General features: G+C 41.8%; 178 protein-coding genes and 7 tRNA genes (2 of these 185 running past the window's edge). 71 read left to right on the forward strand and 114 right to left on the reverse strand.

The window, feature by feature from the left end:
- Both H6679_01405 and H6679_01410 read left to right on the forward strand, forming a co-directional pair.
- A protein-coding gene (locus H6679_01405) for a hypothetical protein (protein ID MCB9492912.1) crosses the window boundary here: on the forward strand, positions 1–273 show its final stretch. The gene continues 969 nt to the left of window position 1, outside the view; only the last 273 of its 1,242 coding nucleotides appear in the window; the start codon falls outside the window, past its left edge; it ends in the stop codon at positions 271–273.
- A gap of 13 nt (positions 274–286) precedes the next feature.
- Positions 287–991, forward strand: a complete 705-nt coding sequence (locus H6679_01410; protein ID MCB9492913.1) for a hypothetical protein — start codon at positions 287–289, stop codon at positions 989–991.
- Between the two features lie 58 nt (positions 992–1,049).
- Here the strand turns inward: H6679_01410 and H6679_01415 are convergent, their stop codons facing one another.
- The 18 genes from H6679_01415 to H6679_01500 form a co-directional block, all read right to left on the reverse strand.
- Entirely contained in the window at positions 1,050–1,277 is a 228-nt protein-coding gene (locus tag H6679_01415; protein ID MCB9492914.1) for a bacteriocin, read from the reverse strand.
- A 105-nt stretch (positions 1,278–1,382) separates the two neighbouring features.
- Entirely contained in the window at positions 1,383–1,889 is a 507-nt protein-coding gene (locus tag H6679_01420) for a ferritin (GenBank protein ID MCB9492915.1), read from the reverse strand.
- A 367-nt stretch (positions 1,890–2,256) separates the two neighbouring features.
- Positions 2,257–2,739, reverse strand: a complete 483-nt coding sequence (locus H6679_01425) for a glycine zipper 2TM domain-containing protein (protein ID MCB9492916.1) — start codon at positions 2,737–2,739, stop codon at positions 2,257–2,259.
- Between the two features lie 150 nt (positions 2,740–2,889).
- Entirely contained in the window at positions 2,890–3,681 is a 792-nt protein-coding gene (locus tag H6679_01430) for a tetratricopeptide repeat protein (GenBank protein MCB9492917.1), read from the reverse strand.
- Positions 3,682–3,712: 31 nt separating this feature from the next.
- The gene (locus H6679_01435; GenBank protein MCB9492918.1) at positions 3,713–5,548 is read right to left on the reverse strand and encodes a protein BatD; all 1,836 of its coding nucleotides are present in this window, start codon (positions 5,546–5,548) and stop codon (positions 3,713–3,715) included.
- Positions 5,542–6,972, reverse strand: a complete 1,431-nt coding sequence (locus H6679_01440) for a hypothetical protein (GenBank protein ID MCB9492919.1) — start codon at positions 6,970–6,972, stop codon at positions 5,542–5,544. The genes H6679_01435 and H6679_01440 overlap by 7 nt, the downstream gene beginning before the upstream one ends.
- Positions 6,973–6,981: 9 nt before the next feature.
- Positions 6,982–7,986 carry a VWA domain-containing protein gene (locus H6679_01445; protein ID MCB9492920.1) on the reverse strand — a complete coding sequence of 335 codons (1,005 nt, stop codon included), beginning with the start codon at positions 7,984–7,986 and terminating at the stop codon, positions 6,982–6,984.
- Between the two features lie 3 nt (positions 7,987–7,989).
- Positions 7,990–8,979 (reverse strand): VWA domain-containing protein, encoded by a 990-nt coding sequence (locus H6679_01450; GenBank protein MCB9492921.1) that lies wholly within the window; start codon positions 8,977–8,979, stop codon positions 7,990–7,992.
- Positions 8,980–9,035: 56 nt separating this feature from the next.
- Positions 9,036–9,794 carry a 1-acyl-sn-glycerol-3-phosphate acyltransferase gene (locus H6679_01455; protein MCB9492922.1) on the reverse strand — a complete coding sequence of 253 codons (759 nt, stop codon included), beginning with the start codon at positions 9,792–9,794 and terminating at the stop codon, positions 9,036–9,038.
- Between the two features lie 201 nt (positions 9,795–9,995).
- Entirely contained in the window at positions 9,996–10,862 is an 867-nt protein-coding gene (locus tag H6679_01460; GenBank protein ID MCB9492923.1) for a hypothetical protein, read from the reverse strand.
- The gene (locus H6679_01465; protein MCB9492924.1) at positions 10,859–11,653 is read right to left on the reverse strand and encodes a hypothetical protein; all 795 of its coding nucleotides are present in this window, start codon (positions 11,651–11,653) and stop codon (positions 10,859–10,861) included. The genes H6679_01460 and H6679_01465 overlap by 4 nt, the downstream gene beginning before the upstream one ends.
- A 376-nt stretch (positions 11,654–12,029) precedes the next feature.
- Positions 12,030–13,514, reverse strand: coding sequence for a WD40 repeat domain-containing protein (locus H6679_01470; GenBank protein ID MCB9492925.1), 1,485 nt, complete (start codon positions 13,512–13,514; stop codon positions 12,030–12,032).
- 24 nt (positions 13,515–13,538) lie between these two features.
- Positions 13,539–15,005, reverse strand: coding sequence for a hypothetical protein (locus tag H6679_01475; protein ID MCB9492926.1), 1,467 nt, complete (start codon positions 15,003–15,005; stop codon positions 13,539–13,541).
- Positions 15,006–15,037: 32 nt separating this feature from the next.
- Entirely contained in the window at positions 15,038–16,213 is a 1,176-nt protein-coding gene (locus H6679_01480) for a hypothetical protein (protein MCB9492927.1), read from the reverse strand.
- Positions 16,214–16,726: 513 nt separating this feature from the next.
- Complete coding sequence (locus tag H6679_01485; GenBank protein ID MCB9492928.1) at positions 16,727–18,349, reverse strand: hypothetical protein; 1,623 nt, start codon at positions 18,347–18,349, stop codon at positions 16,727–16,729.
- Positions 18,350–18,427: 78 nt separating this feature from the next.
- On the reverse strand, positions 18,428–19,648 hold the full coding sequence (locus tag H6679_01490) for a WD40 repeat domain-containing protein (GenBank protein MCB9492929.1): 1,221 nt from the start codon (positions 19,646–19,648) through the stop codon (positions 18,428–18,430).
- 78 nt (positions 19,649–19,726) lie between these two features.
- A complete protein-coding gene (locus H6679_01495; GenBank protein ID MCB9492930.1) occupies positions 19,727–21,460 on the reverse strand; it encodes a WD40 repeat domain-containing protein in 1,734 nt (577 codons plus the stop codon).
- A gap of 134 nt (positions 21,461–21,594) precedes the next feature.
- A complete protein-coding gene (locus H6679_01500) occupies positions 21,595–22,203 on the reverse strand; it encodes a hypothetical protein (GenBank protein ID MCB9492931.1) in 609 nt (202 codons plus the stop codon).
- A gap of 227 nt (positions 22,204–22,430) precedes the next feature.
- Between H6679_01500 and H6679_01505 the strand changes: the two genes are divergently transcribed.
- Positions 22,431–23,522 (forward strand): hypothetical protein, encoded by a 1,092-nt coding sequence (locus H6679_01505; GenBank protein ID MCB9492932.1) that lies wholly within the window; start codon positions 22,431–22,433, stop codon positions 23,520–23,522.
- Positions 23,523–23,573: 51 nt separating this feature from the next.
- Here H6679_01505 and H6679_01510 read toward each other — a convergent pair whose 3' ends face one another.
- The 7 genes from H6679_01510 to H6679_01540 all read right to left on the reverse strand — a co-directional run bounded on the left by H6679_01510 (position 23,574) and on the right by H6679_01540 (position 33,948).
- Positions 23,574–25,637: a hypothetical protein gene (locus tag H6679_01510; GenBank protein ID MCB9492933.1), complete on the reverse strand. Its 2,064-nt coding sequence runs from the start codon at positions 25,635–25,637 to the stop codon at positions 23,574–23,576.
- A gap of 178 nt (positions 25,638–25,815) precedes the next feature.
- On the reverse strand, positions 25,816–26,823 hold the full coding sequence (locus H6679_01515; GenBank protein ID MCB9492934.1) for a ribonucleotide-diphosphate reductase subunit beta: 1,008 nt from the start codon (positions 26,821–26,823) through the stop codon (positions 25,816–25,818).
- Between the two features lie 54 nt (positions 26,824–26,877).
- Positions 26,878–29,385, reverse strand: a complete 2,508-nt coding sequence (locus H6679_01520) for a ribonucleoside-diphosphate reductase subunit alpha (GenBank protein MCB9492935.1) — start codon at positions 29,383–29,385, stop codon at positions 26,878–26,880.
- 492 nt (positions 29,386–29,877) lie between these two features.
- The gene (locus H6679_01525) at positions 29,878–30,843 is read right to left on the reverse strand and encodes an ankyrin repeat domain-containing protein (GenBank protein ID MCB9492936.1); all 966 of its coding nucleotides are present in this window, start codon (positions 30,841–30,843) and stop codon (positions 29,878–29,880) included.
- Positions 30,843–31,817, reverse strand: coding sequence for an ankyrin repeat domain-containing protein (locus tag H6679_01530; protein MCB9492937.1), 975 nt, complete (start codon positions 31,815–31,817; stop codon positions 30,843–30,845). The genes H6679_01525 and H6679_01530 overlap by 1 nt, the downstream gene beginning before the upstream one ends.
- A gap of 139 nt (positions 31,818–31,956) precedes the next feature.
- Entirely contained in the window at positions 31,957–33,612 is a 1,656-nt protein-coding gene (gene groL, locus H6679_01535) for a chaperonin GroEL (protein MCB9492938.1), read from the reverse strand.
- Positions 33,613–33,651: 39 nt separating this feature from the next.
- Entirely contained in the window at positions 33,652–33,948 is a 297-nt protein-coding gene (locus H6679_01540; GenBank protein ID MCB9492939.1) for a co-chaperone GroES, read from the reverse strand.
- Between the two features lie 335 nt (positions 33,949–34,283).
- Here H6679_01540 and H6679_01545 point away from each other — a divergent pair, with 335 nt between their 5' ends.
- Together H6679_01545 and H6679_01550 are read left to right on the forward strand one after the other, a co-directional pair.
- Positions 34,284–37,316 (forward strand): ankyrin repeat domain-containing protein, encoded by a 3,033-nt coding sequence (locus H6679_01545; GenBank protein ID MCB9492940.1) that lies wholly within the window; start codon positions 34,284–34,286, stop codon positions 37,314–37,316.
- Between the two features lie 59 nt (positions 37,317–37,375).
- On the forward strand, positions 37,376–40,342 hold the full coding sequence (locus H6679_01550) for an ankyrin repeat domain-containing protein (protein ID MCB9492941.1): 2,967 nt from the start codon (positions 37,376–37,378) through the stop codon (positions 40,340–40,342).
- A gap of 9 nt (positions 40,343–40,351) precedes the next feature.
- Here H6679_01550 and H6679_01555 read toward each other — a convergent pair whose 3' ends face one another.
- The 23 genes from H6679_01555 to H6679_01665 form a co-directional block, all read right to left on the reverse strand.
- Positions 40,352–40,615, reverse strand: coding sequence for a hypothetical protein (locus tag H6679_01555; protein ID MCB9492942.1), 264 nt, complete (start codon positions 40,613–40,615; stop codon positions 40,352–40,354).
- A 131-nt stretch (positions 40,616–40,746) separates the two neighbouring features.
- Positions 40,747–41,712, reverse strand: coding sequence for a hypothetical protein (locus tag H6679_01560; GenBank protein MCB9492943.1), 966 nt, complete (start codon positions 41,710–41,712; stop codon positions 40,747–40,749).
- Positions 41,702–42,322, reverse strand: a complete 621-nt coding sequence (locus H6679_01565) for a hypothetical protein (GenBank protein MCB9492944.1) — start codon at positions 42,320–42,322, stop codon at positions 41,702–41,704. The genes H6679_01560 and H6679_01565 overlap by 11 nt, the downstream gene beginning before the upstream one ends.
- On the reverse strand, positions 42,270–43,091 hold the full coding sequence (rph, locus tag H6679_01570; protein MCB9492945.1) for a ribonuclease PH: 822 nt from the start codon (positions 43,089–43,091) through the stop codon (positions 42,270–42,272). Before rph ends, H6679_01565 begins: the two co-directional genes overlap by 53 nt.
- Positions 43,092–43,117: 26 nt before the next feature.
- Positions 43,118–45,223 carry a polyribonucleotide nucleotidyltransferase gene (gene pnp / locus H6679_01575; protein MCB9492946.1) on the reverse strand — a complete coding sequence of 702 codons (2,106 nt, stop codon included), beginning with the start codon at positions 45,221–45,223 and terminating at the stop codon, positions 43,118–43,120.
- Positions 45,224–45,279: 56 nt separating this feature from the next.
- Complete coding sequence (rpsO, locus tag H6679_01580; protein ID MCB9492947.1) at positions 45,280–45,552, reverse strand: 30S ribosomal protein S15; 273 nt, start codon at positions 45,550–45,552, stop codon at positions 45,280–45,282.
- A gap of 62 nt (positions 45,553–45,614) precedes the next feature.
- Positions 45,615–45,689: transfer RNA gene (locus H6679_01585), tRNA-Val, on the reverse strand.
- Between the two features lie 10 nt (positions 45,690–45,699).
- Positions 45,700–49,839 carry a DNA-directed RNA polymerase subunit beta' gene (gene rpoC, locus H6679_01590; protein MCB9492948.1) on the reverse strand — a complete coding sequence of 1,380 codons (4,140 nt, stop codon included), beginning with the start codon at positions 49,837–49,839 and terminating at the stop codon, positions 45,700–45,702.
- A gap of 4 nt (positions 49,840–49,843) precedes the next feature.
- Positions 49,844–54,181 carry a DNA-directed RNA polymerase subunit beta gene (rpoB, locus tag H6679_01595; protein MCB9492949.1) on the reverse strand — a complete coding sequence of 1,446 codons (4,338 nt, stop codon included), beginning with the start codon at positions 54,179–54,181 and terminating at the stop codon, positions 49,844–49,846.
- 165 nt (positions 54,182–54,346) lie between these two features.
- A complete protein-coding gene (rplL, locus tag H6679_01600) occupies positions 54,347–54,733 on the reverse strand; it encodes a 50S ribosomal protein L7/L12 (GenBank protein ID MCB9492950.1) in 387 nt (128 codons plus the stop codon).
- A 65-nt stretch (positions 54,734–54,798) separates the two neighbouring features.
- Entirely contained in the window at positions 54,799–55,317 is a 519-nt protein-coding gene (locus H6679_01605) for a 50S ribosomal protein L10 (protein ID MCB9492951.1), read from the reverse strand.
- A 25-nt stretch (positions 55,318–55,342) separates the two neighbouring features.
- The gene (locus H6679_01610) at positions 55,343–56,035 is read right to left on the reverse strand and encodes a 50S ribosomal protein L1 (protein MCB9492952.1); all 693 of its coding nucleotides are present in this window, start codon (positions 56,033–56,035) and stop codon (positions 55,343–55,345) included.
- 29 nt (positions 56,036–56,064) lie between these two features.
- The gene (gene rplK, locus H6679_01615; GenBank protein MCB9492953.1) at positions 56,065–56,490 is read right to left on the reverse strand and encodes a 50S ribosomal protein L11; all 426 of its coding nucleotides are present in this window, start codon (positions 56,488–56,490) and stop codon (positions 56,065–56,067) included.
- A gap of 17 nt (positions 56,491–56,507) precedes the next feature.
- Positions 56,508–57,026 (reverse strand): transcription termination/antitermination factor NusG, encoded by a 519-nt coding sequence (gene nusG / locus H6679_01620; GenBank protein MCB9492954.1) that lies wholly within the window; start codon positions 57,024–57,026, stop codon positions 56,508–56,510.
- A 32-nt stretch (positions 57,027–57,058) separates the two neighbouring features.
- Positions 57,059–57,265, reverse strand: coding sequence for a preprotein translocase subunit SecE (secE, locus tag H6679_01625; protein MCB9492955.1), 207 nt, complete (start codon positions 57,263–57,265; stop codon positions 57,059–57,061).
- 50 nt (positions 57,266–57,315) lie between these two features.
- Positions 57,316–57,392, reverse strand: a tRNA-Trp gene (locus tag H6679_01630).
- Between the two features lie 8 nt (positions 57,393–57,400).
- Positions 57,401–57,559, reverse strand: a complete 159-nt coding sequence (gene rpmG, locus H6679_01635) for a 50S ribosomal protein L33 (GenBank protein MCB9492956.1) — start codon at positions 57,557–57,559, stop codon at positions 57,401–57,403.
- A 36-nt stretch (positions 57,560–57,595) separates the two neighbouring features.
- A tRNA-Thr gene (locus H6679_01640) sits at positions 57,596–57,671 on the reverse strand.
- A gap of 116 nt (positions 57,672–57,787) precedes the next feature.
- Positions 57,788–57,863 (reverse strand) — tRNA-Thr (locus H6679_01645).
- Positions 57,864–57,881: 18 nt separating this feature from the next.
- Positions 57,882–57,958, reverse strand: a tRNA-Gly gene (locus H6679_01650).
- Between the two features lie 39 nt (positions 57,959–57,997).
- A tRNA-Tyr gene (locus tag H6679_01655) sits at positions 57,998–58,082 on the reverse strand.
- Positions 58,083–58,194: 112 nt separating this feature from the next.
- The gene (tsaE, locus tag H6679_01660) at positions 58,195–58,641 is read right to left on the reverse strand and encodes a tRNA (adenosine(37)-N6)-threonylcarbamoyltransferase complex ATPase subunit type 1 TsaE (protein ID MCB9492957.1); all 447 of its coding nucleotides are present in this window, start codon (positions 58,639–58,641) and stop codon (positions 58,195–58,197) included.
- A 3-nt stretch (positions 58,642–58,644) separates the two neighbouring features.
- Positions 58,645–59,295 (reverse strand): NYN domain-containing protein, encoded by a 651-nt coding sequence (locus H6679_01665; GenBank protein MCB9492958.1) that lies wholly within the window; start codon positions 59,293–59,295, stop codon positions 58,645–58,647.
- Between the two features lie 111 nt (positions 59,296–59,406).
- Between H6679_01665 and H6679_01670 the strand changes: the two genes are divergently transcribed.
- The gene (locus tag H6679_01670) at positions 59,407–60,297 is read left to right on the forward strand and encodes a F0F1 ATP synthase subunit gamma (GenBank protein ID MCB9492959.1); all 891 of its coding nucleotides are present in this window, start codon (positions 59,407–59,409) and stop codon (positions 60,295–60,297) included.
- On the opposite strand, the gene murA is transcribed toward H6679_01670, so the two are convergent.
- Positions 60,244–61,620, reverse strand: a complete 1,377-nt coding sequence (murA, locus tag H6679_01675; GenBank protein MCB9492960.1) for a UDP-N-acetylglucosamine 1-carboxyvinyltransferase — start codon at positions 61,618–61,620, stop codon at positions 60,244–60,246. The genes H6679_01670 and murA overlap by 54 nt on opposite strands.
- A gap of 229 nt (positions 61,621–61,849) precedes the next feature.
- Between murA and H6679_01680 the strand changes: the two genes are divergently transcribed.
- From H6679_01680 to H6679_01690, 3 genes are all read left to right on the forward strand, one after another.
- Positions 61,850–63,391 carry a hypothetical protein gene (locus H6679_01680; protein MCB9492961.1) on the forward strand — a complete coding sequence of 514 codons (1,542 nt, stop codon included), beginning with the start codon at positions 61,850–61,852 and terminating at the stop codon, positions 63,389–63,391.
- Between the two features lie 3 nt (positions 63,392–63,394).
- A complete protein-coding gene (radA, locus tag H6679_01685; protein ID MCB9492962.1) occupies positions 63,395–64,765 on the forward strand; it encodes a DNA repair protein RadA in 1,371 nt (456 codons plus the stop codon).
- A 162-nt stretch (positions 64,766–64,927) separates the two neighbouring features.
- Positions 64,928–66,046 (forward strand): hypothetical protein, encoded by a 1,119-nt coding sequence (locus H6679_01690; protein ID MCB9492963.1) that lies wholly within the window; start codon positions 64,928–64,930, stop codon positions 66,044–66,046.
- 35 nt (positions 66,047–66,081) lie between these two features.
- Here H6679_01690 and H6679_01695 read toward each other — a convergent pair whose 3' ends face one another.
- The 3 genes from H6679_01695 to H6679_01705 form a co-directional block, all read right to left on the reverse strand.
- Positions 66,082–68,070 carry a sodium-translocating pyrophosphatase gene (locus H6679_01695; GenBank protein ID MCB9492964.1) on the reverse strand — a complete coding sequence of 663 codons (1,989 nt, stop codon included), beginning with the start codon at positions 68,068–68,070 and terminating at the stop codon, positions 66,082–66,084.
- Positions 68,071–68,118: 48 nt separating this feature from the next.
- Complete coding sequence (gene bamA / locus H6679_01700; protein MCB9492965.1) at positions 68,119–70,551, reverse strand: outer membrane protein assembly factor BamA; 2,433 nt, start codon at positions 70,549–70,551, stop codon at positions 68,119–68,121.
- Between the two features lie 171 nt (positions 70,552–70,722).
- The gene (locus H6679_01705; protein ID MCB9492966.1) at positions 70,723–72,249 is read right to left on the reverse strand and encodes a hypothetical protein; all 1,527 of its coding nucleotides are present in this window, start codon (positions 72,247–72,249) and stop codon (positions 70,723–70,725) included.
- Between the two features lie 143 nt (positions 72,250–72,392).
- Between H6679_01705 and H6679_01710 the strand changes: the two genes are divergently transcribed.
- A complete protein-coding gene (locus H6679_01710; protein ID MCB9492967.1) occupies positions 72,393–73,331 on the forward strand; it encodes a hypothetical protein in 939 nt (312 codons plus the stop codon).
- Between the two features lie 31 nt (positions 73,332–73,362).
- Here H6679_01710 and H6679_01715 read toward each other — a convergent pair whose 3' ends face one another.
- From H6679_01715 to H6679_01725, 3 genes are all read right to left on the reverse strand, one after another.
- Positions 73,363–73,908, reverse strand: coding sequence for a hypothetical protein (locus H6679_01715; protein ID MCB9492968.1), 546 nt, complete (start codon positions 73,906–73,908; stop codon positions 73,363–73,365).
- 186 nt (positions 73,909–74,094) lie between these two features.
- Positions 74,095–74,637: a hypothetical protein gene (locus H6679_01720; GenBank protein MCB9492969.1), complete on the reverse strand. Its 543-nt coding sequence runs from the start codon at positions 74,635–74,637 to the stop codon at positions 74,095–74,097.
- Positions 74,638–74,714: 77 nt separating this feature from the next.
- Positions 74,715–75,317, reverse strand: a complete 603-nt coding sequence (locus H6679_01725; GenBank protein ID MCB9492970.1) for a hypothetical protein — start codon at positions 75,315–75,317, stop codon at positions 74,715–74,717.
- Between the two features lie 400 nt (positions 75,318–75,717).
- Between H6679_01725 and H6679_01730 the strand changes: the two genes are divergently transcribed.
- The 3 genes from H6679_01730 (at position 75,718) to tsaB (ending at position 78,760) form a co-directional block, all read left to right on the forward strand.
- Complete coding sequence (locus H6679_01730) at positions 75,718–77,676, forward strand: hypothetical protein (GenBank protein MCB9492971.1); 1,959 nt, start codon at positions 75,718–75,720, stop codon at positions 77,674–77,676.
- A gap of 210 nt (positions 77,677–77,886) precedes the next feature.
- Complete coding sequence (locus tag H6679_01735; protein ID MCB9492972.1) at positions 77,887–78,069, forward strand: hypothetical protein; 183 nt, start codon at positions 77,887–77,889, stop codon at positions 78,067–78,069.
- Positions 78,062–78,760, forward strand: a complete 699-nt coding sequence (gene tsaB / locus H6679_01740) for a tRNA (adenosine(37)-N6)-threonylcarbamoyltransferase complex dimerization subunit type 1 TsaB (GenBank protein ID MCB9492973.1) — start codon at positions 78,062–78,064, stop codon at positions 78,758–78,760. The genes H6679_01735 and tsaB overlap by 8 nt, the downstream gene beginning before the upstream one ends.
- 263 nt (positions 78,761–79,023) lie before the next feature.
- On the opposite strand, the gene H6679_01745 is transcribed toward tsaB, so the two are convergent.
- Together H6679_01745 and H6679_01750 are read right to left on the reverse strand one after the other, a co-directional pair.
- Positions 79,024–79,773, reverse strand: a complete 750-nt coding sequence (locus H6679_01745) for a 16S rRNA (uracil(1498)-N(3))-methyltransferase (GenBank protein ID MCB9492974.1) — start codon at positions 79,771–79,773, stop codon at positions 79,024–79,026.
- Between the two features lie 3 nt (positions 79,774–79,776).
- A complete protein-coding gene (locus H6679_01750; protein ID MCB9492975.1) occupies positions 79,777–80,184 on the reverse strand; it encodes a hypothetical protein in 408 nt (135 codons plus the stop codon).
- Between the two features lie 135 nt (positions 80,185–80,319).
- Between H6679_01750 and H6679_01755 the strand changes: the two genes are divergently transcribed.
- A complete protein-coding gene (locus H6679_01755; protein ID MCB9492976.1) occupies positions 80,320–81,882 on the forward strand; it encodes a 2,3-bisphosphoglycerate-independent phosphoglycerate mutase in 1,563 nt (520 codons plus the stop codon).
- Between the two features lie 13 nt (positions 81,883–81,895).
- Positions 81,896–82,732 carry a hypothetical protein gene (locus tag H6679_01760; GenBank protein MCB9492977.1) on the forward strand — a complete coding sequence of 279 codons (837 nt, stop codon included), beginning with the start codon at positions 81,896–81,898 and terminating at the stop codon, positions 82,730–82,732.
- 7 nt (positions 82,733–82,739) lie between these two features.
- Here the strand turns inward: H6679_01760 and H6679_01765 are convergent, their stop codons facing one another.
- Both H6679_01765 and H6679_01770 read right to left on the reverse strand, forming a co-directional pair.
- Positions 82,740–84,014, reverse strand: a complete 1,275-nt coding sequence (locus H6679_01765; GenBank protein ID MCB9492978.1) for an amino acid permease — start codon at positions 84,012–84,014, stop codon at positions 82,740–82,742.
- Positions 84,015–84,017: 3 nt separating this feature from the next.
- Positions 84,018–84,575: a biotin transporter BioY gene (locus H6679_01770; protein MCB9492979.1), complete on the reverse strand. Its 558-nt coding sequence runs from the start codon at positions 84,573–84,575 to the stop codon at positions 84,018–84,020.
- A 232-nt stretch (positions 84,576–84,807) separates the two neighbouring features.
- On the opposite strand from H6679_01770, the gene H6679_01775 reads away from it, so the two are divergent.
- Genes H6679_01775 through mutL form a run of 3 tightly spaced genes read left to right on the forward strand, consistent with a single transcriptional unit; the run spans position 84,808 to position 87,818 of the window.
- Positions 84,808–85,332 (forward strand): hypothetical protein, encoded by a 525-nt coding sequence (locus H6679_01775; GenBank protein MCB9492980.1) that lies wholly within the window; start codon positions 84,808–84,810, stop codon positions 85,330–85,332.
- Positions 85,329–85,910: a hypothetical protein gene (locus tag H6679_01780; protein MCB9492981.1), complete on the forward strand. Its 582-nt coding sequence runs from the start codon at positions 85,329–85,331 to the stop codon at positions 85,908–85,910. Before H6679_01775 ends, H6679_01780 begins: the two co-directional genes overlap by 4 nt.
- Positions 85,911–85,925: 15 nt before the next feature.
- On the forward strand, positions 85,926–87,818 hold the full coding sequence (gene mutL, locus H6679_01785; GenBank protein ID MCB9492982.1) for a DNA mismatch repair endonuclease MutL: 1,893 nt from the start codon (positions 85,926–85,928) through the stop codon (positions 87,816–87,818).
- Between the two features lie 16 nt (positions 87,819–87,834).
- Here the strand turns inward: mutL and H6679_01790 are convergent, their stop codons facing one another.
- From H6679_01790 to H6679_01825, 8 genes are all read right to left on the reverse strand, one after another.
- Positions 87,835–90,012 (reverse strand): bi-domain-containing oxidoreductase, encoded by a 2,178-nt coding sequence (locus H6679_01790; GenBank protein MCB9492983.1) that lies wholly within the window; start codon positions 90,010–90,012, stop codon positions 87,835–87,837.
- Positions 90,013–90,023: 11 nt separating this feature from the next.
- Complete coding sequence (locus H6679_01795) at positions 90,024–91,331, reverse strand: nucleotide sugar dehydrogenase (GenBank protein ID MCB9492984.1); 1,308 nt, start codon at positions 91,329–91,331, stop codon at positions 90,024–90,026.
- A 27-nt stretch (positions 91,332–91,358) separates the two neighbouring features.
- Positions 91,359–92,567 (reverse strand): UDP-N-acetylglucosamine 2-epimerase (non-hydrolyzing), encoded by a 1,209-nt coding sequence (gene wecB, locus H6679_01800; GenBank protein ID MCB9492985.1) that lies wholly within the window; start codon positions 92,565–92,567, stop codon positions 91,359–91,361.
- Between the two features lie 287 nt (positions 92,568–92,854).
- Complete coding sequence (locus H6679_01805; GenBank protein MCB9492986.1) at positions 92,855–93,505, reverse strand: hypothetical protein; 651 nt, start codon at positions 93,503–93,505, stop codon at positions 92,855–92,857.
- Between the two features lie 327 nt (positions 93,506–93,832).
- Entirely contained in the window at positions 93,833–95,107 is a 1,275-nt protein-coding gene (locus H6679_01810; protein MCB9492987.1) for a hypothetical protein, read from the reverse strand.
- A gap of 108 nt (positions 95,108–95,215) precedes the next feature.
- On the reverse strand, positions 95,216–95,713 hold the full coding sequence (locus H6679_01815; GenBank protein MCB9492988.1) for an ankyrin repeat domain-containing protein: 498 nt from the start codon (positions 95,711–95,713) through the stop codon (positions 95,216–95,218).
- Between the two features lie 95 nt (positions 95,714–95,808).
- On the reverse strand, positions 95,809–96,735 hold the full coding sequence (locus H6679_01820; GenBank protein MCB9492989.1) for a hypothetical protein: 927 nt from the start codon (positions 96,733–96,735) through the stop codon (positions 95,809–95,811).
- Positions 96,736–96,830: 95 nt separating this feature from the next.
- Complete coding sequence (locus H6679_01825; GenBank protein ID MCB9492990.1) at positions 96,831–97,892, reverse strand: peptidyl-prolyl cis-trans isomerase; 1,062 nt, start codon at positions 97,890–97,892, stop codon at positions 96,831–96,833.
- A gap of 282 nt (positions 97,893–98,174) precedes the next feature.
- On the opposite strand from H6679_01825, the gene H6679_01830 reads away from it, so the two are divergent.
- The 3 genes from H6679_01830 to thrS are packed head-to-tail and all read left to right on the forward strand — an operon-like array spanning position 98,175 to position 102,474.
- Entirely contained in the window at positions 98,175–99,458 is a 1,284-nt protein-coding gene (locus H6679_01830; GenBank protein MCB9492991.1) for an APC family permease, read from the forward strand.
- Positions 99,459–99,470: 12 nt separating this feature from the next.
- Positions 99,471–100,763 carry an APC family permease gene (locus H6679_01835; protein MCB9492992.1) on the forward strand — a complete coding sequence of 431 codons (1,293 nt, stop codon included), beginning with the start codon at positions 99,471–99,473 and terminating at the stop codon, positions 100,761–100,763.
- 1 nt (position 100,764) lies between these two features.
- On the forward strand, positions 100,765–102,474 hold the full coding sequence (thrS, locus tag H6679_01840; protein ID MCB9492993.1) for a threonine--tRNA ligase: 1,710 nt from the start codon (positions 100,765–100,767) through the stop codon (positions 102,472–102,474).
- Between the two features lie 54 nt (positions 102,475–102,528).
- Here the strand turns inward: thrS and H6679_01845 are convergent, their stop codons facing one another.
- The 8 genes from H6679_01845 to H6679_01880 all read right to left on the reverse strand — a co-directional run bounded on the left by H6679_01845 (position 102,529) and on the right by H6679_01880 (position 111,487).
- Positions 102,529–103,869 carry a hypothetical protein gene (locus tag H6679_01845; GenBank protein ID MCB9492994.1) on the reverse strand — a complete coding sequence of 447 codons (1,341 nt, stop codon included), beginning with the start codon at positions 103,867–103,869 and terminating at the stop codon, positions 102,529–102,531.
- Between the two features lie 16 nt (positions 103,870–103,885).
- The gene (locus H6679_01850) at positions 103,886–105,226 is read right to left on the reverse strand and encodes a hypothetical protein (protein ID MCB9492995.1); all 1,341 of its coding nucleotides are present in this window, start codon (positions 105,224–105,226) and stop codon (positions 103,886–103,888) included.
- A 52-nt stretch (positions 105,227–105,278) separates the two neighbouring features.
- A complete protein-coding gene (locus H6679_01855) occupies positions 105,279–106,562 on the reverse strand; it encodes an HlyC/CorC family transporter (GenBank protein ID MCB9492996.1) in 1,284 nt (427 codons plus the stop codon).
- 22 nt (positions 106,563–106,584) lie between these two features.
- The gene (locus H6679_01860) at positions 106,585–108,201 is read right to left on the reverse strand and encodes an AMP-binding protein (GenBank protein MCB9492997.1); all 1,617 of its coding nucleotides are present in this window, start codon (positions 108,199–108,201) and stop codon (positions 106,585–106,587) included.
- A gap of 11 nt (positions 108,202–108,212) precedes the next feature.
- Positions 108,213–108,419, reverse strand: a complete 207-nt coding sequence (locus H6679_01865; GenBank protein MCB9492998.1) for a ferredoxin — start codon at positions 108,417–108,419, stop codon at positions 108,213–108,215.
- 9 nt (positions 108,420–108,428) lie between these two features.
- Entirely contained in the window at positions 108,429–109,181 is a 753-nt protein-coding gene (locus H6679_01870) for a hypothetical protein (protein MCB9492999.1), read from the reverse strand.
- A gap of 88 nt (positions 109,182–109,269) precedes the next feature.
- A complete protein-coding gene (gene tmk / locus H6679_01875; protein MCB9493000.1) occupies positions 109,270–110,025 on the reverse strand; it encodes a dTMP kinase in 756 nt (251 codons plus the stop codon).
- A gap of 238 nt (positions 110,026–110,263) precedes the next feature.
- Positions 110,264–111,487 carry a DegT/DnrJ/EryC1/StrS family aminotransferase gene (locus tag H6679_01880; GenBank protein ID MCB9493001.1) on the reverse strand — a complete coding sequence of 408 codons (1,224 nt, stop codon included), beginning with the start codon at positions 111,485–111,487 and terminating at the stop codon, positions 110,264–110,266.
- 577 nt (positions 111,488–112,064) lie between these two features.
- Here H6679_01880 and H6679_01885 point away from each other — a divergent pair.
- The 6 genes from H6679_01885 (at position 112,065) to H6679_01910 (ending at position 125,211) form a co-directional block, all read left to right on the forward strand.
- Positions 112,065–117,896, forward strand: a complete 5,832-nt coding sequence (locus H6679_01885; protein ID MCB9493002.1) for a hypothetical protein — start codon at positions 112,065–112,067, stop codon at positions 117,894–117,896.
- A gap of 84 nt (positions 117,897–117,980) precedes the next feature.
- Positions 117,981–120,173, forward strand: coding sequence for a hypothetical protein (locus H6679_01890; GenBank protein ID MCB9493003.1), 2,193 nt, complete (start codon positions 117,981–117,983; stop codon positions 120,171–120,173).
- Positions 120,174–121,089: 916 nt separating this feature from the next.
- A complete protein-coding gene (locus H6679_01895; protein MCB9493004.1) occupies positions 121,090–122,643 on the forward strand; it encodes a DEAD/DEAH box helicase family protein in 1,554 nt (517 codons plus the stop codon).
- 113 nt (positions 122,644–122,756) lie between these two features.
- A complete protein-coding gene (locus H6679_01900) occupies positions 122,757–123,530 on the forward strand; it encodes a hypothetical protein (GenBank protein MCB9493005.1) in 774 nt (257 codons plus the stop codon).
- Positions 123,531–123,648: 118 nt separating this feature from the next.
- On the forward strand, positions 123,649–123,942 hold the full coding sequence (locus H6679_01905; protein MCB9493006.1) for a GIY-YIG nuclease family protein: 294 nt from the start codon (positions 123,649–123,651) through the stop codon (positions 123,940–123,942).
- 405 nt (positions 123,943–124,347) lie between these two features.
- Positions 124,348–125,211: a hypothetical protein gene (locus H6679_01910; protein ID MCB9493007.1), complete on the forward strand. Its 864-nt coding sequence runs from the start codon at positions 124,348–124,350 to the stop codon at positions 125,209–125,211.
- On the opposite strand, the gene H6679_01915 is transcribed toward H6679_01910, so the two are convergent.
- Together H6679_01915 and uppS are read right to left on the reverse strand one after the other, a co-directional pair.
- Positions 125,126–126,184 (reverse strand): NAD(P)-dependent glycerol-3-phosphate dehydrogenase, encoded by a 1,059-nt coding sequence (locus H6679_01915; GenBank protein ID MCB9493008.1) that lies wholly within the window; start codon positions 126,182–126,184, stop codon positions 125,126–125,128. The two genes, H6679_01910 and H6679_01915, sit on opposite strands and share 86 nt — an antisense overlap.
- Before the next feature lie 27 nt (positions 126,185–126,211).
- On the reverse strand, positions 126,212–126,898 hold the full coding sequence (gene uppS / locus H6679_01920) for a di-trans,poly-cis-decaprenylcistransferase (protein MCB9493009.1): 687 nt from the start codon (positions 126,896–126,898) through the stop codon (positions 126,212–126,214).
- Positions 126,899–127,569: 671 nt separating this feature from the next.
- Between uppS and H6679_01925 the strand changes: the two genes are divergently transcribed.
- Positions 127,570–128,700: a hypothetical protein gene (locus tag H6679_01925; protein ID MCB9493010.1), complete on the forward strand. Its 1,131-nt coding sequence runs from the start codon at positions 127,570–127,572 to the stop codon at positions 128,698–128,700.
- A gap of 5 nt (positions 128,701–128,705) precedes the next feature.
- Here the strand turns inward: H6679_01925 and H6679_01930 are convergent, their stop codons facing one another.
- Positions 128,706–130,541, reverse strand: coding sequence for a hypothetical protein (locus H6679_01930; GenBank protein ID MCB9493011.1), 1,836 nt, complete (start codon positions 130,539–130,541; stop codon positions 128,706–128,708).
- Between the two features lie 100 nt (positions 130,542–130,641).
- A complete protein-coding gene (locus tag H6679_01935) occupies positions 130,642–132,060 on the reverse strand; it encodes a hypothetical protein (protein ID MCB9493012.1) in 1,419 nt (472 codons plus the stop codon).
- Positions 132,061–132,279: 219 nt separating this feature from the next.
- Between H6679_01935 and H6679_01940 the strand changes: the two genes are divergently transcribed.
- The 5 genes from H6679_01940 to H6679_01960 all read left to right on the forward strand — a co-directional run bounded on the left by H6679_01940 (position 132,280) and on the right by H6679_01960 (position 141,325).
- Positions 132,280–133,089 carry a hypothetical protein gene (locus H6679_01940; protein MCB9493013.1) on the forward strand — a complete coding sequence of 270 codons (810 nt, stop codon included), beginning with the start codon at positions 132,280–132,282 and terminating at the stop codon, positions 133,087–133,089.
- A gap of 8 nt (positions 133,090–133,097) precedes the next feature.
- On the forward strand, positions 133,098–135,014 hold the full coding sequence (locus H6679_01945) for a hypothetical protein (GenBank protein MCB9493014.1): 1,917 nt from the start codon (positions 133,098–133,100) through the stop codon (positions 135,012–135,014).
- Positions 135,015–135,032: 18 nt separating this feature from the next.
- The gene (locus H6679_01950) at positions 135,033–137,363 is read left to right on the forward strand and encodes a hypothetical protein (GenBank protein MCB9493015.1); all 2,331 of its coding nucleotides are present in this window, start codon (positions 135,033–135,035) and stop codon (positions 137,361–137,363) included.
- Between the two features lie 121 nt (positions 137,364–137,484).
- The gene (locus tag H6679_01955; GenBank protein ID MCB9493016.1) at positions 137,485–139,458 is read left to right on the forward strand and encodes an ankyrin repeat domain-containing protein; all 1,974 of its coding nucleotides are present in this window, start codon (positions 137,485–137,487) and stop codon (positions 139,456–139,458) included.
- Between the two features lie 181 nt (positions 139,459–139,639).
- Entirely contained in the window at positions 139,640–141,325 is a 1,686-nt protein-coding gene (locus tag H6679_01960) for a hypothetical protein (protein MCB9493017.1), read from the forward strand.
- A 2-nt stretch (positions 141,326–141,327) separates the two neighbouring features.
- Here the strand turns inward: H6679_01960 and glmS are convergent, their stop codons facing one another.
- From glmS to H6679_01985, 5 genes are all read right to left on the reverse strand, one after another.
- Positions 141,328–143,241, reverse strand: a complete 1,914-nt coding sequence (gene glmS, locus H6679_01965) for a glutamine--fructose-6-phosphate transaminase (isomerizing) (GenBank protein ID MCB9493018.1) — start codon at positions 143,239–143,241, stop codon at positions 141,328–141,330.
- Between the two features lie 117 nt (positions 143,242–143,358).
- Positions 143,359–143,760 (reverse strand): 30S ribosomal protein S9, encoded by a 402-nt coding sequence (gene rpsI / locus H6679_01970; GenBank protein ID MCB9493019.1) that lies wholly within the window; start codon positions 143,758–143,760, stop codon positions 143,359–143,361.
- A 142-nt stretch (positions 143,761–143,902) separates the two neighbouring features.
- Positions 143,903–143,977, reverse strand: a tRNA-Thr gene (locus tag H6679_01975).
- A gap of 59 nt (positions 143,978–144,036) precedes the next feature.
- A complete protein-coding gene (locus H6679_01980; GenBank protein MCB9493020.1) occupies positions 144,037–144,381 on the reverse strand; it encodes a TraR/DksA family transcriptional regulator in 345 nt (114 codons plus the stop codon).
- Complete coding sequence (locus tag H6679_01985; GenBank protein ID MCB9493021.1) at positions 144,378–144,857, reverse strand: nucleoside deaminase; 480 nt, start codon at positions 144,855–144,857, stop codon at positions 144,378–144,380. The genes H6679_01980 and H6679_01985 overlap by 4 nt, the downstream gene beginning before the upstream one ends.
- A 197-nt stretch (positions 144,858–145,054) precedes the next feature.
- Between H6679_01985 and gyrB the strand changes: the two genes are divergently transcribed.
- The 4 genes from gyrB to H6679_02005 all read left to right on the forward strand — a co-directional run bounded on the left by gyrB (position 145,055) and on the right by H6679_02005 (position 149,691).
- A complete protein-coding gene (gene gyrB, locus H6679_01990) occupies positions 145,055–147,508 on the forward strand; it encodes a DNA topoisomerase (ATP-hydrolyzing) subunit B (GenBank protein ID MCB9493022.1) in 2,454 nt (817 codons plus the stop codon).
- A gap of 134 nt (positions 147,509–147,642) precedes the next feature.
- Positions 147,643–148,509, forward strand: a complete 867-nt coding sequence (locus tag H6679_01995; GenBank protein ID MCB9493023.1) for an ankyrin repeat domain-containing protein — start codon at positions 147,643–147,645, stop codon at positions 148,507–148,509.
- Between the two features lie 10 nt (positions 148,510–148,519).
- The gene (locus tag H6679_02000; protein ID MCB9493024.1) at positions 148,520–149,239 is read left to right on the forward strand and encodes a hypothetical protein; all 720 of its coding nucleotides are present in this window, start codon (positions 148,520–148,522) and stop codon (positions 149,237–149,239) included.
- Positions 149,236–149,691 carry a hypothetical protein gene (locus tag H6679_02005; protein ID MCB9493025.1) on the forward strand — a complete coding sequence of 152 codons (456 nt, stop codon included), beginning with the start codon at positions 149,236–149,238 and terminating at the stop codon, positions 149,689–149,691. The genes H6679_02000 and H6679_02005 overlap by 4 nt, the downstream gene beginning before the upstream one ends.
- Before the next feature lie 46 nt (positions 149,692–149,737).
- Here the strand turns inward: H6679_02005 and H6679_02010 are convergent, their stop codons facing one another.
- Positions 149,738–150,703, reverse strand: a complete 966-nt coding sequence (locus H6679_02010) for an AAA family ATPase (GenBank protein MCB9493026.1) — start codon at positions 150,701–150,703, stop codon at positions 149,738–149,740.
- Positions 150,704–151,016: 313 nt separating this feature from the next.
- Between H6679_02010 and H6679_02015 the strand changes: the two genes are divergently transcribed.
- The 13 genes from H6679_02015 to H6679_02075 all read left to right on the forward strand — a co-directional run bounded on the left by H6679_02015 (position 151,017) and on the right by H6679_02075 (position 176,034).
- Complete coding sequence (locus H6679_02015) at positions 151,017–152,183, forward strand: hypothetical protein (protein ID MCB9493027.1); 1,167 nt, start codon at positions 151,017–151,019, stop codon at positions 152,181–152,183.
- 12 nt (positions 152,184–152,195) lie between these two features.
- Positions 152,196–155,552, forward strand: a complete 3,357-nt coding sequence (locus tag H6679_02020) for a hypothetical protein (GenBank protein MCB9493028.1) — start codon at positions 152,196–152,198, stop codon at positions 155,550–155,552.
- Positions 155,549–157,231 carry a pilus assembly protein PilM gene (gene pilM / locus H6679_02025; protein MCB9493029.1) on the forward strand — a complete coding sequence of 561 codons (1,683 nt, stop codon included), beginning with the start codon at positions 155,549–155,551 and terminating at the stop codon, positions 157,229–157,231. The genes H6679_02020 and pilM overlap by 4 nt, the downstream gene beginning before the upstream one ends.
- Positions 157,232–157,235: 4 nt before the next feature.
- On the forward strand, positions 157,236–157,787 hold the full coding sequence (locus tag H6679_02030; protein MCB9493030.1) for a hypothetical protein: 552 nt from the start codon (positions 157,236–157,238) through the stop codon (positions 157,785–157,787).
- Positions 157,788–158,182: 395 nt separating this feature from the next.
- Positions 158,183–161,140, forward strand: coding sequence for a hypothetical protein (locus H6679_02035; protein MCB9493031.1), 2,958 nt, complete (start codon positions 158,183–158,185; stop codon positions 161,138–161,140).
- A complete protein-coding gene (locus H6679_02040) occupies positions 161,137–161,466 on the forward strand; it encodes a nucleotidyltransferase domain-containing protein (GenBank protein MCB9493032.1) in 330 nt (109 codons plus the stop codon). Before H6679_02035 ends, H6679_02040 begins: the two co-directional genes overlap by 4 nt.
- 297 nt (positions 161,467–161,763) lie before the next feature.
- Positions 161,764–164,061: an ankyrin repeat domain-containing protein gene (locus H6679_02045; protein MCB9493033.1), complete on the forward strand. Its 2,298-nt coding sequence runs from the start codon at positions 161,764–161,766 to the stop codon at positions 164,059–164,061.
- A 57-nt stretch (positions 164,062–164,118) separates the two neighbouring features.
- Positions 164,119–164,880 (forward strand): ankyrin repeat domain-containing protein, encoded by a 762-nt coding sequence (locus tag H6679_02050; protein MCB9493034.1) that lies wholly within the window; start codon positions 164,119–164,121, stop codon positions 164,878–164,880.
- Between the two features lies 1 nt (position 164,881).
- Positions 164,882–167,536, forward strand: coding sequence for an ankyrin repeat domain-containing protein (locus H6679_02055; protein ID MCB9493035.1), 2,655 nt, complete (start codon positions 164,882–164,884; stop codon positions 167,534–167,536).
- A gap of 185 nt (positions 167,537–167,721) precedes the next feature.
- The gene (locus tag H6679_02060) at positions 167,722–169,107 is read left to right on the forward strand and encodes a hypothetical protein (GenBank protein ID MCB9493036.1); all 1,386 of its coding nucleotides are present in this window, start codon (positions 167,722–167,724) and stop codon (positions 169,105–169,107) included.
- Between the two features lie 77 nt (positions 169,108–169,184).
- Positions 169,185–172,124, forward strand: coding sequence for a hypothetical protein (locus H6679_02065; GenBank protein ID MCB9493037.1), 2,940 nt, complete (start codon positions 169,185–169,187; stop codon positions 172,122–172,124).
- A 326-nt stretch (positions 172,125–172,450) separates the two neighbouring features.
- On the forward strand, positions 172,451–174,658 hold the full coding sequence (locus H6679_02070; GenBank protein ID MCB9493038.1) for an ankyrin repeat domain-containing protein: 2,208 nt from the start codon (positions 172,451–172,453) through the stop codon (positions 174,656–174,658).
- 302 nt (positions 174,659–174,960) lie between these two features.
- Positions 174,961–176,034, forward strand: a complete 1,074-nt coding sequence (locus H6679_02075) for an ankyrin repeat domain-containing protein (protein MCB9493039.1) — start codon at positions 174,961–174,963, stop codon at positions 176,032–176,034.
- Positions 176,035–176,121: 87 nt separating this feature from the next.
- Here H6679_02075 and H6679_02080 read toward each other — a convergent pair whose 3' ends face one another.
- Positions 176,122–177,186, reverse strand: coding sequence for a hypothetical protein (locus tag H6679_02080; protein ID MCB9493040.1), 1,065 nt, complete (start codon positions 177,184–177,186; stop codon positions 176,122–176,124).
- A gap of 200 nt (positions 177,187–177,386) precedes the next feature.
- Between H6679_02080 and H6679_02085 the strand changes: the two genes are divergently transcribed.
- From H6679_02085 to H6679_02095, 3 genes are all read left to right on the forward strand, one after another.
- Positions 177,387–178,160, forward strand: coding sequence for an ankyrin repeat domain-containing protein (locus tag H6679_02085; protein ID MCB9493041.1), 774 nt, complete (start codon positions 177,387–177,389; stop codon positions 178,158–178,160).
- 25 nt (positions 178,161–178,185) lie between these two features.
- Entirely contained in the window at positions 178,186–178,506 is a 321-nt protein-coding gene (locus H6679_02090; GenBank protein ID MCB9493042.1) for a hypothetical protein, read from the forward strand.
- Between the two features lie 96 nt (positions 178,507–178,602).
- The gene (locus tag H6679_02095; GenBank protein MCB9493043.1) at positions 178,603–179,397 is read left to right on the forward strand and encodes an ankyrin repeat domain-containing protein; all 795 of its coding nucleotides are present in this window, start codon (positions 178,603–178,605) and stop codon (positions 179,395–179,397) included.
- Between the two features lie 2 nt (positions 179,398–179,399).
- Here the strand turns inward: H6679_02095 and H6679_02100 are convergent, their stop codons facing one another.
- From H6679_02100 to H6679_02110, 3 genes are all read right to left on the reverse strand, one after another.
- Positions 179,400–180,146 (reverse strand): TIGR00730 family Rossman fold protein, encoded by a 747-nt coding sequence (locus tag H6679_02100; protein ID MCB9493044.1) that lies wholly within the window; start codon positions 180,144–180,146, stop codon positions 179,400–179,402.
- Between the two features lie 195 nt (positions 180,147–180,341).
- Positions 180,342–181,271, reverse strand: a complete 930-nt coding sequence (locus H6679_02105; GenBank protein ID MCB9493045.1) for an aldolase — start codon at positions 181,269–181,271, stop codon at positions 180,342–180,344.
- A gap of 400 nt (positions 181,272–181,671) precedes the next feature.
- Complete coding sequence (locus tag H6679_02110; protein MCB9493046.1) at positions 181,672–182,337, reverse strand: GNAT family N-acetyltransferase; 666 nt, start codon at positions 182,335–182,337, stop codon at positions 181,672–181,674.
- 171 nt (positions 182,338–182,508) lie between these two features.
- Between H6679_02110 and H6679_02115 the strand changes: the two genes are divergently transcribed.
- Both H6679_02115 and H6679_02120 read left to right on the forward strand, forming a co-directional pair.
- Positions 182,509–183,219: an ankyrin repeat domain-containing protein gene (locus H6679_02115; GenBank protein MCB9493047.1), complete on the forward strand. Its 711-nt coding sequence runs from the start codon at positions 182,509–182,511 to the stop codon at positions 183,217–183,219.
- Positions 183,203–183,412 (forward strand): hypothetical protein, encoded by a 210-nt coding sequence (locus H6679_02120; GenBank protein ID MCB9493048.1) that lies wholly within the window; start codon positions 183,203–183,205, stop codon positions 183,410–183,412. The genes H6679_02115 and H6679_02120 overlap by 17 nt, the downstream gene beginning before the upstream one ends.
- 15 nt (positions 183,413–183,427) lie before the next feature.
- Here H6679_02120 and H6679_02125 read toward each other — a convergent pair whose 3' ends face one another.
- The 3 genes from H6679_02125 to sufB all read right to left on the reverse strand — a co-directional run bounded on the left by H6679_02125 (position 183,428) and on the right by sufB (position 186,637).
- Complete coding sequence (locus H6679_02125) at positions 183,428–184,324, reverse strand: GNAT family N-acetyltransferase (GenBank protein MCB9493049.1); 897 nt, start codon at positions 184,322–184,324, stop codon at positions 183,428–183,430.
- A gap of 118 nt (positions 184,325–184,442) precedes the next feature.
- Positions 184,443–185,234: a SufD family Fe-S cluster assembly protein gene (locus H6679_02130; protein ID MCB9493050.1), complete on the reverse strand. Its 792-nt coding sequence runs from the start codon at positions 185,232–185,234 to the stop codon at positions 184,443–184,445.
- Positions 185,234–186,637, reverse strand: a complete 1,404-nt coding sequence (sufB, locus tag H6679_02135) for a Fe-S cluster assembly protein SufB (GenBank protein ID MCB9493051.1) — start codon at positions 186,635–186,637, stop codon at positions 185,234–185,236. The genes H6679_02130 and sufB overlap by 1 nt, the downstream gene beginning before the upstream one ends.
- 217 nt (positions 186,638–186,854) lie before the next feature.
- Here sufB and H6679_02140 point away from each other — a divergent pair, with 217 nt between their 5' ends.
- From H6679_02140 to H6679_02155, 4 genes are all read left to right on the forward strand, one after another.
- On the forward strand, positions 186,855–187,061 hold the full coding sequence (locus H6679_02140) for a hypothetical protein (protein ID MCB9493052.1): 207 nt from the start codon (positions 186,855–186,857) through the stop codon (positions 187,059–187,061).
- 131 nt (positions 187,062–187,192) lie between these two features.
- On the forward strand, positions 187,193–188,029 hold the full coding sequence (locus H6679_02145; GenBank protein MCB9493053.1) for an ankyrin repeat domain-containing protein: 837 nt from the start codon (positions 187,193–187,195) through the stop codon (positions 188,027–188,029).
- Positions 188,030–188,064: 35 nt separating this feature from the next.
- On the forward strand, positions 188,065–189,000 hold the full coding sequence (locus tag H6679_02150; protein ID MCB9493054.1) for a hypothetical protein: 936 nt from the start codon (positions 188,065–188,067) through the stop codon (positions 188,998–189,000).
- A 32-nt stretch (positions 189,001–189,032) separates the two neighbouring features.
- Positions 189,033–189,359, forward strand: coding sequence for a hypothetical protein (locus H6679_02155; protein MCB9493055.1), 327 nt, complete (start codon positions 189,033–189,035; stop codon positions 189,357–189,359).
- Positions 189,360–189,405: 46 nt separating this feature from the next.
- Here the strand turns inward: H6679_02155 and mnmG are convergent, their stop codons facing one another.
- The 3 genes from mnmG to H6679_02170 all read right to left on the reverse strand — a co-directional run bounded on the left by mnmG (position 189,406) and on the right by H6679_02170 (position 192,109).
- A complete protein-coding gene (mnmG, locus tag H6679_02160; protein MCB9493056.1) occupies positions 189,406–191,262 on the reverse strand; it encodes a tRNA uridine-5-carboxymethylaminomethyl(34) synthesis enzyme MnmG in 1,857 nt (618 codons plus the stop codon).
- 132 nt (positions 191,263–191,394) lie between these two features.
- On the reverse strand, positions 191,395–191,802 hold the full coding sequence (locus H6679_02165) for a HEPN domain-containing protein (protein ID MCB9493057.1): 408 nt from the start codon (positions 191,800–191,802) through the stop codon (positions 191,395–191,397).
- On the reverse strand, positions 191,789–192,109 hold the full coding sequence (locus H6679_02170; GenBank protein ID MCB9493058.1) for a nucleotidyltransferase domain-containing protein: 321 nt from the start codon (positions 192,107–192,109) through the stop codon (positions 191,789–191,791). Before H6679_02170 ends, H6679_02165 begins: the two co-directional genes overlap by 14 nt.
- Before the next feature lie 156 nt (positions 192,110–192,265).
- Here H6679_02170 and H6679_02175 point away from each other — a divergent pair, with 156 nt between their 5' ends.
- A complete protein-coding gene (locus tag H6679_02175; GenBank protein ID MCB9493059.1) occupies positions 192,266–192,820 on the forward strand; it encodes a hypothetical protein in 555 nt (184 codons plus the stop codon).
- 93 nt (positions 192,821–192,913) lie between these two features.
- Positions 192,914–193,498, forward strand: coding sequence for a hypothetical protein (locus tag H6679_02180; protein MCB9493060.1), 585 nt, complete (start codon positions 192,914–192,916; stop codon positions 193,496–193,498).
- A 35-nt stretch (positions 193,499–193,533) separates the two neighbouring features.
- On the opposite strand, the gene H6679_02185 is transcribed toward H6679_02180, so the two are convergent.
- Positions 193,534–194,832, reverse strand: a complete 1,299-nt coding sequence (locus H6679_02185) for a hypothetical protein (protein MCB9493061.1) — start codon at positions 194,830–194,832, stop codon at positions 193,534–193,536.
- A 39-nt stretch (positions 194,833–194,871) separates the two neighbouring features.
- Positions 194,872–196,257 carry a deoxyribodipyrimidine photo-lyase gene (locus tag H6679_02190; protein MCB9493062.1) on the reverse strand — a complete coding sequence of 462 codons (1,386 nt, stop codon included), beginning with the start codon at positions 196,255–196,257 and terminating at the stop codon, positions 194,872–194,874.
- A gap of 102 nt (positions 196,258–196,359) precedes the next feature.
- Here H6679_02190 and H6679_02195 point away from each other — a divergent pair, with 102 nt between their 5' ends.
- The gene (locus tag H6679_02195) at positions 196,360–198,009 is read left to right on the forward strand and encodes a hypothetical protein (GenBank protein MCB9493063.1); all 1,650 of its coding nucleotides are present in this window, start codon (positions 196,360–196,362) and stop codon (positions 198,007–198,009) included.
- Here H6679_02195 and H6679_02200 read toward each other — a convergent pair.
- Positions 198,006–200,921, reverse strand: a complete 2,916-nt coding sequence (locus H6679_02200) for a BamA/TamA family outer membrane protein (GenBank protein MCB9493064.1) — start codon at positions 200,919–200,921, stop codon at positions 198,006–198,008. The genes H6679_02195 and H6679_02200 overlap by 4 nt on opposite strands.
- A gap of 230 nt (positions 200,922–201,151) precedes the next feature.
- On the opposite strand from H6679_02200, the gene H6679_02205 reads away from it, so the two are divergent.
- The 3 genes from H6679_02205 to H6679_02215 are packed head-to-tail and all read left to right on the forward strand — an operon-like array spanning position 201,152 to position 205,467.
- The gene (locus H6679_02205) at positions 201,152–202,411 is read left to right on the forward strand and encodes an ankyrin repeat domain-containing protein (protein ID MCB9493065.1); all 1,260 of its coding nucleotides are present in this window, start codon (positions 201,152–201,154) and stop codon (positions 202,409–202,411) included.
- A gap of 14 nt (positions 202,412–202,425) precedes the next feature.
- Positions 202,426–203,976: a hypothetical protein gene (locus H6679_02210; protein MCB9493066.1), complete on the forward strand. Its 1,551-nt coding sequence runs from the start codon at positions 202,426–202,428 to the stop codon at positions 203,974–203,976.
- Positions 203,977–204,021: 45 nt separating this feature from the next.
- Entirely contained in the window at positions 204,022–205,467 is a 1,446-nt protein-coding gene (locus H6679_02215) for an ankyrin repeat domain-containing protein (GenBank protein MCB9493067.1), read from the forward strand.
- A gap of 2 nt (positions 205,468–205,469) precedes the next feature.
- Here the strand turns inward: H6679_02215 and H6679_02220 are convergent, their stop codons facing one another.
- The 6 genes from H6679_02220 to H6679_02245 all read right to left on the reverse strand — a co-directional run bounded on the left by H6679_02220 (position 205,470) and on the right by H6679_02245 (position 210,263).
- Positions 205,470–205,757, reverse strand: a complete 288-nt coding sequence (locus H6679_02220; GenBank protein ID MCB9493068.1) for an acylphosphatase — start codon at positions 205,755–205,757, stop codon at positions 205,470–205,472.
- Between the two features lie 108 nt (positions 205,758–205,865).
- Complete coding sequence (locus H6679_02225; protein MCB9493069.1) at positions 205,866–207,044, reverse strand: glycosyltransferase; 1,179 nt, start codon at positions 207,042–207,044, stop codon at positions 205,866–205,868.
- Between the two features lie 41 nt (positions 207,045–207,085).
- A complete protein-coding gene (locus tag H6679_02230; GenBank protein MCB9493070.1) occupies positions 207,086–208,036 on the reverse strand; it encodes a hypothetical protein in 951 nt (316 codons plus the stop codon).
- The gene (locus tag H6679_02235) at positions 208,033–208,884 is read right to left on the reverse strand and encodes a F0F1 ATP synthase subunit A (protein ID MCB9493071.1); all 852 of its coding nucleotides are present in this window, start codon (positions 208,882–208,884) and stop codon (positions 208,033–208,035) included. The genes H6679_02230 and H6679_02235 overlap by 4 nt, the downstream gene beginning before the upstream one ends.
- Complete coding sequence (locus H6679_02240; protein ID MCB9493072.1) at positions 208,881–209,180, reverse strand: hypothetical protein; 300 nt, start codon at positions 209,178–209,180, stop codon at positions 208,881–208,883. Before H6679_02240 ends, H6679_02235 begins: the two co-directional genes overlap by 4 nt.
- 150 nt (positions 209,181–209,330) lie before the next feature.
- Positions 209,331–210,263 (reverse strand): ankyrin repeat domain-containing protein, encoded by a 933-nt coding sequence (locus H6679_02245; GenBank protein ID MCB9493073.1) that lies wholly within the window; start codon positions 210,261–210,263, stop codon positions 209,331–209,333.
- 250 nt (positions 210,264–210,513) lie between these two features.
- On the opposite strand from H6679_02245, the gene H6679_02250 reads away from it, so the two are divergent.
- The gene (locus H6679_02250; GenBank protein MCB9493074.1) at positions 210,514–211,509 is read left to right on the forward strand and encodes a hypothetical protein; all 996 of its coding nucleotides are present in this window, start codon (positions 210,514–210,516) and stop codon (positions 211,507–211,509) included.
- Positions 211,510–211,595: 86 nt separating this feature from the next.
- On the opposite strand, the gene ppsA is transcribed toward H6679_02250, so the two are convergent.
- The gene (gene ppsA, locus H6679_02255; GenBank protein MCB9493075.1) at positions 211,596–213,992 is read right to left on the reverse strand and encodes a phosphoenolpyruvate synthase; all 2,397 of its coding nucleotides are present in this window, start codon (positions 213,990–213,992) and stop codon (positions 211,596–211,598) included.
- A gap of 104 nt (positions 213,993–214,096) precedes the next feature.
- Positions 214,097–215,806, reverse strand: a complete 1,710-nt coding sequence (locus H6679_02260) for an ankyrin repeat domain-containing protein (GenBank protein MCB9493076.1) — start codon at positions 215,804–215,806, stop codon at positions 214,097–214,099.
- Between the two features lie 261 nt (positions 215,807–216,067).
- On the opposite strand from H6679_02260, the gene H6679_02265 reads away from it, so the two are divergent.
- Positions 216,068–216,520 carry a peroxiredoxin gene (locus H6679_02265; GenBank protein ID MCB9493077.1) on the forward strand — a complete coding sequence of 151 codons (453 nt, stop codon included), beginning with the start codon at positions 216,068–216,070 and terminating at the stop codon, positions 216,518–216,520.
- Positions 216,521–216,551: 31 nt separating this feature from the next.
- Here H6679_02265 and H6679_02270 read toward each other — a convergent pair whose 3' ends face one another.
- Both H6679_02270 and H6679_02275 read right to left on the reverse strand, forming a co-directional pair.
- Positions 216,552–218,516, reverse strand: coding sequence for a hypothetical protein (locus H6679_02270; protein ID MCB9493078.1), 1,965 nt, complete (start codon positions 218,514–218,516; stop codon positions 216,552–216,554).
- A gap of 57 nt (positions 218,517–218,573) precedes the next feature.
- Positions 218,574–219,884 carry a hypothetical protein gene (locus H6679_02275; protein ID MCB9493079.1) on the reverse strand — a complete coding sequence of 437 codons (1,311 nt, stop codon included), beginning with the start codon at positions 219,882–219,884 and terminating at the stop codon, positions 218,574–218,576.
- 167 nt (positions 219,885–220,051) lie between these two features.
- Between H6679_02275 and H6679_02280 the strand changes: the two genes are divergently transcribed.
- Together H6679_02280 and topA are read left to right on the forward strand one after the other, a co-directional pair.
- Positions 220,052–221,143 (forward strand): hypothetical protein, encoded by a 1,092-nt coding sequence (locus H6679_02280; protein ID MCB9493080.1) that lies wholly within the window; start codon positions 220,052–220,054, stop codon positions 221,141–221,143.
- 199 nt (positions 221,144–221,342) lie between these two features.
- Positions 221,343–223,766: a type I DNA topoisomerase gene (gene topA / locus H6679_02285; GenBank protein MCB9493081.1), complete on the forward strand. Its 2,424-nt coding sequence runs from the start codon at positions 221,343–221,345 to the stop codon at positions 223,764–223,766.
- Here topA and H6679_02290 read toward each other — a convergent pair.
- The 3 genes from H6679_02290 to H6679_02300 form a co-directional block, all read right to left on the reverse strand.
- Positions 223,763–224,449, reverse strand: a complete 687-nt coding sequence (locus tag H6679_02290) for a cyclase family protein (GenBank protein ID MCB9493082.1) — start codon at positions 224,447–224,449, stop codon at positions 223,763–223,765. The two genes, topA and H6679_02290, sit on opposite strands and share 4 nt — an antisense overlap.
- Before the next feature lie 287 nt (positions 224,450–224,736).
- Positions 224,737–226,446 (reverse strand): ABC transporter ATP-binding protein, encoded by a 1,710-nt coding sequence (locus H6679_02295; protein ID MCB9493083.1) that lies wholly within the window; start codon positions 226,444–226,446, stop codon positions 224,737–224,739.
- A 7-nt stretch (positions 226,447–226,453) separates the two neighbouring features.
- Positions 226,454–226,639: a hypothetical protein gene (locus H6679_02300; protein MCB9493084.1), complete on the reverse strand. Its 186-nt coding sequence runs from the start codon at positions 226,637–226,639 to the stop codon at positions 226,454–226,456.
- A 50-nt stretch (positions 226,640–226,689) separates the two neighbouring features.
- Here H6679_02300 and H6679_02305 point away from each other — a divergent pair, with 50 nt between their 5' ends.
- Together H6679_02305 and H6679_02310 are read left to right on the forward strand one after the other, a co-directional pair.
- Positions 226,690–226,884, forward strand: coding sequence for a hypothetical protein (locus H6679_02305; GenBank protein ID MCB9493085.1), 195 nt, complete (start codon positions 226,690–226,692; stop codon positions 226,882–226,884).
- Positions 226,885–226,937: 53 nt separating this feature from the next.
- Positions 226,938–228,674 carry a hypothetical protein gene (locus H6679_02310; protein MCB9493086.1) on the forward strand — a complete coding sequence of 579 codons (1,737 nt, stop codon included), beginning with the start codon at positions 226,938–226,940 and terminating at the stop codon, positions 228,672–228,674.
- A 70-nt stretch (positions 228,675–228,744) separates the two neighbouring features.
- Here H6679_02310 and H6679_02315 read toward each other — a convergent pair whose 3' ends face one another.
- The 3 genes in view from H6679_02315 to H6679_02325 are tightly spaced (at most 17 nt apart) and all read right to left on the reverse strand, a layout consistent with a single transcriptional unit that may run on beyond the window.
- On the reverse strand, positions 228,745–229,944 hold the full coding sequence (locus tag H6679_02315; protein MCB9493087.1) for a tyrosine--tRNA ligase: 1,200 nt from the start codon (positions 229,942–229,944) through the stop codon (positions 228,745–228,747).
- A gap of 17 nt (positions 229,945–229,961) precedes the next feature.
- Positions 229,962–230,600, reverse strand: a complete 639-nt coding sequence (locus H6679_02320) for a site-2 protease family protein (protein MCB9493088.1) — start codon at positions 230,598–230,600, stop codon at positions 229,962–229,964.
- Between the two features lie 13 nt (positions 230,601–230,613).
- Positions 230,614–230,686: the 3' end of a site-2 protease family protein gene (locus H6679_02325; protein ID MCB9493089.1), read on the reverse strand. Its footprint extends 653 nt past the window's final position; the window shows 73 of its 726 coding nt (coding positions 654–726); the start codon falls outside the window, past its right edge; its stop codon occupies positions 230,614–230,616.

Consider the following 230,686-nt stretch of genomic DNA (forward strand, 5'->3'; position numbering starts at 1 on the left):
CAGTTTGCCAAAGCTGATGTTAGTTGTTGTGGTGTTTGTGCGCAAGAGTCGGATGACTGGAAAGACAAACGTTTTGTTTTAAGAAGTAATAATCAAGTGGCAATGTGCCACAACTGTATTAAAAAAAGATCAGTTGATTTTGATGCTGATCAACATAGCAATTCTGCTGGAAAATTTTCATCAGAAAAAGATTGTTTCTTGTGTCCATACAACAACCAGCAAGTGTCCCTTAGTGATCTTGCGTGGTACAGTCTTGCTGGGCAAAATGGGTAAATGGAGGTTATTTATGAAGAATGTCATTTCAAAAACGTTGCTGCTTTCATTTGCTTGCATGCTTATGCCGGTCAGCCCGGTCATGGGTACAGCTGCAAGACAACGGCAATCGTTTCAAGAAATCTTTGGGCAATTTGAAGGAAATCCTCAAAACCAACAACCAGCTCAAAATCAACAACTAGCTCAAGATCAGCAACTAGCTGATTTACGTCCATGGGGTTCGTATCCTCGTTTGTTGGCGACTGCAGGTGTGGCGTTGGGGGTGCTTAGTATGTTTGGTCTCGATCAATTACTGATGTTTTCTACGAGCCTTAGCAAAGAATATCTAATGTACTTAAAAAAATGCATGGACAAAGAGGTTTACGTTCGTTTTTGCTTAGGGGATTTGTTCCAGCGTCAACGTGCGTGTTTTGTAATTTGTCTTATATACAAGAGTGTATTTGATTACTTTACTTCATCAAGATTTTTTATGAGTCACAGACTAAGATCAAATAGCACAAAAAAAGAGTTATTTTATTATAGTGTTTCGGTTGGTCATGGTGCTTATATGGCGTTTTTGTCAGCTAAGTGCTTTAATACTGCCAGGTTGATTGGCAGGTTGATTGGAGGGGCAGGTTCTCCTTATACTCATTTAGCAGGCGGTAGTCTGTGGTATTTTATTGTGCAAGGAGTATATGATTCTTGTAGATTTGCTCATTTCGTTCATAGTAGGGCTTAGGTTTTTAGTATTCAGATTAAAAAAGAAGAGCCCCCGAAAAATCGGGGGCTCTTCTTTTTTACTTGTCTTTTGCGGTACTTCTGCCAATCAGGCCACCAGTTACACCGCCGGCAACACCGCCGATGGCTGCACCAGTTCCGCCTCCTGCAGCGCCACCAATACCGGCGCCTGCAGCAGCACCAATAACGGTGCCCACAGCGGTGCGTTTGTCTTTTTTGCTACAGCCAGGCAGTAGTGAAACTGCACTGATTAATGCAATAGATGCAAGGATTGCGATTCTTTTCATAAGTAAGTCCCCCTTTGAGAGTTGTGGTTAGTATGGTTTTTGCCATTTTTACAGCACACTCTCTATACTACACTGTATCAAAAAGGGGGTAGGAATTGGAATATTCTAGCTATTTTGCCCTGCTTCCATAGCGTCAAGTTCTTCCAACAACCGTCTCAAATCTTCCTCGTGTTCAACTTCATCCTTGAGGATATCAAGCAATATATCGGTTGTTACGTGGTCTTTGCCTTCAACCATGTTGAGCAATTCGTTGTAGGTTTTAATGGCGCACTGCTCGCCTTTGATGTTCTCGATTAGTACTGATCGGACGTACGAATCTTTGGTTGCATCGTAGCTGCAGCCTGCATACTTTGACCACTGCTCGTGCGAGATCAGCGGTATGCCGTCAAGTTGTACGATGCGGTCTGCAAGCATTTCAGCATGTTTGTACTCTTCTTTTGCGTGCTCTTCAAGTTCTTCAACAACTTCGGTACGTAGTGGGCCTCTGACCAATTTTGCACTCATCCAGTACTGGTAGTAGGCTATCCATTCGTCGGCAAAGGCCTGATTAAGTTTGGCAATAAGTTCTTGCACATCAAGATCGACAATTTCTTTGCGCTCTTGCGTGTGCAGGGCGCGGCGTGTTAGCGCGTCATGGTCAACGTTAGTGTGTTTTTTGTTGCCATGGTGCTGATGCGTGTGTTTGCGATGATGGCCATGTTTGCCTGTATGCTCCTGCTCGTAATCAAGTGGTTCTACATCATGATTATGTTGGTGATCATGGTGTTTGCCACGATGGTGTTGGTGGTGACGCTTGCCATGGTGGGTGTGCTTGTGGTCTCCATGTTTCTTTTTACCACCAGTGCAAGCTGGTAAAAGTGTAAGCAGGGCCAAGCAAAGCATAATATTTTTCATAAAACCGTCTCCTTGTAGTTTGAGGATACTATTTTTTTTACGGCTTTATGCTACTAAAACTTTGTGCCTGAGATGAAGGGTTTGATTATCGCATGCAGAGCTTGGTGCTTTTTGGGCAGTACGGGCAAAAGCGATACGTGGACTTTGGCCCAAAGCTTGTGCTACACAGGTGGCAGTATTTTTCTCGAATGAGCTCCCCTCCGCAGAGTGGGCAGCTTTGTGCCCCAATCAGGCGGACTTCTTGGCCACAATTACAGCACCACTTGATGTGGCTTTTGCGCAGTTCTTGGTTCTCATGTCTGAGGGTTGCCATTTCTTGTTGTTGTAGGCGTCGTTGTATGCGTTGGCTTCGTTCGTCAGCATCGCGGCCGGCCTGACCACCAACAATGCTACCGATCAGTCCACCGAGCAGCGTGCCTGTTGCTTTGTCATGTTTGCCGGCAACACTTGAGCCGATGGCTGCGCCTGATGCAGCGCCAACCAGGCGACCCTCTTGTTCGTGTTTGCCACAGTTTGGCAGGACGGTGAGTGCAGCCAGAAATACTGTCATGTGCATATGCTTGTTCATGAGTTAGTCCCTTTTTATTCGTCACTCCGGATCAAGTCCGGAGTCTATGTTTTTTGTGTTGCTTTAGATCCCAGCTCGGAGGCAGGGATGACGAATATTATATTTATAGTCTGTTAAAAGTCGAAAATTGCCGCAGCCAAGCTAAACAACCTAAATAAGAATAACGTTCTTTTGGGCGATCCACCCAGTTTGGTTGTTTATTTTGACTTTATAGAATTCATCGGAGATGCCATCAATGACAACTTCCTGTGCTTCACACAGTGAGCCAATGACGTGAAAGTTATCACCCGGCCCAGAGAGTAAGTTGCCTTTCTTGATAACAACAATGCCTTGCTGCTTGTAGTCGATGCCATATTTCAAACCGACGAGTGCACCGCTTGCGGCCAAGAATAAACAGCATGTACTGAGCACAAATTTGCGACGTCGTTGAAGAAAGTGTAGGGCGGCAAGAAACAGGAGCCAGAAAAATAAAAATGCAACCTGAAGCGAAAATAGAGGCATTGAGCGTAAGAGCGAGCGAGCTGAGCTTGTCATGGAACCAAGGAAAGAATCATGGCCGTGTAGTGCCTGTCCGTCGCAGGTTTCATGCTCAAGGTCGCTTTTGTTGTGTGCTATAACTTTTTTAAGAAAATCAATGTTGTGCAGTAGTTCCTCGCGTCCGAAGACACCCCACTCTTTTTCGGCCCTGCGCCAAAAAGCAAGTGCTGCACCATAGTTACCACGTTTGTATTCGCAATTACCCATGTTGTAGTTAACTTTGGCGTTTTTGGGGCTGATTTTTGCGTACAGTTGATAGGCGCTGTCATAGTCGCCTTTTTTGTAGAGTCCATTTGCTTGAGAAAAAAGTTTTTCGTTAGCATTTGGCTTAGCATGTAGCGGTTGTAGGGGCTGAATGGCAGTGGCAAATAAAATGAGTAAAAGTATCTGATATAATTTTTTCATAAGGCAAAAATGGTTACGGTTTTAAGATTAACTATTTGCTCAGAAACAAAAGCCAGTACTTTCCTTTTTTGAAAAGCTCGGCCAAGTTGTCGTTTTCATATGATTGGCGTGTAAAATAAACACGAGCGCAATCATTTAGGTAGTTTAAAAACTCCTCGACTTTTTCTTGCTCTACACCTTCTTTGAGGAGTGCTTGTTTGCATAAATCCTGCTCAAACTCATTTGAGGGGATAGAAAATTTGTGTGATAAGAATTGTAAAAAGAATTGGTAAAGAGCGCAAGTATCTTGGGTTTTTTCTAATTTTTCAAAGGTTTTACCAAATTGCGTGTATTGCTTTTTCTCATAATGCTTTTTTAAGAAGGGCAGGCGTGCAAGCGGTCTGAAAGCGCGAAGTGCATCTCTGCGGTACCATGCAAGCGGCAACAACAGTAATGCCAAAAAGAAGGTGAACGAAAACGATGGTGTTGATGTTTGTCTTTGGTAGTCTTGTGCGATGTAGGCAATATCGTCAATTGTTTGTTGTGTTTGCTCGTTTTGAGTTGGTTCAGGGCTTGTGTCTTCCAACTCTTCTTCCCGATCGTTGGTGGCAACAAGTGTCTGTCCGCTGTTGCTTTGCACGTGCAGTACGCATGGATTTGTGGTCAGTGTTTTGTATGAATTTGTTTGTGTGTCAAAGTAAGTAAACGTTTGTTCTTTGATTGTCCAGGTGCCTGGTTTACTTGCTTGTAGTACGTATTCAAAACGTTTTTTACCTTCAGGGATTTCAGGGTTTGAGCGCGGTAAGAAGTCAGATTTTGACGGGTATGACTTGATGTGAGCAGGCAAAGAAAGATCTGGGTGGTTGATATGTTCCACGTTGCCATAGCCATCAACTTCAAGCGTCAGCAGCACTGGCTCATGAGCTGTTGTGGTCTGTTTTTCAAGATGTGCAGTGAAGTTGTCAAACTGGCCAATGCCGTTTGCTGCAGGAGTATGTGCTGGTAATGGTTTGACTTCGATGGTCAGCGGATCTGATAACGTTTGTTTTTGTTCTACACGGTTGCTGAAGAAGTTATCAAGAAATGCTTCGTCAAAAAGACTACGTGAGCGACGTTGTTGGCGTGCCGGCATTTGAACATTATAAATAATCTTTATTGGTTCAATGGTGCGGGTGCCTTGCTGTGTTGGGAGTAAAATAAATTTCTTTTCGGTAACTTGGTAGGCAATATTGTTGATATATTCTTGACGTTGTGTTGGTTGTGTAATCTCTTTACGAATAAACCCATTGCAGGTTGGGCTGTCCATGCCTACCCCTAAAATAGGTCCGCAAGCATAAATCATGATGGTTAGCGTGAGCGGTTCCCCCATGACGATGGACGTTTTAGGTACATGTAACTTACAAAACACCTCGTGTTGGGTTTGAGCAGGCTTTGCGCCTTGCTGCTGCCTGCCGGGCATGTTGCCGCCTGCTGCAGGGTGGTTTTGTACATTGAGCTGGAGCGCATTTGACTGTGCCCGCGTTCCAATGGTTGTTACAGTTGCGGGCCCCAGTGTAAAGCTGCCTGCATGTGGTGCGGTCAGATGATAAAAATGCGTTGTGTCCGAAGTGAGTTGATTGTTGACCATGGTAATGTTGGTTGACCTGCTGGTGCCATGTATTTGAAACTGGTCAAGGCCGGCAACGTCAATATCGCTTGTATTTCGGTCTCCACCTTGCACATTTACTTTAAGCGTAAAAGTTTGGCCAGCCCCGACAACAAAGCTATTGCCTTGCTGGGTGGCATCTTCAAGGCCCAGAGTGACATTGAGTGCTATAGCCTGCCCAATACAGAGCAAGTAAAGCATAAAACCTGTTATTTTTACCGTGTTCATGCTCGATCTTACCATGGTTTTTGTCCCATTCGTAGGTTATTTTGTCTACCTTGTGTGTGATATTGCATGACCTGTTTTTGCAATTTTGACTCGTCGGCTTGCAGGTAATCAAGCACCCCATGAGCCTCTTTGCTTTTCTCACCTTCAGCGTCATGCTGGGCTTGAGCAGCGAAAAGGCCTTGATCAGAGCCACTTTCTCCTTGTTTTTCCTGTTCTTTTTCTTTACTATGAGAATTAGGAGCAGTAGTTTGATCTTCGTCTAATGATTGAGGTTTGTCGTGTTTTTGATCGCAAAATTCGTCTTGACCGCCATTATTACGTTCTTGTTGGTCCGTGGGGTTGTTATCCCCGCGGCTCTGTTTATCTTTGGACTGATCAGATTCTTGTTCTCCCTGATCGTCTTGTTTGTCATGGCCGGAGTCTTTGCTTTCTTGCTCGTCTGCTTCAGGTTCATTGCCTGATTGCTGATCTTGCCTGTCCTGTTCGTCGCGATTTGAGTTGTCTTGTTCGTCTTGCCCGCTACCTTGTTGATCATCTTGATTTCGGTCGTTGTTGCGATCCTGCTTGTTCTTTTTTGACTTTTTATCTTGTTTATTTTTCTTGTTTTGTTTTTGATCATTTTGCTCGTTGTCTGACTCGTTGTCTTGGCTGTCTTGCTGATTGTCTTGATCCTGGTTTTGTTGGTCATTGTCGTCTTGGTCTTGATCATTCTGATCGTTATCTTGGTTTTTTTGATCTTTGTTATTTTGTTTTTGGTCATTTTTTTGTTGCTGTTGTTGCTTCTTTTCTTCAAGCTTTTTGAGTAGTGTTTCGGCAGCTTTTTTATTGGTGTGTGTCATCTCGTCGTCTTCAAGGTCCAAATCAAGCAGTTCGTCATAGCGAGCGATACTGCTTTTAGCCGATTCAATTGCCTGGTCAAGGATCTTCAGATCAACATTTGTTTTGGCATCTTCCCACTTTTTGGGCAGTGCTGACAATGCATTTTTGTAGTGGCTGTTACCCAAGTTGAAAAGACTTTGTATTTTAAGTGCCTCATTGTTGCTGTGCTGCAGTGAGCGACCAAAGTTTGCGATAGCGTCAGCATATTTTCCTGCTTTGTAGGAGGCAACACCTAGGTTGTAGTTTATGTTTGGATCAAGTGGTTTGTTGACTTGTTCTTTTTGCAGCTGCGAGATTGCATCTTGCGCAGACTGTTTTTCGTACCGTTTGCCGAAAGGGTTAAGCCATGACCAATCAAAGCAGTGGACGTTTTGTGTTGTGGCCAAAACGAGCAGCAGTGCTATGCATGCACGACGTGCTAGCCATTTAGCCTTAAACACATTGTGGCCAGATTCCCGATCAGCGTCGGGAATGACGATTCTCTGTTTGCCGGGCTGGTCTTTTACGCTTTTGTCATCCCGGCCCCCGAGCCGGGATCTAGTCCTTAAAAAAATCATCATAAACACCTCCTACAAAATCCAATCCAACACCAATAATACCCATGCCGCAGCTAAAAAGAGTGGATATTGGTCTTCGTACAAGGAAAGCTTTTTATCCATAAATTTTTCTTTTTCAAAACTCTGTATTTTTTTAGTTAGCTGACTTAGATCACTGTCATCATAGCTGCAGGTCAAGTAAGTGCCATGCAAGCTTGAGCAGATATCTTTAAGAAGTGGCTCATTGAGTTTGGTCAGCGCGACTTTGCCGAACTCATCAAGTTCATGGCCGCGCTGGTTGCCTGCATGGTCAATAATTGGAATTGGTGCACCATCTGGTGTGCCAACACCAAGGGCAAGTAGCGTTATGTTTTCTTTAATTGCATGTGACTTGCTGCTGTCAAGATTTACTGAATAGTCTTCTCCGTCAGTCACCAGGAGTGCAAGCTTGTGTTTTTTGCCTTCAGTATTTTCAAAAATTTCTACCGTTTTTGAAAGTGCTTTGTCAATCGATGTTGTGCCAGATGAAATGGTTTCAACGTCAACGTGATCAAGAAACATTAAAAACGCTGCATGATCAGCTGTGAGCGGGCATTGAATAAAAGCAGAACCAGAAAAAAGAACTAAGGCAACACGTTCGAAGGTGAGTCGTTCAAGCAGTGATCGTATTTTGTGCTTGGCAAAATCAAGCCTGCTTGGCTTAATGTCTTTTGCCAGCATGCTGCGGGAGATGTCTAAAATAATGACTAGATCACGACCTTCCTGTTGAATGACTTGGTCTTTTTTGCCCCACTGTGGTTGCAGGAGTGCAAAAAAGATCAAAACAAGACTTGCGCTGAACAAAAATGTTTTGAGAGCGAGCTTTGCTCTTGAAAAATTTTTGAGCAACATTTTCTCATGCGTTGGATACACCAAGATGCTGACAATCTTTTTGATACGAACAAGATTGCGTACGACTAAAAAAATGCCAATCAAAAAAAGTGGCGCCCAGATGATTCGCTCAGCCCCAGCAAAATGGATGTTTAAAAAATTTATCATGATCTATAACCCCTGCCACATGAAAAATCGTAGAAATAACTCCACTCCCAACAAGCATAACAACATCCAAAAAAACAGTGCAAAAGCCTCATAGTAGCGGCTAAAAACATTTGTTTCTTGTTCAGTTTTTTCAAGCTTGTCAATTTTGTCGTAAATTGCACGCATGTCAGCTGGGTTGCGCGCCCTAAAAAACTGACCACCAGTTTTTTGTGCAATGTCTTGCAGAAGTGGCACGTTCAGGCTGTTTTGAATTGGTTGTACGCCGCCAAATGGATGGTAAATATAACCACCTTTTTCGCTGCCAATGCCGATGGTATAAATTTTAATGCCCAGGTCTTGAGCGAGTTGTGTGGCCGTTTCGGGGTCAATTTTTTCTGGTGGTGTTGGTTCGCCGTCGGTAAGCAGAATAAGTATTTTGCTTTTTGATTTGACGTTGCGCAGGCGGTTGATGGCTGTTGCCATGCCGGTGCCCAGCCATGTGCCGTTAGACTCAATCATGCCAATTTTTATGTTTCCAACAAGTTCTTTGAGCATGCTTTTGTCTAGTGTGAGTGGGCAGCGCGAGAGTGCTTCTCGTCCAAAAATAACAATGCCAATTGGGTCGTTGTCCCGTTTTTCAATAAACCGAATAGCTTCTTTTTTTGCAACTTCAATACGTGAGCGACGGTCTTTTAAATCGTCAAAAACTTGCATGCTTTCAGAAATGTCGATTGCCAGCGCAATGCTAATCCCTTCAACATTAATCTTTGATCGTTGATCAACATATTGTGGTCGAGCGATAAGCAATGCAAGCAGAAGCAGCAATAAAAAACGAGTAGCCGCAAGCAATTTTTGTCGATACGTGCGTTGGCCGTAGCCGGCTCGTGCAATTGTGTCTGCAAGTGGATATTGGTAGACTGGCGCTTTGTAAAACTTCATGTGATATAAAAAAGCGGCAAACAGGACAGGTATGGTTATGGCAAATGTGTATGCGTAGGCAAAATGTAACAGCATGGTCTCCTCACGTTGTTTAAACAAGGGACTATTTTATTACCCCTCCGTGTGACTGGTCAGCGTATGCTTGCAAGTAAGTCGTTGCAAGTTGTATGAACGCGCTGACAAAAATCTTTAATAGATTCTGACTGCTGGATGCAGAGTGGACTGCCAACTACAATTTTAACCTCACGAACAGAGGAATCAAGTAGAAATCGTTTTTTAGGGAAAATCTTGTGCAGGCCATCAACCATGACTGGAATAACAGGACGCTTGAGTTTTGCTGCCAGAATAGCAAATCCGGGGTTGAATGGGTGCAGTTGGCCATCTTGATGACGCGTGCCTTCTGGAAAAATAAGTAGATGGCGTGGTTTGTCTTTGAGCAGGCGTATTGTTGTGAATAGACTTTTTTTTGTATCTTCTGGGTTGTCTCGCTGTACACTCACGTGCATGCGTCCAATCAAAAAACCAAGAAGTGGAATTTTTTTGTATGATGCTTTGCTGATCCATACATGCGGATATGTGCCAATGATTGTTTCAAAAAGAGGAATATCAAGTGATGAGGTGTGGTTCATTAAAAAGAGTGCTGGGCTGTCTGGATATGATGGAAGTGGGCTTTGATAGCTTACTGAAATAGTTGCACCGGAGCCCCAGACAATAAGTTTTGAAAATATCCAGGTAACAAAAAAATAAAGACGGTTATCATAGCGTATCGATGCTGGCAGGCATGCAAGGGGACAGCAGCAGGTGACGATGAGTATACTGCCAATAATCCAGCAAGCATAACTGATCAGTGTTTGGAATATGTCTTTTGTTTTTTTGAATATTTGTTTCATACGTTTAAAAAGGGCGTCATCCCCGGTGAACCTCGGGGATCTCTTTTTTATGATATTTTACTGATTTTTTTGTACTTAATTTCTTTTACTTTCAATTTACCTGAGTGTTAACGTAGCTCCCGGCTCGTATCCCCTTGTCAAGCAAGAGGGCAGAGCCCGGGATGACAAGTTTCACAACGCTGACGTCATCCTGAATTTATTTCAGGATCTCACCTCATTACTCTCAAACAACGAACTAAACTCAAGGCTCTTTTCATACTTGCGGTACATTGTAAAAACCAGCGCAATCTCAAAGCCATACACTAAAAGCATGAGGTAGCGTGCGGCAATGATGATTACCGCAGACGGTGGCCATGTGTTTGCCGCACTTGCCGCTTGTGTGCTGCCAACGATGTGTAAAATTGTCTCAGTGCTGTAACCCGCAAGGAGTGTGTGGTGAATAACCCACTGACAAAGCCATGACAAGCCATAGGCAAACAAAAAGAGCGGCGCATTGTACACAACAAAGTTAACAGCTTTTTCAAGCGCAGCAAAAAAACTGCTGAACGAACGTGTTCCATCAAGCCAATAAAAGAGTGTGACCAGCTTAAGGTAGGCAATGGCTGCCAGTAGACCTGAAGGCGGCGTTGGGTATTGCGTTATGCCCCAGCTTGAGAGCAGGAGCAACACAAAGATTGAAAAAAGCATGAGCGAGAAAAGTAGTTGTATGTATTGGATGAAGGTTACCTTGAGGTACAACATTGATGGGATAATATCGTCAGACTCTCGCCGTACTAGCAATAAAAAACTTGTTTGCAAAACAAAGCTGACCGCACCAATGCAGCTGAGCATAAGTAGCAGCAGTGTTGAAGCGGTGCCATTGAGTGTTTCGGGTGCTTTGCTGAGCAAAATATCGCCAACAAGCAAGAAAAGAACCACTTCGCCAATGGCAAGTGCGCTAAAATGTGAAAATGTTACTTTAAGCGTTGAGTATAATCGTGTAATTGTTTGTTTGAACAATGAAAAAAGCTGTGCTGGAAAGACGATGGTTAATGCGCGTTGCCATGAACGAAAAAGTGGGTAGATCATACGGTTTGTTTATCCTGAAAAAAGAGTGTGTGGTAACTATGTTTAATTTTTGTGTACATGACCATGTAAAATGACATAGCCGCAGCATAAAATAAAAAGAGAAACATGGCTACAATTGAAAAACTAATGGTACCGGTACCAAACAGGTACATTTCCAGCCAAAACAGGAGCATGAACACTAATCCAAGCAGTGCCATAACCACCAAGATGCCAACAATGTTGAGAAGTGCAAAAAATGGAGCAAAGTAAATTAACATTTGTAGGCCATTGAGCAAGGCTGTACCAAAGTCTTTGAGGGTATTTTTCCCGTCAAGAAAAAATATAGTGCCTAAAAAACCAGCGAGTGATGCCATTTGTGCTGCAAAGCGCAGGAGTGGAATGTGGCCCATAATGCCCATGACAACCCAGAGTAGTGCTACAAGGCCCATGTAGGGGGTGTAGGTTATAAAGTAGCTGGCGTTTTTAAGTTCGTTTGATGGTCGTGCGCACAGCACGTAAAAGAATGTGAGCAAAAATGTTGAAAGTGTAAGGAGTAGCGCACCACAGACCATGAGTATTGTTGGCTCTGTGTAAAGATCTATGGATTGCAACGCTTGCCAGTCGCCGCCAAGTTTTACAATGCAAAATGGTATGATCACAATCGCTGCCAGCAGCCACCAAAAGTAGCGGAGCATAAGCTTGATGCTTGTGTTTAGGTTGCGCCCCGTAGCCCAAAGCAAGACTTTAAATTCACTTGGCTTGAAAAAGCTGAGTGATGCCTTCCAGCATGCAGAGAGAGTATTTGTCGCCATTGGTAATCCTTTCTATTATTTTTAAGCATCTAGTGTGCTTGCAACCTTGCAGCTTGAACAGTGCAAACTTGTTGTTTTGCTCCCGTCACTCCTAAAGTAACGCCCTCTAGTTTGACACGGAGGTTGACCTGGAGTCTGCGATCTACAGATCCTGAGAAAACCCTGTCGCTTTCGATGCCAACTCTCGTCATTCTCGATGTAACTCTCGTCATCCCCGACTCCGATCGGGGATCCAGAACTTAAGCACCCTTGTTAATCCAAAAGCATGAACAGATGCGCTAAACCATGTCAATAGGTTACTAGATTTGGCGCCAAAATGCAAAAAGGGAGCCCTGTTTAGGAGCTCCCCTGCAAAGTTGCGTGATAAAAAAGACTGCTAGTCGCGTGATTGTGTCTTGTTGTTTGGTATCACCAAGTTGCGTAAGCTTGAAACAAGCTCAGCAATGGTTTCTTTTATCTCATCAGTTATTGTTGGTTTAATAGGTGTTGTTTTAAAGTATGTGAGGGTCGGTATTCTTCTAACCTTACAGTCATCGTCAAGAGCAAAGATAAACTTACCACATGGGCTGAATGCAAGGTGTTTAACTTGCTTATCTAGTGGAATGCGAGCAAGCAGCTTACATGTATTTGACCATATATTAATGTTATAGATTATTGTGCATTCGTTGTCTTCTTCATCGCCTTCTTCATCGTCGTTGTCCGAGCCCCAGTCAGCTGTGGCAAAGTATTGCCCACACGGACTAAATGCAACAGAAAGAATATCTTTGTTTGTATGTTTTGCTTGCAGCATACTTGTAATTTGTGGGTCGGTAGAAGAGATGTCTTGGTTTGCTTGGTCAGTGGTATCAAAGAGTTCTGCCAGACATCTGTATGATGTTGTTGCAAGTAGTTTACCGTTGCGAGCAAAGTCGATAGAAAAGGGAACCCCGTTATTATAAAATACCTTGCATGGCTGGATGTTATCGTCTGTAGTGCTGAAAAGTTTAATTATGTAGTTGCTGGAGCAGACTGCTATAAACTCTCCACAGGGGCTAAACTTGACAGGTTTGAAAGATCCTTCATTGTTTCCAAGACCTATTATTTTTGTGATTTGATCTAGAGAGTTTGTATCTTGTGGATCAAAAGGGCGCAATTCACCACGATAGCCACTACAGTTTGGAGATGAGCTAAAGTAAATAAAAATTGATGCGCCTGCAGGACTAAACAATGCTTTATACCCCCAGCGTCCACCCGCATATTCTGGCGTGATGTGAGTGCTTGGTGTAATGTCCTTTACAAGGTTATTGTCCATGTCGCGTACTTCAATCTTATCTCGATTTGCTATGAGCATGTACTGGCCGCATGGGCTGAAGTCTAGAGATGTTAACACTGCGTTATTGTCATAGTCGAATGTTTTGAGCAATGTACCATCGTAGTCAAAAAATTGTACTTTCTTGCGATTGCCTGAGATGGTAGCAAAAAAGTCACTGGTTTTGCTCTGAGCAAAAAACCTTTCTCCCCATGCTAGTTTAATGGGTTTGAAAGCGTTGTCCTCTGCAAGGTACTTTTTGACCAAGGCAGGGTAATCTTGCCAGGTCATGGCTTGCGCAGCAAGATCTTGTAGTAGATCTGCTGGTAGGCCGTTCGTGTTGCAAAATTCTTGTAACTTTGGGTAGGAAGATCCTGCAAGGCTATATTTTTTAACAAGCGTTTCTAGGCAAATGTCTTTAAGAGAAGGGACGTTCTGCCGGCTGTTTTGTTCAACGCTTTGTTGCTCTTGGTTTTCTTTTTGCGCTAGACGATCCGGGTCCATGGCCTGTCCTGCTTGAAAGGACAGTATTGCAGCAAGTGCAAGGGTAAGAAATTGGTTACGATTTTTCATCACAAGCTCCATTTTTTAAAAGAATTATTGTTCGTTGCCTGGCTCGTTATTTGTAGTCAACACATTGCGTAGACTGTCTATCAAGTTGTTGATAGTTTCTTGTATTTTATCAGGCAGGGTTTTTGTTAGGTCTGTCAATTCTTGCATGCTGAGATTTTCAAAGTATTGTGGAGTTGGATAGATTTGAACAACTTTGTCTTGAGATGAGGTGTTTATAAGATATTGTCCATCTGGGCTAAAACAAAGAGCGTTGATTGGGTTAGTACAAGTGAGGGTAGTTGTGTGCGCCCAGGTGCTGCCCTGATACTGCCAAAGTTGTACAGTGTTGTCTGTTAATGGAACTGCAAGGGTTTGGTTATCATCGCTAAAAAAGGGCATGTCAATTATGTCTTTGTTGCCGATGGTGGTATCAAGTTTGAATGTTTTGTCCTGATACTTCCAAATTTGTGTTACATTGTTAAGTGTTTTAGATACGAGAAATTGTACATTTGGGCTTAGGGAAATAGCGGAAAAATTACCTGGAAGATTGATCCTCTCCATAGAGTAACTTTCATTGTTCCAGATTTCTTTATTAGGGTACCTTAAGAACATGATATTGTTAGCATTTTTGAATGTTAGTATTACTAGTTGGTTTTTATTTTCGCTATCAATAATGCAACGAACATCCCCCATCTGGCTACCATTGCAATATTCTATAGAGTGAGCAAAACCGCCACAAAATACATTGGTTGCGAGATTGAGTCTATTATAGACAGCCATGAAGCCATCTTTAAATATTGCTACCCAGATGCCGTTAGGTCCGTAACAGGTTGTGGAGGGATTGACATTTCCGGTAGTTGAGCTTGTACGATTGTGGAAATTATTAGTAGGCTCTAAAGCACCATCTTTGTAGCTGTAAAATCGTATTTCAGCGTTATTTTTTGTGAGTAGGCAATTATGTGAGGCGAATTGTACGGGGTTAATGAAATCCCCACCGTTAGTAGTAGTATCTAGTTTCCAGGTATTATTTTCGTATTTCCAGATATGTAGAATTCCTTCATCAGATCCGACTGCAAGATATTGATTGTCTGGGCTAAGGCAGCAACAATTAACGGTAGAGTCGTGCTTTAGTGTCATTTTGCCAAATTTATTTTCATGTGCTTTGAGTAGTTCAGGATAAAATCTTGAAACAAGTTCTTTTTTGAGCACCATGTGATTGTCACTTGGGTATTCTGTAAGGTTTTTAAGTTCTTTATGGTTTAATTTTTCCGTGCTGTTGATTATAGTTTGACAGCATATATCTTTTAGGCTGCGTGGCTCAAAGTACTTTGAAGCAACAACGTTAGAACATATTTCTTTTAAACTTTTTGGCTGAAAGTGCGCAATAGGATTTTGTTGGGCCATTTCTCGTTGCTCTTTTTCAGCCAGGCGCTCTTCGTCCATTGCCTGTCCGACTTGAACGCACAGTGTTGCAGTAAGTGCAAGGGTAAGAAATTGGTTACGATTTTTCATCATAAACTCCATTTTAAAAAAAAGGGTTAGTGTTAGCCGCGTGGCTTGTTATCTGTAATGGACATATTAGCTAGGCTATTGTCCACGTTGCTGATCGCTTCTTCTATTTTTTCAGAAAGCGGTCTTTCGGCTTTGAGTAAGTCGAGCAGCTCTTGTAGGCTAAGTTTTTCAAAATTTGGTGATATTGGTACTATTTGCACGGAGTTATCGGTGAATATTAGAACGGTTCCTTTGTTATGATTGAAGAAAAGGGCATCTTTAATGGTGGATTCGTTTTTTATTGTAGCAGCATTGTGCCATGATCCATCTTTCAAAGACCAGAGTTGTGCAAAGTTGTTGTTTGATGTAGTTACAAGATGTTTACAATCTTGGCTCAGATCTGCTGTATGTATTGTGTCTTGCGTGTTGATAGTGGCAACCGCATTACGCCGGCCATTAAAGATATGGGTTTGATTGTGCTCGGCATCGTTGGCAATAGTAAGTCTGACAGGAAGATGGAAGACCTCTTTATCCTGCCAATTTGGGTTTTCACAACACCAACTAGAACCGTTTTTTAAGCGTTTGAAAGCTATTCTCTCGCCACCCTGGGTTGCAAGGGTAATAAATAATTTTCCATGAGGTTGGGTGAATTGAGCATTGAGAAATTTGGCTCCATATGGTAGTTCAGGCAGGAGTGTGATGTCATGCTTCCAGGTATCATTTTCATATCTCCAGATTTGTACAGCAATATTGTCATGTTCTGTTGGGTATCCATACCCATCGTTGCCTGTACTGCTTTTCCATGGTTGTGCGCAATTTCTGCTGACTACTGCTAAAGATTTGCCATCATTGCTCAGCCGACAGCAGATGATTGAATGCCCAGCCTGGCATGTGATTGTAGCGTCTGTTGTTTCTAGATTAGCTCTAAATGCCTTAGTGAGCTCTGGATAAAATTTGGAAACAATTGCTTTTTTTAAGAAATCGGGGTTGTTTTTTTGTGCATCTTCAAACATTTTCAGATCTTGATAGTCCCATTCTCCAGCATTCTCAATAATGACTTTCCAGCATATGTCTTTCAAGCTTTCTGGCTGAAAGCGCGGAGTAGGATTTTGTTGGGTCATTTCACGTTGCTCTTTTTCAGCCAAGAGCTTTTCGTCCATAGCCTGTCCGGCGTTAAAGCTGAGTACTGCGGTCAGTGTTAGGGTAAGGAATTGGTTACGATTTTTCATCATAAACTCCATTTTAAAAAAAGGTTATTATTGGGTTGCCTGGCAACTGTTTGTTGTCTATCAGTCCAAAAGTTTTAACTTGCTACTCTGTATATATTATCAGATAGAAATTAAATTGCAAGTGGGTTAGGGCGGTAGGGATTTATGAAAATTGTATAGATGGCTGTTTGGGGCGACTGGAAGGTGGTATTGTCTATTGAAATGGTTTGATTTTGGCCATTTTTATTAATTCTCATGGGATACTCCATCAATTTATATAAATATTGGCAGTGGTAGTCCATATTTTCATGTATTTAGAAGGTTAGGGAAATGTTTAAGCGATATTATCAGGATTTAGAACAGCATATAAAAACCCAATCATATAAGACTTTTCATGTCATAACGCCTGATAATTGTCTTGATTTTGTTTTATAACAAAAAAAAGAGAGCCCGATAGCGAACGGGCTCTCTAACAAAAAAAGTTTTCTAAAAAAATCGTTATCAACAGTCACGAGACGGCTTTGCCGCTGGTGCTCAATGTATTATTTTTTTAATAAAATCGGTTAGTTTTTTCTCAAGCTCGTCAAGTATTGTTGGTTCAGGGAAAAAGGATGATAACTCTTCCAGGCTGAGACTTTCAAAGTATCGTGATGTTGGCAAGACATGTGTAGTATCGTTCAAAGTCATTATCTGAGTGACGCTAAAAAGAACAAAATTGTCATCAGGGCTGAATGAGCATGACATTGATTCTAAGGATGGATTTGCGGTAATAGTTTGCTCAGGCAGCCACTGGTTGTTTTTGTATCTCAAGACAGTGCTATGAAAGCCAAAATTTATGGCAAGATAGTGACCTGCAGGGCTGAAAGTCATCTTACTGACTCTGTTGTTGTGGATATTAGGTACTGCGGTTGCTTGCCATGTCTTGTTTTCATACGTCCAACATTGTGGTGAAGAGCCCTTAAATGTTACAGCAAGATGTTGGCCATTGTTACTGAATTGTATGCTATCTATTGAGTTTTCATGGGCAATAGTGTGGGTATGTTGCCATGTGCCGTCGGCCTGTGTCCAAATTTTTGCAACATCGTCTGATAGTGTTACAAAATGTAAGTTGTTAGGACTAAATTTTACTTTGCGAATGTTATCCTGATCATTAGTCAGAGAAGTATAATTAGTTTCCAAGGATACGCTCTTTGTAGATATGTACTCTGTGGTACTACTAATTTTCATAACATTGTCTATTTTGCCTACATGAATTTCGCGGTTATCTGAGTGACCTATTATTGATTCCCAGAACTCTGGTAGGACCTGAAGTTTAGGGAATGGTGAAAAGTATTGTAAGCCCTTGTTGCTGCATGTCCAAATATTTAGATTATTGTTATCATCAAGGCAAGCTACTAAATCATCTACAAACATTAGCGGATAGCAGTTATCTGGTGTTTGAATGAGCTCCCATGAATTGTTGTGATAGTTCCAGAGTTGTGCAGAACAACTCTGACTATTTTTAGTTGTTATAAGATAGTCAGAGTTGGAGCTAAACAGATGGCCCACTCTTTGATGCAACGTTGATTCGATGTTGCCTGTATTGACCCATTTGCCTTCTTGATATGTCCAAATTTGGTGTAAGTTGCCATTGATTATAATAAGATGTTTACTATCAGGGCTAAAATCCGCACATGCACAATATCGAAGGCGTAAGTCTATGGTTTTGGTAAGAACCCATTTATTGTCCTGATGCCTCCAAATTTGTGCAGGAAGCAAGAGATCACTGGTTATCATGTGTTTACCATCGGGACTGAATTTTGGATGGTCTCCACTTCTATGCTTAATAGTGAAGTCTCCAAATTTTTTTTTGTAGGCGCCGAGTAGTTGAGGGTAAAACTGAGAGACAAGTTCTTGAGCAAGTGTTTCTTGAAGCTCTAAAATATCCTTGAGAGCCTCATGTTTTTGAGCAAACCCTTGAATCGATTTGTAGTCGAATTTGGTTGGCAATAATTTTTGCGCACACGTGTCCTTTAAACTCAACGGCTGAAAGCGCTGCAGGTTTTCTGGGACAATCGCTTCTTTATTTTTTTCTGCCAGGCGTTCTTCGTCCATGGCCTGTCCAGCGTGAAAGCTGAGTGCTGCGGTTAGAGTTAGGGTAAGGAGTTGTTTGTTCATATAAAAACCTTTTTGTAGGAGGGGCAAAAGGGCTCACTATTCTTAGGCCCTTTGTAAAAGTTGTTCTCTAAAAGCCATTTAACCACGTGATGAGTTGTCGGTCACATGGAGTTTTTGTAGTCTCTGGGCAAGGTTGCTTTCTGCTAACTCTTCGTCTTGTGGTTTTAAGAGTTCCTCAAGTTCTTGCAGATTAAGACCCTGAAAATATTGTAGCGTTGGTACTACTTGTGCAGTGTTATCTTCCTGCATTATGACTTCGTACAAACCATCAGGACTCACATAGCCTGGGTCGTTTGTAGCTTTTTGAGCTGAAGGTTGACTGTTAGCTGTCGAGGTGCTTTCCCATTGGTTGTTTTCATATTTCCAAGTTTGTAACACTGTACCATCCATTGATTGGACAAGAAGGTTATTGTCAGCGTCAAATGAGATTGATTCAGTAAAGCCCGCTGGGTTGTCAAGGACAGCCATCTGTTCAAAAGAGTTATCTTTGTGGGTCCATATTTGTGTTGTTTTATCAAATAATTGGATTGCAAGGTGTTGGCTATTTGGGCTGAAGCGTATAGCTGCAATACCATCAGGTGTATTGACAAGAGGTTGTAACTCGTTGCTTTGATTTGACCATACTTTTGTTGTGTATGTACGTGTCATATGGCCTCTAACATCTACAGCAAGGTGTTGGCCGTCAGGGCTGAGATAAGTTTTTTCGATATGTCCGCGGGGCGCGATGGTTTTTGTACGCTTACAAACGTGATCGTTATAGGTGTACACGTCTATTGCATCGCTATTGATAACAAAGAGCTGGTTGTTTGCGGTAAAGCCAATCACGCCTGTTGCATGATTAATAAAGTCTCTCATGATTTGAGCTTTGTTTTTGTATTTGCAAAGGTATATTCCTTCCAGCATGCAAATGGCAAGATATTGGCCGTCTGGACTAAATGAGCAAACAAGATATCCCTCCTTTGACTTTATTTTTATGCCGCCAAACCGTTTTTTGTATGCATCAAGGAGCTCAGGATAAAATTTTTCGATATTGTTTTGAAGAAATGCTTCCTGCAGTTCTATGGGAAGTGTTGTATCCTTAAGTTTTTTTGTTAACTCTTGCATCGATTTGCAATTAAACGTTGTTGACAACAAATCCTGGATACATATGTCTTTCAGACTTTCTGGCTGAAAGCGTTGCAGGTTGCCTGGCACAACCGCCTCTTTATTTTTTTCTGCCAGGCGTTCTTCGTCCATGGCAAAGCCAGCATGAAAGCTGAGTGCTGCAGTGAGTGAAAGGGTAAGGAGTTGTTTGTTCATATAAAAACCTTTGTGGCAAAGGGTGGAAAAGGGCTTGAGAATAACGAGCCCTTTGTAAAAGTTGTTTGATAAGCGATTTTAATTTCTTTGTTTGTTTTCTGATAAAGCCATAGCGCGAAGTCTGCTAAGCAATCCACTAATTTTTTCTGATAGTTCCTCTGACAATTTTTTTTCTTCGGTGCTATCAGTTTGCTCAGTGTTTTTAGCTTGCTCAGGTATTGAATCAGTTTGTTCAGGGGTTGGGAGTGATTGATCAATAAGTTCTTGTTGTTCAGGTGTAAGTAAATCGGTTAGTTTTTCTATGTTGAGACCTTTGAAGTATTTGGATGTGGGTAGCATTAGCTTTTTGCCGTATGGGGCTTCTAATATGAGATGCTGGCCATCAGGGCTGAAAGGTCGACTAGATAAGCTGTATTGCTCAGTATTTTCTTTACTTGTTAGAATAGCGGTGTCGTGCCAAGCGTTATCATAGTAGTACCACATATACATGCTACCATCAGTGTATTCAACTATAAGTTCTTTGTTGTTATTGTGGTTTAATCCTATAGTTTTTATATTATCCCTATCGCTGATAGCGCTGATGGGTTGCCATTGGTTGTTTTGGTAGGTCAAGATTTGCCTGATAATACCCTTGTGTACGGTTAAACAGCATTGGCTGTCGTAGCTGAGTGAAACGTCATCAAAGATACCAAAGAAACCATCGATAGAACCAGTCTGTTGCCACGTACCATTTGAGTTTGACCAAAAAACTATAGCTGTTTCAGATCTTATAATAAGATGCTGATCGTTGAGAGTGAGACTTGCTGACAAGACTGTGCCCTGGGTATGTGGAATGCTACCGATGCATGTATAACTGCCGGTTTCTGGTTCAAGCTTAAAAATATTTATGGTATCGTCGAGTTTTTTTATAACTCTCATAAGGCTTTGATCTCCCCCGACTCTCTCTCCGGGCAAATCATAAGAAAGTTCTCGCGGATTAATGTTGCTTTTATGTTGCCAAGTATTATTGATGCGTGTCCATACTTGTATAGTTGAGGATTCTTCGGTAGACGTGTATAAGTAGTCTAAGTTTGGTTCATAGCTGTGCGAGAGAATGTTAAGAGGTGACCCGCCTGGGGCTTTAATAGGTTGCCATGTGTTGTTGTAATAATGCCAAAGTTGACTTTCTCCAGGATTGTACAGAACAAAGGAATTGCTGTCAGCGCTAAAAAGGATATCATGTGCGGGAGCGAGAGTTGCAATTTTGTTCCATCTATTATCTTGGTAGGCGAAAAGTTGAGTGTCGCTGTTGCTTCCACCTGCAATACAGCAGAGTTGCGAGTTGGGACTAAAGATGACGGAGGGGGAGCTTTGATGGCAGTATAAAGGGCTCTGGCTTGTGACCCATTTATTGTTTTCGTGGGTCAAAAATAAAACCCCATGGCCAATGCTAATAACAAGATGCTTATCATTGGGACTAAGATGGACATCACCGTAAGACATATGACTGTAGCCAAATTTATTTTTATATGCCTTAAATAACTCAGGGTAAAATCTCTCGATATTGTTTTGAAGAAATGCCTCTTGCGGCTCTACAGGGAGTGTTGAAACTTTAAGTTTTTTGATTAACTCTTGAATTGATCTGCAACTAAATGTTGTTGATAACAGATCCTGAATAGATGTGCTTCTTAAGTTTAATGGCTGCATGTGTTGCAGGTTGTCTCGGGCAATTTTTTCTTCATTTTTTTCTGCCAGGCGTTCTTCGTCCATGGCAAAGCCAGCATGAAAGCTGAGTGCTGCAGTGAGTGAAAAGGTAAGGAGTTGTTTGTTCATATAAAAACCTTTTTGTAACACGTTTGTAAGAGGGGGGAGAGTCTACATGCATGTAGGCTACTTTTTTTCGCTCGAAAAGATTAGCAGCAAGAGTATAAAACGCAAATGCTTGGTACAATTATCGGTGTTTGATTTTATTTTGATGATAAAAAGATGCCAGAAAGAAATGTGGTAACATCGTCAAAAGTTTTTTGAGCGCGTTCTTCAAGCGGTGGCTTGTACAGGTCTGCAAGCTGTTGCAAGCTCAGGCATGCAAAGTAGCGTGGCATTGGGTATGAGATAATTTCTGTGCTCGTGCGTACCCTTAAAAAACTGTCATGGGATGAGAACTCTAGAGAGATCGGTCGACTGCCTGGCGAGAGTGAGGCGATAGTGACTTGGTTGCAAAATACGCTTACCTTTTCATCTTTTGCAAGTACTGCGGAGTATTGTTGGCACCTGGTTCGCGCAATGCATTCGTTGCGTTTATATTTTTGTGTCACTTGTTGTTTGGTTTGTTTGTTTTGACTGAGGTATTGCCCAAGTAAGTCAAGATAACAAGTGTGTGCAAAATGTTTGACGATCTTTTTTTGTTCTGGTTCAGGATAGTTTGTCAGGCTAGAAAGATTGTCATAGGTGAGGTAAGTTGTTCCCCACTTGTCGTAGTCTGTTGTGCAATGCTGGCTGTTGTCCATGCTCCAAAGTGTTTGTATGCAGAGCAGTACTATTACAATTAAACAGGATCGGTTTTTTGCATAGTTCATATAAAACTCAATAGTTAGCGTGGTTTGAGGAGATGTGTTGGTATACGTACGTCTGAGTATTGCTTAAAAATATGATGTCTTACAAGAGTTGTTGGATACAGTAAAATAAAGCCCGTGAGGATGAGTAAATACATGAAAGTGTACCGTTTTAGGTGTGTTTGACGAATTTTTTATATTAATTTATAATAGAAATAATATTGAATTATAACGTTTAAATGGAGGTTTTTATGAAATTGGTGCGAGCACTTTTTGTTCTCATTTTTTTGTCCTTTGTTCTTGGTAGTTCAGCTAATGCAGCTGATACGTACAGTCGACCATTTGTTCACAGTGGCCACGCTCAGCGTGAGCATGTGTTGAGCGAGTGGAAATTGCTTGCTGCTTACGTCAACTTTTATTTGCAAAACAGTTGGATTTGCGATCAAACAAGAGTTGCAAAATTTGAACGTTTTGAGCAGCTCATGTGTCATGATGTCATCAAGAATGATATTACAGCACTGAAAATGCTTTCAGCTTTTGCCTGGACTGAGAAGTTTTACTTTACAAGAATTCTTTCTTCTTGCAGTTATTCACAAGAAGACTTGTCAAGCTACGCTGAATGGCTGATAACAGAAAGAGGAATAATAGATATCGAAAAGCTGACTTTTCTTGTTCAGTGTGGTGCTGATGTACATTATCCTGATGCTGATGGTAATACCATGCTTCATTGTGCTTGTATGAGCAGAAGTGAGATTGGTATTGACAGAGTAAAGGCAATGATTCATACGCTTGTTGAGCTTGGTGCCGATCCAGACATAAAAAATAGTGCAGGGCAGACTGCGTGGGATTGCATACAAGATGATGACGACGAACAGATTTTGAATTTTTTGGATGATAAGATTGTGCGAAGACAGAAAAAGCGTGAGCTTCTCGATATTCCGGCATGCGTTGAGATTTTGCATGGTCCGTTGTATGAAGAGCAGGCGGTATCAAAATTTGTTGCGCTATACTTTCCTACGCGATGTTTAAATGAAGCTTTTAAGATGAATTGTCTGAACTATGCATGTGTTTTGCGACAGCTTATTTTACATTTGGCTGAAAACATTGATCACTATGGCATGAGTAATTGTTTACAGCTGGTATGTCCGCTTATTGCACAGACGCAGTTTCCCTCAGGCTGTAAAAATGATCATGTACTGGCTTTACAACTTTTACTTGCCAAAGACAGACAGAATTTTGTCGATGGTCAAGCTGTAACATTTATAGAGAATATTATTAATTTGCTTGGAGACAAAAGATTTCCAGAATTTAAGCTTGTTCCTGCAGGTAGCTTTAGTAATTAAAAAATCCCCCGAATGTTCGGGGGATTTTTTAGGAGGAATTTTATTTGAAAATTATGGGAATAAACTAAGAAATTTTTGCAATCCTTGCTCAAGATCATCGAGAAGACTCGTTTGGTTTGTTTGTTCTTCTTGAGTGTGTTGTCCAAATTCACTTTCTACTTGTATTGGTTCCGGTTCTTCTTTTTTAAATAAGTTTGCTACGCCCTCCAAACCAAGTTCTTCAAAATATTTTGGGGTTGGGTAGTTGACAACACAATTAAAATCATCTCGGTCGTTCCATCTTTGAATGGAGAAAAACCCCCCGCATGGACTAAACTCGAGTGAGCATGCGTCTTCTGGTATGACTGCAAAAGGCTTGTCGTTATCCGGATGATAAAGTTCTAATATGCTGGAGGGGTCTTGACTATGGCCTTTTGGTGAAGCAATAATTAGGTTTCCACAAGGACTTATGCTTGGACGGCCATATTTTTCTGTGTTGAATTCTAATTTTTTTTGATAACTTTCGCTGGATGAAAAGCGTGTAAGCTTTTTTATGTTGTATCTATTATTATCTTTCGTTAATAATGTTTTTCCACATGTGCTGGCCTTAGGTTTTATTGCGCTGCAATCCAAGAAAATTCTATCAATCTTGTCATAGCGAGATTTATTCCAAATATACACCACAGATAGCCCTTCTTTATCCTCGTATGTGTCTGATGCAACAACGAAATCATCGTAAAGATCTAGTGTGGTTTTGCCTAAATCTTCAAGAGAAAGTTGCTTGAAGTCTAAATAGTTCTTTTTTTTGTGGAAAAAATGTTCGAGATTGTGATAATTAATTTTATTTTTTGCACACAACCACTTAAAAATTTTCCATTTGTTTCTTATCTGTAGTGTTTTGTTTATTTCCGTATGCTGTATTTCATCTGACTCACATTTGATGACTTCTTCTGCCTTCATTGTTTCTAAATTAAAAATTATTATTTTGGGGCCTGCGTAAACTATTTCTCTGTCTCCATTATGTTTTGTGGTAACAGTTCTTCCATTGATTTCAACCATGACGTATCTTGAGCACGGACTGAATTCGGTTTGTACTTTATCGAAAGTGTCGCTAACACAAATGTTATAGGAATTTAATGATTGAGTATCAAAAACATCTACTACGTAGTAATCCGGCCAAGATCCTAAGCCGCATGGTGTAAATAAGATATACTTACCATCAGGGCTGAGTGATATTTCTGAGTCCTTGTATTTGTGATCTGAAATATTTTTTTCTGCAATTGTTTGGGTGGTGTCAATGTTAATTGTTTTTAATGTTGCTTCGCCATATCGATTGTTAAGTGTTTTTGTCACCAAAAATCTTCCACAATTACTGAGTGCATATTTAAAAAATGGGACCTCTTGTACCAAACGTTTTTTTTCAAGATCCCATAATTTTATAATGCAGTTTCCATGTGTGTCTCTTTCGTGGCATTCTATGACGAGAAATTTACCGCAAGGGCTAATTTTTGCCTCGCTATATTTTTCGTTAAATTCTACAAGAAGTTTTCCTGTTGCATCATGCAAAGACGTCCGTCCTCCAAAACTACTGTTAATAATGAACTTTGAGCATGGACTCCAGTATACATAGTAGCAGTTTTCTTTGAGTGTAAACTCTCCCATTTTTTTACCATGAAGATCATAAATTTGAGCAATTTTTTCATCGGCTTTGATGAAGAATTGATTTTTAGGGTCATATTTGTAGCTGTGAATATCTTTTGCAACCATTGTGTGTTTATTTTGTTGCATATATACGCTGAGTAATTGTTCGTAATGGGTGAGAGATAGTCTACGAGCAAGTGATGAACAGACATACCTTGGGTATGTCTGTGTAAGCCGTTTAAGGTTATCGTGGGTTAAGCAATTAGCAGTAAAATTTTCTGAGCGAAGTTTTTCTATAAGATCTATTGGTCTGTCGTATGGAAGTTGCAGAATAATATCATTTCCGAGCTGGATGTCTATTTGCGTATCTTCTTTTTGTTTTTCTTCCCTTTCTGATATTTGTTTAAGTGTTATGCGTTCCATTGTGGTAGCAGTGTTAAAGCTAAGCAAAAGTATAAGTGAGATTACAAGCAAAGATTTGTTTTTTATTTGCATTTTATTCCTCATAATATATTTTGAATATTTTTTTTCTATTTAGGGTGAAAGTATGACTAAGTTTTTTAAGAAAGCAAAAATGGTCAAATAAGGGGTATGAAATTATATATTTTTTGTAAACAATAAAAAAATCCCCCGAACATTCGGGGGATTTTTGAGGAGGGCCGAGTAAAAAAAATTAAAAATCGTCCATATTGAGTGAACCAACTTGATATTCTGTAACTCGTGTTTCAAAAAAGTTCTTTTCTTTTGCTAAGTCAGTTGCTTGTGACATCCATGGGAATGGATTTTCTTTGCCGTATGCTTTACTCAGGCCAATGCGCTCAAGACGTCTGTCTGCAATGTGTTCGACATAGTCACAAAAGAGTTGCGCATTGATGCCAAGTAGTCCTTGAGGACAAGCGTCGTAGGCATATTGGCTTTCAAGTCTGACTGCCTTTTTGATTAGTTCTGTGATTTTTGCTTGAAAATCTGCGGTCCAAATTTCAGGATTTTCTGCTTTGATGGTGTTGATCAGGTCTGCACCATAGGCAAGGTGCAAGCTTTCGTCACGCATGATGTATTCAAATTGTTCACCAATGCCAACCATTTTTTTCTGACGCTTGAGTGCCAGCATCATAGCAAAGCCTGCGTAAAAGAAAATGCCTTCCATAATAACGTAGTAGCCGATTAGATCGAGAACAAAGCGTTGTAAATTCTCCGTTCCAATTGGTTCAAAAGTTGGGTCGAAGATTGTTTTGGTTAGCTCAATGACAAAGTCATCTTTTTCTTTAATTGATGGAATGGTGTTGTACATGTTGTAGATTTCGTCTGGGTCAAGGCCAAGTGAGTCACAGCAATAGATAAAAGTGTCGGTGTGAATCGCTTCTTCAAATGCTTGTCTGAGCATGTATTGGCGACACTCAGGGTTGGTAACGTGGCGGTAGACAGCCAGTACAATATTGTTAGCAGTGAGTGACTCGGCTGTAGAGAAAAAACCCAAGTTCCATATGATTAGTTTTCGTTCAAGCGGTGTAAGCGCATCGGGTGATTTCCATTGTTCAACGTCTTTTTGCATCGAAATTTCTTCGGGCGTCCAGTTATTGGCAACACCACTTTTGTAATATTCTCGTGCCCACATGTATCGCATAGGCAATATTTTGTTTGGGTCAGTCGTCGTGTTGTTTATAATTCCGTCTTTTTTCATAGTAGTTCCTTTGTTGTTATTCCCAGCGCGTTTGGGAAGTTGAATCTTTATAGTCTATTGGCAAGCTTCGCAGTCTTCAGCGTTCAGACCGCAGTACGTTGCGCCATTGATGTTGTTTGTAGTGGTGGCGTTTTTCGAGTTATTATTGAACTCTCGTTTTTGTGTATACCCAAACTTTTTGGCATCAAGTGTCGATTTTTCAATTTGGCTAGCTCCCAGCGAACGGAGGTAGTAAAACGTTTTGATACCAAGTTTCCATCCCGCTAGGTAAATATCATTGAGCTTTTTGCCTGAGGTGCCAAGCATGAAAACGTTATGCGACTGACTTTGATCAATCCAGCGACCACGTGTTGCGGTAATCTTGACGAGCCACTCAGGATCAAGCTCAAACGCTTCTTTGTATTTACGTTTGAGCTGATCAGGAATTGCATCAATATTTTGAATGCTACCGTCATAATATTTGATTTGATCAAGCATGTCTTGACTCCAAAGGCCAAGTTTTTTCAGGTCTTGAACAAGGTAGGCATTAATAACGGTAAACTCACCACTCATGTTTGCTTTAACATAAATATTTTTGTAGATCGGCTCAATGCATGGGTAGCAGCCAGAGATGTTTGCAATGGTTGCGGTTGGTGCGATTGCCATCAAGTTTGAGTTACGCATGCCATGTTGTTTAATGTGTTCGCGGACAATGCTCCAGTCCATGGTAGTTGTGCGTGGTAGGTCAATTTTCATGCCGCGTTCTTGCTCAAGTAGATCAATAGTGTCCATTGGCAAAATACCACGATCCCATTTTGAACCAGCGTAGGTTGAGTAGGCCCCTTTTTCTTGTGATAACTTTGATGATGTCATGATTGCGTTGTAGGAAATGAATTCCATAATGGTGTCTGAAAACTCAAGCGCTCTGGTGTCATCAAACGGGATGTCAAGCATGAAAAGCGCGTCTTGTAGACCCATCATGCCCATGCCAATCGGGCGGTGGCGCAAGTTTGAATTACGTGCTTCTTTGGTTGGGTAAAAGTTTATGTCGATAACATTGTCAAGCATGCGAATTGCCGTTTTGACGGTGTCGGCCAGCAGTTCTCGGTCAATCTTACCATTAAAGATGTGGCGTGCGAGATTGATTGAGCCCAGGTTACATACAGCAGTTTCATCTGGTGAGGTGTTAAGCGTAATTTCTGTACACAAATTTGAAGAGTGTACTACGCCAACGTGGTCTTGTGGTGAGCGTACATTGCACGGGTCTTTAAAGGTGATCCATGGGTGGCCTGTTTCAAAGAGACGGGTAAGCATTTTTTTCCACAGCTCTTTTGCCGAAACTGTTTTATATAGTCTGATTTTACCGGCACGTGCCTGTGCTTCGTAGTTGAGGTAAGCTGCTTCAAATTCTTTGCCATAAATTTCGTGTAGGTCTGGTGTTTCATCTGGAGAAAAAAGTGTCCACTGTTCGTCGTTGATTAGACGCTTCATAAACAAGTCTGGAATCCAGCTTGCTGTGTTCATATCGTGCGTGCGGCGACGGTCATCACCGGTGTTGCGGCGTAGGTCGATAAAATCTTCAAAATCATAATGCCATGCCTCAAGGTAGGCACATGCTGCCGCGCGTCTGCTGCCAGCGCGGCTGATAGCAGCGACAACGTCGTTGGCCAGTTTTAAAAAGGGTACGGTGCCTTGGCTAGTAACATTGATTGAACTAATCATTGAACCAGTACCACGAATTGCGGTCCACGAGGTGCCAAGTCCGCCAGACCATTTTGAAAGATTAGCGTTGTCTTGCAGTGTCTTGAAAATATGGTTGAGGTCATCGCTGATATAGTTGAGGTAACATGAGCTGAGTTGTGGATGATGCATGCCTGAGCGGAAAAGTGTTGGGGTTGATGAGACAAAGCGCAGCGTAGAGAGCACTTCGTAAAACTCAAGTGCACGAGCGGTTTTATTATTTTCTTCACTGAGTGCAAGGCCCATTGCCACACGCATCCAAAAAATTTGTGGCATCTCAATGAGCTTTTCCCCGTGCTTGATGAGGTAACGACCATACAGCGTCTCAATGCCAATGTAGCCAAACAGATTGTCTCGTTCTACGCGAATGCCCTGAGAAAGTGTTTCAAGGTCATACTCTTTGAGGCGCGGATCAAGCAGGCCAACCTCAAGCCCTTTGGTAATGCTCTTAATAAACTGATTCTGATAGCGTTCTTCAATAGTTTCGTCGTTGTATGACTCTTCAAGCACTTGTTTATAAATGTATTGCATGAACAGGCGCGCTGCAACATAGTTGTATGCGATGTCTTTTTCGATAAAAGTTGTTGCCGTCAACGCTAACGCTTTAGCCAGCTCTGTTGTGCTGATGCCATCATAAATAATTTTGAGTGTTTCGCGAATAAGCTCATCAACAGATATGGCAAGATCAAGACCTTTGCTTGCATGGGCAATGGTCAGGCGTATCTTGTTGATATCAAGAGCGACGGATTCCTCGTTGCGCTTGGTGACTGAAAGGGATGTAAAGTTTACGTTTTTGGGTGAGGTTAGCATGTCATTCTCTTTTTGTCTGGCTTGTGTTTCCATAGTTCAAAATCCCTTCAATGTTTTATATAGAAAATTAAAAATCTTTTATGCTCGCTCTTTCTCCATGCGTGTGCACAAATAGTAATATTTTCTTTTAGAAAATTCATTTCCCAACGTGACCTATAATTTATCAGCTAGTTCAGACTCGATCAAACAAATTTTTTATTTTTCTCGAAACGCTCTTATAACGAGGGGTTTCGGGGAAAATAGCCATTATTTTCTTGATATTTTTTATCTGAGATTTTAGGTACTCATTAGTGATGCTATAAATTCAAAAGTGTGATTTTTTCTTTCCTAAATAATTCAAATAGCATAACAAGTCTGATCAGGTACGAACAAACTGCAAAAATATTAAAAAATGGGAGGAACCACTTTTTACGAGCACATAATGATAAACAAAATTTTTGGGGATTAGAAGATTGACAATTTCATTATTCATTCAACGTGTTGATTATAGAGTGTTTATTGGATGCAAAAAAAATGTTGGCCTTACTATATTATATTCCAACCATCAGAGAGTGGGTCTGACTCACTGGAGTGTAGGGGTGTGCTTGTCGATGTGTTGACATCGGCAAGTATTCTACTCCTGTTATTCAGCATTGCTAAAGCTTGAGTAAACTTAGTGGCTTGTGCTACTTCGTGTGCTGTGTGTCTTTCCTGGTTAGTAGTGGAGTAGTCATATGGCAAGCCACAACTGATCAGTAGCCTAAGAATTTCTACCTCTTGCTGGGTTGTAACGTCATAATCTTTTTGTGCCGCCCAATGCATGGCGGTGCTTCCCCCTAGATTTTTACAATTCAGGTCTGGTGGGCTTTCCTGTGTTAATAGTTTTTGCACAAGCCCTAGGTCAGTGTGGCCAATGGCGTGAAACAAAAGCCATTCAGGGCTGAGGTAGTCTTCGGGTTGTTTGCTAAATTTTTCTAGGTAATAAAAAATACGTTCATCAAGATCCCAGCTAAATGGGATAGTATTTGTTTGTGGATCTGGGCGGCAGGAATGTTTAACCAGGTAAAGAAATATCTCTTCTGATTTTTCAGCTCCAGCATCAAGTAAAACGTGTGTATGAGTTGTGTTGCCTTTTTTGGTAAGCGATGCACCATGCTCAACAAGAAACTGTACCAGCTCAAGGCTTTGAACATCATCGATTGCCAGTCTCAGGGGTGTTTTGGGGTTGCAGTATCTCATGCCTTCAAGGCGATCGATGTTGGCACCACGTTGTAAAAGCCACTGTGCAACGTTAAATTTTTTCTTGCTCCATGCTGCCAGCCAAAACATAGAGTACTCTGGCCAGTCAACGTTGACGTTAACATTGCCATTATTTTGTGCGATGAATTGTTCAAGTGTCGTGTAGTCTTCTTGCTCTATGGCTATTTCTACTTGTAGAGAGTGGATTTTTCTTTCGCTGCCTTGTAGTGATGTGGCGTTCATTGTTAGAAAGAGAAGTAGAATGTAAAACATTACATGAGCTCCCAGTCTTGCGTAATACTGGTTTCATAGTCCATCTCTTCATAATACTTTCGGTATTGCTCAGTAAAAAGTTCCTCACAATCGTGTGAATTTTCCGCCCCGTGAGCTCTAAGCAGATTGACAGCTCCGGGATTTTTTAGCAACATAGCACAGTCAAGGGGGGTAAAGCCGTTACGATTTGAGAGATCTGTTCTGGCACCGTGTTTCATGAGTAATTTGATAACTTGAAGTTGTTGATTGGTGCTTATATCTCTGCTTAGAACAGCAAGTTGTAACGGCGTATTGCCGTAGTAATCTTGAACATTAACGTTAACCGATGGATATTGCTCAAAAATATAGTTAATAGCTTCGACGTCATGACTTTCTGCAGCAACGAGCAGTTGTGACTCTGGGCTTGCGTAATCGTCTATTTTCTTGTTGTTATCCTGTAAGATTTTACAAATTACTTTCCAGGGAGCTATACAAAAATTTTTGCAGCGACCAAATTTTGAATCATATTTGCAGGTTTGCTCGACTAAGTAGAGCAATATGTCGGGAAATGGACACGTTGTCTCACATAGAAGGTGTGTGCTTTCACCTTTGAGATTGTAGATTAATGATGCACCATGTTCGCATAGAAATTTTACATGTTTGAGTGAAGGGAGTAAGTTTGCGTAGTTGAAAAGGAGTGGTCTTTTTTGTGTGCCTTGCAAAAAATTTATATCAGCACCTTGTGTAAATAACCACAGGGCAACATCAAAACAGTCGTTATCAAGGGTGAAGCCAAGCAATGTTTTATGGAAGTCTGGAGATGCGACATTTGGGTTGTTATCGTGTTCTCGTAAGAAGTTTGTCAGGTAGATGTAGTTCCTATTGTTTAGTGCACTGAGCAGATCAATAAATAGATCATCCGCTTTACCGAACGTGTCCATACTGCACAAAGAAAAGGTGTATAAACAAAAAAATAGACAGAAGAGTACTCTCATCTTTTTTCTCCTTTTTTAACTTTTTAATTTTTGAAAAGTGTAGCAATATCGGTCAGTGAATGCGAGCTTTGAGAATACAAAAAAAAGCGGGTCGCAATTTTTACGACCCGCTTTTTTTAAATTGAGAAGGAGAAATGTTTTAGTACATTCCACCCATGCCGCCCATGCCGCCCATGCCAGGCATTGCGCCGTGACCATGTCCGCCAGCAGTGGCTTCTTTTTCTTCTGGAAGATCTGAAATCATAGCTTCAGTTGTCAAAAGCAATGATGCAATTGATGCAGCATTTTGCAATGCTGAGCGTGTAACCTTGGTTGGGTCAATAACGCCAGCCTCAAACATGTCTACATATTTTTCGCTGCGTGCATCAAAACCGATGTTGGTTGCTTCTTTGCGAATGCGTTCGATAACAACCGATGACTCATAACCAGCATTGCTTGAAATGATGCGTGCAGGTTCTTCAAGCGCTCGGCGAATAAGTGTTAAGCCAACAAGTTGGTCACCGTCAAGCTTGAGGCCATCAAGTGCCTTTTGTGCGCGAAGTAGTGCAACGCCACCGCCTGAGACAACGCCTTCTTCAACCGCTGCGCGTGTTGCATGTAGCGCATCTTCTACGCGGTCTTTCTTTTCTTTCATTTCGGTTTCAGTTGCTGCACCGATTTTGATAACAGCCACACCTTCTGAAAGTTTTGCAAGACGCTCTTGGAGTTTTTCTTTGTCGTAGTCTGAAGTTGCGTTTACAATTTCGGCTTTGATTTGGTCGATGCGTGCTTTCAAGTTAGCTTCTGATCCTTGTCCATCAACAATGGTGCAGTTGTCTTTGGTAACGCGTACCTTTTTAGCGCGACCAAGGTCGTTGAACGTTAGGTTATCAAGTTTGATGCCAAGTTCGTCAGAAACTAGTTGACCACCAGTTAAGACTGCAAGGTCGCCAAGCATTGCTTTTTTGCGGTCGCCAAAGCCTGGAGCTTTAACTGCTGCAACGTTGATGGTGCCACGCATTTTGTTTACAACCAAGGTGGCAAGTGCTTCGCCTTCAATATCCTCAGCAATAATGAAAAGTGGAATACCTTGTTTTGCTACGTGCTCAAGAATTGGCAGCAACTCTTTCATGTTGCTGATTTTTTTGTCACACAACAAGATAGCAGGGTTTTCAAGTACAGCTTCCATCTTTTCTGTGTTGGTTACAAAGTAAGGAGAAAGGTAGCCACGGTCAAATTGCATACCTTCAACAACTTCAAGTTCGCTTTCAATACCTTTAGCTTCTTCAACGGTGATAACACCATGACGGCCAACTTTTTCCATTGCGTCAGCAATGAGTTTGCCGATGTATGCATCGTTGTTTGCAGAAATTGTTGCAACTTGCTCGATGCCTGACTTGTCTTCAACATTTTTAGACATTTTTTGAAGTTCTTTAACAATTACTTCAACAGCTGCGTCAATACCACGTTTCATTTCCATTGGTTTTGCGCCAGCTGCCAAGTTTTTCAAACCTTCACGGTAGATTGCTTGTGCAAGTACGGTTGCGGTTGTTGTTCCATCACCCGCAATGTCTGCAGTTTTTGAAGCAACTTCACGCACCATCTGTGCGCCCATGTTTTGAAACTTGTCTTTAAGTTCAATGCCCTGAGCAACCGTGACACCGTCTTTGGTGATGGTTGGGGAACCGAATGATTTTTCAATTGCAACGTTACGACCTTTTGGTCCTAGGGTTACTTTGACTGCATTGGCTAGAAGGTCTACACCTTCCATAATTTTAGAGCGAGCTGAGTCGCCAAATATAATTTTTTTTGCCATAGGTTAAAATCCTTTTTTCGTGTTTTTAATCGCTATAACTTATTTGTTTACAACGCCAAGAACTTCTTCTTCGCGCAAAATCAAATATTCTTGTCCGTCAAGTTTGACTTCGGTGCCAGAGTACTTGCCAAAAAGAACTGTATCACCTTCTTTAACTTTGAGTGGGCGAGCTGTGCCGTCGTTGAGTATCTTTCCTTCGCCTACACACTTTACAGCACCAAGTTGCGTTTTTTCTTGTGCGGTGTCAGGAATGTAAATGCCTCCAGCAGACTTTTGTTCGCTTTCAAGGCGTTGAATCAACACGCGGTCATAAAGAGGAGTAATGGATGTTGCCATGACCTTCTTCCTTCCTGTTTTAAGTTGTTGGTGTTTTATATTTTAAATAACAACGCTGTGTTGTATTTGATAGGTTTTTACACCTTCAATACTCGGTTTTAGTATACGTTCAAACTACAAAAAATCAATGATATTTTATAGTAATGTACTAAGATTTTTTAAGTCACAAATTTTAGTTTGATTATGATTGACATATAAGATTTCTTTGAGGAAGTGTTTCTTCTTCGTAGTTTTCTTGATGTTTAATTTTTATAATTGAAAATTATTTTATTGGATCAGTATAATTAAGTGGTCAAGCTACATAATCTTATTTGAATATTGCGGGGGAAATAGTAATGAAGTGCAGGCTGTTTTGTCTAGTGACTGTTGCGGCTGTTCTTGTGTCCCATTCTTTGGTTGCCCGTCCATCGGTGCGCTCACTCAAGGGAGTTGATGCGCTTTTCAAGCCTGAGTACCAGTTGCTCTCACCCAGTTATGGGTGCTTGTTTGCCGAGTCTGACATTGCCCAGACATTGTACCGATTTGTTTCTGAAGATTTTGACAAGCCATTGCATGACGTGTTGCATACACTATTTCGTTTGGATGCCGACAACATTAATTTTCGTGTGCAGCAGTCATTGTCTGGGTTTGTCTCACATCTGAAACCACGTCATATTGGCATGTTGATGGGACTGGTTGTGCTAAGTCGTAGTATCCCAAACGATATTGCAGCGATTATAGCAGAGGATATTGGTCTCGGTCTAAATGCTCATGCCAAGGATATGAAAGAAAAAATTGATAAGGCCAAAGCAGCAGTACCAAATTCTGGAGAAATTATTACTCTACTTTCAGCATTGGGGAAAAACAATCAGGCAGCGCTAAAAAAATATGAGGACTTGGTTAGCAAGATTAAGAACAAACAGCAATTAAACAGAGATGATAAAAAACATAAAGCTATTCTATCATTTTTAACCGGCAATGATTTTGAAAGTATTGCCCCTGATTTTGATTGGAAGGAAAATATAAACCCAGAAAGCCGAAGAAGGATTGAGCAAATACGTGGGCTGCAAGATGAAAACAACCGTGTGGGCAAAGCCCAAAAAACATTGACCAGCAGTGTATTAGAGCTGGTCAAGAATTTACGTTTAATTGATCAGGAAAAACGTTTTCCTGGCCTCGACCAGGTTTCTTCAGGTGTTATCGCAGCATCCTCAGGAGTCATTTCCGACCAGTCAAATGTCATCCCGGCCCCCGAGCCGGGATCCATTCTCCCCCTCGTTTTACTCAACGTATTTTTATGGGAAAAATGCTTCTCACGTGTGGATATGCAAGCATATATCAATGGATTGCGTAGTGTTGCGTCAGATGTTTTTTCAAGTGAAGAAAAGCTTGATGCTGACGGGCAAAAAGCTCAATATTCGCTTGAAGAAACCGTGAAATTAAAAAAAGAGTTATTTAGTAGGATTAGTAAAGAAGGGGATGATGCTTTGGGTGCTGAAGAGGTAATGGTTGGTTTTTTTGCCCAAAACAGATTACCTAAGCCGCTGTGTTATGGAAATGCAGTTTTTGAAGGGAAGAGTTTTGCGGACTGTGGTGAAACGTCGCTGCGTAATTTTTTCAATCTTTTGTTTTTTAATGATAAAACCCAAAAATTTGATCAAGAAAAAATCGATAAGCTTGAAAAAGAAGGTTTTGTCATTGACGAAAAAATTAAAGTTTTTTATAAATCGTTTCCAGATTGTGCGCGTGGTACAACACCTCAAGCGCGCAATGAATGGGCTAAGATAACCTCTGATATTAACGGGGTTGTGTATAACAACAAAAACTGTGAAATATCATCACGTAATGGTGGTATGAAAAATATGTGCCGTGTGCTTAGGCACTTGATTGTTTTCCCTGCTGATACCCCAATAACTGATTCACTAGAAGATAATGTAATTTTGTATTTGTGGCGCGGGCAAACAGGTGACTTGACGGGGGGGAAGGTATCAGGCTACTTTCAGGGCAGGTCTGAGATAGATTTTGGTAAAGGCCTACATTGGAATTTTTATCAGGGACATTTTGAATTAATAATTCCTGCTATTGAACGTATCTATCAGGCAAGTCAATATATTCAAAAATGCCTTACTGGACAAGAACAGGGAAAATATAATTTTGTACGAACTTTAATTGCAAGTTTTCTGGCAAAAGAAGAAGCTGGTTTAACTGATTATGTTGCATGTTTAGAGAAAGTGACGGACGAGCAAAAAAAACGTTTCGCACTTTGTTTGCTTGAGCCTCGATATGTGCTAAGAGCGGTGTGTGTTCCGTTCCCTCGTGAAGCATCATTACAGGCCTTTGGGCAGTATCTGGCAAATATACGTGATAATATTGATTCTACTTGGTTTGATCGGATTATTGCTCTTACGGCTGAGCTGCAGTTTTTGCGTGATGCTGATGTAGTCAAAATCGCCCAAGTATTAGCAGAATATTCAGTTGATTTTGACAAATATGTACAGACTTTTTTACCAGCTGACAAGCTTAAGGATTTTTTGATTAACGATATTGACTATGCTTTTAAAGTGATAACGTTTTTGTGGACTCTTGGTAACAATGATAAGTACCAAGAAGCATGTTTTGATTTTACTAGTAGGTTAATTTCTGAGCAGCGGGACATAATGCAAAAGCGTAATGCCAAGCAAGAGGGATTGTTGCATGCGGCAACTCGGGCGGAAAATATTGAGATAATTAAAGTACTACAGAAGTTTGAAGGCGTTGATGTGAATATGCAAGATGATTCTGGTAATACCCCGTTGTATGCAGCCGTAAGCCAAAGGAATATTGAGATAGTTAAAGTATTACTAGGGAGTAAAGGCATTGATGTGAATAGGCAGGACCTGTCTGGTGCTGCGCCGTTGCATAGAGCACTTTTGGAGAATAATATTGAGATAGCTCAAGAATTACTGAAGGCTGAAGGCATTGATGTCAATAAACCGAATAAGCCTGGAGATACACCATTGCATATGGCAGTAAGCGAGAGGAATGTTAAGGGTGTTCAAGTGTTACGGGGGGCTAAAGGTATTGAAGTGAATAAACCGAATAAGTTTGGGGTTACACCGTTGCATTTGGCAGTTAATAGGGAAGATGAAGAGGTAGTTCAAGCGTTATTGAATTTTGAAGGAATTGCTGTCAATGAACGGGATATGTCTGGCGCTACGGCGTTGCTTGATGCAGTAAAACGGGGAAATTTTGCAATTGTTAATGCATTGTTTGCTAAAGGTGCTGATGTGTCTTTAAAGGATAAGCAGGGCAAGTCAGCAATAGATGTTGCCAGAGAAAACGGTTTTACAGAAATTGTTGAGTTGCTGGAGCAGGCGCAAGAGAAGCAAAGTGAGAGTTCTGATCAATAAAAACGGAAACTATAACTTTATTTTGAACGTTAGTTAATTTGTGCTTGGGGAGGGGTCTGATGAACAGTAAAGTAAAAAATATTTTGTTGTTTTTTATGGGAGTCTTGTTGTTACCGCTCAATGCTCGTCCACCAGTGCGTTCACTCAAAGGGGTTGATGCGCTTTTCAAGCCTGAGTACCAGTTGCTCTCACCCAGTTATGGGTGCTTGTTTGCCGAGTCTGACATTGCTCAGACATTGTACCGGTTTGTTTTACCTGAGTTTGACAAGCTATTGTATGATGTGTTGCATACCTTATTTTTTCTCAATAATGATAATATTAATTTTGGGGTTGCTACGTCTGGACTGCTAGCTGATAAAAATCCTTTTCAGCTCGGTGTTATCATGGGGCTTGTAAATTCTGAAGATGCAAGTTTGTTAAAAAATTCATGTGAAGAACAAAAGAAGATAATCAATAATATATTGGCTGGTCTTGCTGCTCAGTTGAAAGTTCAAGTTCCAGGTGAAACTGAGTGGAAAAGTTTTTTTCAAGCAATGAACGATATTTTTAAAGGCCAACCAAAGCAACTCAAAAAAAATATTTTTTCAAACGATGCAAAAAACCTTGCAACCGAATCAGTGCAAAAACGATGCATAAAAATGTTACTTGGGCGTTCGTTGGTGCCAGGAGATGCTGCCAATTGGAAAGACAACATAATAGAAGAGCGAAAAAAAGCACTTTTAGACGCTGAAAAGTTATGGTCAAATGTTACATTTTGCCAACAGCTGTTAGCTGAGAAAAAAACAAGCAAGATCTCAACATTTATTGGTACATGTAAAAAGGTTAATCGAGAAACAGCGTTGGGAAAAGATGTCGCAACAATTTTGTTGAACGTGTTTTTGTGGGAACGATGTTTTTCGCGTAAAGATTTACTTGATTATATTTCAGGTTTGCATGCTGTTACTCAACAATTTTTTCAAGAGGGTACAGATCTATTACCTGAAGAAACTCAATCGAGTTACTCCATGGGCGAAATTGAGCAGATAAAAAAGACTTTTTTTGAAGAAACTAACGATTTAGAAATATTGACCGCGGAGCAAGTAGCCGTTAGTTTTTTGGGGCATTGTCCCTTGCCAAAAGAATTATCGTATAAAAATAATGTTCGCTATAAAGAAAATTTATTTCCAGACTGTGGCGAAACTTCACTACGTAATTTTTTTAACTGTTTATTTTTTGATGAAACCACGCAACATTTTGAGCTGGATAAAATTCAAGCACTTGAAAATAAGGGATTTGTATTTAAGCGTGAGTTGAAAGATTTTTATACACAATTTCCAACTCCTGCCGATGGTACGAATGCACATGCTCATGATGCTTGGGCTAGCTTAGTTTCGGGGTTGCCGGATGTTCACTATCAAAAAGGAAATTCGACAACTGGAGGATATGAAATTTCAGCGGGCGATACACAAGAACGCGTTGTAAATATGTGTAGGGTTATTAGAAATTTGATGACTAAGGTTCCTGAAGAACTGTCGGTTCACGATTCGCTTGAAAGTAATGTTATTACGGCGTTGTGGCGGGAACAGTTTAGTGATGCTGAAATTGTTATAAAGCAAGAAGCGAATATGGTGAGCATTACATTGGGTGCTTGTGTGTGGGATTTTATGTTCAGTCACTTTGAATTTCGCGTTCATGAAGTCTATGAAGCTGATCATTCTTGGAATAATTGGTGGATTGAAAACAGTATTAAGTATGCAGCAAATGAGATCTATAATCGATTTTTGTTTGTTGTGTTAGCAAGTTTTTTTGCAAAAAAAATAGCTGATGTTGGAATATATTTATATTCTTTAGGTCAAGCTGATCAATTGGACCATTCATTTAGATTTTTTTGTTTATGTTTGTTAAATCCCAGAAATATTTTACGCGATATTTCTTCTCCTTCGTTAGATTTTGATATTGAACCTGAGAATAAGTTTGATGTTCTGAGAGGATACGTAAAATTGATTAACGGGCTATTTTCTAGTAAGGGTGTTTTACACCTGCTTACTATTGTTGCTCGTGAGCGATTGCTAGATGATACAAATATTACAGCGGTTGGTTTGGCTTTTGCTGATGAAGGGTATTCTTTTAAGGATGTATACAATATGTTCAAGCCTGACGACATGACGTGGCAACAATTTATGCGTAATGACGAGCTTTATGGATTTAAAGTTATCGAATTTTTATGGGCGATTGGAAGGGGTGAAGGTCGTAGTCAGGAATGTTTAGAATTTTCCCAAAAGAACATTTTTAGTAATTTTTTGAATAAAAAAAATCATGCAGGTGAGAGTTTGTTGCATCTTGCAGCACGTATCAATAATGTTGAGATAGCAAGAGTTTTGCTGCAACTAAACAATGAGTTAGTTGGACAGGCAGCCGGTTTTAGGGTAGATAAGCGTATGCCTTTGCATACAGCAGCACTGTATAATAGTATTGATATTGCTTCCCTGCTGCTTGAGCACAAAGCTCAAATAGATCCTCTTGACTCTAAAAACAATACTCCTTTACTGATAGCAGCACGCAATAATTATACTGATCTTGTCATGCTACTGGTTAACAATAAAGCAGGGGTTAACCAGCAAGACGCTGAGAGGGAATGGACTCCTTTACACTGGGCTGTTGCCAACGATAATGTTAAGCTGGTCAATTTTTTGCTTGTTAACAATGCCGGGGTTAATGTTACAGCAGACGAGGGCAAGACTCCTTTATTTTTTGCTCGAAGTGCTGAAGTTGCCAAAATTTTAGTTGATGCTGGTGCTGAAGTTAGTCATAAAAGTATTAGAGGTAACACTCCTTTGTGTGTTGCTATTCATTGGGGGAATGTAGAGCTAGTACGTCTGTTGATTGAGCGTGGTGCAAAGGTAACAAGAACAGCGCTAAATATCACTACAACTTTTGAGATAAGTGATATTCTTAAAAAGGCAGCAGAAAAAGAAGGCATAGAAGAAGATTATAATTATGATGACCCAGCAGATTACACTGGGTATGAATCGCCAAGCATTGACTAGATTTTTGTATCAGCTGGTCTGAGTTTTTACGAATTCGGGTTCTATTTTGAATTTTTCTATTTTCCTGTAGAGTGTGCTGCGTCCGATGCCAAGCATCTTTGCGGCTAAAAAATAATTATTATTTGTTTCTCGCAGTGCGATTTCAATGATGCTTTTTTCAACTTCTTCCATGATAAGTGGATGAATGTTTCCTTGGCCATCATTGCCGATGCCATGGATCATCTGTTTGACCTGCTTGTTGAGGAGTTGATACAAAGAGAGGGGGGTATTCATAGGCGCTTAAGTAGTTTGATTTTTCACATTACCGAATTCACGTTTATCTAAGATATGGTTAGAATTCTAGAAAAAACGATGGCAATAAGCAAGAATAAATAAAAGTTAGATGGGTATACATCTAAAAAGGTTTATTTTTGTGGCAGGAAGTGCTTTGCATAAAAAAGATCAAGTGAGGTAAAAGTTGAGCCTCGTTTGATTGAGTAATCAATTGTGTAAAGCATGCTGTAGGCATCTGCAAGATCTGAAAGCTTAAATGTTTTCCAATGTCTATTTAAAAAAGAGTAAGGCAAGCGGTAGCTCATACGCTTTGCATGAACAAAATTTTGAGCAGCCAGAAATTTTTTAACGTGGTAGGCTCGCCAGATTTGCTCAGACCAGAACGTGACCCAAAAAACATCTGGATATTCATCTTTTACTTGTGTCCATGTAGAAAAAAACTCAGGAGCATTTTTTGCAAAAAAATGTTCAGAAAGTTGATTGAGTGATGGCAACTCTGTACTGAGCAAACGAAGGACGTAGTCATGCGTTTCGCTGGCAGTTTTTGGATTGATGAGGTCAATATAACAACTGAGCATACAGGCTTGATCAAGGCTCATGCTTTGTACAGAGCTAAAAATTTTTTTGATAATTGCTTGTTTTCCCTGACTATGCTTAAGTGTCAAAAAGGTTGATAAAGCGCTGAAGGTTTTGTGGTCAACGGCCTGATCGAGTACTATGGTTTGAATGTCCTTAGATGGTTTATTTTTGAGCTCTGGGATAAAAAAAGTAACGTAGTGAGGACCCCTGTAAGCAAGCAGAAAGGTTATAATTTCTTCTCGTTGTTTTTTGTTTTTAATTTCTTCAATATTGCCCAGCAAGAAAAAGAGTTGTTGCCCCAAAATCGTTTGAGAAAGCTGTGCATTCAGACTATTTTTATCAAGTGTAGAACTATCAAGTTTTCGCTTTGGGGCGGGTAGCGTGTTTACTAAATCTAGGTGTTTGAATACATCATGAAAAAAAGTTGGCTGATAACTGGGGCCAGTAAAGCAAAATACACGAGTGCTCTGCCAAAATGATGATGAAGATGCGTTATCAAGAAAGATTTTAAGATTCATTGTCTTTATCAACTGCTTGCAAAAGTATTGGCCTAAAATGATGTTCAATTTTTGGCACAATACGTGCAATCAATTTTTTATACTCGTAATGTTCAAAGTCAGTATTTAGGATAGGATTTTTTGGACGAGAAAGCGAGCTTGAGTGTGTAAATACCTTATGCCCAATTTTTTTGTCATTATCATCAAGCAACGTACATTCAAGCTCAAGGCGCATAATTACGTGTGCAAGTAAAACATCGGGCGATACAAATTTTTGTATGGTATCAAGATTTTTAATCACGGTAATCAGTGTATACTGTGCTTCTTGTTTGTCAGTAAGTATGTAGCCAAGCTGTTGATAGCGCTGAGTAAATGCCTCGTACACAGTTGGTACAAGGTTATCAAAGACGTGCGTGTTTTTGGGGAGTGCTATGTGAAGACGAATAGTATGTTTGTGAATCTGCCCAAAAACGGAGTGAGTTTGTTTACCTTGGCGAGAGCAAGAGGTTAGCGCTAAAGTTGCCGATGCAAGCACTAAAAAGGTCGATTTTTTTAATGATAGCTGCTTAGACAACGTGCTACTTAGCCATTCGGTTGCCAAGGCTAAAAAACGCAGGCTTTTTTTGAGCATGTTCGCGCTTTCGTGCAAGTTGTTTTGTTGCGGGCTGCAACCTACGCTCGAGTTCGGGCATAGTTATTTTTGCACACTCAGTGAAAAGTTGTTGAATACTTTGTTGAGCGTAGATCCTGAGTAGTTCAAACTGTTGCCAGCTAATAGGAGTCTTTTCAGCGGTTCCTTGGATTTCAATAATATTGTTATCGGTATTCATAACAAAATTGAAATCGGCATCAGCGTTGCTGTCTTCGTTATATGTTAGGTCAACAATAACGTCATCACCAACGATACCAGCAGAAATTGCGGCAATTGGTGTTAGGTAAATATTTGCTTTGGTCTGGCCTTGGGCAAACCAACGCTTGCATGCGTGCTTTAGCGCAAGACTCGCTGCGGTAATTGCACTGACACGAGTGCCGCCATCAGCTTGCAAGACATCACAGTCGATAATAATGGTTTTCTCTCCCAAGCTGTCAAGGTCGACTGTTGTGCGCAGGCTACGGCCAATCAAACGTGAAATTTCTATATTGCGCGAATTTTTTTGAGCCATGCTTGATTCACGTTTAGTTCGCTGGTGAGTTGCTGTTGGAAGCATCGCATATTCAGCGGTTAACCAGCCAACACCTTGACCCTTTAAAAAAGGCGGGACACCCTGTTGGAGGGTAACACTTGCTTGTACTTTTGTTCTGCCCAGCTCAAAAAGGATGGTGGCGTCGGCATAACCTTGTTGGTCGCATTGTATTGAAATAGGGCGCAATTGATCATGCGCCCTATTATTTTCTCGTATCAGTTTTTCCATTTATTCGCTAGGCCCTAGTTTTTCTTTTGATGTTCAAGTTCTGGAGCGACCAAGCGAATACGGCCAGTTTCTTTGTCATATGCTGTTACCTTGACCGTCAGTGGATCACCAACTTTGTATTCTTGGTCAATAGTGCGCTGCTTATCGCGAGCAATACTTGAGACGTGTACCAAGCCTTCTTTGCCAGCAACCAGTTCAACAAAAAGACCAAAGTCTGCAAACCGCCTGATAATACCTTCAAACGTACTGCCGACCTCGATGTCGCCAGCAAGAATGCGAACCCAACGTTCCGCCTTTTTCAAGGACTCTCCATCTTTGGAGTAAATCTTGACTAGGCCGTCATCTTCAATGTCGATTTGCGTATCTGTTTGAGCAATAATTTCTTTAATATTTTTACCGCCCGGTCCAATGATAGCACCAATTTTGTCTTGTGGAATTTTAAATGAAAAAACACGAGGCGCAAGCGGAGAAACTTCTTTTCGTGGTGCGTCCATAACCGCGCTCATTTTTTCTAAGATGTGAAGCCGTGCAGCGCGCGCTTGTTCAAGTGATTTGACCAATACTTCTCGTGGTAGGCCGACTTTATCTTTAATGTCGAGCTGGAAGGCCATAATACCACTCTTGGTTCCGGTAACTTTGAAATCCATAAGACCAAATCCGTCTTCAGTGCCAAGAATATCGGTAAGCACTTGGTAATCGCCTGTTGAGCTTTTAACAAGCCCCATGGCAATACCGCCAACCATGTCTTTGATTGGTACTCCGGCGTCCATTAATGCCATGGTAGTTGCACACACGCTTGCCATTGATGATGAGCCGTTTGACTCAAGAACATCAGTAATAGAACGAACGGTGTAAGGGAACTCTTCCTGGCTAGGGAGAACGTTAAGAAATGATGTTTCAGCTAAATAGCCGTGACCAATCTCACGTCTACCAACGCCACGAATCGGTTTAACTTCACCTGTGCAAAACGGTGGGAAGTTGTAGTGAAGCATAAAACAACGCTCTTGACTGCCACCAATGAGCGTCTCAATTTTTTGCGAATCTTGTCCACTTCCAAGTGTCAAGCTTGAAAGTACTTGAGTTTCGCCACGTTGAAAAAGACCTGAACCGTGTACACACGGAAGCATACCTGTTTCAACAGTAATATCACGTACCCGATCGAATGGGCGATCATCAATACGTTTGCCTTTTTTGATAATGGCATCAGGCAAGGCTTCTTTAAAAATTTCATCACACAGGTAGTTTACAACAGAAGATGAAACCCCTTCAGCATTCATTTCAGCTGAAAGTGTGCTGAACAAATCTGTGTAGAGTTTTTGAACAGCCTTGTTACGTTCAGCTTTTTTGGGCGATACAAAAAATGCCTCAATGAAGTTGGAAGGCAATGCATTTTTGATTTTTTCTTTCCAACCTGCCCAGTCAACAGTCTGCGTAACTTCACGCTTCTGTACACCAAGCTCTTTCTGGATTGAGACTTGCCAAGCAACTTGTTTTTTAATGACCTCATGTGCCGAGAACAATAAGTCAATCAATTCATCTTCAGCAAGATTATTGCAGTGACCTTCAACCATACTGATGCCATTTTCTGTTCCAGCAATGACAATGTCTGAATCGGAATTTTCAACAGATTCATGGTCAAGGTTGAATGCCCACTTACCGTCTTTTTTGCTTGCTTGTACAGCACCAATTGGCCCTAAGAATGGAATATCTGAAACGGTTAACGCAAGTGATGCACTCAGCATACCAAGGATGCTTGTTGGAAATTTGCCGTCTGATGAATATACTGTTGAAAGAACTTGAACTTCATTAAAAAAGAAATGAGGGAAGAGTGGTCTGATAGGGCGATCAATAAGACGTGAAGTTAAAACCTCAATGTCACTGAGTCTGCCTTCTCGTTTAATGTAACCACCAGGAATACGTCCCGCAGCTGAAGTACGCTCTCTGTATTCAACAGTGAGTGGAAAAAATCCTATGAAGTCTTTTGCTTCTTTTGCTCCGACGGCTGTTGTCAAAACAACATTTTTTCCAGCTTTAATCCATACAGCACCATCTGCTTGGCGTGCATATTTTCCAATTTCGACTTCCAGTCCAAGTTCAGGTGCTTGAAATGCTTTGTGCATACATTTGCTCCGCAAATTTTAAATTTAAAATATCTACAAATAAGGAGGACACGTTTTTACATGTATCCTTTTTCTTTAAGCGAAGTCACTAAGTTTGTATAGCCAGTAGTGTTATTCTTCTTAACATACTTCAAGAAGGTTCTTCTCTTGCCGACAAGTTTTAACAGACCGTGCTTTGTGTGAACATCTTTAGGATGTGTTTTCAAGTGTCCAGCAATGTCATTGATGCGTTTTGAGAGAAGGGCGATTTGAACTTCGCATGAGCCGGTATCATTTTCAGATTTTCCGAACTCTTTAATGAGTTGTTGTTTTATGTCTTTTTCCAACATGGTATGTGCTCCAAATGGTAATTAGCGTTATATTCGTTTGTGTCAGTTGAGATTAGACAACATGGTAGGCGCGAGCGGAATCGAACCGCTGACCCTTGCTACGTCAAAGCAATGCTCTACCCCTGAGCTACGCGCCTGTTGCATATCTTATTGCTCCGTGCCTTGTTGAGATGAATCGCTGAGCGAGATATTATCAAGCTTAATCTCAAGTTTTTCTTCATCACGAGCTTTTTGTTCAAATTCAGAGATATCTTCACCAAGATATTTTAATTTGAATGAAGAAACACCTGTTCCTGCAGGTATTAGCTTACCAAGGAGGACGTTTTCTTTCAAGCCATAAAGATGATCGACACCACCGGTAAGTGATGTTTCAGAAAGAATACGTGTTGTCTCTTGGAACGAAGCCGCCGAAAGGAAGCTCTCAGTCCCCAATGATGCCTTAGTAATACCCATAAGAAGCGGCTTGGTTGTAGCAGGCTTCTTGCCATCTTTAATCATAAGCTGATTGATTGTTTTAAGTTTAAGTTTGGCAAGACGATCACCAACAACAAATTTAGTATCTCCTGGATCAATAACACGAACCTTACGTAACATTTGACGTACAATCAATTCGATGTGCTTGTCATTAATGTGTACACCTTGCAGGGCGTAAATTTCTTGAATTTCTTTGACAAGGTACTTTTGTACTTCGTCAGGCCCAAGAATGCGCAAGATGTCGTGTACGTTCGGTGCACCGGATGATAGCTGGTCACCAACTTTGACACGTTCGCCATCTTCTACGTTAAGGTGTCTGTTACGAGGAATGTTATATTCAATGACCTCATTGTCATCAGTTGTGACAGTGATTCGACGCATGCCTCGGTGTACACCACTAAATTTAACAGTGCCATCAACTTCAGACAGAATTGCAGGATCTCTTGGAATACGCGCTTCAAAAAGTTCAGCAACACGTGGCAAACCGCCAATAATGTCTTTGGTTTTCTTTTCTTCGAGTTCTAGTTTTGCAAGAACGTCACCACCATGCACCTTGTCACCATCAGCGACAGTTAACACTGCACCTGTCGGTAAGTAGTAGCGAGCAATTTCACCACCCTCGTTATCCAGTATAACAATGCATGGCTGACGTTTTTCGTCACGTTTTTCAAGAATGATCTTACTTGATTTTTTCGCTGCTTCATCGTAATGCTCGCGGTACGTAACGTTTTCAATCAGGTTTACGAACTCAACCTTACCGGCTTTTTCGGTCAAAATTACTTTGAAGTCTTCCCACTCGGCAAGCTTGTCACCTTTTGTAACGATTGTTCCATCTTTGACGAGTAGAATCGAACCGTATTCAAGGTTGTACTCGCCAAGTTCACGACCATCCTCAGATGCAACGACAAGAGATGCCTTACGGTTCATAACCGTGTGTGTTCCATGTCGATTTTGTACGGCATAGACGTTTTTATACACCACTTTACCGTTGGCGCCTGCTTTGTGTAAGTTGTGTGAAGCAACACCACTAGCGATACCACCAATGTGGAACGTTCTCATGGTAAGCTGTGTACCAGGTTCACCGATCGACTGTGCTGCAATAACACCAACTGCAAGCCCTGTGTCGACAAGCTCAAGTGTTGAAAGGTCCATACCATAGCACTTAGAGCAAACACCATGCTTCGCTTGGCAGGTTAGCACAGAACGAACAGCAATTTCAGTAATTGCTGAGTCTTTAATTTTTTCGATGAGTGCATCATCAAAAAGTTCATCTTGTTTTGCAATAAGTTTGCCGCTTACTGGATCTTTGACATCTTCGGCAGCAACTCGACCGTAGGCACGATCAATCAATGGAACAATAACATCGCCAGACTCTTTCAAGTCAGAGATAGTAATGTAGCCAAGTGTTTGGCAATCCTTTTGTGTGATAACAACATCTTGGGCAACGTCAACAAGACGTCGTGTCAAATAACCGGAGTCGGCAGTTTTCAATGCAGTATCAGCAAGACCCTTACGAGCACCGTGGGTAGAAACGAAATACTCCAGCGAGGTTAGTCCCTCTTTAAAGTTAGCAAGAACTGGCGTTTCCATAATTTCACCGGACGGTTTTGCCATTGGTCCACGCATACCTGCTAGCTGACGTATTTGTTGACGTGTACTACGTGCACCGGAATCAAGCATGAGGAAAACCGGATTAAATGGAGTATTTTGCTTATGCTCATTTGCTGCAACGGTATTATCTTCTTCTTCAAGAAGTGCAATCATCGCATTTGCAACGTCTTCTGTTGCTCTAAACCAAATTTGCACAACTTTGTCTTTACGTTCACCATTGGTAATGGCACCATCAAGATAGAGATCCTCAATCTTTTTAACATCTTTTTTAGCCTGAGCTACAATTTTTTCCTTGGCATCAGGAATCATCAAGTTGTCAATTGAGAGTGAAATACCACCAAGTGTTGCATAGGAAAAACCAAGTGTTTTAATTTTATCAAGTGCATCAACGGTTGGGGCTTTTCCAAATGTTCTGTAAAGCATGGATACCAAGTTGACCAAGTCTTTTTTCTTAGCAGCTTTATTAACCCAATCAAAATTAGACCCTTTTGGAAGTGCTTCATAAATTAAAACACGCCCAACGGTTGTACTAACAATTTTTTCAGATTCCAAACGAAGCTTGATTGGGGCCTGGATGTTTACCTGCTGGTGCTGGTAGGCATAAATAACTTCTTCAATGTTGGCAAATGTCAGTCCCTCTCCGATAACATTTTTACGCGCCTTGGTCATGTAATAAAGACCAAGTACCATGTCCTGAGACGGACTTGCAAGGGGTTTGCCACTTGCAGGTGTTAGGATGTTTTGAGTTGACAGAATTAACCGTTCTGTTTCCAGACGTGCTTTTTTGCTGAGTGGTACGTGTACAGCCATTTGGTCACCGTCAAAGTCAGCGTTATAAGCTGAACAAACAAGCGGGTGAATTTTAATGGCCTTACCTTCAACAAGAATCGGATAGAATGCCTGAATACTCATTCTGTGAAGTGTCGGAGCACGGTTCAGTAGAACAGGTCTATCTTTAACCACTTCTTCTAAGGCTTCCCAAACGATGGGTGACATTTCCTCAACAAGACGTCGGGCAACACGCAAGTTTGGTGCAAGTTCGCGCTTAAACAGTTCGATGTAAACATATGGCTTAAATAATTCGAGCGCCATAAGCTTAGGTAACCCGCACTGGTGCATATGAAGCTCAGGGTCGACAACAATTACTGAACGGCCTGAGTAGTCAACACGTTTACCAAGAAGATTTTGCCTAAAGCGACCCTGCTTACCACGAAGCATTTCACTCAGCGATTTGAGTGGACGTCTGTTAGAGCCCCGCACCGGTTGACCGCGTCGACCATTGTCGATGAGTGCGTCAACAGATTCTTGAAGCATACGTTTTTCATTTTTGATAATAACGTCTGGAGCTTCTAACTCAATAAGACGTTTGAGTCGAATGTTACGGTTTAACACGCGACGATAAAGATCGTTAAGATCAGAGCTTGCAAAGCGACCACCCTCAAGTGGTACAAGTGGGCGTAGATCAGGAGGAAGTACTGGCAGTATTTGTAGAATACACCACTCAGGTTTTGTGTTTGCTTGCAGCATGCCGTGCAAAACTTTGTAGCGCTTTGCAAGGCGATGTTTAATAGCTACTGATGTTGTTTGTGTATATTCTTCTTCAATTTTTCGCACTTCAAAATTCAGATCTAGCATGCCCAACAGTGTACGAATTGCCTCGGCACCCATGTCTGCCTTGAACATAATATCTTCAGGATTTGCACTGATGTATTCATCATATTCTTGGCTAGAAAGTATAGTCTTTGGCGGATAAGGAGAATGTCCCTGGTGCAAAACGATATAACTGTCAAAGTAAATAACGCGTTCAAGATCACGAACGGTCATATTCAAAATCAAGCTTAAATAACTTGGGATTCCCTTAAGGAACCAAATATGACAAACGGGAGATACAAGGTTAATATGCCCCATACGCTCACGACGAACGCGTGACTGAATTACTTCAACACCACACTTTTCGCAGGTTACCCCGCGGTGTTTCATTCGTTTGTATTTTCCGCAGTTACATTCCCAGTCCTTTACAGGCCCAAAAATTCGTGCACAGAAAAGACCATCACGTTCTGGCTTAAGCGTACGATAGTTAATTGTTTCTATCTTTTTCACTTCTCCATAAGAAAGTGATTTTATTTTTTCAGGAGAAGCGATACTCAGACGAATTGCATTAAATTGTGAAGGATTTATATATTCACGAAATCGTTCAAGCATTCTGTTACTCACCGACTTGCTCCTTACTTGCTTTAAATAGATCTATTTGTAACCCTAAACTTTGAAGCTCTTTGACCAAGACGTTAAATGATTCAGGTATTCCTGGATCAGGAACTTCATCTCCACGTACGATTGTCTCGTACGCTTTAATACGACCATTAACGTCATCAGACTTGATAGTAAGCATTTCTTGCAGCGTATATGCAGCACCATATGCGTAGAGTGCCCATACTTCCATCTCACCAAGTCTTTGTCCACCGAATTGCGCTTTACCCCCAAGAGGTTGTTGCGTAATAAGCGAGTAAGGACCGACTGATCGAGCGTGAAGTTTGTCGTCAGCCAAGTGATTAAGTTTCATCATATAGATGTAGCCAACGGTAACTGGCTGGTCGAACGCCTCACCTGTTCGGCCGTCATACAACTTGAATGATGCATTGCCAGGAAGATCTATCTCTTCAAGTAGCGGTCTAATTTCACTCTCATAGTCCGCACCATCAAAAACCGGTGTTTTGAAAAAGAAACCTTGATCAACAACCGTTCTTGCAAGTTCCAAAATTTCTTCATCACCATATGTTTTGGCTAGGTCATCAACTACTTTTTTATCAAGATACTTGTAGAGATCTTTTTTAATCTTTTCTACGTTGTTTTTTTGCAAGTCTTCAATGAGTTGATTGCTGATTTTTTTGCTACCCATACCAAGAATGGTTTCAAGTAGCTGCCCAACGTTCATACGGCCAGGTACACCAAGCGGGTTAAGGACGATGTCAACAGGAGTTCCATCTTCTAGATACGGCATATCCTCAATGTTAACAATGCGTGAAACCACACCTTTGTTACCGTGACGTCCAGCCATCTTATCACCAACCGACAAACGACGTTCTGTTGCAACGTATACTTTAATCATTTTAATAACACCAGACGGAAGCTCGTCACCTTTACGTAACTGACTGATGCGTTTTTCTTTTAATGCCGTCAAAACGTGAATTTGATTAGTTAAGACTTCTTTGTATTGCTTAATCTTATCATTGACACTCTTTTTGTCGGTTTCAAATTCTAGCAATTTTTCAACAGTGAGTGATTCAAGCTTTGCTTTAGAGAAGTTACCCTTGGCATCAACAGCATCTTTTGCTGTTTTTTTGTTTTTAGCGGCCGTGCCAGATAGCAAGGTAATGATTTTTTCTCTAATGCTGCGATAAAGAACGTTGGTATGATGCGCAAAGTTTTCTTCAATAATCTGTGTTTCTCGTAGAGCAATTTCTTTGTAGCGTTTATCTTTTCGAATTCCGCTTCGTGAAAACACTTTTACATCAACAACAGTTGCTTCCACTCCTGGTGGTACACGCAGTGAAGTGTCTCGTACTTCCCGTGATTTTTCACCAAAGATAGCGCGTAGAAGTTTTTCTTCAGGAGATACCTGAACGTCACCCTTGAGGGTAACCTTACCAACTAATATGTCGCCGGGCTTAACACGTGTACCAATCTTTACAATGCCGTCTTCATCAAGTGCTGACAGATCTTTTTCAGAAACGTTTGGAATATCACGTGTAATTTCTTCTGCACCAAGCTTAGTCTCACGTGCTTCAACAACAAACTCTTCAACGTGAACCGAGCTAAACATGTCTTTAGCTACAAGGTTTTTGCTAACAACAATAGCGTCCTCAAAGTTGTAACCCTGCCATGGCATAAAGGCAACCAACACATTTGTGCCGAGTGCTAGTTCGCCACGTTGTGTTGCTGCACCATTAGCAATGACGTCACCTTTCTCTATGACGTTACCGACCTTAACGATTGGATTGTAGTGAATCCATGTGTTATGACTAGAACGTGCAAATTTCTTAAGGTGATAAATATCGATAGGCTTTGAAAGCCAAGAGTTTTCGCTGACGTCAGCTTCGTTGATGCGTATAACAATTTTATTTGCCGAGACGTACTCTACAACCCCGTCATTCTTAGCAAGTATGGCAGCCCCTTCGAGTGAGCCAACTTCCTGCTCCATGCCTGTTCCAACAAGCGGAGCCTGACATTTAATCAAAGGAACAGCTTGTCGTTGCATGTTAGAACCCATCAGCGCACGGTTAGCGTCATCATGCTCAAGGAATGGAATCAGTGCTGTAGGAACAGAGAAAAGCTGCTTTGGAGAAGCATCCATGTGAGTGATATTCTCAGCATCAAGCGTGATAATATTGCCATCTTTTCTAACGAACAACTTCTTTTCGGTAAGTTCATTGTTCTTATCAAGTTTAGCTGTAGGCTGGGCAATTTTTTGGCCAAGCTCTTCAAATGCATCAAGATAGACAACGTCATCTTTAACTTTGTTGTCTTTTACTTCTCGGTAAGGAGTTTCAATAAAGCCAAGTTCATTAACACGTGAATATGTTGAGAGAGAAGAAATCAGACCAATATTTTGACCTTCTGGTGTTTCAATCGGACATATTCTACCGTAGTGAGATGTGTGTACATCGCGAATTTCAAAGGTTGCGCGCTCACGAGTAATACCGCCAGGCCCCAGTGCTGAAAGTCGACGTTTATGTGCCATTTCAGCTAGTGGATTAGTCTGGTCCATGAATTGTGAGAGCTGACCAGTTCCGAAAAACTCTCGTAAAACAGCTGTAAGCGGTTTTACATTAAGTAAATCATATGGCATCAGTGATGCATAATTTTCTTGTAGTCTGAATCGCTCTTTAACAATACGCTCAATACGTGCAAAGCCGGTGTAAAGCTGACTTTGCAATAGTTCGCCAACAAGACGGACACAACGGTTACCAAGATGATCAATATCATCCAGTTCACCTTCACCGCGCTCTTTGAGATTGATGATATATTTTATGGTTGCAATAATATCATCTTTTGTAAGATGCGTGATTGCTTCATCTATATCTAAATTTAGCTTGCGGTTTGTTCTAATTCTGCCAACAATGCTCAGGTCATAAAAACGAGGATTAAAGAATAAGTTTTGCACATATTCTTCCATTGCACTGACGGCAGGAACATCACCGGGTCTTAATTTGGTGTAGATTTCTTTAAGAGCTTCTTCATAGGAGGCTGTGTTATCTTGTCCAAACGTGAGAGCCAAGGTTGGCTGAACAACGTAACCAGACGACTGAATGACCTTAAATGAGCACTTGTCAAACTCTGAAAGCCGCAAAATGGTTTCTTCGGAGATAGTATTACCAAGCGTTGTCAGAACTTCGCCTGTTTCAGGGTCGATAATGTCTTGAGAAGCAATACGATTGAGCAGACTATTTTTTCTCACTGCCAAATGCGTAACTTTTTCTTTTAGTAACTTTTCGATGAGCGATTTGTTTAAGCGCTGGCCGATGGTGAATTTTTTTTCTAGTTCTTTTGGCAAAGATCCTGCTTCAAGACGTTGCCCAACAAGGCTGTCATTAATTTTCTTGAAAAATCCTTTTTTGCGAACTTCTATTGTTTCAAAATCATAAAATAGTGAGAGTAGAGAGTCCTTTGCTATGCCAAGGGCTTGCAAAAAGGTTGTGACCAAAAGTTTCTTTTTTTTGTCAATACGAACGAACATGACGTCATTATGGTCAAACTCAAAGTCAAGCCAAGACCCGCGATTGGGAATAATACGTGCTATATGAGAGGGGTTTCCTCGATAATCTTTTGATTTTTTGCTGAGCGAAAACATAACACCAGGAGCACGGTGTATTTGACTGACAACAACACGGTCTACACCATTGATAAGAAATGTTCCTTGACTGCCTAGTTCGAAACGATTTGAGGCGCTTTCATAGAGGTTGACCATGACTGGAAGATCGCAAAAAAAGACAACCTGCTCTTTGATGTTACGAATAACTTTGGAGCCGGTTTCAGCATCCGTATCCCAGCTGGTTAGCTGCATTTTTACTTTGAGTGGAAGCGAATAAGTTTTACCACTGTAGCGACATTCATCAACGTTTGCAGGTACACTAATACCAACGCGAGAAAAACACTTTTTGCAGTACGAATACACAGCAGTATGCTTGGAACACTGAGGGCAGGTTCCTTCATCATCTAACCTATCATAACCACTTTTTTTGCATGAGCTACAATCCCACTTATAGCGGTTCTGAATACCTGTTACTTGCCCGCAGATGCATGCCCAGTCACCAAGTTCATAACTGACATATTCTAGGGAAATTTTATCGTTATGCTCTATTGGAAATATGTCACGAAGAACTTTTTCAAGTCCAACATTTTTTCGTTCATTTGGAAGATAATCAAGTTGTGCAAAATTATTAAAAGAGTTTGATTGAACCTCTATAAGGTTCGGCAATGATACAACTTCTTTAATTTTACCAAATGATTTTCTTAAAATGCCTCTTCTTTTTGAAAATCCAGACATTCAATCGCTCCTGATCGCTCTTATCACTCAAAACTATATTCTAATTTGCAGCGCTTAATTCTTCATTATCTAAAGACTAAAAGGGCTCCGCTTTAAATGTAAAACCATCTAAAAACGGACCCTTTTAAACTTGACCAAAACAAGTCAGTAGTGCAGATAAGTAGATTATGATAGATCAACTTTTGCACCAACTTCTTCTAGCGCAGCTTTCATTTTTTGTGCTTCTTCTTTAGGAGCTGTTTCTGCAACAACGTAAGGAACACCTTCCACTGCTGCTTTAGCATCGCCAAGAGAGAGACTTGTGATAGATCTTAAAGCTTTAATTACTTTAATTTTTTCAGAGCCGACATCTTTAAGTGTCACTTTAAATTCTGTTTTTTCTTCAGCTGCCGCACCTTCAGCTGCGCCTGCCGCTACTGGAGCTGCTACTGCTACTGGAGCAGCTGCTGAAACACCAAAAGTATCTTCAAGTGATTTTACTAATTCTGCAAGTTCAACAACAGTGAGCTTACTAATTTCTTCAATAAGACCTGTAACTTTAGTAGATGACATAAAAGAACTCCTCGCAAATATTTAATGATATCAAAATAACTTTACTCAACTATTAACTATATAATTTAAGATTTCTTTTCAGCAATTTGATTTAGTGCATATGCCAGCTGTGCGATTATTGCATTCAAGCTACGAGCAAGTCCTGAAATAGGTGCTTGCATTGTTCCAAGAAGTTGTGCAAGCAAAATCTCTTTGCTTGGCAGGGACGCAAGAAACTCAACTTCATCTTTGCTTAGCGAGCGAGATTCAAAAAAACCTGCAATTACTTGCAGTGCATCGTTATCTTTTGAAAACTTGACAAGCTTTTTAGCGATAGCAATGCTATCATCGTTTGCAAAAACTAAACCAACTTGCTCATTAAACGAATTAGCAAAATCTTGTATGCCCTCAATATCCTGAGCTGCAATTTTCATAAGTGTTGCTTTGGTTACTTTCAACTGAGCATTGTCTTCACGCAGCTGAGTTCGTAAATTTTGCATAGAAGCAACATCAAGCCCTTTGTAGTTAACCAAAAAACTCGCTTGAGATTGTACAAATTTATCGTGTACCTCAGAGACAATAGCCTTTTTTTGTTCGCGATTCATAATCAGCCCTTATTAAAACGTTTGGTTACTCTGCAGTATCAGGCTTGATAGGTAAGCCAACACCCATGGTGGAAGAGATTGTTATTTTTCTTAAAAATTTGCCTTTTGACGTAGGAGGTTTGTTTGCCTGAACAGCACCCACAAGTGCTTTGAGGTTGTCAAACAATTTGTCTTTGCCAAATGAAACCTTGCCAAATGGAGCATGCAATACACCACCTTTGTCGTTTCTGAAGGACACACGGCCCTTTTTCAGGTCAGAGACAATGGTTTCAACATCGAACGTAACAGTACCAACTTTCTTGTTGGGAAGAAGGCCCCGAGGCCCAAGTGTTTTTGCAACTTTACCAACTAAACCCATCAAGTCAGGTGTTGCAACTGCTACATCAAAATCCATCCAACCACCTTCGATCTTGGCAATCAAATCTTCAGTGCCAACGTGATCTGCACCAGCAGCTTTTGCCTGATCTTCGTATTCACCTTTTGCAAAAACAACAACGCGAACTTGTTTCCCTGTCCCATGCGGTAGAAGTACTGAGCTACGAACAGTTTGCTCACCTTTTGTAGGATCGATACCAAGAACAATGTCTGCGTCAACAGATTCATCAAACTTGGTATGTTTATTTTGTACAATAAAATCTAAAGCAGATTTCCAGGAAGTGATATCAGCGCTCTCAAGTTTCTTTTTAACTTCTATGTGTTTTTTACCCGTTTTACTCATTGTCGTGTACCTAACTTCTCGCTCAAAACTTATTCTACAACTGTCAAGCCCATGCTTCTTGCGCTACCTGCAATGATTTTTTTTGCAGCTTCAAGATCAAAGGCGTTCAAATCTGCCATTTTAATTTTTGCAATTTCTTCGACATCTTTAATTTTAATCGTTCCAGCGCTAACAGTGCTAGGATTTGATGAGCCTTTTTTGATGTTGGCATATTTTTTAATCAAATCAGTCGCAGGAGGTGTTTTTGTAATAAACTCAAACGATTTGTCGGTGTAAATGGTAATTTTTACAGGAACATTTTCACCTTTTCTTTTTGCAGTTGCAGCGTTAAACTGTTTGCAAAATTCCATAAGTGAGACACCATGTTGACCCAAAGACGAACCAACTGGTGGTGCTGGTGTTGCTCCCCCAGCAGGCAATAGCATTTTTACAAGTGCTTTTACTTTTTTTGACATTGTAAGCCCTTACGTTGTTACTTTTTTACTTGATCAAAGGTAAGTTCTACTGGCGTTAGCCTTCCAAAAATACTTACCATAACGGTAAGCTTTTCTTTTTCTTCATCAACTTTCTCAATTATTCCGACAAAGCCAGAAAATGGGCCACTTGCTATGTGAACTTCGGTACCCACGTTAAACATGTCTTTGTCACTTAAAACAGACAACTTGCCAGACATTTGAGAGAAAATTCGTTCGACCTCTTTGTCTGACAAGGGCATAGGGCTTTCCCCACCCAAAAATCTTGTTACGCGAGGGTTAGTTGCAACAAGCCTAAAGGTATCACCGTTCATTTCCATCTGAATGAGCAAGTACCCTGGAAATATTTTCTCTTTTTTTGTCTTTTCTTCAGCAAAAAATTGAGAAACTTCTGTAGTAGGTATGAGTATTTTTCCAAATAAATCTTGAAAGCCTTCTTCCTCAAAACGCTTTTCAAGGTCTGTTTTTACAATATCCTCAAACCCCGTATAAACTTGAACGACAAACCAACGCTTCATTATTTGACTGATTCCTTAAAACAATTTATTTTCTAGTAGCTAATAAGCTGCCTAATTATGTAACCAAAAGCTGTGTCCATGCCACCAAGAATTGAAGAAAATATAGCAACGACAACGCAAACAATAATGGTCGATCCAATAAGCTCATTTTTGTCAGGCCACGAAACTCGCTTTAACTCTTCCTTAACCTCGGTCAAGAAAGAAACCGATTTTTTACAAAAAGTAACAACTTTATTCATTTGTTATGCCTTCTAAAAAAACACGCACAAAAAAAACAGCACGCTAGTAGTGGCAGGCCAGGAGGGATTCGAACCCCCAACACGCGGATTTGGAGTCCGCTGCTCTACCAATTGGAGCTACTGACCCACAACAGGCTATTTTGTCTCTTTATGTTGAGAGTGACTACGGCACTTTCCGCAATACTTGCTGAGTGTTAACTTTCCATAAGAACGCTTTTTTGTGACTCGCTTGCTGTAATTACGAAGTCCGCAACCTTCGCATTCTAAGTGGATAATGAGCCTATTCTTTGCCATCTCTTAGCTCTCTTTAATATTGGGTTGTTTTGCTTATGGAGCCCGCGACCGGATTTGAACCGGTGACCTCTCCCTTACCAAGGAAGTGCTCTACCGACTGAGCTACGTGGGCACTTTAATCTCAATTTTCGCTTATTTTTTTAACTGCTTTGCTACTCAATATAACATGAATTGTTAATTCTACCAGCTAAAATTGGAATTTTAAAGAAAATTTTTTTGCAATTTTAATGGAGCTGGCAACTGGACTCGAACCAGCGACCTGCTGATTACAAATCAGCTGCTCTACCAACTGAGCTATGCCAGCATCACTAAGTCTATGCTTTGGTGCGGGAAGCGGGGCTCGAACCCGCAGCCTACAGCTTGGAAGGCTGTCGCTCTAGCCAATTGAGCTATTCCCGCGCTGTTATGCAAGCAAACCTTGCATAGGTGCTTTAAAAGTGGTGGGGAGAACAGGATTCGAACCTGTGAAGGCTGAGCCAACGGATTTACAGTCCGTCCCCTTTGACCGCTCGGGAACCTCCCCGTTCACTATATTCCATCGTAAATTGCGCATTTAAGTATAATACACAATCACAATTTATAGCAATATGATAGATGCTTTCTTAAAGATTTCAACGTTTTTTTTAAAAAAACGACTAACCGTTTATTCTGAGCAGTCTCGTATCATGGTTGTCTGGGCAGTGTTTTAGCTCAATATGCCTAGTATAAGGCATTAATGATGATCTTTCAAGGAGTGGTTTGATTAACTGGGGCCATTCTATAAGAGTGTAGGTATTGTGTCCGACGGGGAGAAGGTATTCATTAAATCCTTGTCCTATAAATGATTCTAGTGAGTCGATTCGATAGAGGTCAAAATGATGAAATGTCTGACCATTGCTATTTTGGTAAACGTTGAGATATCCAAATGTGGGGCTTGTAATATGCTGTGTTATGCCACATTGTCTTAGGACCTCGCGAATCAGTGTTGTTTTACCGGCCCCAAGAGGGCCGGTAAAGGTAAAGATGCTGTATTTGTCCAAGAGGGGAAGGATGTGTGTTGTGACAGTTGAAGAAAGTGAGGCGTGTGTGAAAGATATTTCCATTAGTCAGTGTAATTTTTTTAGTGTTATTATTTTTTTCTTATCTTTTTTCTTTGTGCGTTTGTGCTTGTCTTTGGTTAGTATTTTTGGCTTAGATGGCTTTTCTGTGTCTTTGGGAATGTTCATACTAGCTTGTTCCATTAGTAAATCAAGTGCTTTACTTTGTTCAGTGCTAAGCTCGAGTAAGTCATAATTATCATGATCGCTTGAATCATACTTTGTTAAGTCTTGGGTTGTGTTAGTGCTGGTAGGGGTCGGCGCTGCTTGGTCTAAAAGAGCGTCTTGCATAAGGTGATAAAAATCGTAGACGCTAATGCTGTATGTCCCATATTTTTCACATGCTTGCGTAAGCTGTCGATCGAGTGTGACGATGAGGCAATGTTTTTGTTTGTGCTTTGCTACGTAGTTTTCAATCCACTTGTCAGCGCAGCTTTTTTGGCCGGAGTATATGACGGTTATGCCCGACTTTATTTCTCGGTAAGCGTGAGAAAATGGGCCGGCATCAAAAACAACGATAATTTCTTTTATGGCATCAGATTTTTTTGCTTTGTAAAATGCTAATTGTTGTATAAACTGACGTTTTTGCTTGTCCAGGTTGTGCTTTGCACCAGGAAAAATTTGCTTGAGTAAGTTATAGCCATCAATTAAAACAATCATTTTCCCATTACATTGTAAAAAAGGAGAAATTGCATTAGTGTAATTGTTAAACTCTTTTTAGTGTAAGTGTATTAGGTGAAATTTTTTGTGATGTAATTTTATAGGAAAGTCGTGTCAGTTCTCGTACAAATTAAACAAAAAATTAAAGCGACTCAAGTAACCAAAAAAATCACGCATGCTATCCGTCTGGTTTCCATGTCATTGTATACGCGTCTTGATAGGCAGACGCAGGCTTTTGAGACATACAACAAAGAAATGCAAGACATGTTCGCCCAGCTAATCCCATGTTGTCAATCTTGGGATAGCGATATCCTTTTCCCTAAAGACACAAAAAATACTACGCCGCTGATTGTTGTTGTAGCAAGTTCAAAGGGTCTGTGTGGAAGCTTTAATTCAAATTTGTTTCGTTATGCACAAGCAAAATTTAATTTCACCAAGGAGCAAAGGCCATACTTTATTATTATAGGCCAGAAGGCCTTTAACTTTGTTCACGAACAGAAGCGAGCGCAAATTTTATCGAGCTATAAAGAGCTGAACTCAAATAATTTCATTGCGGTTGCTGATGACGTATTGGACAAAATTATTAGTGCTCGTGTGCCTTTTTCATCAGTGACATTTTTTTGCAATGGCATCAAAAATTTTTTTGCTCAGTTTCCTCAGGAGGTTTCGCTTATTCCATTTCAAAGTCATTTGAGAGAAATGGATCAAAGTATACTTGAGGCGCAAAGTTCGTTGTTTGCAGGTCGAGAGGAGTTGATTTGGGAGCAAAAACATCATGACATACTTGATTATACGGCCTCACGTTTTTTGCGAAGTTCAATTGTGCATATCCTTTTTCAGAGCCTGCGTGCAGAGTATGCAGCACGATTTCTGGCAATGGAAAGCTCGACCAAAAATGCTGATAAATATCTTGAGACACTAACTTTGCAATACAACAAAATTCGTCAATCACTCATTACTAAGGAGGTTGCTGAGCTTTCTGCTGGTTTTCTTGAGCGTTAACACCTCCTCTTTTTCAACTTCGTAAAAGAGTTTTATATCTGCGCCAAGCATTTGTAGCTTTTGCTCAAGGCCGTCATATCCTCGCAACCAATGGTGAATGCCAATGATTTTTGTTTGACCGAGTGCTGCTAGGCCAGCCAATGCTAACGCACATGATGTGCGAATGTCTGTGGCGATTACCTCACAGCCATAGAGTTGTTCAACCCCACGTATCAATGCTGTGTTGTGTTTTAGCTCAATTTGGGCTCCCATTTTTTCTAGCTCTTTGGTATGTACCATGCGGTTTTCAAAGACGGTTTCTTCAATTGAGCTAATGCCGTCAATACTTGCCAGTAGCGCTGACATCGGTGCTTGTAGATCAGTTGGGAAACTTGGGTAGGGTCCAGTTTTGATGGATATTGGCCGAGGAGTGTGCGTTGCCTTGAGCGTGATTGACGTTGTTTGTGAGCTTTGAGTCTCATCAAACAGATTTGAGGCTGTAGCTACCTCGTGCCCAACTTCGCGTAATTTTTCTAAGAAAAGATCGAGGTGGTCAGCACGGACGTTGTCAACGGTGACCTGTCCGCCTGTGATAGCGCTGGCAAGAAGCAGAGCTCCGGCTTCAAGCCGGTCAGGAATGATCGTGTGAGTGACTGGATCGAGTTTGTTGACTCCGATAATAGTGATTGAGCTGCATCCAACATCGATGTGAGCTCCCATTTTTTTCAGTACATCAATCAAATCAAGTACTTCAGGCTCAAGAGCAGGGTTTATGATGACAGTTTTGCCTGATCCAAGTACTGCGTACATCATGAGGTTTTCGGTTGCTCCAACGCTTGGATATTCAAGGGTGATTCGACTTTGTTTGTCGTAAAGATTGTTTTCAATGCGTTGTGCATGGATGAAAGATTCTTCTTGCTTGATCTGTATGCCCATTTTTTTTAAGCCTGCAAGATGGTAGTTGATCAGGCGTTGTCCTATGATGCATCCACCAGGTTGAGCAACTTTTGCCTGACCAAATCGTGCGAGAAGTGGTCCTGTTACAAGAATTGACGCACGCATTTTGTTCATGAGTTCAGGACGTACTTGGTAGTTATTAATGGTTGTGGTATCGACAATGAGTCGTTTTTTTTGGCTATCGAAATCAACAAGAGCACCTAGATCTTGTAGTAGCGTAATCATTTGTCTAACATCAGCTGAGTTGGGTATGTTCTCAAGTGTAGAGGTTCCTGAGGTTAGAATCTGGCTTGCCATGATGACAAGCGCAGCATTTTTTGCACCGTTAACTGTCACGGTGCCTTGTAGCGGAGGAGATTTTTTGACTAAAAGATAGCCGCTTTTCATAACAGATACTTTCTGTGATTGGGTGTTTTTTTCTGTTAGTACTTACGGGCTGATAATCTTAAAGGCAAAAAAATGAAAAGTCGACAAAAAAATAAGAAATAAATTACAACAAGTTGTTTTTTATTGGCCCCTATGGGGTCTTAATTGACATTATTTTTTGCCAAGACTATGATGCTAAAAGTCTTTTAAAATGCATAAAAATACCACATTTTGTAAGGTTGTGTGCTCCATGATTTTTTTTTCGGCAAGAATACCTATAATTTTTATTTTTTGCGTGAGTGTTTTTTTTGGCACAACGCATGCAAAACTTTCGCTTGACGTAAGTGCCCGTATTGAAATGACCAGACAGGCCCTTGAAAAAGAATATTATGACTTGGTTACAACCCATTATTTTGACCAAGATCCAGAATATAACAACAATCGAGTTATAGCGTTTGATGTCACGGGGAATAATTTCGAGTCAGAGGCAGCCAAGCTTTTTCGACTTATTGATTGGCTTGAACCTCGTCATGATCAACAGGCGCAGGTTTTACTAAAAAAACTCAATAAATACATTTATTTGGAATTTTGCCATTGGTTACATCGTAAGGACTACAAACTTTTTCCATCACTTGATCTGCTTTCATCGTTTCAGGATTTTTATAAATACAAGGTGACTTTTAGCGATCAATCAACGCTTGCGCCGTTTAGATCGCTTCTTTCGCGTCTCATTATTTCGTTGTTTGCGATTAATGAGTCTTATGATTTGAGCTACGAAAAAAAGAAAGAAAATTTTACCCAACTCGCCGAGAAAATTCGTCAAGAGCTCAGCAAACGTATTGAAAGGCTTGATGAAAGCAAGCAAGAAAAAAAAGAGCTTAAAAAGGTTGCAACAGAAATGAGCATGCTGCTTTCTATGCATGCTATTGATCAGCCACTTGTGGGTAAGGGGCGTTTTACTCGTTGGATAGTGCTTAGTGTTGTGGGTGTGCTTGGGGCTACCGGTATTGCCTATGTGTATAAAAAAGGTATGGGTAATTTGGTTGAGGATCTTAAGCGTTTAAAACGTGAGACACTTGGCAGTACAGAAGACACGCTGGAAGAGGTTGCTGAAACTCTCAAAGAGCTTACTCAAAGTACTCGCGTTCGTTGCTTGAAAAGAATAGAAGAAGTAAGCAAGCTGTGTACTGATATTGAAAATGGCAACCAAGAAAAAGTTTATGAGCTCAGAGTTGGTTGGGGAGAATTTTTAAGCCAAGTATCAGCTTTGGAGTCGTCTGATCCAAAAGCTGACGAGCAGGCAAAGAGCTTAGAGCAGATTAGAAAGACGTTAAAAGCGGATGAGAAGTCTGAGTGTGATCGGGTGTTGAATAATTCAAGTAGTTCTTATGAGCAAGTAAAACAAAAGGCAAGAGAAATACGTGAATATGTTCAATTATTCAAACCTCATGTGTTTGCTTTGCGTCAAAGGCCTGAGAAAAATCCAGTTGAGATTTTAAGTATGGTAGCTGACAATATTGAAACCATAAAGCGTAGTGGAATTTCTGGTTTGCTTAAGGGGCAAATCTTCAGTTACATGACAGATGAAGAGGTCAAGCAAGAAATTAAGGCTTTTGTGACAGGATCATGGCTTGGCAAAGCAAAGCCTAAAAATATGCAGGAAGATGATAAAGTGGCTATAGAAAAAATGATAGACGAAGATCCTAATTTTAACATATTAATTCAGCGAATTGTCGATGAATATTACGCTGAGGCTGTCAAAAAAAAGGATCGGGATAAAAAAGATGAGTAGTTCATGGCGAAACAAAAAATTAGTTATCGTTGCAATGAGTGTTCTTATCAATCAATAAAATGGATTGGGTGTTGTCCAGAGTGCAAGGAATGGAACAGTTTTATCGAGATTGCACCTGCAACGCTCGCTGCTGCTGGTACTGGTAGTAAAGGGACTTTTAGAACACCAGAGCAAGCACAAGCTGTGCTTTCAACGCTTGACCAAATCTCAATCGATGAACAAAGCCGTATGTGTACCGACATCAAGGAGTGGGACCGTGTTCTTGGTGGTGGTATTGTTCCTGGATCATTCGTTATTTTGACAGGCGATCCGGGCATTGGTAAGTCGACTTTGCTCTTGCAAGTTGCTGATCGGATTGCCCAAAAGCATAAGGCCATCTATTTTTCATCAGAAGAATCATTACAGCAAGTTAAGGGGCGTGCGCGCCGTCTAGGCATAGACCAGTCAAATTTGCTGTTCTCGGACCAATCTTGCCTTGACCAGATCATTGATGCCAGTTTGCAACTGAGGCCAGCTATGGTCATTTTGGACTCAATTCAGAGTACTCACCTTTCGCTTGACTCAAATGCGATACCGGGCACCATTGCTCAGCTTCGTGAGGCAGCGTTTCGTTTGATGCGTTTTGCCAAAGAAAATGGCATAGCGGTGCTGATTACTGGTCATATTACCAAAGAGCGTGAGATGGCAGGACCAAAGCTTTTAGAGCACATGGTTGATGCCGTATTTTACCTACAGGGTGAAGATCGCTGGCAAACACGTATTTTACGCTCAGTGAAAAACCGTTTTGGTGCAATCAACGAAGTTGGCTTTTTTCACATGAAAGAAGAGGGGTTGGTTGAAGTAACCGATATTAATAGTCATTTGCTTAGTGATATTGCTCTTGTACCAGGTTCTGCGTTGGTATGCTCTGTGGAGGGGTCTCGTCCGTTATTGCTTGAGTTGCAAGCGCTTGTTGTGGAATCAAAGTATGGTATGCCGCAACGTGTTGTAACTGGCATAGATCAAAAGCAAGTTGTGCTGATTGCTGCCATTTTAGAAAAATATTTGCACATTAAATTCAATGCTTACGATATTTTCGTTAAAGTCAGTGGTGGCTTTAAGGTTCGCGAAAGCTCAATTGATTTGGGAATAGCGTTGGCATTGCTCTCAAGTTATTTTCAGCAGGCATTGCCTGCAAAATCAGTTGCGATTGCAGAGGTAAGCTTGACCGGACAGGTAAAGCCGACAAATCAGGCAAATCGCTGCATTAAAGAAGCAGAAAAATTTGGATTGGAGCGTATTTTGCTGGCTAAGCGTCAGCAAGTTCAGACAACATGTCAGGTGATCGACTTTAGTAGTATCTATAATTTATTGTCACTTTTCCCTGAAAAATAACTGTTAATTTTAAAAAAGTACGAATTTACTTATGTTTTTTATTTGAAAACATAAGTGGTATTTTAAAAGTATTTTTTATACTGATATTTTTTAACTTTGATTTCAAATAGAAATGTTTGGTATGGTTAGTGAGAAGACATAACAAACACCAGAAAGGAGATCATGGTTAGAAAAATTATCAGAGTCAATCTGTTATGCTTTACGTTATTTTCACCGGTATTTTCGTTTTACATGGATAATATCAATGATGCGCAAGGACGTAAAAAAGAAATTCAGCTTGAAGTGCTTAACTTTTTTCAACCGACAAAGCCACGCTTACAGGTTCAGGTTGTTACCGATCCTTATAGGCTTAAGTTAGCAGCACAAGATGCACTACGCTTTTTACAAGCCAATAGAAACACTAACCAGGAATGTGTGCATCCTCACAGTATGGAACATATCATTAGTGAGGAAAACGTTGAACAGACACTACAGTTTGTTATAGACACGGTTGAGAAAGATATGCAGACTCAAAATTTTCGTATTCTCGATCCCGAATTTTTAAAAGAAAACTTTTCTTATTTTAAATGGCAAGCTGATCACCAGTCAGCGACCCAGCGTAAAGTAAAGTGTGGCCCAGATGGGAAAATACGCCTGACAAACTATGCCATTTTTACGTTTGATGGGAGTCCGAAAAAAACAGAGGAGTTTTCATGTGCTTTGTATGCATTGCGTGATGAGTCTATTCAAAACAAATATACAAAGCATGAAGTCTTAAATGGAGCGCTTGAAGAGCGAGAAAATAAAGGGAAAGCAAAGCCCCTTGTATGGCTTTCTCGCAAAGGACTTGAGGATGCGCTTATGCAAGGAACTGTCTTAGTGACCATGCCCAATGGTTCTCAACGTGTTTTTAATGTTGATCGTAATAACGGTATTCCTTACGACCAAACACTTAAGGATATGTATGATCAAAAGCGTTATTGGTATTTTCGTGAAATACCCTTGCCTAAAAATAGTGATGCCTCATCAGGTAAGTATCACAACCGTAATGAAGTTGTTTTCGCTGGAGACATTGATCATATTGGTATAGGCAAACTTATTGCGGTAAAGGGAAAGAATCCCGTAACAGGCCAGGAAGAAATGCGGCTAGGTATTTTGGCAGACACTGGAGGGGCTTTTGAGAATAATTTGTACCAATTAGATTTATATGTTGGTGTTTTTAAAGATCGTCCAGCGTTGAAAAGCTATATAAAGCAAATTCCAGAAGCTGTTGATGCGTATCTTTTATATCGATCGTCATAATAAAAAAGGGCGCATTGAGCGCCCCTTAATTTTTTTTACAGTGTTCCAAGCAGTAGTGCTAGAAGTGACATAAGCTTAATCAAGATGTTAAGCGATGGCCCTGAAGTATCCTTGAACGGATCACCCACGGTATCGCCAACAACTGCAGCTTTATGAGCATCTGATCCTTTACCACCAAGTTCACCAGATTCAATGTATTTCTTAGCGTTGTCCCATGCTCCACCTGCGTTTGCCATGGTCAATGCGAGTACAACACCAGTAAGGGTTGCGCCGGCCAAAAACCCACCAAGAGCGAGTGGTCCTTGAGAACCAAATGCGTAGCGCATGATGATTGGTGAGGCAATAGTAATAATGCCTGGCAATAGCATTTCTTGCAATGCAGCTTGTGTGCTAATGTTAATGCAGCGTTCATAGTCAGGCTCTGCTTGGCCTTCCATGAGTCCTTTGATTTCAGAAAATTGACGACGGACTTCCATAACCATTTTCCATGCAGCACGACCAACTGAGCGCATAGTCAATGCTGAAAGCAAGAATGGCATGGTTCCACCAATAAACAATCCTGTGATGACTGATGGGATGAGTAGGTCAAGGTGTGGAATTTGTGCTTCTTGGCAGTAGGCGGCAAATAATGTAAGTGCTGCAAATACCGCAGAGCCAATAGCAAAACCTTTTCCAAGGGCAGCTGTCATGTTGCCAAGCGTATCAAGTTTGTCGGTAATCTTGCGAACTTCAGGTCCAAAGCCGGACATTTCTGAAATACCGCCTGCGTTATCAGCAATTGGTCCATAGGCGTCAACTGTCATGGTAATACCAACTGTTGCAAGCATAGAAACTGCTGCAAGTGAAACACCAAACAATCCACCGAAGTACTCATTGGTGATAAAGACAATAACGGCAATCGTCACAACAGGAATTACAACCGACTCAAAACCGACAGAAAGTCCGAAGATGATGTTTGTACCAGCACCAGATTTTGAAGTTTCTGCAAGCTTGCGCGTTGGGCTGCCACTGGTGTAGTGGTCAGTTACAAGACCAATAACAACGCCAGAGAGTGCACCAAGAGCAATAGCACCAAACAGGAACATATCAAGCTGCATGACTTGAAGATATGCATATGAGCCTAAAATGAACGCGCCAATAGCAACATATGTTGAACGATGAAGCATTTGTGCAATTGATGATCTGAGTAAAAATGCTGAAAGTAAACCAACAATTGATGCCACAAGTCCGATAGCACAGAGCATGATCGGCAATGACAGATAGGCAAGCTCACCAACATACATGTTTGTTGCAAGGGCGATAGAACCAATGACCGAACCAACATATGATTCAAAAATGTCAGCACCCATGCCCGCTGTATCACCTACACAGTCACCAACGTTATCTGCAATAACTGCTGGGTTACGAGGATCGTCTTCAGGGATACCGAGCTCAACCTTACCAACCAGGTCAGCACCAACGTCAGCAGCTTTGGTATAAATACCGCCACCAACACGAGCAAACAGTGCAATTGAGCTAGCGCCAAGGCCGTAGCACGTTAAAATACGAATAAAATCAAAATTGTTGTTTTGTGCGAAGAGATAGAAAATAATGCCAAGACCAAGCAGCCCCAAGCTTGCAACAACAAAACCCATGACAGAGCCACCAAGGAGTGCAGTCAAGAATGCTGCACGTTCACCTTGCTCTTTTGCTTGAATGCAGGTTGATTCGTTAGCTTGTGTCGCGGCTTTCATGCCAATAAAGCCGGCAAACATAGAAGAAAGGGCGCCACATGTGTACGCAATGGCGCAAGCAATATTGAGAAAGAGCCAAATTGCCATAAAGGCAAAGGCAATAACACCGGCAAGGATACTATATTCTTGGTACAGAAAGGCCATCGCACCTTTTCTGATCAGGCTAGCAATATAAGCAGCATCTTTTTCGCTATGCTTAAATGAGCTAACACTTTTGAAAATAGCCAAAGTAAGCGCAATGCCAACGGCAGAAATTCCGGTAAAAATTCCCAAATACGCTTGTAACTCCATAAAAAGGACTCCTTATGAAAAATAAAAACAGTTATGAATTAGTTGTTATTACCACGCATATTGCATTTGTAAATGGAATTCGTGAGCAGATTCCCCATCTTGCTTTCTACGGTCTAGCTTGAATCCCCAATCGATCTTTGCAGGCATTGGTTGCATTAAGTTAATACCAAACCCAACAGAGTGTCGAAGATCAAATCTATCACGTTTTATAGAAAGTGTCGATGGTAAGTCTCTTTTTGGGGTACTCCAGCCAGCACCAGCGTCATAAAAGACGTGCCCACGCATCGAATAGTCGGGGATGAGGGGAAAGATAAGTTCGGTGTTGAAAAGTATTGCAGCTCGCGCTCCCAGTGGGTCATTTCGATCAGTTGCTGGGCCAATGCTGCCCCATACAAAACCACGGACTGTTGTTTGTCCACCCATGTGAAAGAGTTCTTTGTAAGGGATCATTTTTTCATCAACAATGTGGTCTACGTATCCGGCTTTGCCGTGTACTACCAGCACCAGATCATCTTTGCCAATTAAGGCCGTATAGTAGCTTGCTTCAAGTTCTGTTTTCCAAAAGCTAAATTCATCATTGACTAATGGTAATGCTGTTTTGGCACCAAGGCAGACTCGATAGCCCGCACTTGGAAACATTTGGTGGTTACGGGTATCCTTGACCAGGTTGAGTGATAGCCATTGCAGTGTGCCCGTTTCAAAAGTTCTACGTAAGATGACTTGGAAGATATCTTGTCCCACTCCAGGAGGGGCGATTGGTGTATTTTTATTGCGGATGTCTTCGATGCCAATCTCTCCAACAAGCTGCAGATGCTTGTCAATTTTTGGCATAGCAATACCGTATTGGAAATAACCACCAGTAACTTTTTGAATTGGAGTTCTGGTCACACTTACCCACTGGTCATACTCATCCCATTTTTTGTATAAAAATATACCACCAGCAACATTGCTGTCTAAGATGTGAGGATCCAGAAAGTGCCCTTCAAGTTTTTGAATGCGGTGCCTGCTTCCCTGAAGCATTGCGCCAACGTCATAACCCAAGCCAAATAAGTTAGTTTTTTGTAAAACAAACTGCCCGCGCAATGATGGTCGAGGTGTGTGAACGTCAGAACCGTATGAGAGATTAAAGTTAAATTGCCCGGTCTTTGTTTCTTTGACGTTAATTTCAAGATCAGCAAGATCTTCTGAGAGTCTGTGAATACGCCAGTTAACGCCGCTGCCACGTTCAAAATAGCTTAGGTATTCAACCGCTGATTGTGATTTTTTCAAATTATTGGTGGTAATCAAGTCGCCTTCTGCTATTTCAAGTTGACGTCTAATGACTTTGTCACGGGTAATTGTGTTACCGGTAATTAAAATTCTGTTAACGTACAAACGACTACCGCGCTCAGATTGAAATGTTACATCGACAGTTTTTGTCACGTCGTTTGGTTTTACCTGTGGGTAGACGTCGGCATGAATGTAACCCTTTTCTCCCCACAAATCTTTAAGGCGGTTGATCGAGGCCATCATTTTTTCTTGCGAAAACGCCTGGCCTTTTTCAAGAGAGACATGTTTGAGCAGTTCGCTTTCAGTAAAGAATTCATCGCCAGGAGCCGATATCTCATCAAGCGTGTACTGGTCGCCTTCTTGGATATAGAAAGTAACCTCTATCGAGCGTTTGTCTTGAGAGAACTGAACGTCAGTTTTAGCAACGCGTGCATTCAAGTACCCTTGGTTGCGATAGTAAAACTCAATGCGATGACGGTCAATTTCAACAATCTCATCTGCGTATGCCCCCGCACCATCCATGAATGCAAGCAGCCACATTTCACGAGTTTGAATAATGTTGCGCAGTCTGCGTTCAGGTATTTTTTGTGCGCCAACAAAATAAACTCGTTTTAAAATTGACTTTGCACCTTCGACAACAGTAAAAAGGGCAGTTGCTTTGTCAGGATTTTGTGCATTGGGGATAATCTTGCCCTCAACACTAACTGCATGATGGCCCTCTTCTCGATAGATTTTTTCAATATCGCGTTCAATTTTTTGTACGACTTCTTCGTCAACGCTTACCAGTTTTGCCAAATTTAATTTTTCTTTGATGGTTTTTGTTTTGACCGAGTGATTACCAGTAAACTGCAATTGTTCAAGGAGCTTTTTTTCTTGAACGTGTATTTCAAGATTTATTGATTTTTCATCAATTTCTTCTCCTTCAAGTTGTACTTGGCGAAAGTGACCCAGGTCATACAGGTTTTTGATGGCAATGCTGCTTTTTTTTGGATCAAAAACTTCACCTTTGCGATAGGGGAGTTTATTTAAAATAATTTCTTTGCCGATATACTTGTTGCCTACAACAGAAATGTTTTTAATAACTGGTTGGTTTATGGCATCTTCTTGCGCGAAAGCGAGTGAGCTAAGAAGGGTAGATGCTATCAGTAGTACGCTTAACACCTGAAAAAAACGACGTTTTTTTGGCCATGCACTTGTTTGAAGGCGTATCATTACGTTTTTACCTCAAGAATTTTTTCGTGGGAAAATTGTGCTTTTTATTACCGGCATGGTCAATTCAGTGATAGCAAAAAATTTGACCATGTAGATAGTAGGATATGATATAGACTTGGTCAAAAAAAGCTAGGGTTTTGCCCGTCTTGTACACACGTTCCACTCAGTGTTTTACCTAAGATGTCTGTAGACAGCATTGAATTCTGCTTTTTCTGAAACATCATCAGGTTTCCAATATTTTATTTTTTCTTTAAAGCTATCAATCAATGAAAGAGGGAGTTGTGCTTGAACAAGTGGTGTTGTTTGGCCATGTTTTGCAAGCGATACTGTTACATCGCCCGTGTTGAGGTAAATATTGAGGTCAACATCGGCCTCTTGTTTTTGTTCAAGTACGTGTAAGAAAAGTGGTGTTAAGATGACCATCGGTAACGGCGTCATGAATGTTATAGGACTACCTTCTTCTATTCGCCAGGAAATAAACCAAAACTCTTTGTGCGTGGGGTCTTTGCTTTTTCGAACAAGTGCCTGCGGGTTATCAAACAGGCTCTCAGGGCTTCTGGCTGGCAGTGCGGGTGCTTGTGTGCTATCAGCCTGCACAAGCTTAGTAGTTACTTTTTCTGCAGCGTTTGTTTTTGTTTTTTGAGTGGGTGCTTCAACCATCATCTTTGCCTGGGTGATGTTTTTATTGGTTTTTGGGTCGATGAGCTGAGCGTTTATTCTTCGGTCACTGTAATAACGCTTTGAGCTAATCCAATCAGATGTTTGTACGTAGTCTTCTTGAGAATAAAGATGAAAAAGGTGTTTGAACATACTGTGTGCACAAAGTGGTTCAGTCTCTGGTTGGATAGGGGTTGCAAACATGACAAGGTGGTCGATAGTGAGGGATTTGTTTGTTGGAACGTAGTCATAAATTTTTTGATCAGCTTTTTCTGCAGCTTCTTCTTTGTTTGGCAGCGTTGCAAGTAAATCAAACATTTTTTTGATGCTTTCGTGCTCTTCTTCGTCGTCAGAAAAACGTGCTTGAAAATCGTGGGTGTTGAGTGCTTGTTTGATTGCAGCAAGATTGAGGCAAACATTGCCTCCATGACTGTGAGTAAGTAAACGAATTTTTGGATAAATACCTCGAGTGTGATAATCTTCGAGCTCTTGACTGAGTGCGTTGTACAACCTTATTGCTTCAAACCGGCGACTGTTTTGGCTGATCAGGCCACTCCAACCAAAGGTGTAGTATATGTTTTCTTGGCTATCTTGAGTGAGCCAGTGCTGAACCTCATCGTAGGCTTTTAAGATGGGGTAGGCGCCGTATTTTCTGTTGTTGTTTTGTTTTAGGTCAAATGTAGGGGTAACTTTTACCAGACCACGTTGCAAGATTGCCTGATCTTTAAAATAAAATTCATCCTGGCGCATACCTTTGACCACTTTACGGTAGGTTGTCCCTGAAATTTGATCTTGCAGCACTTTTGCAAAACTAAATAAACCAAGTAGAGAACCGAATGATCCATGCACAAAAACATTAAGCCAAACTTGTTTGTGGCCAGGTTTGTCTCTATGATGGTTGTTTATTTGTTTTGACCAGTCAAATGAATACAAGAGTCCTTTTTGAAATTTTTTGCCCTTAGATGTAAATAACAGATATGCACCGGCAAAAACAAGAGCTCCAAACAGAACAAATAAAAGAAATTTTTTTTCAGTTTTCATGGGCTTTGAGACGGTTAGTTGGAAAAAGGTTTTTGTTGTAGTAATCTTTTCCCGACCTAGGTTATTGTGCGCCATGGCGCATTATCTTACATGTAAGGACAGGACAATATCATTAGCCTATCCAGAATTTGAAAGGCTGACAAATGATTTCGGCCAAAAAAATAAAAATAATCGTGTTGTTTTTTTCTCTAGTGGTCTGTTTTGAGGTATTTATAAAGGCAGACGTAGTAGATATTTTAGAAAAAATGTCAATTAGGCAAAAGGTTTGTTTGGCATCAGCCCTTGCTCGTGTGCCGCTTATGACTTTTGTCAGTACTGCTAGTTACGAGCATGAGCGAGATTTAAAGTGCCTTTGTGCAACGCTTGCAGACGGCGCTCGACTTGCAGGTACCATCAGTGCACTTGACCGATTTGAGCGTGATGGGTATTGGTATGCACTTGCATCATGCGGGGTTGATGGAGTGAGTTTGCTTGATAACATGATGTTTGGGTATTTTGAGCAGGATGATGGTGACAGCTCGTACATCGACCAGGAAGATGAGCAACGCTATTTTGACTGGACACAAATTAAGTTTGGTTTGCTTGAAGGTGTATTTGCAGGATTGCACCTGTTGTGCGATAAACTCGATCAAGGTGTTGCTAGACCACATAGACCACATTTGTGTGCGTTTTTGTTTAGCCTTGAGCGCTTTTGTCGTTGCGCTGGAGAGTATAGCAAAAAACAGGAAAGCGTTTCCTGGCATTGGGGGACTGGTGCAAGCGCAATGGCAGTAGTTTATTTCTTGGCCAAGTTTATGCGACATGGTGGTGAGGAAGGTGGACGTTGTATTGAGTTGGGCAAAAAAACTGAAAGTTGTCCTATTTGTTTGGGAGGTTTTATAGAGCAACAACAGACTGGCGTTAAGTTCAAATATCATGTGGCAAAAGAGACGGTGCATGTTTTTTGCAATGACTGCATAGAGCAAGCGGTTGCTGCAAAAGATGAGTGCCCTCTGTGCCGTGTGGAGTCACAACAATACACCCAGCTGCAAGCTGACGCGTTCTTTGAGCGGGATGGCAGGCTATTTGTAGATATTGAATGAGAGGAGGGGCCGCGAATGCGGCCCCTGTTTTTTATTCTGATTTTTTGGTTTTAGTAGGTTTTGTGAGGTAGAAATAGCTCGCAGCCATGCCTCCAATACCTAGCAATCCTGCACCAATACAGAGATCGTTGAGTGCGGTGTTTTGCAGGGCTAATGACGTGTCCATTTGGGTAATGGAGTTATTGATTAGAGATTGGGAGTTATGTATTTCTGATTGGATATCGTTTAGGTGATATTTATACATTCCCATCAGCTCTTCTATATAAAGAACCATTCTTTCGCTGTCCGGGATGCATTTTGCTGCTTCTCGCAAGGAAAATTGAGCTTTACGTACATGCTTGACTGCTTCTTGCCAGTTACTAGTTGTTGCTTGCAATCTACGATATGAGTGGTAAAGCAAGCTAGCACCGCTGCCAATACAGCCTCCAAAAAACATACTTTTAAAGGTTTCCCCTGCTGTTAGGGGCCATGTAGCTTTTTTTTGATTGTTGTTATCACTCATAGCTTGTACTTGTTGTCCAGCACCCACTGCGAGTGTCATTGAAAGCAGTAATGCTTTAGAAAAACGATTAATCATAATAACCTCCATAGTTATTTGTTATATTCAAGCCCTGAGCTGGAGACCTAAGTTGCAAGCACCTACGCCGGTGTATTGAGTACTGTGGGCTTTAAATTATTGGCAAAAAATGAAAAGAACTATTCAAATAATACGCTTAGTTTAAGTTATTAGCAGGGGGCCGCAGTACAAATGCGGCCCCTGTTCTCATTCTGATTCTGTTCTTTGGTTTCTGAGGTAGAAATAGTAAGCTGCCATGCCGCCAATGGCGAGAAATAACGCACCAGTAACGAGATTTTCAGGTGCTCTATGTAGGTAATATTCTGAAAGTTGAGTTTTCCGAATAGCGTTGTCTAGGGTAAAAGTTAAATCTTGGGTTGCGTCGATTTCAGCGAAGTTTTTCGTTGGATAAAACGTCTGGGCTAGAACCTGAGTCGTTCGTATTTTGTGAATTAGTTTGTGCCTTTTTTCTAAAGAAGCGATAGCGTTTTCAGTGTACTTGCTTGCATTTTGCAAGTCATAATAATATTCGTCGTGAATATCCTTAGCTCTAGATAAAAGAGATGCTCCAGCAAACATTATAACCGTACTAGCAATATGTTTGCTTAAACCTTTGCCCAATTTTTTGTACCATTTTTCTTGGTTTTGTTCCTGTTCAGGGTTACCATGATTCATAGCTTGTACCTGTTGTCCAGCACTTACCGTGAGTGCTATTGAAAGCAGTAATGCTTTAGAAATAACGTTCTTCATAAGAACCTCCATCTGTTTAGATTAAGGAGCTGCATTTGAGTTTGAGCTGCGGCTCTCCTATTTTATTCTTTCTTTTTTTAATTTTCAGCATTTTCAGTACGTTTGCAGTAGTATAAAAAGCAAGCAGCTATGCCACCAGCAACAAGTAATACTCTCTCATTACGGAGAGCTTCGAGTGTACGATGTATACAACGTAGGTAAGCTTCTGAGTTTTTTGAGCTCTTAATGTTGATGTTATCAATGGCATTGCTGATAAGAGAATTTAAAGCTCTGGTCTCTTGGAAGCCAATGGGAATGAAAGCATCTTTTTGTATCGTGCTCATCACAGCTGATTTGTTCATATAGCTATTGACGTTTTCAGTTTGATAAAACATTGGGGATAGAGCTTTAATGACTTGTATTTTCGTAATTATTTTTTTTGCTTCTTTTAAAGAAGTGATAGCATCTTTAGCACACTTGTTTGCATTATTATGATTATAATATGCGTTGTGAATATTCTTGGCACCAGCTAAAAAAAAGCCTCCAGTAAACAGAATCTTGCCTAATTTTTGGTACCATGCTTCTTGGTTTTGTTGAGCTTGTACTTGTGTATGGCTACTATTCATAGCTTGTACCTGGTGTCTAGTACCTACCGTGAGTGCCATTGCAAGCAATAATGCTTTAGAAAAACGATTAATCATAATAACCTCCATAGTTATTTGTTATATTCAAGCCCTGAGCTGGAGACCTAAGTTGCAAGCACCTACGCCGGTGTATTGAGTACTGTGGGCTTTAAATTATTGGCAAAAAATAAAAAAATATTCAAATAATAAATCTAAATAAAATTTACACTATATTTGAAATAAAAAAAAGAGGGGGGGGGAGATTTGTGGGTTACAGAGGGGTTGTTTTTATTATTTTGTCGATTTGGTCGTTATTTTGGAGAATAGAGTGATTTTTTTAAAATTGTTAAATTACGTTATTCCTATGTTTTATTATATTCAAATTGAAATAATTATTGAATTTAGTTTAAAAAATGTACTAAAATTAAGAAGGTGAAGCACAATAGTGGCCTCAAAACCTTAACCGTATGGTGGCAAAATGGTTATAAACCATTGCAAAAAGGCTTTATTTTTCGCACTTATGTGCCTGGCTCAGGCTCAAGATGTATGGTGTTTGTCTACAAACATTGACTCTCTTGATGTTTCTGTGGGCAAGGATGGGCTAGAGGTGGTCCAAAAAGCTGCTGTTCAAGAGGAACAACAAGCTGCTCAAGCAGTTCAAGCTTCATCAAAAAAGAAATCACAGGGATTTTTGTCTGATATAGCCCAAGCGCTTTTCTCAAGTAATCAAGACTCAAATGGTCGTCCTGCAAAGCTGCTTAACGAGGCGCAATCTGTAACACGCCAGATTGAGCGCAAGGTTGAGCGTCAAACACAAGAATTGCGTCAAGAGGCCGCACGTCAAGCACGTCTGCTTGAAGCGCAAGCCAAAAAGCAAGCCCAAGAAATGTTTGAAGATGTTTCTGAGCAAATCAACAAATTGCACGAAAAGGTCAATGAGGAAGCAATGCTGCTTAAAAATGAGGCAGTCAAAGAGGTGTTAGAACTGGTCAAAGAAGCTGAACAAGAAGCAATTGAGCAGCGTGCCAAACGCAGAGAGCAGGAGCTGGAGGATTATTTAAAGGCGTCGCTTGAGCAAGGTGCTCAGGTGCAGCTGAAGCCAGAGTTCGAGCTGACAACCAAGCCTGAGCAAAAAAAGAAAGAGATTACCGTTAAGCATGATTTGAAGCCATGGAAAGAGAAAATGCTTGCTCAGTACCGTGATAATGTCGATCTGATCAAGAAAATTATTGTAGCGGGTGAGGCGGAGCAAGATGCACGCGAGTTTTTATCATTTTTTGGTAAGGACAAAGCACAGTTTGAAAGTACCATGGGACAGGTTAAAGACGTTGATGGACCAGAATACAAGAAAGCCCAGCATCAGGCGGCAAAGCTTGACCGGCTAGCCCAAGCACAAAAAGAAGCTGATGCATTCATAGTTTCTTTGGCAAAAGACATTGATATGCCTATTGAAAAGGCCCGTAAATTGCGCGTTGCAAGTTTGTATGAGCTTGCAGGCCTGATGCATGAGTACGAGCAGAATGCTGAAGGGCATGCGTTTGCGTTTGAAGTGAGTGATGACAAAGTACGCTCCATTGTTAAAAAGCTTGCATTTGACATAACTCAGGGCCAGGTAACTGAGTTGCCCAAACCTGCGGACATTGTTGAAAAGCCTTTTCCTCTGCTTGCTTCAGTTGAGAAAGTCCAGAGTGATTTGACCAAAGCTCGTGAAGAGCTTGCCAGCGTTAGGGCTGACAACCAGCAGCTTGAGCAGCAGCTAAAAGTGATGGCAAAGGAAAAGGACGGAGAGTCGCTTGAGTTTGAATACTTGTATCAACAAGCATTACGTTCTCAAGTGGGCAAAGACAAAAAATTAATGGTAATGAAAAAGTTAGTAGCTAGTGAACAGCAAGCAAAAAATGAGTTGCAACGTCAGTTTGATAAGATTTCGGTTGAGGCTGCTTCATTTAAGCGGGAGCTTGATCTAGCTCGTGAATTTACGCATCTTTCAAAGCAGTCAATGGAGCTTGCGCTTAACCAAAAGATGAGCGAAATTATAAAACCTATTCTGATAGATTCTGAAAAACGTGATTTGGACATGCAGCTTGAGTTGCAAGCGCTCAAGCGTAGAGCAGATTCACTAAGTAAGATTTCAGATCGTGAGGCTCAGGGGCGAAGGCAAGCTGAAGCTGACCTTGCTCAGGTAAAGCAAGAACGAGAAGAGATAGCTCAAATACAGCAAAATGGAGAAAAAATTATTGCTGAGCAAAGGCAAATGTTTGATAAGCAGACGAAAGCACAAGTTCTACGCGTCGGCAAAGAGAAGAGACAGGCGGCGCGGGCTCAGCGACATTATGAACTGACGCAAGAGCTTGCCGAGCAGTTTACGCAAGAATATGGCCGTCGGGCAAGGCGTAGCATTGAGTCAGACAGCCCTCTTATTGGGCTTACAGTCTAATAATCTTCACGACATAATTTTGTTATGGGGGGCTAGGCAGGGTTAGGCTAGCAGATAATATAGTATAAACATCTGTTAATCGTTGTTTTGCAAAAAAGTTTTATAAAAATATTTATATCATTTTCAGAAAGTGTGCTAAGGTGAATAAAATGCTTCATGGCATCACCATTGGAAAGTATTTTTAATAACTTTACGGAGGAAGGAGTTAGAATGAAGTGTCCAAAATGTGCGGGCTTAATGGTGATGCAATCGTTTTTTGATCATTTCATAAATTTTGAAGGGTGGAAATGCCTGAATTGTGGTAAGATCTTTGAAAAGCGTGATAATGCAATCAAAGATGACGCTTTTAGCGTCTTTTACCAACGGCAGAAGATAAAAAAATACAATGAGTAATTCGGCAGAAATTTTATTTGTTTCTATCCAAGCAACCTACAATGATGTTCAAGTTGGGTTGTTTCGTGGTCAAGAATGTTGTGAGGTCCGCTCAAATAATACGCTTCGAGCAAGTTCTCATTTAATTCCAGAGATAAAAGCCCTTTTGGATCGACATGATTATGGCATAAGTGATCTTTCGTTTATTGCCATTGATCAAGGTCCCGGGGCTTTTACTTCTTTACGAGTAGGTATTGCTACTGTTAATGGTATTGCGTTTGGCAATCGTGTGCCGCTTGTTGGTGTTAACGGGCTTGACGCATTAGCGCTGCAGACCTTGCAAGCAAGGGGTGCTCAAGTGGAGATTGTTGTCAGCCTTTTAAACGCTTACAATGATGATGTTTACTATGGCTTGTATCAAAAGGGACAGCGTCTTGATCAGGGCTGTATGAAAATAGATGGGCTTGTTGAGCAACTGGAGCCGTATTCTAAGAAAACAATGTTATTTGTTGGCAATGGTGCAAAGCTTCATAAACAGAAGTTGCAGGATTGCCTTGGGCAGGACACATTGTTTGAAGAGGCTGATGTGTGCAGTGCACAACAGGTTGGTGTGATGGCGTTGCAGCAGTGGAAAAATCAATCTGAAAAGACATTTCGTCTTATGCCAAATTATTTGAAGACCCAGCTTTTTGCCGTGCGTAAGATGGCCTAGCTTGAGTGGAGTATCGATAACTTATTGTTCTGAATTTATTTTTGGAGTCATCCCCGACGCCGATCGGGGATCTATTTTTTGTGTTTCATAATAATGCTACGCGAATTACGTAAATATTATTAAATTGTTTTACGCACGGTGTTTTTTTTGTATAAGCAGGCAAACAGAAGATTCCCGATCAGAGTCGGGAATGACCACTCAATGAATGCTAAGTTAGAGGACATGACTTAGTAAGATACGTGAGCTTTGCAAGGCTACTAATCTTAACACAAGCTTCGAATGAGCCCCAAGGCAACAAGAGCTGCGTCTTGCGAGCGTAGGATGGTTGGCGTGAGGCTGTAAGCGCAAAATGATTTGCTGTTGAGCGTGCTCATCTCGCCGTTGGTTAGGCCACCCTCTGGTCCAATCAGGAGCGAAAAACTACCATATTTTTTTTGTTTTGCATTGCTCAACAGAATAGCCAGCGGCTGAGCTCCTGCTTCAAAATAAATGTTGCAAGTAGCTTGTGCTGTGATGGCCGTAAGATTGACCGGCTCGTGAAGTGTTGGCACAATGAACTGCTTTGCTTGCTCACAGCCAGCAATCATGATTTTTTCACACCGTGCTTTGTCTTTTGGTCCCCACCACATACGGTGTATTTTTTCTGACAAGAACGGTTGTATGTCAGATACGCCTAGCTGTGCTGCGTTGTAAAGCATACTCTCAAAAGCGTCTTTTTTGGTTAGGGGAGCATAAAGTGTTAGTGTTGGTGCGAGCGGTGAGTTTTCTGTCTTTGTCACGATTGAACCGCTTACGGTATTTTTGGTTGATAGCGCTTGCTCGTCTAATCGCACGGTGACATGGCATTTGTTATCAAAAAAAGTGATATGTTCGCCTACTGAAACGCGCAGCACACGCGTTAGTCGCTGCCATAAGTCTCTATCGCGTAGGACCAGTACGTCATCTTGCTGTTGGTTTAAGGTTGAACTAAGTGTTGGTAGGTAAAGCGCAAACAAATGTTTTTGCCCATGCATGGTTTAAGCACCTACGTGGTATTGTTTAAGAATTTTTTGTATAACAAGCGTTATAACGGTACCACTGACAAGACCCGCGGCAAATGCAGCATAAATTTCTTTGTTGTTGAGAAAGTGCTCCTTGCCAAGGTCGGCATAAATTTCGGCAAGAAGTAACATCTTTTCATGAGCAGGTCGTTCATCTTCATCTTGTTTATTGATTTTCTCGGCACGATGAAGTGTTGACGGGTCAAGTTCATCCTCGTCAAAGTCGTCGAAGAGGAAAAACCTATACTCGTCTGATTCTTCTTCGCATGTCTCTTGATTTGCCTGCTCTTGTTCAACTTGCTGGACAGGAGCGTTGGTGGCAAAAATATTGATGTGGGAAAAGTTTATACTCAGTAGCATTAGTATCAAAAACTTTATTTTCATAGAATTTGTTTCCATCTGACATGGGTGAATTGTTTACATCGATTTACATGTTTGGCTATGGTGTCTGGGATGGTAGTGTAACAAATAAACGTGTAAACATGAAAAAAGAAAAAAAATTAATATTGGAAAAATACCATGAGTAAGCCTACACTGCTTGTTATTCTTGATGGTTTTGGGTGGCGTAGCCAGGAATATGGTAATGCCATAGCTCATGCAAACATGCCGTTTTTTTCTCATGCTCTTACCTACTATCCATCAACGTTGTTGCATGCCAGCCAAGGTCATGTGGGTTTGTTGGAAGGGCAAATTGGTAACTCCGAGGTTGGTCATCTTACCATAGGTGCTGGACGTGTTATTGCAAGTAGCCTAAAGCATTTCCATGATTTTATTCGTTCTGGCAAATTATTTGAGCATGAGTTGCTTACGCGTAAACTGCAAGAGCTTAAACAAACAGGTAAGGCGTTGCATCTTATGGGGTTGCTTTCTGATGCTGGGGTGCATAGTCACCAGTACCATTTGCATAATTTGTTGCAGCTTGCAAAACAAATTGGCGTTAAGCATGTGTATGTTCATGCATTTCTTGATGGGCGAGACAGTCCACCCCAGTCAGCGGAGGCTTATCTTAAACGTCTAGAGCAGGTTATGAATGATTTTTCATGTGGACGACTAGCTAGCATTCATGGTCGGTTTTATGCGATGGATCGTGATAACAATTGGCAGCGAACAAAAGAATGCTTTGATGTGCTTGTAGGAAAAAAACAAACACGTACAACTTCATGGCAAAATATTTTACGTGAATCATACGAACAAAATATTTTTGATGAATTTATAGAGCCAGTACGGCTGCTAGATGATGGTGTTATAAATGCCGGCGATGGCATTATCTTTTTTAACCTTAGGCCAGATCGTGCACGACAGTTAACACGACCTTTTTTAGATCCGTATTTTGCCGAATTTGATAGAGATCAAGCTTCAGTGGCAGAGCAACTAGCATTTTTTGTTACACCAGTGCGCTATGATGAATCATTTAAAAAATTTAATAATGATGTCCTGTTTGAGCGTGAGCTTATAGCAGATACGCTGCTTGATTGTTTGGCTGCCCAACGCAAAACAATATTTACTATTGCAGAAACGGAAAAATATGCACACGTGACCTATTTTTTCAGAGGTATGCGAGAGGTTGTCTTTGAAAATGAACAGCAAGTTTTGATTCCATCTATAAAAACAAAAAACTATGCTGATCAACCTGCCATGTCTGCGCAAGAAATTACTGACGCTGTTCTTAGTTCCCTTGCTCGTGCTGCTGCAGATTTCTATCTGATCAATTATGCCAATGCTGATATGGTTGGCCACTCTGGTAATTTGCAGGCAACGGTGCAGGCGTGCCAAGTTCTTGATCAGCAGCTTGCGAGGCTCTATGAGCACGCTGTACAAGGACTTGGTGGAACGTTATTTATAACAGCTGATCATGGTAATGCTGAACAGATGTTGGATCGTGAAGGAAGTTGCATAACTGCTCACACAATAAACCCCGTACCTTTTGTAGCCATTGGAGATGATCTGGTCTGCGCAAGTCAAGTAGAGCAGCCATTAAGTCAACCACCCTGTTTTGGGTTGTCTGCAGTAGCACCAGCGATCTTACGTCATATGGATATAGCTGTTCCGTCGCAAATGACTAAACAAGGTATTATTTTATAAAAAGGAGAAAGCCGTGAAAGAATGCAGATTTTTTATTGTGGTCAGCATGATATTAATGTCGACGCTTTTTTCAAAAGCAGAAGAAGGAAAAGATTCGGGTGAATTTATGCAAAAGCTTGCGGCTTATGCGCAGCAAGATACGTTTAGCATAAAAGAGTTAGCCGAAGCTATAGTTTTGGTACGAGATCGCGAGGGAGATTTATCAGAAGTTGGATCGAAGGATAGTGAACCGTACACCCCCCTTTATCAGATTCTTTCACTTAGTCTAAAAAAAGGAGATGCTGCTGAAATTGACAATTCGTCTCGGTACATAGGTGAGCTGCGTCGGTTTAATGGTGGACTCAAAAATTTTCTTGGTTTGCTTGTGAAAAAGGGTGTTGATGTTAATGAAAAAATTACCATTGATGGCGTAGAGCAACGAACATGGCCAGTTGTTTTACGCCACTCAGGTGATCCATCAATAGTTGAAGCTCTTTTGGAGCGTGGTGTTACCGTTGCCAAAGAAGATATCGAATTTGTTGATGGCCAAGTTCAGAAATTGACTGACATTGTAAAGAAAGCAGAGACTGATATCGATCGTGACGTGAATAAGTTCTTTCTCGATAATGCTTATGGAATTAAAAAATTATTGGAAAAGAAGTATAAAGCAACGGAAGAACGTGAACGTAAAGAAGCGCAAGAGCGCGATCCTAAATTTATTGAACAGCGCTTGATAAAAGATACAGACGAAAAATTTGCATCTCAAGAAAAGAGAATAAAAGCACTCGAAGAAAGGTTAAAAGAAGCCATCGAGCGACTGGATGAACTCGATGGTGGTGCCGATAAGAAAAAAGATAAAAAGAAAAAGTAGCTAAAATTTAGCGAGTTTTCTGTTTTCTTATGATCGACGATAAAAGGCCCAAAGCAAAAATAGCTAAAAATGAGAATGAAACCCCTGATGCAAAAATTTTGTGCAAACACAGACTAAGTACAAAAAGACCACTGCAAATCCCTAGAAGCGGGATGATTTTGTTACTTGCGTGCTTTGCTGTTTGATGCACTGCAGCAAAAGCAGCGCATGCACTTAAAAGATGAGAGACTATTTGCCCAAAAACGGACATATTTTGCAAAGCAATCTGATTTGATGAGATCGCTAGCAACAAGCAGCCTAGTGTTGCTTTTGCCATGACACTGACATAAGGGACATGATGGTGTGTAAGTTGAGTGAAAAAGCGATCGCATGGAAAGTGTTTGTGTTGAGCTAGTGTGTATAAGTTCCAGCAATTGCTTGAAAGCACCGCAAAACAAGCGCCAACCATTGCTGCAAAAACCATGCTGTTGATGGTGTGTGCCAGAAATGGATGAAAATTACATACTTGCAAACCGAGCAGTAGCAAGGGTTTGTTTGATGCTGCCAGTGTCCATCCCAAAGCGCCAAAAAGGCAAAATTGAAAAATAGTGTAGCTGAGTGCTACCAGCAAAAACGACCAAATTATGACTCGTTTGATGCTGTGCTCAGGATCTTTGAGTAGATGGCCTATAGCGCAAATTATTTCAAAACCTGTTAAAGGAAAGATGCCCAAGGGAATAGTTGCAATAATGCCCGTTGGTGTAAAGTCTGCGAGTGAAAAATAATCTGGCATGAAAAAATATGAGCCGGCAATTATGGCAAACAGAATGGGGATGGCCTTAAGTGTTGTAAAAAAGTGCTGAGCAAAACCACCGATACGTAAACCTGCAACGTGTAGTAACGCAAGTGAAAATAAAAAGCATGCAACGAGCAGTAATGTATTGATATTTTGCAGAGTATTGAATCTGCTTTGTAAAAATAAAACGATCGTCTGAGCCAAGATGGCAAGTGTTGTTGTTTTACCAACAAAATAGCCCCAACCACTCATAAAGCCTGCAATGGGATGTAGGTACTCGGCGCTATAAACATACAAGCCACCAGAGACGGGATGTTGTTGCGCTAGCTGTGCCACAGAAAGAACAAGGGGTAGTAAAATAAGTGCCGCGACAATGTAACTTAAAAAACTAAAGCTACCAGCAAGTTGTGTCAGCGGCATTGGGTTGATAAAAACCCCAGCTCCAACCATGGTGTTTATGCAAATGAGAATGCCGACAAAAGCAGAAATTGAGCGGGGGGCTGACATAGATTATCCTTTGACGTAGCGCTTACAGTTAATAACAAAGAGCATGGTGAGGAGTTTGAGGCCATCACCAAGTAAAAATGGATATAACCCTGTGTTTAGCAACGCTGAGTGTGGCACAAACCATGCCAAGTATATAAGGCCGCACGAGAAATAAATAACTGCGCTTGCAAGTAGAATGGACAGATGAGAGATAATGTTACCATGCACAAGAGTTTTTCTCATGATGTGTAAAAAAAACATAGCGATGCCAAAGCCAAATAAGTAACCACCAGTTGGGCCAAATAGATGTGCGATGCCAAAATTACCATGCGCAAAAAATGGTGCTCCTACTGCTCCTTGCACAAGGTATAAAACATAGGCGCTCAAAGCATTGCTTCCAAAAAGCCATGCGCATAACAAAAGTGGCAGTGGTTGGATGCTGATGGGTACAGCATTGAATGGCAAGGGCATCATAATCTGTGAGCAGACTGCGTAAAACCATGAGAGTGCAAAGCAAACGGTGAGCTTGAGAATAAAACTGTGGGTTACCGTAGCATGAAAAGTTTTTTGTTTTGTGAGCATATACTTTCTCTTGCATGAAAAGGGCTGATTTTTTCAAATAATTCTATGAGTAAAATGTAGCATTAGTTATTTGCAAGTGCAAACGCACTATTTTTTCTTTTATTTAACTACCTGCAGAGAGTATCAGATAGTTATCTGTTTTTTCTAATTGATTTTTTTTTATTGCGGCGCTAGTATACAGGCCACTTTTGTTTATGTATAAAAAATTACTTTTTTCTGCGAAAGTAAAATTATGAAAAAAATGTTCAGGGGTGTCTTTTATATTTTAGCCGGAGTAATATTTTCAGGTTCAATGCATGCGACTTGTGTGCAACTTGAAAGAACAACAAATCTTGGAGCTGGTGGTGGCAAAAATGCTTCAGAAAGTTCTGACAACATGGGGATAAGAGTTACTGTACATGATTCAAGTGGAAATAAGCATGTCTGTGATGTTAGTTGGCATACTTTGCAGACGCTGGTGGACGGTGGAACTATTACCCCCGAAGTTATTACACAGCTTAGCCAAGATGAAGTAGACCTCCTGGGACAAATCTTGAAAGAGATTTGTCAAACTGGAGCACTTGTTGCAGGAACTGTAACAGAGGTTGTTGTTAACTTGGGTACAGGAATTTATGGGGTAGTAGGAAAAATAGGTAATGTTTTTTTGTTGACATTGTATTGCGGAGGTAGGATAGTACAGAAGTATTTTGTGCCTGCGGTTGTTGATGGTGCCAAATGGTCGGCGCGTCAAACAAGAGAGTTTATAAATAATTTATGAGTCTTGAAAAACCTGTTTTCCTCGTAAAAAAAGTATTTTTCTTAGTTCTTTTTTTTTCTGAATTAGCAGCTTTAGATCCGCTCTCCAGAATTACAGTTACAAGTCAACGTGCTGTCTGCTCAAAAAGAGCAGACAGCGGTGGCTTTTTGTTGTGTTATACAGGCAATGTGGTGGTGACGCTAGCAAATCAAACAACCATAACGACCAGTAAGCTTGAGCTTGAAGGTAGCTTTAAAGCTACCTCAAATTCTGAGTGTAGACGCGTTGCCTGCATTGGCAATGTTTGTGTCAAAGATGAATCACGTACGCTCTATTCAAATAATTTACATTTTTTCCCTGAGCAAAAAAAATGTGAGCTTGAGGGGGATGTAAAGATCGTACGAAGTAAAAAAGAACCCAACGATATTCCCGTTACCTTGCAGGCGGCCTATGCCAGTTATTACCTTGACTCTCAGCAGTTGGAGCTTGATGGCAATGACTCTAGACCAGTGAGTACCGTCATTGAGTTGAGCAATCATCCAAGTCTTGCAAAGTATGGTTCTAAAAAGAAGCGCAGCAAGATTCGCAAAAAATTATAACAGGTCTGAATTTTCATGAATAAAATAAAGCTACTAGCCCCTGAGCAGGCGGCAAAGATTGCTGCAGGTGAGGTCATTGAGCGGCCTGCAAATATTGTCAAAGAATTGATCGAAAACTCCCTTGACGCACAGGCAAAAAATATTGAATTGCATGTCAAAAAAGCAGGCAAAGAGCTTATTCGTGTTGTAGACGATGGCTGTGGAATGTCTGCCGATGATGCCAAACTGAGTGTTGTGACACATGCGACAAGCAAAATTACCACGCTTGATGATCTTGAATATGTAGCATCATTTGGATTTCGTGGAGAAGCGTTGGCCAGCGTGTGTGCTGTTAGTAAGTTGCGGATAAAAACGAAATTGGCTTCGGAAAAAAAAACAGCCTTGGGGCTTCAGCTTGATTATGCTAACGGAGTTCTAGTAAATGAGCAGGAAGTTGCATGTTCTGTGGGTACTGATATTGCTGTTAATGATTTATTTTACACAACACCGGTTCGCAAAAAATTTTTAAAAACTGATCAGACTGAGCTTTCTCAGCTGCAACTTATTTTTTATGCCTATGCGCTTGTTCGTTTAGATGTTTCATTCAAATTTTTTTCTGAAGATCGTTTGGTTGTGAATGCTCCAGCTGTCACCAACCTTAAAGAGCGTGCAGCGCAGTTATGGGATCATAATTTTGCTACACAGCTACTTGAGCTTGCCATAGACTGTGAGCAACAAGTGAAGCGTCCTTTCCAGTTTATGTTGCGTGGCATGATAACTAATCGGCATTTTTGGCGTTACGGAAAACAGCAGCTTTTTTTCTTTGTTAACAATCGTTGGGTTAAAAATGCTGAATTGGTGAAGGGAATCTTAAAGGGGTATGAAAATATTTTACCAGCAGGAAAGTATCCAGCAGGATTCATTTTTGTTGATGTTGACCAAGGTTTGATTGATGTTAATGTGCACCCTAAAAAAGAAGAAGTACGCTTTGTAAAGCCACTTGTTGTACAAAATGCCTTACGTGATGCAGTAAAGAAAACGTTAGAAGTTGATGTGAGCAGACAGCTGCAGCCGACAACTAACGTACAGCCCATGATGCCCTTTAAGCAAAGAGAGCAGAGTGAAAAACTTGTGCATGAATCATTGGACCAGTCGTTAATAAGAATTCCGCCCATCAAACCAAGTAAGCCAGACTTTCTACATGAGTATGTTGCTCAGCCACAAGTGCCTAAAGCTTTTTTACAATATAGGCAGACTGAAGATAACTTTCAAACAAGTGTAAGTGCAGGCGGGGATGAGCGAATTAGTACCAGCAAGATGTATCAAAGTCACTGTGCCCAGCCTATAGAGCAAGAATACAATATTATTGGGCAACTTTTTAATACATATATTTTGATCGAGAAAGATAATCAGTTGCTTGTTGTTGATCAACATGCAGCTCATGAACGTGTGTTGTATGAACGATGGAAGGGTAAGTTTGAAAAGCGAGAAGGGACTGCATTACTTTTCCCCCATATGGTAAATTTGACCTCGCCACAGCTTGACTGTGTCCTTGCAGAGCAAGCGTTTTTTGCTACGCATGGTATTGAGCTTGAGCGACTTGGGCAAAATACCTTGAGTATCAAGACATGTCCTCCAGACCTACAAAAAATTGACTTAAAAGAGTTTATTCGTGAAGTCGGTCAGTTTGCGCAAGAGCATGAAGAGCTTGGGCAGGAGGAGTTGCGTAAAAAATTGCACGAACACGTTCATTCACATATGGCGTGTAAAGCCGCTGTAAAAGCTGGTGATCGTTTGACGTTTGATCAGATGAAACGTCTGCTGAGTGAGCTTGAACAGTGTCCAAACCGACATCAATGTATTCATGGACGTCCAACAATATGGTCACTTGAAAAGGCTGAGTTGGAAAAACATTTTAGAAGAAGATAGCAGGAGCTGAAAGAAATTATAGCGATTCTGTCTCAAAAGTAATGGTGCCGCCACCTTGGCGAGCAAGCTGATCAACGGCAAGACTTACGCGCGTTGTGTCCAAAATTCGTTCAATTGGGATAGGGAGTGGTGCAGGCCATGTATGTGCTGTTGTAAAAAATGCTTGCAATAACTGTTTGTGTCCTTTGTCGGCCCGTATTGCCGATGTGTTGCATGAACGTGAAGTGCCAAATCCAGATAGTTTGACAAAATCGTTCATGATGATTGTTTTGCCATCAAAATACAATTCCATATATTCTTTTCCGGCACTGCTGTTGCCCAAGCACGTGTAGATAAGCGTGCAGCAAGAGCCATCACTCATGTGCACTGTTGCACTGACGTTGTCTGTTATGGCAATTGAGTTACCACGTGGTTGTGTAATTTGAACGGAAACTGTTTTAGGCCGAGCATCGGTTAAAAAGTTGAATAAATCAAAAATGTGGCACGCTTCTCCAATGATATTGCCGCGATTTTGCTCAGACTGGATCCAGTGTGTTTTGGGCAAAAAATTGACGTTCATGCGGTAGTAAAGCATAAGCGGGTTGCTGCGAGTTGCCAGCTCCTGTTTTACTGTTTGCATAAATGGAGCATAGCTTCGGTTAAAATCAACGCAGTAGGGTGCATCAAGCGTTGTTTGAAAAAATGATTCAAGGGCGACAAGTTGCTCCTGGTTTACCGCAGCTGGTTTTTCCACAAACACTGCTTTGCCTGCGCCAAGCAGGCGGAGTGCCTGTTGGGTGTGCAGGTAGTGTGGTGTTGCAATAACAACAGCGTGTATTTGCTCATCAGCGATTATTCTTGCAATGTCATTGTCTGTGTAGGCTGCGTTATAAACATTTTTCATTGTTAGAGCATGTGTGCTATTGACGTCAACAATTGCTTGAATTGAAGTTTTTGGCATGCTAGCAAGCAAGGGTAATAATTTTGTTTTGGCAAAGCCGCCGACCCCTACGCAGGCAACGTTGAGTGTGCTGGGTGGAGCAACATAAATGCGAGGTTTTCCTTGTGTGCAAGCAGTAGTCTTGTGTGCGGGTATGAAATCATTTGGATACTCAAATACTATGCCAAGTGCATTATTTTCATTTAAGCTTTGATAAGCTTTTTCAACGCTATCAAGCGTATATTGCCCGCTAATAAGCGGATCAATTTTGAGTTTTTCACGTTCAATCATTGAGACGATTAATTGCATATTGCGGTTTTCGGTCCACCGAACATAGGCGTAAGGATAATCGTTGCTTTCGAGTTCATATGATGGATCGTATCGTCCAGGTCCGTATGAGCAGGAAATAAGAAAATCAATTTCTTTGGTGTAAAATTGCTCACGGTCAAAGTCAAGCTTTACGTCACCGACCAGGACAACTGTTCCCTTGCGTCGAGTGATGTGCATGGCATTATCAATGATACTACCAAATGGGGCTGACGCAGTGATAATTGTGCAGTCAACACCATGATGATTGGTAGCCCAGGCAATTTCTTTTGCTAGATCGTGCGTGCTTGAGTTGATGGTGCGACCGATTCCAAGTTGACTTGCTTGTTCAAGCCGCGCTTGCTGAATATCAACACCGATGACATCACATCCAGCCTGTTGTGCTAGCTGCGCAGTTAGTTGCCCAAGTAGTCCAAGCCCAATAACGCATACTTTCTGCCCAAGCTGCAAATTTGCTCGGCGTATTCCTTGCAGAGCAATGGCGCCTATTGTTGTAATGCTTGCCTGTCTGAGGGTGGTGGAGTCAGATACTTTGCACGCAAGATTTTCTGGTACGCTAACAATTTGTGCATGGCTTGCAAAACCTGCTCCAGCACAGGCAACATAGTCACCTACCATAAAATTTTCAATTTTACTGCCCACTCCAATGACTTGCCCTGAGCATGAATAGCCAATAGGCATGACGGTATGCATTTTCTCTTTAACGAGAGCAACCGTGCCACCAACGCCATGTTCTTTGATGGCTCCTGAAAGTTTATGTGCACTTTGCGCTACGTTGTTTATGGCTTTTGATAGAAGAGATGTTTTAGACGCATTGATTGTGGCAAGTTCAGTGCCGCTGCTGACAAATGAAAATAAGACTTTAACTAAAATTTCATGTGGGCCACACACTGGCTCGGCAAGATCTGCTACAGTTGGCTTGCCTTTTTGTAAAACAATCTGCTTCATGCTCTGCCAATCTACATGCTTGATGTAGCTGATTTAAATGAAGCTTCACTTTCAGCTTCATGTGATTTTTGTGTTTGTTTACTGATCAATGCATGCATAAGTCCACAAGTGTCTATAACAATCTTGTCGTCAAAAATATTCTTAGGCATAAGCAAGAAAGACTTATGCTTAACTAAAATAATGACAATATCGGCCCATTCAACAGCACTAAAAAGATCAGTAGCTGCGCTAAAGCCAAGTTTGGTGGTGTAATCCTTTGAAAGGAGTGGGTCGTATGTTTGTAGTGAGATGCTATCTTTGTGTAGATTTAGTGCTTGCGTTATTTGTAGTGCGGGTGATTCGCGTACGTCATCAACGTCGGGCTTGAATGTTAACCCGAGCGTGAGAACACGTACTTTCTCACTTCCGAGTGACCTGAGCTTTTTAACCTCACGTAGTGTTTTTTCAATAATGCTGACCGGCTTTTGGGCATTGAGTGTGCGTGCCAGCCTGAGCAGTTCAGTTTGCTGTGGAAAGGTTTCAATCAAAAACCACGGATCCACAGCTATGCAATGCCCACCAACACCGCAGGTTGGCGATAGGATGTTGACACGAGGATGCTTGTTTGCAAGTTCAATGACATAGTATGGATCAATGCCCGCCTGACGACACATTGCATCAACTTGATTGGCAAATGCAATTTGCACATCGCGGGAACTGTTTTCAACCAACTTGACCATTTCGGCTGTTTTGTCGTCAGTAACGTGTAAAAATCCTTTGACAAATTTTTCGTAAAAGCTCTGGGCAAGTTCGCATGAGCGTTGGCACATGCCGCCAATAACACGGTCGTTACCGACAACCTCTTTGAAGATATTGCTTGGTAATACTCGTTCTGGGCAATACGCAACAAAAAAGTTGATGCCAAGCTTAAGGCCTGAAATTTCTTCAAGATATGCTGCAAGCCGTTCGGTTGTGCCAACCGGAACGGTCGATTCCAAAATAATCAAATTACCTGGCATGAGGCGTTTGCCAACCATTTCCGCGGCCTGGAAAACATACGACAGGTCAGCTTGCTTGTTGTCCTTAAATGGTGTTGGTACGGCTATGACAAAACAGTCAGCGTACTGCAGATCATGGAAAGCTTTAAAGCTTTTTTTCTGTAGTGTGTTAAGAAGTCGCTCTGCTACTTCTGGTTCAAAAATAGTAGGGATACCCTCATTGATGTGATTGACTTTGTCTCTATCGATGTCAAAACCAAGAACTTCAAAGCCTGCTTGTGCGACCATGATTGCTGTTGGCAGTCCGATGTATCCTAGGCCGACAATAGATATTCGTTTCATGAAAGTATTCCCTCCTGTCATGAGAGGTTAATGGTTACTCAAAAAATGCGTATTTTCACGTTGTGGTAAGGGCTTTATATTCTGCTCAGTGTAATTTTTTTGTGGAGCAGATTCCAGTATAATATTTTTTATGATGGAAGTAATTCTTTGGCATGCATGTCCATCACCATAGGTGTTACGGGCTACGTTTATAGTATCCTGTGTATGTATGGTTTCAAGATCCTGTAAAATTTTTGTTTTATTTGTTCCGGTTAGACGTCCTGCATTTTCCCACAAAAGTTCTGGTCGTTCGGTTTCATTACGGAGCACAAGTAGTGGCTTGCCTAGACTGACTGCCTCCTCTTGAATGCCCCCAGAGTCAGTGATAACCCAGTGTGCATGTTGTAAAATGTAGACAAGCTCTTTATACGCGACGGGGGGTATTGTTGTAATATTTGCTACCAGGTCAACCATTGAGGTTTTGAGTGCTTTTTGCACATTGGGGTTAAGGTGTGCAGGAAAAATGATGTTCACATCGTCATAACGTTGGGCAAATTCTTTGACAGCCTCAAGCATGCCTACAAGTTTGCCATCAAAGTTTTCACGTCGATGCAGCGTCATTAAAATAAGTTTTTTGTTGAGTTTTTTGCACATGGCAACATGCGCTTTAATGGGCGCATCAATAGAGAGTTCGTCTCGCTTGATTTTGTCACAAATCATCAGAAGCGTGTCAACGATAGTGTTGCCAGTTAGAAAAATATGGTCTCGGCTAATTCCTTCATTGAGAAGGTTTGCGACATTAAGGTTTGTTGGTGCAAAATGGTATGTTGCAATTTTACCGATCATGACACGGTTCATTTCTTCGGGAAATGGATTGTTGATTTTGCCACTGCGCAGTCCTGCCTCAACGTGGGCGATTGGGATTGCTTTGTAAAAAGTGGCTAAAGCAGAAGCAAATGCTGTTGTAGTGTCACCTTGGACGATGAGCAGCGATGGATCATGAAGCTTGAAGAGGGTGCCCATTTTTTCAATGATGGCTTGAGTCAGATAATGCAGCGATTGGTCGTGTTGCATGATATTAAGGTTGATGTCTGGGGTGATAGAAAAGAGATCAAAAACTTGCTGTAGTAAGGTAGTGTGTTGAAAAGTAGCACAGAGAAGAACGGGTAGCTGCGCTTTTTGCAAAGCGCAGTAGAGCGGGATTAGTTTAAGGGCCTCTGGCCGCGTTCCCACGACAATGACAATTGGTTTGTCCATCCTTTCTCTCTTTGTTTTGGGTAAAAACAAGTTCTTTGCCAGAATAGCAGAGAAAAATGGCAAAGCCAAGTGTCGCATTATTTTGGATCAATCTGTAGATCTCCGACCCCGATCGAGGGTGACGCCTCAGAAAAAATAGCGTTTATTTAAAAACATTCTCGGCTTTAAAAATTGTCATCCTATGGACTTGAGCCGATGATCTCATTCAACATTTTCAAAAAGAAAAATGGGGCCACACTATGTGGCCCCATTTTTTTGTTTTAGGGTGAGGTTGCTAGGTGTATGTATTACGAACTTGTGTTGATCGTAATTTTTTGCATATCCTTAATTGCTTGAGCATTAGTAATGAGCTTATCAATAGTCTCGGCAGTTAAATCAGAGATATTGTAATAACCCATTTTTCTTTTAACATTGTAAAGTGCTTTGAGTGTTGCATCGATATGCTCAGAGTGTTTTTCTGCTTCTTCTAGGCTAGCATTTCCCTTTGTTAATTTGTCAAGGGCTTTAACTGTTGTATTAATATCATCAGAGTCGACTTCTTTCGTTGGATTGACTTGATCAACCATCTCTTCTGTCAAGCCCGTTTTAAACCAGAGCTGAGAGTTTTTGAGTTCGGCAATATAGTTCCATAGTTGATTACAACGATAGTATGATCCTGCACCGCTTAATCCGCCTACTATAAGGCCTGGCAAAATTGAACCTGTATAATGAAGTAATGTTCCTGGTAAGTATTTGTTAGCAGTATACATAGAAGCTAGCCCAAGGCCCAATCCAATGATTCCTGTTCCCCAGTTCTTCAGCTTTTTGCTTGTAGCGTCTACCGTCTTAGAGTGTATTGCTTTTTTTGGTAAAGTGAGCTTGTCACCGGCAAAACTGCTACCAATTGAACCGATAAGTGCGATAGCCAAAACTAGCGCTTTATGTGAACGTGTAACCATAATAAAAACCTCCATATTTTAGTTGGGTTACCTTAAAATGTCTATTTTAATGCAAAATAGACATGGCTTATTTTACATCTGTAATTAATTTACCATATGTTTATAAGTAGTGCAAACGACGAGCGGGAGCTGTTTTTAGGGTGGCACTGTCTTGATTTCGCCTTTGTGTCGATACTTTATGATTTTGGGTGTTGGATAGTGTTTGTAGTAGTGCTATTTGGGTGGGTAACGTAGAGGTTTGTGTGGAAGTAGTTTCAAAAAAGAGATCCCGGCTCATAGGCCGGGATCTGTGAAAAAAATAGTTGCGATAGAGACAGTTGCTAAGTCCTACGAAATAATGACTTGGTTAGCAATCGTTATATTTTGTGCCTGACAAAGTGGGCAGGTGTTATGTCCGCTGCATATCCATTCATTAATGCAGTCTGAATGATAGGTATGCTTGCCACCACAACTAAGCACATCAAGTTGGTCGCCCGCCTTGTAGTCCTCAAGGCAAATAGCACATTCTTGGTCAGCGAAATTAGCAAGCGGTTGAGTGTTGGTCAGTGACGCTGTTGGCTGAACAGGCTTGGGTGCTGGTTGTGTTATTGTCTGTACGGGAGTTTGTGGTACCTGAGCTGGTTGAACTAGGGGGGTAATTGGCTGAGTTTGAATGTTGATAACAGGAGCCGGCGTTACAGGTGTTGTAACAATAACTGGATGTGTTTGTTGGCGATCTTTTTCTCGTTGGTATGCATCGTGTGCGAGGGCACTTTGTTGCGCTTGTTGTTGGGCTAGTTGGCGTTGACGTTCCATCTCGCGTTCATGTCGCTGCTGCTTTTCAAGCATTTCGCGTTGTAGCTGGCGCTGACGCTCGGCCTCTAAGTGAGCTTGGTATGCGAGATTTTGCTGGGTATACTCAGGGTGTTGCATGACTAGATTGACCATTTGATCAATGCTATCAAGCATGACAATAACCTGGGGACGTAGCTCATTGCATTTTTCGATTAAGTGCTGGTATTCATCATATGGTGCCGCATCATGGGCTATGTTGCTGAGTGAATTTTTACAACTTTCAAGTTGTTGTTTTAAGCTTGCAAGGTGCTCTCGACCCTTAATGAGTGGCCAGTTTGAGCAAAATCGTCCGTTGATATGGCTGATGAGTGAGCTTGGTTGCTCAAATGTACGTTCAAGTAGTGAGTCTGCTGCAATGTTTGCAATGCGGCTTGATGTTCTGCTAAAACATGCCGGCGGAAGCTGTGAAAGTAGGTCTTCGAGTGTGCTAGCAAATGCAGACGAATAAACCAAATTTTTTGTTAAAACACCAGAGCCTGTACCCACAGCAAGGCCTGTAAGCAGTGAGGTTATAACTTTTGCCCCTTCTGATTTGGTAAGCTCAATTTTATCAAAGGTATCAAGTTGTAGCAGGCCGTAGGTTGCAGCTGCAGAACTGATCCCCAAGCCAACACCGGAAATAATTGCAGCGCCGCGCGCTGCTGATTGCGCCTGGTGCTCTGCTTTTTCGTATGCTTCTTCTTTGTTCATGCGCGCTGGGTGTGCTGGAATCGTTAAACTACAGAAAACGATTGTATAGAACGTTACGTTTTTGAGGGGGGTAAGCATAACTTTGTCCTTTCAGTAAAAAAACTGTTTGTTATTTTTTATTGGACAAAGCATATCACAAAAAAAGTATAGGTATAATTTTTTACTCTAGTCGTATTTTTTTAAACGTTATGGATGAAGAGAGGCTTGTTTTTTGATAATGTGTGCTTTGGTTGTTTGATCTTGTACAAATCCTAGCCATTCATTGTTGAGTATTGCTCCAGCATCAAGGAGTGAGTCTACTATGGCTCGTTTCTCCTCTATGTTGTTGTTTTTTTGCAAAGCTTGGAGGGCATAAAAGAGGGCCGTGTGCTTGGTCTTGTCTTCCAGGTCGATATTATTTTTAATCGCTTCTTGTTTTGTCAGCATGTTGACCATATGTACGTTGCAACAGCGTACTGCGTAATGTAGCGCCGTTTGGCCTAAGCTATCAACTTCATTTAAGTTTGTACCATTTTTGACTGCCTCTTCTATGCTGCTTTCAATAAATGAATTGAGCCTACTGGGGAGCTGAGCAATTTTGTGTAGGTCTGGCAGGTCAGCCAAGTCGCGTACCGACATCATAGCAAAAGCTTGCGGTTGTAAGAGCCCGATGAATGAAACTAAGAAAACAAATGACTTTTTCATGGCTCACCACATTTGCCTGCGTTCGTTACTATCTATTCACTGATGCGAGCCTAGCACAGGTGATTGTGGTAAGTGGAGGGTTTGGAAAAAGTATTTTATAAAATAACGATGGTCGCTCTTTTTTTTAGATCATTTTCAAGTGTCTGAAGAAAGCTCATCTTGCGTTCATTTTGTAAAGAACGCTCAATTTCACTGTAGCGTTCATCAAGTGTTTTTAGGCGTGCAGGAGTTTTATCAACTAGGTATAAAATTTGGTATTTGTCATCGATGTGAAAAGCCTGACTATAATTTTTTGGCTCAAGAGAAAAAATACTTTCAAATCGTTGGTTAACATCACTTTTATCAACCCAACCTAAATCGTTGAATGAGATCTTTTCTTCTTTAATGAGTTGGTCTTTATTTTTAAGCTCTTCGGCTGTCAGTGTGGCAACTTTAAGATTATAGCGCTCTTGCTCGTACTCAGGGTTTTGGCTGTAATATTTTTCAACATCTTGTTTGGTAATAAATATTTTGCTCATAATTTCAGCTCGCTTGATGTTTTCGGTAGCCATCATTCGACCAAGCTGGTGTTTGTATGTTCTGAGAGAGAACCCACTTTCTAGCAGCTGTTTTTCAAATTCTTCATCGGTCATAGATGAAAAGCCGTTCTGAATTTTGAAGGCAATAAACTGGCGTTCAATGTCGTTGTTAGTCGGCAGAACATGCATATCTTTTGCTTTTTCAAGCATTAACTCTTCCATGATAGCTTCATCGATAGAGTATTTGTCGCCTTCTTTTGCAATACGGGGCTGATCAAGGTCTGATTGCAGGATGTTGACGCCGTTAACACGTGCAACGATGCGGTCAACGGTCCATCGTTTTTTTGGTTTAGTTTCTTCTTTTTTCTTAGGGGTCTTTGTTTTTTGGGGGAGTGGCTTTTTTGTTTTGATAGGATCTGTACATTCAATATTTTGATGCAAAGGAGTTTCAGCCGTAAGGGTGAAGAGTATAAGTGCGCTGCAAGGGATGATCCATTTTTTCATAGAAAAGCCTTTTTATTGTTTTTTTGATGCTTTAAAAAAAGGCGCGCTTTTTACCTGCGCGCCTTTTTTACTCAGAGTCTTTTAATTCTGTTTTCTTATGCTGCGGTTGCGATAGCTTCTTGTTCGCTGATTTCGTTCAGCGCTTGTTGCTGTGCAGCTTCCATTTTTTCTTGCTCGCCAAAGAAGTCTTCGTTGATGTTTACTTTAAAGTTATTTTGTACTTGCTTGAGATTCTTATCAAGTTCTTCGCGGAAGGTATTGTTTTTCAGAATTCCTTCAACTTGCTGTTTAATTTCTGCTAGTTGGAAGTACTCGGCATCTTTTTTGTCTGATGCTTTAACAACCCAGAACTCTTTACCCGCCTTAACTTTATCAACGCCAGGAAGCTTACTCATTTTGTTAAAGACATGTTCTTTAACTGCTTCAGGTGTGCCATCAAAGCCAAATTCTTTGTTATTGTTTTTGCTGATGCGGCCAAAATCTTTAAAGTTTGCTTCATTGGTGTTGGTTGCAAGTTTTTTGAAATCTACAACGTTTGTTTTCGCTTTAGCCAGGAATTCATCTGCTTGCTTTTCATCGTCAAACTTGATGCCCTCTACAAGCGTTCCACCTGCAACTTTGACAAATCGATTTTTATTTTCGTTGTAGTACTTTTCTACGTCTTTTTCTGAAACCGAAACGCTATCGAAGATGCCTTTTTCAAAAAATTGGACGTACAGTGAGCGTTTCAAAAGTTTTTTGGTTTCATTGTAGGCCTTGATGAACTCTTCACGTTTGTCAATTTCGTTTTTGATGCCATGGGCAACAATAACTTCTTGCTTAACGAGTTCGTCAAAAAAGCGACGTTTGATCATAACCGGCAGTGAGTCGGCGCTGGCCCCACGAAAGTATGGGTTTGCTTGGACCATCTGGGTTAAGCTATTGTTAAATTCATTTTCGGTAATGACCGCTCTTCCGTCAATGCTGCAGAGCGGTTTGCTGTTATCTGCTACTTCTTGTACAGCTTTGTCTGTGTCTTCCTCAATGATTTCTTGCGTTTTTTCTACAGGCTTTGCGGAGTCACTTTTCTTGCAACCACACCAGTCGCAACCAGCAAGAATGACAAATGGAAGAGCCATCAACACGGTTTTCGAAATCAAACTATTTTTATACTTCATAAATACCGTTACCTTGGTTATAAAATTGAACTTTTACCTTCTCCATGCGCATATACAATAACACATGCTACCACACAGTATATATTTTGCAAGGCACTCTAGGAGCACTTTGTATGTCAAATGACACCTGTTTGATCAGCGCATGTTTAATTAAAGCCAAATTGTCAATCCTGTTTGAGCTTGTCTGATGGCGAGCAATCCGTTATACTGCACAAATTGTTGTTGAAGGGGAGGGTGTGCAGTGTTTGCACTTTGTAATTCAAAAAATCAGAGGATTTTTCCATGAAGAAACATACAACGATATCCTTTTGGGGTGGCGTTTTGATGACACTCAATATTATTTTTGGTGCTGGAATTTTTATCAGCCCATCAAAAATGGCAACGTTTGCAGGACCAGCAAGTTTTCTTGGATGGCTTTGTTTAGGGCTTGTCTTGCTTCCACTCGTGTGGGCATTCGCCTATGCCGGCAGCTTGTTTGACGGTGAAGGTGGTTTTTATCAGTATTGCGGCCAAAGTCTTGGTCAGACTGCAGGCTTTTTGGCGGCATGGTCTTACTTGTTAGGCTACATGTCAACAGCAAGCGTTATAACTATTGTTATTCGTGATGAACTTATGCAGTACGGTGCATTTTGGATTGCAAATGATTATCCAACACTGACTGCTGCAGGCATAATTTTACTGTTTTCCTCGCTCAATTTGTTTGGGCTTGGTGCCATTAGTAAAATACAGAGCATTGGAACGGTAATTAAAATTTTACCCCTGCTTTTTGTGATTGCCTTGATTCCTTTTTTTCCTTATACCGGAATTTCAATTACCCCTCAAGATATTGTAGGCATTCGTTACACGATACCGTTTATAATCTTTGCATTTTTTGGCATAGAGATCTGCTGCAACATTAGCCATCTCATGAAGGGTGGTGTGCAACAAGCATCACGAGCAATTTTTACCGCGTTTGCCATGTCTGTGGTTATCTACACCTTGTTTCATTTTGGACTTCTTGGGATCATGGGTGCTCCCGGACTGATGGACTATGGCGTATCGGCATTTCCAAAATTTTTGGGTTTGTCAGCACCAATGACCAGTTTTATGCAAAGTTTTATCTCGTTTATGATTTTATTCACACTGCTCAATGCTGAATATGGTTTGATTTTGACAAATGTAACAAATCTGCAAACACTCATTTCAAATAAGTTGTTACCGGCGCATTCATTTTTTGGTGTAACCAACCGAGCTCATAGGCCGTACCGACTAGTGTGGTTGCATGCATTGATCATGTTTGGGATGGTGACTTTGATAGCAAAACCAGATATCATGATGGTACTCACCAGTCTTGGTATTTGTGGTGCTTACTTTTTGCATGCTTTGGCTGTTTTAGTGGAATGTTGTCGACGCAGATATTATGGGAGCATTGTCCTTAGCTTGTTAGCACTTGCCAGTTGCGTGGTCATGGTGTATTACAGCTGGGTCAGAATTAGTGATAATCCTTTGTATGTCTCACCGATGGTTGTTGGGCTGATTCTTGGTTTGCTCCTTTACAAGACACAGACAAAAAATCAAACCGCCTAGAAAGGTTTTACCGTGGTAAAACAGGGTAAGCTGCCCGTTTGGGCAGCGATTTTGATTAACGTTAACATTGTTATTGGTAGCGCATTTTATATGAGTGTGCAAAAAATAACGATGGCTAGTGGTTTTCTTGCGCCGCTTTCTTGGCTATCGTGTGGAATGCTGCTTTTCCCTTTGATTGTTGTTTTTGCGACCCTTGCCATGCGCTATCCTGAAGCTGGTGGTTTGTATGTGTATCCACAAAAGTGTTTGGGAGAGTTTTGGGGGTTTATTAGTGGTTGGGGATATTTTATTGGAACGCTTGCAGGGAATGCAGCAGTAATTCATGCCTTTTCAAAAGCGTTTCAAAAGATTGAAGGAGCAAAGCCAGCGCTTGCTACCTATGGCATGTCTGGTATCAATTTTGATATTGCGCTGGTTGTTTTGTTTACCATCTTTAATTTGTTTAATATTGAGTTTTTAACACGTATTCAGGTTGCGCTTACGCTAGTAAAAATTACCCCTATGTGTATTGCGTTGCTTTCTGTACCATTTCTATTTAAGTTTGAGAACATTATTTCTGCACCTGTGGCGTGGCCTGGATTTTTTAGGTCTTTGCCGATTGTTTTATTTTCATATATAGGGATAGAGGCTTGCTGCGCGGTTATTGATAAGATTGAGAATGGCAGAAAAAGTGCTGCGCGGGTTATTTTCATTTCATTTGCAATAATCATGGCGATCTACTGTCTTCTTCAGGTTGTTTTACTTGGTATTCATGGTGCGGTTAAGATTAATCCGTTTCTTGAGTTGTTGGGTAAAATGACAACCAATCAAGCCATTATCACATGGGGTAACTCACTGATCAATGTAGCAATGTTGGCATCATTTTTAGCCGGTTTTTATGGGATGTTTTATTACAACAACTGGAACTTATATGCCATGGCCCAGGAAGATACAATTTTATTTTCGGACTTTTTAAAAAGAAAAACACGCAATGATGTACCATGGGTTTGCGTGTTAGCACAGTCGCTGTTGATTATCTTTTTGCTTTATTTTGGTAGAAAAAGTTACTATCTGATTACCATGAGTGATTTTGGCGTCATTATAGCGTATCTTTTAAGTACTATTTCCTTTTTAACGTTGCATCGAACAAGCTATGGTCTGCTTGCTTTGCTTAGCTGTGGCGTTGTTGGATACGTTTGTATTGATGGACTTTATAATTCAGGCTTTGTCTACGTCATACCATTTGTGGGTGTCTTAGCAATTGGTCTTGTAGCACATTATGTGCATTGTTTACTAAAAAGAAACTCTCTTAATAAAGGGCTTTAGTATGGATGATAAAGAGTACCTACATAATTTGCGCCATTCTGCAGCGCACTTGTTAGCTCAAGCGGTTTTAGAGCTTTATCCAGACACTAAGTTGACTATCGGCCCAGTTACAGAACACGGATTTTTTTACGATTTTTTGCCGTCAAAAAATTTCAAAGAAGATGACTTGCCTCGTATTGAAGAAAAAATGCGTGAACTGGTCAAGCGTGACTATAAAATTACCGGTAAGCAAATTCCAAAAGAGCAAGCACGGCCTTATTTTAAAGATAACCAATTTAAACAAGAGATAATCGACATTGTTGAAGATGACACTGTCGGTGTGTACTGGCAGGGTGAATTTTATGACTTGTGTAAGGGTGGGCACGTTGACTCAATTGGCCAGATTAAAAATTTTAAGTTAACTGCTATTTCCGGTGCCTACTGGCGAGGTGACCGCGACGGTATCGCACTACAACGCATTAGTGGTGTGGCCTTTGCAACAAAGCAGGACTTAGACGATTATCTTAAACGTGTTGAGGAAGCTCAGTTGTACGACCATCGTCGTTTGGGTAAGCAGCTTGATTTGTTTTCTTTCCACGACGTTGCTCCGGGACTTCCATTTTTCCACCACAAGGGCTTGACGATTTATCGTGAGCTTGTTGGGTTCTTGCGAAAGCTTTTGATCGAGCGGGATTATCAAGAAATCGCAACACCGCAGATTATGAACGAGCAGCTTTGGAAAACATCAGGACACTACGATAATTACAAAGACCACATGTATTTTACTCAGGTTGATGAAGAAAACTTTTGTGTACGGCCAATGAACTGCCCGGGGTCAATTTTGCTGTACAAAGAACGCCCTCATTCATATCGAGAGCTTCCACTGCGTCTTTCAGAGTTTGGATTTGTTAATCGTTATGAGTTATCCGGTGTGATGCATGGTTTGTTTCGGGTCAGAGGTTTTACTATTGATGATGCTCACATTTATTGTATGCCAGATCAAATTGAAGAAGAGATCAAACAGTTGATTGAATTGTCGAAAAAGATCTATGAAACATTCGAGTTTAAAAAAGTTGATATGGCTGTATCAACCCGTCCAGAAAAGTATATTGGTTCAGACGAGGTTTGGGAAAAGGCAACCAATGCATTAAAAGGTGCTCTTGAAAAGAGTGGCATGGACTACAAAGTGCAGGAGGGCGAGGGTGCTTTTTATGGTCCAAAAATTGAGATGAAGATTCATGATGCCATGGGGCGTGAATGGCAATGTGGAACCATTCAGGTTGACTTTGTACAAGCAGATAACTTTGAACTTGAATATATTGACTCAGACCAATCTCGTAAAAAGCCGGTCATTATCCACCGAGCGTTGTTGGGTTCGGTTGAGCGCTTTATGGGTATTTTGCTTGAGCATTATAAAGGTCACTTGCCATTTTGGTTGTCACCGCTTCAGGTACGAGTTTTGACTATCACCGATCAACAAGTCGAGTATGCCCAAGCGGTTTGTAAAAAGTTAAGAGCTGCTGGTATTCGAGCCGAGCTTGACAGGTCTGGTGATCAGATTTCAGCACAAGTGCGTAGAGCGCAGGTTGATAAAGTGCCGTGGATGCTTGTTATCGGTAAAAAAGAGGTAGAGCAAAACACGGTAACCCTACGCCACACCGATGGTAAACAAGAATTTGGTCAGACGCTTGAGAGCATACTTGATCGAGCAAAAGAATTAATGAACGTGTAATAAAAAAGGCCCCTCAATTTTGAGGGGCCTTTTTTATTACTTTATAACAAGTTTTTAGTTAACACATGTTCCAAGGGCAATGAATTGAAAATCAGAGTAAGAGTACAAATTTGCCTGTGTTAAGTTCTTTAATGTTTCTTTGTTGAGTGGTTTGCGTAGTTGCTTGACAAAAAGATTTGTGTCAGTGTCAAACTTGCTCGTTTCAATTTTCCAACCACCCAGATACTCAGTCAAGGTAATGAAGTAGAGTTCATTAAATGATATGAGTATTGCCTTGTCGTTGCCAGCTTCAAAATCTTTTTGTGTGCAAAAACGACGGTCAAGTGTAAGTGTACCTACCTGTTTTCCGCTTTGGTCTACCGCATTCCAGGTCGTTTTGCTTGATACAACCGGTATCATTTCACCGTTGCTCACATGTGCGTGAAAGAATCCGCCTTCTTGGAAGTTGCTGCGGACTAATGTAATGGTTTTATTCTCATTGATTGGATAAACAATTTCGTCACCAATGCCGCCATCGTCAGCACTGCTAGCAATGATCCATTCCCAATCAAAGGGATAGTACAACGGTTGCGTTGGTAGTTGTGGATCAATAATCGTAATGTTGAAAGGAATGTCTTGCTCAGCTAAATGTTTTACCAGCATGTCCCAATCGCCACCGCCGGCAATGTAAATAATTTCTTTTCCTTTTTGAGCCTGTGTTGCGAGGTTATCAAGTGTATTTTGGTGCCAATTCCGCCAGCCGCTTCCAGCCAAGAACAGCCACATGTTTGCATACAAAAATTTAAGCAGCGGGTAGCTTTGTTTTTCAAAAAACATACTTTTACATTGGTCCCAATGATCAACAAAGCAATACTCAAAAAAACTGTTTGCTGCGTTAAATAGGTAGCAGTCGCTCTCGTCTTTGTCTTTGAGTGAAAAAAGAAGTTTTAAAAAGTTTGTGTAGGCGCTGATATGTTCTGTTGATTTTGCGCTGGCAAGTGAGCTTTCGTTAACAGCCTTGGTCAGACCTATTTCGTCTAGATGAGCCAAAAAACCTGCAGTATCTTGCTCAAGCAGGTCGTACACTTTATTGAAACGCTTTTTGCAGCTTTCAGTCATGCGGGTCATATGAGTTGGTTTTGCTGTTTTATGATTTGTATTGTGTAAGTGATTAATGAGTGGGATGAGTGGTGCCAGGCTGTCACCATGTTCAGCGATAATTGCATTGTGTACATTGACAAAGTCTTGATTCAGTTTTGATTTGATATCTGTTAGTGCCTGTTCTGGAAATGCTTTTTTCCACGAACTCCAGCGTTTAAAAAAATCATCTGCAGATTTGGTTTGTGTACCGTTATGTTCGGCTTGCAGTTGATGGGTAAAAGCAAGAGCTATAACAAATGCTATTTTTTTAAACATAGGATTTTCCTTTTTTTTAGTATGGTGTGGTGGCTAAACGAATAAACTGTAGCACGAAAAGATTGAGCAGTTCGGCAAAACGTAAGTTTTGTAAAACTTGCTTTCCAATTGGCTTGCGAAGCTGTTTTACATGCATAACAAAGTTGTCATCAAGGTCGGTTGGATCGATATCCCAACCGCCCACCATTTTTGATAGCGCTGCGTAGCACGCTTCATCATATGACATGAGCACAGCTGTTTTTTGGTCACTGACAAAATCTTCAGGCAGTGCCAGACGTCGTTTAAATGTGCAGACGCCAGCTAGGTTGTTGTTCTCATAGATGGTCCATACAGTTGTACTACCCTTAAAAACAAAGTCTTTGCCTGTACTTAGCGTAAGGTGGTAGATTTGCTCAGACTCCTGAAAACTTTTACGTACGAGTTTAATTTTTTTGTTGGCAAACTCTATGTGGAGTTCGTCATCAATGCCGTCGTTGTTGGTGCTGTTTTTTACAAACCACTCGTAGTCTCCAGTGTAATAGCGTTCTTGCGAAGGCAAAAACGGATCGATGATTGTCATATTATAGATGCCGTGCTCAAGCAGTGCTCGGATGTCATTGCCGCCGGCAATATAAACAATTTTTTTACCAGTTTTGCTTTCTTTTAAAAGTCTGTCGAGTGTACTTTTGTGCCATTGTCGCCAACCGGTACCAACCAGGTTTTTCCATACAATAGAATTTAATAAGCGCATGAATGGGTGGTGCGTATGATCAAATGCCATGTTGCAGTATGTGTCAAATGTTTCAGGATAAAAGCAGTACTCAAATAACCTGTTTGCAACGGCAAATTGATACTCCTGCTCTACAAACTGATCAGTATGAGCAAATAGAAGTTGCATGAATGTGGCGTATTTGTCGATAACATCGTTATAATGATTGTCTGTTCTAGCAAGTAGTGCTTCTTTGTCATTAATCTGGGGCGAGTTAAAGCCGTATTCATTTAAAAGTTCAGAAAGCATTGCTGGATTGTTTTCTAGCACGCTGTAGAATCTTTTTAGGCTATTTTTTGTGCTTTCGGGAATTGTTGTTTTTTCAATGCCACCTGCATTAATAAGCCCATCAGTTACTTTGCCAAGTTGCTCGCGTAGTGGATGTAGGTGTTGATAGTTACTGACCCACAATGTATTGACTCGGCCAATATAGCTACTATCCAAAGCAGAGCTCATATCGGTAAGATTGCGATCAGAAAAGACTTGCTGATGCTTTATCCATTTATCAAAAATTTCATGGTCTTTTTTTACCTGTTTGGCCTCTATGGATGCGAACATACAAAAAGACAAAAGATACAACGCGAATGCGCTGCAGTATTTTTTGTGCATACTACTCCCTTCTGGTTTTTGCAAACCAGCATACCATGCACAAAAAATTTGACTACTCTTCTTCGTTTTCTGTAGTTTTTTCAGGCTCGTCTTTTTGTTCAAAAACAAGCACTTGGTATACACGACGTGATGTTGCTTGCTGAATTTGAAAACAATACCCTTTGTAGATGACGCGCTCGCCTTTTTTAGGTAGATGCTGAAGCATCTCGGTCATGAAGCCGGCAAGCGTAACAGAATCTTCACTTTCAACTTTGATGTCAAGAAGGTCTTCAACTTTTTCAAGGCTAATGCCGGCGTCAATTATCCAACCGCCTTGGTCGATAGAAATAATCTGTTCGGTGACTTTTTCGTGTTCGTCGGTAATATCGCCCACAATTTCTTCGATGATATCTTCAAGGGTGATCAGTCCCGAGATGTTGCCGTATTCATCGATAATAATACCCATGTGCAGACGGTTTTTCAAAAACTGGCTGAGTGTTTGATTTATTTTTTGTGTTTCAGGAATAAAGATAATTGGGCGTGCAAGTTCTTTTAGGCTTTTTTTCTTGCCTTGATAAAGCAAGTCAAAAATATCTTTTTGGTGAATGATACCAATAATGTTGTCTTCATCGTTGACGTAAATAGGCAAACGAGAAAAGCGTGATTGGTAAAAAATCTCTAAAGCCTTTTCAAGCGTTGTATCGGCGTCAAGTAGCTTCATTTCATTTTTAGGGATGATAATTTCTTTGACTGCCGTTTGTTCAAGGCTAAAAATGTTTTGCAACATTTCAGTTTTTTCTGCCTTCATCAGCCCTTTTTCATCGCTGTAATCGATTAAGAATTCAATTTCTTTTTCAGAGACGATGTCTGTTTTTTCTAAAATGTGTGGACCACTGACCTTAGAGAAAAAGAAGTCTGCAATTTTGAGTAGGATGGTAACAAAAGGGTAGAGCACATGGTACAAAACGTTGATAAGCCAAAGGAACGATGCAAAAAGACGTTCATGATGAGTCTTGGCAAAGCTTTTGGGAATAATTTCACCAAAGACCAAAATCATGACGGTTGCAAAAGCAACACCAACAGCAAGACCCCAGGTGCCAAGCATGCTTTCCATGATCTCTGAAAGCACAACGGATGTCAGGACGTGTGCAAAGTTGTTGGCAATCAAAATGGTAATCAAGATGCGCTGAGGATTTTTTTCCCACGAGACAAAAAGTGTCTTGTACTTTGCAACAGTGGCTTCAAGCTCTTTGAGCTTAAATAGCCGCAAAGCTGTGAATGCTGTTTCTAGAAAAGCGAACAGCGCGGCAAAGCATAGTGACACAAAAAATATAAGAAATTTTGCAAACATAGTCATAATATTTCCTTACTCCTTTATATTAAGTGGAAAATGTTTGCGTAAGCTTTTTTTTGTCAATTTTGCCTGTAGCGTTTAACGGAAGATCTTGTTGAACAATAAATGACCGAGGAATTTTATAAGAAGCAAGGTGGTTAGCACACAAGGCTCTAAGATTTTGCTCCGTAAAGGCAGCGTCAGGTTTGATGGCAACAAATGCAACTGGTACTTGGCCATTAGCCTGATCTGATTTGCCAATGACTGCCGCTTTAAAAACAGCAGGGTGTTTAAGCAAAACGTTTTCGATTTCAGCAGGATAAATGTTGAAACCTTTGTGAATGATAAGGTCCTTGTCTCGTCCCCTGATTGCGATATTACCTTCTTGGTCCAATGATGCAAGGTCGCCGGTGTCAAGCCATCCATCTTGTAAGACTTTTGCTGTTTGTTCTGGAGCTTTATAGTACCCCATCATAATATTTTCACCACGAAGCCAAAATGAACCCACAGTGCCTGGCGGCAAGACATTGCCATCTTTATCACGAATTTGACATTCAATACCAACGAGTGGTTGTCCGACAACATACGTTGGTTGTTCTTGATTGACGTGATGAACAGCAACGACCGGTGATGCTTCGCTCAAACCATAGCCGGCACGAATTTTTCTGCCGTAGACGAGTGCAAAAGCTGCACGGATTTTGTCGGGCAGCATATCTGCCCCTGAAACAAATACCTTGACGCTGTCAAAGTTTGCATTGCGCATCAAGCATAGCAACCCGTACAAGCTTGGTACACCAAAAAATAGCGTTGGTTTATGTTGCTCAAGATTGTCCATAATAAGCTTACGATCAACCTTGCTGACAACGATGACAGCAGACCCAGTCATAATAGGTAGCCACATGCAGGTATTTTGTGCAAACACATGAAAGAGTGGCAGGACGCAGAAAAAACGTTCTTTATCAGTCATCCCCATCAGCACAAAGCGAGCATAACCCTGCATTGCATTGATCATGGCGTTGTCTGAGCTAATCATAACACCTTTTGCGGCGCCGGTAGTGCCAGACGTGTAAAGCAGTGTTGCAAGCTCGTAACCTTTTCCATCACACGCAGGAGTAAAGTTAATCTTTTCAGGAACTGGGGTTTGCCAATCAAAAATTTCAGAGCTGAGTACGAGTGGAAATTTTTTCTCGTTACGTTGTTGACGTAACTCTTGCACCGACTCAACAGTCTTTAAAAGCGAGGGAGAGGCAATAATCGCCTTAGGTGCAGCATCGGTAATAATGTAGTCAAGCTCGTGTTGATGTAAAAAAGTATTGAGTGGAACAATAACCGCATTAAGCTGCCAGACGGCAAAGTAGGCAACATAAAACTCTAAGGCATTTTCATAATACAAAATAACATGATCGCGTGCTTGAATACCGAGGGCTGAAAGTTTGTCGCAGAGTAGGCCTGCTCGAAAGTAAAGTTCTGTGTAGTTTATAGTTTTTTCTGTGGAGATTAAAGCAGTGTTGGTGGGATATTTTTCGTAGGCACAACGTAAGAGCTGGCTGACATGTATGACACTGTTGTTGTCTGAGTATGTTTTTTTTATTTTGTTAAATATTGCTTGTTCTTGTGCGCACGTATTGCGTACGGTGGATTGAGAATTCGAGTAACTTCCCATACGTTGTTTTTTTACTCCTCTTCTTCAACAGCGATAACTTGAACAGGACAAATGTCAGCTGCTTCTCGTACAAGTTCTGCATTCTGTTCAAGGTCGCCGTCATCTTTAACATGAGCAGTGTCTTTAACCTCAAAAACATCTGGGCAAATTTCTTCGCAGGTTCCGCAGCTGATGCATCCGGGTAAGATGGTAACACGTTTAATTTTTTTATCGCTCATGCTGATAGTCTAATTTTTTGTTTCAGATTCTTCTTGTTCATTATCCAGATAATCTTGCTCATACTTTGAAAGTTCTTCAAAGATGTCAACGCCATCACAGCCAGATCCACAAGCTCCTGCTCCGCATCCATCACCGGTACCACAACCTTTGCAGTCACCACACATGGATGTGTCAGCCGTCGCCTGTTGCATAGAAACTCTGCCTGGTGCGTCTTCAAAGTCTTCCTCTAGGTCATCAAAGTCATGGCTGAAATCTTCTGCTTCTTGGTCAAGAACCATGGATTCAAGAATTGCAAGGACTTCTTCAGCGTTGTTTTCTAGTAATGCTTCCTTAATATCACTTGATGCGATGAGTAAATTTTCACGTGAGCTTTGCGCTTCATCAATAAGACTCTTCTTAAATTCTTCGGTGTCTTGTAGTTCAAGTTGATCTGGATCTTCGATCATCATGGACAAGACTTCTTTAGCCTGCTCAGGGTCTTTAGCTTCAAGTTCTTTAACCTGACGAAGTGCGTTGAATTGTTCATTAAGAAAGTCAATGTCGTCACTTGTTTCTTCAAAGAGTTTTTGTGCTTGGCCTGAGACAATGTCGTTGACGCGCTCTAAAACTTCACGATCTTTTTCTTCAAGGCGAGTGTCTTGCAATTTCTGTTCAATGACAGCTAGAAGGTCTTTAAAAATACCTGAACACTCATTTTGAGATTTTTTTTGCATATCCAAAAGAAATGACGTTTGTTCGATGAGCTGATCAAGTCTTGCCACAGTTACACCTTCCAAATAAGAATTATTTTTTTTCTAAATTTTTACGATACTCTTTATTGTAGCGTTTTTTTTAAATATTGCGAATGGTTCATGTCTTTTTTGAGTATGCGCTGCTCATATTTAATTTTGCAAGTGTTTGGTGTACTGCTTGCTGGCAGACATCATCGGGGGCCAGACTGCCGTCAATGACGACTACTTCGGTGCGATCAGCAAAAAGCTGGTCAAATCCATTTGATACTTTTTCCCAAAACTCTCTTTTTTCTTGCTCAAATGAGGTGAGCTTTAAATTTCTTTGAGTAATTCTTTTTATGGCTGTTTCAATGTCTATTTTTACATAGAGTACCAAGTCGGGCTTGCGTTCGTTCATTGCCCACGTATTAATGGTAGCAATGATTTGGCAATCAAGGCCTCGTCCAAAGCCTTGGTAAGCGAGTGACGAGTCTGAAAGACGATCAGAAATAACAACGGTGCCTTGCTCAAGAGCTGGCATTACTTCTTCGTGAAAATGTTGCGCTCGGTCTGCTGCAAAAAGTAAAAATTCTGCCTTGTCGCAAACAAGATCTTTTTGGGTGTGAACAATTTCGCGAATTTCTTTGCCCAGCTTACTACCTCCAGGCTCCTTGGTTACAAGCGTTGTAATGCCTTGCTGCTCAAGTGCTTGGGCAAGCTTTGTTGAAAGTGTTGTTTTACCACTACCATCAATGCCTTCAATGGCTATTAAAAAACCTTTTTTTTCCATAATGGGTTCCAATTCAGTTTTTTGATTCGCGTACAGTGCGTTTGCCCCTGATAATGTTAATACTGCAAGAGAAAGTGTTGTAATACTTCTTTTTACTGAAAACATTTTGCTCCTTTTTTTGTTTTTAGTAGGACGTTGTTTTTTAGGCCTTGCTGCCTCTTTTGATTATTTACGCTTCAACAAAATGTTGGTGCGTAATGTCACCAATTTTTAAAGGTCATTTTTTTCAACATAGATCCCGGCTCGTGGGCCGGGATGACAAGGCTTACAACGTGTTGAGCGTTGTTGATTTCCATCCTCGTCATCCCCGACTCCGATCGGGGATCTAGAACTTGTATATTCCCTATTCAGCAGTAACAGCGCAAGCAGATTCTTGTTTTACGATGTTTGATTGCTGGGCAACCGCACATACTGCCTCAATAATTGCATTCACCTGATTAGTTTCCAACTCCGGCCAAACGGGCAACGCTAAAATATTTTCTGCTGCCGTCTGTGCCTTGCTGCAGTCAGTTGAAAGTTCAGGCCGTTTTGTCAGGAAAGCAATGTCACAAAGCGCCTTTGGATAATAGACACAGGTCCCAACACCACGCTGCTTAAGTTCAGCTGCAAATTGGTCACGTGTCAGACCAGATGTTGGGTTTATTTGGATGCAGTATTGATGGTAGACGTGATGTCCGGTTACTTGCTCAGGAATGGTGATGCTTGCAATAGCTTTAAACGCTCGGTTGTAGCGGTCGGCAATAGTACGACGCGCATTGTTGTATCGGTCAAGCTGCTCAAGCTTGATGCTCAGTGCTGCGGCTTGCAGCCCATCAAGTCGGCTATTTATTCCAAGCATTTCGTAGTTGTAGTGTGAGGTGCGACCATGATTTTTGAGTTGTAAAATTTTTTGTGCAAGTTCTGGGTTGTCGGTAATGCAACAGCCACCGTCGCCAATAGCACCCAAGTTTTTGGTTGGGTAAAATGAAAACGTGCCAATATCACCAAAAGTTCCAGCCATTTTTCCATCAATATGAGCGCCAACACTTTGAGCACAATCCTCAATCGTCCACAAGTTCCATTCTTGTGCAATGGCCTTTAGTTGAGCGTAGTCAGCGCATTGACCAAACAGATCAACAGTTAACAAGCCAACAATGGGTAAGCCAGTTTTTTTATGTTGTGCTTGGCCATTGTTTATGACAGCATTTTGCTCAAGCCAGTTACGCATCAGTGCTGGGTCCATATTAAAGGTGCGTGTGTCAATGTCGATAAAAACGGGATGCGCACCATGAGCGACAATTTCGCTACTTGACGCAATAAAGGAAAAAGGTGTGGTCAAAACAATGTCATTTTTTTTAATGTCCAGCGCTTTGAGTGCAAGCCAGAGTGCGTCAGTACCAGAGTTAACCGATATCGCATGAGTTGTTTTTAGATAGTGAGCAAATTGTTTTTCAAACGTTGCAACACTTGCTCCGCCGATGAATTGCTGCAAATTTAGCACGCGCAAGATAGCCTGTGTTAGCTTTGGGCTCAATTGCTTTGTTTGTTGCTCAAGGGAAAAAAAAGGTATTTGCTGTTGCTCTTTCATAAAAACCTCAAAAATTTTTTTACAAAGTCTTTACATTGGTTAGTGGGTAAGTGTTACACTATGGCCACAAAATTGCGTAAACACAACCTTTGTTAAAAAAAGCCTGTATCTTTCGATGCAAATGTGATTATATGTCGGGTTTGGTCGTGTTTTGACAGCATACCACAACACCACAAGAAAAAAAGAACAGGTTTTTGCTATGAAATTCCATGTAGTAGGACTTGTGTGAAAAATGTAAATGTCAAGGGTGAGTATCTTGACATTTCACAACCACAAGTTAAGGTATTTTATAGCATATTGGAGTAAAAGAGAGAGGAAGATCAAGGAAGGAGAGTCTCATGAGGAGTGTGTACTACGCACCTCTGTATCAGCTTAATTTTCCTGAACATTTTCTTATTTTTCTTGCAACAAGCTGTTCTATTGTTCATTTATTAAAAAAATTTTCAAAAGGAGTTTTTCGTTTTGTATTGGGTCCCTAACCAAGGTTAGATTTGTCAGAAAGGAGGACGATTTGTAGTGTGCGCATAACTGTTCTATTTATGTGTAAAAAAGTTTCATCTGAAAAGGAGAAGGCCTTATGAACAGTCACGTAAGGAAGTTATTAATGTACGCCGCATTTTTTGGCGGCTTTCTAATGCACGACGCCTCGGCGGTTGTCGATTGGGTGCCGATCGGGCTCCCAGATGGAGGTGGTGCTCCAGCGTTCGTTGACGTTTCACCAAACAATGCGGATATGTTTTATGTCTTTGATGGTGACGGAACATATCAGTATGGTGACTTGATTGACGAAACAAACCCACAAATATTCAACATTCCAAATAACGTACCATTCCAATCAATTGGTGGTGATGATACCCTCAATATTTTTGGTACGGTTTATGATGCTCCGCCAAGTGATCCAATCACACCAGGTATTCAAGTACTTGATGGTGGAGGGTTTCCTCAAGAATGTTCACTCAAAATTAATGGTGATATCATTCTTGATGCAACACTTGCAGATATGTTCATCAATGTGGAAGAAAAAACCATCTTAGAACCATTTTTCCTTCCACCAGATGATCCAGATGGACTTGAGCTTGGCTGTTCCCAAATTTATTTTGAAACAGCTGAAAACACGTTCATCACTGTTTGCTTGTTTGATTCACTCATCATTCGTGGTACAACCAACAAAGAAATTACCGACGACTATATTTTCCAAGATATGATCGTAACCTTTGCTGGCCCAGGTACTGTTGAGTTTCAACTTACAAATGGTACATCAGTGTGGTTTACTGGTGACGTTGATGATGCAGAATACGACATTGGAAACGGCTTATTCCAAAACGGTCTTGAGCTGAACCCAGACACCGGCTTGTTTGAGTGGCAAACACTGAACAACAACGCAGGTGGTTGTAAAGTATTTGTGCTCATGGATCAAACCCAAGCAGACCTTGATGCTGGTGTTAACAAAGTTGTGTTCAAACGTAAAGACTTGAGCGTTGACGAAGACTTACACTGTACCGTTGGTGTTGGTCCAAACTCAGTGTTTACCTACTTGCACGATGATGTAACCGGTGAAGTTAATCCAGACTTTCTTGATGGTTTTGGTTGTGTAGCATTTGACGTATCAAACCCTGGTATTGGTCGTCTGATTCTTTTCATTCAAGGTGCATACATCAAGAACTTTGACCCAATCGTTCCTGATGCTGTCATGCTTGATGATCCAAATGGTGATCCAGCCGATCCAGCAAACCAAATTTATCCAGAAGTTGATATTGATGGATTCCCACTCTTTGATTTCGGTCAATTAGTTGCTAAGTTCCCATTCAACGATGGTGCCTTCATCGTAGCTGGTCACTTTGTAGAAAGCTTTGATCCAGAAATCATCAGTGGTTGTGATATCAATAACCCACTTCAGCCATTTGATCCGGGTTATGACTGGTCACTGCCTGCTGGTGTACGCGCTATCTGCAAAGTATGCGATGACATGTCATACATGAACAGATCAAACGCACCAGACCCATACATCACGTCAAAAGACACACGTCGTGGCTTGATGGTACTTAACGACTGTCAAAACCATGGTAAGTTAGCTTCAGACCCATACTGGGATCTGTACAACAGCGATGACTTTGATGGTCCATTCTATGCATACTCAAACATTGACAACAATCTGTTCCTGACTCGTCATGGTTGTGTTGTTGGTGTAAACGGTAAGCTTGATATTTACCACAACACCTTCATGGACTACGCAGCAGGTGCGGTTAACCAAGTTGACCCAGTTGCTGAAATTGACGTTGACTTTGATACATCAATTATCAAAAAACGTAACCCATCAGCATTGATTATTGACGGTCTTGATCCAGCACTGTTTGTAACAGGCAATCCATTTGATGGTGATTTCACCAGTGAATTTATTGCAGCTGATCCATTCATCAACCAGTTCCCAACAAAAGCTGAAATGTGCCTACGTGGTGACGGTACTCTGTACCTTCGCGAATCAGCATCATCATTTGATGGCTACATGTTCAACTTGTGGGATGATATCTACTTCAATGACTCATGGTGTCAGCCTCCATTCTTCCTGGTATTCCTTGCCGATCACGGTCCTGATGGCATTCTGCCATATCTGTACACATACTACGAAGGTATTCCAGACTTTGCAGAAGCTGATGTTGAGTTCTTGACCACCGTTGGTCTTGGTACCTACGATGGCTTTAGCCTTTCAACCAACTTTGACACAGTCATTGAAGGTGAAGGTGAACACGTACTTGACGTTGAAGGCTGCTGGAAAGTTAATGGCCTTGTAAACACATCAGCCGTTGACAAAGCAACAGGTCTTGCTCGTGTGTATGCTGACGGTGACGTTGGTGGCAAAGGTGCTGACTTGAGCAGCAACGAGTTTAATGATCGTACCGGTGTAATGTGTGTAGCATCACTTTTCCTTGACCATCGTGGTTGTGAAATTGATGAATTTGGCACACAAATTGTACGTCCACTTCCAGGCGATGACACCACAGAGTACAACCGTTACAACTCAGGTACCATGTTCTTCAATAATTACATGGACCTTTGCAATTGCACACTGCGTCATTCAGACGTGACCAAGTTTGTTGACTGCTTGCCGCTCTTCTCAGAACCTGGCATCACCGGTGGTGAACGCCTCTTCTTTACCGAAGAGTTCTGGGGTCCTGGCGATGTTGATGTTGAGTTCATTGAATCAAGCCCAAATCGTTACCGCTTCCCAGAAATTGGTTTGACCAACTCAATGCTTGACTTGCAAGAAAGCTTGAACGCTTCAGGTGTTCGTTTTGTAGTCAAAGACATTCTTGGCTCACCAGACAGAACCGGTGACAACTGCTCACACATTCGTTTCAATGATCATGGCGATGCGCTTGATACACTCTTGACCGGCATGGGTCGTGTGTTCTTGTGCGGTTCAACCTTCAACTTGATGGCTGACGATCGCATCTCAGATCCACTTGATCCAGATGCAGGGCTGTTCCAAGAAGCAAGCTCAAACTACGCAACAGAAAGCTGTTACTTCAACGTGTTTAAAAACAACGTACCAGTAAGTGAAACACCAGACGATTCATCACGCGCAACACTTAAGTTGATCAATGGTGATCAGTTCCTTGCAGGAGTTCCAGCGTCAGAATGGCCATTCCAACGCGCACACCACTTCTTCTTCTTTGCAATTCCTGACGATCCAGGAGCATCATGTCACATGACCATTGGTTGGAATGAAATTACTGGTGATGCTCGTGCATTCCCTGGTAACTTCCCATACATTGGTGAGCCAGTTGTAGAATTGTTGCCAGACGTACCAGCTGTTCCGTTTGACCTAGACGGTCTCAAGACTCCTAAGTCAACCGTTTCAGTTGATGGCAGCATCATGTGCTTTGGTAGCTTTGACAGTGCAGGCTTTGGTCCAGACGTTCCAGTCAGCACCATCGACGACAGTGGAACAGTATATGTTTCACACGGCGGTAAGTTGACCATCACACGTCCAGACACAGACCTGAGCCCATTTGATCGTAACAGTGTTCCATACCAATGCGTATGCGCAACAACCATTGCACAACGTATTTGGAACGACTACGATGCAGCTGGAACTGACCGTGTACTACAATTGAGCGGTTGTGTAGATCTTCCACACGACCAAGTCAAGTTTGACACTAAGTACGCTGTACAACCTGTTGGTATCACAGCAGATATGCTTGATGCTCGCAAAGTTGCCACACGTGGTTATGTCCGCTTGAGCTTTGAAAACCCAGAACGTGATCCACTTCGTGACGCAACCGGCGCTGAAGAAGTCAACATTGGTTGGTTCTTTGACGACCAAGGCACACATCGTCAGTTCTTGAAATCACCGCTTGCACACAAAACAACACCATTTGCTCGTTACATGACCCGTGCAACAGAAAGTGTAAACGCGCCGTTTGATGCTAAAGTTGGTGCTGATACAGCAGACGTTGACCTTGAGTCACTCCTGTTCATCGGCCCTGGCGATCAAGTAGTTCAAATGCGTGTTGCTGGTGCAACCATGTCAGATCCATTCTTGCTTGACATTTCAGGTCACCCAACAGAACCTATTGCTGGTTGTGTTCGTGAGTTTGTCTCACTACGCTCAACCCGTGACAGCTTCAAAGACCGTCATGTCTCAGAAGGTGATCATGCAGTGTTGTTTGGTGAAAATGGCGGCCGTGCCGGACTTGGTACACGTCACTGGAACGAACACTCACACGATGCATGGAACAGACTTGGCAAAGACCACGTAACTGTTTGCCCACTTGGTGACATGATCGTTGAAGTTAACAACGACTTGATCGTAACTGACCGTCTTGCATTGATTGCAAGCACACAGTTTGGTAAAAATGCTGACCAACGCTTGACTTTCTACTCAGCATGTGAGCGTGAAATTCGCATCACCAAAGGTGCAGAGCTTGACTTGAGCAGCTTTGGTAAAGACGCTGAGGGCAACCCACTTGAACACCTGCAACAAATTGTGTTTGCTGGTAAAGTTAAGTTGGTTGTTGAAGATGGTGCGATCATTCGTCTTTCAGACGTTGCACGTACCAGCAACGGCAACGGTGTAGTACTGTATTTCAACGACGATTCACGCCTTGTGTTTGAAGGTCTTGAAAACAGAGCAAGCATCCCAAGAAATCTGTCAGCAGAACAATCACAAGCTCGCCGCACAAAACTGATGGGTAATGGCCAAATCTGGATTAACAAAAACGCACGCATGCAAATACTTGGCAATGCAGACGTTGGTGTTCAGTCAGACCAGCTTTCACCAAACACAGACATTAACCTGAGCGTTCGTCGTCAAGGTGTAGTTGAAATTGGTAACGCTCTGCAGTCTGGCGGTTCATTTAGTGTTGGTAACTTTGCTGACCAAAACCTTCGTAGTGTTCGTTCACGTGAAACAGGTGACAGCCCATGCTCAATCGTGTTTGTATTGACACTTGGTGGTGGCGACAATGAAGAGGGTCAACCAACATTCCACATTGACCGTGAAGGTTTCTGTGGTTGGGCAGCTGGCTTGGTTAACAAACCTACCGGTGTACCAAACGGCTCAGCAGATCCTGCACTCAACCCAGTGCTTGACGCAAACGGCCAAGCAGAAGTTGACGTTAATGGCAACCCAGTGTTTACCCCAGCTGAAGATGCGTGGGAAGCAATGCCGCTTCATAACGTTGCAATGGTCAAACTTGAACTAGCTGATGGTCTGTTTGAGCACAAACAAACATTTGATGGTTCAAGCAACAAAGCATCACTCATGATGTTCAGCAAGTCAATGAACCCTGAAAACCTTGAAGACGAAGACCCAGCAATGATAGCAACCGTGTTTGAAATGGACGTCAACGGGCGTGAAGAGCTTTCAATGATCGGTGGTGGTAACATCATGCAAATACCATGTGTACCAAACCCAGACACTGTCAATGGTTGCTACCCTGTTTGCATTTGGGATTACCAAGGTGCTATCAATCAAGTAGTGGTTGATGAAGAAACCGATGAAACCGACAATGTAACAGTTGGCATCATGGCGTCAAACCGTCAAACGGCACAACGTGATGTAACAAATGTTGAAGGTGATGTAGAAAATCTTCAGCCATACGATGCTTCGGGTAAAACAGTGATGGGTGATGTTGATGCTGCGTGCAGCTTTGTTATGGTTCAAGATCTTCAAAGTCAAAAAGCTCCAATGGCTAACTTTGCTAGCACTAAAGATGGCCGTGATCGCGTCTCTTACGTAAACGCGGTAAGCGTCAAATATGACACTGTTGAAGGTGGCCAAATTGCACGAGAAGAAGATCCTAACTTGGTTATTTCCGTTAACAGTAAAGAAAGTGCGCAAGAGTCAGGTACCGTTGCAGTTAACTTGACCCCAGATAATCAGGTAGATGAATACGTGACTAACTAACGCATAACAAAAAAAGCTGAGCGAGCAGTCGCTCGCTCAGCACCAAACAAAAGAAAAGTTACCTTAAACTAAAAGGGAGTGATAATGAAACAAACAGTACGGGCACTGGCTGTGCTGGGGCTGTTGGCATCTAGCCACGCCTTTGCAACACATGAGTTTCGTTCTCCGTGGATTTCGGAGCGCGGGCCGCTTGTGTACACTGAGTTTGATAAGCTCAGAGAGGATAAGTGGAATTTTAATATGTGGTCAACAGCGCATCTCAAAGACGCGCACAAAGCCTACATAAAACATGGCACAGACTCAGAACCACTGACAAAGCTCTTTTTCAACTCAGATAGTTTTAAACTTAAAGACGCATTGCCAAACAGAGGCGTTGGTAGCTTTGATCGCGAAAACTACAGTCCACTATGGAGCACCGTGCGCGTTAAACCACGTGCGCATTACAAAGAATATGGCATGACGATGGGTGCTCGCTTTGACTACCCAGTGTGGGAAGGTAAAGGCCGTGTTGGACTTCGTGGAACACTGCCAATGCGCTGCATTGAAATTGAACGCCAAGATACACTTGATGTGAATGCTGATCCACTTTCAGATGTTGTCAGAAAACGTTGCATTCGCGTCAACAGAACTGGATTTAATTCAGCTGTAAAGAATGCTGAACAAGTAGTCGATAGTGAGACTTTCAAGACTGTTGAAGACAAGCTTGCTGCTGGTGTAGAGAATGTGAGTAAACTAGTTTCGGCTCTGACAAAACCTACGGCTGCTGCAGTTGTAGCAAAGGTTGTCAAAGATGCTCGTGATGGTGCTGCTGATGGTGATAACATTAGCACAAAATATGCAACTAGATCGCAAGGTTTGGCTGATCTGCAAACTAGCGTTTTTAACAAGGCGCTTGGTGCGGAATCAAACAGTAGCTCTCACGGTACTGTTAATGGCACTGCGTATCGTGCCGACTTTGTTAAAGCATTGCGTGGACTTGATTTCAGTGGTTGTTCGTATAACGCCTTTGTTCAGGCAACAAATGCTACTGACATAGCAGCTCCTTCAAAGGATGCAGAGTTTAGGCTTGGTGGTCATGATATTGCTGTACCGAATGCACAGACTGTTGATGTTGCTACAGGTACTTTTGAGCTTGCCGATAGGCGTGCTGCATGCATCGGGCTTACTCGTTCAACTGGCTGTGTCAATAGTCCTCACTACGCTGGTTACCAGTATTTTAACAAAACTACTGACCGAGATGATACACTATCAACATCTCGTGTTAAAGCATGGGTTGAAGATAAAGATATAGTCACATTTGCAGGATCTTCAAATGTCAAAGACAATCAAATAGTTGTTTTTGATAACAACACAAACCTTAAAGACATGTGGGATAAACTCACTGACTGTGACCTTGAAAATCTATGGTTTACATTTCGTCATGATGTTGATTCAACCGACAATGACAAACGTTCGGATGTTAATGGTGCAAATTGTACAGCTGTGCAGCGTGCGCTTGATAACAATGTACGCAAGTACGAAGACTTCGACTTCCGTCCGCTTCGCTTCATGGCTGGCAACGGCTTTGAGTTTGAAACATCAAAACGCACCGGCGTTGGAGACTTAGACATCGACTTGTTTTATGAACATCGCTTCAACGACTGCTGGATGGGCGAGTTGTTCTTTGGCGTTCGCTTTCCAACTGCAAGTGGCGGCACAAAATGGGGTAACCCATACCGCCCACGTCTTGGCAATGGCGACCACTGGGAAGTAAAGCTTGGTGGTACCGCTGCTTGGGATGCATGCAAGTACTTCATGTTCAAGATGGACTTGTACTACAGCTGGGTGCTTGAAGACAGTGAACATCGTGCAGCAACCTTTAAAGGTGCATGCGTGAAAAATGTTGGTCCATGTGTACAAGCTGACGTTGACTGGGGCTACTTTGTTGGTCGCTTTGACTTCAACTTCACACATCCAAAGACTGACAAAATTATGTCAATGATTGGTTATGAAATCTACTACAAAACACGCGACAAAATTTGCTACAAAAATAACAAAGTTCAGTCATGGCTTGGCAGAAAACTTAATGACAAAGGTGTATTTGTAGAGCAGCTTGATGAGCTTGATCCTTGTCTTGCTCGCAAAAATACCGAGTCTGTTGGGCACAAAGTTCGTGGTGAATGGATGTACAGATTGTCCAAATACTGCGAAATCTTTGCTGGCGGAACATGGACCTTTGCTGGTCAAAACATTGCCCGTGACAAAGACTGCCACGGCGGTGTGAACGTACGCTTCTAAGCTTAGGGCGTACACCCAATCATTTTTTACGTTTTGTTTGAAAAAAACGTTACAGTTACACGAAAAAGAGGCGATTTTGGTCGCCTCTTTTTCGTTTTGTCTTGTTTGTGGGATTTCGGCCTGAGGACTTCGTCATGCCGGCCTGTGAGCCGGTATCCACACGAGCACGCAAGTAAAGCGTAGATTTGACCTATGGACTCCGGATCAAGCCCGGAGCGACGAGTTGAGGTATCGCAAACTTGACCCACAAGTAGTAGTGCTACAATTTATATGAAAATCACGCACAGTAATGGCTCGTGGGTCGCAGTGACACCCTGATCAAGTCAGAGGGTAGACTCGGCGTCGAGCTTATTCCTGGCTTAACTGGGGGCCAGTCTTTCAAACACAGTTCGTCACCCTGGACTCCGATCCAGGGTCCATTGTTTTCCACTTGGGGTGGAATGACGAGTTCTGGATCCTGAAACAATACTCTGATCAAGTCAGAGCACATGGTTCAGGAAGGCGTTATTTTATACTCATGACGTCATCCTGAATTTATTTCAGGATCTGATTATATTGCATAGTTCTTTGTATCGACGTACAATACTTCGATCGGTAATCTTATTTTCATTTGCATTAACCAAAAAGACTTGCTGTAAGCAGGGGGGCTTTGACAACTCTGATCATTACTGTCCAAAGTTCTTTGAAATACTCACAAGAAGCTGAGGATTATACGTATTTTATGCTGAGCATCTCCAAGTACTTGTCATGCTGGCCCTACCAACTCGTCATACCGGCCCACGAGCCGGTATCCATGGTAATACTAATGTGGGTACAGATAACGGCATAGCCGCCCCCGACAAACGTTTGGCTGGACACAGGCCATATGCTATACTCATGCTTTATGTTTCTACACGATCAAGGAGATCTAAAAATAATGAAATTTTTCAATACCGCAGGCCCAATTAATCCAGACAAACATTATTTTGTACCTGATAGATTTAACGACACACAGGTGCGTCAACTCATTGACCAAGAAAAGTACTTTATCTTGCATGCACCGCGCCAAAGTGGTAAAACCACGGGTATGGTCCAATTTGTCAAAGAATTGAACCAGCAGGGCAAATACAAAGCGCTTTACGTCAACATTGAAGCCGCGCAGGCCGCGCGCAGTGACGTTGAACAAGCGATGTTTACCATCATGCGTGCTATTAAAAATGCTATCAGTCTCTATTTTGGCCAACAAGATGTTGGCTATCTCCACCTGGAAGAGAGAACAAAAACCTCTGATATGATCTCGGGTAATAATCTTGCAGACTTTTTACAATTTTGGTCAGCCAACTCAGACAAACCAATTGTGCTATTTATTGACGAAATCGACTCTCTGGTTGGCGATACACTCATTTCCGTGTTGCGTCAGCTGCGTGCTGGCTATGCAAGCAGACCAGACTTTTTCCCTCAGGCTGTGTGTTTGGTGGGTGTGCGTGATGTGCGCGACTACCGCATTTGGTCTGACAGTGCACAGGCAACGGTGCTGGGTGGTAGTGCATTTAACATCAAAGCAAAGAGTTTAACGCTTGAAAATTTTAGCCTAGCCCAAACGCGCTACTTGCTCTGCCAGCACACGCACGAAACGGGACAAAAATTTACTGATGATGCAATTGAGTATGTGCAATACCTGACGCAAGGTCAGCCATGGCTTGTTAACGCTTTGGCCTATCAAGCTTGCTTTGAAGATGTTACAGATCACACGCAAACAATTACCAAAGAGATTATTGATCGGTCAAAAGAGCAACTCATTAAACAGCGAGATACACATATTGACCAACTGGTTGATAAATTGCGCGAGCCTCGTGTGCGGGCAATCATGGATGCGTTGCTTGCAGGCCTTGGTGGTGAGCAAGACTTTCCGACCGATGATTTGCAATATGTCAGAGATTTAGGCCTTATCAGTCAGCGTGGTATCTCAATTGCCAACCCAATTTACCAAGAAATTGTTCCTCGCGAGCTTAGCTACACAAAACAAGAAGCACTGCTCTCTCAACCTATGTGGTACATTAATGATGATGGTTCGCTGAATATGGCAGCAATGCTTGAAGGTTTTACACAATTTTACCGTGAAAACTCACAAGTTTGGTTAGAACGTTTTGCCTACAAAGAAGCCGGCCCGCACATCCTGCTTTTGGCTTATTTACAGCGAGTGGTCAACGGTGGTGGCACTATTCACCGTGAATATGCCCTTGGCCGAGGACGGCTTGATATTTTAGTTTGCTGGAAGGCTCAACGCATTGTTATTGAGCTCAAGGTTGCGCGCAATCCAAATACGATTCCTGACGGCCTGGCACAAACAGCCGAGTACATGGACGCCAACAATGCAACCGAAGGACACTTGGTGGTTTTTGACCGCAGTGATGACAAAAGCTGGGATGACAAAATTTTTATGCGAACCGAACATCAGGGAAAATGGACCATCCACGTGTGGGGATTGTAGGCTCATTAATCAAGAAAACTTGCTGATAATCAGATTTTTTGCCTTGTGGTCGTGCTTAAGCTAGACTGACTAAATTGGTCTAAAAAATAAGTTGCACCTTGTTGGGGGCATGTATGAGCGCGTCATTATCATCCGTTCCGACACAGCTTTTTGTTGGCAGTGCGCAGCAGTGTGTGCAACAGAGCATGCAATTGCTTAAGCGCTCTTTTTGTACTCAGCAAAAAAAGCAGTCAACGTTTGCAAGGCTGAGCGGCTACTGCTCATGCGTGCAATGTCAGATGCTTGCAGCCAAGCAGCACCCTTTTGTTGTCTGGCTTTGCCCAGAGCGTGACTACCGTGTTGATGACCTTGACGTTATTTTTGCGCGCACAGCACTTATGCTTGAGCCGGGGCAACATTTCTTTTTTATTTTAGAGCAGGCGCAGCAGCTGACGCCGGCGACGGCAAACCGGCTGCTTAAGGTGCTTGAAGAGCCACCGCCGGGCTATTACTTTTTTCTGTACACGTCAAACGAGCAGGCAGTGTTGCCAACCATTCGCTCGCGTGCGTTAGTGATTAGGCTAGCGCCAGATGCTGTTGTCCTGCAGCATCCATTGCTTGATTTTTTTACCACACCGGCCAAGCGTGATGATGCATTTGGCTTTGAGGCTGTGTTACGTGAGCACAAATTTTCTCCCACGCAGGCAACCGAGTTTGCCCAACTGCTGTTTGAGCAGATGAGTGGTAAGTTGCGCCAGGCCTATGTGAACAAGCGGGCTTTGCATGAGGGTGAGGTTGCGTTTGCGCGGCAGGCGGTTGAATTTTTGCAGGAGGTGCTTAAACGTCCTCCGCAGCCTGGAGGGGCAGATATTTTTTTGAAGATGCTCTTTTTGACGTTTCCGCGGTAGGGATACACAAGTTCTGGGTCCCCGCCTGCGCGGGGACGACGAAGTGGTGGTAGTGGCGTATAGTTATTTTTTGTTGCACTTGAAGTAGGAAAATCATTTATCTCATGGGTGGGGTATAATGTCGTACAGTACATACATAATGACTAATAAGCCTAGAGGCGTTTTATATATAGGCGTTACGAGTAATCTTGCACAAAGAGTTTTACAACATAAACAGAAAAAGATAGATGGTTTTACACAACAATATAACATCTCTCAACTTGTGTGGGTTCAAACTAGTTACTCAATTCGAGAAGCTATTACGCTTGAGAAACGCTTAAAGAAGTGGAACAGACAGTGGAAAATAGAGTTGATAGAATCAAAGAATCCCAACTGGCATGATCTATCTCAGGTCTTGTTTAATATTGATTAAGAGTGAGATCACCGGTCGGCCCCCTGATCAAGTCAGAGGACAGGCTTGGGGATGACTCCAAAAAAAAATTAACGCATAAAAAAGTTTGTTGTAGTGGATTGAGTAGATGCGAAGGAGGCAAAGTTAGCGCCAGAATAGTTAGCTTTGGTAAGTTTGCGTGCAAAAAAAAGTTGTCATTCCCGACGCCGATCGGGAATCTGAAAAATTGAGAGTGAAAGAAATTATACAGAAATTGTGTGATACTTACATAAGTTTGACTATTATTCTGGGGCAGGCATGCAAAAAAAGAGATCCCCGATCGGCGTCGGGGATGACAAAGTTTTGAATTGTTAGTTTGTTAAACAATAGTTGCAAGACAACCTATTTGAATTGCGACAATATTAAATCCGAGAGAAAACTAAACTCATGCGGTGGGGTAATAATTTAGGCGAGCGCATACTCTCATATCTGACATCATTTTGCCAAGCACAGTTGGTGGTGCTGGTTATCTCTCTGCCAATTCTCATTTCATGGGGACTTGGCATTTCGGTTATGAGCATGTTTGGCAACCTATGCGGTGTGCCATTATTGACCCTTTTTTTGCTCCTCAGTTCATTATTATTTTTTTCTGAGTTGTTGGGGTTGCCCAATGGCTTTCTTGTCTCGTTGCTTGAAAAACATACTCAGCTGTGTGACTGGTTGATTTGTTCAGGAAAAAAAGAGTGGCTGTTTTTTTGTCCACAGCCGCCAAGCTTTGTGTTGCTTGCATTGCTTGTGTGTTCATGTATTACGCTATGTTGGCTGCATGGCAAGAGTATGCATATGCGTTTGCAAGTCATGCTAGCACTGGTGTGTACCATCTTGCTGTGTGCTTACAGTTACCAGGCTATCTTTATGCCAGTGCCGGTGCAGTACAGCCTTGATGAAAAATTGTTTTTGATAAAAGATGAGCGGGGTAAAACCTACCTTGTTGACGATGGTTTTTTTAACCGAAAAAAAAGCGCTGATAAAACGGTAGAGTTTGAGCTGAAACAATTTTTAGCAAAAAAGTTAGGCAGCGTGTGTATTGACTGTCTGTATGTGCTGCGTCCAACGATGAGCAGTTTTAAGGCAGCGCACGCGATAGCGCAGCGCTGCCAACTCAAAGCCGTGCAGGTTCCATTTTTTGATTACAAATTGAGTAAGGCAGGATGGGCGGCTTTTTTTACATTACGGCGCTATTGCTTTTCTCACAACATTGCTTGGAAGCGCCACCATCACCCGAATATTCCTCATTTTCATCGTGCATGACCAGGCGCTGTAAAAATTCTTGAAAGGTCAGACCTTGAAAAGCACAGTGGTACGTGTTGATGCAAACCGGTAAATCCAGATTGTGCTTTGTTGCAAGTTGATGAACTGACTGCACTGTGTTAATGCCCTCTGGTAACGTTGGAAAATGCTCACCGAGTTGATCAATAGTCAGGCCTTGCCCAACCAAGCGGCCAGCTTTTAAGTTTTTGCTTAATCCGCCTAGTGATGAAAGAATCATATCACCAAGTCCGGAGAGTCCGTAGACCGTTTCGTGTTGACCACCGTAGTGTTGAGCGATGATACCAATTTCATGTAGGCCACGGGTGAGTAAAAATGCTGTGGTATTATCTTTGTAACCAGCGGTTTGAGCAATGCCTGTCAGTAAGGCTAAAACATTTTTGATTGCACCGCCAACCTGTACCCCGATGGGGTCAGCGCTGAGGTATGGTTTGAAAAAATCATTTTTAAGTAACGCACAAATTTGAGCAAGCAAGGCTTGGTCCTGACTTGCAACAGTTGTTGCGGTAACGACATGTTGTGCAAGCTCGTCGGCAAAATTAGGCCCAGCAAGCACTGCAAACGGAATATTTTGTCCCAGCTCTTGTTGCAATATTTGGCTTGGCAGCGCGAGTGTCTCTTGCTCAATACCTTTGCTGAGCAGCACCCACCGGTGTTGTGGGGTATTATGCTCATTTGCTTGCTTGAGTACGCTGCGCAGACATTTAACGGGAACAGCTTCAAAAATCCATGAGCTGTGTGCAAATGCTTTAGACAAGTCGGTTGTTGCTTTTACTGTTTGGGAAAGTTTGAAGCCGGGGAAATATGTTGCGTTACATTGCTCCCGATTGACCTGGTCACACACAACGCTTTCATAACACCAGAGCAGCGGTTCATAGCCGTTATGAGCAAGTATACTTGCAATTGCTGTACCCCATGCTCCAGCTCCCAAAATGGTAATTTTTTTAGAACTCATGATGGCTCCTCGGTTTAGAGTCAGACGTTATGTGCCAAAATTTCTTTTTATGGTACCAAATTTTTCAAGACAATGTTCAAGAACTTCTTCATTTACATCCGGCCAGTAGCATGGCAAAAATGAAAACTCAGTGTATGCTGCCTGGTAGAGCAAGAAGTTACTGAGTCTGAGTACGTCACCCGTACGAATGATCAGGTCTGGATCAGGAATGCCTGCAGTCCAGAGCTCATTGCTAAAGCTTTCTTGAGTGATATCATCGACACTGATGACGCCGTCTTTTACTTGTTGTGCTAATTTTTTTGCTGCTTGAACGATCTCATGTTTTGCTCCGTAACAAAAGAGCATGTTAAATTGAAGCGTGTCTAGGTGCGCCGTTTTTTTTTCAAGATCCGCAAGCGTTTGCTTAAGGCTTTCAGGAAAATATGACTGGTCGCCAATGATGCGAACTCTAATACCGTCTTTGATCAACTGTGGTAACTTTTCCCGAGCAAAGTCTGCAAGAAGTTTGAACAAATAGTCTTTTTCGCTTTCACTTCGATTGAAATTTTCAAGCGAAAACGTATAAAGTGAAAGATACCTGATGTTATATTTTATACAGACATTGACAGCGGCCTGGATAGCCTCAGTGCCACGTTTGTGCCCCATGATGCTTTTGAGCTTATGTGCCTGAGCCCAGCGTCTGTTTCCGTCTGGAATAATTGCGATATGTTGCATAAGATGCCTTTCTTATGCCGTGGGTTATTTACGTTGCCGTGATTTTTTAGATCACCATCATACTAGCCAAATTTGTATAACTTGCAACTTATTATCGGCTGAAAAGTCGAGATAACCATTCATTTATAGATTTGTCGTTTGTCAAATGGGCAATATTTGATAGGATAAATAAGTAATAGTTGTCTTGGTGGGTTTGGATCTTTGTCAGGTGTTAGATTATGGTTTTGAGTTTGTCTCTTTTTCAATAAATTAAAAATTATTTTTATAAGTAGAAAAAGTTGCAAACTAAAAGATAGGTATACGCAAAAAGAATCGTCGTCCCCGGCTTGGTCTGTTACTGAGAAGTTGACTTTCAAAAAAAAAAGTTGTCATTCCCGACGCCGATCGGGAATCTGAAAAAATTGAAAGAAAAGAAGTTGCGTAGAAATAATTAGGTTTTGACATACGTGTAGCTGTTTTTTTGATTAGGATATTGTTGAAATGAGATCCCCGATCGGCGTCGGGGATGACATCAAAAAAAATCAATATCATTTAAAAAAGAGCGTTTTAAAAGCAGAATAAAGCTCCGATCGGAGTCGGGGGCGACGAGTGTAGAGCCTGTGTTACACGAAAATAGTGCAGTAGCGTCAGAGTGAGATAAAAAGTTGGGGTTTTAAAACAGAGGGGAAGCCATGAAAAAAATAATGACAGTTTTTTTTGTTGTCTTCATGTGGGTAACCGGTAATGCAAAAGCTAACATCACTGTTGCTCATCAGCCACAGCTTGTAGATTATGTTGTTAATGCAGATTTGTCCTTTAGTCCATGTCACAAAAAAACATATGACTTGTACGTTGGTCAAATTGATCGTCTAGAAAAATTAGTTGATAAAAAAACTGGGGTGCTTGAGTTGTCTGGCAATGGTCAAGCTGCTAATGTTGGGCCAGCGTTAACTGCGCTGCTGCAAACAAAGGTTAAAACACTAGCAAGTAGGCTAGGCCTTAACGGAGACCAAGTAAAAATATTTTTGGCAAAAACAAGTACTAAGCCGGCTGGATCGTATAATGCCGGGGCACAGACCATGGTACAAAAAATGGTGACCGAGCGTGTTACGTTTGATGGCAAAACAGGTAAAGAGGTAGCCAGAGAGGTTGTTGATAGGCAAACAAGCTACATCCCTATGTTGGTGCTTAATGCTGAAACATTGCGGTTGCTCTGTTGGCATGAGGCTACGCCCAATTATGCTCAGTGTGAGGGGCTGCTTGATGGGGTGCTTGCCCACGAGCTTGGCCACGTGTACCATCGCCATCGTTGCAGCAGTCCAGAAGTTGAACTTGAAGCAGACGCTGCAGCGCTTAAGGCACTGAAAAATCCTAATAATTTGATTAGATGCATTGATTTGTTGTATTGTTCAGGAAATCTGTTCTCTGCGTTGAGCAAAAATCATAAGGTGCTTGGTATCGGGCAAGACAAGCTGCATGAGCTGATAACAGTTGTTGCCAGCAGTATCGGGCAAACTGAGCGAAGCTTTGGCAAGTTGGGCCTCGAGTCAAGTCATGCAAAATTTTCATATCAAGTGAGTCATGCCGTTGATTGTGCCGCACGACGTTGCAAGCAACGGCACCTAGCATCTGATTTTAAAAAAGTAGCATCGCTTGTTTTTGATGAGTTGTCGTTTTGTGCTGACCAGCCGTTTAGCTTTGAACAAACTGAAATGGATGAATATTTTAAGTCTTACGACCAAGCTCTTGCCTATCATCAGCAACTTTCACATCCTGATCCGCTTACACGTCGAGTTTATTTTGAGCAATGTGCGAACAGGTAATAGCGTTAGCAGAGATTAAGTTCGCTATCACCGTTAATCAATTCTTCAAGTTCAATGCTATCGTAAATGCTTTGAATTCTTGAGTGATCTCGCTTTACAATTTCCTCAACGGTATTTTGTTGTACTTGAGACCGAAGTGTTGCTTCGTCAATGCTTGTCAATTCGGAGCTGAGTATTTTATAAAATTTCAGCATAAGTTTTGTGTTTGATGTTTTCTGTTTTTCAAGTACGTGAAAAATGTGATAGGCCATAACTTTCTTTTGTTTCTCTTTTTCTGTAGTGGTGTCAGATGATGTGTCTATTTTCTTTTGTACCTGCATCCATAAGATCTGAAAATCTTGCATATGTCCTAGTGATATTGCTTGAGCGAATGGATGTATAAAATCACTAAGATTAATAATTTTTTCTGCTAAGAAAGATTTAATGCTTGGGGAGGCGTTGTACAAAATGGCATGGGAGAGTAACTCGCCAACATGACTTGGATCACATATGTTAAACATTACTTCAACAAGCCCATGGTTACTATGTTCAACGGCTAGCTCAAGCCATTGGTACGGCGCTGCCTGATCTTGTTGTTCTAGCCACTCAATTGCAATTTGGGCTTCTTTGTTGTGTTTACCAGAGCATAGTGGTCTGTAAACTCCAGATTGTTGTTTTGTATTAATAATGTAGTTGAGAGCTCCTTGGCCAATGAGTGCTTGAAATAACTCAGTGTCAGATGATTGCAGTGCCAGGATCAGGAGTTGTTGAGCATCGTATTGATTTTCTGCCTTTACCCCGTGCTCTATGAGCAATTTTCGCACAGTACGATCTTGTGTGAGTAGGAGGGGGTTTTTTTCACCTTCAACACTGGCAGGGGCCTCCCGTTCAAGTAAAAACTTAATGATGTCAAATGTTTGTGGTTTTCTTGCTTTGTTATGTTCAACAAGCGCATCACTGAGCAAAGACCAGGGTTTTACGTTTTCATTGAGGACTGCTTTTATGGTATCTTGCCCCAGGTGGTCAAGAGCATGGGTGATTTCTGAAAGTGCCTGGCAGTTTCTTTGTTTAATCATATGTTTAACTGCGTATGCCTGCTCGTGGGTGTTTTGGTTGTTCGGGTCAAAATATTCTTTGTAGTGCTCAGTAAATTGCCCGACTATGATAATGTAACAGACTGCTAGTAGACCAAATTCAATAATTGCTCCACCCGTGAGATAGTGTGTTTGTTGGTCTCGTGTTTCATAGACTTGGCCGATAAAGCGTGTGGACAATTCAGCAAGGAGTGCGAGTGTGTTAATGCTTCTATTGGTTCGGTCGTAATGGTAGTCTGATGCAATGGTGTCATACGCGTGTATGCTTGAAAAGATTCCCTCAAGGCATGGTAGCAGGTATGCATAGGTGTCATTTGGTTCAAATATGATAGGTTCGATCTCAAGCTCTTCGTCCAGTTGTTCATCTGTGCTTGTTGCTATAGCCTGGTTGTTTGTAGCTTCTGCTTTTTCATCTGCTGGAAAAAGTTGAACAACGTGGTAAGCAAGATGTGCTAAATCATCAATTATTTTAAGTGCGGTGACTGATTTGTCAGCATAGTCATACTCCTGCTTGTGATCATAAAATTCAAGTAAATCAGATGCAAGCCGTGTGCCGTAGGCTGCACAAAATGCAAGCGTTGAATTATCACCATTTTTATCGGTGTTGTGTGCCCACATAGTCATTGGTATTTTTGCTAGGGCAAGACTGGCGCGCAAGAGTTTGCGATTTTTTTGTTCAGCGTTGAATGATGGAATGCCTGCACGCAGCGATGTGGTACATGACAGAATCATAAGAAACGCCAAAATGGCGAATGGCTTTTTTTGCATGGTTATACTGTAAGTTTTGTTGCTTAGATTGAGAATGATTTCGCATTCTACCAAGATCTTTTGAAAAAGAAAAACAATGTGTTTGAGCGGTGGTTGAGGATTATTTCTTGTTTATGTAATTGACTACCAGCATTGTTGCTAGTCCGAGGATAAAGCTGATCAGCATCGCAGGAATGCCGGTGCCCAGCAGTGGCCAAAAGATGCATGTAGTCCCACACACGCCAAGACCTGCAATTGCTGCTGCTCTGCTGGCCATAGTTGTGTTAAGACTAACCAAAACCAGTGGGCCAAATGATCCACCAAGTCCACCCCAGGTATATTCAATCAGATTGTAAATACTAGCATGTTGTTTGTAGTAGGCTACAATAAAACCAATAACACACATGAGCATGATGCTTGTGCCTGCAACAGTACCGGATAGTTTTTCAGCTTTTTGCTCAGATATGATACCGTATCTTGGCAGTGTTTTTTCAAAAAAATCTTCACTAACAATCGAGCTACTAACAAACACGTGTGAGCCAATGATGTTAATAACGGAGATTAACATGGCGCAGAGTGCAAGGCCGGCAAAAAAGGTTGGCAGCAACTGCTTGATCATGGTGATGAAAAGAAGGTCATTGTCTACAAGGCCTTGTGGGAAGAATGCAATGGCAATCAGGCCTATACTGACGGCCGCTGACAAAATGAGAGCCTGCCAGGTCATGCCAATGACTTTTGCTTTGCCCATGTTGGCAACATCATCAATCCCGAGAAATTTTATAATGATGTGGGGTTGGCCAAAATAACCAAGGCCCCAGCGGCTCATGTCAAAAATCAGTTCTTTAAATTGAGTTAGCGAGTTGATGGAAAAAATGGTCAGAGGAATATTTTTAGCTTGTGTGGCGCTCAAAATTGGTGCTATGCCGCCAATATTATAGAGCGCAAGGGCTGGTATGAACATCAGAACGCAGAATAAAAACCCTCCTCCTAACGCATCGATGAGTGTTACAGAAGCAAAGCCACCGCGCAAGATGTAAGCGATCAGAAAAATGCCAAAAATAACCCCGACTATGTAAGGGATATTAAAAGCGGCTGTAAATAGGTGTCCCAATATTGACAGGCCAACGCCGATATAGGTTGCGTAAAAGATAAAGCTGAATAGGGCAGTCATACAGCGCAAAATACCAGAGTCGTCATTGTAGCGATGGGCAAAAAAGCCGGCTAGGGTCGCGCATTGGTATTTTTGGGCGGCATCACAAATTTGGGGAGCTACAAACTTCCAAGTCAAAAACATGAAAAAGCTAATACCAATAGCTGACCACGCTTCGGGCATACCTTGAGCGTACACGGCCGCTGGAAACCCCATAAACAGCCAGCCACCCATATCGCTTGCGTGTGCTGCCAGTGCTGTGATAAGACATCCGTTAGTATGATTTTGAGGGGCATTTCCGTTTTTTTTGCTTCTATTTTGGCCAATTTTTGTCAAAAGTATGACTAGGGCGATATATGCGATAAACGCCGCTGCCATGACGATATTCATAAGCACTCTCCCTACGCATGTCCAAGGCTTAGTTTTACTGGCTCATAGTAGCTCAATAGGTCCTGAGCAAGGAAGTAATTGAGTTTTGAGGGGGTAAGTTGCCTATCTATAGGGCGTTTCTGGGGTATAGCGGCAGGCATAATTGCCCATTTGCAATTATTTAAATTTCAAATATAATAAAAATGTATGGTAGGTTTTATTAAAAAATGGAGGTTTATGATGAAAAAGTCATTACGTTTATTCTTATTATTTTTTCTTTTGACCGGTATTTCAAGTGTTTGTGCCTGCGAACAGCATGACAATGACCCAGAAATTAGTCTTGAAGAGTTGAAGCAGCAGGATAAGAAGAGAAAGCTTCCGCAAGATATTGGGCCTGAAACTCGCCTTGAGTTGTATTTGACCATGATTACCCAGATTGCCTGCGATAACGGTTTTATTGCAAAAGACTTTAACGAAGGTGATAAATATTCAAGGGAATACATTGAGCGTTTTCCTGAAAGCAAGCGGTATTTGGTTGAAAGTATTTTGCTTATCCTTGACGCCTGTGATCGTAGCACGAGTAAGGCTTGCCAAGGGTTTGAGTATTCAACAGAACATGTAAAAGAAGAGCAAACAGCCCTTAATGGCTTGAAAGCACTCATTTGTAATGAACCCAAAGGTATTGTTACTATCTCTGAAAAATGTAAAGCAAGAATGAAAACAATTGCCGAGTATATTGACGAGAAAGATTTGCTTAACTTGATGCGTACTAGAAAAGGATACGAAGTTGCAGATAAAAGCGAGGCATGTCTTGATTTCTTATATGAAATAGCTAAAAACTTTAATGATAAAGCTTTATTAGATCTTGTTGTTAACGATACAGTTGCACAGAGAAAACGTAACAAAAAGAGCTTAGGTTTTGTTTCTATTGATGAGCTTAAACGACGAGCACAGCAAGCTCGCAACAATGGTAATACTGTGGTTGCACAAAAATATGAAGAGCTTTTGGCAGATCGTTTGAAAGCGTGTTCTAAAGGCATTGCTAAATAGGGGGAATCATGAAAAAGTTATTAACTATTGCTTTGGCTCTTGTTTTTGTAGGAACAGGGCATTACCTATTTTCAGCAGAAATGAAAGCGGACTGTTATCTGCAGGCAGATCAACACAGCGATGAATTTCAAGAGGTTATTAACCAATTGGAGTCCTATTTTAAGTCTTCTGTCTCACCCGAATATAAAAGAAAATTTACAGATTTTATTGAACAAAGAGCTCGGTTACTGGATGTCTTTTACCTTTATCAAGTTGTAGCAGAATATTCATCGCAAGATAAACTTTTTGATCCTATTTTTTTTCAGTTTGTTGAGGCAGAAAAGCAACGCTATCAAGAGCTCCCTGGGGAATTGAGAGCTGCGCTTGATCAGCTTGATTGCATACTGGCACAGGGCGATGATTTTGGCTATGCCGATTTTTTAACTATTCCTGAAGGAATGAAGCAGCTGGGCGAAAAATATAATGCCTACTTACAATCATTAAAGGGCCTTTTTTCAAAAATTAAGGATGGGAATAAAGCAGCTATTCAAAGTCTTAAGAGTTTAAATAAAGATGTGGATAATTTTTTTGATGACGATGTTAAGTTGCTTGATGTTTCCCTGGCTGACAGTTTTGAAAGTGATAGTAGTCTTCTGTTTCAGGTAATGGAAAATGATTGTGTACAGTTTTTTACCGCAAGCGATTATGATGCTGTCAAGCAAGCACACCAAGATTTTAAAACGTGCTTGGACGAACAAAAAGAGTGTTGGAAAGAATTGCTTGAGCAAGACTCTGGTAAAAGAAACTTTCTGGACGGATTTTATCAAAACTGTCAAAAACTTTCACTCGTGTATCAACAGCTTTATTCATGCCTGACAGGGAGCGATAAGCAAATATTTGTTAGCAGCCGTTTATTTGAAAAGATAACGAAAGAAGAATATAACAAATACAGTGATATTCAAAGTTCGTTTGAAAGAAAGCGTGGTGGAGCAACGTCTGAAGAAATATTCATTAAAAATTTTAAAGAACGTGATTGTAAGAAGATTGCCTCAGAGCGAGTGAAGTGCTTTTTTACGAATGTTTTTGTTTTGTATGACGACGTTTTATGTAAAGTCCCTTTTAGGACACTTGAGCGGAGCCGTATTCTCCTTCAGTACCTGAGATTTATTGATGATTGCTTGAAAGAGAGACATCACGAGATTATCGCTCCGACAAATGTTGCTAGTGAATTTGATTATTTAGACACTGAGACGTTGTCGTTGCTTGCAGGGGGGAAAAAAAAGAACCTCAAAGCGAAAAAATCGCAGCAAGGCAGACGAAGTCCATCTCGTACCGCAAAAGAGAATGTTCCTCCTGCAAAGCTTGATCAAGGGAATCTTGCGCAAAACCCTGAGGTAGTAAAAAGTGAAAAATCACGCAGGGTTTTTAAATTAGTTCATGATCTTAAATTAGCATGGAGTGAGACATCACTCTTGTGTGATGGGGTTGGTTACAAGCTTATAAGACAATCGTGGGGTGGAGATAGTAATCAGGGAATGCTTGTTGTTTTGTATCCCGGTCAAAAGCAGAATGATCTTGACTATGCGCGTGCAAGAAGTATGATTGCTTCCGCTCATGATCTTGAGCGGAAAGCACGTGTACAAAAGCAAGATGCCGTTGATAAGTTTCATTCGTTTAATGCACAGGTAGATAACTATTTAGGATATGGCGTACTTGTTAGACATGGGCAACAAACAGACCATGCAATTGCTAAGTCGCTTACGTTAAAGGCTGGACAGTGTGCTGTTATTATTGATGGCAAACTTGTTCTGAATAAGTATGCGTACCATGGACAGGCTATCACCCCCAACAGCAATATTGGTATCAAGGGGGCGTTTGTTTATATTTTTGATGAAAATAAACAAACATGTGTTCACCGTTTTTTTCATAAGCTTCAGTTACAGTAGGCAATGATGGAGGTTACGATGAAAAAATTTTTACTTAGTTTGGCATTGATTTTTAGCGTTGGCTCTATTTTTCCGGCTGAAAGTACGCATAAGCAAAATGATCAGACGGTGACACAAGATGACCAGCAAGGGCAAGTGAGCCTTCTTGAGAATAGTGAATTGCTCAACGAACAAGACTTGCTTGCGCAAGAAACGGAATCTGATACTACTTGCACAGTAATTACAGATCAAGATTTTAATAATTTGAGCATGCTAACGCGTAAGCTAGCCCAAACAATTAAAGCATCTGGAAAAACAAAAGAATGTCTTTATTTACTTAAATACAGAGAATTTTTTCTGGAAATGTTGATCATAGAGTTAATTGCTATGTTGGGCAACGATGACTTTTATGAATACGACCTTGTTTTGCGAGATTTGTTAGAAAAACAGGAATATTACTTTTCTCGGTTACCCCAAAATGTACGCTCCCTCTTTACACAGATTGATGAAAGGATAGCCGGCCTTGGGCACCTTGGGTTTCATGATATTTTGCAATTTATAAATCAACGAGAATTATTGGCAACGCTTTACAAAAAATTTGATGATGAGATGAGGGGGTTGTGTGACTATTTAAGTGAAAAAAAACATCTTTTGGATGGTGAGAATGCCGATTGTTGGAAAGCGTTTGTTTCTTTAAAAGATCATGATGCCGATCTTCTTCTTAATCAAAATTTAAAAAAAAGCTTAGGGTATTACCATTGGTTTAGCAATGGTGTGTGTGAGAAATTTAGTAGAGAAGAAAAGATGCTACGTTCTATTCTTGCACACTGTCAAAAAAAAGTTGGCAAAGATAAAGAGCTTAGACGGCAAGTGACACTTGCGAGTAATAAGTTCAACCGATATTGCAGAAGTTTTAATTGTTTTAGAGAAGAATTAAAAAAACAGCAATACATGTGGCAAAAACTTGATATACAGTATTTTCGAAATGAACAGTTTGCAGCAACAAAACTGCTCAAAAGTGTGTATTTGCTTTCCTACAATGAGCTGTGGGACCAGTCTTATGCTGGTGACATACTGTCACCAATTATATTTCCAAATCTATGGCACTTTCCTGAGATAGTTGGTAGCGATTTTGCTGCAAAGAGTTTTTGTGAGCTTACTCAAGAATTAGATTCGGTTTTTTTCAAAGCGTATGATGCTGAGCAAGGACGCATTAAAATTCGCGTAAATGAAGCTCGAGCAATCTTAAAAGGGGTTGCTTGCTTACATCCAAATGCTGAAGAAGTTGAAAAAAATTTACTAAATTATTCGTTGCATGAATTGATTGAAAAGATACGGGTTGTTTTGGATGGTTTGAAGCAAAAGGCAGATAAATCTGTTGAAGCATGTAAAAAAGGTTTAATTGGTTCAGGCGCTGCGTTTGCGGGGTTACTCAAATCTTATAGTTTGTTGAATCAACAGTTTATTACAAAAGTAGAGCAAGGTAGCCAGCAGGCTCTAAGTGATTTTAGTGATTATGTTGAAAAACTTGTTATGTGTGCCCAAAATGGTGAGTTACCGCCTCAAACAAAAGTTTTCTTTGTTGGCTTAACTTGGTTTGCTCAGGAGCTTGAAAAAAGTGATAGCAGCTGTGGGCATACATGTGCTCAAAGTCGTTTGAGAAGTTTAATGTTTTATGCAAAATTTTATCAGCAATGTTTGAATGTTGCATTACAAGATTATGTTCCACCTAGCGTTAGCCAAAATTCACAGGTGCAACAACAAGAGAAACAAGACGTAGTTAAAAGAGAAAAAACAGGAAAAAAGGCAGAGGAAGAGAAGCAATCTACTGTTTGTAAGGAAGTTGAGCAGAGTCTGCTCAGAGAGATTTTTAACAATATTGGCCAGTCTCATATTCTTGATGGACACAATGATCCATGCTATAAACTTATCAGGCAGTCGTGGGCTGGGTGTGGTAATCAGGGGATGCTTGTTGCGTTGTATACAAATGAGAAAGAAAACGGTTTTAATGAGCTTGGGAATGCAAAAAAAATGATTATTTCAGCCGGTGATCTTGAGCGAACTAGCCGTGTTAAAGGAGATGGGGCTATTGATCGTTTCCATAGGTTTAGTCCATTAGTAGATAATTATCTAGAGTATGGTCTGCTTGTCAGACATGGGCAACAAACAGACCATGCAATTGCTAAGTCGCTTACGTTAAAGGCTGGACAGTGTGCTGTTATTATTGACGGTAAACTTGTTCTGAATAAGTATGCGTACCATGGACAGGCTATCACCCCCAACAGCAATGTTGGTATCAAGGGGGCGTTTGTTTATATTTTTGATGAAAATAAACAAACATGCGTTCACCGTTTTTTTCATAAAGCATAAAAAATCTTTTTAATACTACCTATCGTTAGGGGCAGCAGGCAAACTGTTGCCCTTTTTATTTTGTGTGAGCCATACTCAACAAAGTGGGGTCTTTCTTTAATCTTATGATGTAGTAAATCTTATGGTTAAGCGTGTTGGGTGGGTACTACTTTTCGTTAGTTCTTTTGCTAGGGCAGATACTACGTTGCTACTGCAGCGAGTATGTGCATTATTGCAGTTGCCTGCAAATATGTATATGAGTCACAAAGCTGAAGAGTGTCATCACTCCAAAGAGTCTGAGAGCGCTTTGTTAGCCGCAGCGGCAATGAATATGTGTCATGATGGATTAGGGCTTGGCCGTATGTTGGATGACGAATCTTGCTTTGATCGAATGCATCTGGGTATGCAAGCTGCCTTGCTCGTCAATGACCTTGTCGATATTTTTGATTCAGCGTTATGTTTGTGTCAGAAATTGTTGAGTAATGAAGATGTTGAGCAAGAAGATACTTCTGATTTTGAATTGGTTGTAAACAATCAATTTTTGAGAAAGGTTATTAATCCACTTTTAGTGTTGGGTGCTACAACCGCAAAGACTTTCTACTCTGGTGCAGATCAAAGTAAAATGTATTTTTGCCTACATTCTCTTGAGTTTTTAACACGTATGCTTTGTAAGTTGGCGCAGCAAAGAAAGTCTACTGCTGGGCATGCAGCTTATGCTATCCAGAGCGTGGTTGCGTTGCTTATTTTAATCAAAGATTGTTTGGCTCCTTGTCGTGAGTGTAGCAATGCAGATGATCATGATGAGGACGATGATGATAATCTTATAGCGCGTGTTATTGTCAATCCAAACATTAATCCATGTAAAAAACCAAGTTGCTTAAAAAGCACGCAGCAGAGGTTTCATAGTAATGAAGATGATGATGAGGAACAAACTCTTGTTCCTTCCAAAGTACGCTTTTGTGACTGTACATCAGATTTAGCATGTTGTAATCGTGTTGATGAACAAGGCAAAACAGACCTCATACGGGCTGTACAGCAAAATAATGAAGCCGAAGTCAGGCGGCTACTTTCGTGGGAGAAGATTGACTTAAACATACAAGACAAAAGTGGACAGAGTGCGTTGAGTTATGCTGTCGAGTATGGAGAGTTTGAAATTGTTCAGTTGCTTTTGGGGGCTGGGGCGACTATTACCGATGATATGGTTGCCGCGGCTAGCAAGAAATTTGAACTTTTTTCGGGTCGTTTTAATAGAATTTCTGCAATGAAATCGAGAGGGGCTCGTGAGCATGATAGAGACATATATATTGAAGAATGTTTAGCAAGGTATCCAGAGACGTTGAGTATGAAGAAGAAAGAATCGAATGAAAAACTTGAATGGATGAAGAATCGCGCAAGAAAGATTTTTTCTCGAGTTAAGAATGTGAAGAAAGCCCAGTCCCTTTCGCGTGAGGGAAAGGCTGCCAAATTGTGTCAGTTGGTTGCCAAGTTGACCTCTGTCAATGCTCGGTTGGTTGTTGTAGGGAGTTTAAAAAATAAGCGGTTTGTTCGAGCTATTTTGCTTAATGATGATACATATATCGGTGCAACGGTATCAAAACTGCAGAATTTAGAGGTTGCAATTGTAAAGATTAACAATTTTTTTGAGCTTGAGTTGTGCAAAGATGAGAAGGCCAAGCTTTTGGGTGAAGTGCAGGACTGCATTAAAAAGGCCTTTGCCTCACTTGGCCGCAGGCACGAGAATGATGATCTTGTTGGGTTGTTACAAAATGAAGAAGGTGTTGAAAAAATATGCCAAGTATTGCAAGTGTATAATCGTTTATTTATCCAGCATCTAAAGTATTTACATAGGTGGGAATTTAACGAAAACGTTAAAATTGAGACCAAAGAGTTGAAGGTAATGAATCTTGCGGGGATTATGTACACTTGTAGTAAAGAGCATTTTGAAAAAGAGGGTAGTAAGGTTAGAGATTTGCTGAAATCAAACGACCAACAATTGGAGACGCTTGGCTTTTTAAAGGAGAATGCTGAAAAAGCAGAAAAAATAACGAAATGGTTCAAGGAATACTTGAGTAGTGAAGATCACAATAGAGCGATGGATATTTTAAAGAAATCGTAAATTCTTATCTCTTTTGCTCAGACTTTCTGATTATCAGATCTGCAGTGTTGTCGCTTTTAAATTTGTTTGTGATACTCAGAAGGTGTGCAAGTCTATTTAATTTTTTATATTTGTTAGTTACATGGCCAAATATTTTTTCGTTTTCCTGTTTCTTGCAATGCCGTTGCAAGCGTCCGACTTCATGTTGTCTGTACAGCAGGCGTGCGCGTTGTTTCAAGTGCCGACCAATATTTATGCAGCGCATAAACTTGAAGATGATCCTTATTCAGATAGTTGTGATGTTGCTTGTTTGGTTGCTGCGCTGGCTAATGCTACTTACGATGGTGTTAGTCTACATACACTGTGTAAAGGTCATGGGCAAGATCAGATTGCTCATGTGCTTGCGCAGTTAGGTTTGTTGTTAGGAGATTGTATTGAGGGGACGTACTCTGGATTTTGTTTGTTGCAAAGGGCATTTGGCGATGAGTGTGATTTATCACGTGAGTTTTGTCAGCATGATTGTGTGGTCGCAAATCAGGTAATAAAAAAGACTGTGCTCCCTGTTGTAAGCACACTGTTGGCACTAATAAAAACACGCTACATTGGGCATGCCAAATATTGTAAGACTTTAAATGTACTTCATTCGCTAGAAATGCTTACACGTGTTTGTCACAACCTTGTACAACAGAAAAAAGAACGTCCAGGATTATATGCATATGCGTGTGCTTGTGCAGGCATACTTGTATTGCTTGCCAGCGATGTGTTTACCGATCAAACCAACGTGTTACCTCCATCGCTTCCGGGTAGTGAAGACGATGAATACAAGGATGATTTTAATCCAGTTATCTTAGTTGATACAAACAAGAATCCCTGCTTACGTGCAAGTTGCTTGAAAAAAAATCCACAGGTATTTCATGTATGTGAAGCAGTAGATGAGTCGCAAGAGTTTGTACCGTCTAAAGTGCGCTTCGGTGGCTATCAAGGAGAGACGTTTGCCTGCAACAAAACCGATGATAATGGAAAAACTGCATTGCTCATGGCTGTTGAGCAAAATGACATTGCACAATGTCGACGATTGTGTTCGTATGAAGGTATAGATTTTGCCGATGAGTTGCAAAGCGCTGTTTACAGTGGGCGATCTGAAATGGTCAGTTTGTTCCTGGCAAGGGAAGCGCATATTGACGAAGATCTGGTTAATAATGCCCATGAAATCTATAGTATTTTAGATGGGCAAGATTGCATGGAAGGCGATGAGGATGAAACACGAGAAGAGGTTAATGCTCGTTTTCGTCGAGAATATGTAGAAGCATGTATGCTCAATCATAGAGAAGAAAAAGATCTCAAGAGTCAAAACTTTGACCAACAACTGGCATGGGCACGTGAGAGAGCTCTGCAAGTTTATACACAACTAGATAATGCTTTTAAAGCGCAAGAAGCGTGGAATGCATTTATCAAGGATGAAAAAAGTGCAGGCAGGTTATGCAAAATTTTTGCTCAACAAAGCTCGCGTTCTGACATGTGTCTCATGGCAGATAATCTTGGTGTAACGTTTTTTATACGAGACATTTTACTTGGTAATGATGAACGTATTGCAGGTAATCTGGCAAAGGCACTAAACGCGAAGCATTATACCATTACCATCCAAGAGGGTGATACGTCCATTTTGGCATCAAATTTTTCATCACTCATGTTTATTGCTACAAAATCGCAGCTTCAAGCGGTATGTAAAAATCAAGACGCTGCCTCGGAGCGTACTGCCCAAGAAATGCAAGCGATCGAGTTTTATCGCGAGCGTTATGACAAGGCTGAAAAGATTATGAAACTATTCACCGAGTTTAATCACCGTGCAAAGCGAGCTAAGAAGGGTATCATAGAAAAAGAATCTTAGTGCTACTCAACAGTAACTGATTTTGCCAGGTTGCGCGGTTTGTCAATTGGGCAACCTAAAACGCACGTGATGTGATAAACAAAAAACTGCATCAAACCGGTCATAGCAAGTGGCGCAAGCAGCGGGTTGACACGTGGTATGACAAAAGCCGTGTCGGCTGCTTTAATTAGTTCGTCTTGCCCTTCAAATGCAAACACAACCAAGTGACCATGACGTGCCTTAACTTCGTGTGCGTTAGACACAAGCTTCTGGTAAATCAAATCATCGAGTACTGAGAAAATAAAAATTGGCGTTTTTTCATCAATGAGCGCGATAGGCCCATGTTTGAGCTCGCCAGCCGGATAGGGTTGTGCAAAAACATATGAAATTTCTTTGAGCTTGAGCGCAGCTTCCATGGCAAATGGATAACTAATGTGTCTGCCCAAAAAGATGAAGCGATCATACTTTGCATATTGACTTGCCAATGTTTGCGTAATCTCAAGCTTATAGTTTTCAATCGAAGCTTCCAATATTTCAGCAGCAATGAACAGGTCACCCTCAGCGTCGTGCATCTGCTTTTCATCAATGATGCCACGTTCAAGAGCTATGCGGTTGGCAAGCCAAAAGAGTGTTGCAAGTTGTGTTGAAAATGCTTTTGTTGAGGCAACTGAAATTTCAGGCCCCGCCTGCATAGGCAAAAAGCCTTGTGCTTCACGAACCATTGAACTTGAGGCGACATTGGTTAAAGCTATAGAGTGTTGGTCGTAACCACTGATAAGTTTGAGCGCTTCAAGAGTGTCTGCCGTTTCACCTGATTGTGAAATCATGATGTACGTGCTGTTGGTGTCCTTAAAAAATGGCATATAGCGAAATTCAGATGCTAGATGGACACGTGTTGGAATTTTGCAGATATATTCGAAGAAAAATTGAGCGATACGTGCAGCGTGCCATGATGTACCAGCGCCAATCATGTTAATGGATTTTAGGCGACCCACCTCGTTGGGGTTGAGCGTAAGCTGACGCCAAATAGCATCAGTATAATTTGGTTCATATGGTTTTGTCAGATCGTCTTTGTTGGCTGTTTTATTTGTACTGCCAATCAAGTTGTAAAATGAAATGGTACGGGTGATCGCATGCTTTTGCTCGTAAATTTCTTTGAGCATGTAGTGATCAAAGCCTTGCTTATCAATTTTTTGTGATAATGAGTTTATTTTGTGTTCTATGACCTGTAGAGCCTTACCATCAAAACCGTACAGCTCAATATTGTTTTTACTCAGCAGGGCAAAGCTGTCGTCGGGAAGAAAAACGACTTTGTTCGTTTTGTCAGAAAATGCTAGGTAATCGGAGGCAGCAAACATTTCGTTTTCGCCAATGCCGACAACAAGCGGTGAACGGCGACGCATAATCAAAAGCTTCTCGGGATATTTCTCTAGCAGAAAAACAAATGCGTAAGCGCCATGAAGCTCTTGTGAAAATTCCATGACAGCCGTTTTTAGGTCATTATGTTTTTTTAGATGATTACCGAGCAAATGTGCGGCAACTTCAGTGTCGGTTGTTGAGTGTAGATCATGGCCTTGTTCGATTAGCGCTTTTCTAATTTTTTCGTGACCTTCAATGATGCCGTTGTGCACCACGGCGATATTCTTTTGACAGTTAAAATGAGGATGTGTGTTTTCTTCATTTACGACACCGTGTGTTGCCCATCGCGTATGGCCAATGCCGATGTGGCCGTTAATCGTAGCTGTTTGCTCAAGTCGTTGAACGGGAGAGGTGGTTGTCGTGGTTCCAGCATATTTGTGGTACGAAATATGCTTATGTTTTTCGTCAATGCAGGCAAGTCCCGCCGAATCATAACCACGATATTCCAGTCTTGATAGACCGTGTATGATGGTTTGTTTACAAGGCTTTGTACCGACATATGCAATTATTCCACACATGAGCATCTTCTGGTATTTAAATACAAAAAAACAATAACACTTCAATGAAAAAAACAAAAGCCGCTAAGCGGCTCTTGTTGTGTAATGCATAAAAAATTGTAAAGCGGAAAAAAACGTTTAACGTTTTACGAATTGGAACTTTCTACGAGCTCCACGCTGACCGTATTTTTTACGTTCTTTAACGCGAGAATCTACGGTTAGGAAGTTATTTTTTTTCAAGGTTTGTTTTAACGACTCGTTCGCAGCAAGAAGTGCGCGTGCGATGCCGAGTTTGACTGCATTTGATTGGCTAACAAGTCCACCACCGGTGACTGTTATTTTTGCATCGTAGGAGCCTTCAAGTCCACAAACTCTGAGCGGCATAACGGCAGCTCTTTTGGTTAGGTCAGTATCAAAGTAGCTTTGATAATCTCTTCCATTAACACTAACAGAACCCTTGCCTGACTTGAGCCATACACGAGCGACGGATGATTTTCTGCGACCTACGCCATGAATATTAAACGTTATATTTTGTTTCATAAATTTACAAACCTGTAATTTTTTTTGTTACAATGTATCCTGCATTACCCGAATATCGTATTCCATCTTAATAGCGATATCAAAAAATGTCAAAACCCTGGCCAAATAAAGGCTTTTTTTATTGGTTTTTGTGCGATATCACTGGAGCCGGTGACCGGAGTTGAACCGACGACCTACTGATTACGAATCAGTTGCTCTACCACTGAGCTACACCGGCATGTTGCATTTTATGCGTGTTTTGCAAGCATATCACGAAAAATGCTCCAGATAAAGCCTTTACTGTTCAAATGCTTCCTGGCAAACAATGCATCGTGCAGCGTACAAAAAGTGCTCCAGGCGCTTTTCAGAAATAACATCGCCGCAGTCTGTGCAAACGCCGTATTCGCCCTTTTCTATGCGTGAAAGGGTGTTTTCTATGAGGCGAATTTCGTCAATTTCACTTTGCTGAATAGAATTTTGAAGTTTTTCCATAGATAGCGAGAGTGCTTCGTCGCCAGTGTCTTGAACTTGTCCATCTGACACCTTATCGTTTGCCTGCTCGTTCAGATGTGCAAGCATCTCGCTTTTTCTTTCAAGAAGCGTGTGCTTAATTTTTTCAAGAAATTGAGCTCTTTGCTTCATGATGTACCTTTCCCTTTTTTTCTAATTGTTCTAAAGAAGTGCTGTAACAATTGGACGCACTCTTCCTGGTTCACATTTTCAACGATTTGTAAATTTTTCGCATATGGGGGGAGTGAGTCAGTTTTATTGATTCGAAAACCGAACAAGTTTGATGTTGTTCCGAATATAACTCCTTCTAATCTACTCAGCTGAATCAGGCCAAAGCACATTAAACAAGGCTCAAGAGTAACATAAATCCAACACCCGTTCAATCTCCAGCTACCTTTTTTTTTGCATGCTTTTTCGATGGCGATGATCTCTGCATGTGCAGTTTGGCATTGTTTTTTTTCCGTCTTGTTGTACCCGCGACCAATGATTTCTCCTTTTTCATTGACAACAACTGCACCAATGGGGACTTCTTCATGCTCAAGCGCACGGAGTGCTTGTTTTAAGGCTTTTTGCATAAAAAAATCTTTTTTATCGTCTGGGATGGTCATATTTTGCTACAACCTGTTTGGTTTGGTATACTACAAAACATAATAAAAATTCGCCTTTATCTAGCTTATTGAATTAAGAGCGTACAAGATTTTTGTAAAATAAGAAATATTTAATCTAATTTATTTTGAATGTGTGACAAAAGTGAATTTGTGGGGCTATACAGCGGAAAGTAACGATCGTGTTTGAGGTTGGTTCTATGGAAAACAAGAGCGAAAAAGTGAAGAAGCAGGATGACAAGACTGCCAACGAGTACGGTGCCAGTGCTATTAAGATCCTGGAAGGTCTTGAGGGCGTACGCAAACGGCCGGCTATGTACATTGGATCAACAAGCGCTGCGGGTCTGCATCATCTCGTGTATGAAGTTGTTGACAACTCTGTAGACGAAGCAATGGCCGGACATTGTGACACCATTGATGTGATATTGCATAAAAATGGTTCATGTACGGTGCAGGACAATGGCCGTGGTATTCCTGTTGGCATTCACCCAACTGAAAAAGTTTCAGCGGCGCAGGTTGTTATGACCAAGCTGCATGCTGGTGGTAAATTTGAGAAAAAATCATACCGCTATTCTGGTGGTTTGCATGGTGTTGGTGTTTCGGTTGTTAACGCACTTGCATCTGATCTTGAGCTACAGGTCTTTTCTGGCGGTAAAATTTATCAACAGTTTTACAGCAGGGGCATACCAAAAGGACAGCTCAAAGAAATCGGTACAACCGATAAGCGTGGGACGCGTATTACGTTTACCCCAGACGCAAGCATCTTTGAAACAACAGATTTTGATTTTGACGTCTTGTCTGCACGTTTTCGTGAACATGCTTTCCTTAATCGTGGATTGCGCATTAATGTCAGTGACGAGCGTAGCAACGAAGAGCACAGTTTTTACTTTGAAGGTGGTATTGCCTCGTTTGTTGAATCAATCAACAGTAAAAAGACTCCGCTGTTCAAAGAGATTCTCGAGTTTTTCAAGGATGATGACACAACGGTACTTGAGTTTGCCATGCAGTACAATGAAGGATATTCCGAGCAGACGCACAGTTTTGTCAATAATATTCGTACGACTGATGGTGGAACACACGAAGTTGGTTTTCGTTCCGCTCTGACAAAAATTTGTAATCGTTATGCTCAAAAATTTAACATCATTAAAGACCAACCGCTTTCAAGTGATGATGTGCGTGAAGGCATGGTTCTGGTGTTGAGCATTAAAGTTCCTGAGGCTCAGTTTGAAGGTCAGACCAAGACAAAACTTGGCAACAGTGAAGTTAAAGGTTTAGTCGATTCCTGGGTGTATTCATTTTTGGATACGTACTTTGAAGAAAATCCTCAGGTTGCAAAAAAGATTTTACAAAAAGCATTGCTGGCCCAGCAAGCACGTACTGCTGCAAAGCGCGCGCGCGAGTTGACACGCCGTAAAAGTGAGCTTGAAACGTCTGTCTTGCCCGGCAAACTTGCAGATTGTTCTGAGGCTGATGCGTCTAAAACGGAACTGTTCATTGTTGAGGGTGATTCTGCAGGTGGTTCAGCAAAACAAGCACGTGATCGTTTTACTCAGGCGGTATTGCCGTTGCGTGGTAAAATTTTAAACGTTGAAAAAACGCGCCTCGACCGCATTTTGGCTAACAATGAGGTTAAAGACCTCATCACTGCTGTGGGTGCTGGCATAGGCAACAAAGATTTTAATGTTGAAAAAGCACGGTATCACAAAATTGTTATCATGACTGACGCCGACGTTGACGGGTCTCACATTCGTATTTTGCTCCTGACGTTGTTTTTCCGCTATATGAAACCTCTCATTGAGATGGGATATCTATATGTTGCGCAGCCGCCTCTGTACAAAGTAAAGCTTGGGAGAAGCGAGCGCTACTTGAATAACGAAACTGAGCTTAAACAGTTTTTGTTCGAATGGGCGGCAGGTCAAACACGCCTGGAGCTTGATGGTAAAGAAATGGGTACCGACGAATGGAAAAAATTGCTCGATGATTTGCTTGCATATGAACAGCAACTTGATCAAGCCAGTCAGCAGCTTGAAATCTCTCGTCACCATTGTCACGAACTTGTAACCTTTTTGCAGGAACATCCTCAAGAGGGTCAAGGTCTGCCAGCAGAACAGCTGGGCGAAAAGCTTGATGCATTTTTCAAAAACTATGATGTTAGCATACATACAGAGAAAAACTTGGAAGAAGATATGGCCCTTGAAGGTGACGAGCAGCCAGAGCCTAAAGTTATGGTTGTGTTTAAGGAGCATAAGCGAATTTGGGAAGTTGACTATACCTTCTTTGCATCCAGTAGCGCGCAAAATCTTGTTGCTATCTATCAGCCGATACAAGCGTTTGATAGTTTAGCGTGGGGTTTTGGTATGCTCAACAAGGATATCGCGCATAGTGATAAAGGTTTGCTTGTTTTATCTGATACCATCATTAAAGTTGCCAAATCACTTATGACCATTCAGCGTTACAAAGGTCTTGGTGAGATGGATGCTGAGCAGCTGTGGGAAACAACAATGGACCCGGCTCGTCGTATGCTGCTTAAAGTTGATATTGAAGATGCTCTCAAAGCAGATCAGTGGTTTGCGTCACTGATGGGCGAAGGTGTTGGTGATCGCCGCATGTATATTGAAAAACATGCGCATTTCGTGCGTAATCTTGACGTATGATGGTCTATCATCCCATAAATACTTGATTTTAATAGTCAAAATTTTCTAGATATAGAGTACGTGGGCTTTTTAGGAAAAGTTCACGTACTTTTTTTTGTTACTTAAAAATGTGTTTTGGGTTAGACAGAGATACTATGTTTTTGACTATTTTTCAAACATGTTTGTTGCTTTTTTGTCTGAGTGTGCATCCAGTTTGTGCAGCAACACTTTTGGTTGCCGCCAAACAGGGTGATCTACAAGCAATGAAAGAACTACTTGCGCGGGGCAATGTGCATGTTAACTCGTCAGACTATTCTGGGCAGACTGCCTTGCATTATGCGGTTATGCAAAGGCGAAACGATATGGTTGCTTTACTGCTCGCACTTGAGCCCGACCTCAATCGAGCAGACTGGAAAAAAAGAACGCCCCTACATTATGCTTGTATGCTTGGGCTGAGTGAAATTTTTAGATTGCTTGTGTATACAGGCAGGGCCAATCTTTCATTACAAGATGAGAAGGGGTATACGCCACTGCATTATGCAGTAAAAAAGAATAATACGTCTATTCTGCAAGTATTGAATGAAATCTGTAGTCATTATAACCCCTACATTGATGTTGTTGACAAGCGGGGACGAACATTGTTGCATTTAGCCTGTTTGAAGGGATATGAAGACATGGCTGTTTTGCTGATTAAGTCGGGCGCTGGCAAGGACAATAGAACGAAAAGTGATAATACGCCGCTTCATTTGGCGTGTTGGGCTGGACATTATAGTGTTGCCCGAAGACTTTTAGAGTACGATGCTGATATTGACGCACGTGGCAACAGGGAAAATACTTCCTTGCACTATGCAGCGTTTAAAAAGCACTCTGCTCTTGTCACACTTCTACTTGAGTGTGGGGCAGACTGTAATCATTTAAACCAAGATTTAGTATACCCATTTCAGGTAACAGACGATGCGCAAATTAGCCGTGCCATTGAAAAGAAGTGGAAAAAACAGAGCAAAAAAAGCAAGAAAAATTGAGAGGTAGATGATGAAGTCGAGTAAAATTGCTTGTCTGGTGTTTGCTTGTTTGGTAGCGGCAAAGCTGGAGGCCGGTAGATTTGAAGGGTGTTCAACCAAAGCACTTCAGGCAAAAATGGTTCAAGCTGTTAGGGGTGGACAGACGGATATTGTTAAAGAGATTTTAGAAATTGGCCGTATTGACGTTAACCATGGCGTGCAAGAAGATGGGCAAACTGGTATGACGCAAGCACTTGCAGATCACAATAATCCGCTGTGGATAAAGCGCAACAAAGACAAGGCGCGCAATGATGCGCTTATTTGCATTGCAGTTAAGGTTATGAGTGCAGGCCAAACCGCTATACTTGAGCAATTGCTGGAGGCTGGCGCTAATGTCTTTACGCTTGATAAAAATGGTACCCCAGTTGTAGTCATAGCAGTTGAACAACGAAAGCTAGAAGCACTTAGACTTTTGCTTGAGCATAAGCCAGACCTCTTCCAGAAATATGCTACTCAGTTATATGAAGTTGCTCAAAGAGCAAAATTTTTTGATGTAGTCACTATTTTAGATGAGCAGAAACTAAAATTGCAGCAAAGCAGTGATGAGCAAAAGCCAACACTGGCACCAATTAAGTATGACGACAACGACTATACTCGTATATCAAGGGGAGATTGTGTAGGCATACTGATGTTCATTATTTTGATGCCGCTACTCATCCAGATGTGTAAATGTTCCCCCACTCAGCTATGAAGGTGCCAGCGAAATCTCTGAGCATATTGCTCATCCCGTTTTTTTCACAGGTGTTTGCAATACGTCTGTATCGTGAACAAGCAGATTTTATTGATGCAGTTCGTCGTGGCGATAGGGCTGCTGTGGTCCGTTTGTTTGAAACCGAAAAGATTGTGGTCAATAACGGTATTTCTTTGGGCGATGACGACGAGTCAATAGAGTCCGCATCACTTGTTATAGCCGTAAAAAATAATGATCCTGACATGACACGCTTACTGCTCAGTCTTGGGGCTGATCCGCTTGTTTATGACCAGTACGGCGAGTTATTAATCTTTTGGGCTCATCACAATGACGTTGATGTAAGCATTGTCAATTTGCTTATAGAAAAAGCTTTTGAAGAAGAGCCTGATATGCTTGATCAAATTGGTCAGGTTCTAAGAAAATATGTGGCTGTTTTGCAGAGTTTGTTTTAGCTATTAGCTTGTAAAAAAAGAAGGCCAGCAGAGCTGGCCTTATCTGTTAGCTGCGATTTTGTATTGCAGAATAAATATCTTGAGCATCGGCTTCTATTTTTTTGGCGATGCTGCTATCTCGTGTGGTTTCATTGATAGGCCTTGTTTCCTCGGTGTTTATGATCATATCATGCTTAAAGTAAGGCTGGACGTAAGCACCGTTTATTTGATTCATGAGCTGCTTATTGTTGCTTGTAAGATTGAATTTACGCATAATATTGTTAAGGGTCATTTGGTTTGTGCGCATTAACGGCGTTTCTTGTTTTTGGTATTCATAGAGAGTCGTTATTTCTCTATAAGAAATTGAAAGCTTCGAATTTTCTTTAGTTGATGGGCTGAGCACTGACGCAAAACTACCAATAACTTCGTCAAGTGAACGCTGAGCATAATCCATGTCAGAGTTATTGCGTGCTGTAACACGCTTGACCAAGTCAGCAAGGGGGCAATAAACAAACACCATAAATAAATCAATGTTTTGTTCTTTCATGAAGTTAATACACGCGTCCCATGTTTCTTGACTGCAGCAGTGGTCGAGTGTTGTATCAACAATCACATCATGGCCTTGATGTGCTAGCTTTACTATTTCTTCGTGCATTGCAATAGCATTAACCTGAAAGCGATTTTGTCCATGTTCGCGCATGACTCGCATGACATTATCGTGTGGGGGATCCTGTTTGATGAGAAAATTATGAACGGTGAGTGCAGATGCATGTGGCGAAGGGACCTCTCCACTAAAAAGATATTTGTGTGCCTCTAAAAAATCTTGGATAAACTCTCTGTTATAGGATTTAATCCAAATTTCTTCATCAAATTTTTTGGTTATTGCGTGGGGGAAAAACTTTTTGAGCGCTTCAACGCGAGCGCTTTTACCCGCGCTTGAGCTTCCATTAAAATAAATGACGACAGGTTTTGTTGTCAGCATACTCATGTAAAAAAATGCCCCTGCAAAAAACAATTTTTTTATTTTTATCATTGTTTGTTCCTCTGATAAAAATGTGACACGGCAGATGAAACCAAAATTTCAATCAGTCTGTCTCACGTTTGAGAAATTTGCAAATGTATTTTTTGTGCGTTGTGCGCTATAGTTACCAAGAGGTCTGTTGTTACGCGGTCACTAATAGTTTGCAGGTATGCAACGATACACAAAATTTTTTTATATAGTTTAACTTTGTGCCGATTAGTTGCATTTATCGTTGTAACATGATATTGATAGTGTCCTTACGTTTTTTCTTGACAGCAAAAGACATGAAAACGTAAGCTCGTAGACTATAAAGGATAAGAAAATTATGACACAGCGACTATGGATTGTTAATAGCTCATTGCTGCTTTTATTTTTTCTTGTCTTGGTAGTAAGTGAGCTCTTACGCGTTGAACCTCCGCTTTGGCGTCAAGCAAAAGTTATTGTTGACGAAATTGAAGAGCAGGAGGAAATTGAAAGTGCGGTAAGTTGGGCAAAAATTTACCAAAACGATTTGTTTGACACATATGTCAAACAGCAATCCCAACCCGTCAAACAAAGCTTTGTGACGCCAATTCCAGAGCCCAAGCAGGCCCCCGTCACACCACCGCCTGAGCTTCCCAAGCAAGATTTTGTGCCAGCGCTTAACATAACGCTGAAGGGTATTATTGTTGCAGGCCAAGAAAAAGATAGTGTGGTTATGGTTGCAGACGAAAGTGGCAAAGAAACCATGTATCGCCTTGGTCAACGCATTAAAGATGGCCAGATCATAAAAGTTGCACACAACCGTATTGTCCTGTTGCGCGCAAATGGACAGCAGGAGATATTTTTCTTGCGTAAAGATGATGCTGAGCAAGCAATGCCAAGCCCACAAAAATGGGAGCACATCATAAGAAAAGTTGATGATCAAAATTATGAAATTGATCCAACCTCATTTGCACAGGAAGTGCCAGAGGTGGGTAACTTTTTAGAACGCATGGGAGTCATTGGCATGGCCTATCAACAAGGTCAAGCAATTGGTATGCGTATTGGAACACTGGAGCAAAACTCACTTGGCCAACTGCTTGGCTTGCAAGCAAATGATATTATCAAAGCGGTTAATCAACTTGATATTACCGATCTTAAAAATCGTATGACGGTGTATGACACCATCGTGCAATTGCCTGAAGGTGGCATTACGATTGTCGATATTGTGCGCGAAAACCAGCCACTCTCAAAGACATATAAGTTTGTCAAAATGGAGAAACCCAAGGCCCAATTGTTGTTTGGTGGTCCACCAGACCCTGCACAGGCGCCTGGTCAAGCACCAGGGCAAGAACAGGATCAAGGGCTTGGTAAACTCGCTATGAGTCCGCAACAAAAACGTGAAAAGAACATTCGTGATTTTGAGCAGCGTCATAAGTCTGCCCAGCGACACAAGCAGTCAGTTACGGATATTCGCAAGCGCATTTTAGAAAATTTGCAATCTCGTGTGTATAACTCGAGATCACGATAAGGTTAAGACGTTATGATGCATGTAGTTGTTTTTTCTTGTTTAGTTGGTCTGCTTGCCAGCACTCACGCTATGGTAATACCGCCGCAGCCAGCACCAGCTATGCCGAGTGCAAGTGCTGCTACGGCACTATTGCCACCAGCAGCGCCAACGCCATCTCCAATACCTGCTATGCCTACAGCTTCACAGACAGCTGCAGCGCCGCCTCCTGTTGCTCTTGGTCTTGATCCGTCAATGATGCAACCTCCAGTGGCACCGGCCGCTGGTGATCAATTTTCTCCAACATCATTAGGTCTTGATGCATCTGTGGCTCAACCGGCAGCTATGCCACTTGCAGGGCAGCAAGCAACAACAACAGTTGATATGAGTCAAGTTGCTCCAACTCAAAGCTTGGTTATTCCGTCGGTGCTTGAAGCGGAGGACCAGCAGGCTGTACAAGCACTTGAGCCGCTTGACGATCTTGCGTTTGATGAAGAGATGCCTCAGTCACCGTTTGCCAAGGAAAAAACGCCAGAAGAGCGAAAAGCCGAGAAGCAAAAAGCTCAGGTAGAAAAAGAAGAGGCTGAAAAAGCAAAAAAAGATATTTATCTCAATTTTGACAACACGGACCTGGTTAATTTTGTTAACTACATTGCTGAACTCAAAAAAATTAACATTATTCCAGAAAAAACAATGGAGGCATCAAAAATTTCGCTCAATATTCGTGAGCCTGTTGATGTTGAGGGTGCGTGGGACATTTTCATGACCGTACTTGAAATGTCGGGTTTTTCCATGGTCAAGATCGGCGACTTGTACAAGTTTGTGCCTAAAGATAAAAAGTTGACTGAACCTTTGCCTTCATATATCAACGTACCACTTGCAGCATTGCCAGACAACGACACAACTATTCGCTATGTTACGTTCCTTTCAAACTTGCAAGTAGGCGATATGCGTAGTTTGCTTGAGAGCATGCTTTCAACGCCGAGCGCTGTCATTGACCAGCGCGAGATGAACGCATTTATCATTACTGATAAATCGCTTAACATCAAAGCAGCTATGAAGTTGATCAACGAGCTTGACCAAATGGGTCTGCCAGAAGAAGTCACCGTCATGCGCCTCAAAACCGTTAACGCGGTCGATGCAAAAGAGTTGCTTGAAGCATTAATCAGAAAGCCAGATGGCAATCCATTAGCGCGCTTGCTTGGCAAAGTGTCTGAGGGAACGACCGAATATTTTTCACCAACAACGCGCATTGTTGGTGAAGAGCGTACTAACTCACTGATCTTAATGGGTAACAGCAAAGATATTAAAAAAATTACTGATTTTATTACCAACGAAATTGACAAAGAAATTAAAGAAGTTGAGTCTCCGTTGCACATTTATCCGCTCCAGCATGTGAGTGCTTCGCACGTAGCGCAGATTTTGCAATCAGTTACCAAGTCACCGCCAGGTAGTCCTGCTGGTAAGTATGGTTCAATTCGTGGTGGGGTGAAGTACTTTAAACAGATGACCTTTGACGTAGACGAAGATGGCAACAAACTTATTGTATATGCCTCAGACAAGCAAGACTGGAAGCTGCTGAAAAAGACGATTCAAGACCTTGACAAGCCGCAGCCCCAAGTTGCGATTGAAACATTGTTTGTCACCGTTGATATCAATGACAACAAACAACTTGGTGGTATGCTTAGAAACAAAAAACATCAGCAAATTGGCCGCAACATTGATGCACAAACAATACCACTTACAGGTGTTCCGACGCTTGAGTCTGCTGGAAGTGACCCAGTTAGCTTGTTGGGTAATTTAATTGATCAAGTGGTTGGTGCAAAAGGTGTCACCTCAATGACGTTTGGCAAAGTTGGTGACATTTGGGGTGTGCTGCGTTTGCTGCGTGAACACACCAACACCTCAGTGCTGTCACAGCCATTTATTACCACGGCAAATAAAACTGAGGCAACCATCACCGTTGGTGAAACACGTCGAATCTTGGAAGAAGAAGCAGAAGGTCGTACTGGTTTTATCAGTAAACAAGCAGCAACCTCCATTCGAGTAACGCCACAAATCAATCTTGATGGTATTATTCGTATGGATATTCAAGCAAACATCAAAGACTTTTCCGACATTGGTCCTGTTGGCGATACAACTGACAAAGAAATTAAAACAAACGTTACTGTTGCTGATGGCCAGGTGCTCGTACTTGGTGGTTTTGTTAAAAGCCGTGTCAGCGACGAACTTCAAAAGACACCAGTGTTTGGTGATATTCCTGTTTTAGGCTGGTTTTTTAAACAAAAAAAACGTACGACATTCAAGCAATACCTGTTCTTTTTCTTGTCACCAACGATTGTCAAGCCTCGTCAAACGCCAGGCATGAACCTGTACACCAAGATGAAGTTGCATCAAGCGACTGAGGATGTTGAAGAGGCCATTGAGACAAAAGATACGATTGATCCAATCCACAACTGGTATTTCAATCCTACAAAGGAACAGTACTCACACAAGGTTATTGACTTTGCAAATGCGCGTTACCAGCCAACGGTTGTTGACATTAAAAATGATCCGTTCTATCGAGCACAAGTTGGTGATACTGCTCGTGATGAAGCCTACGATCTGCAACTGCAAGCGTATGCAAATCAACAAAGTGGTCGTGTGCCGCAAGCAATAGACACTGAGTTTGCACCGTCTGCTCATCAGCCTCGCTTGGATGTTGAGCCAGTGCCAGAGCCAACTGGGTTTGCTTCATACGAAAAAGAATACAGCGCTAAGCACAGTGTTGCCCCAACATTGCCAGATGCCCAGCCAACTAAAAAAGTTGATAAGAAAAAGAAAAAACGCAAAGTTGTTCTGCCAAAAGCTGATGCACCGGTAGCACCTGCGCCAAAACCAGTTGAAGAAAAAAAGAAAAAAGCAGAGCCGATGCCAGAGCCAGGGCCGGTATTTGTTCCGCGCACAACAAAAATAGCTGATGACTTTGAAGAACAAATTGCGCATGTAGCCCAGCAGCGTCGGCCAAGCAGGCAGGAGCAGCGTGCGCAGCTTAAAAAATTACTCGGTGGCAGTGTGCAGCAAAGTGATGAGTCTCCAGACACGCAGCAGGAGCCGAGTCAAGATCCACTTGCAAACAAGCGCAAAGCGCTCAGGCAAATGTTAGGTGAACAAAGCCCTGCCCAGACCACTGTGCAAGAGCAGGAAGAGTCAAACCGACTTGGCTTGGGTCGGGGGCGTAAAAGTTTGCGTGAGTTTTTATCGGCTGATCGAACAAAAAAGCCGTCTCGCTCAAGCGAGCCAGAAGTAAACACGCTACGTCGTAACAGGCTTAAGGAATTTTTATCAAAAAACCCGGTCCTTGCCCGTAAGCAAGATGGTGATGCCAGCCAAGGTGAAAGGGTGAGCGCATGATTAAAGAGATTTTTTTTCCAGAATATTATGGGAAAAAGCGCTACATCTCAAAAACTATACTCAGCCTTGCAGTAACACAAGACCAAGTGTTTGCAGCACAGGTATATGCCAAGTCAAAACACAGTCAGGTACAAAAACTTTTGACGCAAACTATTGAGCAAAACCAAGATGTGTCAGAAAAAAAACGTACTGTCACAGCGCTTAAAAAAATCATAGAGCAGGTGACGCTTAAAGATATTGATCAAATTCGTATTGCGCTTCCTTCATCAATGGTAATTTTTAAGGAGTTGCAGTTTCCGTTTGTTGATCGTGAAAAAATTCGCCTGGTACTGCGTTATGAAGTCGAATCAATGTTGCCATTTGATATTGACCAGGCAGTTATAGATTTTATTGTGACCGACGAAAACAAAGAGCAAAACTCAGCAAGCGTACTGGTTGCGGTTGCTCAGCGCGAGGACTTAGACGAAGTGCTTGCTCTGTATCACGATGCAGACATAGATCCTGACGTGGTCACCATAGACCTGTTTGCTTTTTACAGTTTGTATCACCAAATACCAGAGTATGCTGATATCGCAAAAGGAAGTGCGTTGGTTGATGTTGGTATGCACTCAACGCGTGTTGCGTTTTTACAAAATGGTAAAATTCGCCTGACTCGTTACATCCAACGTGGCCTTGCAACCGTTGCCCAGCATGTCAGCAAAGATGCTGATATTTCAGTAGCCCAAGTACTTTCCCAGCTTAAAAACAACAGTTTTCCTGTTGCTGGGCAAGACTCATACGCACGAGCTGTGCACAAACATTTTATCAACTTTTTCAATGAGATTCAGTTTACGCTTAACTCATTTAGCCTCAAGCTTAACTTTTACGAAGGCGTAAACATGATTTTGTTTTTGGGCAAAGCCTATGAGATGAAAAATGTTATTCCCTTCGCAGCAGACACGCTACAGATAACTTGTCAGCTTTTTGATTGGCAGCGTATTTTTCAAACCAAGGCAGTAAAAAATAAAACAAAAATGTCATTTACGCAGGGTATCGACTATAGTCTTGCGCTTGGCAGCGCACTTAGCACGCCTAACCTCGCAGACTTTAACTTGCGCCGTGATAATGTTTCAGCACGTACGCGCAGGCTCATTGCAAAGCGTGCGATCAGCGTTGCCCTGCTCAGCATACTCATTGTCTGTGTGGTGGGTGCAAAAGGTTTTTTACAAGTTTCATATGTTGCAGACCGTGCTCAAGCAATTGAGCGTCGAGAATTTGCACGAATTAAAGCGGCACAAGTTTTTTCTCGCGGCAAGTTTCCAAAAAAGCCGACTCTTGCAAAGGTTGTCAAAGAGGCTGAACGTGTAGTTAACCAAAAAGTTGATTTATGGGCACCGTTTGCCAAAGAGCGTATGCGTCCGTTGACTATGTTGCTCGAGCTTACACGTGTCATTGATAAAAAAACTTTCGATGTTACTGTCACGCGTGTTACTATCAACAGCGATGAAGGAGTCACCAAAGGTGAGGTAGAAGGTTATTTTCGCTCTAAGACGGGTAGTGCACATTTTACTCATTTTGCAGAACTTGAAACACGCTTTAAAGATTCCCCGTTTGTACGTCTGACCGAGCAGATTAATGCAGTGCCAGCGGAAGAAAAAGGTGTATTGTTCACCGTCAATGTCAAGCAAAAGGAGGTGTAACATCATGACAGACTATGTAGGAAAAATTCTCGAGCGTATGCAAGCGCTTACCTCAAAACAGGCACAGCAAATATTTTTTGTATGGCTGGCGATCATTATTTCATGCTGCGCAACAATTGTGTACACCGTGCATAAAAAAAGTAATGCCTATGTTGAACAGATCAAACAGTCTCAACTGCTGACTAAAAAAGTTGCCCAGATTTTGGCACAAAATGAACGTATGAGTAAAGAAGAAGAGCGTCTTCGTCGGCTACTTGATCAAAATCAAGGCTTTACGATTAAAAGTTTTTTTGAGCAGTTTGTGCAGCAACAGGGCATCGCCCCAGACCCAGGATGGGATGCGCGAGCACAAAATGTTAATGATCAGTTTGATGAAGTACTGCTGCGCGCGACATTTCGCAACATGACAATGGAAAAGTTAGTAACCGTGCTTGACACCATTGACAAAAATCCGATCGTGTATGTGCATGAGGTGTCAATGCGTCGGGCCGAAAATAAAACCATGGTTGTTGATTTAACCCTGGCTACGAAAAGATATAAGACAACGTTAGAGTAAGGATTTAGATTTCGGCTTGTAGGCCATTTCCATCCAAAGTGATACAAAAGTAGTTGTAAGGAGACGAATTGTTACACATCGTCTGGATCCCCGACCGAGCCGGGGACGACCCAAGGGGAATGTGTGTCTCACTAAAAAAACTATTTTAGAACACTTTGGACAGTAGTGCTCGTAGGCCGGAATGACGAGTAGTGAGTGTGTACGAGTTGGTAAGTGAATCTGTACTGCAGATGGTCATCCCCGACGCTGATCGGGGATCTAGAAAATTGATATTCATCGTTAGAGTAACGGTAGGCAAAAAGCGTAGCGAATTAATAAGGTAAGAATATGCCCAAGATCGTCATCCCCGGCTTGATCGGGGATCTAGAACTTGGTTTTTCATTTAAGTGATTGGTATGAAAAAAAAGAGTGTGTTGTATCTAAGCATCATCGTCATCGGGATAAGTACTGCATGTCATGGTATGTCATTGCCTATGGCTCCAGGGCTTATGTCGCCAACACCTGCTCCAAGTCCGACTCCAGCACCCTTTTCTAGTGCTAGTCCTGTGGCTACATCCTCACGTATGCTTTCATCACCACCTGTTACCCCATTTCAAAAAATTGCTATGCCGGCGCCAATGACAGCAAGCACACCGCCACCAGCACTGCCAGCTACACCCCCAGCTGCGCCTGCTCCGGCCATGGCAGCACTGCCAACACCAATGGGCGCAACACCACCGGCAACATCGTCAGTTCCTGGCATGCCGCCAGCACCAACGCCAATGGCAGGTCCCAAGCCATCGCGCATTATGGGCATGAGTTCAACACCAGCACCACTCTTGCCAACGCCAGCTGCAACAACTATTGCACAACCACCGCAACAAATGTCCATGCCAACCGCTGCACCTGCACTAGTCTCGGCTATGCCCCCTGCAATGCCGGCACCTATCGCGCCACCAACACTGGGCATGACACCACCTGGCCCAGCTGCACCTGTGGCTATGGCGCCAACGCAAATGACGCCACAAGCAATGGGGCTTTCACTGCCAGCTACATCACCTGCTCCTGCAGCTGCTGGTCCGGCACAAGCACCGGCAACTCCGCTACAGCCTGTGCAACCATTGCAGCCAGTCGTACCTCCTGAGGGCGAAGTGATTACCGATGCTTCACAGCTTGGGCTGGACGAAGATGCTAGTGAAAAAAAGAAGGATGAAGAAAGCATTTATCTCAATTTTGATAATGCCTCACTTTCAAGCATTTTAAATTATTTGGCTGAGCAGAAAAAAATTAACATGATTCCAAACAAAGAGTTGGAAAATGTTAAAGTTTCGCTCTCCATCAGAAATCCGCTCACGCTAGAGCGTGCGTGGAACGTATTGCTAACGTTGTTTGAAATGAACAATTTCAGTTTGATCAAAGTTGGTAACGTATTTCGCATTATTACCAGCGCTGACAATGGTTTCCATCCATTGCCAACCTACTCGTCGGGCACCGGTACAGAACCTGAAGATCTACCAGATTCTGACTTGGTGGTCCGCTATGTCTACTTTTTCCGTAACATTAAAGCTGAAGTGGCAAAGGGTATTTTGGGCAAAATGGTTGATGATCGCGGGGTGATTGAAAATCGCGACCTGAACGCGCTCATCATTAAAGACCGTTGCTTTAACATCAAAGCAGCGCTGCGCATTGTCAAAGAGCTTGACATTGGTGGCTTGCGTGAGGCTATTGAAGTTATTCCACTGCAGTGGGTGTCGGCCGATCACGTTGACCGTCTGTTTAAGAGCATCTTGAGTGAAGGTGGCGGCGATGATAAAAAAATTAAGTTTGTGCTGCCAGGACAGAAAAAAGAGTCAGCCTATTTTTCAAAAGATACCAAAATAATTCCTGACCAGATGCAAAACCGTTTAATTTTGCTGGGCACACAAACAAACATCAACAAGATCAAAAAGTTTATTGCCAAGCATATTGACCGTCCAATTGACGATGCACAATCACGCTTGCACATCAAAGAGCTGCAATACCTTAAAGCTGCTGACATGAAAGGTTTGATTGAGCGTATTGTTGAACCACCAGCAACAGCGGGTGAAAAAGCCGTGGTGGTAGAAGGTGGTTATAAAGTCTTTGAAGACGTGATCGTCAAAGACGAAACGGGCGATCGTAACGGCGACTATGGCAGCGGTAACCGCATTATTGTTGCCTGTAACCGTGACGACTGGCGTAGGCTTGAAAGTTTTATCGACAAGCTGGACAAGCCGCAGCCGCAGGTTGCCATTGAAATTATGATTGTTGACGTTGCGCTTGAAAAAGAACGTCAGCTTGGTGCACAACTCTACAACATTCGTGGCAAAAGCCCAGGCATGGGTATCTTCAGCGTTGACTTTCAAAACTTGAACGCCAACAAGTTTTTTGCAGATTCTCAAGGCGACAACAGGGAATTAATCAAACTTGCAACAAGAGACTTTGAAGGTAAGGATAGCCCGGCGTTTATCTCCCTGGGTAAAGCAGCAACACAAGCAGACCCAGACAACAACAACATTTGGGGCATGGTCAAAGCGTTGCTCAACACCGTTAATGCAAACGTTATCTCGCAGCCGTATCTTGTTGCCAATAATAACGAAGATGTATTGCTACGTCTGACCGACAGCAGACGTGTTGATGGTAGTCTTAGTGAGCGTGGTATTCAGGTTATTCAGAAAAAGACCGATATGAATGCAATTATTGAGGTGCAACTCAAGCCTCACATTAACTTAGAAGGTAACGTTGACTTTAACATCGACATCAGTATTGACGAGTTTCAGCCAAGTGACGTTGGTGGTCAGCCAGTAACCAACAATAGAAAAATGAAAACAAAAACATCGATGCTAGCTGGGCAGGTGTTGGTGCTTGGTGGCCTGACACGCTCACGTTTGAGTGAGTCACTGCACAAAACACCAATTTTGGGTGACATACCAATTTTGGGTACACTCTTTAAAAATCGTGAAAAACAAAAAACTGAAACAAACTTGTACATTTTCATCAGGCCAAGCATCATCAAGCCACGCTTTGAAGGTGCGCCAGACGAATACACGCAGTTCAAGCTTGACTACGCTAAATATCAGGTTATGAAAAATGATGGCTACATTCGTGATAGCGATCCAATCCAACGTTGGTTCTTCAGACCAAGCAAACTTAGCATCAAACAAAAACTTGATGACAACAGACGTGGTGTACTGCGTGCTGTTGACAACTTCACTTTTGGTAAAGACCGTCCACGCGAAGTTGATATCAAGCACGACCCAACCTATCGTGGTTCTGAAGCGCTTGAGCGTGCAGCGCGCATTCGCCGACAGCAGCAGCTTTTTGCCGAGCAAGAAATGATGCAGGGTGAAAAATGAACGACGGACTAACGCCTGAGCGTAAAAATCATATTCTACGTGCGATGGAGTATCACTTTCCTGGTGCGAAAGTTATTTTGTTTGGTTCTCGTGCACGGGGTGATTTTCATGAAGGTTCTGACATAGACATTGCCGTTGATGCTGGTAAAAAAGTTGATCGTTACGAATTGTATCGTGCTCGTGTAACAGTTGAGCATTTGCCTTTAGGCCTTAAAATTGATTTAGTTGACTTTCATAGAGTCTCAGAGCTTTTACGTGAAGTTATTGAAAAAGAAGGCGTTGTATGGAAAAAAAGGAAGACGCCTGTTTTGTTGTTTTTGAGTTAACAACGAAACCTCAAAAAACACTTTGGATAATAAAGGACTCCGATCCAGGGTTTGTTTCTAAAGTTCTAAGTCTAAAATTTATTTACGTGTTATTGTGGATCCCGGTTCGTATCCCCTTGTCGAGCAATAGGACAGGGTCATCCCCGATAGCCCTCCACGAAAGTAGGGGGCGGGGCTCCAGAACTTATTATTTCCTCAAACCAAACATTCCTTTTAAACTAGACTATTGATTTATATCTGTATTTTTTAACAGACTTAAATCAATATGGATAATTCGTTTGAAAAAAAGGAGAACATGTGGACAAAAAAATCTTACTGTTTTTTTCTATGAGTTTATTGGTTGCGGGACATGTGTCAGTATGGGGTCAAGAGACTAACATAGCCGATATCTTACCCATTGATGCTGATGATGAGAGAACCGATCAGGAGAAACTATTTGATGCAGTTAAAATAGGCGATATTGATACTGTCAAAGCCTTGATAAGTGGTGGTGATGTTGATCTAGATCAGCGAGATTTAACGGGTAAAGCCGTATTGCACTATGCTGCTGATAAAAAAGATGCACCGGGGTTGATGAAAATATTGGTTGATGGTGGTGCCGACGTCAACATTAGAACACAGCAATTTAGCCAAAAAAAGGGAATGTTAGTTGATGAAGGATATCGACTAACTCCTCTACATATGGCTGCTGCAAATGAAAATGAAGCGGCAGTTGAAGCCCTTTTGAAATCATCAAAGATTGATCTTAACTTAAAAGATTTTTCAGAGATGCGGCAAACGCCGCTGGCCTATGCACTTAGTTATAACAAAGAAAAAAATATAGCAAATAAGCTCGTTGATGCTGGGATTGAGGCAACTGGGAGTGATTTAGCCAATGCTCTGAAAAAACGTTACACAGGCATAGCAAAAAAGCTTATACAGGGTGGTGCTGACGTAAACTATAAAGGTCTTGCTGAGGCTGTAGAAAAAGGTTTGGGGGTTTCCATACTCAAAGAGGCTTTGAATAATAATGACCCTGATTTGCTTAAGTTACTCATGGATAAGGGAATAGAAATAGAGGATAAAGATGCTGCCTTTATAGCGATGAGATACCCACAATTTATGGGAGTGTTTGAAGAAAAGAATCCTAGGTTGAAAGAAGTTTTTAAAGATGCAAATACGTGGCAAAACATAGCCGATAAAATCGCAAAAGGTTTTTTAGACGATGGCGATATTAATTTGTTACAAAGCGATAGAATAAAAAACTTATCAAACTTTTTTGATCAAACATTGTTGCACATGGCAGTGCAGAGTGAGATAGGAGCGGGTACACATTTTAGAATTTTTAATAACATAAAACTACTATTAGTAGACGTAGGGTTAGATCCAAATGTCCAAGATCAGCGTGGCTTTTCAGCACTGCATTATGCTGCTGAAAAAGGCGATAGCAGTATCATACGATTAGTACATGAAAATAATGGCGATCTTAACTTAGCAGACAAAGGTAAAAACACACCACTGCACTTGGCTGTAGCAAAAGGAAAAATTGAAGCGACCAGAGCTTTAATTGACGCAGGTGCAGATGTTAACAAGACAAATCTTGACGGTAAAACACCACTGCATGTTGTTGTTTTGGAGCATAAAAATAAAGATTTTGCGGCAGCACTTTTTAGTGCACTTGAGGTAGCAGGCGCAGACTTAGAGGTTCGTGATCGTGATGGTAAAACGCCACTTCATCAAGCTGCGGGTACTGGTAACATTGAAATGCTTGAAAGGCTTGTAGGTGCAGGTGCTGACGTTAATGCACGTGAAAATATAAAGGTAACTAACGAATTGACAGGAGAAGCAGAGCTTAAGCCACTTGGGAATATGCCTTTGCATGCAGCTATCAGAAGAGGAGAAACACAATCTGTGAGCATGTTGTTAAAAAATGGTGCTGATCTTAGTGCTCGTGATGTAGATGGTAAAACTCCCCTTGAGGCTGCGGTGAGTAAGGTTGTACCACTTGGGCTAGGGACCACAAACAAGGAAAAACAAAAGGGTTTTGTGGAAAATCTTAACGCAAAAAAAGAATTGATTAAGTTACTTGTTTTGGAAGGTGCTGAAATAACGGATGAGGTCAAAAGACTTGCAGAACAAGATGTCACAGATTTCAACTTTAAAAAGTATCTTGAGAAGCTGGAAGTAGATGTACAAAAAGAACAGGGGCAGCCAACCAAAAAGAGGAAGTCGTACGGACTGAAAGATTTCTTCGGTGGTTTCAAAAAAAAGAGAAAAATATCTGAAGAAAAACTAGTGACCAGAAAAGCGCCTGAAGCAAAAGATTCAGATCCTGAGCAAAAAACAAAGCCAGCATTTTCAAAAGTTACGGTACAGCCAGGCCAAACGCTTCTCGAGGCAGAAGAACAAAAGCCTGTTCGTCCTGGTCCAATTCCAGAAGGAAGACGAAAAGCATTATTTGACCAAGCGAGTAAGAAGGCAGCAGTAGATAAATCAATGCCAGCTAGCAAGCGTAGACCCGATCCAAGAAAAATTTGGAAAAATCCGTATGAACCACACAAGCCTGCGCCAGGCATTGATCGCTCAAAATTAAAAGATGCAGCCCGAGCTGCATAAAAAATAACGGCGGGGTAGCGCCCCGCCAAAACCCTGTTGGGGGTAAGGAGTAGGGAGATGAAAAAAATTCTTATCTGGTGTGTCTGTCTTCACACCCTTGCAGCATCAAATCTTGATCAAGCTGCACATCTATCGCAATTTAGTTACAACGCCCACTACAATGCTCCCAAAATTAAAGTACGCCACGAGCAACTGCTTGCCCAGCTGTTAGAGGGTGACGAGCAGGAGCAACAGCAAGCACTGCTTGATTTAGAGTCAACCATATCCGGACAGACCGATTTTTTTGGTCAGCTACAAACAATACCTGGTCTGGACATGAGTACAGCCCGTGTGCTCAGTGCACTTATGGGTACGCTGCTTATTGACAATAGCTATCTTGACACCTTGTCCTACGTTGAAGGTAAATTTGACAAAGCCCAAGCAGAGCTCAACAGGTTACTAGCAGACAAAAAAAGTTATGTTAAAAAGTTGGGACAAAAAGGATATGACAAAGCGGTTATTGAGTCTAGACAACAAGCACAGTCGCTTGCGCAAGAGTACCAACGGCTAACAGAGCTCAATAACGAAGTAAAAGAAGAGCGGGATAAAGTTGTTGGTCAGCTGATGGTCAGCGCTGCTCGGCTTGGGTTGTATCGTGTCATTAAGCTGATGCTTGAGTCTGGTGCTGATGCCAACCTTGTTGACCAGCAGGGAGTGACAATGCTTTCGATCGCGCTTGAGCGGGATGATAATGAGTTGTTTTGTTTGCTGCTTGGCTATGGTGCCGATGTAGCCGTTGAAGTGTTACGAGAAGATGATGAGTTTTGTGAGGAGGAGTGAGGTGAAAAAGATTAGTTTTAGTTTGTTATTAGTGCTTGCTGTTACTCAAAGGCTATCTGCAGAGGAGTTACAGCCTATGCAGCGAAAAGTAGTTAATGAGATGCGAGCTGCCCTGTTAAATCAGAGTCAAAGTCCTAAGGCATTTGAAAAGTTGTCTAGAATGCTCAAGGGTGAGATTGATTATTTAGGTAACGAGCGTACTACTAAAGATGCTACGACTGAATTGATAGCAAAAGAAATTCTCTTTGCCGATTTGACGATTAAAAATAATTTAAAAGTTGCAGATGCTGAGGTTGTAACTGCAAAAGAGACGCTCGAAAATGATTTAAAGAAACTTAAAATTAAGGGAAAAACACTTGAGCAAAAAATGGCTAATGCTGCTGCAGAAAAGGCTAAGGCTGATAAAAAAATTGCAGGGCTACAAAAGGAAGGTAAAAAAATTCCAACTAGCCTGTTGGCATGGTCAACGAACCTAGATCTAAACTCACGTATTGCTCAAGAATATCAGAAAAATCAGCAGGATCGGCTTGATTTACCTGCAAAGTTGGAGCAGCGTTTTGGTGAGGTGAAAAAACAATTGCTTTTTCAAGGAGCGCTTTTAGGAAACGAAGAAGGAGTTAAAACGCTCCTTGATGCTGGTGTTAGAGCAGATACTAAGTATGAAGGCGATAACATTTTAGCATATTTGATCAGAGAAACAGATGATGATGAATTTGACCCCAGTATGTTTAAACTCTTGGTAGACAGAGGTGCCGACGTTAATGCTTCTGATGAAGAAGGTCGGACTCCACTTTCGTATGCTGCCAGCATGCGTAATGAAGATGCTTTTAAAATACTGCTTGAGCAAGGTGCTGACCCTAAAGTTTTAGATTTTGATGATCTGGATGAAGAATTTAAGGTGATTTTAGATGAACTTGAAAGCAAAAAGTTTAGCGATGTTAAGCAAGCGCTGAAAAAAGCCGATCCAAATGCCGAAGGCAAGGTTCTACAAGATGTTGCCGACAGGCTTGCCAAAATGGAGCCGGGTGCTGAGCGTGATGAGCTGGTAAAGTTTATCGTCAAAGATTCAGATGCCAATAAAGTATTTCTTGATGCAGTCAAAAATGGCCACACAAATATCGTTAATCTGTTTTTGGAAGATCCGGGCTTTGACCCGAACAAAGCCATTGACCCAACAACTGGTCGCAACGGGCTGCATTATGCTGCGCTAGAAGGCAACGATGATATGGCAAAATTGATGCTCAAAAATTGGGTAGCAACAGGACTTAAGGACAAGAAGGGTGGAGATACGCCGCTGGAAATTCGCCAGAAGGGTAAAGGCAAGAATAAGAAGTCGGGCATTGGTGATATCATACGTAAAGAGGTACGTAATCGTAGACGTTTCCGTGACGTACAGGATCATTTTGGGGTTTACGCTGAAGGCAAGCAAGGCAGGAGAAGAGAGAGGAAGCCAGAATATATTCAAGAATTTTTTAAGAACAATCCAGATATGCTTGACCGTCCAGGACCTAATGGAAAAACGCTACTGCAAGATGTAGTTGAAAAAGGTGATGTTGATTCTGCAAAATTTTTACTTGACCAAGGTGCAGACCCAGACGTTCAGGATAAAACGGGTAAGAGTGCGAGCATGCTGATTGAAGAAAGTAGCAACGAGAAACTCAAGACAATGTTTGCAATAACGATGCAAGAACGAGCACCGGTCTTGTCTGAAGACCCACCTGACTACAGTCCGAGACGAGCAGCAGAGCCAACGTACGAGCAAGCAGAAGATATGTTTAGAACTGTAGCAACTTCTGAATCAGCGAGTGATAAAGAAAAGACGTTTGAGGAACGAGTACAAGATGCAGTCAGAACAAATGATGAAGAAGCGTTTAAGCGGTTAGTAACACCAGAAAATACTGATCAAGTTAAAGAAATTATTAGAAATGAACGTAGGGCACTTGCAAAATCAATAAGGACTCCCGAAGTCCAAGAAGGGCTAACAGAAGAGCCCGCGTACATTGCCAATATGAATGAACGCTACGACAATTTTAATAAGGCCGTTGACGTTGCGGTTAAAGCGTATGAAAAAGTTGCTGCAAAAGAAAAAAAGAAAAAGCGTAAGTTCTTTGATGTATTTAAACCAAAAGATACCCTCTCCGACGAACTAAAAGCGGCGATAATTTCAGCAAATATTGCTGAAATAGAACGATTGACAACACCTGAAAATAAAAAAGCGGTGGTCAAAGAGATAGACAAGCAGCTAGGAGATAAAGTCTTCTCTGAGGATTTGTATCAACTGTCTGTGAAAATGACGGATGAACTTAAAGCTGAAAAAAAGAAACCGAAGAGAGAAGTGACAGCAATGGATCGTACAAAAGCTATGCAAGCAGCTTCCTCTTCGGGCAAAAAGCGTCGACTACCATCACTTCCGTCACTGCCATCGTTGCCAAAACGACCAAGGCTTGGAAGTAAAAAAGTAAAAGAACCATTATTTGAAGAAGTTGAACCAAGACGAACACCTGTTCCAGAATCGGCAGAAGATCGTCCAACGGGTTCACGTTGGCCTGTTACACCAACAAAGCCTGACCTGCGTAAGCCGCAGCAGGCACCACCATCGCTTGATATCGATGATGATCTTGGTGCTGCAAGACGGGCAAGTCAAGTTGGATTTTAGAGGGTGAGAGTATTACACGTTGTCGTTCCCGCCCCCTGGTCAAGCCAGAGGACAAGCTTGAGGTGACCGAGATTATCTCCTGATCAAGCTAAGGGTAGGCTTGAGGTGGAGACCAGGGCGAAGAAGATGAAGTATGTGAGTAACGGGGCGGCATGTGCGCCCCCAAAAAAAAATAAGGAGAAATGGTGAAGAAAATTTTTATTGCGTTGTTTTGTGTGTTGTTTGCCAGCAGTGCCTTGATGGCCATGGATCCTGAGAAAGAGACTAAAGTAGCAAGTGCTTCGGGCAGGCTTGTTTCAAAACTTGTAGAGGGAAATGGTCCAGCATTGGCAGAGCTCAACAAGTTGCTTGCTGATCCGCCTGATATTGAGGGTAGTAAGCGTATGCAAGCGTTGGCTGCAGCGTTGGAGGATGCTTTTGGTGTCAAACAGAGCCCCGAAGATGTACAGAAATTTGTTATGGGACGGCTTTTGACCACAAAAGAAGAAGATAATTTTTTAAAAACATTTACGGACAAGAAAATTGCAAAATTTGAAGAAAAGAAATCGGATGATGCATTTCAGAATGCAAGAGGACTCAAAGCTCAACAAGAAGGATTTATAAATAAGTTTAATACAGAGGATGGGCTGAAGGATGTTTTGTTTGATGCTGCCAGAAAGGGGCATGGAGATATCGTTAAAAATTTGACTGGTGGCATAGGGGATAGGGGTCCTTTTGACAAAACATTTGATTTAGAGGTAGAGCGTACTATATACGAACCTGAAGTTGATAAAAATGGTTTACCCACTGGGCGCGATAAAGCTGTTCAGGTGCCTCTTATACGAGATGTGCTTAGAGGCGGTGACCCAGACATGTTTAAGTACGTGGTTGATGAAGGCGGAGAAGATGTTGTTAGACAACTTACTCCAGCCGACCTTGCAGGTCGTGAATTTGGTAAAATGCTTGCAAGTATGAACGAAGAAGGGCGAGAGATTGCTTTTCGTCATTTAAACGATAAGCAAAGAAAAGCAGTGAGCACAGCGCTGGATAAAGCAAGTAAGCAAAGTGCGTGGGGCCAGTTCAAGTCGCTGCTCAAGGTTTCGGGCGAAGAGGAAAAATTTCAAGAGCGCGTGAAGGGTGTTGAAGAGGCAAGGCGTCAGTTTTTTGGTGACGATGATCCAGAAAGAGTTGTCGATGAGCCAGAGGAGGCGACGCGTAAGAAAGTTAAAGCTGCAGAAGACAAGAAGCCTAAGAAAAGATTCCCTTGGCAGAAGGATGACGATGCTGATAAGACCGTGAAACCAAAGGAAAAGAAAAAAGTAATGGATGTTGATGATGCTGAGAAGAAAAAGAAAACGTTTACATTTGCGCTACCAAAGCGGGATAAAAAGCCTGCTAGTACTGTAGTAGGACGAGATTCTGAAGATAAAATTGGATCTTTAGAGCGAATATTGGATAATATCGCAGGCTACAAAAAGACAACAAAGGCATTTTCTAAAGATCGAAAAGCCATCAGCAGAATTAGAAAAGATGCCAAGAAAAATTTGAAAAAGGAGCGTAAAGCTGCGAAGACAGCATCAATGATCCCATAAAGCTGAAGGATGGGGCGCTGAGGCGCCCCTAGATCCCGGCTCAAGCAAAAAGTTCTGACAGGTGAAAGGAAAAAAGAGTGAGCGCAAAAGGCTTCATGGTATTGACGTTGATCGTGCTCAGTGCAAGCGGGTTTGTGTCTGCAAGTGAGCAAGGGCAAAAGATAACCAAAGACTTGACCAAAGCAGTTCTGTCGCTGACGCGTGAGCTAGACAAAATGAGCGAAGATGAGCGCGGCAGCCGCAAGGTCAACTCCAACAAAAAAGCCTATGCTGGACTAAATGCATTGTTGGTAGATCCGCCCAAGATCGAAGGCAAGTTTATGCAAAAAATTGCCGACGCAATGGAGGGAGACAAAAGTCCTGAAGCCGTTAAAAATTTTGTACGTCGTCGGGTGTTGACCGGTGGTTACCTGGGTGGTGCGCTGGCAGACAAAAATTTGAAGGCAAGTTGGTTAGAGCAGGAAGATATGAAATATCTGTCCACAAAATATAGCGCTCGAGATGGGTTAAAGAATGTGTTGTTTGAGGCAGCGCGCCAGGGCCATGGCGAGGTAGTCAAATATTTGACTGACAAAGATGCTGCGGGGCGAAAAACATATAGCCTTAGCGTGCAGCGTGATGGATTGAAAGAAACGTTTGGTGGACTGAGCCAAAAGCAGGTGAACGTTTCGTTGATTCAAGACGTGCTCAAAGGTGGTAACACAGACACGTTTAAATACGTGATGCTGGAAGGCGGTACCGTGGTTGCCGACCAGTTGAGCCCTAAAGATGTTGCGAGCAGTAAGTTTGCTACCATGCTTGCAGCTATGGACAGTGATGACCGAGTGATAGTGGTTAGTCAGTTGAATAACGAGCAAAAAGCAAGCATGAGCAGTGCGCTTGCAAAAGCGGACAAAAAAAGTGCGTTTGGCAAACTCAATGCGCTGCTGAGTGAAGATGAAAAATTTAAAGCTGCGTTTGAGCAGCGTGAGCGGGCGGTACCTATACAGACTAAGGAAGAAAAAGCAGCAGCAAAAAAGGTAGAAAAAGCAGACCTGGTTAAAGCAAAAGCAACGACCGACGCCGCACTTGCTTTGATGCGTGAGCTGGACAAGACGGGTAAAAACGAGCGTGGGACGTTTGATGTCAGCTCAAACAAACAAGCGTATGCAGGGTTGAATGCATTGCTGGTAGATCCGCCTAAGATTGAAGGCAAGTTTATGCAAAATATTGCCAAAGCGCTTGGCACCGACGATGTTGAAGCGGTTAAGAAATTTGTGTTCAACGATGTGCTAACGGGCGGTCATTTTGCACGCAACAATGCTAAAAAAGATCCGCAGGCGAGTTGGCTACAGCAGCAAGAAATGGAGAGTTTTTCAAAGCGATATTTTAGTGGCGATGGCATGAAGAATGTGTTGTTTGAGGCAGCGCGTCAAGGCCAGTCAGATATTGTAAAACACCTGACTGACAAAAACAGTGGAAGCCACAAAACATACAGCCTGACCACTGAGCGTGGTGGGCTGAAAAAAGTTGCGATAGGTTCACCTATTCCTGGTGGCAAGCAGGTGGCACTCATTCAAGACGTGTTGGACAGTGGTGACACGGCCACGTTTAAATACGTGATGCAGGAAGGTGGCACTAAGGTTGCCGACCAACTGAGCAGCAAAGATGTTACCAGTAGTAAGTTTGCCACCATGCTTGCAGCGCTGGACAGTACAGATCGAGTGATGGTAGTTGACAAGCTCAGTGACGAGCAAAAAGTGAGCATGAGCAGTGCGCTTGAAAAGGCAGATAAAAAAAGTGCGTTTGGCGAACTTAAAGGGAAGCTTGAGACTGAAAAAGATTTTGGTGATGCACTCGCGAAGCGTGGGCGGTCAGTGCCGGTCCAGACCAAGGAAGAAAAAACAGCAGAAAAAAAGGTAAAAAAAGAAAACATTGCTAAAACAAAAGCAATGACTGGTGCAGTGCTTGATTTGATGCGTGAGCTTGACAAGATGGGTAAAGACGAACGTGGTACGCACAAGGTCAGCTCAAACAAACAAGCGTATGCAGGGCTGAATGCATTGCTGGTAGATCTACCCAAGATTGAAGGTAAGTTTATGGCAAACATTGCCAAAGCGCTTGGCACCGACGATGTTGAAGCGGTCAAAAAATTTGTGCTCAATGATGTGGTGACCGGCGGTTACCTGCGCAGTGCGCTGGCAGACGAAAATCTAAAAGCAAGTTGGATAAATCAGCAAGATATGGACTACCTGTCAAAAAAATATAGCGGCGACGGCATGAAGAATGTGCTGTTTGAGGCAGCACGTCAAGGTCAGCGTGAGATCGTCAAATATCTGACAGACGACAGCAGCGAGAGTGTGAAAAAATATAGTCTGACCACTGAGCGCGGTGGGCTGAAAGAGCGGTTGGTAGGTTCGGCAGAGCCTGGTGGCAAGCAAGTGGCACTCATTCAAGATGTGTTGGAGGGTGGTGACACGGCCACATTTAAGTACGTGATGGAAAAGGGTGGCAAAGCTGTAGCCAAGCAGCTAACGGAAAAAGATCTTTCAAACAGTAAGTTTGGTGCAATGCTTGCCGGCATGGACGGTGACAGTCGTGAGGCGGTGTTTGCACAGCTTGAGCCAGAGCAAAAACGTACCGCTTTTGCCTCGCTTGAAAAAGCAAGCAAAACAAAAACAGTGCCGGTTGTGAAAAAAGATGTTGCCAGTGAGCAAGCAGAGGAAAAAGTAGCAGAAAAAACAACGCCTGAAGAGGAAGGTGCAAAGACTGCGGTGCAAGCAGCAGCTGCGAGTGTTGATGATAAAAAAGTTAAACCTGGTTTTTTTGTAACGCCTGATCAACAAAAAAAGCGTGCGGCAGACAGCATTGAAAAGCGCCTTGCGCCTGATAAAGATGTGGCAACGGCAAAAGATGCTGCAACGGCGCCTGATAAACCATGGCAAAAACGAACCATACAGCCTACAGATAAAACGCCGATTAAGCCAGTGCCTGTTGATCTGCCAAAGGCTGCAAAGCAGGCAGGGCTAGGACGGTAGTGAAAGCGGGGCGCTTATGCGCCCTAGATCCCGGCTCGGGGGCTCCCTTGGTCAAGCAAGAGGACAGGCTTGTCAAGGGTAAGGCTATGGCCAGGCAGGGGTCACCCCCGGCTTGATCGGGGATCTAGAAATAGGAAAAATCATTATCTGGATGCTGAAATAAATTCAGCACGACAGAGCGGGAGGATATTTAAATCCTATTGGAGATGCTGTAAGAAAAGCTTGTTTCCTTACTTGACAAGGGGTCATCCCCGGCTTGATCGGGGATCTAGAAATGGGAAAAATCATTATCTAGAAAAAGGGAAAAATAAAACAAAGGAGAGGTCGTGAAAAAACAGTTTTTTATAGTCTTCCTGCTAAGTCTGTGTACGGGCCAACTTGCGGCGATGGGCTTTGGGCCTGAGAATATGGGAAAATTTAATCGAGCGCTTGCAGATGGTGATCAGAATGCATTTAACCTGCTTAATAATCTGCTTGCTGGCAGGGTGACTATTGTTGGTGATCCTAACCCATCAGGAATACCAGGAGGAACAACATTGGGATATGTAGATGCGGTCTTGACTGGTAAACTTGGTACAGAGTTGATTGGTGATGATCTTCGTGTGCAGGTGCTTGCCAATGAGTTGCGCCAAGAAAAACCAAGGGTTGAGGTGTTGACGTATTTTGCACAGTACGTCACAGAAACTGAAAAACCTACAATGGTTGATAAAGCACTAAGCGCTGCCATTACACCGCAAAAGCCAAGGATCGTGCCACCTGCAACAATATGGGCAGATGCGCTTGCGCAGCTGAGTGAGCAGGAGCGTGTCGAGGCGCAAGAAAATATACGTAGCTGGGTGAGTGATCTGGCTGCTGACAGCCCGGAGGACAAAGCAGTCAGCGATTTATTGGTACGTGCGATTGAAAAGAGCGACAAAAAAAAGGAAAACAAAAAGTATGATAGTTTTTCGCGCTTTCTGCTGGAAGGTGGGGCTGAGCCAAAGATTACAACGAGTGATACTAAGTTGCGAAATAAAATTGTTGCCTTGCGTGAGCAGTACCGTAAAGCACCTGCAAAACCGGCAGGTGTTGTTACACCTGATCCAGAACAAGGCCGTCCAGCGCCAGTGCAACCTGAGCCGGATTCTGCCAAACGAAGTGATCTTAGTGATAAAAGAGCACTTGAATTGTTTCGTGGCCTGCGTAACGATGATAGTCAAGCTATTGCAGAGCTTAGAGCGCTTATGTCCAGCCCTAGTCAGCTAGAAAACGATTATGCAAAAATGATTGTAAGTGGTGAGTACGTCAGCGTCATGCTTAAAAGTGAGCAGAGAATCATGGAGAAGTTTAAGACTGGTCATACCGGGATGAGTGAAGAAGAGCAGAAAAGAAGAAAGGCTTTTATAAAAGAGCTTGAGCGTGAGATGGAGCAAGGGGTTGATTTGCGTTCAAAGTTGCCAGAGATTATGCGTGAGCCGGAAGTTGATAGGCCGCAAGAGTTTGTTGGTATAGGCAAGGTGGTACGTCAGCCGATTGTTTTTGCTGACAGTGGACCAGAGCCAGAACGAGAAAAAAAGCTTAACGAGTTACTGAGTCAAGATTTGATGGAGCGTATTCGTACGGGTGCTGACCTGTCAGATGAAGATTTGGGCGTGCTCAGAACGTTGGCGCGTGAGCAAAGCATTGATGTCATTGATGAGTATGGTAAGACGTTGCTTGATTATGCAATCGAGCGTGATGACTTGAACTTGGTTGATATCGCGTTGCAGGGTGTTGACCCAAATTATAAAGACACTGATAACAAGACACCGCTGTATCGAGCGGTTGAGCAAGGCAAGTATGAAATGGTGCAGCGGTTGCTTGCCAATCCAGACCTGGATGTTAATCAACTAAGTACTGACAGCAATAAAACAGCATTGCACATTGCAGTAGAGCAAGGTTATTCGGGTATTTTTAATTTGTTGCTTGAGGACGAGCGCGTTGATACTTCCATCAAAGATGTCAAGAAAAAAACGGCCATGAAAATTATTGATGAAAAAATCGAGGCTGCGTCAAAGCGTGGTGACGCTGACGCGCATGAGCGACTCAAGCAAATGCGCAAAGATTTGAAAACAACCATTGCCGCTGACAAGGCGGTTAAGAGTGCTGAGCGCAAAGAGCGTTGGAGCCAAAAACTTGATGCACTCTTTCATCCATTCAGAAAGAAGCGTGAGCGTGAGGAGCGTGCATCACTGCTTGACGAACAGGGCCAAGCACGTAGTGTTACCGGCCAGATCGAAGAGGATGTTGAGCCGGCTAAAAAGAAGCGTAAGCTGTGGATACCAAAAAAATCGAAGAAGCGTAAGTTTATGCAGCTTATCGATGATGAAGAAGATGACGAGCCGTTCAGAACATTTGATGAGTCTGAGCGCATGGTTGTTGATGAGCCAGAGACAAAACGCGTGCCTGTTGAGCCAGTGGAAGAGAAACGAGTTATTTCTGGTGGCGTTAAGGTGTTGCCGACACTGCCGGCTGCGCGTGTTTCGCAGTTTGGTGGTGCTGCTCGCCTACCGTAGTGATAAGGATTTGACGAGTTCTGGACCCCCGATCGGAGTCGGGGGCGATGAGGGTTGGTAGTAAGTAGGGTTACGTTATTAAATTGATGTTGAACATAACAGTGTCTTCCTGAACTTGTTTCAGGATCCAGAAATTAGGAAAAGTCATTATCTGGATGCTGAAATAAATTCAGCACGACATGTAGGTATAGTAGTTTTTTTACAATGCGCTGTACAAGTTTGATTAGAGAGCGACTTAATGAGTGAGTTGCAACTTCGAGCGTCATCTCTTTGATGTTAGTAGACCATAGTAAGGGAGGCTTATGAATACCCTGTTACTCGTAATCATGTGCTTGCTGCAACTGGCATGTACGAGTGTGCGTGCGCAGGCGTTACTTACTCCTGCCAGTGATCAGCACATATTCAAGACTGAGCAGCACACCATCGTGCAAACGCAGCAATCGCTTGTAAGCAACGGTCAGACCAACCAACAAGAACCGGATAGCGCGCAACAAAAACTTACAGACATTGCTCGCCGTATGGAGTTTGGTTTGCCCATTGAGCGCAAGGTGTTAATGGAGCTGCTTGCCAACAAGCAGGCTGATGTCAATGCACTGATCAAGACGCCGGGCAACATGGGTAAAACACTGCTGCATTTTGCAGCTGAGTACGGCTACGTTCAAGAGGCGAAATTGATTATAGCTCATCGCAGTGATGTTGATGTCGACAAAGAAAGTTTTGATGGCAAGCGCGCTATTGAGCTTGCTCAACAGCAGGGTAACGCTGAGCTCGTCAAATTGTTTGTGCAGGCTGGAGCGGGCGAGGTTGAGCAAGAAGATGAAGAAGAAGAAGCCGGTGAAGGTGGAGGTGATGGTGGTGGCGATGATGATGATGCTGAAGACAGGCAAGAAAATGACGACGCTACACCTGTTGTGGCTGGTGATGATGCTGGTGAAAGTGAAGCGTCTGATGAATCTGAGCAGGTAAAAGAATTGCAAGAACGAAAGATTGTACAAGAAAAAGGAACGCAAAAAAAAGAAAAGAAAAAGTCATTAGTCAATGAATGGATGCAGGCAATTTTGAATAGCATTAAAGACGGTGGCGATCAGGAAGTGAAGCCTGAAGTTGTGCGTGATGATGTCAGTGTAGAAAAAAAACAGACAGTCGAAAAAGAGCAGACTTCACGTCTTGAGCGTTTTAAGAATATAACGGTTGAAATTGTTGCACCAAAAGTTGAAGAAGGGGTGCCTCAGACCAAGGTGCAGGAGTCTGGACCTGAAAGAGCGAGTAGAAAAGTAATCGTGCCGCCCATTGTGCAAACGCCTGCGGCTGAACGTGTGCCTGATGTTGACGCGGCTACGCTGCAACGTGCACGCCAGGCGGAGTTGGTTGGTTAGTCAAATGAAAACATTTATCTGGATCCCCGACCAAGCCGGGGACGACCCAAGGGAGATCTTATCGTGTTTGACGTCATGTTATCCCTACTACGCAACAGCACTCTGCGCATAAACCGTTTCAACAGTTAACTCGTCGCGTGCGGCAGCATTGCGCTCAGCAACTAACTTGTGTTCGCGAATGTTGTACAAAATGCGTGCGAGTGCGTCAAGGTGTACGCGCACAACCATGTTATCTTTTTCCTGGCTCTGTTTTTCAGAGCACACATCAAGTTCAATGTCATCGCGTTGATGTTGTTCAAGAATATTGAGTGCACTGAGCAGCTGGTAGTACGCATGTGGTTGTGACGAAACTAACAAATGGATATCTTTTTTTGGTTTAGACTCACCATCTTTTGTGGCAATAGCTTGGGCGCGTGGGCAGCAGTCAGTAAGCCACTGGGCAATGGTGCAGGCGGTGGTTGCTCGTGGCATAGTCCCTGGTGCATCAGCTTTAACAACGGTGTAAGAAATGGTTTCGGGAATAAGCTGCTTGGCTAACTCGTCTGCCATGGTGCGCTCATCGTGTATGCCAGTAATGTTGAATGTTTGTTTGAGAAACTCTTTTTCTTCTTTAATGAGTGCACGTCGCCCAGTAAGCAGTGTTAGCGACTCAACCTTGATGTTACCGCTGTTAATGCGTGAGACAGCATGTTTAATGCGATCAACAAACGCTTCAACGCGAGCTCCAAGCACAAGTGCTGATTTGTAACTATTTTTTGATGGCAAAATAAGTTCGGTCAAGCCAAGCTGGTTAAACAGTGCGGTAAGGTCTTGGCGAATTTGTGTGTCAAAAACACCATCTTGCACGTTCCAACGTTCTTTGGTGCGTAGCCATTTTTTTTGTGTTGTTTGTACAACGTGGTCGATGCCACCATCGGCTGGAATGTCGTACAGATTAAGTACTTTAGCAAGCATAGGTGAAGGTTTGTCTACAGTTTCATCCCAAAACAGGGAAGGTGCTTTTTTTGGTTTTTCAAACGTGTACAGTTGCTTGTAGCCGTAGTAGGCAGAGATTGAAAAGCCACTCAAGATTGAGAAGGCCATAACATAAAAAATGAAATCGTACTTATTGATTTTGAGGCGGTCAAGAACAGCTTCTATGCGTGCTTTCATGGGTTGCCTTCTTTGCTCAGTTTTTTGGGGTGGGACTCTCTTTTTTTGTTAGGGACCTTGAGTATATCATGGTTTATTTTTAATTGCATATGGGGGCAAGGCTTGCCTGCTTATGAAACGAGAGTGTTGATCTAGTGACTGGGTTCGTGGTATGGCTGGGGTGTGAGTAGTCTTAAGTACTTAGCATTAAAGGGGTAGATGTGAAGATGATGAAAATACTGTTGGTTGTGATGTGTTTGTGTACAGGGTTTGGGCAGCTGTATGCTATTGAAGCATTGAGCAGGTTGGTAGATCGTGGTGCTGAAATTCAACAAGACTTTGAAGCTGAAGTGAAAAAAGCAATAGCTGACGGTGTTGATTTAAACACAAAATTTGGGCCAGACCAAAAAACACTTTTATTGTATGCACTTGACTCTGATAACGATAGCGCTGCAAAAGCATTGCTTGCAGAAGGTGCTGACCCAAACGTACGTGACATTAATGGACGTTCACCGTTGACAAGTGCACTTGAAGTGAACGACGAAGGGTTGACAAAAGCGCTGCTTGATTCAGGTGCATCAACACGATACGTTAGCCCAAGTGTACTCAATGCAGCTGATTCTAAGCTTAAAACGATGATTGAAGATCGTAAAAAAAATCGTGATCAATTTGCCAAAGATATGGGTGCAGCCCTCAGGGCTGGTGATCATGAAGCAGTTGCCAAGTTAGTTGTGCAGGCAAAAAATAATTTGGGGCAGGGTGATATGGTTCGCCTGCTTACGTTGGGCAAAGATATTGTACCGATGATGAATGAACAAGGAATGCTTCACAAATTTGCACAGGACTTTGATAAAGATGCTGGCTTTGGTGAGGCACTCAAGGCGATGCTAGCAGCAGGCGCTGACCCGAATGTACAAGATAGTGAAGGCAACAGTGTGTTGAAAACATTGCTAGCAGCCCAAAGCAGATGCTGCCAAGCGGGTTGCTGCTGCTGAACAAGCGAGGAAGGATCAGCAAGCAATGAAGCGGTTTGCTGCCGATACAGTAGACACGACAGATAAGCCGGCTAGGACAGTTCGTAGTGGTACGGTACCGGAAGTTGATAAAAAGAAGCCCGGTTTTTTAAAGATGTTTACAACAAAAAAAGATGCAGATGCTCCCAAGAAAGAGAAGAAAACATTTGGTCTGTTTAGTAGCGAGAAGAAAGGAAAGGTGAAAGAGCCTAAAAAACCTAAAGCAGAAGCACCAGATAAGAAATCGTTTAAAGAAAAAGTGCACGATCGAACTCAGCCGTGGAAAAATATGGGTGGAGCGATAAAAGGAGCTATTCTAGGCAATTAGTGCGTAACGTTTCAAATTTATGTACAAACATAGTACAGCGTGTTACGGTCGAGAACAGGGAGTGATCAGTAGGTCGTAAAAAAAAAGGAGTGGGTCATGAAGCGACGCAATCAAGTATGCAGGCACGTTATACCCGTTGTTATGATGGTAGCAGGTCTGCACGCGCAGACAAGTGTGCAACGGCCAGCTGATGCGCTTAAAGATCAAGAGATGCATGCCGCGTGCAGCGAGTGTGAAAAAATGCCGTTGTGTGGTGTGGAGTGTAGCGTGCCACAAAGCTCAGTTGTTGACGAGCATCCACGTGGTATGAATGAGGGGGAGATTCGGGATACACTTTTGAGCATTGCACGCAGTGGTCATGATGAAGCCTTTGAGGCATTGCTGCAAAGTTATCCGTATGAGGTAACTGAAATGACCAAAGACATTAGAGATGATTCACACAAAACGCTGTTGCATTTGGCGGTGCGCAACGGCATGAGCATTAAGCTGATCAGCCGTTTGCTTGAGCTGGGCTGTGATGTTAATGCAAAGGACTGTAACGATATATGTGCAATACATTTGGTGGCGGGTCGTGGCAATAAAAGTAGCGTTATTGCAAAAATGTTAATCGAGCATGGGGCTGAGCTTGAAGTGCAAGACCGGTTTGGAAACACGCCACTGCACTGGGCAATCGCTGAAGGAGATGCTGGAGTTGTTGCACAGCTTTTTGTAAAAAAGGTACGCACAGACGTGTTGAACATGAATGGCCGTGATGCGTATCATGCCGCAGTTGATGCGCTTCAGGTATGCCGTCAGGAACTTGCGCGTGCTCAAGATAGAGATGAGAGAAAGCGATTGCAGGCTGAAGAAATAACAAGACAAAGTATTGTTGCGTTATTTGAAGAAGAGTAAGTTTATTTCTTTTCGACTTTATCCTGTTCACGCTCTTCATCGCGTACGACTGACTCAGTACATGTGGCGCAACTTGTTTTAAAAATATCAAACGCTTCATCAACACTGTCGGTGATGGTAAATAATTTTTGATCGTTGGGGTCAATCAATCCATGCTTGAGCGTGCATTTGGTTATCCAATCGTTGAGGTGACCCCAATAGTCACGGTCTATGAGTACGATAGGTGTTTTTTCCATGCGGTTGCATTGTACGAGGGTGAGTATTTCAAACAGTTCATCAAATGTGCCAAAGCCACCAGGAAAAATTGCAAATCCCACTGAGTAGCGGGTGAGCAACCACTTACGTGCAAAAAAGTGGTTCATGATGATACTTTCTTGCAAGAATTCGTTTTTTCTTTCAACGTTAAGATTAATCAGTCCAATACCTGCCGAGACAAGGCGAACGGGGCATTGTTGTCCTTCTTTGCATTCATTTAAGTAGTCCATAGCACCACGGTTTGCCGCTTCCATAATGCCTGGGCCACCACCGGTGATGATTGAAAAGTGATTGGCAGCAAGCTTTTTTGCAAGCTCTTGCGCCTTGAGTGCGAAGGGGCTATCACGCTCGATGCGTGAGCCACCAAATACGGTAATTGCCGGTTGTGGAAGTTTTGTCAGTTGCCACATGCCAGTGAGTAGACGGTAGTTGGTGATTGCAAGGCTTTTTAAAAAACGACTATATTCTTTAAACCGTTTTGACAATGAATGCATTTTTTTCCCTTTATTTTTTCTGCAAATTTTATTTTAAGTTTTAAGAAACTGGAGATATTGTTTTTGCTTGCTTCGACCAGTGTCGCCCTGAATTTATTTCAGGGTCCAGATATTAGGAAAATCCATTTTCTGGATCCTGAAACGAGTTCAGGAAGACATGGGGTGTCTGAAGTTATTTAACTATCTCTTACTTTATCATTCCCGAATCATATCAAGCGCTGTGGTCAGTTCACATTCATCAAACATAAGTGCAGCAACAGCTTTGCAAAATGCAACGGCCTGAGGTAGTGCTTTTTGGTGGATGTTGCGCCCGATTGCTGCACCGGCAACGCCGCCGACGGTGAGTTGTTGTTCCAGACCGCGTAAAAATAATGCACTGTCTTGTGTTGGCCCGCCAGAGCAAATGACACGAGTGTTGCCTGCTGCTTGTACTACTTGTTGCAAGTGTTGTGCTTGTGTCGTTTCGTTTTCGCCTTCAGGCAGGTTGACTTTGACAAAGTCTGCACCAAGTGCATGGCCAACACCAGCTGCACCAGCAATCAGGTTTGGGTCACGTTCATTTTTAACGGCTTTGCCACGTGGGTACATCCACAGTACGCTGACCAGACCAAGTGCGTGTGCTTGCGCAATAATTTGTGATGCTTCTTGCAGCATGAGTGACTCATGCTCACTGCCAAGGTATACCGTGTAACCAACACCAACGATTGAAAGTTGTGCATGTTCTTTCAGGTGTAAGATTTGTTCCATGCTGTACAGTGCGCGACTGATGGGATCTGCATACTCCGTTGAGAGCAAGTTTGTTTTTGCATTGAGTTTAACCAGATAGTTGATGGTGGGAAAGTCATGTGCGTAGCGGGCGATCATTCCTAGCTGTGTTGCAAAAACACCAATGGGTGCTTGGCTTGCTATCTTGAAAAGATTTTTTGGATCGTTGCATTCAGCTGGAATGTTAGGACCAAAAAAATCGGCATTGAGATGTTCTATTTTTTGATCACCAGCAAACAAAAAAAGTTTGTCGCTACCGCGTGTTGCTTTCGTGTAATTTTTTATGAACGCTTGCTGTACGTGGCTTGGTACGCTGAGTGGTACTGGTATTGTTGGCATTGTCTTTAACCTTTTGATTATCTTTCTAATTTTAATAGTATTTGCCTTGCTCAGTTCGTCACCCTGGACTTTGATCCAGGGTCCATTTCTAAAAGATAAAACCTATGTTTTTTACCTGAGTATAACCATGGATACCGGCTCATGGGCCGGTATGACGAGTGTTTGGAGATGCTCAGCATAAAATGTGTAAATCCTCAGCTTTTCGTAAGTATTTCAAAACATTTTGGACAGTAGTGGATTAAGCCCCGGGTGACGAGTATTTATTCCCTTGAGTTATTACGATCTGCATCTTGTTATCCCGTTTTGTATCTTGTTATCCCCGGCCTCTACCTCGTCATCCCGGCCTGTGAGCCGGGATCTAGAACTTGTGTTTCCTTTTAACACCCAGGCTAGCATGAAGCGAAAAATAAAGTCAGTAGTTTTAACGTTGTGCGAGAAACTGCTTTGCACTCAAAACAAACTTGTGTGGACATGGGCAACCAAGTGGCCGTGGTGTTGTACTAACTTCCTCAACAAAACCAAGGCGTGTGCATACCTGTGCAGATTTTTTGTGTAACGTTCCATCAATGTCTGGAACACAGGCGTACAAGCGTGGTGCATTGGTCAGTGCAAAATAAAATGAGATGAGTGCTTGCGCTGCTTCAGTGATATATCCCTTGCCTTGCTGTCCTGGGCTGAGCCAGTAACCAATTTTCCAGCAGTCGTCCGCTTGTGGAGTATGAAAACTTATTGAGCCGATCATCGTGTCAGTGTTTGGTAAAAAGAGAAAATATTTCCAGAGGGTGAGTGTCTTTTTCCCCTCGCATCGTTTTGCAATACTGTTACGCCAGAAGGTAATTGACTGTCGTGCTTTGGCCGTTGACCACGGACCTGGTGAGTTGCCACAAAAAAGTGTTTTACGCACAGCCTGTGGGCAAGCCGTAAACAGTTGTAGCGCGAGCGTGTCAAGCTCGGTGTCTTTGTAACGTGTGATTGCGTGCAGGCTGAGCCGCTGCGTGGTGAGCTGGTCTGGCGGTGAAGGAATATGAGCACATGTGTGTGTGTAGAGTACGAGTGGTAAAAAATAGTGGCTTAAGCGGCTGAGCATAACACCTCTCCCCCAAAAAAAACGTGATAAAAAAGCCTTTGGGATAAGCATAGCATACATGGTTTGGTGCACGCATGAGTTTGCTTCAAATTTATACAATCTGTTGCGCTTGAGGTAGTGATGCGTCTAAAATCGCCAAGAAAGTGTAACGCTAACGACAGAAAGGAAGATATGTCAATTTCGTTGCGTTTTTTTGGATGTGTTGTTTTGGTAGTACTTGCTAGTGGTTTGCAAGCAGGTGAGGGGAAAAAAGAAAAATATTATCGATTGCATAACACGATACGCTATCGGCCAGAAATGCTTTCAGAAATATTGGAAGAAATTAAACTGTGTGATGATTTAGATGAGCTTGACTATGACGGTGTTGCTCCGCTGCATATCGCTGCAGGTAAAGGAGAGACTGGCATTATGGAAATGCTGCTTGATGCCGGAGCAGGTGTTGCTGTGCTTGATAAGCGAGATTGGTCCGCAATGATTCATGCAGTTATTGGAAGAAGTGCTCCAGCTGTAGAGTTTCTTGTACAGCATGGTTTTGATGTCAATATGCAGTGTGGAGAGTACGGGAAGACGGCTTTGCATTATGCTGCTCGCTGGGGAGAGGGAATAACAAAGGCAGTTATTGATGCGGGTGGATGTTGTTTGGACATTGATTTGCAGGACTATGATGGCATGACTGCGCTACACCATGCTATGGACAGCTACAACTTTTTAGGCGCTCAGCATTTGCTGGATGCAGGCGCCGACCAAACAATAAAAGATAAAAGAGGAAGAACACCTCTTGATATATCTGTTTATTGGGGTGGCATTGGCCAACAGCAAGAACAGGAAAAAATTGATCGAGAAAGAGAACGTGAAAAACTTGAGCGTGAACGAGAAGAATAAAAAATCATTATATCTTTATGCGTTTATGTTTACTGGGTGGTGGTTTGGTAGTTCTGATTCCGCTACTAAACCACCACCTACATCACCCGTTGTTGCTATGCTGCAGGTTCTTAAGCTGAAGGTTGTTTCACTTATGGCTTCGGTTGCTGGGGCGAGGTTTTTTTATGAAAAGCTTGAGAAGAAACAAGCTTAAAAAGTTTGTGTCGTGTTAGCAACGATAAAATAAATCAAGAATAAGATATGACAAGAGTGTTTCTACCATCATGGTAATGACGAAGGCATCTGTGTCGTAGTGTTTGTTGGACAACCATGCTTTGGGTATACATTTAGCTAAAGCTCCGATGCATGAAAGACTTATAGTAAGCTTGCTTGGCCAAAAGTTTCTTCTGATAGAAGGGTGTGGCGTGATTTTTGTCTGGGGAAAAGCTGCTTTGGTTTCTGAAAATTTTTCATAAGTAAGCATATATTTGTCTATAGAGCATTCATTGAAGTAGCAGGTTGTTTGATTTTCTTGTTTTTCAAAACCAAGTGACTGGGCTAAGTTTTGAGATGGAGTATTAGTTGGTAGCACGTGGGCATACAGGAATGGTGCATTTGTTCCATCGAAATAGTGTGGCATGAGAGCGCGAGAAGCTTCTTTCATGTATCCATTTTGTTGGTAGTTTTTACTCAACCAATATCCAAGTTGCCAACCCATATTAGGTTCTTGTGAGTGAAGCCCAATTTCTCCGATCATCAAGTTTTTATTTTTTAGAAAGATAAGATAGGAGCTCAGTCGTAATCCCCGACCGTGGAAATAATGTTGTTTTATACATGATTGTTGATTTTTCAACCACTTGAGAACCATTTGCTGAGTTGGTTTTGTTCTAGCTTGACAGCCGCAAAAACGCTTTTTATTTACTTCATCGCTAGTGCCATAAGTTGTAAGAGCATTGAAATACTCTTGGCTAAGTTTATCTAACTCGCTTTCATTGTAAAGCAACAATGACCGCAGCATTAGCCGTTCTGTTTCAATTGTTCCTGGCAGCTTATCAGCTGCTGATGCATATGAAAATGATACTAAATACACTGCAACAAGCAGTACACTTTTTATTAAACGCTCCATCTATTGTACCCCCAAATTATACTCTAATTAGTATATTTTATTGATGATTGAGCGTCAAATGGGTTTCGGGTAGAAGATTTAGATGGGTTGGGAGGCTTGATCAAGCCTCCCAGTAGTCTTATTGCAAGAATGCGTTGATCAAGAGATTGCGGGTTGTTTTGTGGTCGATGCCACGGCTTTGTAGATAAAAGAGATGTTCATCGTTGAGTTTGCTTGTTGCTGAGCCGTGTCCACATTTGACGTCATTAGCTTCAATTTCAAGTTGGGGAATAGCCACTGCTCGCGCGCCACGAGCAAGTAGAATATTTTTGTTTGACTGCTGTGCGTCTGTTTGTTGTGCGTCTTTTTGAATTTTAATTAAGTTGGTGCAAAATAGTTTGGCTTCGTGGTCAAGTACGCTGTTGACGACCAAGTTGCTGCTCGTGTTGGTTGCATGGTGATCTTGTAGCGTTTTAACTTTGTACACGCGGTTACCATTGCCAAAGCATGCACACTGCACGTCTGCCTGTGCATATTTGCCAACAAATGAAAATTCAAGTTCTTTTTCAACAACCGTTTGGCATGACTGAGTTAGTCCAAAATGTGGCATGTCAGTTTCTTGCTGGTACTCATTTTCCTCAGGTGAGGGTAAAATTTTGAGTTGATAATGCAAAACACTGTGTTCTTTAAGAACAAATTTGAGTTTGTTTTTGAAAAGGTTATTTGCTGTTGTGTCGTGAAAATCGACCAGGTCGTCAATCATGGTGACTGTGGTGTAGGGTGCTAGGGTGATAGTGACTGTTACATCTTCTGGTACAAGGTTTTCAATGAGTTGCTCTTGCAGTACTTCTTTGAGTCTGAGTGTGAGTGCGGTGCTTGAGTCAAGAAAGACATCAAGATTTGTTGCGGTGTTGTGGTCGTTAATACACATTATCCAACGCTCCCTTCCATTTCAAGTTCAATAAGTCGGTTCATTTCAACGGCGTATTCCATTGGGAGCTGCTTGACGAATGGTTCGATAAAACCGTTAACAATCAAGGTACGTGCGGTGCTTTCGTCAATGCCTTTGCTTGTCAGGTAAAAGAGTTGGTCTTCACCAATTTTGCTGACTGTTGCTTCATGCCCGATGCTGACATCGTCTTCTTGAATGTCGATGTAAGGATATGTATCGGTTCGTGATTCTTCATCAAGGATGAGTGCATCACATTGAACAAATGACTTACAGTTGGTTGCGCCTTTGGCGACTTTGACTGCCCCACGATAGCTTGCTTGACCACCTTTGGTGCAGATTGATTTGGAAACAATGCGTGAGCTGGTGTTTGGTGCGTTGTGGATAACTTTTGCGCCGGCGTCTTGTATTTGGTTATCGCCACTTGCCATGGCAATTGAGAGTACTTCAGCTTTTGCGTTTTTGCCCTGCATAACTACGCATGGATATTTCATGGTGATTGCGCTACCAAGGTTGCCATCAATCCATTCGACGACGGAATCTTCGTGTGCGATTGCACGCTTGGTAACAAGGTTGTACACGTTTTTTGACCAGTTTTGAATGGTGGTGTAACGGACGCGTGCACCTTTGAGCGCGATAATTTCGACCACTGCTGCATGCAGTGAACTGGATGAATAGTTTGGTGCTGTGCAGCCTTCAACGTAATTGACCAGTGAGCCTTCATCGGCAATGATCAAGGTACGCTCAAACTGGCCCATACGCTCAGCATTGATACGAAAATACGTTTGTAGGGGAACGGTTACTTCAACTCCTTTAGGGATGTAAATAAAGCTTCCGCCACTCCATGCAGCCGTATTGAGTGCTGCAAATTTATTATCATTGTAAGGAATTGCTGTGCCAAAGTATTTTTGGAATAGTTCAGGGTGTTCTTTGAGCCCTGAATCAGTATCCAAAAAAATAACGCCTAGTTCTTCCCATTCTTGCTTGAGGTTGTGGTAAACCACTTCAGACTCGTATTGTGCACCAAGTCCTGCCAGGTATTTACGCTCTGACTGAGGAACTCCTAACCGGTCAAATGTATTTTTAATATCGTCGGGTACATCGTCCCATGACTTACGTTGGTTTTTGACTGGCTTGACGTAATAGTAAATGTCATGCACATCGAGTGCGCTTAGGTCGGGCCCCCATTTTGGTAGTGGGCGGTCCATAAATTCTTGTAGTGCTTTGAGTCTGAGCTCAAGCATCCATAGAGGTTCATTTTTTTTTGCTGAAATGTCACAAATGACCTGCTCGTTAAGGCCGATCTCTGACTTATATTCGTACGATTCAGGGACTGAAAAGCCTGCGCTATAGTCGCTGCCGATATCAAAATCCGGCTTGCTCATGCTCTGTGGTCCTTGTTTTTTGAAGGTTTTAATGGGTTTTTTAGCGTATTTATGAGTATAAACGTCTGTAATGCCTTTGCAAGCGTTGGGGTGGGTTTTTTGCTTTTTCTGCCAGGTTAGTTATGCTGCTACCCCCGGTTTTGGTCGAAATTGTAGCATTGAGGTTAGTCGAGACTCTAGGTGAAGGTATGAAAAATATAAAAAAAATTTTATTGGCATGCCTGTTCAACTAACCCTACAGGCGTTGGGCACGTTGTTTCCTTATATTCAGGCGAGCGATGGCTGGTATAATTTTGACTTAATGCGTGTTCCAGTACGGCTTACCAAGCAGCAGCAAGAGCGGTTATTGGCCACTGGTCGGGTTAAAGACATGTATGCTGGCTGTGATGGCCTGAGTCGGATATGTTTCTATGAACGCTGTTAGGGCAGCGCTGAATGGAGGGTTTAGGGTAGTAAAGCCCCTGTAGGAGCCCACTTGTAATATATTTTCTATTTGTTAATATTATTGTATGGGAAATTTAAATTTATATGTTTATTTTAAATGGGGGTTTTCGTATGAAAAATTCTAAACTATTTTTAGCGGCTACATTGGCAGTTGCGGCGCAAGGTCACCTTTTTGGAGCGGAAGAGCGTTCTGGCGTAGGTTTTGAAGAATTAATGATGCGCGTTCCTATGTTTTCTAATTATCTTTATGGTCTTAGTGCAGAGGAGATGCGTCAGAAATATAGTGACCATGAGATTGTACATTTTACCTTTGAGACTGCAAAAAGTAACTTGCCAGCAGCACCTACGGTATTGCCTACGTTGTTGCAGTTAGTTGGTATTGAGAATATAAATACCATGCGTGATCAGCATGGTCGAGCATTATTACACTATGCTGTTCAGACACGACATGGCAATGCAAAAGTTTTGCTTGATGCTGGTGCTAACCCAAACGTTAGAGATAGTCAGCAAAATACACCACTTCATTATGCGGTTAATAGCGGTATGATTCTTGCCATAGGCCACTTGCTGGGTAAAGAAAATGTAGAAATTAATGCAGCAAACGGTGAAGGTAAAACGCCTTTGCATTACATTGCTGAAGATGATGATTTGATTTCTGAGATGTTGCTAGAAAATAAGTCAATCAACATTTGGGCTACTGACCTAAAGGGGATAACGCCTCTGCATGATCAAGGGCAAAGAAAGATAATTTATAAGACTATTGCATCGATTATTACGTCCATAGAAAAGCTTATTTGTGAAGATGGTGGTCGAGCAACCGAAGAGCGAATGATATTTTTGCAAGGTGAGCGTAGCCATTATTTGAATCTGAAAGAGCAGATAAAACAGGCGGTTTCAGCGTCACAACAGAGAGCAAGGGGATCAAAAAATGGTGCATGCAAGAGTTAGTGGTATATTGAATTTTTAATGGAGGTTTTTGTCTTATGAAGAATCTAAAGATTTTATTATTACTTGCTGCGCTGTTTGGAGCCGTTCAGCCCAATATGTTTGCAGCAGAACCGAATGACTTCGTTGACGCATTTATTGGTGATGCATCAGCTTCTGACGATGGATCTCAAGACTCTGATGAACAGAGGCGGGCGCTTGAGGATGCTCAAGACGATATGATCATAGCGGGTATTGCTTTTGATTTGCGTGACCGTGAGTGTTTTGGGTGCTGTATAAAAAAGAAAGCTGCTAACAGGTTGGAAAGTTTGAATATTCCTAATCTTGTTTTTGAAAAAAAGCAACTTGTGGTTGCACTCAAGCAGGGAGATATTCATGAAATTATTTGTATCCTAAACAGGTTTAGTGACAGCCAGCGCTTTGAGCGTGCTGGAGTTGAGGATACTAGCACATTGATCAAAGAAGTGTTTATCGAACTCAGAAAGTTTCATGGTTGGACGAATCAAAAAATTGCTTGGTATGCAGCTGCGTATAAAATGTACTTAGTGAGGTTATGTACACCCAATATTACCAATGCTGTTGTACCTGACGATGTTGTCGATTTAGCAAATAAGTGCCGACAAACAATAATCAATTATAGCAATCATGGTAGACGATTGGTCACTCAGTCGCAATATCCTCATGAAGAAGATCATTTGCTTGCAGAAGTCATTTTTCATGGTCCAAATGTCACACCGCAGCAGCTTGCGTCACGTATGAATGCGTTGCTTGCAACAGGCTTTGACCTTTGTCTGCCGCTTGATTTTGGGTTTGGACAAGAAACATTACTCCATCTTGTGATTAAACGTAAAGATGACATGTTACTCAATATACTGTGTGATCAAAACAAACCGTATAGTAGACAGGTTGCAAAATGCATGCGTACAAAAAATTCTGACGGCTTTTTGCCAAGCGATTTAGTCAATCAAAATTAATGTATTAAAAGAAATATGATGGAGGATTTCTAATGAAAAAAATAAAAGCTATTTTTATTATGGCTTTTTTAGCAATTATGGTTGAGCAACATGCTTTGTGTATGTCCAACCCTAGAAGAGAAAAAAATAAGCCAAACCTAATGTCTTTACTTTTACAGCGTGAGATTACAGGGAAAAAGCAAAATTTTTTTGTGATACCATCTGTAGAAGGAGCTCTAAGACAACGCATTGAAGAAGAAATTGCACAAGAAGAAGCAGCAGAGCGAAGGCAACGCGCTCAGGCGCGTAGGCAAAGACTTGCTACAGAGGAAGGGCGTAATGCTGCAAGGCGAGTACTTGCTCGAAGGTTATTCGCCTAAGAGTTTGTATCTTTTTTTTAAGAGAGGTGCAAAGTTGCACCTCTCTTTAATTGTTTTCTTTTTCCCAGTTTCTAATTTGAAAAATCAAAATTGATATTGCTGCTGGTGTCATGCCTTGGATGAGTTGTGCCTGTGCAATAGTTTGTGGCCTATGAAATTCAAGTTTTTCTTGGAGCTCGCGAGACAAGCCGGCCATGCCTGTAAAACTCATTGTCTCTGGTATGATCAATTCTTGAAACCGCTGCATTTTCTCAATCTCTTTTGCTTCTTTTTGTAGGTAGCCATCATATTTTATTTCAGCATAAATGCTGAGCAACGCTCGACTTGAGAGCGCCTCATCTGAAATATTATGCTGCTCAAGTAGCGTGCGCAGTAAATAATCAGCTTCTTGTTTGAGTGTTGCGGTGAATTCAACGGCACGAAGCATGGAGCGTAGTTTACTGTCAGAAGACATTTTTTTAATGAGAGAAACCGCTTTTTCAACAACTTTTTTTTCTGCTAAAAACTTGCGATATAAAGTGTATGGCACAAGGCCAAGGCGATAGCCATGGGGCATAAGACGAGCAAAAACATTGTCTTGGCGCAGAAGCAGTCGACGTTCAGCGCGTGAGGTGAACATGCGGTATGGTTCGTTAGCGCCGAGTGTGATCAGGTCGTCAATCATGACACCGATATAACTTTCGTTACGGTTAAGGGTAAAAGGTGAGTTACCTGTCACCTTAAGTGCTGCGTTAATACCGGCAATAATGCCTTGCCCAGCTGCTTCTTCATAACCAGTGGTACCATTAATTTGCCCAGCTAAAAATAAACCATCAAGACGTTTTGACTCAAGTGCATGTGTTAAGTGAGTTGGCTGAAAATAGTCGTATTCAATGGCATAGCCACATTGGGTGATTTCTGCTTTTTCAAAACCTGGAATGGAGCGAATATAGTCTGTTTGGACATCGAGTGGAAGTGAGGTAGAAAGTCCTGCTGGATAAATTTCATCTACACCGTCACCCTCCGGCTCAATGAACACATGGTGTGATTGGCGGTCAGGGTAGCGACCTATTTTGTCTTCGATTGATGGGCAGTAGCGTGGGCCAATGCCTTTGATATTGTCTGCATACATGGCTGACAAGTGTAAGTTACTGCTAATAATTTCATGTGTTTTTGGTGTTGTGTTGGTTAGATAGCAGGGAACGGTTTCGTGTACATCAACAGGTTCAAACTCAAAGAGGTAGTCAAGCTTGTGGCTGCTTTGTTTTTCAAACTTAGTGTAGTCAAGGCTTGATGCACGTAGGCGCGGAGGAGTTCCTGTTTTAAGCCGGCCAATAGGCATGTCAATTTCTTGAGATATTGATTCTGAGAGTCCAATCGATGCATCTTCACCACGTCTGCCCCCGCGGTAGCGGGTTAAGCCAACGTGAATAAGGCCACTCATAAAGGTACCGGTTGTGACAACAATGGTTGGCGCGTACAGACGCAGGCCTGTTTGTGTGATGATTCCTTCAACACGTTTAATGCCATTGTCAATTGTTGTAATCAGTGACACGCCCATTTCTTTGATGATACTTAGGTTCTGTACGGTGTATAGGTACCGGTATGCTGCTTGTGAGTATTGGTACTTATCAATCTGTAGTCGTAAGCCCTGTACCGCGGGTCCCTTACTGGTATTGAGCATACGCGCTTGTAGGTAGGTCTTGCTGCAGAGTTGTGGCATGAGTCCACCAAGTGCACTGACTTCGTAGACAATGTGCCCTTTTCCCAGACCGCCGATTGATGGGTTGCATGGCATAGATGCAACTTTTTCGGGATCAAGCGTAAGTAGTGCAGTATCAACGCCCATTTTTGCAGCAGCGTGTGCGGCTTCTATACCGGCGTGCCCGCCGCCAACAACGATAACATCAAATTGTTTCTTCATGTGTCCATTTTGTGGCTATTTGGATTTTAGTTAAAGATTTTTTACGGCCCCTCTCTTTTTTAGGATCTTGAGTATACCGTAAGTTTATGTGTGGCTCAATCGGGTCACACACGGGGAAGAGACCTATTGTGCTTATCTGTCAAAAATAGTTGATTGACCCGACTGGGGCTTGGCAATTTTTCTGAGAACAAAGCGAAATATACTTTGTGCACAGCTAATTGCTTGCTGTGTTTCTTCTTTATCGGGAACTTCAAATTCAGTTGGATATCTAAATTTTGATGAAAATGGACTGATGTAGTTTGCGGCGTCGAATTTTTTTTCAAACTCTTTATCAAAAGACATACATACTTCCAGTAATTTAATTAGATCATGAGTCTTGAGTATTGGGTTCTTTTTAGAAACAAGATATGCCTTGAGTGACTTTTCAGCCGATTGCTGGCAGTGGTAGACCGCTGAAGAAAAAAGCTCGAGCTTACAAAGTCCCTTTGCAGCAAGAAGATCTTCTTGGGCTATCTTCAGCCATGCTTCATGCCCGAGCATATAAAAGTTTTCCGTCTTTTTTGATTTTATGACAGAGGGTGGTTGCGTCATGCGAGTATTTTTCAAACTCAGCCTTGGTGTAGACGATGATATCTTTTGCTATGCCTAGGCCAAACAGTGCCTGTTGCCCAGATCGAGCGCGGCTATAGCTTTTTTCATCTGATTTATCGATGATAATGAGGAGATCGAGATCACTGTCTTCAGTTGGACTTCCCCATGCATGTGAGCCAAAAATGTAGATAGCAATTGGATCATATGTTTTAACGAGGCGTTTTTTTACTTCGTCGATTGTTTCTTTGGTTATCATTAAACACTTTCTCAGACTTGTTTGGGAAACTCACTTCGAGTATACCGTAAGTTTATGTGTGGCTCAATCGGGTTACAGATGGTTGACCTATTTGTGTGTTTTACTGTACTCTATGTGCCCGCAGTTTTTTGTTGAGTACGATTATAAGGAGTTATTATGATTAAAAGAATTCGATCTATTTTGTTAATGATGGTTTTAATGGGGCAGGGAGTTTTTGCTGCTGATCAGTTTAGTGATATGAGGGTATGTGTTGGGTTTTTTGATCCAAGCGCTGGCGTAATTGAGCGTATTAACCTGAGTCCAGAGCAGCTTAAGGAATTTTTTACTCCTGAACAACTTCGTGATTTTTATCAGTACTGTGTATCCGGTTTTAATGCTGGTAAAGATAGTTACATCCGTAAACAGTTGCAATGTATGTGTGTTCGGGTGTTTGGTGTAGCTGAGCAAGCCGTAGAAAGAATGCGTTTTTGTGAGCAGACTTCGTCTGCTTGTCAGGGTACAAGCTACTTGTACACCGTTCTTGATCAACGAGGGAACAAGAGTTTGTCTGTTGGCTTGGATGCTGCAGACATACAACGTGATAGTCAGGACTGTTTGTACCCGATGCTCATCGTAGGGGTTATTGTTGGAGGGGTGACCATGTATCTTTGTTGGCGCCTTATGGGGTGGCACAGTAAAAAGTATTTGGCAGAAAAGGATACAAGGGTTTAGCCTTCACGCAAGGTTTTTAAGAATTTGACGCGCTGCGTTGCGCGCTGTAAGCTGTTCGCAGTTTTTCATCATATTCATCAAAAAGGAGATTCTATGAAAAAAATTGTGATGCTTGTTTTAGTGATGTCGTTGTTTGGATCGGGCATTAGAGCAGCGGAGAATTTTGTAGGGCAAGTTTTCAAGATATGTATTGGTGTTTATGATCCACAAACTCGGCAACATGTTATTACCGAGTTTGACTCTCTTGATGCATTTAAGCGTTTTTTGTCGGGAGATGGGTTTATGGAGTTGCACGCTCGGTGCAGTGAAATGTTTGGTAGTGGTTCTACCGTTGTAGCAACTCAATTGAATGGACTCACGGGACATCTTGCGGCTTTATGTGGCCAGGTATTTCCTCAGCAGTGGGGGGAGTTAGCTAATGTACCAGCACTTTGCGGGAATGATGGAAAGTTGGTGACGCTGAGGGACTATAGTAGCCTTGGAGGTGAGAAGCTTATAATAACTCCTAATGCGTGTTATGCTATCCCGTTTTGTTTGACCGTTACAATTTTTATCGGCGGACTTTTGTTGCTCTATGTTGTGTATGATTGTTTGTCGGATAACCCGTTTATTTATTCGGGAGATGATCTTGATTTTCGTGGCTTTAGTTTTGCCAAACGTAGAGTTAGGCAAGGTTAGCAGAGGCGGGCAGTAAGCCCGCCTCTTTTTGTTTTTTAAAAGCCTGCTGTTAGGAGTGTGTGTTTTGCGGCTGCACGAGCAAGTGCGGTATTAATTTGGTGTTCGCTTGGCATTTGCATGCCTGAGCGGTCTTGGTCATTTTGTAAGTAGTCTTTGAGTTTATCTTTAAAGTATTGCAAGCGTTTGCTTGAAATTTCTTGCGACTCAAAAAAGTAAGTGAGTATACCCGTCAGAAATACGATTGGCGTATTTGATTTGCCCATCATAAATTCGGTTAGGAATGATGCGGCATGTGTTGTAGTAACCGTTTTTGTGAGGTGTTTGACCATTTGTGCAGCATTGAGTTTTGTACCAAAAACTTTGACAGTACGGGCATCAAGCGTTTCAAGCAGGCCAAGTACAATGCTGATTATCCACTCGCTGTTTTCCTGCAGTATTATTTGTGCTAGTTCAAAGAATCCCTTTTTTTGTCGTTCGGGGTTGTTACTATAAAACCCTTTGTAAATTGCTATGTGTACAGCAGTGCACACCACGGCAATAAACAGGGTTACCCCACCAGCTTTGATGAACTCGCTATTTAATGTATCGTCTTGACCATCTTCTTCCAAAATTTTGTCGATGTGTACGTTGAGACGTTTTATAACCTCTAGTTCTACATCATCATCCAGTGCGTAGATGCTATTTAAAATTCCTTGGGTAATTGCTTCTACGCTTTGGTTCTCAATTTCAGCAGTAGGTTTTGGTTTGCTCGCTACGACATTTTCAGCAGGCTTTTGCACGGTTATCTCAGTTGGCTCTGGTTCAAGGACGGAATCGATAAATTCTTCAGCGACATTGCTGATTGCAGTTTGGATAAGCTGGTTGGTCATTGCTTCAAATTGATTTACAAGTGCTTCTTGCACTGCTGATTCTGATGCACTTGCTGCTTCAGGTTGTTCTTGCGGGGTAGTAGTGTCTGGCATTGTTTGATCTAGTTGTTCTTGCACTGGTTGGGTTACCGCTGCGATTGTTGATTGTTCAATTGGTTCAGGTTCTGTGAGAGCAGCGGGTGTTGGTGTTGGCTCGGGTGCTAGGGGTGTAGAGCCTGGGGCACTGAGTGGCTCGATTGATATTTCTTGTGTTGGCTCTGGGGTTATGGTTATTCCTTCTACTGCTGGTTCCTCAGGTGTTTGTGATGCTGGGCTGTTTGAGCTGTCAAGTTGCGGTGTTAAGGTTTGCGAAGATGAGTTTTCTTCGGCTGCTAGCTCTCCTTTGGTCAGGGGTTGCGCTAAAACCTGTGTGCTATAGGCAAGACTGCTTGCCAGCAGCAATGCGCAAATGTTGCGTGTATTCATGAAGGAACTCCTTTTTTTAGGGGATTATTGTGTGTATGGTTAACTTCTTTTTTTATACATGCTCTTTGCATGTGTACTTGCAGCGCCATGTTCGACGATGGGGGCTGGATAATCGCCTTCGAAATCATCGTGGTATTTGTCCCAGTTATGGATGTATTTGGGTTCAACGTTTTTAAGTTCTTCAACCCATGTTTTTATGTATTTGCAATCATGGTCAAATTTTTTTTGCTGAAGCCATGGGCTGAAGATACGAAAATATGGTTGCGCATCACAACCTGTGGATGCAGCCCATTGCCAGTTGCCGTTGTTGACTGAAGGATCATAATCAACAAGGAGCTGAGCAAAATGTTTTTCACCCCAGCGCCAGTCAATGTGTAAATCTTTAACCAAAAACGATGCGACAACCATGCGGACGCGATTATGCATGAAGCCGGTTTGTGCAAGTTGACGCATTCCGGCATCAACAAGAGGGTATCCAGTTTTACCTTGTTGCCACGCATGAAAAAGCTTTTTTGAGTTTTTCCATGCAAGTTTGTCATATTTTTTGTGGAATGCGTGACCAAAAACATGAGGAAAATGGAAAGCGATATGTGTAAAAAAATCACGCCAGTACAGCTGTTTTATGAGTGTGTGGGTTTTTCCGAGCTTTTTTATAATGGCTTCACGTGCTTCACGTACTGAGATTGTTCCAAATTTAAGATGAGCAGATAGGCCAGTTGTTGCCTCACGTGCGGGGATATTACGTTCTTTGTCATAGAGCCTGAAAGTACTCAAACGCTTAAAAATATTAAGTGCTTTTGATCTTCCGCCATGAACAGAAATAGAATCATTTTCTTGAGCCAAAAACTTTGTGTATATGCTTTTGCCTTGGCTACCTGCAAGACTACCGGTAAAAAAATTGCTGAAGCGGTGTTGGGTTGGGAGCGCAACTGCATGTTTTGAAGCATTTTTATAGAAAGGTGTAAAAATGGTGTAAGGCTGTTTGTTTTTTTTGAGTGCTTGGTCAGGCTCAAGTAAAAGTAAATCGGGACTGCTCACAAAAGCTGCTTTGTTTTTTTTACACGCACGTTTGATGCTGTTATCACGACGTTTGCCGTATGGTGTGTAGTCATGGTTAACAAAAACTGCATCAATTTTTTCTTTTTTAATGAGTCCCGAGACAACGGTTTCAGGATTGCCATAAAATAGATAAAGTTTTGCTTTTTTCTTTTTGAGTTGGCCCTCAAGATCCTGTAAAGATTCTATCATAAATTGAATAGCATTGAGTGATCGGTATTTGTTTTTGTCAGTTACCTGCTCGGGGGTAAAAATGAAAATGGGGACTACTTTTTCTGAGGTGGTATGTGCGGTGATGAGTCCGGTATTGTCGTTCAGTCGTAGATCACGCCGAAAAATAAACAGAGATTTTTTGTACTCTTTTGTCATAACCAGCATCCTTGCTTAAAGCTTGACCAATGAATGTGTGTAGTGCTATAACACAAATGTATTTTACAAATTGGCGACGATTTATCCGTGAAGGGAAATTTCATGTACAGTTCCACCAGAAAAAGAGTTTTGCATGGTATTTTTTGCCATGTAAAGATTCTTGTTAGCCTGTCTTTAATTATTTCCTGTTGTTTGCATCTGAGTGCAACGCCACTGGTTAATGTTTACGATACCGCCATCATTCATACGGCACGTGGTACTGACAAGTTTTATAAAAAATTTGATAAAGGGCACTTACGCTTGCATCTTTCTCCTTTTTATCAGCATGCTAACACAGCTCGTGATGTCTGCAATAAAAAAGTGCAGCTTCACGATCGATGCGGAAAATGGAATTTGCTTGCCATCCTTTTTGATGCGGAAAAAGCAGCACCGACCAATAAACCATTTAGCGAAGAAAATTATGAACAGTTATGGTCAGCTAATAGTGCATTGCAAGGGAATACACTTGAGCCAAGCACGTTGGAGGAAGATCGATTTAATTTCACCAAAGAGAACGAGTTTAAAAAAGAAGTTGCTGAATACAACTATGGTACCTATACCGATGTTAAAGGCTCGTATGAAAAGCTTGGTCTTCGTGCGCAAATTAATTTTGATTTTGGTGGAGGGTTTGGTACAGCCATACGCGCAGGGTTTGTCGACATCAGGCAGAAGGCCAGTGACTATATAGTCAATGAGGGCGTGCAGCGAGGTAAGGGCATTGGAAGTGTTGAAGGTGCTCCGTCTCAAAATGAAGCAGCATTTGGTCCCGTTTTTTTTGATAATCTTGTCAGTGCAAATGCGCGCACCAAAATTGCCAACGAGCTGGGCATTGATTTGAGCGAGTTTTGTGACTCAATGCTTGAGGACGTGCACGTACAACTTTATTGGAATGTACCGATTAAACTGTGTGAGCGCGAAGAAGTGCCGGTGCTTGTTGTACCGCATATTTCTTTGGGTGCATGGATCCCATCGGGCAATGATGTAAAGCCTCACAGGCGCTTTAGTGTGCCATCAGGCAACAACAACTTTTGGGGAATAACGCTTGAAGGTGCGCTTAATTTTGAGTTTCCAACGTTGGGAACTGACCAGATTTTACAGTTGAGTTTGGGTGCTGGTGCAGTTTTTTCCGAAACTAAAGATCTCAAGGCGCAACGTGTGCCAACAAGTATTTATCAGGAAGGCCTGATCCCGTGGACAACGGATATCAAGCGCCGCCCAGGACACTTATGGTATGCTAACGCATCACTCAAAGCAGAATATTTTTCAGGCAATTTGATGTTTTATTTTGATTACATCTATACGCAGCATCTTAAAGATCACATTAATTTGCTCTGTAGCAGAACAACGTGCGAGATTATTCCATGCCCAACAAGTTGTGAGTCAAGCGAAAGTAGTTCAAGCTCGACCAATACCAGTTGTAGTAGCAATACATGTGTGCAAAACTGCACTCAAACTTGTTTCCAGAGTTGTGAGATTAAAAAGATACTGAAGTGTACGACAACGACATTAACCAAGGCTGCCCAAGACTGTTTCCAAAAAGGTGTTTGCAAGTTGGAAGATGAATCGTGTTGGAAGAATCAGCAAATTAATTTTGGGCTTACATACAAGATTGCATCCTGTTTGACGCTTGGTGGTATGGTGCAGGCGCACATTAGTGGACGTAAAGTTTTGCGTCCGGTCACCGTGCTTGGTCACATTCAGTTTAGCTACTAAAACGCTTCACCCAGCGTGAGGTGCCAACCAATGCGTTCTTCTTTTTGCTCAAGGCGTGATTTCCATTTGAGTGCAAGGTCAAAGCGCAGGGGGCCAATCGGTGTTTTATAACGCAGGCCAATGCCGCTTGATGGGAACCACTTTTTTCCAAAGCCACTCAACCCAGTTTGGCTCAAAATGCCAAGATCTTGAAAGAGTACTGCCCCAAATGACTTGTAGATGGGAAAGCGTAGTTCCCCATTGATATTAAGCATTGAGCTGCCACCTTGAATAGTATATTGTTTGCATGTTTTGCCGTCTTTGACGCAGGTTTGTACTCCCAGTGGGGGTAGGCCATCAAGTTCGTAGCCACGCACAGAGTGTGGGCCACCAAGGTAGAAACGCTCTACAGGCATAACTTGTGTGAATTTTGACCGAAAAATATGGCCAAACTTGATGCGGCCGGCAGCAATAATGTGACGGTAGATTGGATGAAAAAAGGCATGTTCGGCAATCAGTTTTGCGGTAAAGATGCCAGAACTTTCAGGAATCATGCATTTGAGTGATGCGTTGCTGAAAGTGCCGCTTGTTGTATTGAAGCGGTCATCAAGTTTATCCACGATCAGTGACGGTGCAACGTAAAAGTGTGGCAGCATTTTGTCTATTAGGCGCTGGTCAAAGTTGAGCTGACCACGAACACGCGTTGTTTTAATCCATTCATTACCCGCAATAACACTCCAATGGTAGTGTTGTTTGTACTGATCAGAAAGGGACATGCCAAAGCCTGCTTGCAGCGCTTCATAAGCAGCATCGCCGCCGCCAATTTTGACAGGGTGGATGTATTTGTTTGCATAGGCATTAATGCGCCCCATGCTGTCTATGCCGAGTGGTGTTGGTTGTTGGTATTCAGCATTGAATCGTTGCTCAAAAAAGGTTAAATCGACGTTGAATGATAATTTGTCAGCATGATTTGTTGGATTTTTGAATATAAGTGAGGTGCCAAATTTTGGGGTATGTTGTTGTTTGAATTGAAAATTATGACTTGTTAAGAAATAGCCAACACGAAAACGTAATTCGGTTGGTTCGTCGTCAACAACATTGAGCAAGACCGTTTTTTTGCCTGTTGGCTTTGAAAGGTTTGCTGGGGTTAGTTGAATTGATTTGAAGACATCAAGGCTTTTGAGCCGCTTACGTGTAAGGTCAAGTTTTTGTCGATTCCAAAGATCGCCTTCCTTAAACTTGAGTTGTGCTCGTAAGTGTTTGAAAGGGATTGTCGTATTGCCTCGTACGACGACTTTGCCGATACAGACCTGTTTGCCTGGTTTTATGTGCCACCGCACAAATATTTTGCGTTGCTCGGGGGGGGTAGCGCCTGGCAGATTTATGGGAAAGTCTTGAACGGGGAGTTGCACCAGTTCGGGCTGAATCTCTGCATACCAGTAGCCTTGCCTATGGAAATAATCAAGTAAAAATGAGCGCTGTTCATGTAACCATCCAAAGTGAAATGGAATGAGTTGGTTATATTTTGAGAGTTTATATTTCTTGAAAAAATCACATCCTTCAAGTTCTTTGAATGGTTCAATTTCAAATCCGGCCCAAAAACGTTGTATGCCCTTGTCTATCAAAAGTTTGAGTGTATATGTTTGTGTAAGGTGGTTTTTAACAAATCGCTTTTCGATAGTTGTAAAATCCCAGTAGCCATGTGCGAGGTAATAATTTTGCAGCTTTTCAAGGTAATGGTCGAGGTTGTCTTGGTCAAAGATTTTGTTTTTTAATTGTTGGGCAAAGGGCAGCTCTACTTTCTCGGGCAAATGTGTTGCAGCATCGATAAGTTCGATGTGTTCGATAATTGTTGGTTCTTGCTCATCGATGATGATGTGATGGCCAATTTTGCCTACTGGCTCATGACTAAGGTTAACGTGCCAATAACCTTTTTTATAATATTCGTATGCCAGTTGCTCGGTTATGATCTCAGGCAAGAAAAGCCAATCAGGCTGGTCGGGGTCAAGTAGTTCCTGCTTGATGAACTGATCTGAAAATGCATCGTTGCCTTCAAGGGTAAGTATTTTTCGTTTACCAAGTGCGATTTCAAAAGTGAGATCAAGCTTGTTTTTGTTTCCAAAGTTTTTATGCAGGGTGATGCGTGGGTTGAGAAAGTTTTTTTTGCGTATAAAATCTTTCATTTTTCTAACATACTTTTTGACGCGTGTGTTTGAGTAATAACCGTGTCTAAAGTACTTGCCAAATTTTCGATCGAGTGTTTTTCCCAGGCTTGCAATGTCGTGGTTGTGCTCGTCTGAAAGGTGTTTATTGAGATCGGCGATGGTGAAGTGTACGTGCTCAAAGCTATATCGCTTGTTCCTGTTGAGTGTCAGCTTTGTGGTGATAGTTTTACGTTTTTTTTCATAGATAAGCTCATCGTCAATTGTGCAATCAAAATAACCTTGATCATGTAGGGTCTTGATAATGCTTTTTAGCGATTGTTCATGGAGCGTTGCATCAAATATTTCACCCGGCTGTAGCATGTACAGTGTTGCGTAGTCCTGCTTGCCAAAGATGACCCCATGGATCTGTAGTTTTTTAAAGATCCAGTTGCCGGTCAAAATGAAGTGTAGGTGCTTACCCGTTTGATACTCATCTTCTTGTACATGCACGCTTGTAAAGCGCTGTTTTGCCATGAGTTGACGGTAGGCATAGACTAGGTGGCGCTTGGTTATAAACGAGTTCGTTTTTAGACGTGTGAGGTAAAAAAACTCGTCTTCAGTAAAGGGTACATCTGACTCGAAGGTTATTTTGGTAATGTACATACTGTGGGTGGTGCCTGCCTGTGCGGGTGCACTGACCAGGTCTTTGAGGTCAACGCCGGCTGCATGCATGTTGCTTGTCAGCATGGTCAGGAAAAAAATGAGGCAGATAAATCGGTATGATGTCATAATGTAGGTTGCTGTGAGTGAAATTGCCTATTGTTTCGATTTGGTTACTTAGTTTTTTGTCTGTTATAACAAGCCTGTCCTCTGGCTTGACTGGAAGGTCGCTTTTTACCCTCTAATCATGCAGTTTAGCCTAATTTAAGCATTTTGGGCAGTGGGGGGGCGAATTAGCCTTCCCAGACGGTCTTTGACCCGTTTGATTTAATTTTCAATCTGTATATAATTATACATGTATGCATTTAAAATATGCGTATAACCGTAAATGGAAGGTTATTTTTTATGAAATGGAGGCTCTCATGAAGGGTATTTCACGCCTGTCACGTGTATTTTTATTGGTTGCTATGGTTGCAAGCGGTGGATTTACTGCAAAGGCAGTAGATTCAGGACTCAGGTTTGAGCAGGCATTGCGTTACGGCATGAATCGAGTATGGATTGACGAAAAAAGCGCTGAGATGGCCGAAGCGATAGATGCTGGTGATTTTGATGCGGTCAAAAAGGTCGTTGAGTTGCTTCGTGGATCAGGAGACGAGCCTCGAGAAGAATATTTCTGTTTTACTGGTGAGTTTCTACAAAAGCTCGTAAAAGATTTTTATGAGGGTAAACAGCCGTTAAATGTCTTGGGGAAAGGCTTACTTGGTTTTGGGCAGCGTTGGGGACGCTTTGACTTACTGCTTAATGAGCAGGGTTTGGTACCACTTTTGCAGGCAAAGGCACGATTGAAAACATGTCCAGAAGATCGTCGGGCTAAGTTTGAAGAAATAGTTGCATATCTTAAGCGTGTTGGTTTTAAAGAGTCCTTCATGCATCATTGCTGGAGAGGGTTTAAAAAGTTTCAAACTGTTAAAATTATTTTTGATTTGCTTCTGGCTACGTTAGATCGTTACACAAATTTTAATATTCCAATTGATGAAAATGGAAGCTGTGTATTGCTTGAGCTTGCAATGAGGTCAGATTCTGAGTCTTTTGCATTATTTAAAAAATTATTTTCGTATGAAAAGGTTAATGGACATTGCCTCAATTTTAGAGGGCAAAACGTACTTCATCACGCAGCATTTGAGGGCAATCTTGAGGGTGTTAAATATTTACTGGAGCAGGACAAAGGCTTTGATGTTAATGCTCAAGATAAAAAGGGCTTAACACCATTGCATTGCGCGGCACAAAAAGATCAGTTTGCAGTTGTTATTCCCATACTTGTCAACGGTGCTAACCCTGAGGTTAGAGATTGGCAGGGGCGCTCCGCGCTTGATTATACAGCTATGTGGGTAGCTCCAAGCACAGCACGGATTTTGCTCAGTCGTGGCGTTGGCATATCTGAAGGTATTGATGGTCGTTATGGCACTGCTTACGGTGGGATTAATCTTGCACTCAATCCTACGTTATTTGGAAATATTTTAGAGATTAGCAAGCTTATTGATAACGAGCGAAAAAAGCGTAAGCAGAAATTACGAGATGCTGCGAGTAAAATAAAAATTGTGATTGATGAAAGTATATAAAGATTAAAAAATAAATGGAGATCATTGTGAACTGGTCAAATTTTTTAAAGCTTAGCTTTTTGTTTTTAGCATGCACAAGTTCTGCCTTTGGTGCTGAACTTGAAAAGTATGTTGATGAGTCTTTTGCAACTCAAACGAGTGCTGTGCGAAACACATCTCTACGTCAGCGCCACACTATGTGGGTAAATACGGCAGTGTCCAATAATAACCTACCGAATACATTGGTTAAAAAACTGCGTGATTGCAGAACTGCTTGTGAAGTGATAAATCTTTGGGAAAAGTGTCTTGATAGTCATGAGCGAAATGCCTTTTGGCCGTGCTTGAAAGGTGTAATTGAGCAAGGTACGCCGATGTATGATAAAAATGGCCAGGTAGTTTTTTGGATTCCTCAGTTTGGTTTGGGTCTTGATTGTTTGGGTAACAAATTCTGCCAGGAGCATTTTAGGGAGTACTGTGGAGAGAAACTATCGTTTATAAAGCCAGCGCTTGAGCAACTTAGCATTGATGATCTTAAAAAGATGGTACCTGAAAATAACGACGATTTTAATTCTGAAAAGCTTGAAAATAAATATTTTCGTGCAAACCTTACCAGCCGTTGCTCAGATGGAAGCACGCTGCTTGAACTACTTATTCGGTATTACGGCTATAATGGGATGCTACAGCGTAAGCTTACCAGTGCTTCAGGACTTACTACAGAAGAGCGAGAAACAGCATTGGATGATGTTCAGAAGCGCCTCATGCTTGTTTCAGATACGATTCGCAACATTATGGTGTTTTTCGAGCCTCAAAAGGCTCAAATAGCTAAGCTTGTTCGTGAATGCATTAATCGTGAACCAGACGTTCTTCAAGTACATAATCTGTTGGAAAAATGTGAATATTTTGAATATTTTATAGGTGGGAATGGTGAAAATCTTATTCTATTGTTGCACTACTATGATCATGATTCAGAATTGATTGATGCCTTAGATTATAGAGATGCTATAGATGTTTTACCCCTGACTGGTTCAGAAATGTATTGTACTCCCTTGTTGTGTCTTGCACGAGTTAGCGGTGGGTATGATGTTGCCCAGTTACTTCTTGACTATGGTGCTCAGGTCAACGCGCGTGATATAGTAGATGCTGATTGTTTGCAGCGTTATTTAGAAAATGATTATCCATCGCTTGACTTTGTAAAGCTCTTTGCAAGGAATAGAGCTTTTTTAAATCGTATTGATGACGAAGATGCGACATTGGTGCACTGTGCAGCGGATCGGGCAAGTGATGAGGTTATGAGGTTTTTGCTCGAAGAAACTGGCATAAGCATTAATGTACAAGATGAGGAACGATGTACTCCGTTACACTACCTGCTCGAAAGTAAGAGCCCCAATAAGCTTGGTATGGCTAAGAAGCTTATACAAGATTATGAGGCCAATATTACACTGAAGAATAAATGGGGAGTTTCGGTGTGGGATTTAATGAGTCAGCTTGAGCAGGGTAGTCCTGTTAGGCAGTCACCGCGTAAAACGTTACAGCAAAAGCAGAGCCCTAAAAAGCGTAAACGGCTTGAGTTTGAAGATACGGATTAGGATCTCTGGTTTGTTGATTTATGTATTTTTAAAATGGAGTTTGTTATGAAAAAGTCAATTTTTTGGGTGCTATTTTTTTTAGTTACAATTTTTTCAAACGTTATTTGTGCAGAGGAAGACAAAGGACGGTTGCCGACAAAGCAGTCATATGTAAAAAAAGGCGTGGAGATGAATCACATTTTTGCGTTTCAAATTGCTAAGTTTCTTGAAGGATGCAAAACATCAGGTGAAGTAATACAAGCATTTAAGGCGGTCAACTGTAACAATAAAGAAGTTTTCAGAAAATGCTTAGAGTTTCACATTGAATGTGGTACGCCAATGCATGACAAAGATGGTAATATTATTTTTTGGATTCCTCAGTTTGGGCTTGCACAAGATTGTGGTAAACATAGTTTTTGTAAAAAAAATTGTCCTGTAAGGAGCGAACTTATTGATGAGTTTGTGCAAAATATATCTATTCAGCAATTGAAAAAAATAGTTCCTTCAGAGCAAAAAAATGTGAACAAGTATCTATGCGAAAACGTTTTTAGGCGGGCGCTTGATGGGAGTACCTTGCTTGAATTGTTGATTAATATGTGTCGTGTGATTGATCTTAGGCGATTAGAATTAGAAAGGAGTTATGGCCTTTCATCAGAACAGCGAGGAATGGAGGTGGCTAAACTCCAAGAGCGTCTTGTTGGTGTAAGGAGCTGTATTGACGATATTATGATTTTTTTGGCACCCCAGAAAAATCAAATAGAGCGTCTTGCCAGGGAATGTAGCCAGCAAAATCCTAATGTCGAAAAAATTCAGGGACTGCTTAATGAACAACGATACTTTGAGTATTTCATAGGTAGTAATGGGCTAAATTTACCTGCTGAAATGCAATTGTATGATTCGCTATCTGATATTGATTCATTATGCTATGAAGATGGCAAGACTGTTTTCGATTCGGTTGAAACCCCGCTATCCTATGTTGTTTGTTTGGAAAAACGTAGTGATTTGTTAGATGTTTTTTTACGACATGGATCATGTATAAATGCTATGAATGGCACCCATAATCACATTTTACATAAATTTATGTCGTCTGGTAAGTTAGATACTTCTTTGATTCGTTGCTTTCTCCAGTCAGGTGCGAGCTTTAATGGTATTAATTTTTGTGGGAAATCATTATTACATTTTGCTGCAAGTCATGCGAATGAAGAGATAATGGAATTATTGTTAGAACGTGGATACGACATACATGGAAAAGACGATCAAGGCGATAGTCCGCTGCACTGTTTACTTAAAAGTGACAGTCAAAACAGGACTAAGATTGCTCATAAAATCATACAACAATATAAGCCAGATTTAACTTTAAGGGATGGCAACAATGTTACAATACAAGATCTACTGGGTGCTTCAGTTTTACAAGAACTTTTCTTGCAGGGTGATAACTCGGAAAATTCTGCAAAAACTAAAAAACGTAAACGGCTTGAGTTTGAAGATACGGATAGCAGATCTGATCAATAATATCAGTCTTGTCCGATGACTCGAAAGACCCCCCGGAAATCACGTTCTTGTGTGAACGGTTCTGCAAAGATATCTTCTACTTTTGACTTGGTACTACCCTTGTATAGGTGATCGATGAATTTTTCAAGATTGTCAGCCTGGCCTCGCGCATAAATGATAACCTGCTGGTCATCATCGCTATTTTGGGCGGTTCCTTCTATTTCAAGATTGGTAGCATGTTTTTTTGCATACTCTCGATAACCGACGCCTTTAACCTTGCCGGATACTGTAATCTTAAGGCATTTCTTCATTTCTTTCTCCTTTAATCTGCCCATAAGTCCGAATATAAGGGGCGATAGAACATTTTGTGGTCAGCCTATCAGAAAAAAAATAACAATGTCAAATTGTGGATTTTGTTGCTAGTAGGCATGTGCTCGTTTGGTCAATTTTTTGTAGAGTGAGATATGCGCGTTGATCATTGAGTTTACGTGGAATTGTTCAAGGTCATCTTGAAAATCTCCCATTTGTTTGCACCGTACAGGGTTGGTGATTAATAATTTAAGTCTACGTGATAGCTCTTGGGTATCTTTAGGTGTGACAAGAAAACCATTTTTTTTATGTTGAATAACTTCTGCAATGCCGCCGACATTGTAAGCTACAACGGGTATTTTGCATAGTCGCGCTTCAATAACGGCGCATGGTAAGCCTTCCCATAATGAGCTGAGTGCAAATACATCCCATGTTTGCATCCATTTGCTTACATCGCTTTGCCAGCCAAGTAAGTGAATATTATTATTCAACTTGTTTTCTTTAATCCATTTTTCAAGGATGGTTCGCTGTTTGCCATCACCAATTACTTCAAGATGGATCTGCTTTTTTTTCTGTGCTGGAAGTGTTTGGAGTGCATTGGCAAATCCCATAAATAGATCTAAAAGATTTTTTTGTGGTTTAAAGCATGCAACAGTGCCTATGGTAAAATGTTTATCGCTACTTTTTTCTTTATGAGTCGCCACTTTTTCAAAGGCATCCCATTCGACAGCAGCTCGAATTATTGAGCTTTTTTGCCCAAATGATGAAAAATATTTAGTGCCAGTTATTTGGTCTTTGTTTGAAACACAAACAAAATGGGTCGTAATTTTTGCGGTAATGCGTTCGAGCAGATAGGTGAAAAGCCAAAATGGATATGGTTGATAGTCGTGAAAACCGTAGCCGTGAACCGTATGAACACGTGTTTTAATACCAGCAAAAAAAGCGGCCCACCGTCCGAGCAGGCCTGCTTTGGTACTGTGTGTATGCACAATGGCATGAGGGTGTTGCTTTTTGATTTTGCGTAAAATTTTTATCAGCGAGAAAAAATTTGCAATTTCAAGGAATAACTGAGAAATACTTACTTCTCGTTTAAAGCTTTTGAGCAGATATACAGAGGTGAGTTTTTGTGCTTGCTCTACCAGAACGCCCTGTGATCCAGAAATAAGACTTGTGCTTAGATGTCGTTTTTCAAGCCCTTCTTTTAGGTTAAGGCAAACTTTTTGGGCTCCGCCCAACTCAAGTTTAGTAATGATGTAAATGACATGAAAATCACTAGCCGCGTTTTTCATGGCTCTCCTTTCTCCTTGAGCAATGTTTCTTTACACCTTTTTTATACCGTCAGCAGTAATGCGATAATTAACGAGTAGATAATTGATGATTCAATAAATGCCACTGAAAGTAGTGTAATGCGTAGTATGTTGTAGTAATTGTTTACGTCAAGGCCTATTTGTTGACAGCCTTTTGCAGCAACGCTGCCCAGGCTAATTCCTGTAGCAATTGAACCTAGGCCAATTGTGCATGCTGCAACAAAAAATTTTATTGCTATGGTGATGGGGTCTGTAGAAGTATTTGTGTTGTAAAGCATAAGTAGTGCAATAACAAGGCAGAACATAAGGGGGGTTTCGATAACGGCCTGGTTCATGACAGAGAATGGAAAGACTTTTTCATAAGCATTGGGGTTGTTGCCGATGGTTGTTGCTGCTGTATGTGAGTAAATAGATTGGCCGATAGACGGTCCAATACAGCCGATGCTCATTACAAGTCCAATGGCAAGGTTTTGTAGCGCCAGTTCGAACGTTAGCTCTGGAGTGAGTGTTGTGCGTAGCAGGAGTGCAATAACAAACGAAAATATTGCCGGTGCTTCGATAATTGATTGTGCTATCAACATAAAGGTAATAATTTTTTGGTCAGTGAATGGTTGTCGCGCAATTGCACGTGAAACAGCGTGAGCTACAAAGCTTGAAGCGATGCAGACGCAAAATGCTGCGCTGCCAACGGCAATGTTGGCTGCACATTCAGTCATGGCCCACGCAAGTGTTATGTTTTCAGGTGTGCCAAAAAGTGAGATAAGTGCCACCACGAGCGCGATGATAGCGCCGCTTTCAATCAATGCAAGGCCAATGATCATGGCCCTAAAGCATGAAGCAGTTGCAATGGGTTGGCGTGTAAACGCATCATGCATCCCAGTTGAAGCAAAACCAAGCCCAAATCCTCCACCTATTTGCCCGAGCAAAATTAGCAATGCTATGGAACCATAATGGAGGAATTCTGGCGAAATCATGTTGTCTCCTGTGCAATAGTGGACTTTTGTTCTGTATGTACCGCTGTGCCCATTGCCAGATAAGTAATGGTAAGCATGGTTAATACAAACGACTGTACGAGCCCTTCAAAGATACCAAGAATGAATTGAAACCATGTGAGAATGAACATGGCATTGTAGCATGTATTTGCAAAGCTGTTGATCCAGGAAAATTGTTTGGGAAGATGTATGTTTCTGGTTACGAATTGTAGAACAACAGTGAAAATAACGAACAAGAGAAAGTATTCTTTAAGTTTTGAGCTGTATTCGATGACCATGCCAAGGATAATACCACCACCAATAATGTTACCAAAAAGCCTAAACGACATTGATGCAATTTTTGCTAGCTCACCAACGACGTGAATAGGAGCGAGAAGAAAGATTGGCTCTATAAATTCGTGAAGATAGCCGCCAATACCGTGGACACGGATTTTATGGTACTGTACGTATAAAAATGATGTGAGGCCGAGCGCAAGCGTTGTGTTTAAATCTTTTGTTGCTTCCTCAACTAAAGGGATGAGGCCAACCAAGCAACAAAAAAAGGTAAATAAAAAAATTGTGGCGATAAATAAAAAGTAGTTGTACTCAAAAGCATGAAACGAGTCTTTACACAACGCAATCAGGAACTGTACTGCTTGTTCATATATTGCAGTAATTGGATTATTTTTTTTCTTTGCTAGTGTTTTGCCCAAGAGTCCGATGCACAGCAAAATAGCCATGGCGATCCATGTTGCCAACACTATGTCAAGGTGGATGGTCCAGAATGGGCCTGTTAGGCCAAGACGCGTGAATGGCTGAACCCGTTCGTAATCAAAAATTCCCATGCTCATAAGTTTGATCCTGGCTTAAAAAGTAGAACGTGCAGCCAAAAAGAACACATGAATGCTATAAAAAATAAGGTGATGTTAATTTTCCAGCGTAAAAACAGTAGGATACATGCACCAAGTACAAATATGGAACGTGTGATAAACGAAAAGAACGATGTTCGGGCTTGAGTTTTTGATGTATGTGATTCATTTGTTGGAAGCAAGCGTAGCGTTGCACGCAAAAATAGCTGGGCATAGATACTTGCCAGTATAACACCGCTTAGCAGAGAACCAACCGTAGTATATGTCTGATAAAACATACAGAAACTATTTTTACGTTTTTATATCTGTTATATCGCTCTTAGTACCAGCTCCAAGCTTAGTACTAAACGTCAAATGCTTCAAGTAAAACGAATATTATCTTATTTTTGAAAAGAAAAGAGCCAATTTTCGTGTAAAACGACAAATGGCTAACCTTGATCGAAGTTCAAGAAGCATGACATTTGTGACCATGTATGATCGTTTATGCAATCAACAATTTCATCTAGGTCTGATATTTTGGCTTGCTCAAGTGGGCTCAAGCCAGTTTGGTCTTGTTCAAATGGCTTAGCACCATGCTTGAGTAGGCATTGTATGACGCATGTAGGGTGACCATTGCCAATTGCCATGTTTAAGGCACTTTCTCCCCATGGTGCATATATATTAGGATGTATATGCCCATTAGATTTTTCAAGTAGGTCTTTAATTATCTGAGACATATTCTCAGAGGGTTTTTGCACAAGAGCCGTTAGTAGTGGCGGAAGTCTATGGCACCCATTCGTGATGAGTATCAGAGCGAGATCGTGATGCCCCATCCTTTCGGCAAGCCCTACAGGTGTTAGGCCATCACTATTGATATTACCTACGATGTCAACAGTATTGTCTGCTAGAAAGCTGTCAAGGTAAGCGCTAACTGCTCTAGGGTTTTGTGTTTCTATGGCTAGATAGAGATTTGCGCAGGGTTTGTAGTTGACACGATGGTCGACGAGTGCTCTAAGCGTTTCTTGTAGAAGAGGCCCGCTTCTACCGCAGCGTACTACAAAGTGTAAAATACTGTCGTTAAGGTCTCTGTCGGGTGTTTGGTAGCGCTCTATGAGTTTGTGGGGGTTTTTATTTACGAACAATCTGAATATTTGTAGATCAAATGGATCAAAATGCTTTACCTTAAAGCACTTTTTTAGATGTGCTCGCAAGTCTACAAAAGTCTTATCTGGTTGGCTTTTTGATAAGGATGGTGGAGTTGCTGTCAGTTCGGCGATAATTTCAGGATCAATTGTTTCAAGGGTTGGGAGCTGAGACGGCTCTGCACCATAGGCGAGTAAGGGGCTGAGTGCAGTAAGTGCTAGGATAGCGATTCTCTTCATCGTATTTGCTTTTCTATAGCTTGTTATGGTGATTTAGTTGGCCTTGGGAGAGCTAGTATACCGATTTTTCTCATTTACGCACTGTGTAGTGCTATAAGGCAATTTTTTTAATAAATATAATTCAGAAAAGAAACAATTTATTGATTTTGGCATCATTTAAAATTTATAATAAGAAATGATAAGCCAGGAGTGGCTTAAAAATGCTATAGGGGCATTAAAAAATTATAGTCAAAAACAAGGGGGATGTAGAATGAAACGGTCTACAGTACTAAGTCTATTAGTGATTTTAGGCTTTGGAAGCATGGTTATGCACAAGGCCAATGCACGCACTCGCAGAGGGGTAACCGCTCAGCCGATGCAGAGTCGAGTTGTTACTGCTGGAACGGCGACAGCCGAGCAAATTGAGCAGCAACAGCAAGCTATGCCTGGTGCAGAGGCTGCCCGTCAGGTACAGTCAGTTGTGGGACGAGCTGGCGGTAGGGCATCTGTCGGACGTCCAACTGTTGGAGGCAGAGCAGTCACAATGCCTGCAGAAGGACAACAAGTAGAGCAAGCTGGTGTTGACAAGCGTCAGGTTGTAACCGCTGGAACCGCAACTACTGGACAAATGGTTGAGCAACAACAAGTAGATCAGGCAGGTCGAGGCAGAGGTCGTAGCGCTGCACCAACCGTTGGTGGACAACAGGTACAACCCCGAGCTCCTCAAGCTCAAGCGCCATCAACAAGTGGCCGTGGTGTTGCTGCCGCGCGCAGCGGTGGTAGAGCTGGTGGACGTAGAGACGTTAGCACTGGATCTGCACAAATTAACAAATTGCCGGTTTTACAGCCAAATATGCAGTACAAAGTTAAAGATTTGATCAACATGATTCGTACCAATGACCAACGAGCAAACTTTTTGGAGTTGACTGCAAATGGCTCAGCCGGTGTCAATATTGACAATTGGATGGCCCAGCAGATGACTCCTGCGCAAGTTGATCCTTCAACGGGGCAACCAATGACCAACGGTGATATGGCTGTTACCGTCAAACAAGATCCTCAACTTATTCAGCGCTTGTTTCAAGAAGGTAAGCTTGATGAGCAGACCAAGTCAAACTATATGAAAGTTATGCTTTATTTTGAAGCAAACATTGATGGTGTAACTCGCCGTCTTTACCTTGAAGATCCATGGCCAGGTGACATTACTCGTACAGCCCTTGGTGATACCAATCCTGCAGCAATTAATCTGCAAAGCTGGGCTGTTAACTAAAGTAAATTCCTTACGTGGCTGTTACGGTTTGTCCGCCAGTCACAAATTTTGAAGCACTCGGGGCGCACACCGGGTGCTTCTTTTTTTTAGTTGTCGCTGCCAAAATTTCGTATTGTCTGCAAGATGCTATCTGGGTTGAGTGAAAGTGAGTGGATACCCCATTCTTGTAAACTACGGGCAAGTTCAGGGTAATCTGAGGGGGCCTGCCCGCAGATGCCAACTTTTTTGTTATTGCGCTTGGCGCCCTCAATAGCTGCTTTGAGCATGAACTCAACGGCTTCGTTACGTTCGTCAAAGATGTTAGATACGAGAGCAGAGTCACGATCAACGGCTAATGTGAGCTGGGTCAGGTCATTTGAGCCAATTGAAAATCCATCAAAGAGTTTGCTAAATTCATCTATTAAAATGACGTTAGATGGTACTTCAACCATCATGTAAATTTCCAGATTGTCGCGACCTCGCTCTAGACCGTGTTTTTTCATTTCTTCAATAACTGCTTGTCCTTCGGCAATCGTTCTGACAAACGGAATCATCAAAATTGCGTTTGTCAGGCCCATTTCGAGGCGTATCTTTTTCATTGCAAGGCATTCAAGGGCAAAGGCATCTCTGTACAGATCATGAAAGTAACGTGATGCTCCTCGAAACCCAATCATGGGGTTCTCTTCTTCTGGCTCAAAAAATTGGCCCCCAACAAGCTTGCGGTACTCATTGCTCTTAAAATCTGACAGACGAAAAATGACAGGTTTTGGATAAAAGGCCGCCGCTATGGTGCCTGCTTCTTGCGCAAGCTTATCGATGAAAAATTGCTTTTTATCGTTATATTCGATTGTGAGTTTATCTATTTGATCACGTTCACCAGGGTCTGTCACTTTTTCCGGGCAGACAAGTGCCATTGGGTGAACCTGAATGCTGCTGTTAATAATAAATTCCAAGCGAGCCAGACCGATGCCGTCTACGGGGAGGTTGGCTAAATTAAAAGCCTCGTCTGGATTGCCTAAGTTCATAAAAATTTCAACGGAAGGTTTTGTGATATCTTGCACATTAATTTGTTTTACTTGAAAGGGTATTGCACCGTCATAGACAATGCCAACTTCACCACTACTACAGTTGAGGGTGATTTCTTGGCCGGTTTTAATTTTTTCAGTGCCGTTGCCGGTTCCTACGATTGCCGGAATGCCAAGTTCTCTGCTGACAATTGCAGCATGACATGTTCGTCCTCCGCGGTTAGTAATAATGCCTCCTGCAAGCTTCATAATGGGCTCCCAGTCTGGGTCGGTCATGTCTGTGACGATGATATCACCTTGTTTTACGGAGCCAATTTTTTCGGGTGATTGGATGACAAGGGCGTTGCCTACAACAATCTTGCGGCCAACACTTTTGCCTTTAACAACTATTTTATTTGAGAGTGAGGCCTTATTTGCAATCGAGTACTCAGAGATTGTTTGGCTGTTTTCTTGTCGTGAGTGGACGGTTTCTGGGCGAGCTTGAACAATGTACAACTTGCCATCATTGCCATCTTTTGCCCACTCAATGTCCATGGGAGACCAGGTTCCCTTAAGCTGTGCGTAATAATTTTCAATGACCACTGCTTGGTGAGCAAGATCAAGCAGCTCCTGTTCTGATAGGCTATATTTAAGACGTTCGGCTGATTCAACGTCCACAATTTTGGTTGGTTGTGCTGGAGCATCGGTGTAAATCATTTTGATTGTTTTACTGCCAAGGCGTTTTTTTAGAATTGGCTTATGGCCTTGCTCCAAGGTTGGTTTGTGGACATAAAATTCATCAGGGTCAACGCTGCCTTGGACTACTGTTTCTCCCAAACCATATGATGAGGTAATGTAGACGACGTCTTTAAAGCCACTTTCGGTGTCGAGTGTAAAAATAACACCGGCACATGCTTTGTCTGAGCGAACCATTTTTTGTACGCCTATAGAGAGGGCTATATCCATATGGTTAAAGCCTTTATCAATTCGATATGAAATAGCACGATTGGTGAAAAGTGAGGCAAAAGCACGACTACAAACGGCAAGAAGTGCGTCAATGCCTTGAATGTTAAGAAATGTTTCTTGTTGTCCTGCAAAGGATGCATCAGGTAAGTCTTCGGCCGTTGCTGACGAGCGTACCGCAACATCGCACTGTTTACCATATTTTTTTTCAAGTTCCTGGTACGCCTGTGTAACTTGTGCAACGATTTCGTCTGGCAGAGGTGCTTTGGTGATCAGAGTTCTAATTTGTTTGCCAGCGTCTGAGAGTGTATCAAGTTTCTTTTTATCGATACGGCCAAGCAGCGTTTTAATTTGGCCGGTTAAGTTATTGTCGTGTAGGTGCTTCCAATATGCATTAGCGGTAATGGCAAACCCTGAAGGAATGAGTACATTTTTGCTTGATAATGCATGAATCATTTCGCCCAGTGAGGCATTTTTTCCACCAACTTGGGCGATGTCGGTCATTCGAATGGAGTCAAAATGTTTTATAAACTGCATGGTGTGCCTTTGCATAAAAGAGCAGTGTTTCGTTTGGTAACAATAAGGTAAAGTATAGCCAGTTACGCTAAAAAGTAAGAAAAGTTTTTTTAAGCTTTCTTGTTTTAAATAATGCTGCACCAGCTGTTGTTATTTTTACGGCGCTCTCGGGGTGATCCCTCTTCTACCTCAAACCTTTCAAGTCTTGTAATGTTTATTCTTGTTTCATTTTGTGTGGCTCCTCGTGAGAGCAAAATGTTTTCTGCCAGGATGTTACCGCATTGCTGGGCCTTTGTTAACGGAGATTGCAGGTTCTTGTTTTGTGCATTGACGTTAGCACCTGAATCGATAAGAACTGTACAAACACCGGGGTCTTTTTTGTTAAGGGCTGCATAATGTAGCGGTGTATTATTTTGTATATCAGGTGTGTTAATAGCGTTGCCGGCGTATCTGAGGAGCTCTGTGACTGTTGTAATATTGCTATACCGTGCTGCGTAGTGGAGGGGGAGTATGTTTTGCATAGAATATCCCCAATCTGTTTGCACACCCAGTTGCATGAGTAGGCGAATGGTTACAATATCGTTTTGTTGCAGAGCTATGAGTAAAGGCGTCAGTCCCTGAGGATCGTAAGCGTGTATGTTGTAATCATTGTCGTCGTTATTATAGTAATGCGCGAAGTACTCAAGCAAGTCAGTCCATCCTTGCCGAACTGCGGTGTGAATTGGGAAATAGCGTGCTGTCAGTGACGAAGGTCGAGCTCCATATTGAAGTAAGATATTGAGCGCTCGTTGGTGATCAAGTGTGTGTGTGGTATGTGAAAGGAGAATGTCCATGGCCGTTGTATTGTTTTTTGGGTTTGCAGTATTTGCGTCTACGCCAGACCAACATAAAAAACCGATAAGGTCTGGCATGACTGCCTGCGCAGCATAGTGGAGGGTGCTATTACCTGCATTATCTTGTGCATGGAGATAATCACTGCTGTGACGCTCTTTCATTTTTTCTGCGTATAGAGCGATAAAGTTTTGGTTTTTATGTTGTATTGCGCAATGGAATGGGGTTTGCCCTTTTCTGTTAGGTGTTTCGAGATTAGAATTGAGTTTTTGGAAAATGGTTTTAAGTGTTTGAGCGTCCAGTTGAGGAGATCCTGCTGCTATGTGTAGGAGCGTTCTTCCTTGTTCGTCTTTTAGAGCACTATTGGTGTGTTGTAGCAACTGAGTAAATACTTCGCGGGTGCCCTGTTGTAGTGCCAAGTGTTGTGGGAAAAGAGCACGTGGATGATAACCAAAAATAGTCTGATATTGTTCTTCTGAAAAAACTTGTTGAGCTAGATGAAAAATTGAATTTTCAAGCGTTGGTAGTTGCTGCATGGTCGTTCGAAGCCTGTAGTTTTGGGTTGACTGAGCTAACTGCATCCAAACATCGCCAAAGTCAATCCTGTAATGTTTCATTGCAGCAACGACTCTTGTTGCTAGGTAGGCACTTTTTGTTTCACAGGCTATGACCAGAAGAGTTGGACGATTGGTCATAGGTTCTTTTTTTTGTAAAGTGGGCAGATGGTTTAAGATGGTTTTCAGATGTTCTTGAATGGTTTTGTCACTACTGATGTCAAGGTGATCGACCTTTTCTTTCTCGGCAATTTTTTGAAAGGCGTCAGGATAGTTCTCTAGGTTCATACACATGTCAATGGTATTTTCAGCTAGGAGTCGAACACTAGGTGATTGATCATCGGTGATCTGAAATCCCCCCCCCGATCCACGACGTATGACCTTTTGCATTGTGTGAGCTTGATTGATTATAAAGAAAGTACATGCAGTAAGGAGATGAAGCTTCTTCATGATATCTCTTTGCTTATAAAAAAGGTTATTTTTTTATCTAACTGAAAATAAATGAACCTACTTTTTGCAAACCAGACTGTGGAGAGGGGAAAGTGCTGATCTGTAGGCGTTTTGAGTAATTTTTGCATTGTGGTATGCTAAAAGTCAATGGTTTGTTATTTCATCAATAATCATTATTTGGAGGTCTTTATGACGTATAAGAATGCACTGCTATTGCTCGGATTCGTCCTTGCTGCTATAACCTTTGCGGGAGGGGATTGCATGGCAAAGGTGCTTAAGGTTGGCGCTCAGGCACCAGCGTTTTCATTAAAAGATGAAAATGGTAATTTTCAATCGCTTGAAGATATGCTTAAAAAATCTGACAAAGTTCTCATCTATTTTTATCCAATGGATGGCACACCTGGCTGCACTAAGCAGGCATGTAACTTGCGAGATAATATTGCTGATCTTAAAAAAGCAGGTATTGGTGTGTGGGGTATTTCTTATGATTCAGTTAAGAGCCATAAGAAGTTTAAGGAAAAACATAATCTTTCGTTTTCATTGTTGAGTGATATTGACAAGAAAGTTGCAAAAAAATATGGTGCAAAACGAGGTCTGCTTCCAGTTCCTAAGCGCATTAGTTATCTTATCAGCAAAGATGGTATCATTGAGGCAGTGTTTAAAGATGTTGATGTTTCACAGCATGCGCAAAACATTTTAGATGCGATTAAGTAAATTAGATCGGGGGCAAAATTGCCCCCTTTTTTTATTCGAGTGTGTCTGATGCTTCTTTTTCTGCTATTTTTTCTTCTTCTTTGAGCGCATAAATTCTAATGTCAGTAAAATCTACTGCCTCGTAGCCACTAAAACCAACGTATTCAATATTTTTTACTGGTGTTGCGTTGCGCCAAGTTCCTAGTGGATTTTTGCCGATGAGGTCAGTTAGCTTTTTGTCGTAGTTCTCGCTTCCTATTTTTTCTTCATCAATTTTTCCAAACGACATAACCCCATTATCAATCATGACCCAGTAAAGTTCCTCAGTGTTAACTTTAACCATGGCCAGTGGGTTTTGATGAGCGTGAATCCAATAAGCTTGATCATCATTGCAATTAGTGCCACTCAAACGTGTTTTAGAGTTATTCCATCCGCCGAAGAGAAACATGAGGTGGTTGATATTTTTGTTTGCATGAAAATAGAAGTTATGTAGATGCTCGCGCTCTTCTTTTTCTCCAAGCGTGAAGAGATCGTCTTTGTATTTTTCAGTAAAAAGTACATAAATATCGCGCCAATGGGCTCGGGCCTTAAACGTTACAGCCCCACGGTTTTTTTCTGGAAGTTTCCATTCTTGGCGAAAGCTGACAATCTGTTGCCCTTGCTTGTGAGCATGGTACTTATGTTCAAAGAAATCAGGTTCTTTTAACTGATGAAATTTTTTATGGAGTGAGACGGGAGTTGGCTTTTCTTCAAATGGAAAGACTTTAATATTTTTGTATTCAATGTCATGATGTTCCCATCCGCTGAACCCAAAGTATCCAACCTTAGTTGCTTTTCTGAAGTCAAAGTTTTGATCCTTTCTAAACATCTCTTGATCTTGCCAACGTAGTATTTCATTAACACCAACTTCTATATTGCCGTTTTCGTCAAGGGTGTCTGCTTTGCCCATGCTTATAATACCATTGTTGACTGCTATCCAGTAATGTTCTTCATCTTTGTCTGCTATCATTGCTGCTGGATTTTGATCCTTAAATATCCAACAATAGTGAGGTGCTTCACCATCGTGTCTATTCTCTCTTCGAATTGTAAAACGTGTATTGTTCCAGCCACCAATGGTGAGGTGGTACATGTGATGTGGAAGGTCTTGTGGTTTAATCGAGAAAGAAACCATTATGTCGGCAGGATAGTTAAGGCCGGGGTTGTACGGTTTTTTGACGGTAAATTGAAGAGCGCCTCTACCCACATCTGGTAGTTTCCATGACTTGTGATATTGTGTTTGGGCAGGGTTGTAAAAGCGCATTTTGTCGTAAAGATCTTGATTGTCTTGAGGCTTTATTTCTTTCCACTTAGGATCTGTTGGATCATTAGTTTCAGACTTATAGAATTTGTTATTTGCGTGAGTACCGTAGAGTTGATCATTTTCAAATACAAGATTATGAAGTCCACCACTGACTTGTCTCCAAGTTTTACCTCCAGGTTCGCCTTGTGTGATGCCTTCGCGAAAGTATATATTACCGTTTTTATTAATACCCCACACGCCTTTGTCTGGGTGAACGGCAAGATTTCTTAAGCCTCCATCAACCTCTTTCCATTCAGCGTTTTCATTTGCCTTGACAAGTATGTTGAGGTCACCGTGAAATTTGTCTCCCAATGTCCAGATTGCACCGTGCGGTGCGTTCTTTAGTGGGGTGAATGAGCGTAGGTAATTGTGACGTCTGAAAAAGAACTCTGCGTGATCTGGTACAACAGGATCTCCAGTGGTTATTCGATTATCGGAAATGCCTTTTTTTGTTTTATCTTCTTTTTTTTCGTCTTTGTCGCTTTCTTGTTTTGGTGTTTTAGATTTTGTTTTTTCCCCTTTCGCTTCTTCCAGTTCCTCTTTAAGAGACGTAAGTTTTTTTTGCCATTTTTTGATATCTTCTATAATTTCTTTTTGAGTTCGCCCATCTACACGTTGCATTGTCTGACTGAATAAGAGGCAGACAGAGAATAATATTTTTAGCGTTTTATTTTTCATTCAAGCTCCTTTTACAACTCGTCATCCTTTGGTTAAACCAGAGGATCTCTCATTTTTTTACTCTAGTTCATCCGTTTCTTCTTTTTCCTTTACTTCTTCTTTTTCGGCTTCTTTTAATGCATAGATTTTAATATCTTTGAAAAAGGCTCCATAGTCTCCACTTCCAAAACCGAAGTAACTCACGGGGTTAATTTTTTTAAGTGGTCGCCATTCGTAGAGCTTCTTTTTACCGATGTCAGTGCCAAAGCCGAAAGAAAAGACACCATCTTTGATCATGAACCAATACTCTGTTGGTTCATTAGGCTTAATTTTCATGTTAGGATTTTCTTTGTTGTAGATCCAGGTAGATCCCCCATTGGGATGAGCACTGATACGTGTTTTTTCATTTTTCCAGGCATCCCAGGTGAGCAAGATGGCGTGCTCTTTTTCATCATTGAACTCGCTGTAGGTTTTTTTACCGAGCATTTTTTCGGCAAAAGCAACGTACACTTCGTTGGTTGCTTGGACAGTGCATGTGATAGCTCCGTTGTTTGGTTCAGGCAGCTTCCAAGCCTCGTTAAAGGTTGCGGTTTCATCCTCTCCTTGTATGTCTTCCTGATAATGATGGGTGTGAAGCTTTGGTTCTTTGACTTTGTCGAACTCTTTATGCAGAGAGTAAGGAGTTTTTTCTTCAGGTGCTGCAAATATTTTGATATCCTCAATTAGTGCTTTTTCAGCAAATCCAAAATGTGTTAAGTTTGGAATTTTTTTCTTTGGTTCTTGCCAGCGCCAAACTTCGTTTTCTCCTATGTTTTCAGATTGCCCGAAAGAAATGACCCCGTCGTACACCCTAAACCAATAGGTACCAGCTTTAAGCATAGCTTCTGGGTTTTGTTCCTTTTTTACTTCATTTTGCCCCTTGCCATCCTTGCCGCGCCTTATCCATGTTGCAGTATTTCCTTCTCCTCCAAGCACGAGCTTGTAGCCTTTGTCTTCGTCCAGAGATTTGTTTTCTGAGAACATAACGTCGACGTCCGCTAAAGGATTTTTGTCAACAGCCTTTATACTGAATTGTACAATGCCTCGACCGGGCTCAGGTAGCTGCCATGAGTCGTCAAATTGTATATGGTATTTGCCTCCGGTGAATTTGTATGACGTTTTTGCTGGGATGACTGGCGTAAGATCTTGGGCTGCTGACGTGCTTGATTTTTTTTCAGAGGCTTCTTTTGAGGGAGAATCTTGTTTACTTTCCTGTAATTCTTTTTTGAGCTTTTTTAGTTCTTCCTGTGCTTTCTTGATTTCCTCAACTATTTCTTTAACTTCTCGCGCTGGTAATATGAGAGGAAAGGTCGATATTGTAAACAGGAACAAAAAAAGTTTACATTTCATGAGGCACCTCTTAATTAAAACTTGTTTGTTTAATTTTTTAGTAATCGAATAGCAACATCACTTTTTATTGTATGAAGATGGGGTTTCTTATTTCAATAAATTTAACAATTGCGTTTTTTACAGTATGCTGAGAGCATTATTCTTCAAGATAATGAGAAAGGAGTTTTGTGGAACGAGAGAATCGTCTGTTAGTTCTGGTCTACGATGGCATTAATAACTCTGTCTTTCAAAGCCAAGTTTTTCAGCCACTTGTTGAGCAATGTCGTGAAAATAGAAATCTTGTGGTTACGCTTGTATCATTTGAAAATGAGTCTATTTTACCGTGTGTTTTAGCTCAGCTTGAGCAGCATGGTATTGCCATTGAGGTTAAAATTTTTAAAAGACCAAGATTTGTGGGCATCTTAAGTTTGTGGCCGGCAGTACTGCGCGTTGCTCACTTGCTTTGCAGTAAGCGGTATGATCGTATACTTGCTCGAGGGCCATTGGCTGGATATATAGCATTCAAGGGACTGAGCCTAGCCCAAAAAAAACCATCACTGCGCGGTTACAGCCCTACGGTGATGGTGCAGGCACGTGGCCTTTGTGCTCAAGAATATTGGTTTGCGCATATGCACGCTAGTGCGGGGCTTGTGCATAAACTTATCCGCTCGTGTATGTACAAATCGCTTGCGCGCCTTGAGCGCAAAGTATATGCGGCCGCCTACACCAGTAACCCATTTACTATTGAGTCGGTCAGTCCTGCACTTAAACAATACCTGGTTAGGCATTTTGGAGCTCGGACAAGCGGTATTTGCATAGCCGACAAAGATATTCCAAAACAGGTAGATAAAGGCCAAGTTTCTGTATGGCGAGAGCAAACTCGACAGGAATTGAATATTCCCGAACAGGCCTATGTATATTGCTATAGTGGCTCGTTTAAGCCGTGGCAATGTGCACGGGAAAGTATCGAATACGTTGCAAAGCAGTTTGAGAAAAATGATCAGGCCATTTTTTTGGTACTTTCTTCAAATAAACAGCAATTTGAGGGGGCGTGTAAGGCGAGTAATATAGATATGGCGCGTGTACGGATTGTATCCGTTGAGCCTGGCGATGTTACAAGGTATTTAGCGGCGGCTGATGTGGGCTTGCTATTGCGCCACAAAGATCCGCTGAATTGGGTGTCGCGGCCAACTAAGTTGCTGGAATATCAGGCCGTCGGCCTTAAAATAGTACACAACAATACGATAGCACTGCTCAGTGAGAATAGCAGGCAAGATTGATAAAGTTGGTAAATGCAGGATCTTTGTTTAAAAATAATATTGATTTGACAAATAAAAAATAAAATGTCTAGACTGGGGATAGTCTCACTATTTATTTGGTAAAACTCTTTGACAAAAGTCAGCAGCATGGTAAAAAAAAAGACTTACAAAATATACTGATGGTAAAGTAAGGTGTAAATATGTATTTTGGGGATAGGGCATGGGAACGAGAGTTAGTAAAGCTACGAGTAAATCAGGTAAGACTACCGCGGCCAAAAAGACTATAGCCAAAAAGACTACGATAAAAAAAGCTGCATCTAAGGAGGTCGTAGAAAAAAAGGCGGTAGCTAAAAAAGCTGAACCTAAAAAAGCTACAGCAAAGGACAAGAAAATTAAACTGGTTGTTGTTGAGTCGCCCGCCAAAATAAAAACGATTACAAAGTTTTTGGGTAAAGACTTTAAAATTCTTTCTACGTTCGGTCACATTAAAGATCTTCCGCCAAAAAAAATTGGTATTGAGCGTGACGAGAAAACAGGCAAGATCAACCTTGAATATGTCGTCATAGAGGACAAAGAGGGTCGAATTGCAGAAATTTGCAAGCAAGCAAGCCGCTCAGGTGAAGTCTACCTTGCCTCTGATCCTGACCGTGAGGGTGAAATTATTTCGTGGCATATTGGCCAAGAGATAGCAAAAGTCTTTAAAGATAAAAGCAAAATTTATCGTATTACCTTTAACGAAATTACCAAACCGGCTGTTACCCAAGCAATTGAAGACAAAACAACCGTTGATATGAAAAAAGTACGAGCGCAGCAGGCGCGTCGTATTCTTGATCGTTGGGTTGGCTATCAAGTGTCACCAATTTTGTGGAAAAAAATTAGTAAGGGTTTGTCCGCTGGGCGTGTACAGTCTGTTGCTATGATGCTTATTTGCCAGCGCGATAAAGAAATCCGTGAATTTGTGCCTGAAGAGTCATGGTCTGTTCACGCTATTTTTGTTTGTTCAGACAAATCAACTGTTGTAGCAGAACTATTCAAAATCAAGAGCAAGACATTTAAGCTTAAAAACGAGGCTGATGCTAAAAAGGCCGTTGAAGCGATTACAAAAGAAAGCTTCAAAGTTTCCAAAATTACCGAAAAAGAACGTGCAAAAAATCCTTTGCCACCGTTTATGACCAGTACATTGCAGCAGGATGCATACAACAAGCTTGGTTTTTCGGTTGATAAGACAATGAGTGTTGCGCAAAAACTGTATGAAGGTTTGCCGCTTGCTGACAAAAACAGCCCAGAAGCACTTATTACCTATATGCGTACTGACTCGCTTCGTCTGTCAGACACATCGCTCAAAGACATCAGAAAATTTATTTCAGGGCAGTATGGTGGTGACTATTTACCAAAACAATCACGTGTTTATGGTAAAAAAGGGGCGCAAGACGCTCACGAAGCCATTAGACCCATTGATATTTATAAAACGCCGGAGGCTGTTGGGAAATATCTTTCCAAAGACCAGGCAAAATTGTATGAACTTATTTGGAAGCGTTCTGTAGCTTGTCAGATGGAAGCCGCCCGTTACTTTCAACGCCAGGTGTTGATTGATGGTGGCGACTTTACATTCAAAGCAACGGGCTCCAGCTTGATGTTTGATGGATTTTTAAAAGTGTATTTGGTTGATGAAGAGGATGGCGATAAAAACGTTGCTATTCCAAAAGATATCAAGGTTGATGATTTGCTTAAAACGCAAAAGATTGACAAAAAACAACACTTTACACAACCACCACCACGTTACACCGAAGCAACATTGGTCAAAGAAATGGAGAAACGGGGCATTGGGCGACCAAGTACCTATGCTGCCATTCTGACAACCATCCAAAAGCGTAAGTACTGTGTTAAAGATAACAAGCGGTTTATGCCTACGCAGCTGGGTGAGGCGGTTAATGAAATGCTACTCAAACACCTTGCCGACATTGTCAATGTTGATTTCACCGCAAAAATGGAAGAGGATCTAGACAAAATTGCGCAAGGTGAGATCGAGCGAGACAAGGTGCTCAATGAGTTTTACAAAAAATTTGAAAAAGATCTTAAATCGTTTGGTGTTGAGGCTGAAGAAAAAAAGACCATAGAAACCAATCTTGATTGCCCAAAATGTAAGAACAAGCTTTTGATTAGGCTTGGCCGGGCAGGTGAGTTTTTGGGGTGTTCAAAGTATCCAGACTGTACCTTTACTGCTAATGTTGCCAGGGACGAAAAGGGCAATGTCAAAATTGATGAGCAAGATTCTACTAGCCAAGCCGTTGATATTAAGTGTGAAAAATGTAAGCGTGATTTGGTTCGAAAAGTTGGTAGATTCGGTCCGTTCTTAGCCTGTTCTGGCTACCCAGATTGCAAGTACATCCATCAAGAGTCACTAAAAATGAAATGCCCACAGTGCAAAAGCAAGATTGTTAAGCGCAAGTGGCGCGGCGGTACAATGTGGGGTTGCTCTGGCTATCCAGACTGTAAGTTTGCCATTTTTGGTGATGTGGTTGAAAATAAATGTCCCGAATGTAAGGCTCCCTACCTGTTGGTCAGCAAAGTTAAAGATGGCATTAAACACCGTTGTGCTGACAAAGAGTGTAAGTACGAAAAGATTGTTGAGCAAGCAAGTTAGTTTTGTACAATCCCAACTAAACGAATAGCTGATTCAGTACCATCAACAACATTCAATGGTAGGGCAATGACATGAAAATTTCTTGCTGGTAGTTTGTCTGCGTGAGCGATGTTTTCAATAAGGTATTTGCTCTGACCAAGCACAAGGGTATGCACAGGAAAACTCATATCAGCGCCGTCAGGTGAGAGCGTGTCAATACCAAGCCCTGCAATGTTGCGTTCGAGTAATAGTTGTGCAGCTTGTTTGCTAAAACCAGGAAAGCGCATGTTGCCCTGCGCGTCTTCATTGCGGTATTTTGCCGGATTGTCCCATTTTTGTGACCAGCCAGTGTAGCCGATGAAAAGGCTATTTGCACTGATGTTGCCATATTTTTTTTCATAATCTTGTATGTCTTCTGGTGTAATAACATAGTTTTGGTTAGCTTTTGCTGAAACATTAAGTACGTGTCCAGGGACAATCAATTGAGAGAGAGGGATGGAGGCGATGTCTTGTGCGTATTCGATGAAGTGATTGGGTGCGTCCATGTGTGTGCCTACACCCGCATGCATTTTAATACCCTGAACACGGCAACCTTGCGAATAATCCATTTTAATTTCTTGGCGAAAGCCGCATGAGCCATTCCAGCTTGGGGCAGTTGGTGTGAGTGGGTGGGTGAGATCGATGAAGGTACAGTTGCTGAGCATCATACAGACTTACGGTTAAATTAACTTTTTGACGGTATTTATCATATTTATACGTCATCCCCGACGCCGATCGGGGATCTAAAACTAGCGGTCACTTTGTAAAGAGTTATAGTAAGAGTATACCGCTCTGCTACTAAAGTAATTGTTTTTTGGATAAATAATCAAAAAGAGATCCCCGATCGGCGTCGGGGATGACCTCAAAAAAATAGCAACGTTAAGAAAATAGTTTATCTAAGAGTTACATAATATTTTGAGCAGTAATGACCGAGGAAATGATCAGAGAGATATTACCCCGTAAATTCACCAAGTGAGAATGATTGCTGGCTGATAGAGGTGGGGTCAAGCTCAGTAATGGTTTTATTGTTAACGAGTAGTATACGGTCAACATTGTCAAGCATGCTCATCCGGTGGGAGACGATCAAAACAGTTTTCTCTTTTGGTAATTCATTGATAGCAAGTTTGATCATGCGCTCAGATTCGTCATCAAGCGACGAGGTCGCCTCATCAAAGATCATGATGTCAGGATTCTTAAGCAAAGCTCTTGCGATTGTTAGACGCTGTTTTTGGCCGCCTGAGAGGAGGGTCCCATTTTCACCAGCAATAGTTTGATAGCCGTTGGGTAGTGTCTGGATAAACTCATGAGCATGTGCAGCCTTACATGCTGCTACTATCTGTTCCTGTGTTGCGTCTGGTCGCGCATAAGCAATATTGCGTGTAATTGTGTCATTAAACAAGAAAGTCCGCTGGCTGACATAGCCGATGTGCTTTCTTAGGCTAGCAAGTGAGAGTGTTGTGATATCGACACCATCAAGGTAGAGTTTGCCCGCTGCGGGGCTAATAAAGCCAAGGAGCATATCACAAAAGGTGCTTTTGCCGCCGCCTGATGGGCCAACAATGCCAATGCGTTCACCTTTTCTGATAGCAAGACAAACATCTTTTGTGATGATGTGCTTGCCATCATAGCTTGCACTGACATGCTCCCAAGCAATGGTTGATGAAAACGTATCCATTGTTGCGGGACGATTATGTTCTGTTGGGTAGTAAAGGTCGATTACCTCAAATATCTTTTCAGCTGCTGCAAGGCCATACTGCATGTCAGAGTACACATTCATAATTTTTTTTAGTGGCTGGTATGAAAGTACAACGGCAGCAACAAATGACGATAGTTGCCCAGCGGTGATAGTGCCAGACAAAACTTGATGGATGGCGACATAGAAAACGAAGCTGCAACCAGCAATAGCGATAAGCTCAATGAGCGGTGGTGCCATTGACTCAAGTTGTACGTTGTGCATGATGGCGCTAAAACATGCTTGTTGATGCTGGTCAAAACGCTTTATTTCTTCTGCTTCTGCGTTGAATGACTTTATTTCTCGAATACCTGTAAATGTTTCTTGCAAAAGCGAGCTGATCGAGCCCATTTGTTGTTGAATTGCGATTGAGGCAGATTTACGCATCTTACCCAGGCGTCTGATGGCAAAACCAAGTACAGGAGCAATAAGCAGCAGTAAAATGCCCAGCGTTATGTTTTGATAAAGCGCAAAGCAAATTAAAAAGAGTGCTTCAAAAACACCACGAATACCATCTTTTATAGCGCTGGCTGCACTCTGTTGGATCATTTGTGCGTCATTTAAAAAGCAGGACATAAGTTTGCCAGTATTGTTTTTTTGAAAGAATGAGATGGGGAAGTGGATCACTTTTTTATATAGATCATCGCGGATATCGTTGATAACCCGATTATTAACAAAGTGCATGTAGTAGCAGGTAAGATAGGCAAACAAGCCCTTCAGTGCAAAAAAGAGCACAAAAAGTCCAACAAGCGGAATTATTAAATTACTGTAGCGTGCAATAAACACTTCATCGATAGTTTTTTTGAGCAGGTAGGGAGGTGTTGCTGAAAAGATACCGTAAAGTGCTGCACAAAGCAGTGAAGTGATGAGAGGTCGTGTATAAGCCCGTGTATAACCTAAAAGTCTGCTGCCCGCTTTCATAAGCACCATATTTTCGTTAAAAAATCTCTATATGTTTTGGTAAAGGTACAGTATCGCATGAATTGACCAAGACGCCAAATTCATAGCGAGTATTTTTGTTTTTCTTCCCATGATATTTCAGTGCATTAATTTTTTGTTTCAAATGAGAAATATTGGCTCCTTCATAGATTTGTTTTTTTGTGTTTATTTTTGAAATCTTCATCTTGCTGTTGGTCGTGGTATACTGACCAGCTCGTCTTTAATGTGGGCGTTATGAGAAGAATACACCAATTCGATAATTTTAAAGCGGCGAATTGTTTTTGTATGTGCAATATCACGTGTCTTGCTCAACGATATGCTTTGCTTGATCAGGGTATTGTTTCAGGATCCAGAAAAATGGAAAATCATTATCCGGATGCTGAAATAAATTCAGCACGACATGATGGGGGTGCTCAAGCAGTCCTGTAGTTATCGAGTTTGTTTTGGTAAATTATTTTTGAATTTATAAACTTGAGTGAAATATGATCAAAAAAAATAAAGCGGTGGTGGCTGTTATAGCTTTTACCAGCAGCTTATTTTTATTTCTAAGTGCTTTAAATGTCTACGAGGGCATTGACTTTACAGCGGCATGTGTGGATGCCGGATTTACCGGAGTGTTGCACACACATTGTACCACCCGTGGCGTTGAGCAGGGACAAATCTTAAAAGCCAAGGTAATCAGAGATAGTGCTCGTTTGCTTCATACCTGTTTTTCGTTTGGTGCAAGTAATCTTTCAGGGCTGGGTGATTTATTTGCAGATATTGTTACGTTTGATAACAAGCTTAAATCGTTGCGAAGCTTGCGTACGCTGTATGCGGCCGGACAGCTTGGGCTTCGGTTATTTCAAGATGGTGTAACACTATTTGGTCAGGATCTACCGGCATTGCATGACATTTATCAAAAGAAATTTGATAATGAGACTGTTCCAAGCATAGCTTACAAATTTGGTTTGCCAGTTCTACGTGCCGGTATTGCTTTTGCTAAGGTAAATTCACATGTTGCCGTTTCAAAAGCTTTTTGGCATGACTTGGCGATGCTTGAGCAGTCTATTTCTACAATGCTTGAACCAATTGAGTTCATCGATAACGTTCAGCAGTGCCTTGCGTTGATAGCATTGGACTCATGTATTGTATTGTTAAGCTTAAAACAAGCAGGTGTTTATGCGCTTTTGTGCCGTCAAAAAAATAACCTTGAGCACAAACGTAACCACATAAAGCGGGAACAGGAGGAGCTTAAGCAAACTGAACATGTTGAGTTGATGTCAATTGAGGGGGTAACCAAAGGCTATAAGCGTATGATTGGCGCGGTCTCCGATCATTTGTTGGAGCTTGAAGCTGGTGGTGTTGAAGAATTATTGGGGAAGGCTTTTGATAGCAATTTCCTCGACGCCGTTAGTGGAGAGGGTGGAATGGCTAAGAGTGAGGTGCCACGTATTCTACCTTTACTAGCAAAATGCAAAAAAATTACCCAGGCAAAATCTGAGTATGCACTTGGCAATTGGATGAAGAGAGATGGCACAGTTCCAGCCGATATTGAGTTTATTAAAGCTAACTTAAAACTTTGCCGATTTGTTGCTTGTTTACGCTGGAGTGTTGAGCAAATGCGTGAAGTTAAGGCTGCGTTTGATGCTGGCCAGCGAGATTGTTGTGCGGGAAAGTTGTGTGAACAACTTAAAGCTGCCTTAGATCGTCTAGAGAGTGCAAAAAAAGATATTGATTTTAGCAGGTCTGAGTTAAGCGAATTAGCACAAAATATTGAAAGTATGGTTGTAAAAGCTGAAGGGCATACCCTTATGAGTACTGACCAGCTACAAGAAAAAATTACAAGCATTGATGCATTGCTAGCAAATGATCTAGTCAAGCAGTTTGTGATTACCGATGTTGCCAGTTACATTTTGAGTATGCGTATCGAACAGTTTGTAGAAAAAATAAAAACTGGGGTAGCGTTTGTTCCACGACTCAAGCTTGATGATGAGCTTGCCTACGCTCAAAAGCTTGCGCATGTACTTGCCGCTCGTAATGTAAGCAACAATGAACTAAAAGAGGTACTAGCCTCATTTGAAGCTCCTGTAGCTGGAGTACTCGCAAAAGCTGCTGGCTATAATATAACGATTTCTCCATGGCTTGCTCAGGATTTGTATCGTCTTGAGCAAAAGACAAGAAAGCTTGAGCACAAGATTGCCAAAGTTGAGGGTAAAATTGCTACCTATGAGGAGTAAGCGAATTTAGGTTCGTGAAAAAAAGATCCCGTCCTGTGAGCCGGGATCTACAGAACTTGGTTATCTTTTGTTATGCAATCTTATAAACTTTGTGCTTGCCAACTTTGATAATCATTCCTGGCTTCCAGGCAATTTCATCCTTAAAGTTAGCAACTTTAGCGCCGTCAATTTCAACAGCACCAGCCTCAATAAGTCGTTTGCCTTCCGACGATGTTTTGATAGCGCCGAGTTGTTTGATGAGTTCAACGACCCAGAGTGGATTTTGCAGTGAGGTTTCAAGAGTGACTTCGTGTGCTTGGGTGTAATCACGGTGTTGAAAAATAGCTTGAAAATGTTGTTGGGCTTTATCAGCTTGCTCGGTTGACCAAAAGCGAGCAATGACACCATGTGCCATAGCTTTTTTTAAGTCCATTGGATGAGTGTTACCGCTTTCAACATTTTGCTTCATAATTTGTAGGTCAGCGTCGGTTTTGCTAAGCAACAAGTGGTAGTAGCGCCACATCAGTTCATCAGAAACAGACATGAGCTTGCCAAATGCTTCTTCGGCTGCTTCCCACAGGCCAACGTAGTTTCCTAAGCTTTTCGACATTTTTTGTACGCCATCAAGTCCTTCAAGAATTGGCATGGTCAAGACCACTTGTTTTTCTTTACCATACTGCTCTTGCAGGTGTCTGCCCATCATGAGGTTGAAGGTTTGGTCGGTACCCCCAAGTTCGACATCAGCATCAAGTGCGACTGAGTCGTACCCTTGCATGAGAGGGTATAACATTTCATGCATGCTGATGGGTTGATGATTTGCCAGGCGTTTGGCAAAGTCGTCTCGCTCGATAAGTTGAGCGACGGTTACTTTAGCGCACAATTTGATCAAGTCTGCAAAATCAAGTTTGGACAACCACTCAGAGTTGTAAACAATTTTTGTCTTTGCAGGATCCAAAATTTTAGTAATTTGGTCGTAGTATGTTTGGCCATTTTTTCTGATATCTTCTTCAGTCAGCATTGGACGGGTTTTCGACTTCTCAGTTGGATCACCAATGCGTGCAGTGTAGTCACCAATCAAAAATAAAATCTCGTGGCCAAAGTCTTGGAATTCGCGAAGCTTGCTGAGCACAACTGCGTGGCCAAGGTGCAGGTCTGGTGCGGTAGGGTCCATGCCGAGCTTGATTTTAAGTGGTTTGCCTGACTCAAGTTTTTTAATAAGTTCGTCTTCAGGAATAACCTGTACGGCGCCATTTTTAAGCGTGGCAAGAGCTTGGTCTATTGAATGTTTCATAATGTTTGTTAAACCTTTTAAAAAACAAGTTGTTTGAGAAAGAGTGTTACTCCGTTAATTGCGTAAGCCAAATAGTTACGTAATGGCGTAAAGTATAACAGAGCAATTAAAATAAGGAGTGAATAGCGGTACAGCCAGATGGCTGCTGCTGGAAATTTTTGCGTTAAAAAGGTCAGCAGTAAATGACTGCCATCAAGTGGAGGAATCGGGAGTAAGTTAAATATCCCAAGCATAATGTTGACGTAGGCAGTGGTTGTCAAAATTTGAAATAGGCCTGAGGCAAGAGCAAGTGGTAACGTTATGAAGGATCCCAGCTTAATAAGTAAGAAACAGACAAGAGCCAGTAAAAGGTTTGCAAAAGGTCCTGCAAAAGCGGTTAGTACAGCGTACAGTACTGGGCGCTTAAAATTGCGATAATCAAATGGTACTGGCTTTGCCCAACCAATTCTGAGAATGACTAAAAAAAGTAGCCCGATGGGGTCAATATGTGCAAGCGGATTTAGGGTAAGTCGCCCCATGCGCTTTGCAGTATTGTCACCACACAAGGTTGCAGTCCATGCATGTGCAAATTCATGAAATGAAAGCGCTGCAAGAAATGCCGGGATGACGACACTAAGGTATGCCAAATAATGAATTACGTCTTGGCTATTAAACATACATGACCTTTACTTAGGAAAGGAATAGTGTAAACAAAATTTTCTTGATTGCTATGCTGGCTCGACCGATCATAGCAAAAACAAGA

Source organism: Campylobacterota bacterium (genome assembly GCA_020633995.1).
GTDB lineage: Bacteria > Babelota > Babeliae > Babelales > RVW-14 > JACKCO01.

What these genes read in the sequence shown, in the direction of transcription:
- H6679_01410 (MCB9492913.1), top strand. Translation starts at nt 287, where the DNA reads ATGAAGAATGTCATTTCAAAAACGTTGCTGCTTTCATTTGCTTGCATG.
- H6679_01415 (MCB9492914.1), bottom strand. Translation starts at nt 1,277, where the DNA reads ATGAAAAGAATCGCAATCCTTGCATCTATTGCATTAATCAGTGCAGTT.
- H6679_01425 (MCB9492916.1), bottom strand. Translation starts at nt 2,739, where the DNA reads ATGAACAAGCATATGCACATGACAGTATTTCTGGCTGCACTCACCGTC.
- H6679_01430 (MCB9492917.1), bottom strand. Translation starts at nt 3,681, where the DNA reads ATGAAAAAATTATATCAGATACTTTTACTCATTTTATTTGCCACTGCC.
- H6679_01435 (MCB9492918.1), bottom strand. Translation starts at nt 5,548, where the DNA reads ATGGTAAGATCGAGCATGAACACGGTAAAAATAACAGGTTTTATGCTT.
- H6679_01440 (MCB9492919.1), bottom strand. Translation starts at nt 6,972, where the DNA reads ATGATGATTTTTTTAAGGACTAGATCCCGGCTCGGGGGCCGGGATGAC.
- H6679_01445 (MCB9492920.1), bottom strand. Translation starts at nt 7,986, where the DNA reads ATGATAAATTTTTTAAACATCCATTTTGCTGGGGCTGAGCGAATCATC.
- H6679_01450 (MCB9492921.1), bottom strand. Translation starts at nt 8,979, where the DNA reads ATGCTGTTACATTTTGCCTACGCATACACATTTGCCATAACCATACCT.
- H6679_01455 (MCB9492922.1), bottom strand. Translation starts at nt 9,794, where the DNA reads ATGAAACAAATATTCAAAAAAACAAAAGACATATTCCAAACACTGATC.
- H6679_01460 (MCB9492923.1), bottom strand. Translation starts at nt 10,862, where the DNA reads ATGATCTACCCACTTTTTCGTTCATGGCAACGCGCATTAACCATCGTC.
- H6679_01465 (MCB9492924.1), bottom strand. Translation starts at nt 11,653, where the DNA reads ATGGCGACAAATACTCTCTCTGCATGCTGGAAGGCATCACTCAGCTTT.
- H6679_01470 (MCB9492925.1), bottom strand. Translation starts at nt 13,514, where the DNA reads ATGAAAAATCGTAACCAATTTCTTACCCTTGCACTTGCTGCAATACTG.
- H6679_01475 (MCB9492926.1), bottom strand. Translation starts at nt 15,005, where the DNA reads ATGAAAAATCGTAACCAATTTCTTACCCTTGCACTTACTGCAACACTG.
- H6679_01480 (MCB9492927.1), bottom strand. Translation starts at nt 16,213, where the DNA reads ATGAAAAATCGTAACCAATTCCTTACCCTAACACTGACCGCAGTACTC.
- H6679_01485 (MCB9492928.1), bottom strand. Translation starts at nt 18,349, where the DNA reads ATGAACAAACAACTCCTTACCCTAACTCTAACCGCAGCACTCAGCTTT.
- H6679_01490 (MCB9492929.1), bottom strand. Translation starts at nt 19,648, where the DNA reads ATGAACAAACAACTCCTTACCCTTTCACTCACTGCAGCACTCAGCTTT.
- H6679_01495 (MCB9492930.1), bottom strand. Translation starts at nt 21,460, where the DNA reads ATGAACAAACAACTCCTTACCTTTTCACTCACTGCAGCACTCAGCTTT.
- H6679_01500 (MCB9492931.1), bottom strand. Translation starts at nt 22,203, where the DNA reads ATGAACTATGCAAAAAACCGATCCTGTTTAATTGTAATAGTACTGCTC.
- H6679_01505 (MCB9492932.1), top strand. Translation starts at nt 22,431, where the DNA reads ATGAAATTGGTGCGAGCACTTTTTGTTCTCATTTTTTTGTCCTTTGTT.
- H6679_01510 (MCB9492933.1), bottom strand. Translation starts at nt 25,637, where the DNA reads ATGCAAATAAAAAACAAATCTTTGCTTGTAATCTCACTTATACTTTTG.
- H6679_01515 (MCB9492934.1), bottom strand. Translation starts at nt 26,823, where the DNA reads ATGAAAAAAGACGGAATTATAAACAACACGACGACTGACCCAAACAAA.
- H6679_01520 (MCB9492935.1), bottom strand. Translation starts at nt 29,385, where the DNA reads ATGGAAACACAAGCCAGACAAAAAGAGAATGACATGCTAACCTCACCC.
- H6679_01525 (MCB9492936.1), bottom strand. Translation starts at nt 30,843, where the DNA reads ATGTTTTACATTCTACTTCTCTTTCTAACAATGAACGCCACATCACTA.
- H6679_01530 (MCB9492937.1), bottom strand. Translation starts at nt 31,817, where the DNA reads ATGAGAGTACTCTTCTGTCTATTTTTTTGTTTATACACCTTTTCTTTG.
- groL (MCB9492938.1), bottom strand. Translation starts at nt 33,612, where the DNA reads ATGGCAAAAAAAATTATATTTGGCGACTCAGCTCGCTCTAAAATTATG.
- H6679_01540 (MCB9492939.1), bottom strand. Translation starts at nt 33,948, where the DNA reads ATGGCAACATCCATTACTCCTCTTTATGACCGCGTGTTGATTCAACGC.
- H6679_01545 (MCB9492940.1), top strand. Translation starts at nt 34,284, where the DNA reads ATGAAGTGCAGGCTGTTTTGTCTAGTGACTGTTGCGGCTGTTCTTGTG.
- H6679_01550 (MCB9492941.1), top strand. Translation starts at nt 37,376, where the DNA reads ATGAACAGTAAAGTAAAAAATATTTTGTTGTTTTTTATGGGAGTCTTG.
- H6679_01555 (MCB9492942.1), bottom strand. Translation starts at nt 40,615, where the DNA reads ATGAATACCCCCCTCTCTTTGTATCAACTCCTCAACAAGCAGGTCAAA.
- H6679_01560 (MCB9492943.1), bottom strand. Translation starts at nt 41,712, where the DNA reads ATGAATCTTAAAATCTTTCTTGATAACGCATCTTCATCATCATTTTGG.
- H6679_01565 (MCB9492944.1), bottom strand. Translation starts at nt 42,322, where the DNA reads ATGCTCAAAAAAAGCCTGCGTTTTTTAGCCTTGGCAACCGAATGGCTA.
- pnp (MCB9492946.1), bottom strand. Translation starts at nt 45,223, where the DNA reads ATGCACAAAGCATTTCAAGCACCTGAACTTGGACTGGAAGTCGAAATT.
- rpsO (MCB9492947.1), bottom strand. Translation starts at nt 45,552, where the DNA reads ATGTTGGAAAAAGACATAAAACAACAACTCATTAAAGAGTTCGGAAAA.
- rpoC (MCB9492948.1), bottom strand. Translation starts at nt 49,839, where the DNA reads ATGCTTGAACGATTTCGTGAATATATAAATCCTTCACAATTTAATGCA.
- rpoB (MCB9492949.1), bottom strand. Translation starts at nt 54,181, where the DNA reads ATGTCTGGATTTTCAAAAAGAAGAGGCATTTTAAGAAAATCATTTGGT.
- rplL (MCB9492950.1), bottom strand. Translation starts at nt 54,733, where the DNA reads ATGTCATCTACTAAAGTTACAGGTCTTATTGAAGAAATTAGTAAGCTC.
- H6679_01605 (MCB9492951.1), bottom strand. Translation starts at nt 55,317, where the DNA reads ATGAATCGCGAACAAAAAAAGGCTATTGTCTCTGAGGTACACGATAAA.
- H6679_01610 (MCB9492952.1), bottom strand. Translation starts at nt 56,035, where the DNA reads ATGAGTAAAACGGGTAAAAAACACATAGAAGTTAAAAAGAAACTTGAG.
- rplK (MCB9492953.1), bottom strand. Translation starts at nt 56,490, where the DNA reads ATGTCAAAAAAAGTAAAAGCACTTGTAAAAATGCTATTGCCTGCTGGG.
- nusG (MCB9492954.1), bottom strand. Translation starts at nt 57,026, where the DNA reads ATGAAGCGTTGGTTTGTCGTTCAAGTTTATACGGGGTTTGAGGATATT.
- secE (MCB9492955.1), bottom strand. Translation starts at nt 57,265, where the DNA reads ATGAATAAAGTTGTTACTTTTTGTAAAAAATCGGTTTCTTTCTTGACC.
- rpmG (MCB9492956.1), bottom strand. Translation starts at nt 57,559, where the DNA reads ATGGCAAAGAATAGGCTCATTATCCACTTAGAATGCGAAGGTTGCGGA.
- tsaE (MCB9492957.1), bottom strand. Translation starts at nt 58,641, where the DNA reads ATGGAAATATCTTTCACACACGCCTCACTTTCTTCAACTGTCACAACA.
- H6679_01665 (MCB9492958.1), bottom strand. Translation starts at nt 59,295, where the DNA reads ATGATTGTTTTAATTGATGGCTATAACTTACTCAAGCAAATTTTTCCT.
- murA (MCB9492960.1), bottom strand. Translation starts at nt 61,620, where the DNA reads ATGAAAAGCGGCTATCTTTTAGTCAAAAAATCTCCTCCGCTACAAGGC.
- H6679_01680 (MCB9492961.1), top strand. Translation starts at nt 61,850, where the DNA reads ATGATTTTTTTTTCGGCAAGAATACCTATAATTTTTATTTTTTGCGTG.
- radA (MCB9492962.1), top strand. Translation starts at nt 63,395, where the DNA reads ATGGCGAAACAAAAAATTAGTTATCGTTGCAATGAGTGTTCTTATCAA.
- H6679_01690 (MCB9492963.1), top strand. Translation starts at nt 64,928, where the DNA reads ATGGTTAGAAAAATTATCAGAGTCAATCTGTTATGCTTTACGTTATTT.
- H6679_01695 (MCB9492964.1), bottom strand. Translation starts at nt 68,070, where the DNA reads ATGGAGTTACAAGCGTATTTGGGAATTTTTACCGGAATTTCTGCCGTT.
- bamA (MCB9492965.1), bottom strand. Translation starts at nt 70,551, where the DNA reads ATGATACGCCTTCAAACAAGTGCATGGCCAAAAAAACGTCGTTTTTTT.
- H6679_01705 (MCB9492966.1), bottom strand. Translation starts at nt 72,249, where the DNA reads ATGAAAACTGAAAAAAAATTTCTTTTATTTGTTCTGTTTGGAGCTCTT.
- H6679_01710 (MCB9492967.1), top strand. Translation starts at nt 72,393, where the DNA reads ATGATTTCGGCCAAAAAAATAAAAATAATCGTGTTGTTTTTTTCTCTA.
- H6679_01715 (MCB9492968.1), bottom strand. Translation starts at nt 73,908, where the DNA reads ATGATTAATCGTTTTTCTAAAGCATTACTGCTTTCAATGACACTCGCA.
- H6679_01720 (MCB9492969.1), bottom strand. Translation starts at nt 74,637, where the DNA reads ATGAAGAACGTTATTTCTAAAGCATTACTGCTTTCAATAGCACTCACG.
- H6679_01725 (MCB9492970.1), bottom strand. Translation starts at nt 75,317, where the DNA reads ATGATTAATCGTTTTTCTAAAGCATTATTGCTTGCAATGGCACTCACG.
- H6679_01730 (MCB9492971.1), top strand. Translation starts at nt 75,718, where the DNA reads ATGGTTATAAACCATTGCAAAAAGGCTTTATTTTTCGCACTTATGTGC.
- H6679_01735 (MCB9492972.1), top strand. Translation starts at nt 77,887, where the DNA reads ATGAAGTGTCCAAAATGTGCGGGCTTAATGGTGATGCAATCGTTTTTT.
- tsaB (MCB9492973.1), top strand. Translation starts at nt 78,062, where the DNA reads ATGAGTAATTCGGCAGAAATTTTATTTGTTTCTATCCAAGCAACCTAC.
- H6679_01745 (MCB9492974.1), bottom strand. Translation starts at nt 79,773, where the DNA reads ATGCATGGGCAAAAACATTTGTTTGCGCTTTACCTACCAACACTTAGT.
- H6679_01750 (MCB9492975.1), bottom strand. Translation starts at nt 80,184, where the DNA reads ATGAAAATAAAGTTTTTGATACTAATGCTACTGAGTATAAACTTTTCC.
- H6679_01755 (MCB9492976.1), top strand. Translation starts at nt 80,320, where the DNA reads ATGAGTAAGCCTACACTGCTTGTTATTCTTGATGGTTTTGGGTGGCGT.
- H6679_01765 (MCB9492978.1), bottom strand. Translation starts at nt 84,014, where the DNA reads ATGTCAGCCCCCCGCTCAATTTCTGCTTTTGTCGGCATTCTCATTTGC.
- H6679_01770 (MCB9492979.1), bottom strand. Translation starts at nt 84,575, where the DNA reads ATGCTCACAAAACAAAAAACTTTTCATGCTACGGTAACCCACAGTTTT.
- H6679_01775 (MCB9492980.1), top strand. Translation starts at nt 84,808, where the DNA reads ATGAAAAAAATGTTCAGGGGTGTCTTTTATATTTTAGCCGGAGTAATA.
- H6679_01780 (MCB9492981.1), top strand. Translation starts at nt 85,329, where the DNA reads ATGAGTCTTGAAAAACCTGTTTTCCTCGTAAAAAAAGTATTTTTCTTA.
- mutL (MCB9492982.1), top strand. Translation starts at nt 85,926, where the DNA reads ATGAATAAAATAAAGCTACTAGCCCCTGAGCAGGCGGCAAAGATTGCT.
- H6679_01790 (MCB9492983.1), bottom strand. Translation starts at nt 90,012, where the DNA reads ATGAAGCAGATTGTTTTACAAAAAGGCAAGCCAACTGTAGCAGATCTT.
- H6679_01795 (MCB9492984.1), bottom strand. Translation starts at nt 91,331, where the DNA reads ATGAAACGAATATCTATTGTCGGCCTAGGATACATCGGACTGCCAACA.
- wecB (MCB9492985.1), bottom strand. Translation starts at nt 92,567, where the DNA reads ATGGACAAACCAATTGTCATTGTCGTGGGAACGCGGCCAGAGGCCCTT.
- H6679_01805 (MCB9492986.1), bottom strand. Translation starts at nt 93,505, where the DNA reads ATGGTTACACGTTCACATAAAGCGCTAGTTTTGGCTATCGCACTTATC.
- H6679_01810 (MCB9492987.1), bottom strand. Translation starts at nt 95,107, where the DNA reads ATGCTTACCCCCCTCAAAAACGTAACGTTCTATACAATCGTTTTCTGT.
- H6679_01815 (MCB9492988.1), bottom strand. Translation starts at nt 95,713, where the DNA reads ATGAAAAAGTCATTTGTTTTCTTAGTTTCATTCATCGGGCTCTTACAA.
- H6679_01820 (MCB9492989.1), bottom strand. Translation starts at nt 96,735, where the DNA reads ATGAAAAAATGGATCATCCCTTGCAGCGCACTTATACTCTTCACCCTT.
- H6679_01825 (MCB9492990.1), bottom strand. Translation starts at nt 97,892, where the DNA reads ATGAAGTATAAAAATAGTTTGATTTCGAAAACCGTGTTGATGGCTCTT.
- H6679_01830 (MCB9492991.1), top strand. Translation starts at nt 98,175, where the DNA reads ATGAAGAAACATACAACGATATCCTTTTGGGGTGGCGTTTTGATGACA.
- thrS (MCB9492993.1), top strand. Translation starts at nt 100,765, where the DNA reads ATGGATGATAAAGAGTACCTACATAATTTGCGCCATTCTGCAGCGCAC.
- H6679_01845 (MCB9492994.1), bottom strand. Translation starts at nt 103,869, where the DNA reads ATGTTTAAAAAAATAGCATTTGTTATAGCTCTTGCTTTTACCCATCAA.
- H6679_01850 (MCB9492995.1), bottom strand. Translation starts at nt 105,226, where the DNA reads ATGCACAAAAAATACTGCAGCGCATTCGCGTTGTATCTTTTGTCTTTT.
- H6679_01855 (MCB9492996.1), bottom strand. Translation starts at nt 106,562, where the DNA reads ATGACTATGTTTGCAAAATTTCTTATATTTTTTGTGTCACTATGCTTT.
- H6679_01860 (MCB9492997.1), bottom strand. Translation starts at nt 108,201, where the DNA reads ATGGGAAGTTACTCGAATTCTCAATCCACCGTACGCAATACGTGCGCA.
- H6679_01865 (MCB9492998.1), bottom strand. Translation starts at nt 108,419, where the DNA reads ATGAGCGATAAAAAAATTAAACGTGTTACCATCTTACCCGGATGCATC.
- tmk (MCB9493000.1), bottom strand. Translation starts at nt 110,025, where the DNA reads ATGTTTTCAGTAAAAAGAAGTATTACAACACTTTCTCTTGCAGTATTA.
- H6679_01880 (MCB9493001.1), bottom strand. Translation starts at nt 111,487, where the DNA reads ATGAAAGAGCAACAGCAAATACCTTTTTTTTCCCTTGAGCAACAAACA.
- H6679_01885 (MCB9493002.1), top strand. Translation starts at nt 112,065, where the DNA reads ATGAACAGTCACGTAAGGAAGTTATTAATGTACGCCGCATTTTTTGGC.
- H6679_01890 (MCB9493003.1), top strand. Translation starts at nt 117,981, where the DNA reads ATGAAACAAACAGTACGGGCACTGGCTGTGCTGGGGCTGTTGGCATCT.
- H6679_01895 (MCB9493004.1), top strand. Translation starts at nt 121,090, where the DNA reads ATGAAATTTTTCAATACCGCAGGCCCAATTAATCCAGACAAACATTAT.
- H6679_01900 (MCB9493005.1), top strand. Translation starts at nt 122,757, where the DNA reads ATGAGCGCGTCATTATCATCCGTTCCGACACAGCTTTTTGTTGGCAGT.
- H6679_01905 (MCB9493006.1), top strand. Translation starts at nt 123,649, where the DNA reads ATGTCGTACAGTACATACATAATGACTAATAAGCCTAGAGGCGTTTTA.
- H6679_01910 (MCB9493007.1), top strand. Translation starts at nt 124,348, where the DNA reads ATGCGGTGGGGTAATAATTTAGGCGAGCGCATACTCTCATATCTGACA.
- H6679_01915 (MCB9493008.1), bottom strand. Translation starts at nt 126,184, where the DNA reads ATGAGTTCTAAAAAAATTACCATTTTGGGAGCTGGAGCATGGGGTACA.
- uppS (MCB9493009.1), bottom strand. Translation starts at nt 126,898, where the DNA reads ATGCAACATATCGCAATTATTCCAGACGGAAACAGACGCTGGGCTCAG.
- H6679_01925 (MCB9493010.1), top strand. Translation starts at nt 127,570, where the DNA reads ATGAAAAAAATAATGACAGTTTTTTTTGTTGTCTTCATGTGGGTAACC.
- H6679_01930 (MCB9493011.1), bottom strand. Translation starts at nt 130,541, where the DNA reads ATGCAAAAAAAGCCATTCGCCATTTTGGCGTTTCTTATGATTCTGTCA.
- H6679_01935 (MCB9493012.1), bottom strand. Translation starts at nt 132,060, where the DNA reads ATGAATATCGTCATGGCAGCGGCGTTTATCGCATATATCGCCCTAGTC.
- H6679_01940 (MCB9493013.1), top strand. Translation starts at nt 132,280, where the DNA reads ATGAAAAAGTCATTACGTTTATTCTTATTATTTTTTCTTTTGACCGGT.
- H6679_01945 (MCB9493014.1), top strand. Translation starts at nt 133,098, where the DNA reads ATGAAAAAGTTATTAACTATTGCTTTGGCTCTTGTTTTTGTAGGAACA.
- H6679_01950 (MCB9493015.1), top strand. Translation starts at nt 135,033, where the DNA reads ATGAAAAAATTTTTACTTAGTTTGGCATTGATTTTTAGCGTTGGCTCT.
- H6679_01955 (MCB9493016.1), top strand. Translation starts at nt 137,485, where the DNA reads ATGGTTAAGCGTGTTGGGTGGGTACTACTTTTCGTTAGTTCTTTTGCT.
- H6679_01960 (MCB9493017.1), top strand. Translation starts at nt 139,640, where the DNA reads ATGTTGTCTGTACAGCAGGCGTGCGCGTTGTTTCAAGTGCCGACCAAT.
- glmS (MCB9493018.1), bottom strand. Translation starts at nt 143,241, where the DNA reads ATGTGTGGAATAATTGCATATGTCGGTACAAAGCCTTGTAAACAAACC.
- rpsI (MCB9493019.1), bottom strand. Translation starts at nt 143,760, where the DNA reads ATGAAACAAAATATAACGTTTAATATTCATGGCGTAGGTCGCAGAAAA.
- H6679_01980 (MCB9493020.1), bottom strand. Translation starts at nt 144,381, where the DNA reads ATGAAGCAAAGAGCTCAATTTCTTGAAAAAATTAAGCACACGCTTCTT.
- H6679_01985 (MCB9493021.1), bottom strand. Translation starts at nt 144,857, where the DNA reads ATGACCATCCCAGACGATAAAAAAGATTTTTTTATGCAAAAAGCCTTA.
- gyrB (MCB9493022.1), top strand. Translation starts at nt 145,055, where the DNA reads ATGGAAAACAAGAGCGAAAAAGTGAAGAAGCAGGATGACAAGACTGCC.
- H6679_01995 (MCB9493023.1), top strand. Translation starts at nt 147,643, where the DNA reads ATGTTTTTGACTATTTTTCAAACATGTTTGTTGCTTTTTTGTCTGAGT.
- H6679_02000 (MCB9493024.1), top strand. Translation starts at nt 148,520, where the DNA reads ATGAAGTCGAGTAAAATTGCTTGTCTGGTGTTTGCTTGTTTGGTAGCG.
- H6679_02005 (MCB9493025.1), top strand. Translation starts at nt 149,236, where the DNA reads ATGAAGGTGCCAGCGAAATCTCTGAGCATATTGCTCATCCCGTTTTTT.
- H6679_02010 (MCB9493026.1), bottom strand. Translation starts at nt 150,703, where the DNA reads ATGATAAAAATAAAAAAATTGTTTTTTGCAGGGGCATTTTTTTACATG.
- H6679_02015 (MCB9493027.1), top strand. Translation starts at nt 151,017, where the DNA reads ATGACACAGCGACTATGGATTGTTAATAGCTCATTGCTGCTTTTATTT.
- H6679_02020 (MCB9493028.1), top strand. Translation starts at nt 152,196, where the DNA reads ATGATGCATGTAGTTGTTTTTTCTTGTTTAGTTGGTCTGCTTGCCAGC.
- pilM (MCB9493029.1), top strand. Translation starts at nt 155,549, where the DNA reads ATGATTAAAGAGATTTTTTTTCCAGAATATTATGGGAAAAAGCGCTAC.
- H6679_02030 (MCB9493030.1), top strand. Translation starts at nt 157,236, where the DNA reads ATGACAGACTATGTAGGAAAAATTCTCGAGCGTATGCAAGCGCTTACC.
- H6679_02035 (MCB9493031.1), top strand. Translation starts at nt 158,183, where the DNA reads ATGAAAAAAAAGAGTGTGTTGTATCTAAGCATCATCGTCATCGGGATA.
- H6679_02040 (MCB9493032.1), top strand. Translation starts at nt 161,137, where the DNA reads ATGAACGACGGACTAACGCCTGAGCGTAAAAATCATATTCTACGTGCG.
- H6679_02050 (MCB9493034.1), top strand. Translation starts at nt 164,119, where the DNA reads ATGAAAAAAATTCTTATCTGGTGTGTCTGTCTTCACACCCTTGCAGCA.
- H6679_02075 (MCB9493039.1), top strand. Translation starts at nt 174,961, where the DNA reads ATGAATACCCTGTTACTCGTAATCATGTGCTTGCTGCAACTGGCATGT.
- H6679_02080 (MCB9493040.1), bottom strand. Translation starts at nt 177,186, where the DNA reads ATGAAAGCACGCATAGAAGCTGTTCTTGACCGCCTCAAAATCAATAAG.
- H6679_02090 (MCB9493042.1), top strand. Translation starts at nt 178,186, where the DNA reads ATGAAGCGGTTTGCTGCCGATACAGTAGACACGACAGATAAGCCGGCT.
- H6679_02095 (MCB9493043.1), top strand. Translation starts at nt 178,603, where the DNA reads ATGAAGCGACGCAATCAAGTATGCAGGCACGTTATACCCGTTGTTATG.
- H6679_02100 (MCB9493044.1), bottom strand. Translation starts at nt 180,146, where the DNA reads ATGCATTCATTGTCAAAACGGTTTAAAGAATATAGTCGTTTTTTAAAA.
- H6679_02110 (MCB9493046.1), bottom strand. Translation starts at nt 182,337, where the DNA reads ATGCTCAGCCGCTTAAGCCACTATTTTTTACCACTCGTACTCTACACA.
- H6679_02115 (MCB9493047.1), top strand. Translation starts at nt 182,509, where the DNA reads ATGTCAATTTCGTTGCGTTTTTTTGGATGTGTTGTTTTGGTAGTACTT.
- H6679_02125 (MCB9493049.1), bottom strand. Translation starts at nt 184,324, where the DNA reads ATGGAGCGTTTAATAAAAAGTGTACTGCTTGTTGCAGTGTATTTAGTA.
- H6679_02130 (MCB9493050.1), bottom strand. Translation starts at nt 185,234, where the DNA reads ATGTGTATTAACGACCACAACACCGCAACAAATCTTGATGTCTTTCTT.
- sufB (MCB9493051.1), bottom strand. Translation starts at nt 186,637, where the DNA reads ATGAGCAAGCCGGATTTTGATATCGGCAGCGACTATAGCGCAGGCTTT.
- H6679_02140 (MCB9493052.1), top strand. Translation starts at nt 186,855, where the DNA reads ATGCCTGTTCAACTAACCCTACAGGCGTTGGGCACGTTGTTTCCTTAT.
- H6679_02145 (MCB9493053.1), top strand. Translation starts at nt 187,193, where the DNA reads ATGAAAAATTCTAAACTATTTTTAGCGGCTACATTGGCAGTTGCGGCG.
- H6679_02150 (MCB9493054.1), top strand. Translation starts at nt 188,065, where the DNA reads ATGAAGAATCTAAAGATTTTATTATTACTTGCTGCGCTGTTTGGAGCC.
- H6679_02155 (MCB9493055.1), top strand. Translation starts at nt 189,033, where the DNA reads ATGAAAAAAATAAAAGCTATTTTTATTATGGCTTTTTTAGCAATTATG.
- mnmG (MCB9493056.1), bottom strand. Translation starts at nt 191,262, where the DNA reads ATGAAGAAACAATTTGATGTTATCGTTGTTGGCGGCGGGCACGCCGGT.
- H6679_02165 (MCB9493057.1), bottom strand. Translation starts at nt 191,802, where the DNA reads ATGCTCGGGCATGAAGCATGGCTGAAGATAGCCCAAGAAGATCTTCTT.
- H6679_02170 (MCB9493058.1), bottom strand. Translation starts at nt 192,109, where the DNA reads ATGATAACCAAAGAAACAATCGACGAAGTAAAAAAACGCCTCGTTAAA.
- H6679_02175 (MCB9493059.1), top strand. Translation starts at nt 192,266, where the DNA reads ATGATTAAAAGAATTCGATCTATTTTGTTAATGATGGTTTTAATGGGG.
- H6679_02180 (MCB9493060.1), top strand. Translation starts at nt 192,914, where the DNA reads ATGAAAAAAATTGTGATGCTTGTTTTAGTGATGTCGTTGTTTGGATCG.
- H6679_02185 (MCB9493061.1), bottom strand. Translation starts at nt 194,832, where the DNA reads ATGAATACACGCAACATTTGCGCATTGCTGCTGGCAAGCAGTCTTGCC.
- H6679_02190 (MCB9493062.1), bottom strand. Translation starts at nt 196,257, where the DNA reads ATGACAAAAGAGTACAAAAAATCTCTGTTTATTTTTCGGCGTGATCTA.
- H6679_02195 (MCB9493063.1), top strand. Translation starts at nt 196,360, where the DNA reads ATGTACAGTTCCACCAGAAAAAGAGTTTTGCATGGTATTTTTTGCCAT.
- H6679_02200 (MCB9493064.1), bottom strand. Translation starts at nt 200,921, where the DNA reads ATGACATCATACCGATTTATCTGCCTCATTTTTTTCCTGACCATGCTG.
- H6679_02205 (MCB9493065.1), top strand. Translation starts at nt 201,152, where the DNA reads ATGCATTTAAAATATGCGTATAACCGTAAATGGAAGGTTATTTTTTAT.
- H6679_02210 (MCB9493066.1), top strand. Translation starts at nt 202,426, where the DNA reads ATGGAGATCATTGTGAACTGGTCAAATTTTTTAAAGCTTAGCTTTTTG.
- H6679_02215 (MCB9493067.1), top strand. Translation starts at nt 204,022, where the DNA reads ATGAAAAAGTCAATTTTTTGGGTGCTATTTTTTTTAGTTACAATTTTT.
- H6679_02220 (MCB9493068.1), bottom strand. Translation starts at nt 205,757, where the DNA reads ATGAAGAAATGCCTTAAGATTACAGTATCCGGCAAGGTTAAAGGCGTC.
- H6679_02225 (MCB9493069.1), bottom strand. Translation starts at nt 207,044, where the DNA reads ATGAAAAACGCGGCTAGTGATTTTCATGTCATTTACATCATTACTAAA.
- H6679_02230 (MCB9493070.1), bottom strand. Translation starts at nt 208,036, where the DNA reads ATGATTTCGCCAGAATTCCTCCATTATGGTTCCATAGCATTGCTAATT.
- H6679_02235 (MCB9493071.1), bottom strand. Translation starts at nt 208,884, where the DNA reads ATGAGCATGGGAATTTTTGATTACGAACGGGTTCAGCCATTCACGCGT.
- H6679_02240 (MCB9493072.1), bottom strand. Translation starts at nt 209,180, where the DNA reads ATGTTTTATCAGACATATACTACGGTTGGTTCTCTGCTAAGCGGTGTT.
- H6679_02245 (MCB9493073.1), bottom strand. Translation starts at nt 210,263, where the DNA reads ATGAAGAGAATCGCTATCCTAGCACTTACTGCACTCAGCCCCTTACTC.
- H6679_02250 (MCB9493074.1), top strand. Translation starts at nt 210,514, where the DNA reads ATGAAACGGTCTACAGTACTAAGTCTATTAGTGATTTTAGGCTTTGGA.
- ppsA (MCB9493075.1), bottom strand. Translation starts at nt 213,992, where the DNA reads ATGCAGTTTATAAAACATTTTGACTCCATTCGAATGACCGACATCGCC.
- H6679_02260 (MCB9493076.1), bottom strand. Translation starts at nt 215,806, where the DNA reads ATGAAGAAGCTTCATCTCCTTACTGCATGTACTTTCTTTATAATCAAT.
- H6679_02265 (MCB9493077.1), top strand. Translation starts at nt 216,068, where the DNA reads ATGGCAAAGGTGCTTAAGGTTGGCGCTCAGGCACCAGCGTTTTCATTA.
- H6679_02270 (MCB9493078.1), bottom strand. Translation starts at nt 218,516, where the DNA reads ATGAAAAATAAAACGCTAAAAATATTATTCTCTGTCTGCCTCTTATTC.
- H6679_02275 (MCB9493079.1), bottom strand. Translation starts at nt 219,884, where the DNA reads ATGAAATGTAAACTTTTTTTGTTCCTGTTTACAATATCGACCTTTCCT.
- topA (MCB9493081.1), top strand. Translation starts at nt 221,343, where the DNA reads ATGGGAACGAGAGTTAGTAAAGCTACGAGTAAATCAGGTAAGACTACC.
- H6679_02290 (MCB9493082.1), bottom strand. Translation starts at nt 224,449, where the DNA reads ATGCTCAGCAACTGTACCTTCATCGATCTCACCCACCCACTCACACCA.
- H6679_02295 (MCB9493083.1), bottom strand. Translation starts at nt 226,446, where the DNA reads ATGGTGCTTATGAAAGCGGGCAGCAGACTTTTAGGTTATACACGGGCT.
- H6679_02300 (MCB9493084.1), bottom strand. Translation starts at nt 226,639, where the DNA reads ATGAAGATTTCAAAAATAAACACAAAAAAACAAATCTATGAAGGAGCC.
- H6679_02305 (MCB9493085.1), top strand. Translation starts at nt 226,690, where the DNA reads ATGAGAAGAATACACCAATTCGATAATTTTAAAGCGGCGAATTGTTTT.
- H6679_02310 (MCB9493086.1), top strand. Translation starts at nt 226,938, where the DNA reads ATGATCAAAAAAAATAAAGCGGTGGTGGCTGTTATAGCTTTTACCAGC.
- H6679_02315 (MCB9493087.1), bottom strand. Translation starts at nt 229,944, where the DNA reads ATGAAACATTCAATAGACCAAGCTCTTGCCACGCTTAAAAATGGCGCC.
- H6679_02320 (MCB9493088.1), bottom strand. Translation starts at nt 230,600, where the DNA reads ATGTTTAATAGCCAAGACGTAATTCATTATTTGGCATACCTTAGTGTC.